Raw genomic sequence first — 230,686 nt, forward strand, 5'->3', positions numbered from 1 at the left:
CACGCACACATAAAACCGCCCAGTAAACGATTGCAAAGGGGATGGACCACCACATTAAATTCCAAAGCTTTATCATGATCCCAGCCACCAGAGGCAGGAAATTGGCTCGCATAAGAGCGTCGTACAAATCACCCCGGTTCGTTATTGCCACAAGATTTGTAAGTCCTGTTCCGAATAATACGGCGGCGCAGCCGACTCCTGCGACGATCTCAAAAGGCGTTCGTAAAATCCTGCTGTACTCCGGAAAATCCGGGTCAAAACAGGAAAAGAAAAAGGCTGCAATCGCTACGGCGCAGATCAGGCCCAGAAAGATCCTGGAAACGCTGCCCGAATAATTATAGGCGCTCCAGACGGTTTCTCTATCCTCTTCATATGCAGCAATCTGCTGGGCCCTCATTCCATAAGCAAAGGTAACATTTCTCGGGTTTTTCAGCTTTAAATCCGTCTCGTACCGATACTGGTCCCAATAGTGATCACTCATGGGGTCCTTATTCCCTAAGGTTCCCAGGGTATTTAAGAGACTGACCGTATTATCTCCGCTTACAGCCCCGGTTTCCATCCGCCCAAGGTCATCATAACGAAGCACAGCCTTGAACTTATATTCACCGCTTCCTCCAATGGATCGGCCTCCCGCATGGTCTGCCAAAACGCTGCCGCTTGCATCAAGGATCTGATAGTCCATGTAATTTCTTATACCGTTAAAACTCCGGCTCCAGGATTCGTATTCCTGGATACAGCTTTGGCGAAGATCCTTTATATACTCATTGCGATCCTCCTGGGCAGGCGATTCAAGGGATTCTTCCCCGGCAACAGTAATGGTATCCTCTCCTGTTATGATCTCCGTTTCTCCTTCCGAAGCTGCCGCCTGACTGTTCATGCTGTTCCTTAATTCTTCCTCTGCCAGAGGGAAATAAAACTGAAAGGGAGAAATAACACTGCCCTGTTCATATTGGGCCTGCTCCAGATAAAGCACATAATTGCCCAGAACCAGATGGTTAAGGAACGAATCCTGTTCATAAACAGGCTCCTCATATCTGGCTGATTCATTTTTAAAAAACGGATAAAGCCCCACCATGACAGATGCAGCCGATAAAACTACGATCACCGCAATAATTATGCTGATCCTATGCCTGTTTTTCAATTTTATATCCAACGCCCCACACCACCTTCAAATATTTCGGCTCCTTCGGGTTGATCTCGATCTTTTCCCTGATTTTCCTTACATGAACCATGATTGTATCCGTGTTGATGGCCCGTTCATTCCAGACCCGTTCATAAATCTCTTCTGCGGAGAAAACTCTTCCCGGATTTTTCATAAGAAGAGCCAGTATCTTAAATTCAATGGGAGTCAGTTTCGCCGGTTTTTCGTCAACAGTCACTTCCACCGTATCCTCATTAAGCTCCAGCCCACCGATGGAATAAACATTGCTTTTCTCCCTCTGCTCCTTTGCTTCCAGCATATCCATATATTTTTTATAACGCCGGAGCTGGGAATTCACCCTTGCTAACAGTTCCATGGGGGTAAACGGCTTTGAAACATAATCATCGGCGCCGATATTAAGCCCCATGATTTTATCCACTTCCTCAGACTTTGCCGATAAGATGATCACAGGGAAATCATGGGTCTCTCTTAATTTTACGGTCATAGTAATGCCATCCATTCTGGGCATCATCACATCCACAATCGCCAGATGAATCTCTTCCCGCTCCAACACCTTAAGACCTTCCACACCGTCTGCCGCCTGGAACACCTCGTATCCCTGGCTCCTTAAATATATCTCAATTCCCTCTCTGATCTCTTTATCATCCTCTACCAATAAGATGTGGTTTGCTTCCATGTTCTCTCTCCTTTCCCCTTTTATGTCCATTCTTTCCGGACATAGAGGTATGCCTGTGAGGCGTTTCCCATTTCTGCCTGATTTATTTGGCAAAAAGGTATCCCCATAGGGTGCTGCCTGATATGTGATTTGGACCTGCAGTCAGCAGTATCCACATTTATGATACCACATTTTCACTCTTTTTACTTTAATTAAAGGATACGAAAGCAATCTTAAATGGAGGGGCACAGAAAACGAAAGAAATTCTAAAATTTCCTTCCTCTTCTTTCATAATCATTTTCACAAAAAGAAAAAGGCCCATCAGGATTTCCAAAATCACTGATGCGCCTTTCCCATATTATTCGGATGTCTTCCGTAAATTGCTTTCCATCAACCGGTTATATCCCAGCCATCCGTTATTATCTCCTGCACCCTTTAACACCTCGATCATTGTCTCCATCTTGGCATCCGTATTATCTGCAAAATTTAACGCCAGCGCCTCGATTAAAGCCGGTTTCTTTGGAGAACCATATTCCAGCTCCCCGTGATGGGCCAGAATGCAGTGCTTCAGTTCAGAAGCCGTCTTTTCCGGAAAGCTTTCCATCGACCGGATTCTCTCTCCCACCATTTCCGTTCCAATGATGATGTGGCCCAAAAGCTGCCCGTCATCGGTATAGTCGTTTTCCGGGAATGTGGAAAGTTCCCTGGTTTTTCCGATGTCATGAAACATGGCTGCGGTTAAAAGCAAATCCCGGTTAATGTACGGATAGTAGCCGGCGTAATAATCACACAGCTTCACAACACTTAAGGTATGCTCCAAAAGCCCTCCCACAAAGCCGTGGTGAACACTTTTTGCCGCAGAGTGGAACTGAAATGCCTTGGCAAAAGCTGCATCCTCTACAAAAAAGCTTTCCGAGAGCTTTCTTAAATGAGGATTCTTAATTGTCCGGATAAAGCCCAGAAACTCCTCGTACATAAGTCCGATATTCTTAGAGGAAACCGGAAGATAATCACCCGGAACAAATTCTCCCTCATCCGCTTTCCGGATACGCTTGATATTCAACTGGTTGGAATTCTGGAAAACGGTCACATCTGCATCTATGTATACATAATCCAGAGTTTCAAAGTTCCCGATTCCCGGAGAGCCCAGGTCCCAGATCTTGGCATCTACTGTTCCGGTCTTATCCTGAAGAATCAGGTTTCCATATTCTTTTCCTGACTTCGTAAGGGCAATCTGCTTATTTTTGCATAAATACACATCTGATACATGAATTCCCTCACGGAATGTTTCTACATACCTCATTGTTTTCCTCCACATTCTTAACCCCAGGCAACACGGAAGCCAGGACAATTACCTGGCTCCAATGGTTACCTGATACTGTATCTCTTTATATTCTTCCCTTCCATAGCGGGAAACACTCACAGGAATCACATCTCCTGGATTGGAGTTTTCGAGCACTGACTGAAAGTCCTTCATGGTAACAATGGTTTCCTTTCCCATGGACCTTATGATATCGCCGCACTGGATCCCGGCATTATAGGCAGGGCTGTCTGCATTCACATCAACCACATATACCCCAAGAGGCATACCGTTGCTATTCATGACAGCACTTACTTCCTGTCCTTTGATCCCAAAGTATGGGTATGCCACCCCATTGCTCATTTTACCCAGAATGCTCTTATAATCGGATATGGCCATAGCCGCTGTCATATCCTTATTGCTGTCATTCTTATGTTCATCCGTTACCCAGCCGATGATCTGCCCCGACGTGTTCATAAGGAACGTGCCAGTCCCGGCATTTCCCTTCACATCGGAATACAGGATGCGTGTCATGCCATCGGTAATTTGTACATTTTTCGTTATATACGATATAAATCCGTATCCAGTGGAATGGACCATGCCGGCAGGGCCGCCAATGGCCAAAACCAGATCACCCTGCTTCACGGAATAGGAATTTCCCAGCTCAATAGCCTTAATCTCCTCTAACAAAGCCCTTCCAAGATCGGCCGTGGAAACACTTACGATGGCCATTCCGGAAAGCTTATCGGTCTGCTTAATGGTTCCCTGGACTTCCGTCCCGTCTGAAAATGCCACACGAATCGCCTCCGCATCCTCCACCGCTCCATCCGGTGTCAGCACCAGGAGCTCCTGATTTGCAGAAGCAATAACCACTCCGGAAAAAAGGCTGGAGTTTTCCACAGGGTTATTAAACCAGTCTGTCTGTGTTTTTACAGAATGGACCGTTACGATTCCCTTGTCCGCTTTTTGAACAAGAGTCCTTAGGCTTCCATAAAGAGTATTTAAATCATCCACTGAAAATGGATATTTCTCCATAGCAGATTTTAAAATATCCTCAATCGGTTCTGTCTCAGCTACAGATCCGGTCTCAGCCTCAGAAGGCACAGTTTCAGGATCATCCTTTGGTATGGTCACAGGAACACTTTCACTGGTGGACCCCTTAGCAAAAAATCGCTCAGCTACAGGTCGGGATACGGCAAATGTAACAGCTGCAATAATTCCGAAAATAACCGCAGTTGCAAAAAGGCCCAAGGCCCTTTTTAACATATCCCTTTTTGACATGGGCTGTCTCACTATCTTTTCATTGATAAACTGACGAGGCTCCGTCTTTCTATCATCTGGCCCGTTATTTTCCGGCATACTAACCCTCCTTCGCAGAAGACCTAAATACTATTATAAGGTTGTTCTCCCTTTAATGCAAGAAAAACCTACATAAACAGAGACTCCATCCGGAAACCTTAGGAATAATTTCCAGAAATCAAGAAACATTATAATTATCTCCATAGGAGGAAAAACAACCTGAGGATTGCAGTTTTTGTCCCATATATGCTATACTGTAACAGATACCATCATCACTGGACCACAATGCAAAGAAAGCAGAATAAACAAGGAATAATATATGAATCAGAAAGCATTAAAAACTTTAGAATATCATAAAATCATCGCACAGCTTGCAGAATACGCTTCCAGCGATTCAGGCAAGGCGCTGTGCCGGAATCTGGTACCATCAACGGACTACCAGGAGATCGTGAAATCCCAGAGCGAGACGACCGATGCCGCCACTAGAGTGCGCCAGAAAGGCGGCATCTCTTTTGGAGGCGTAAAAGACATCCGGCCATCCATAAAACGTCTGGACGTTGGAAGCTCTCTGGGAATTGTGGAGATTCTTTCCATCAGCTCCCTTCTAACCGCCTCAGCCCGGGCGAAAGCCTACGGACGCCATGAGGACTCTGAGCTGCCGGATGACTCACTGGAAGAATTCTTCCGGATGCTGGAACCCTTAACCCCGGTCAACACGGAAATCAAACGCTGCATCCTCTCCGAAGAGGAGGTCAGCGATGAAGCCAGCCCGGGACTTCATCATGTAAGGCGCTCCATGCGCTCTATTAATGATAAGATCCATACTCAGTTAAACTCCATATTAAACTCTAACCGGACTTATCTACAGGACGCGGTTATCACCATGAGGGATGGACGTTACTGTCTCCCGGTGAAATCCGAGCATAAATCCCAGGTGTCAGGCATGGTTCACGACCAGTCTTCCACAGGTTCCACACTTTTTATCGAACCAATGGCTATCGTGAAGCTTAATAATGATTTAAGGGCCCTGGAAATCCAGGAACAGAAAGAAATCGAAATGATCCTGGCCGATTTAAGCAACCAGCTGGCTCCCTATCTTGAGGAGCTGGAAACAAATTTTGAGATTCTGACTAAGCTGGATTTTATTTTTGCAAAAGCAGCCTTATCCAAACATTACAATGCAAGCCAACCGGAATTTAATACAAAGAGGATCATAAACATTAAGGATGGACGCCATCCCCTGCTTGATCCAGCCAAGGTGGTTCCCATCAGCATCCATCTGGGCCGGGACTTTGATCTGTTAATTGTAACCGGACCAAATACCGGAGGAAAAACAGTTTCCTTAAAGACAGTGGGCCTATTTACCCTCATGGGACAGTCCGGCCTTCATATACCGGCATTTGATGGTTCCCAGCTGGCAGTGTTTGATGAAGTGTTTGCAGATATCGGAGATGAACAGAGCATTGAGCAGAGCTTAAGTACTTTTTCCGCCCATATGACCAACATTGTCCAGATCCTGGGCCAGGCAGACAGCAATTCTCTCTGCCTGTTTGATGAGCTTGGAGCTGGAACTGATCCAACGGAAGGAGCGGCCCTTGCCATCTCCATCCTGTCATTTCTCCATAATATGAAATGCCGCACCATGGCCACCACCCATTACAGTGAGCTAAAGGTATTCGCCCTCACAACCCCAGGCGTGGAAAATGCCTGCTGCGAGTTTAATGTAGAGACTCTAAGACCCACCTACCGCCTTTTAATCGGCGTGCCGGGTAAGAGTAACGCCTTTGCCATTTCCAAAAAGCTGGGACTTCCGGATTATATCATTGAAGATGCGAAAACCAACCTTGAGGCAAAGGATGAAACCTTCGAAGACCTTTTGACCCATCTGGAACAAAACCGCGTCACCATTGATAAGGAACGGATCCAGATCGCATCCTATAAGCAGGAGGTAGAACAGTTAAAAGCCCGTCTGACCCAGAAGGAAGAACGGCTTGATGAACGCCGGGATCAGATGATACGGGCAGCCAAAGAGGAAGCACAGAAGATTCTCCGGGATGCCAAGGATACGGCAGACCAGACCATACGGAACATTAACAAGCTTGCCGCAGACTCCGGCGTAAGTAAGGAGCTGGAAGAACAGCGGAGCAAGTTAAGAAGCAAGCTTCAGGATGTGGATTCTTCCCTTTCCCTGAAAAACGAGAAAAAGCAGCCAGGAAAGAAAATCGATCCCAAAAAGCTGAAGCTGGGAGACGGTGTAAAGGTCTTAAGCATGAACTTAAACGGGACTGTAAACTCTCTTCCCAATGCAAAAGGCGATCTGTATGTACAGATGGGAATTCTCCGTTCATTGGTCAACATTTCGGACTTAGAGCTTCTCCACGAGGAGTCTGTTTCCACTCCCGCCTCTGGCGGTTCCAGAAAATCAGGAAGCGGAAGCAGTTCTACACGTATGTCCAAATCCTTTACCATCTCTCCGGAGATTAATCTGATCGGAATGACAACGGATGAAGCCATTCCTCAGCTGGACAAATACTTAGACGATGCCTATCTGGCCCACCTTCCCCAGGTGCGTGTGGTACATGGCCGTGGAACGGGAGCCTTAAAAAATGCGGTGCACAAGCACTTAAAAAAGTTAAAGTATGTGAAGGAATTCCGGCTTGGCGCCTTTGGCGAAGGGGATTCCGGCGTAACCATTGTTTCATTTAAGTAAAATACTTCGTTGCAGCCGCCAAATGGATATGCGGGCATATTCTCCTGGCTCGCTGTCTTTGCGTGAATCATTTGAGAAAGGGGGCCATTATGGCAGAAAAACAGCGGATATTGATTGTAGACGATGACAGCAACATCGCGGAATTAATTTCCCTCTATTTGTTAAAAGAATGCTATGAAACAGAAATCGTAGGCGACGGAGAGGAGGCACTCCGGGTATTTCCTGAGTTCCGTCCCCACCTAGTGCTTTTAGACCTGATGCTTCCCGGTATGGACGGCTACCAGGTCTGCCGGGAGATGCGTTCCTCATCCCAGGTCCCCATCATCATGCTGTCCGCCAAGGGAGAGGTCTTTGACAAGGTTCTGGGCCTGGAACTGGGCGCCGACGACTATATGATCAAACCCTTTGATTCCAAGGAACTGGTGGCCCGTGTAAAGGCCGTATTAAGACGTTACCAAACGAACCCTGTTCCTGCCGCTCTTCATACGGACCATCAGGGCGATTATGTAGAATATCCGGACCTCATTGTCAACCTGACGAATTATTCCGTTATCTATATGGGGCATTCCATCGAGATGCCGCCCAAGGAACTGGAGCTTCTTTATTTCCTTGCAGCCTCACCAAACCAGGTGTTTACAAGAGAGCAGCTTTTGGACCACATCTGGGGATATGAATACATCGGTGATACCAGAACCGTAGATGTCCATATCAAACGGCTCCGTGAAAAGATCAAGGATCATTCAGGCTGGGCCTTGACTACGGTTTGGGGAATCGGCTATAAATTCGAAGTAAAGAGATAAGGTGGTTATTCGCCCACTGATCATCATAATCCAAAAAGAGATGGTATTGGCCGCCACATTCGTGAAATAGTTATAAAAGTTATAAAAGAAAAGGACAGCTATTCGCTGTCCTTTTCCTCGTAAACGTCTCTGTTTTCTTTATATCTCAGTGTGTTCGGTCCCAGAAAATGCCCTGTTCCCCAGTGGTTGTTGAAAGTATTTACTTCCTCCGCCACGTCTTCTTCATAATCCTGATATTCCTGATATTCCTGATATTCCTTGTTCTTCTTCATGTTAATCACCTCTGTAATAGTATGGACGATTAGCCGAAAAATTAATCAACTGCAATCTTATATATGAAACCGATTACAAAAATCATATATGGAGAAAATAAGAAGTGACTTAATTACTGAAAAGATGTATACTAAATTTAATTACGTCTAGGTGATATCAATCATTTCTATTTCCTGGATGCAAAAATTAATAAGATGGAGTAGTATTATGAAGCAGTCAAATAACAGCCAGATAATAAAATCGTACCTCTCTGATGTGCATAAATACGGCCTCCATATGGAGTGCTTTGATTTTGAGGTGAAACACTAGATGACACATTCTCTCTATTATAAATTCGTCCTGGGCTATCTGCTGTTCGGCCTCCTCGGATTTGTTACCATTGCTACCTTTTCTTCTGAAATCACAGACCAATATCTTCTTGGCCGCCGTTCCGAAGCCTTGTATGGCGAAGCCAATCAGATCGCTTCCTCCTACAGCGGCATGTACCAAGGTAAGGACATGAAGCTGACCTCCTCCTATCCAGAGCTGGTGAAAGAAGGCAATTATCTTCATGCACAGATTTGGATTGTAGACCGGCAGGGTAAAGTGGTATCCGATAGTGCACAGTCCGACAAGCAGGGACAGGTCATCGAAAACTTTGACCCTACCTCAATGGGCAACAAGTCCTACACCATCGGCGATTACTATCATCAATTCTCCTATGATGTCTTAAGCGTCCATGCGCCCATTACAGGGAACTATAACACGTATGGCTACGTGGTGATCCACCTGCCGCTATCCTATTTGAAAATGGAGAGGGACGGGATCTTAAACATCGTTTATGTCACATCAGCGGTAGTGTTTGGCCTCTCCCTGATAATCCTCCTTGTTTTTACCAGGAATGTTTATTTTCCTCTTAAAAAAATCACGGCAGGAGCAAACGAATACGCCCAGGGGAACTTAGCCCACCATATTGAGGTAAATACAAGGGATGAAATGGGCTATCTGGCCGCTACGCTTAACTATATGTCCGCTGAATTGGGGAAGATGGAGGAATATCAGAAAACCTTTATCGCCAACGTTTCCCATGACTTCCGCTCTCCATTAACCTCCATTAAGGGATATCTGGAAGCCATCCTTGACGGAACCATACCGCCGGAGATGCATGAGAAATATTTAAACAGGGTTATTTCAGAAACAGAACGGTTAAACAAGCTGACCCAGGGAATGCTGACCCTTAATTCTCTGGACTGCAAGGGATATTTAAACCGCGCCAGCTTTGACATCAACCGGGTCATCAAGGATACGGCAGCTTCTTTTGAAGGAACATGCAGTGATAAAAACATCACCTTTGATCTGACCTTCTCTGAAAGCATTCAGATGGTTTATGCGGACCTTGGGAAGATACAGCAGGTACTCTATAATCTGATAGACAACGCCATAAAATTCAGCCATGCAGATTCCACCATCTGCATCCAGGCTTCAGTAAAGTATGAGAAAATCTTTGTATCTATTAAGGATACGGGAATCGGCATTCCAAAGGAAAGTTTAAAAAAGATCTGGGATCGGTTCTATAAATCGGACTTATCCAGAGGAAAAGATAAGAAGGGCACCGGACTTGGTCTTGCCATTGTCAGGGAGATCATCCAGTCCCACGGAGAAAATATTGACGTGGTCAGCACGGAAGGGGTCGGATCGGAGTTCATCTTCAGCCTGCCTAAGGCCGGAGCTCCATAGCATGTGCAATATTCCTGATCAGCATTAGAAGAGCAAAAAAACACCGGTACAGTATTTTCCAGGCAAACGTGGAAAATTCTGTACCGGTGTTTTTTATTCCTTCCACTGAAGATGATGAAGCTCACCCGTCATGGTCATGCGTTCGAATCCATTCTGTCTCAACGCCTCATAAAGCACGATCGATACAGAGTTGGATAAATTTAAAGACCTGATATCACCCCACATAGGGATTCTGATACACTGTTCCTGATTCTCCAAAAGGATCTCTTCCGGAATCCCGGCGCTTTCCTTTCCAAACATGAGAAAGCAGTCCGGTTCATACTCTACATCAGAATAGACATGAAGTCCCTTTGTGGTGGCCATGTAGATCTTCGCTCCAGGATTCCGGTTCAGAAAATCCTGATAATCGCTGTAAACTGTTACATCAAGCTTGTCCCAGTAATCCAGCCCGGCCCGTTTAATCAGTTTATCATTCAGTTTAAATCCCAGAGGCTCGATCAGATGCAGCTTCGTTCCCGTAGCCACACAGGTCCGGCCGATATTTCCGGTGTTGGCCGGCATCTCTGGCTCCAATATTACAATATTCATACCTCTTACGCCTTTCCATCCAGTTTCTTGACAAATCGGTCCATACGGCCTAAGGCCTCCTTAAGATTCTTCAGAGAGTATGCATAGGAAATACGAAGATATCCTTCTCCACAATCTCCAAAAGCCGTACCTGGTACTACCGCCACCTTTTCTTCCCGAAGGAGCCTGGTAGCAAACTCATCAGAGGTCATTCCAAACCGTTTGACAGAAGGGAAGGTATAAAATGCACCGTGAGGTTCAAAACACTCCATTCCCATTTCTTTAAATGCGTGGATCAGATAACGGCGCCTCTGGTCATAGGATTCCCTCATCACCTGAACGTCTTTATCTCCGTCACGCAGGGCCGCCACTGCGGCATACTGGCTGGTAGTCGGCGCACACATAATGGCAAACTGATGGATCTTTAACATCTGCTCCAGTATCACTCTCGGAGCCGCGGCATAGCCAAGGCGCCAGCCGGTCATGGCATAGGATTTTGAAAAGCCGTTGATGAGTACGGTCCGGTCCCTCATTCCGGGAAATGAAGCAATGGTAGTATGGTCGCTTCCGTAGGTAAGTTCCGCATAAATCTCATCCGAAATTACAAACAGATCCTTCTCTATAACGATTTTAGCGATCTCCTCCAGCTCCTCCGCCTTCATAACCGCTCCCGTAGGGTTATTGGGGAATGGAAGCACCAGTACCTTGGTCTTTGGGGTGATCTTTTCCAGCAGCTTTTCACTAGTCAGCTTAAACTGATCCTTTGCTTGCAGGTCAATGATGACCGGAACGCCATTTGCCAGAATGGTGCAGGGAACATAGGAAACGTAGCTGGGCTGAGGGATTAAAACTTCATCCCCGGGATTTAACATGGCGCGGAGGGCAATATCAATAGCCTCACTGCCGCCCACCGTCACCATTACTTCGTGGTCAGGATCATATGTAACCGCGAAGCGCCGGCTTAAATAGCCGCATATCTCCAGCTTTAATTCTTTCAGACCTGCATTGGAAGTATAAAACGTACGGCCTTTTTCCAGGGAATAAATCCCCTCCTCCCGGATATGCCAGGGCGTGTCAAAATCAGGTTCCCCCACTCCAAGGGAAATTGCATCCTTCATTTCACTTACTATATCAAAAAATTTACGGATTCCCGAAGGCTGGATCTCTACGATCCGATCTGATAATGGATTTCTCACGGCGTAATCAACATCCTTTCATCGGTTGTTCCTTCAGCAAGAACGGTTCCATGGTCTTTGTATTTCTTTAAGACAAAATGGGTCGCCGTGCTTAGCACCGATTCCATGGGGGACAGCTTTTCCGATACAAATTGTGCTACCTGCCTCATAGTCTTCCCTTCTATGAAAACCGTAAAGTCAAAAGCGCCGGACATGAGATAAACGGCATTTACCTCGCTGTACTGATAAATGCGCTCCGCGATCTTGTCAAAACCCATGCCTCTCTGGGGAGTGACCTTAACCTCAATCAGAGCCATAACTTTTTCGTCGCTGGTATTATCCCAGTTAATCAGGGTGTGGTAGCCGCATATGATATGCTCTTTTTCCATTTCAGCGATTTCATTGGCAATGGCGGCCTCATTTTCCCCTAAAAGAATCGCCAGATCCTTTAAATCGATCCTGCTGTTTTTTTCAATAATTGCCAATATTTTTTCTCTCATATCCTACCTCCTGATTTCCTTATTATTTGTCCACGCTTTTTGGACATAGCGGTATGCCCGCAGGGCGTTCCATATTATTCGTCCACGCTTTTTGGACATAAAACCTTATAAAGTTCATCCTCTGTGGGCCGGTCAAGATAGCCGACGCTTTCCCCGTGGTCAATGATCCGTTTGATACCTCCGGTTACTTTCCCGATCACAGCTGCATGGATTCCCTGCTCTTTTAAAGCATGTACCAGATCCCCTCCGTTATCAGCCGAAAAAAGCAGGCAGCCTGCCGAGAAAAGGCGGTACGGGTTTAAATCGTACCGCTCACAAATTTCAATGGTTTCCTGTTTCACCGGAATCCTGAGAAGGGAAAACCGGATACCCGTCATATAAGCGCCGGATAAATCCCAAAGAGCCTTTAAAACACCGCCCTCACCTGCCGGTTCACATTCAGATGCACCGAATTCCTTCCACTTTTCCAAATCTCCTTCCAGTTCCATGTTCCCGGATTCCAAGATCCGTACTACATAGTCTCTGGAAAACCATTGATATAATTCTTCTTGTTTATTTTTTACGGTTTCCACCGTTCCGGACAGCCCGGCATATCCTGCAATAACAAGATCCTGCCCGGGCCTTACGGTTCCGGTATTCTCCCTTTCGATCCGTCTCATATGCTTACCTGCCAGCGCTTACGGTCCTGCCTCTAACGAGGCATCTTCCGGTATCTGGGGTCCTTCCTGTACTGCGTTCCCGGTATCTGCAGGAATTGTCTCCTCCGGGGTCACAACCGGCGGCGTTTCCACAGGAATTCCAGGAGTTTCAGCCGGTACAGCAACTGCAGGAGCGGCCGGCCCGACCTTTATAATGGCCTTTGATGGATTATAGGTATCCGTATGAAGGATCTCCCGGCTCTGCTCAACACCATCTACATATACAACCTTCCACAGCCTGGACTTCATCCCCTTATGTGCAGACTGGACCTGGCTTCTGCTTCCAGGAGGCATGGTTGGATCCACGATCTCCTTTGGCGCACCCGGATCCGTTACGCTCAAGGTCTCAGAAACAAAATCAAAGGTCCTGTTTGCAGGTCTGGTTTCTTTCCCATAGATGGTAAAGGTAAGGGTCTTTCCAGAAGTATAGCCCTCGACAAAAATGGGCGTGCTGTAATTGTTGGTAAATTTAATGTCCTTATACGTACCGGCTATGGCTGCATCTTCAGAGGGTTTCACATAACCAACTATCATGGAGTGGTTCTGCCTCTGGGCAACTTCCAGCTCTGCCCTGAGCACGGCATTGTAAATGGTAGTAGCAATCTGGCAGACGCCTCCGCCAATGCTATCTACTACCTGGCCATTCTCATAGGCTGATGCCGTTGCATAGCCGTTTTCTACGGTAAAGGGATGCATGCACTCATAACCAGACAGAGTTTCCCCCGGCATCAGCACGTGGCCGTTGATCTTACCTGCGCCCACCTGCAGATTCTTGGATCTGGAAGCACCACTGGAAGAGAAGCTGGTGGAAAAGGTTCCAAGCACATCCTTTATGGTTATCAAATCATCCGTGGTAATTGCAGGCTTTACCTCTACAACCACTGCGGTGGCTGTTACCGGCTCCTTAAGTCCATTGGAAAGAGCAGCATCTAAAGCCTGCTTTGTAGCCGCCACATCAACGGTTTTTCCAATGGCAGAGGGAGTCACTACAAATACTCCCTTGTCACGGGTAATGGTCGCGTTCTTTGGCTCCATTACTCCCTGTGCACACTTTTCTGCCACAAATGACGTCACACTTCCATCATCAAGGGCTGTTTCCAGAGGGATGATCACATGGTTTTGTTCAATATCCTTCTTATTCAGATACCGTTTGATCAGGTTGCCTCCCTGCCAGGAAGATGCGGCCTGGGAAACAGCCTCCGGATTGCTCCAATGGAAGCCAAGATCTTTTGCTATGGTTTCCACCGGCTGTCCGTCAACGATCAATGTTATCTTTTGGTTTTCCATTTCATTCACCAGGTCCTGTATCTTCTGGCTGGCTTCCTCTTCTGTCATACCTCCCAGATTATATTCTCCCACATATATACCATCCGGAAGAGTATCAGCCATGGCATATGCGGGAGAAAGAAATCCAATTCCCGCTGCAATTACGATCGCTGCCAGGCTCATGGACAAAGTTTTCTTTTTCATAATCATTCCTCATACTCTGCTGTGCCTGTACGCTGCCAATACACCTCCTGGGTCGCTTATAGAAACTGAAGCATCATAGGAAGCACCATAGCAGCAATCAGTAAAATAACTACTAGGATCAAAACTATTGATAAAAATTTTCTGTTGTTTTTATTATTGAAGTTAATCATATCGTATCACCTCTCTTATATTCTTCCATACTGTGCTATGATTTTATCCGTGATTCTTGATATTTCATTTCTGGACAAATATTCTGTTTGCACAGATAAAACTATTTTATGATATTTTAATAAATCCTGCAAGTGTTCTTTTTGCCTTTTTGAGGCCGGATGCTCTTTTTTTACCTTATAAATCAAAGCCTGAGGGCCAAAGGCTTCCGGCGATTCCTTCTCATACCGATCTGCCAATTCCTGATAAAGCTTTTGGGCTGCCATTGCATCTGCAAGCGCCCGGTGGCTTAAGGTTTGAACGATCCCATAATATCCGCAGGCTGCTTTTAGATTTTTCTTCTCATCAGGGGGCATAAATCTTCGTGCAAGCTTTAGGGTGTCGATTCCCTGACGCTCAAATTCATAGCCCTCATTGATTGCCGCACGCTTTAAAAAACTGTAATCAAATATTACGTGATGTCCCAGAATCGGCAAGTCTCCTGCAAAATCCAAAAATCCGCCAATCACCTCTCCAATTCCCCGGGAAGCCTCTAACTGGCGGTTGGTAATGCCGGTGAGCATACCTACCTTAGGCTCCAGCTTCCTGTAAGGATTAACAAAGGTTTCGTAGTTCTCTGTAACCTGCCCCTCTATAACCTTCACCGCTCCGATTTCAATGATCTTATCCTGCTTTGGGTCAAGACCGGTGGTTTCCAAATCTACGGCAATATAGGATGATACCACATTAATCCTCCCTCTTCTAACTTGGTTCCAGTCCGGCGCTGGGACAAAGCTTTTCCAAAAAGCACTGGCTGCACTTCGGATTTCTTGCAATACAAATGGATCTGCCAAGGGTAATGATCTGAATATTCCATAAGATCCAGTGCTCTTTTGGAAGTACCTTCATCAGCTCATACTCAATTTTCTCCGGATCCTCTTCCTTTGCAAAGCCCAGCTTTCTGGAGATCCGCTTTACGTGGGTATCCACTACAATGCTTGGCTCATGGTAGATGTTTCCCCTGATAACATTGGCTGTTTTACGACCTACCCCTGCAAGAGAGGTCAGTTCCTCCATTGTCCGGGGAACCTCTCCTCCGAATTTTTCCACCAGGTCCTGACAGCAGGATATGATGTTCTTCGCTTTCATATGATAAAATCCAAGAGAATGGATATCTTTCTCCAATTCCTTTAAATCTGCCTGCGCAAATTTCTCTGGTGAATCATACTTCCTGAATAAGTCCGGTGTCACCATATTCACCCTGGCATCGGTGCACTGTGCGCTTAAAATGACCGCTATTAAAAGCTGCCATGGATTTTCGTGGTTTAAATAGCATACATATGAAGTTCCATATTCCTGGTCAAGGGCCTCAAGCACTTTTAATACCCTGGCCTGACGTTCTGCTTTTGTCTCTCTCTTTGCCATTATTTCCTCCATACACCGATTTCATAAGCAGCTGCATTATGAGACAGGACATCCCGTTTTTTGTAATCAAAAAGAACTGCCCTTCCGTCCCGGAATACCTCCACATGAGCCATCTTAATGAGCTGTCTGGCCTCATAACCATCGTAACCTTCCTTCAAATACCGGAAAGCTGCTGCCTCTGCCTCAAAAAATGCCCTTACCTGGTCCTTATATGGTTCCTGGTCTGTCGCAAAAACAGGCCGGCTCTTTAAATTTTCCCTCAGGTAAAGATCATACACCAGAAGATCCCGGTACAGGGAACGTTTTTCCGGCACCAGGCTGTATAGGAACCCTTCCAGGATCTCATACCGGGCCATTCGGTTATGGCTGATTTTTAAGTACCCCTGCTTATCATAATATTCAGCCAGAGTCTCAAACATATCAAAAGGCGTTTCAAACTCTTTAAGAAGTTCATCTAAGGTCGTCCGGAACTGTCCGCTGTTTCCGTAGACCTCCAGCATTTCCTCCAAAGCTTTCAGCTTCAGAACCCCGCCGTAGTCGATCCATTTGGTTGACAGCACCTCGTATGGTGCCTTCTCCTTAAACTTAACCCCGTATTCCCCTGCCTTCTCCCACAGATAAGAACCTTTTAATACCTTTAAAAATCCAAGCTGAAGCTGTTCCGGCTTCATCTCATATACCTCATTAAAGGAATTACGAAAGCTTTGGTAATCTTCTCCCGGAAGTCCGGCGATCAGGTCAAGATGCTGATGGATATTTCCAAAGCTGTTGATTTTGTCAACCCTTTCCTTTAATCGCTTCAAATCCATAGTCCTGCGGATTTCCTTAATGGTTGACCGGTTGGTGCTCTGGACTCCGATCTCAAGCTGGATCAGTCCCGGCCTCATGCGGGACATAAGCTCAAGTTCCTCCTCATTTAAAAGATCCGCGGATATCTCAAAATGAAAATTGGTCACCCCGTTATCATGTTCTATGATATGGCGCCAGATCTCCATGGTATGCTTTCTGCTGCAGTTAAAGGTCCTGTCCACAAATTTCACCTGGGGAATTCGGTTTTCAAGGAACACATTAAGCTCCTTTAAAACCAGGGAACTATCGCGAAGCCTCACGGACTTATCCAGAGAAGAGAGGCAGTAGCTGCAGGAAAAAGGACAGCCACGGCTGCTTTCATAGTAAATGATACGGTTCTCAAAATTCTTTAGATCTTTATAGAAGAAGGGAATAGAGTTCATGTCCACCGCTGTCTTTCGCGGATTCATTGTCACATTTCCTTCCTCATCTCTTACGGCGGTACCGTCTATCGCCTGAAAAGAAGAATTCCTGCCATTAAAGTTTCCCCTGAACCGCTCCAGATAGCATCGCACCACTTCAGAAAAGGTTTCCTCTCCTTCACCCATCATGACCCCATAAACAGATTGCTCCCGGCAAAGGATTTCAGGGGCGTCATAAGACACCTCGGGACCTCCCAGCCAGATCTCCACATGAGGGAGAACTTTCGGAAGGTCCCGGATCAGCTCTAATACATAGGAAAAGTTCCAGATGTAACAGGAAAACCCAATGGCATCCGGTTTCCTTAAGAAAATATCCTTTAAGATTTCATCGGGCTGATTGTTAATGGTGTATTCAAAAGTTTCAATCTGAAACCTTCCATCCTCCAGTTCCGGTTCTCTTACATGGGCTTTCGCATAGGCCTTTAAGCTGTAAATAGCGGGATTGGAATGGATATATTTAGCGTTAAGCGCCACCAGCAAAAATTTCATCTCAAACCTCGATCTCTATCTTTCTTCCGGTCGGCTGATACTGGTAATGCCGGACCCCCGCCGCATTGAGCATCCGCTTGGAAGCATTGACTGCAGGAGTACCTTCATACTTGTCCGAACCGTAAACAATGGTTTTAATTCCGGCCTGTATAATGGCCTTCGCACATTCGTTGCAGGGGAACAGAGTAACATAAAGCTTGCTGCCTTCTAAGCTGCCCCCTCTGTAGTTAAGGATAGCATTTAATTCACTGTGGGTGGAATAGAAATATTTGGCATTGTAAGGATCTGCCTGCTCATCTTCCTTGTCCCACGGAAATTCATCATCCGAGCAGCCCATGGGAAACCCATTGTAACCCATGGATAAAATCTTATTATCCTGGCTTACGATGCAGGCTCCCACCTGGGTGCTGGGATCCTTGGAACGCCTTGCGGAAAGAGCCGCTACTCCCATAAAATATTCATCCCATGTAATATAATCTTCTCTTTTTCCCACCATTTCTTATCCTCCTTCTTACCCATGCTTTATGGGCATACAGGGATACCCTAAGGGTATTTCCTCCTTTGAATTATAAAAGCGGATATCCGCAATCCGCTTTTCTCCTTAATCATGAACACAGTCTTCTTTACAGCCTGCATTTAAAATATGGTATCCTGCTGCCTTGGTCAACCGGTTCATAATAGCCTGTCCCAAATGATCTCTGGAGAAACTTTCAGAAAAAATAAAATCCGCGTCCAGATCATCAAATTCCCTCAGTACTCCGTAAAGGTTATGGGCGATGGTCTCCTCCCTGGCACGTAGTCCCATGCTTCGTACCATTCCCTCAGGATAGCTTTCTTTCGTTTCTTCGGTACAGATGATCCCCACTCGAAACCCTTTGGAAAGCTTTTCTTCTGCCAGCCGGTTTATGGTCCGTATTACATTCTCTGTTTCACCCTCTACCAGAGTTAAGTCTGCTTTTGGCGCATAATGCTTATATTTCATACCAGGGGCCTTTGGCCTCACATCCGCTTTCATCGGCCCGGACACAATGGCAGGATCAAGAGGGACCTCTTGTCCAAGAACAGAAAAAGCCATTTCCTGTGTAATGGCTCCCGGCCTTAAAATCACCGGCTCGTCTCCTGATACATCAATGATCGTGGATTCCACTCCGATTCCTACGGCCCCTCCGTCTACGATCATATCAATCTTTCCATTCATATCCTGCCATACATGATCGGCTGTAGTGGGACTTGGCCTTCCGGAGGTATTGGCGCTTGGCGCTGCCACCGGCACCCCGGCCAAACGAATGAGAGCATTGGCTACCGGATCGGCAGGCATGCGCACTGCCACCGTATCAAGTCCTCCGGTAGTCCCATAGGGAACCAGTTCGCTTTTCGGGAAAATAAGGGTCAAAGGACCCGGCCAAAACGCTTCCATCAACCGTCTTCCTGCTTCGGGTATGACAGTAACCAGGGGAGGCAGATCATCAAAAGCTGCTATATGGGCGATCAGGGGGTTATCCGAGGGCCTGCCCTTTGCCGCATAAATTTTCCCCGCTGCCTCTTCGTTTAAGGCATTGGCTCCAAGACCGTATACGGTTTCCGTTGGAAACGCCACCAGACCACCGTTTCTTAATATTTCCGCAGGCTTCTTTAACAGTTCTTCCTCCGGCTGTTCTTTATCTTCTATTATAATTCGTTCTGTCTTCATATTACTCTGCTCTTTTCTTTTAATAACTTCCATTAATCATATCACAGGCCCAGTTTCCATGCAACTTTTTTGCTGCCTGTCAAAAGCTTTCCTTCCTGTTACTTAAGATAAAACAATGGTTGCACGATTTTCATATTAATGATACCATAATAAAAACATTTTATTTGGGAGGAATACCACATGGAAATCATCATACCGGAAAACTATGACCCCAAACTCTCTGTACGGGAGACCCAGGAGGCCATTAAATACATTAGAGATACGTTTCAAAAAGAGCTTGGTAAGGAAATGAATCTGGAACGAATCTCAGCCCCCCTGTTTGTAGAGCGCAGCAGCGGATTAAACGATGATTTAAGCGGCGTGGAGCGCCCGGTACGGTTTGATATCGCCGGCATTCCGGACGAAACCGTAGAAGTTGTTCACTCCCTTGCCAAATGGAAGCGCATGGCCCTTCATGAATATGGCTTTCTGCCCGGCGAAGGCCTTTATACCAACATGAACGCCATCCGGAGAGACGAGGATTTAGACAACCTCCACTCCTGTTATGTAGACCAATGGGACTGGGAAAAGGTTATTACCAAAGAGGAGCGGAATGAGGAAACCTTAAAGGAAACCGTCCGAACCATCTTTAAGATCATCAAGCACATGCAGCATGAGGTCTGGTACAAATACCCACATGCCGTGAAGCATCTGCCAGAGGATATCACCTTTATCACATCCCAGGAGCTGGAGGACCGTTATCCGGACAAAACCCCAAAGGAACGGGAAAACTTAATCACAAAGGAATACGGCTGCATCTTTCTCATGAAGATCGGGGACAAGCTTGGGAGCGGAAAGCCCCATGACGGAAGAGCACCTGACTATGATGACTGGCAGTTAAACGGGGACATTCTGTTCTGGTTTGAGAATTTAAACTGCGCCCTGGAAATCTCCAGCATGGGCATCCGGGTGGATGAAGAATCCCTGGCAAGTCAGTTAGAAAAAGCTGGATGCGAAGACAGGAAAAACCTTCCTTACCATAAAATGCTTTTAAATGGAGAACTGCCCTATACCATCGGAGGCGGTATCGGACAATCCCGTCTCTGCATGCTTCTTCTGGACAGGGCTCATGTGGGAGAAGTTCAGGCCAGCATCTGGCCAAAGGAAATGCGGGAAGAATGCGGAAAGCATAACATCGTTCTTCTGTAGACCCACCGGATAAATAAAAGGGGGGTGTTGTTCAATCGCAATTGATTGCGGTTGAACAACACCCCTTTTCTATGTAGCTAATGTCAGAGTTAGTGGGCAGTTCTCTTTAACAGGGTGTTTTAAGCTTGAAGGTCTGCACCATTACCTTCAGCGCTTCCGCCTGCTTGTACAGCTCAGCCGTTGCAGCAGTACTTTCCTCAGACGCTGCCGAATTTACCTGCACCGCATTGGATACCTGGCTGATTTCATCGTTTATGCGGGCGATACCGGAAGCTTGCTCCGACGATGCACCGGCAATTTGTTCCGCCAATCCGGCGACCTGCTCTATCCCACCCACAATTTTGTTAAAAGCGTCTGCAGTGGTCTTTGCGATCTTCATCCCATGCTCTGCTCTCTGTATAGAACTTTCTATCATGTCTGCGGTCTCCTTTGCAGCTTTTGCCGAACGGGCCGCAAGACTACGCACCTCATCCGCCACAACTGCAAAACCTTTTCCGTACTGGCCCGCCCTTGCGGCCTCTACCGAAGCGTTTAATGACAGCAAGTTTGTCTGGAAGGCAATGTCCTCGATCGCCTTAATTACCTTTGAGATATTTGACGAAGACAGGTTGATCTCATCCATGGCTTTCAGCATATCCTCCATGTGCCTGTTGCCATCCACGGCTCCGTGTCTGACCTCATTTGCACATGTCATGGCCATGGCCGCATGATCTGTACTTAAGCCGATCCGGTTTTTTACCTCTGTTACAGCAGCAGCCAGCTCCTGAAGGGATCCCGCCTGATGGCCTGCCCCTTCTGACAGACGTATGCTTGCTTCCGATATTTGGCCGGCCCCACTTAAAACCTGTCCCGACGTATTGCATATTTGAGACAGAATGTGGTTGTTCTTCTCTACGATGCTGCTTAATGCAATGCCGAGAACATCCTTTTCCGAATTAACTTTCACATCCACAGTCAGATCTCCGCGGGCTATTGCTTCGGCTGCCTGAGCCTGTCTCCTGGTGTTTTCCACCATCGCCTTGAAGGATTCCATCAATTCTCCCACTTCATCCTTTGTGAGGACCCGCACGTTTGCGCTTGCATCTCCCACAGACAGCTGCCGTGCAATATTGTTGAGAATTTTAAGAGGACGCACAATGCTTCTGTTTAAGACTCTGCATATTATGAAGCTTGCAACAACAGATAGAATGGTAAGCAAAAATATTGCGGCCGAAGAAAGCGCAAAAAATCCTGATGACACATTGTTTATAGAATGTAATCTGTAAATGGTGAAAAGGCTTATCAAAGATATTAAAACTGTTATGACGTTCACTATACCGAATCCTATTACCAGCCTTTTGCTAAGAGCAATTGAATTCTGTCTTTCCTGTTTACCCCGTATTTCCATATGAGCTGCACCCCTTAATTTGTTTTTATACCTATAGTTTATATCGACAGTTTCCGGCATAATTTTAGTAAAATCACAATATTTATCTATATAAATTTATCTATATAAAAATAAACAATATAGCATGATGGACGGGGCGCAGACTGAACAGGTGCTTATTCCAACTGGTACATAATCATAATCCCGGAACGGGTAGTGATTTATTTTCAGAGCAAAGCAAATGAACGTATGTATTTCATATCTTTTGCGTATTTAAATCCTCATAATACACATCCTCAAACGGCAGATAAATACGCCTTTTTTCCAAAGAAGATAAATAGATTCCCTTAACCATCTCCAAAGTCTTCCTGCCTTCCGATCCGTCTACAGCTACAGGTTCATCCTGCAGAATCGATTCATAAAAATCCCTGATCTGAAGATGGTGGCTGCTTCCCCAGTAATCCGGCCCGACGTTTGTGGTCTCATAGGTATTTCTTATTTCTGTATAGCAGCCATCCGATTCATAAAAGCCCATATCCTGTATCAGGCCGCAGCGTCCCTTCTCACCCTGGAGTTCTATGGTAATGGGCGCATCGGAAGCATAGGAATTGCAGGCATAAAGGCTGTAGATACAGCCGTTTTTAAATCTAATAGCAGCTTCTGCGGCATCCTCCACATGCACCATTTCATGACAGTGGTTGTGAACGCTTCCTTCAATCCATTCAATGTCACTGCCCAGCATGTAACGGACACGGTCCATGCTGTGAATGGCCTGGTCAATCAGGACGCCGCCGCCCTCCTTATCCCAGGTTCCTTTCCAGTCGCATCCCTCATAATAAGAGGCAGGACGGTTCCATGTAAGATAAGACCGGGCAGATAAAATCTTTCCAAAATATCCTTCACTAATCAGCTGTTTTAACTTCTCCACACTTTTTGTGTATCTGGTCTGATAAATGACACCCAGTTTTTTCCCGGTAAGCTTCTGTACCTCCATCATCCGGTCAGCATCCTGCAGGGAAATAGCAATGGGCTTTTCAGTAAGCACATGTATTCCTGCCTCCATGGCTTTTACAGCCATAACCGGGTGCAGATAATGGGGAAGGCACAGATGTATTACATCAATCCGGTATTGCAGCGCGGACTCCAGATCCGTACTGTAATGGCAGTTGAATTTTTCCCCAAAAGATTTTGCCTTATCTTCGTCAATATCGATAGCACATACTAACTCTACATAATCCGAAAGTCTGCGAAAGGCATCTTCATAACAGGAAGAGATTCTTCCGCAGCCCATAATTGCAGCTCTTAACTTTTCCATTGGCGTACCTCCGTTTCATAAGAAAACAACATAGCCGGAAAACCCCATCAGCCGATAAAAAAGCTTCCAGCCATATCCTGAGTAAAATTGTAATGGATATCAAAGAAATATTTCATTGCGCCATTATAAAGGGCGCTGGAATCCAGAAGGCTGTACCTGACGCTGACGGAGTTCACCATGCGGCGAAATCCCACGGTGCCCAGACATTCCTGAATCTCCTGGAGAAATAAAGGCCCAAGATCTTTTCCCTTACCTCCGATAATAATCAGCTTTGGATGCACCATACAGATCAAATTGCACAAAGCCATGGAAAATTCATCAGCGATATCCCGCACTACTTTGCAGGAAACCATATCACCATATACACTGGCCTGGCCAAGATCCCCATAGGTAACATTCGAAGATCTCCTGAAGGCCGGACTTCCTCCGGCTTTAGAAATACGGTCTTTTAAGGACGCTTCCCCGATCATTAACTCCAGGCATCCCCGGTTCCCGCAGGAGCAAAGCTCTCCATTAGGGTCAATGGAATAATGACCGAACTGGGTGTAGGAAGCAGAAGCACGGCCCAGCATCTCATTATGGATGAATAAGGTAGCGCCGATCCCTTTCCCGAAGTTAATAAATGCGAAATCCTTTTCCGTAATCTGAGTATAAACCTTTTCCGCATAAGCAAAGCAGGCCGTATCATTTAAAAGAGCCACCGGAAAACCGGAGAATGCATGCTGGAGCTGGCCTACAAAATCTTTTTCCGGAAGATTCAGTGTTGTTGCGAATATTTCCCGCTTGTCAGGATCTATCATTGCGGGAACCACCACGCAAATCCCCAGGAACTGTTCCCTGTCTATCTGCTGCAGCACAGTCTGATGGATGTATTCCTGGCACAGAAGAATGTAGCTGTCAAGGGAAGGAACATCCACCTGCTCACAAAAGGAAGAGGTGCCGGTGATGTCCACCAGGGCCGCATTCAGTCTCTTCTCCTCCAGTAAGAAAACAGCCACATAATACTGTTCCGCACGAAGCAACAGACTGTTGGGCTTACGGCCCACATTCGTACTGTCACTGGCACCGGAATCGTATACAAATTTGCGCGCAATCAGTTCATCCACCAGGGAGGAAACTGCAGTCTTACTTAAGTGAGAATCTTTGGAGAGCTGCGCTCTTGAGATCCCTGGGTTTCGGTAAATGGAATTGTACAATTGCTTTAGATTTGTATTTTTAATTAACTGCTGGTTTACAAGTTTCATAATTTCCTGCCTGTCCTTTGCTTGTTATGATAAATTACTGATCGAACTGTCTCTGGCCCCATGAAGTTCTGGAAAACCACACATATGGCAATTCCGCTTCTCCTTAGGCAGAGCCCTTTTCTGACTTTTAGGCGTATTACACAACTGAAACACCTTTCCCCTTCTCATGATCTGCTGCATCAGAAGCTGCTCCCCCACCTCCTTAACACATATTTAGTAAAGTAACCTTATCAAATAATGTATCATAAAATATAGATAGTTGCAATAATTCCAGGAAAAATACGCAGAAAAGCCTCATTCCCCAGAAACGCTATGTAAAAAGAGGTTTTATCTATAAAAGATATGTAAATTAGTATAAATAAATTGTAACTTGATATTACCAATATTCATTTTATATGAATGTTTCATAAAATAATGAATTAATTTTCAAAATAAATATCACTAATTACATTTATTTTATATGAATCAAAAAAATATATTGACATATGTGTCGCTTAATGCTATTGTATTTTCAACAAATTAATATAATTCTTAGATACCAAAAGCCTGAATACAACAACTTTATATCAATGGCTTTTAATTTTAATTTATATTAGTAAGGTCACTGTACAAACTAATGAAAGAGGATGATGAAATGAAAGTAGGACTGATCGGATGCGGAGGAATGGGCACAACTCATAACCTATCGTTAAAGGCGTTGTCAACAAAAATGAATGTAGAAGTGACGGCCCTGGCAGACTGCAGGCCGGAATTTCTGGAAAAGGCCGCAATACAATGGCCCAATGCCAGGCAGTATAAAACTGGTATGGAGCTGCTGGAGACGGAATCCCTGGACAGCGTCCATATCTGCCTCCCCAGTTATCTCCATACGGAGCATGCGCTGGCAGCTATGGATAAGGGAATGAATGTATTTGTCGAGAAGCCTGTATGCCTGACAGAGGAAGAGGCCGAAAAGCTTATGGAAGCCCAGAAAAGAAATGGGGTTCAGGTAATGGTAGGACAGGTGGTAAGATCCTTTGATGAATACCGGTATTTAAAAGAGTGCTACGATACCGGAAGGTTTGGAGCGCTGAAATCCATCACTATGCAGAGAGTCAGCGGAGATGCCGCCTGGGGATATGAGGACTGGTTCCACGAGGAGGGAAAAAGCGGTTCCGTTGTGCTGGACCTCCATGTACATGACTTAGATTTCCTACGGTACATGCTGGGAGAACCGGATTCCTTTGATGTAAGGGCCACTGCCTTTTCCAGCGGCATGATCAACCAGATCTTTACCGCCTATGAATTCGGCAAGGTTTTTGCCATAACGGAAGGAATATGGGACATAAGCTCCTCTCTTCCTTTTGAAGCCAGCTTCCATGCATGCTTTGAGGAGGCTAGTGTCGTATTTAAGGGACGGGAGGAAACACCTCTGACTATTTATAAAAATGACGGCAGAATCGAGCATCCGAAGCTCCACCGGGAGTATGACGTAAACGATGACTCTGCCGGAATCAACATATCCAATCTGGGGCCTTATTATACGGAAATAAAATATTTCATCCAATGTCTCCAGGAAGGAAAACCTGTTGAGGTCGCCCCTCTGGAGGAAGGCATTCAGTCTGTACGCCAGGCGATCAGGGAATGGAAACAGGCAAAGGAGTATGTAACTAAAAGGTAACAATTAAAATTTTCATATTTTAGGAGGAAAAATTATGATGAAGAGAGCATTGGCTATCCTGATGACAACGGCATTGGCTGTTCCCAGCCTTACAGCATGCAGCGGAAGCGTCTCAAAGGATCAGGCAAAAACGGCGGAAGAAATCACCTTAAAGGTATTTGACGCCCATGCATACGGCCTTGAAGAGTATGCAGAGATGGCTAAAAAATTCGAAGAAGCCCACCCTGGCGTTAAAATCGAAGTACAGCACGCCGCAAACGACAGCAGTACGCTGCTTCAGTCCCGCGTGAATTCAGGAGATATCCCGGATGTATTTGATGTAGAATCCGGTACGGCAGCCCAGAAATATTATGAATATGCTTATAACTGGACAGAGGATAAAGAAGTATTAGGCAAATTCAAGGAAACTGCCCTGGAAACGGGAAAAGACGGGGACGGAAACATCATGTCACTTCCATGGACCTATGAGAATTTGGGCCTGATCTATAACATTGAGCTGTTTGAAAAAGCCGGAATCACAGAACTACCGGATACCATGGATGAGCTTGAGGCAGCCTGTGAAAAGCTGTCTGCAGCCGGGATCACACCTTTTGCTTTGGCAGCAAAGGAAACATGGGTCCTTCATCACCTTTCCACTCATTTTATGATGGATAAGTCCCTGGATGCAAAGGGAGTCGTGGATAAATTAAACAGCGGTGATCTTGCCTTTAAGGATATGAAGAATTTCCAGAATCTCTTCCGTCTTCTGGATCTGGCTGTGAAATATGGTCCTGATAAGCCACTTGAAATCGACTGGGAAACAAGCGAAAACATGCTGGCAAACGGAGAGGCAGCCATTATCCATATGGGCGACTGGTGCCAGTCTACCCTGGATTCCTTTAACCCCGATGCCCGCCTGGCATTCCTTCCCTGTCCGGTAAGTGATAATCCGGAAGATGCCACACTGCTGTCTTCCTGTAACTGGACCTATATCGTGAACAAGGATTCCAAGCATTTGGATCTGGCAAAGGAATATCTGGAGTATATCCTCACATCAGAGGAAGGCCAGAAATGGATGTGTGACGGTGTAGGAGGCGTTCCAGGAGCTAAGACAACCATGGAAGTTAAGGGGGCTCTTGCCAATGATGCGTCAGCATACGTGGAAAATGGAAAGACAAACGGCTGGATCCACACCATTGCGCCTACGGGATATTCTGATATCGTTGGTCCTGCGATGCAGGCGTATATGATAGGGGATATGACAGCGCAGCAGGTGACTGAGGAGTTCCAGAAGGGATGGCAGATCCAGAAAAACTGAACCCTCAGTTTGAGAAACCGGAGCCTGACGGAAACGGAAACCCAGGAGGCATGAAAGTGAAAAACAAAGGAAAAGCAAAAGATTTATTGATATTCGCATTGTTTGTATTTCCAGCGGTGGCGTTTGTACTGTTTTCTACAGACGTACCATTTCTGATGAACCTGTACTACTCGGTCTTTGACTGGAATGGGATCAGTAAGGACATGAAGTTCGTAGGACTTCAAAACTTTGTTAATATATTCTCAGATGATACACTGTTTTGGAAAAGCGCTGCATTTACACTAAAGTTCTCGGTGTTTTTTGTAGTGACGGTAAACATTATATCCCTGACTGTTGCCCTGGTCATGTCGGAGGAAAAGAAAAGCTCAAGCGTGGGGCGGGCATTTTATTACATACCTTATATCATAAGCCTGACGGCCATCAGCCTGATCTGGAAATTCATCCTCGGTCCCGGGTTTGAGGCTCTGTATCAGGCAACCGGCTGGGAGGTGTTTCACTGGAGCTGGCTGGGTTCATCGAAGCTTGCATTTTTCGTAGTCGTAATTATGACCGTGTGGCAGAATCTGGGATTCTATATGGTGAATTATATTGCCGGCATCATTTCCGTACCAAGGGAACTAATCGAAGCCGCCAAAATAGACGGAGCCAACAAATTCCAGGTGTTAAGAAGGGTGACTATTCCCTTGATCATGCCTGCTGTTTCCATCTGTATGCTTACCTCCCTGACATTCTCATTTAAACTGTTTGATGTCATCATGGTGTTTACCAAGGGCGGACCGGCCAATTCCACCATTTCCGTGGCATACAACATCTATAAGGAAGCATTTTTTAACAACCGTTACGGAATGGCTACCGCAAAGTCACTGGTATTTGTAGTTTTCGTGCTTATGATCACTGCAGTACAGCTTAAGGTAACTAAGGGTAAGGAGATAGAGGCGTAATGAAAAAATAAAAAAAATCAGCATGCTTTCCGTTATTGTGTTTATCTGTTCTGTGTTCTGGCTGATGCCTCTGCTTCTGATATTTATTAATTCTTTTAAACCTTATAACGACATGCTTCAAAAGTTCCTGGCCCTCCCTGAGAGCTGGAGTCTTAACATGTACATGGAAACATGGACGAAATTCCGATTTCCGATGCTCATCAGCAATACCCTGCTATATACGGCATGCACAGTATGCGTGATCGCGCTGCTGGCTCCTATGGCGGCCTATAAGCTGGCAAGGACAAAGGGCAGATTGTCCGCGGCGTGCTTTGCACTCATTATCATGCCAATGATGGTACCCTTCCAGTCCTACATGATCACTTTGACCAGGCTGGTGGCAAGTCTTGGCATGACAGGGAATAAGATCGGATATATCCTGGTAAGTACAGGGCTGTGTATGCCCCTGGCAGTCTATATGATTCATGGGTTTGTAAAAAATGTTCCCATTGAGCTGGAGGAATGCGCCTGTATTGACGGTGCTTCCAAGGTGAGGACCTATTTCACCATTGTTCTCCCGCTGCTAAAGCCCATCCTGACAACAGTCGTGGTTCTGGACACTCTTGCTACATGGAATGATATCATCACCAACCAGTTGATCGTCGGAGGAAATGCCCGGGCAATGAACATCCAGAATGCGCTTTACATGCAGTTTTCCGCCCAGTCGGCGGACTGGGAACACGCCCTTCCGGGAATCGTGATGTCCATGGCCCCAAGCCTGATCTTCTTTGTTTTCATGCAGAAGCATATTGTGGGAGGCATTACGGCCGGAGCTGTCAAGGGCTGATAAAAAGAAAGAGAGGTATTTCCTATGAGAATCGGAAGTTTGATTGAACTATTTCAGGATACGGATGTGGAAGGTAAATTTGCGGAGCTGCGCTCTATGGGCATGGAAAGCTGCCAGCTGGTGTGCTGGGACCAGGAATTGATGAATGAGAACACTGCAGATAAGGTACATGCCGCAGCAATCCGTCACAAAGTGGATATCACCGCCTTCTGGTGCGGATGGGAAGGTCCAAAAGTATGGGATTTCTATGACGGTCAGCTTACCCTGGGTCTTGTGCCCGAGGCATTCCGTTTTGAGAGAATGAAGATGCTGGAAAAAGGAATTGATTTCGCTGCCATGATCCATGTTCGGGATGTGGCAACCCACGTGGGCTACATGCCGGAAAATCCCTACGACCCCCATTACCAGGGCGTCCTGACATGCTTAAAAGCGCTGGTAAAACAGTGTAAAAAGAATCAGCAGAATTTCCTTTTTGAGACAGGCCAGGAAACCCCGGTCACATTAAAAAGAGCCATACAGGATATCGAAAAGGATACAGGAAAAGGCAATGTGGGAATCAACCTGGACCCTGCCAATTTAATCATGTACGGCAAAGCCAACCCGGTAGACGCCCTGGAAGTATTCGGGGAATACGTGATGGGAATTCACGGAAAGGATGGAAAATATCCTACGGACGGTCATATGCTTGGTGAAGAGGTTCCTCTCGGAGAGGGAAAAGTGAATTATCCCGCCTTTGTGGCAAAGCTGAAAGAAATAGGATATGCGGGAGATATTACCATAGAACGGGAAATATCCGGCGAAGAGCAGAAAAAGGATATTCTCAAGGCTAAAAATCTCCTGGAACAACTGATAAAGGAAGAATAATTTTACATGAAAAGAGCTGCCCATGATAATCAGTCATGGGCAGCTCTTTTTATGGATTCCTATATTTCTCAGAAAATTTCTAAAATCACTGAATCACAATTGCCTGGGACAAATGTCTTGGCTGATCCGCGTCAATGCCCTTTTTCTCAGCAATGTAATAACCGATAAACTGTCCGATAAGTCCGATTATCGCCGCATTCTGCATGTCATTATACCCATAAGGCAGATCCAGGCAATAATCTGCCTCTTTCATATCCACAGAAGCAGTATTTCCGATTGCCGCCGTTACCGCACCATATCCCTTCATCTGAGCCAGGAGTTTTGCATCCTCTTCCACGGTTTTCGAATGGCTTAAGAAAAGAACCAGGGTATTCTCATCCACCAGACTCATGGGACCATGGCGGTATTCCAGGCTGTAATATGCTTCTGAATTTGAGATTCCCATTTCCTTAATCTTATTCATGCACTCATTGGCAACCCCGTAGTAAATGCCCTGCCCCAGGGTAATGAACAAGTTTAAATGTTCATTCTCACCGATGATTTTCTTAGCCAGGACATCCATTTTCACAAGGACATCCCTTGCGCTGTTCCCATAGTCTGCCATAGCAGCCACTTCATCTTTCTTCCCTCCTACGTACATGGCCATGATCACCGACAAATAAACCATGCTGGTAAAGGAACGGGTCATGATCACGCTGTCCTCGGCAGTATCCGGAGACAGGATCATATAATCATTATAAGCCGCACTGTCCTTATCACAGGTGATGGCCAGGGTTTTTACTCCAGGAAAGCTTCTTACCTTTTCAATTGCCATACGGACCTCGGTGGTATAGCTTTTCCTGGTAATGGGAAGTACCAAAACCCTTCTGTTTTTCACAAATGTCTCCGGGAAGTAGTAAAGCTCGGAACAGCACATGGCCTTAGCCGGAAGGCAATTGTAAGCAGAAAAGGCATGTGCGGCAGCCTGGGCCAGATAAAAGCTGGTACCGCAGCCGGTAAAGATCAGTTCATCATATTCCTCTGCAAACGCCTGATCCAGGACTCTGTAAATATCCTCCAATGACTTATTGACCGCTTCAAAGGATTCAGGCTGTTTATATACCTCGCTGTAAGTTAACTGGCTGTTTTTCTTTTCCATGTCAAGACTCCTCTCATACTGTTCTTTCATTCTTAAGTAAATCATGCTTTCCCTTCTGACCCTGCCAGGCGGATGATATCCTTAATATCCTCTGTCAGCCTGCTATTGGCATACTGGGACAGCTTCCAGGAATGCCCCTGATGATCCATATTCTTTAAACCTTCCTCATAGTGGTTTACGTATTGATAGCGGATTTCCGTACCGAAATTAATTTTCGCCACTCCCAGCTTAATGGCCTCTCTTATGATATCTTCTTTCATTCCGGTGCAGCCATGAAGGACCAGGGGAATATCCGTAAACTTCCTCACTGCCTCCAAGACCTCCAGATGGATGTCCGGTTCACCCTTATAATATCCGTGGGCATTGCCGATGCCGATGGCCAGGGAATCCGGCCGGCACAGCTCTAAAAATGCTTTTACTTCCTCAGGATTCACAATATTCTTATTTTCCATCACTTCCCCTAAGTTATCAAGGCGCAAAAGCTCTCCGATTTCGGCTTCCACCGGCACTCCAAAGCACCTGGCCACCTTTAATACCTCGTTGGTCATAGCCGCATTTTCCTTTACAGGCTTTTCCGAGCCGTCGATCATTAAGGAAGTAAAACCCAGCTTCAGCGCCTCCATGCAGATATCAAAATCCCCGCCATGGTCCAGATGAATGGATACCGGTACAGAAACCTTGTCCGCACACCACTTGCAGACTTGTACAAACCAGTCGTGGCCGGAATAGGCTCCTGTGGATACGTAGTGGGCAAGGATGACAGGAGATTTCATTTCCTCCGCCGCCCGGCAGGCAGCCCAGATGATATCATAATTTCCTCCCTGGGTATTGAGAGCCGGGATGGCATACCCTGACTTTGCTGCCTTCTTTAAATTCTCTTTGTTTGTTACAAGCATGGTTTTTTCTCCTTTTTTATCCTTTTACTGCACCCGCTACCAGGCCCTTGACCATATATTTCTGGAAGAAGAAAAATATCTCCACCATAGGGATGGTACCCACAATGGAAATGGTGTTGATCAGGGACCAGTCATAGGAAAGCTCGCCCAAATAACGGAGTGCAACCCCTGCCGACAGAGTTCGTAAGGCATCTGTCTGGATCAGGGTTGATGCATGAGCGCCATGAGACTAACAAGTGCCAGCGCTGCTAATCTTCTCTTTTTCATAAAATACCCTCTCTTTCTTTAAGATTCCGCTTGTTTTATTAAAACCAGATTTTTCAGGACGATATCATCCCCATATTTCCCTATACACTCGTGTGTATATCATCCGGAGAAACCTGTGTTTTTCCTCCTGAATAAATCATTATGTGCTTTCTCTTACAATCAGCTTTGTTTCAAATCTTGCACTCTCCGGACGCTTTCCGCCGATCATCTGAACCATCATGTCAATGGCTGTCCTGCTTATAGCCTCCCGCTGCATCTCCAGGGTCGTAAGCCTGGGAAAGCAAAACATGCTGATGCTGGAATTGTCAAACCCTACCACGCCCATATCCTGAGGCACTCTCTTTCCCCAGCCAACAGCCGCGTACATGGCGATGCAGGCCACCATATCATTCCGCCCCACGATTCCGTCTGTTTCCTTATGATCCTTTAAATATTTAACAACTGCCCCTGCCAGCTCCTCTTCCGAATGACAACCCGCAATGACCGTATCTTCACCGGCATAAAGCCCGTTCTCTCTCATCTCGTCAAGGTATCCGCTAAGTCGCAGGTCCGTAGGTCCGCTCACATTTCCTTTTTTGCTGATGCGGTCAATGTATATGATATGCTTCCTTCCACTGCCGACTAAATGGCTGACCGCCATTCTGGCTCCCGGATACAGGCCGGAAGCAAGAGTTGCCACATTTTCAGGAAGCTCGCCATGGGTTCTGTGTTCAAACAGCAGTACCGGTATTCCCGCCTTTCCAAAGGACTCTACATATTCCATGGGAAAACTGATGGAACTGATGATGATGCCGTCATACTGCCGGCTGATCACCTGGGAGACAAACTCCGGCGTATTCCGGTTAGCGCACAGGGAAATCAGGAATCCGGCATCATAGGCATATTTATCCATCTCACTGACGATCCGGCTGAAATATTCGTTGGTGATCTGATCCGCAATAAAGAGAAGCTGGTTGCTGCGCTTTCCCTTCAAAGCCCGTGCAACGTTATTGGGCCTGTAATGAAGGGCTGCAATGGCCTCCTCCACCCTCTGCCTCTTTTCCTTTGCCACGTAGCGGTTGTTATTAACTACATAGGATACGATTGTCTCGCTGACTCCTGCAGCCTTCGCCACATCCGACCTTGTCACCCGTTCGCCATTCTGACTCATAATCCTGTCTCCTCACTATAAACTCGTATGTATATTTTCATTATACCCGTCTGGTTCAAATGGTGTCAACGGTTATTTCCAAGCTACATCTCAATGACTGGAATTTCAAGCAGTCCGCATACCTGCTTCATGGCTTCTGCCACATCCTCCCATACGATGCTGTAATGGTGAGGAATTCCCTCTGCTATGATCCCTTCTATCACTTCTCTTACAGGGCGTTTCACTCTTACGTTAGCCATGGCCCCCTTTGTATACCGGTCCATGGGCAGAGCCTCTCCTCTCATAAGGAAAAGCTTGTAGCCTCCGTCTAAGTTGCAGAATCTTGCAATGGTCACTTTCCCAGGCTTTAAAGCCCCATAAAATGCAGTGCCCTGGCCGGCCAGAGGATGATTTCTAAGCTGAACTTTATAATCCTTATTGCACAAGGATGGAGCAGGATTTCCGCAATGCCAGAAGGTAATCACGTTCTCCTTTTCATCAATGTTGATTAAGTCTGTAATAAAGCTTGGCTTCCCCGTAAGATAGTATTCCGTCATCTGGGCCAGCTCTGCATCCACATCCCCTTCACAGCCGATGTTAACTCCCTCATCAGCCAGACGTCCAAGGACTGCACAGGGCGTTGTATGAAGATTTCCCATTTCAGGCCAGCATTTGATCGTTGCAAAATCATACTTTTGCTCACTCATAACCTCTTTAAGAGCCAGATACAGTCTGGAATGGTTCTCCAAATGTCCCTCAGGAAGCTGTGTTGTGTCATATTCAGAGAACATCTTTTCCATGTCAGCCTTCCATTCTTCTCCGGAAAGCTCTGCCATCCGGTCAAATACCACCTTTAAATCAGTTTCTTCGATCTTTACCCCAAAGGTCCTGCGGATCAGGCTTTCATCAAAGCTGCAGTTGTAAAAAGCTGTGGGACGGTAACCAAAAAGCCCCAGGTTGGTATGCCGTAAGGACTTTACCACGCCATAGGCCAGAGCCAGGTTTTTCACCTTTTCCGACGCCCTTTCATCCTCCAGGCTTCCGTATACGGTATGATAGGTTGCCCCATGCTTTCTGATGGCAGCCGCATTCATTGTCATGGAACAAAGTGCATTGGAATATAGCCTGTCATCCTTTTCAAAAGGTATTTCATAGGGCGCCCATAAGATAAGGGGCACTCTTACCATCTCCGCCAGATAAGACGCCACGTCATCTCCTGTAAATGCACCATAGACCAGGACGATCACATCTACGTCCTGTTCCTTAAATTCCCTTGTCACCTGTTCTACCGCCTCCCGGCTGCTGCCCAGAATGGAAGCCCTCACGATCTGGGCCATCGGCAGATGATCAGCCAGCCAGTCCCCATATTCCCGGTTTCTCTGTTCCGGAACCTCCTTGGGCCACCTGCCGGAATAGGTAGTAACAAACCCAATATTTAGTTTTGTTTTCATCATTTCCCTCCAATACGTAAAAATACTGCACAATTTTATTCAATATCAACTCGTGTGTATAATACGTATGTACCATATTTAATTTATTTTGTCAATATCCCCTTCCTCTTTTTTTTAATTTCTACAGCAGTGCAACGATCCCGGCGATTGCCATGAGGCCATATACGCACATGCTCATAGTCTTTCGGTCGATCCGCGCCACCAGTTTGCTGCCCCAGGCACTTCCTGCCAATATCGCCGCAATCCCAATGGCCATATAAGGGACCAGATCCGCGGTCAGGAATCCATTGGAGATCCTGGCGATGATGTTAAAAACCACGGTAATGGAAAAAAATGCATTTAATGTCCCCAGATACTCCTCTTTCGAATCCAGGACAGCCAGATAATAAAGGCTCATAGGCGGACCGCTGATCCCAAAAAAGCCGCCGCATATGCCGGCCGCCAGCCCGCAGGCCGCTCCCATTGACAGTGATGGCTTTACTCTGGTTTTCCCAGAAAAGAAGAAAAAATAAACAGCCAGCCCTATGAGAAACAGGCCAAAAATCCCTTTTCGCTTACCGGCATCAAAATAAGCAGACCAGTGTATGACAATGGTACTGGCCGCCAGATAGATCCCTGCAGGAAGGAGAATCGGCTTTACCCTTACCGACTTCCGGTACCGCCAGAACATAGAAAAGGACAGGATCATGGTAATCACATCACTTAAAGCAGGAGCCGCATTCATGGACAGGATGAGGGGAAGAAAAATCATAATGATGATCGCCCCTCCAAAACCTGTTACCGCCTGGACAAGACCTCCAAGAAGAGCTGAAAAAGCCACAACCAATATTCCTATCATCAAAGTCTCCTTTCCTGATTCCGTGTAGCAAAAAGAACTGAAGCGAACCGTATCCGCAACAGCCCTGACGGTTTACATAAATTGATAAATATTATATATATTAATTCCAATAATGACTACCATCAAAAACAGGAACAGCTTATCCACTACCATTTCGTCAATTTTTTTATTGATCACCCGGCCGCTCATCCCGCCTAAGATCCCGCCTATCACCATAAGGACCAAAAGCCAGATGGAGAATTCCGGAACCGTTCCTGTTACCAGGGAATTCAAAAGTCCTGTGATCTGGGAAAACAGGATGATGTAGAGGGAATTCTGGGCGGCTGCCTTCGTATCCATGGAAAAAAAGAAAAACAGCACCACCAGATTGATAGGACCCCCTCCAATTCCCAAAAATGAAGAAAGGATCCCTAGCACCAGTCCGATCAGCACGCAAATGACCGGATTGGTCACATGATGAGTATGGATCCTGTCCTTTTTAATCGTATAGATCAGCGTTCCCAGAGTGATCACCAGGAGACAGGCTGCCTGAACAGCCCCCACCATGTCCTTGTCTGCAAACAAGGAAGAAACTGCCTGGAACATCGACTTTCCCACAATTCCCCCTATGGCAGCCCCTATGGCAAGAGGGGTCCCCGTCTTCATATCCACCAGAGACTCTCCGCTCATTTTCCCTTTGATTACAGAATAACAGGTCATTGCAAGCACAGTACAACCTGACAGAAAGCTGATCGCAGATACGCTTAATACCCCAAATGCATCCAATGTGGGCTTTATGATAACGCCTCCGCCAATTCCGCAGATGGCGCCTGCAATGGATGCGCCAAAACTGATCAATAGAAACAATCCATATAAATAACCGCTCATTTTATCAAAATCCTTCCTCGCCGGTATCAGCGGCATTCTCTTCCATGTACATATGTCTTAAGAACCTTGCATGCTTCATCAAGTACCACCAGGTTCGCTTCTTTTCCCGCTTCAATGGAACCCATCCTGTCATAAACACCGATCAGCCTTGCCGGGTTTTCCGTAAGAAACCGGAGTACTTCCCGAAGAGGCCTTCCCGTATATTCCAGGAGATTCTTTAATGCAGCTCCCATGGTCAAAGTGCTTCCTGCCCGGCTTCCTCCAGAAGCCAGTCTGGCATCTCCGTTTTCCACAATAACATCATTCACTCCCAGCTTATAATTCCCATCCGGAAGCCCTGCTGCCATAATGGAATCTGTCACAGCCACCACCTGATCCAGTCCCTTGGTCTTAATAATCAGCCGGACCGTTCCAGGATGGAGATGACGTCCGTCACAAATGATTTCACAGAATACCTTGTCTGACTCCAGCACAGCACCCCAGATCGCTGGAAAGTGCTGATGCAGAAGCTTCATGGCGTTTCCCGTGTGGGTGGCGCCTCTGGCACCCGCCTCAATGGCCGCACACGCTGTATCGTAATCAGCTCCAGAATGGCCGATGGCCACTTGGATTCCAAGCTTCTTTAATTCCGGTATCATGGAAATATTGCCCTCTATTTCAGGTGACAATGTGATATATTTGACTTCACCCTCTGCCGCCTTCTGATATTCCTTAATGAGCTCCAAATCCCCTTTTCGAAGCAGGTGCTCTGGCATGGCTCCTTTATATTCCGGTGACAGAAAGGGACCTTCTAAGTGGATTCCTAAAAGTTCCGCTCCCTGGTGCTCTCTGGTTTTCCATTTTTTATACTCTTCTATGCACCAAAGGGTCTGCTCCTTTGTATCCGTAAGCACCGACCCCAACCAGGCCGTTGTCCCCTGGGCGGCAAAAAAGCGGCAGATTGTTTCATAATCCTCCGCTGTTGCCTTGTTCACATCAACCCCTGCGGCTCCGTGGGTATGTATATCGATAAATCCCGGAACTACCAGCTTTCCTTCCATATCATAAACAACGGCTGCATCCCCGCCTTGAACTTCTGATATCTCCCGTATTACTCCATCCTCTGCCAGCAAGTCTCCCAAAACGAAGGTGCCGTTTACATAAAACCGCCCGTTTCTGAATAACGTTTTCATAAAAGTTCCCCTTTCTCATTCTTCAGACCGCCGCTTTTTTCATACGATATATTTTTATCATATCATAATTCGACTAAAAATTCCAATTTATTTAACCAAACGTTTGCTCCTCAAATAAATGGGACAAATTTAATTCCCTGATAATAGAGACAATTTCCTTTGACCTGCTGCAGCCAAATTTTCTTAAAAGGCTTTTTATCTGGGTTTTGACGGTTATGACTTCCACACAGCGGATTCCTGCAATTTCCTTTATTTTCCTGTCCTCCAAAAGAAGCTTCACAAGCTCCCGCTCCGCGGCTGTCAGCTGGGAAACATTATTAATGAAGTATAACAGGCTCCGCTCCGAACGCTGCAGCCTTTTGTATTCGTTCATAATGGTCTTCTGTATTCTTGCTTCCATCACCGGTTTTCCCATGTGGGCATTTTTAACATGTTCGATCAGATTCTCTATAGCTCCGCCTTTCACAACATAATCCACAGCCCCGGTTCCCATAGCAGTAATGATGATATCCTCGGTCTCGTGAACGGTCAGATAGATGATCTTCTGGTCATGCTTTATATCCCGGATGTGCTCGGCTGCAAGAATTCCGGCATTCCTGGATTCCATCTCAATGTCCATCAAGATCACATCTGCAGCCATTTCAAGGGCCATTTCCACGATTTCCTTTCCTGTGGTGGCGCAGCCTATTACCTTTATCTCTTCATCCCTTTCCAGCTGCTTTTTTAAATCATCACAAAGTATGGTAAAATCCTCTGCAATCAGCACCTTTATCATCTTATTCCCCTTCCTTACTCATCCTGGTTTTTACACTTCGGTATCGCGACAAAAAAGGTGGTCCCCTCTCCCTCCGTACTTTCTAACTTCAGCATTCCAAAATGGTATTTTATGATCTGTCTCACATAATATAGCCCAAGTCCCCAATTATTATTGGTGTTCTTGCTGGTATAGAACGGATCAAATATTTTTTTCTGTACCTGCCTGGATATGCCCCTTCCATTATCCTGGATCTCAAAGGTCACATAAAGCCGTTCATGGTATACCTTTATACTTAAGTGCTTTTCCTGCCTGCCGGATTCCAGGATACTTTCATAGCCATTAATCGCCAGGTTATAAAGGGCCTCGCTTAAATGAACAGAGTCAGCCAGGATCAATGTTCTGGCTTCTATCTCCCTTTCCACCTCTGCATCTGGATATTTCTCATGAAACCGGTCCAGAACCTTACGGACCACTTCTGAAGCTTCCGTGGGTACCAGAGTCATGTAATTGGATTTAACACTCCTATATAATTCTTCCATCCGGATTATCATATTCTGATTGATGGTTTCAAGCATATGGGAGTATTCCAGGAGCTTTTCCTTATCAGGATCGGTCTTTTCCAGTTCCTCTCTGATCCGTTCCTGTATGACCCGGTTGGACAATAACTGATTCTTCATACCATGGACAAACACGGAAAGGCCTTTACTTGCCATATCCATTTTCTTTTGAATGATCACATCTCCCCTGGTCTCCTCGTGCTCCATAACCGTATAGGATTTAAGGCTTAAAAATCCCAGAATTCCAAACAGCGTGGTAAGCACCGACAGTACCATCCACCTGCTGACGGCTCCCGTCGTAGAATAAAGCAGCCCGCCATATCTCATATACTCTGCGGAATACATCTGATATACCTGAATCGGATCCTGGCGGAAATAAAAGCAATACATAATTCCCATACAGATCAGAAACACCATAATATAGCGGAACTGTCTTTTGCAGTAAGGGATGGTAATGCTTTTGTATTCATGAACCAGAAGCCATAAAGCAGCCGCCAGATAACAGGCGATCCACAAAATTGTGAAATTTATAACCAGAAACTGAATCCATTTTCCCGTTTTTGCAAGCCCTAAAAACAGGGAGGGATAGTAGAGAATCAGCGTCATACAGGGCAGCACCATAATCAGGATATGTCTGGATTTGCTCCGCAGGATCCAGGGAATCATGGAATAATCAAAGGCAAGCATAAGCAAAAATCCCGGAAACAGGGTTCTTCCCATAGCGATCATATACCCCAGCTTCCTTAATGGAAATATCATATAGGATAATTTTCTTTGAATCCTTAAATCAAAAAATAAGAAGAACTTCTGACCGGTCTGCAGCCCGCCGGTCTTTGATAAGTAAATGATAATCCCGATAAACATGCAGACAAAGCTGACGCAAAGCCCCAGCATCAGCTTTGTCTGTTTATCTCTTCTAAGGAAAAAAATCGCTATAGAGGAGGATAAAATAAAGAACAATACGACAAACAGCATAGCTTTCCTCCTGAATCATTTTAAAATCCCTGTGCGCCACAAATGGAGGTGTCCCGATATTACCGGATACCTCCATTTAAAATTACAATTATATATTATTTGTGGTTTTCATCATATGCTTCCTGCATGATGTCAAAGAGAACATAATTGTTTACATCTACCGGTTTCTCCAGGCGGCCTGCGTCTAAGAACACCTTCTGCTGGTTCTCATAATATGATTTGATGGTTCCGTCTGCCAGAGCTTTTCCTATAAATTCTCCGGTCAGCCAGTTTCCTTCTTCCGTAGTTGCCAGCATGGTGGCTTCGTCAACCTCACACTGTTTTGCTACCAGCTTTGCGATCTCATCGATATGCTCCGCCCGGTAATCCCCGGCTTTTTGAAGAGCTCTGGCAAAGCGTACCAGAACATCACGGTTGGAATCGGCATATTTTTGAGTGGTGATAAAGCTGGAAGGAAATGTTACCTGGTCTAAATAATCCTGATTATTGGCTAACATGATTCCACTGTCTCCTAGAGCTTTCATGATAGTTCCGGTTCCCGGTGACCAGGTGGCACATGCATCCACATTGCCGCTGATGACGGCTGATACGGTGCCGTTGGCATCCATTTCCACCAGTTCAACATCATCTGTCGTCATTCCCTTAGACTTAAGAGCCAGGTTCAGGATGATTTCTGCAGATGTACCGCTGGTTACGGCAACCTTTTTGCCCTTTAGATCTTCAATGGAATTGATCCCTTTTGCCATGTTGCCGATGACAGCATCGGCTAAGCTAGTGCAGTCTATCTGGAAGATCACCGCTTCCCCTGATGCACAAAGAGCGTGGGCTCCGTGTCCGATCTGGGAAATATCAATATCACCGGAAGCCATGGCTGCAATTTCAGCTGGCCCTCCCTGAAATTCCACCATCTCCACTTCCAGACCCATTTCCTTAAAATAGCCTTTTTCCCTTGCCGTAACGGCCAGAGAAGCGCTTCCCATATTGGGCATATAGGCAATCCTAAGCTTTGTGATATCCTGAGCTTTCGTTTCCTCTGCCTTGGTTTCTTCTGCTTTTGTTTCCTCTGCTTTCGTGTCTTCTGCCTTCGTGTCTTCTGCTTTAGTCTGTGCTGCCGTAGTTGCAGGCGTCTTTGCTCCGCCCGTGCATGCGGTCAAAGCCGCTGCCGTCATTACCATCCCCATAAGTAACGAAATTCTTTTTTTCATTCCTTTCTCCTCCTATTTCCTGATCTCTAAATATTCCTGATACACCTGGGACCATATGTAATTTTTTAATTCTAAAAATTCCGGTGTCATCTTTGTTTCCTGGGTTCTGGGATATGGAATCCCGATCTCCACAATCTCTTTAATCCGCCCTGGTCTGGCGCTCATAATGATAACCTTTTGAGCCAGAATAATGGCCTCATCCACGTCATGAGTGATGAAAAAGCAGGTTTTACGCTCTTTCTGCCAGGTAGCTAAAAGCTCTGACTGAAGCTGGGTCCTGGTCTGGGCATCCAGGGCTCCAAAAGGCTCGTCCATGAGAAGCACCTGGGGATTTACCGCATAGGCTCTGGCTATGGCAACCCTCTGCTTCATTCCGCCTGACAGTTCCTTTGGATAGGCGCCCGCAAACGGTTCTAAATCCACCATTCTTAAATATTTCATGGCTTCTTCCCTGGCCTGCTCCCCTTTTATCCCCTTAAGCTTTAAGCCGAATTCCACATTTTTAAGTACCGTGAGCCATGGAAACAAGGCGTACTGCTGGAACACAACCCCCCGCTCCGGTCCCGGGCCCTCCACCTCCTTGCCATCCACGTAAACGCTTCCTGAGGTAGGCTCCAAAAGTCCGGCGATGATATTGAGCAGCGTTGACTTTCCACAGCCCGATGGGCCTACCACACAGATAAACTCATTCTCTTTTATATCAAGGCTGACTCCGTTTAAGGCTGTCATCTCTCCCTTGCGGGTAATATATGTTTTTACTACATGATCAATTTTTACTTTTACTGCTGCATTGTCTCCTGCCATCCGGTCAACTTCCTTTCCAAGTATCGTACAATCTGTTCAAAGGTAAGGCCAATTACGCCGATAATCAGGATTCCCATAAGTACGGTCGCCATATCGTAATAGCCCTGTGCCTTTTGGATCATCATTCCGAGCCCCTTAGACGCTCCTGTAAGCTCTGCCGCCACCAGGGTGGTTAAAGAAGCGGAAAGTCCAAGCCTGGCCCCCACCAGGATAAATGGCGTAGAAGCCGGTATGACTACCTGAAAGAATATATCCCGGTCAGTAGCTCCAAGTACCTTTGCCGCCTTAATCAATGTTACATCCACATTGCAGACGCCCTGGTAAATGGTGACCACCAGTACGAGGAATGAAGCGATAAATATTACGATGATCTTTGCCTTTTCCCCCACTCCTGCCCCCGCAATGACGAGGGGAATATAGGCCAGCGGCGGAATATTTCTCACAAACTGGATCCAGGGTGCCACCAGATTCCGAAACGGTGCGTACCAGCCCATAAGAAATGCAATGGGAATCGATGCGATGAAGCCGCAGAGAAAACCTGCGATTACCCGGAACAGACTAATATAAATATGGGGCCACAGGGTTCCGTCCTGCAGCTTTCCCATCAGTTTGGATATTACCTCCCACGGCTTTGCAAAGATGACTCCGCCAGCATCCGTAGACGCTATGAAGATCCATAGCAGAAATGCTGCCAGGATGGACAGCAGCATCCATAGCTTTGCAGGAATGCGGTTTAACATACTGTTCTTTTTTTTACTGCTCATGTTTACCATTTCCCTCTCTGTCTTTCTCGAATGTTTTACTATCTGTAGTTTACACCCAAAAAAGAGGTCTGGGGAGGGGGATATTTTATCATACCTTTTTTCCCAGGGCGGCAAACATGCTTCTCTTGTATTCCTCCACCCCTTCCTGGTCAAAGGGGTTTATATTCATCATGGTACCCGAGATCCCGCATGCCATCATAAAATAATAAAACAATTCTCCAAAGGTTTCCTCTGAAACATTTTTTGTCAGAAAACGGAGGCAGGGCACCCCTCCCCTCCAATGGGCGTTCAGGGTCGCTTCCTCAGCAGCCTTGTTCATCTGGTGAAAATCCATGCCATCCAGATAGTCAAATCCGTCCCTAAATTCCGGATCAGGCTCAATCACCGCCCCTGCGCCGGGATTCTCTGCTGAGACAAAGGTCTCTATAAGGCATCGTCTTCCCTCCTGCATATACTGGCCGATGGAATGTAAGTCCTCGGAATAAATTGCTGAGGAAGGAAAGATTCCCCTTTTCTCCTTTCCCTCACTTTCTCCGAAAAGCTGTACCCACCATTTTGTCAGATAAGAATACCGGGGCTCAAAGGATACCAGCATCTCAATATCATATCCCCTCCCATATAACAGGTTTCTGGCTGCCCCGTAAAGTACCGCGGGATTGGAAGCTGGATTGGCCCGGCAGTCCTCTGCTGCCCTCTTCATCCCGGCAAGATACTTGTCCGGATCAAGCCCTGCTGCAGCTATGGGCAACAGGCAGACCAGAGAAAATGCGGAGTACCGTCCTCCTGCTGATGAGGGGAAAGAAAGAAACAAGTAACCGTTTTCTTTTGCAATCTCCTCCAGCCTGGAACCTTTCGTACCAGTCACAATGATCCGCTTTGCCATCTCCTCACTGTCATATTCTTCTTCATCCACTGGCGCAGGATTCGGAAATGGCTTCCCGGCTCCAGCGTCTCAAAATTCTTGGCAATGACATTGATATAGACGTTCCGTCCCTCCATCCGCTTTAACATTCTGCTGACGGAATAAGGGGACAGCGTATTTCCCATATAGAGGATCTCCGGCCCCTTCCCGTCTGCCAGGGCCTCTATCATAGCCCTGGCTGCCTGGTTGGATCCCCCTACTCCCACAAGGACAAAAAGGTCCCCCTCTTTTTTGATCTCCTCTGCCTTTGCCTTTATTGCCTTCAGCTCATCATCCGGTATGACCGGGGAAACCCAGCCCAGAACTTTGTCATGGTCCTCCATGGTAAGCAGCATGTTCATGGCCTCTCCTGCCCTTTTCCTGCTGACCTTAAAAGCTTCTTCCCCGAAATAAGTTTCTGCTTTTTTCAAATCAATTGTGACGTTCATGCCTTCCCTCCATTTCAAAAAGGCCGATCCAGATCTTTCTCTGAACCGGCTTTTCTTTACAGCCATTTATCAATTTTTCGGTAACGTTCTGCCATTTCATCAAGGGTCACACATTCAACCAGCGGGGCCCTCCCGTAGGAGCCGAACTTCACGATCAAGGCTCCAACAACTTCCTTTACTCCACGTTCCACGCAGTCCACAATGGCAGCTACATCCTCATTGGGGATGGTTCCGTACATCACTGTATCCATGATGGGAGGCAGGAATAACCTGGGATCAAAAGCTTCCTTCATAGTCTCCAGCCGCTCATAAATGGCGCCGATTGACCCGCTGTTCCTCTTTTCCGGATACCTTTCAAAGAATTCCTTCATGTTCCTGGTAACAGCAAGGCGGATATCCGTATCCACGTTAATCTTATTGATTCCTGCTCCAATGGCAGCCGTAAGCTGTTCCATGGATATTCCTTCGGTATTAGACAGCTTTCCTCCAAGACCATTGATCTCATCTACGATGTATTTCGGCACGGTAGAGGAGCCATGGGAAACCAGAGCCCCGAAAATCCCCAGATGATTCATGCATTCCTTTATGGCAATGACAATCTCCTTACGCAGCTTTACATCCTTTCCCTTAGAGGCCCCGTGCATGGTGCCATAGGATATCGCAAGGGCATCAACGCCGGTTTTCTGGAAGAATTCCACTGCATCCAATGGATTGGTATAAGTGGAAGAATCAGAAAATACGTGATCCTCCACGCCGGCAAGTACTCCAAGTTCCCCTTCTACGCTGACTCCTCTGCCATGGGCATACTTTACCACTTCCCTGGTAAGCTCAATGTTTTCTTTAAAAGGCAGGGAAGAACCGTCGATCATGACGGAAGTATAACCGCCTTCAATGGCCGCCACGCAGGAATCAAAGTCTCTGCCGTGATCTAAATGGAGAACAATCGGAATATCAGAATCCAATCCGTATTTTTTTACCGCATTTCCTATATTTCTCGCCCCGGCTTTTTTATCTTCCAGGGTTGCATTTAGAAAATCAATCCGTCCTCCCATGAATCCATTTGCCAAATCCGCCCCCTGCAAAATGGCAGGGGAACGGAACATTTCATGTACTTCGATTACTGCTTTGGCCTGGGCGACCGCATTCACGTTAAAACCGCCCTGACCAAAGCCATATTTTATGGAGGCCTCCATAAGAGGTCTAAGTGGTATTAAGCTCATCTGTTTCTCCTATATTCAATCGGTTAAGGCTGCTACAAATTCTGTAAACGTAAGGGTGATGTCCTGATGGTTTTGCAAAAGACTTACAGGGAATTCCGGGGTTGGCTCACCGTATCCGGCCCTCCGTACCACGGCTCTGTGCCAGTTTCGAAAGCAGCCCAAACGGATTTTTCTTGCATGCGCAATCTCATGGATTCCGACTGTGACGCAGTAAGAAGGCATATCCTCTAATGCTCCGTTAAAATCGCCGATGGCATTGGCCGCCCTTGTTTCCGGGCTTATTTTTAAAACCCTTGTCTTCTGAGCCAGAAATTCCTCTGCACTCATCGTACCGTCCGCCTCGTTAAACGCCACATGACCGTTAATGCCGATGCCTCCTATGACCATGTCCACACCTCCAAGCCTTTCAATCAGCTCAGGAATATAAGAGAGGTTGTCCGGATCCGGGAAAATTCTCTGCTCCCCCGGCATTATTAGCTCCGGCCTGATTTTAGAATAAACGTTTCTGTCCATAAATCCCCGAAAACTTAAGGGGTGATCTTCTGAGATCCACCTCTTTTCATCATCCAGGTATTCGTCCATATTTATGAACCAAACATTCTTCAAGCTTATATTTTCCTCATTCACCATTTCCACAAAGTAAGGGTACTGTCCAACCGGTCCTACCGGGCAGATGAATACGGTCTTTTCTCCCCTGGCATTATGGCTTTTTATCTCTTCTGCCATCTGCTCAGCCATCTGACGGAACACTTCACTGTTATCCTTCATACAAAACAGTCTCATCTTCGGATTCTTCAAAAGGGCTTCCTTATGGTATCCGTAATATTCATGCTTCATGTGAATCCCTCCTTATTTATGATGATGAGCCATACATCCGCAATCCTCATGCCCTTTTCCGCCAGGAGTCTCTCCCTTCATCATCAGATGGACGGCACTCAGCTTAAAGGTCTGGGGAAGCACCAGGATGTTAGGATCTGCTCCCACAAATTTCTTCTTTGCATCTTCCAGGGCCTCTTCCACCGTAGCTCTTGTCTTTAATCCCATACCCCGGGCATAACCAGGATCCTGGGCTCCGCATAGGTAGATGGCGGAGGTATTCATCTCAGCAACATGGGCACAGCTGATCATGGAAAAGCCATGGAAGGGATGAAAGGCATTGCAGTAACGGTATTTCCTGATATACTCTTCATCGGTGGCAAAATACTCTCCATAACGGTTCATATCCGGTAGAGTATTCATCTGGTCATGCTGGAACATCTCATACATTTCTCTTAAATACGGCCAAAGCTCGTCATGGAAATATCCGTTGCAGGTGGAGGTAAAAATGATGACACAGTTATCGCTCATGATCCTCTTATGGCGGATCACCTGGGCGGAAATGGCCTGCATCAGCATAATGGGGTTGGTCCCCATCCCGTCTCCGTAATGGAAGAACTGGGGCATACCGAAAATCATCACATCGTATTTCTTTTCCGCCCAAGGCACGTAAGTGCGCTTATCAGCCGTAATCCAGGAGTGGGGCTGCATCACAGCCGCATACCCGCTGTTGATCTCGATCTGGCGGGACTTTGTATCCAGAACCGCATCACAGCAGAAAAATTTCTTTCCCATGCATTTTTCCATATGCTGCCCGATCTCGTCAAACTTTGTCCTCATAAGGGACTTTCCGCTTACAGGAGTGAAATCTGCCCGGTGCATGACCTCCGGCACGTGGTGGGAGGCAATGGAACGCCAATGGGTGATTCCTGTGGAACAATGCTTATAGCCGCCGGAATAGCCGCCGTATGGGTTTCCCTGGGTGTGCCCGATGAGAATCGCCACATCACTGTCGTACACGTATTTGTTCATCAGAACCGGATCGCCCCGCTCCGTTGTTCCAAGATCCACCAGATGATCGTAATCCTCACTGTCGTGGTTGATGATCTGATGGGTGTACCAGAACTCATGGAACAGTTCATTCCCAAGCACGGCCCTGATTTCCTTTTCCGTATTCTTTCTATGAAGACCGTTGGAGCAGATCAATAAGATGTCCTTTTTTTCCACGCCAGAATCATATAATTCTTTTAAAATCAGTTTTATGGAAATTTTCCTGTGGGAGGTGGGCTGTTCTCCCCCCTTTACCCGGTCGGGAAATACAATGGCTACTTTCGATCCCTTATGAGCCAGTTTTGAAAGCGGCTCCATGCCCATGGGATTTCGCAAGGATTCAAGGGTCTTTTCCACCAGCTGATCCACCGGAATATAAGGCGGATCCGGCACTGTCTCCCCCGGAATAAATATATCTGCAGTATCGGGCAATGTGACGTTTACGGTTCCCTGTCCATACTCTAATGCTACATTCATCTTATACGTCTCCTTTTCTCCAATTTTATTTAAGAATGAATCAGGCCCTATTTTCCTAAATAGGCTCTTATAATCTCTAAATATTCTTCAGGATAAAAACCGATTTCCCCCTGAAATCTGGTCAGAGCGATCAGTCCGCCGTCAATGACCGGAATGGAAGCCAGCATCTGTGCATTGTCAGCCTTTAATCCTCCGCCGTAGACGACTGGTAGTCCTCCTGTCACTTCTTTGATATAAGAGCCGGTCCTTGCTATGTACTCTTTATCCGGCGGAGTTTTCCCCGGTCCAATGGCCCATACCGGCTCATAGGCGATGACTACTCCCCCAGTGTCCACACCAGATAATCCGGTCTCAAGCTGCTCCTTTAATACCTCCTGCCAGCGGGGCTGCTCCTCTGCAGTCTCCCCAATGCAGTAAAGCACAGACAGCCCTGCCTTAAGAGCCTGTAAAACCTCCTGATTCAGCAGGCGGTTAACCGCATGGGAATCGGTTACCCCTGCTTCTGAAAGGATCCCTGCCTTGTCCCTTCGTTCCTCACAATGGCCGATGATCGTAGTGGTACAGCCAATGGCTATTGCTGCGTTTGCCGTGCGGTTCGTTGTAAAGGCCCCAAAATTTCCGCCGGCTGCGGTATCCTCACGGAACACTCCCTGACAGCCGATGTTCACCGGGCTGTTCTCCCCCAAAGCACCAGCCGCCTGGATCAAATGGGCTTCAGGAAAATACATGGCAAACTCCACATCATCATTCTCATACTTTCTTAAAGCTTCCTGGGTATTTGATACAATATAGCTTCCCCACTCCCGGATAGGCGCTATGGAATTCACGCCGCCCTTTTCCCGGGGAATATCAAACCGCTTTAAATTTAAAAAAATATGCTTCATTTTCATTATCCTCCCTTTTTTATTTGTATTTCACCAATTTTATATATTTTCATGAAAATCTATGAAATCCCTCAGTTCCGGGCCGATCAGAGGGCGGCACCATTTTATGAACTCATTGGTCACGTCGTTTCCCCGCTCATTAATAAAGTTTTCCGGAATAGCTCTTTCATGAAGCATGACTTTTTCAATGGGAATTCGTTCCATATGGATGCAGTATTCTCCATCCGACCTGTCCTCCCGGATAAAGCCGATCATCACTCCGCCCTGGCCTTCCATGGCCGCCTTTAAGGCTTCCCGCCCTGAAAGCACCGCCTCCTCCCGGTCAACCGGAGACTGCCATGCAATGGAAGAGCGTCCGCAGATTCCAGGCTTTTCATTTCTGGCCTTAATATCCAGCTTTTGAATTACCAGATTGGCAAGATAGACGCTTACATCTCCGTAATAGGTTGCCCGCCCGGTCTTGTAGATCGGGGGAACTACCGGCTTTCCATCTTCCCCTTTTAAGCCTTCGCTGGCAACCACGACCACACCGCCCTTTTCTTCATATAGCTTCTTCACATCCGCTAAAAATTCCTCTTCCTTAAACGGACGCTCCGGCAGATAAATCAGATGGGGCGCATCTCCCGGCTTTTTGCGGGCAAGGGCTGAAGCTGCCGTGACCCAGCCTGCATTTCTTCCCATGGCCTCAATTACGCATACATGGATGGGCAGAGATTTTACATCCATTCCTACCTCCGCAGTAGTAGCCGCAATGTACCTGGCTGCGCTGCCAAATCCAGGGGTGTGATCGGTAATTGCAATATCATTGTCAATGGTCTTGGGGATCCCAACCACCGTAACTCCTGAATTTTTGCAGGCTTCATGAATCTTTCCGCAGGTATCCATGGTTCCATTGCCTCCATTAAGAAGCACATACCTGATATGGTATTTCTCAAATATGGCCGGCATGGCCTCATAATCTTCCTTTTCCAGGGCGTACCTGGAGGAGCCGATGGCCGTGGCAGGGGTTTCCAAAAGAAGTCTGAGCCTTTCCTCCGGGAACTCCATGAGATCCAGAAAATTCTCTTTTAAAATCCCTTCGCTGCCGCCCAGGGCAGCATATACTTTTTCAACCTTTTTGCTTTCCCTGGCCTCTTTGATCACGCCGTAAAGAGATGAATTGATCACCGCAGTAGGACCGCCTCCATGCACCACCAGAACATTGCCATTCATATGTTTGATCCACTCTCCTTTTTGTAAAATCATTTCACTGTATCTCAACGGAACCCACCGGTCTTCCGTCCTTATGTTATCAGCGTACCATATTCTCTTCCGGATTTGTGCAAATTTTACCCAAACGTTTGGGTTTTATGGTATACTGTTTTCATTGATCATGGTTTATAATAACATAAAAGAAAATTCTTTTCCGGAGGTAGCCTATGACATTAAAGGAAATAGCGGAAGAAGCCGGCGTGTCCATTTCCACCGTATCCAGAGTCGTGAACAAAAATATTCCCGGTGCCGCCAGCAAAGAAGTCCAGGACCGGATATGGGAAATCGTCCGCCGGACCGGATATACCCCAAATCCCACAGCCCGCAGCTTAAAGCTTGGAGAAAAAATAGCTTCTTTGACCTCCTCCCGTTCCATCGCCTGCCTGTTTGCAAGAACCACGGATACGGTAACTGACTTATTTTTCTCCTCCCTTGCCCGGAGCATCGAGCAGGAAGCCTTTAAACGAAATTATGTATTAAAATATTCCTTTTCCTCCTTTGATATCAGCCACCCCGGCACTTTCCGGCTGATCACCGATAACCATGTAGACGGCGTGGTCATTTTAGGACGCTGTGATAAACAGCTTCTCGGCCTTTTGAAAAAGTATTTCAACAGCCTGGCCTATACGGGTTTAAACAATATGGAGGCAAAATATGATCAGATCATCTGTGACGGACAACAAGCCGCCCTTGCTGCCACCAGCTATTTAGCCGGCCTGGGGCATAAGAAAATCGCATACATCGGAGAAACCAAAGCGGAAAACCGCTATACCGGATACTGCGACGGATTAAAGGCCGGAAGGCTTCCCCTGCGAAAAGAATATATTGCCAACGTGGCCCTCTCCTCAGAGGGAGGATATCAGGGAGCAAAGCGCCTTTTAGAAGCAGGCTGCGACGCTACCGCTTATTTCTGCAGCAACGATATCACGGCCATCGGAGCCATGAAGGCCTTCCACGAATCCGGGCTTCGCATCCCTACGGATATCTCAGTCATCAGCATCGATGATATTGACACGGCCCAGTACTTAACTCCCATGCTCACCACGGTCCACATCCCGGTAGAGGAGATGGGTCAGATGACAGCAAAGATCCTGATCGACCGCATCGAGGGCGGACACCGTCTTCCCGTTAAAATTGACCTGCCGTTTTACATTGCTGTCCGTGACAGCTGTGCAGCCCCCAAACGGTAAAATTTTATTAAAAAATTTACCAGACATAAATAAAAAGAAGAAAAAGGTGGACGCAGATGTCCACCTTTTATTCTTTCGGCTGTGGCACCCGGCCTGAGTCTTAACAGGAGGGATGCATAATGGGATCCAAGAAAACTACAAGACATTTTATTGCATGAATATTTATTCTGCCAAGCCTGGATACTGCAGCGCCCCATACTGATCCGGTTTGAGCGTCACTGGATCAACGATCATCTTGGTGACATAATCCATATAAATACTTAATTTTCCAGATTAAGTAATGACTAAGGTATGAAAAGGTTAACAAATGGAAGTAAGGGAGATATTGTAAAGACATAGCTTTAATCAAATTAATAAAAAAAATATATATTATTTGCAACATTTCTCTTTTTATAATTGTTTATAGAATAGAACAACATAAATGTGTTCAATCAATTAACAAAATGAAAGGAAGATTATTATGAAAAAACTAACTACGATGATTATGACACTGGCAATTGCAGGTACAATTGTGGCTCCCGCCTATGCCGCTGCTGCTAAAACCTCCACACTGCTTGCGGTACCTTCTGCAAATGCTATTGATCAGGCTCCTGTGGACAGTATCGGACGCTACTCCATCGAGATTAATGGAAAAGACATCGATGCGAATTCCTGCATAATGGTACCTTTGGATAAGGTGGCCGAGGAACTCGGATTTAAAGTTACATGGAATGATGATTCTATCTTGGTGGATAACGGGTCTATTCATACGAACGTAAGAATTGGAGTGGACTCTTACTTTATCACTACAAGTAACAAGGACTTAGTTGGTATGAGTGCCCCTTTCTCCCTTGGAATTGCCCCTTTTAAGACTGACAAAGATATCTATGTCCCCCTGTCACTTTTTGATGCACTTCTGAGGCATGGCGACGATACAATCATCGTTAACGAGAACAAGATTATAATCCAGACCAAGGATACGTGTCAGTAATTTGCTATTTTAGACGTATTAAAAATCCAATAATTAAATTTTTATAAAGTAAAGGCGGGCCCGGAAACCGGATATCCGCCTTTCCATAAATGTAAGTTATTTGATACTTTTTGTCTTCATCCGATTGGGAAATTCCGACATTGAAACAACAATGAAATACTATGTTTTTGATATAGAGCATGGGGATCAAAAAGAGTAAACATCTATGAAGAATTTGCTTAATTTGTCTACCGTAAAAAAAAGTTGACAAAGGGCAGACAAAGGGCGCCTTTTTCATGAAAAGAGCGCCCTTAATATCCGTATTTCCCTTACCTCGTATTCAAATATTCCATAACCCCCATGTGGATCGTCCAGGCAACCCGGTCCTGGTAATCCAAGTTATTCAAAAGAGCTGATTCCTTCCAGTTGGTTAAAAAGCCGCATTCCACGATAACGATTGGGGTCCGCACATGTAAAAGAAGATAGTAGTTATCGTTGGGTTTTGCGAGTCTGGTATTTTTCTCGCCCAGCACATAATCAAACCGGCTCTGTAAAATTTCAGCCAGCTCTTTTCCCTTATCCGACTTTTTATAGTAAAATACCTGTCCTCCGTATACGTATTCCTCATGATAGCTGTTCTGGTGGATACTGACGGTAAGTGACGGGCTTTCATCATTGATGATCTCACAGCGCTTGCTCATGTCCGCCATCTTTTTTCTGCTGTCCTTTTCCGTATACAATCCGTTGTCATCTTCTCTGGTCAGAACCACTTTCACGTCAGAAGCTTCCAGATACTTTTTTAACCGGTATGCTATCTGCAAATTTATATCCTTTTCCAGGGTTCCATCAATTCCGATCTTTCCCGGATCATTTCCTCCATGTCCCGCATCTATGACGACGACTGGCCTTTCTTTTTCGGCCTTTGCCTTGACCCCTGCCGTCATCTTTCCAGCCTGACTTGATATTACATATACCAGCACCAGCAAAACCAATGCCATAAGGGGTTCCCACTTCTTAAATTTCACATTTTCTACCTGATTCATCTTCTTAATGAATTATATCTTTTAGTGAAATAAAAAAGAACTGCTCCCTGCGACTTTCCTGTTATTCTGAGCTCAATACATTATAGTCCCTTGTCCCATCGTTCGTAATCCATTCCAGATATTGAGCCAGGATGCTGGGATACCCTTCCTCTTCCCACAGCTTGTAGCCTGCCTTAGCTTTGGCCTTATCCCGGATGTCTGTAACGGTTCCTGCATAACAGGCTTCGTTAAGCTCCGCATAGACCTTTGCCATCTGTTCCTTCTGAGTTTTGGTCAATCCATTTAATGTATCAAGCCTCTTAAACTCATCCTGAGCCTGATTGTAAAATACCTTGCTTAAAAACTTTTTCCCAAACTCATCGAAGTTCAAAAGATTTTTATCAGTGCTTCCCGTCTTTTTTGCCCATTCCTTCATATCCAACGGTTTTGTATGATAGCGGAAGCTCCCGTCGTCTCCATAATATAAGATCCCATACTGGCAAGGCGGCGTGGATAAGGAACTGGTCACGATCTCATAGATCCCGGAGTCGCTTCTGGACCTCATATAGTGCTGCACATGAAGGTGACCGCTTAAAAACAAGGGGACCTCCCAGCTTTCCAGCTGGTCAATAAGCTGTTCACTGTGTTCAATGGTGCAGTCCTGTAAGTATACTTCACTTTCATCAAGAAGATTATGATGGCCTACCGGAATCACATTCATCCCCAGATTCCAGGCTTCCTCCATCTGCTCCTCAATCCAGTCATATGTATCATCCTGAATCATTCCTCCAACCAGATTTCTCGGTTCATACTGGCATGTATCAAGCATTAAGGCTCTGGTATAATCATTTACCTGATAAACATAGCTTAAGGAAGCAGGGTCCCGGCTGACCGCCTCATTGTATCCGAAATCCTGGTAAATCTCCTCGAATTCATCTGAAGTTACATTTTCCGCCCCCAGAAAGGTATCTCCCACAAATTGAGCTGCCTTAGAATTATTGATATCATGGTTTCCAGGAATAACGATTACGGGGATACCGGCTTCTTCAATTTTACCAAGCTTTTCGGCAAATTCTTCATGGCTTTCCTTTTCGCCTTCATAGGTCAGATCTCCGCTTAAGATCACCAGATCGGGCCGTTCCTTTTTAACCTCTTCCACAAAAGCATCCGTAATCTCCCAGATGTATTGCATCACCTTGCCGTCACCATGGTCTATACTGTATTGAAAACCCTTCTGAAAATCCGTCAAGTCCCTGGCTAAATAATGAATATCCGTAGCTACAATGATCTTGCAGCCATTGTCAAAGGCTTCTTCAGGAGGCTGTGAAGCCGGATCCTCCGAAGTTTGAGGAAATTCTTCAATGGTCGTCGGTTCCGTCCTCGTTGTTTCTGTCTCCTGCGGAGTAGTACTCTCTGCGCTGGTGCTTTCCGGCTCTGTTCCCTTGAGCGAACACCCTGCCAGCATACACGCCACGCCCAGCAATGCTGCCAATACGATCCTGTTTCTCATAACCTGACCTTTCTGTCTCTTACGCGTCTTTCGTTTACTTTTTATCAAGCCGTATTTCATCCCACAAGTCTGACGGTTCAAATCCCAGCTTCCAGCAAGCCACACCTGCGAGGCCATACTGTTTTATTAAATCCATCTTAAGTCCTATGGACCGCTCTTCTTCCAGCCACAGCTTTTTAAGCCCTTCCTTTGACTGCAATTCTCCGTAATACTGGCCCAGTTCCTCCTGCCAGTATAATTCCACTTGATTTTCACTGACCCATTCTTTTGCACGGGCAATGCCCAAAGAGGAAGAGGTAACCTTTCCATCAGGTCCCTCTGTCCACACCCTTGTATAGAGGGGGATTCCATTGATCACCTTTTCCTTTGGCACCTGGGCCAGGGTATCCTTGATCCCGTTTTCCACATATTGAATGGAAGCCACAGAACCGGCATCCCCGCCTGCATAATGTTCATCATATCCCATAATAATCACGTAATCAGCCACGATCCCCTGCTCTTTCCGGTTATAGAACTGATTGCCGGGAGCCGGAACATAATTATCCACGGATAAGACGATCCCCTTCTCACGACAAGGTATGGAAAGCTCCCGTATGAACTGTACATAATGGACCCCTGCTGCTTCCTTGATTCCCTCAAAGTCCAGGTTAATCCCGTCAAGACCGTAGCGATCCACTTCTGACATAAGGGCATCAATCAGCTTCCGTCTGGTGGAGGTCTTTGACATCAGGATCTCCGTATTTACATCAGGGCTGAAATTATTGATGAGGGCCCAGACCTTTAAGCCCTTATCATGAGCTTTCTTTACATAATCCTCCTGAGCCAGGGACCGGAAGTTTCCTTCATTGTCTGTAAGCTCAAACCAGGTTGGAGAAATGACATTGACCCCTTTTGTATTGGCGATCACGCTGTCAAAAGAACCATTTCCTTCAAGGGTTGTCATCTGGTGCCAGGCAAGGCAAACCGGTTCATCCATGGAAACATTCGTGTAAACCGGCGCTGCAAAAGTACTTTTAAGAACCTCACTGGTCACTTCCCCCAGCCGTTTGCGTTCCACATAGCCTACAAATCCGTCTTCCGTCCGCACCTTATCCCACCTAGCCATAGATTCCAAAACAGTGACCTGACTTCCGGGAGAAATCCATGTCACGATGGGGCTTTTCACTCCGCCTTTTACCCTGACATTTCCCTTTTCAGAAACCACTGCCTTTTGCTGGGCCTCCCAGTTGTTATTAATAAAAATCCGCTTATGCTCAACGCTGTCATAGGCAGTCACGCGGATATCCGTATAATTTGCCACCAGTCCGACGGACAAATAAACCCCGTTCTCATTCACCCAGATCAGGGGTTTCCCAGACGTTCCGACCGTGGAATGATCCGCATAGACAATGGAGTCCGGCAGGGCATACACAAGAAGATTTTCATTGCTGTCCCAGTAAAACCGCTCATTTAACATATCATTCACCCACTCAATCGGGAGATAGGTTTGTTCCTGCAGGTAAAGACCTTTTGCCTCCTGCAGATCCTCATTGAGATAAAGGGCCACTTCATCTCCCTTTACTCCCAGCAGTCCGGCTATATCTGCCTGTTCCTTTGAGGGAATATACCGTTCCAGAAACCACACCCCTGAAAATATGGCGGTCACTATCAAAATCAATCCTAGCGTCGCAAGAACCGGCGCTGTTTTCTTCTTCATCTGTTTTCCTCCTGCTAATGGATCGTATCGTCTTTTGCCTATACTATCTTTTGGATTATATCGTGAGCAAACTTATCTTCGCTCTCTTTTGCCCATTATATCACAATTCTTATTTTTTGGAATTTACATTTTCATTACATTACATATCCCCTATTCCCGCCCTGACGCACTGAAGCAACCAGCTTAAGGCTGAAGATGGCATCCCGCATGCGTCCCTTTTGGCACGATCCAGTATTTACCGGTAATAAACCCGGTCAAATCTTATTTCCCGCAGTTTTCCGGTCTCTCCGTCAGGAACAAAATCGGCCATATAAAAACTATCGTCCTCCCTTATTTCAAATATTTTATTCCAGTCTTTCTCCGGCAGTTCTTCTCCATCGATAATGATGGAGATTCCCTGATCCCTGTATTTTTTTAGCCCTGCCAGATACTGACCTTTCTCTGTCTGCCCGTTCCTTTCCCTGGCATCTTCTCTTCTCATCTGCATATCCCCCGTCTGTTTCTCATTTGTCACATAGGCCGGGGGAGAACCACAAGGGTTTTGCCGTGACACAATTCCTCCCCCGTATTTAAAAAAACTGCTGATAAAAGCCTATGATTTCACCGGTGACAGCAAACACGTCTACTGAAACCGGAATTCGGGAAATGGGTATGTTAAGCCTCTTTTCCGCATTCTTTCTGGCTTCCTCGCTTCCAAACGACACGAGCGTCTTCCAGCTCTTTTCCGCTTTTTTCCCCTTTCTCTCAAACTCCAGAAACGTTTCCATCTGCCACTCGCTTAAGCTCCCGAGAACAAATTGCCTGTCGCATCTTAAAAATTCTTCCAGATTGCCATCCCTTACGGTTCCGTAATCCACAATCACTGCCTGGTAACCGGACTTTTTGCACAATAACAGCGTATCAATCCCCGCTCTTTCATAATAATCCGCTTCCAGTATATGAAAACATCCGGCCTGGGACTGTTCCTTTTCGCACAGCTTTCTCATATTCCGGAAATCCCCATGGCTGTTCCATTCCAAAACCGCACACCGCTTTCTTAAGACTCCTCCCAGATATCCTGCTGTCATAACCGTAAAATGGGTCACCCCCACTCCTCTTCCGGTTCCGATGATCCCAATGATCTCCTGATTGACCGGCATTTTACAGGAGCGCGAAAGCTTCCACACCTTTTTTACCGTTCTATTCATTAGGCGTTTATCCTTTTCCTATGGTGCAGTTTTTGCCCGAAATCATTTGAGAAAACCAATCGTTAATTTGTCTTTTATATCTTCCTTTTCCTCTTTTTCTTATGCTTTTTATTTCTAAAATCTCGTCCAGCAGAGTCTTGTAAAAGTCTTCTGTTTCCGCATTTTTCTCAAAAGGATCCGGAAAGTAAGGGGCCCTAATGCATCGGGAAGGGGCTGCCCCTTCAGGCAGCCTTATCCTGGTTGTCCTGGCTGCATGATTATAAACAATCCCATAGGAACTATGGCCTTTCACTACATATTCTGCAGAGAAATAGGCACTGTTTCTGCTCCAGCTGCTGCCGTCGCATACCAGTATCAAAGCATCTGGGCTGCCACTCAGTGCCTGTTCAACATTTTTTCCGTAATCCAGGATACGAATTTGATAAGGCGGCTCTTTTAATTTCACTACCGGCCCGTAATAGGGTCTCCAAATAAAACCCCGGTACCTCATCAGGCCATACTGGTCCCGCTTTGCGGCTGCATGATCACCAAGCCCGGTGCCCATGCCGGAATCATTTTTTTCTTCAAATAAATTGGGATATCCGTGATTTCTAAGATAGACAGACAGGCCGATTCCAATATGAGTCGTTCCGGCCCCTGATTTGCTCCCTGCAAGAGCAATTGTAAGAGATGACGATTGTAGACGGTCTTTTGCAGCCGTTCCCATGTTTTTAAGCTGTCCAAGCCTCTCACCCAGCTCCTGTGCTGATGAAAACCGTTCTTCTTTTTCCTTTTTCATACACCGGTTTATGATGGCAGCCAGATCGGCATCCATTGATGAAGCCGGTTTATAGGGCAGTTTAGGAAATTCTCCTGTAAATAGAAAATGGATGATAGCACCAATGGCATATATATCTGTTCTTTCATCCAATACTCCATCCTTTGAATACTGCTCCGGCGCCGCACATCCCACGGTTCCATACCGCTCTCCGTGCATATTTGCATCTTCCACGGACGCGGCAAGTTCAAAGTCAATCAGTTTAACGATGTCATGACACAATAACAGGTTTTTCGGCTGTAAATCCAAATGTAATATGGGGTTTGGTCCTGCGAGATGCAGGTAACTGATGATGCTGGTCAACTGGATTCCATATGAGATGGCCAGTTCCCGCGATAGATAGCCCTGTTTTTTCACAAGGTCAAATAAAGAATCTCCTTCCAGATACTCTTCGATTAAATAACTATAAAATTCGTCTTCCTCTACATCATAAATAATGGGAATTCCAGGATGGCGAAGTTCCTTAAGAACAAGCGCTTCATGCCTTAGACGTTCGAATTTCAGAAAGCTTTTGGGTACCCGCTTGATTGCCCGGTATTCCTCAAGCCCCAGATGAACCGCCAGAAAAACTGTCCCTGCCCGGCCGGTTCCCAAGATGCCGTATAGCTGATATTTTCCAAACAGAACGGCGCTTACTAAAACCACCTCCTTTTATCTGTCCAATATCATCTCTTGGGGTATATTCTAATATATTCTATTTATTTTTTCAACTATTTTTTACGAAAACCCAAAACTTCCTAGACGTCTTTTCTTTCCATGTGAGCAATGTATAACTCTCCCCATTTTTCCAAACTATCCAACACCGGTTTAAATTGATGGCCCAATTCACTCAAAGAGTATTCCACTTTGGGCGGGATGGTATTGTAAACGGTACGGGTAATCAGACCATGTTCTTCCAGATTACGTAACTGTTTTGTCAGTGTGGCCTGAGTAATGGGAGCCAGTGCACGCTCTAACTCCTTAAACCGAAGTGTTTTCTCTTCCAGATAGTGAAGTATCAGCAGCGCCCATTTCCCGCTCAAAACCTTTTGAGAGGTAAAATAAGGACAAATACCGAACAGGTCTTTTTTTTCACTTTCATTATTCATAATAAATCCTCCATTACTATCCTATTAGATACTAACTATACTAAAAAATCGTACTTGTACTTTGATCTGTGCGCACTATAATTATAGCATAAAGCAAGACAAAATACAATTTGCCAATAAGAATGGAGGATCAGTCATGATTGATTATGCAGCTGTTTTGAAGGAGAACCCCAACGGCGTCCTGGCAACACAGGATGGCAGCAAGGTAAAAACCCGGGTATTCCAATACCTGTTTACAGACGGCAACAAAGTATATTTCTGCACCAGCAACAAAAAACCGGTCTACGAACAGATTAAGGCCAACCCCAATGTTTCTTTCTGCACCTACCCAGCTAACTTTACGCCGGTGGTATCAGTAAACGGTAAGGCCGTCTTTGTCAACGATCTTTCCTTAAAAACTCGTGCACTGGACGAGAATCCCGGCATAAAGGGCCTGTACAATACACCTGACAATCCCATCTTTGAGCTTTTCTACATTGATGTAGAGGAAGTGGAAACTTTCAGCTTTACGGATGGCCCAAAAACCGATACCATTTAACCGCAAACGCCAATGAACTATCTACTTTCACCTATGGTATCTTTCTGTTATAATCTAATCAAGATCAGTGGTAATACACTAATTTGCGAGGTGGATCATTATGATTGAGGATTATATTGTAACCCAAATGAATATAGATTCTATAAAGAAATATGGTGCGCTGGACTTGGTTTGGCAGGTCTTTCTGGAATTTGAAGCTCCGGATTATTCAGAAGAAGGCAATCAGGAGTTCAAGAAATTTATAGATTTGAATTCTATTGAACAAAAAATCAATAAAAACGAGATGCTCTTCTGGGGTTGTTTCAGCGGTGAGAACATCGTGGGAGTGGCTGCAACCAGACAACCATGTCATATTTCACTTTTGTTTGTGGATAAAGAACATCACCGGCAAGGAATTGGGCGGGAATTATTAAGTACTATAACATCTTTTTTCAAGGAAGAAGGTGTTAATCGGGAAATGACGGTTAATTCATCACCCTATGCAGTCGAGATATATCATAAACTGGGATTTATCGATACAGACACCGAACAACTTGTAAATGGAATACGTTTTACTCCAATGAAGTATATATTCAGCTAATAAGAACAAACTTAAAATTCCTATTTAATGAAAACTTGAAAATTTGTTTTATTACATTATTTTTACATTACAGCTAATGGTAATTGACGTTATCTTCTAAATCACCTTTCGAAGATAACGAAGAAATCGAGTAAAACAATATTATATTATCATCATGTCAAAAAAATAAAACCGGGAAATTCCAATAAGCAAATAGGATTCCCGGTTATTAACATCCAAACCTTAAAATTATATAAATTTTTTCACATAGTAATTGCTTTTTCGCTATATTATATAGTATAGTTATGTTGAGGAAGTATGTAAACATTCATTCACCATTTTAAAAAGAACAGGAAGTGATCCTATGAAGATAGAACGTATTAACGAAAATCAAATTCGCTGTACGCTTACCAGCTTTGATTTAAGCGTCAGAAACTTAAATTTAGGCGAGCTTGCCTATGGCAGTGAAAAAGCCCGCAACCTGTTCCGCGAGATGATTCAGAAAGCCTCTAACGAAGTGGGATTCGAAGCAGAAGACATTCCTCTCATGGTAGAAGCAATTCCATTGTCCAACGAAAGTGTGATGTTAGTAATCACAAAAATCGATGATCCGGAAGAATTAGATACAAGGTTTGCCAAATTTTCACCATCAGCCGACGAAGACTTGGATTCCATGCCAGGAGACCTGGCAAGCGAACTTTTGGAAGGCGCCGACGGACTGTTAAACCTGTTAGGGCTTGACAAGAAAGAAGAACCGGAGGCCGAAGAGCCAAAAGAGCAATCAAGCGCTTCCTCGATACGAATCTATTGTTTTCAAAGTCTGGACCAGATATCTGATGCTGCAAGGACCATCGGGCAGGTTTACGATGGCGAGAATACATTATATAAAAAACCTGATACCAGACAGTATTATCTGGTGATCAGGAACACTCCTGACAAGTCTCTGGATTTCAGCCGTGTCTGCAACCTGCTTGCGGAATATGGTTCCAAGATTCACCAGGACTACGCCTCCGAAGCGTACTACAGGGAACATTACGAGGTGCTGATTGAAGGTCACGCCCTTCAGTCTCTTGCCAAACTTTAATCCGTTCCTTTGTTCATAGTACTTCATCACAAATCAAAAATGAGGTTCGGCCCCTTAAAAGGGCCGAGCCTCATTTTTAAAATCCTAAAGCTTCTTCCAGAAAGAATGCAAAAATCAATTCCAAAGTGGCATCTGTCTCCTTGCTCGGAATCAATATCCAGTTATGTACCATCTTAGCCCCTTTTTTATAAATGATTTTCGTTCCTTTAAATTTTCCCGCCTTTTCAACCAGAAGCTCGCAGTCCGGTGTAAGAATTTCATCTGTGCCGGAAAATATCAGGATCTGTCCCAGCTGATCCCAGTTTCCATGAAGAGGTGAGACAAAGGGGTGATCCGGTTCCAAAGGACCGCAGTAGCGGGCTCCGGCTTCTTTTAACGCTTCTACAGGAAGGATAGGATCCGTTTTTTTCATGATCTTTATCTTCGGATTGTTAAGAGCGATATCCAGCCACGGAGAAACCACGGCAGTTCTCACCGGCATAGGCAGATTCCCCATGTCCCGCAGTTCCTGTAAAAACGAGAGAGCCAGACCACCGCCGGAAAAATCTCCAAAAAGAAAAAACTCATCTTCCGGATACTCTGCCGTCAACCAACTGTAAACCCGGACCAGATACCGGTGAACATCTAACGCCGTATACTCCGGAGCCAGAGGGCAGGAAGGTATGGTCACCTTAACCTGTTTTTCTATGGCAAAACACTCTGCCATTTCCCTGTAACGCTCTGACGGCTCCAGGGTATATGCCCCTCCCGGCAGCATGAGGATATGGGCAGTCTTTGAATAGCTTCCGTTTATGGTGACTCCGGGAAAACCGTCGATGTTCCAGGCTTTTACCCGTACCTTTTTTGTAAATTGTTCCTGGGTCAGCGCCCCCGTTCCTCTGGGCGGCTGTTCCAGTTCAAGGGCCATCTTTTTGTCCGCTTTTTTTAGCCCTGCAGTAAATCTTGCCATCTCCGTCTTCATGCTCATGATTTCCACATCTCCTTTCCCTTTATTTTGCATATTACGATTCTTTACATAATCTGTTTAACTTTTTCATTTCATGCAGAACAAACTGGCTGACAATGATCATTGAGGTAATATCCGCCACAGGCCCTGCATAGAGGATTCCTTCCAGACCAAAAGAAAGGGGAAGGATAAGAATCAGCGGGATCAATAACACAAGCTGACGCAGCATGGATAAAATGGAAGCCTTTAAGGGTTGTCCCGTTGACTGGAAATAACTGGTTGTCACAACCTGGAATCCGGCCGAAAAGATTCCAAGCATGTACACCTTCAGGCAGCGGATGGCAAACTGGGTGAACTGCACATCCTCTGTCCCAAACAGACTTAAAATCTGCCCTGGGAACAACTGACAGGCAAGCCATCCCGTAAGGGCAACTGTGGTTGCCGCCGTAGCTGCCGAAAGATAAGTCTTCCTCACACGCTTTGGCTGATTCGCTCCCTTATTAAATCCCAGAATGGGCTGGGAGCCGATGCCGATCCCTATACAGATGGAAATAAGAATCATTCCGATCTTATTTACAACACCCATGGCACTTAAAGCCACATCACCGCCAATGCCCGTCTTGTTTCCATAATACACCAGAGAATTATTCATGACAACCTGCAAAATGGTAGACGCCACCTGGGTGATTCCGCTTGAGACTCCAAGCGGCAGCGCCAGCCTGCAGATATCCCCATCAATGCGTAAACTATTTCTATTAAGGCGCATATGCTTTCCTTTGTACACAAAATACAGCACCAGCACGACTGCGGAAATGATCTGAGAAGTAATGGTAGCAATGGCCGCTCCGGTCACACCCCAATGAAATACGAAAATATAAATCGGATCCAGAATAGTATTTAAAACAGCGCCAACTAAAATGGCATACATAGATAAAGCAGGACTCCCGTCTGTCCTGGCCATATTGCTTAGCACCACAGAGAGCATGTTAAAAGGTGTGCCCAGTAATATGATAGAAGTATACTGCCTTGCATATTCCATGGTATTGGCGGTAGCCCCGAAAATCTTTAACATAGGCGTCATAAGAGGAAATCCAACAGCCATAACTACAACGCTGGCTGCCAGGGTCAACAGAAAAACAGTTCCAAGAGTCTTGTCCGCCTCTTCCTCATTTTTTTCACCAAGCTTAATGGCTGCATAGGCGCTTCCTCCAGCTCCCAAGAGAGTTGATATGGCTAAAATGATGGTGACAATCGGAAATGCAATGGTGGTCGCCGCATTTCCCAGATACCCAATGCCCTGACCGATAAAGATTTGATCAACAATATTGTAAATCGAATTTACCAGCATGGCGACAATCGCTGGAAGTGCAAACTGCATCAGCAAATGCCCCACTGGTTTATATCCCAGGGGGTTCTCCCCCTGTTTTATCCTGTCTTGTTCCATAAAATGTTCTATTCCTTTCCCTTCTGTTCCATGATGTGATCGAGGGCATTGCAAGCCATGCGAATGAGCATTTGCTCTGCTGCATCACGTTCCTCTTTGGTAAACCCTTTTAATATAATATCCGCCCATTCATTTACGCTCTCCAAGGTCTTTCCCACGACAGCTGCCGCTTTGTCTGTGACGTAAATCCTCCGGATGCGTTTATCCTCCTGTGCCATTTCCGTCACAACATATCCTTCTTCTTCCAGCTTCTTAACCGCGCGGGTGGCAGTGGCCTTATCGTAATGTCCAAAAGAAGCCAGCTCATGCAGACTCATACCAGGTTTTTTAAAAATCTGCAATAAAAAAAACTGTTGTCCACAGCCTATCTGATAAGTAGATAATTGATTTGCAAAATACGTATTATTAAGTCTCTGGATAATCGAGATATATTTCCCGATTTCCTTGTGCTCGCACATGATTTCCACCTCCAAGCCTTTCGGACGGCATTTCATCTTATTTTAGGATGATAAACAGCATAACATAAAGTGGTTGCATTCGCAACTTTTTTTTATTAATGCAATAAAAAGCGGTACCGGTTTCACAAAACCGGTACCGCCTGTCATTGTTACTTGTTACTTTGTTTTAAAAATCTCGCAGGTTTTCCTGCAGGCAGCCTCCGTAGCCGCGCAGCCGCCAAGGGAAGTTTCCCTTAATTCAAATGGGATGGAACGACCGACCATCATCATGGTGTCTACCGTCTGATCAAATGGTATGAACTGCTCTACTCCTGATAATGCCATTTCTGCACATACCAGTGCATTGGAAGCTCCCAGAACATTACGGCTCTGGCAGGGATACTCCACCAGACCGGCTACCGGATCACAGACCAGCCCTAAGAGATTCACGATTGCTGAGGAAGCTGCATCCATGCACTGCTTTGGCGTTCCGCCCATGATTTCCGTTGCTGCCGCTGCTGCCATTGCAGAAGCAGCACCAACCTCAGCCTGACAGCCGGCCTGTGCTCCAGCCACGGTAGCATTCCGCATAATCAGATAGCCCACCGCACTTGCTGTAAAAAGGCCATCAATGATCTGTTCGTGATCTAAGGAAAATTCTTCTTCCAAAGCAAGAAGCAGTCCAGGCAGAACTCCGGAACTTCCTGCCGTGGGCGCCGCTACAATAAGGCCCATAGAAGCATTTACTTCCAGAACAGCCAGAGAATAGGTGATCGCCTTGGACAGCATGCTTCCGCATATGGATTTTCCTGATCGCCTTCTGTTCCGAACCTTTGCAGCTTCTCCTCCGATCAATCCGCCGATGGAAGCCACCGGCTCATCTAACGGCTTATGACAGGCTTCCTTCATGATCTGGTAAGCTTCTTTCATCCGGCTTATGGTCTCCTCCGGATCGGCACCGAACTCACTGGCTTCCCGTTTCCGCATCACCTCTGAAATCCGGCAGTGATTTTCCTCACACAATTTCAACAATTCACTTCCTGATATAAAGTCCATAAAAGCCTCCTAAACCTGTATAAGCATAACATCTTCTACTTTGGGGTGTTCCCGCAGCTTATCCAGCAATTCCTGTGGGATTTCCTCATCAGATTCCACCACAGAATAAGCAGTCGCCCCTTTTTGTTCCCGAAACAGGCGCATGAAAGCAATATTTACATTACGTTCACTTAAACTGGTGGCAATATAGGCCACCATGCCAGGATAGTCCAGGTGGCGTATAACCAGTGTGGAATATTCCCCGGTAAAGTCTACATCAATGCCGTTGATCCTGATAATTTTAACTTTACCGCCTCCTAGGGAGACACCGCGGACCGATATCGTTCCGCCCTTTTCTCCAGACACATGAATCTCTACTGTATTTGGATGAACTTCTGTTTCTTTTTCATCCACCTGGAAGGAATACTTTATCCCGCATTCATCAGCTAACTGGAAGGAATTTTTAATTCTTAAATCATAAGTCTCAAACCCCAGGATGCCGCCGAGAAGCGCACGGTCGGTTCCATGGCCTTTGTAGGTCTTTGCAAAAGAACCGTACAAAACAAACTCCACTTCGCGAATGGGTTCGTTGAACATTTTTTTAACCAGAAGAGCAATTGCCACAGCACCCGCAGTATGGGAACTGGATGGCCCTACCATATTAGGGCCGATTACCTCGAAAATACTGATAGACGGCATAATCAGCCTTCTCCTTTCGCAATTACCTTAACCGTTGTTATCTTTTTTAATATATTTGTGGTAATACAAATCAACCAGCGCACTGATCGCATTATCTCCGGATACGTTACATGCAGTTCCAAAGCTGTCCTGTGCAATATACATTGCCTGAAGAAGGCTGGCAATATCTCCTACTGCAGGGATTCCGACAATCGGGAAGAATGGAGTCGCCGTAAAAATAGAACCACCCGGAGCTCCCGGAGATGCAACTAAGGCAACTCCCAGCACACAGATAAAAGGGAACAGGGTAAGGAATCCATGAGGCATGCCGTAAATGAGCAGAGTTGCGGTCACACAACAGGTCATTGTGATCATGGAACCTGCCATATGAATGTTAGCGCAAAGCGGAACTACGAAGTTACGGATTTCTTCTGAAATACCATTGCTTTCCGCACACTTAATATTAACCGGAATGGTAGCCGCAGAAGACTGGGTACCAATCGCAGTCAGGTAGCCTGGTAACTGGTTCTTTAACATGGTAAACGGATTTCTTTTTGTCAATATACCTGCAAAGGTAAAGGCTGCAAGCAGATAGATTAAATGAAGCAGAATCACGATCACAAATACCTTCCAAAGCACTGACATAATCGCGAAGGTAGTTCCCTGATACGTCATCTTGGCAAAGGTTCCGCAGATATACAAAGGAAGAATTGGAATGATCACCCGGTTCAGTACCTTTGTAATGATCTCGGAAAATTCTTTGATTACATTATACAGGGCATCTCCGATTTCTTTGCCCCGCATGGTGCTGATGCATACCCCCAGAACAAAGGCCAATACAACAGCAGCCGTTGTTTCTAGTAACGGTGTGATGCCCAGGGTAAAATATCCGCTGATGGCCTTGTCACTTGCAGAAGCAACCTTCGCAACAACTTCTTCATTCACAAATGAAGGGAAAAACGTACTGGCTACCGCATAAGCTGCACTTCCTGCCAGCAATGTGGAAGCATAGGAAATCGCTGCGGTAAATGCCAGCAGCTTTCCGGCCCCCTGAGATAAGTCCGCAATTCCCATAGTAACAAAAGCCACTACCATAAGCGGGATGATAAACATTAAAAACTGTTTAAATAAATCTGATACTGTAATCAATATCGAAGTTACAAAACTGGGACAGTACATACCAATTAAAATACCAATGATAATTGCAATAATCAGCCTTGGTACCAGTCCCAGCTTCTTTCTCTTTTTACTTTCCTCCATATCAATACCTTCCTTTCATACAATAAAATAAATTTTATTGTATTCATTTATATGATGTAATTTATTTTATCATAGATACTTCTCAATTGCAATATTATTATGTTTTTTTGACAATTAGGCAAAAAAATCTGCAGGTTTTTTGTCACTTTTCACAAAAACCTGCAGAACTTTTCATTATCAACCCATTTCGCTGTATTAATGTTTATTCGTTCTTTTTTTCTGTAGTTACTCCCACATTACGAATGTGCATATATACGGTATTTTTAGATATTCCCAGATAGTCGGCTACCTTTACAACTGCATCTTTCATGGTAAAAACCCCCTGTTGATGCAGGGAATTAATGATTTCCTTATTTTTAAGAGACGGAAGTATCCCTTCATCTGCCAATACCGTTTTCCGGACCTCCTGGACTTTGCTGTAAATTAATTCATCCACATTTTTAGCAAAGGTTTCAGTTTTAACCAGTGAATGAGTAGATATTGCGGGGATATAGCTGGTCAGGATCTCAGAAAAGCCTGTATTCAAATAAAAATTGATACATAAAAGGCCGATAATTCGTTTTTCCTCCCCCCGCACCACAATGGTAGAGGATTTTAATGGTTCTCCTTTTTTGTTCTTGGTAAAATAGGAGATATAACTTTTCTCGCCATCCTTTTCAATTTCTTCCAGCATCTGAAGGGCCAGGTCCGTAATCGGCATTCCTTCCGTACGTCCTGTGTGGTGTCCATTGATGATCTTAATGACGGAATGTTCCGTATCCTCCAGACTATGAAGCACCATCTCATAGCCTCCCCCCAGATAATCAGCAAGCCCTTCCATCATGATCTTATAAGATTCCAGTATAATTCGGTCAATCAGTGTCAAGTGTACATTATAATCCTTCATTGTATTCATCCCCTACATTCATTTTTTTTAAGGAATCATGCATTATTTTTAGGAATTATAGCATGCTGTAAAATATTTTTCAATAAAAAGGCTGATTACTTAACAGTAATGTAATTTATTACATTAAAAAAGTCCAGACAATGCATGCCTGGACTTTTTTCTTTATTCTGGTTTTTTATTAATAAAGATGAGGAAAGAGGCGAAATCCCCTGATTCTCTAAAAAGGCGGCTTCTGTCAATGGGAATACCGGCGTACATAAGCTCGCTTCCATAGTATTCCCCGGTCTCTCCCGGCATGGAAACTTTATAAAGCATATCCTCGCATAGCCCCTGGAGCTTTAACCGTAGCCAGCCTGCATTGGCCGGATTCAAAACCTGATAATAAGCGGCGATTGCCTGTTCCAAATCTTCTGATACTGCCATCCATGCCGTATCATTTCCTTCAAACGGACTTTTTAACCGGTAAAACGTTCCCTGGTGTAAAAGTTTCCGGTACTTCTTATAGCATGCAATCTGCTGCTTTACCGTCTCTATTTCCTCGGGAGACAGATGATTCAAATCCAGTTCATATCCAAAAGCCCCGAAAATCGCTGCATTTCCCCTGGAGTCCAAGGGCGTTATTCTGTGAATCTGATGGTTGGGAACTGCAGAGACATGGGCTCCGATGCTGGATATGGGATAAACCATGGTAGTTCCGTACTGGATCTTTAACCGGTCCATGGCATCCGTATTGTCACTGCACCATGCCTGTGGAGCAAAGTACAGCATTCCAGGGTCAAACCTGGCCCCTCCGCTGGCGCATGATTCAAACAGGATCTCCGGGAAGTCCCTGGTGAGCCGGGTATATAAGTCATAGACTCCCAGGATAAATTTATGCATCACCATTCCCTGCCCGTCAGGCGAGGTTCCTCTGGAGTAGCATTCCGTCAGATACCGGTTCATGTCCCACTTGATATAGGTGATTCTTGCATTGGCAATAATATCCTTTAACATGCCGTAAACCGCATCAACAATTTCCTTTCTAGAAAAATCAAGGACATGTTGACTTCTGCTTGGCGTTTCATAGCGGCCGGGAGCGGACAGGATCCAGTCTGGATGGGCCTCGTAAAACCGGCTGTCTTTATTGACCATCTCCGGCTCGATCCACAAACCGAATTTTAAGCCCAGGGCTTCCACCTTCTCAGACAGTCCGGAAATCCCTTCCGGCAGTTTATTCCGGTTCACTTGCCAGTCTCCCAAGCCCCTGTGGTCATCACTTCGTTCGCCAAACCAGCCGTCATCAAGAACAAACAGCTCCACGCCCGTTTCCTTCGCCTTTTTGGCAATGGCGAGAATCTTTTCTTCGTTAAAATCCATATAGGTTGCTTCCCAGTTGTTTAAAAGTACCGGTCTTTCCCTGTCTCTCCAATAACCTCTCGCAAGCCGGGTCCTGTATAAACGGTGGAAGATCTGGCTCATAAAAGAAAGCCCCTGTTCCGAATAAACCATCACAAGCTCCGGAGTCTGGAAGGATTCCCCCGCTTTTAAAGGCCATTCAAAGGTGTCCGGATGGATTCCCATGAGCACCCGGGTGGTATCATGGGTGCAGACTTCCACCTGTCCTAAGAAGCTGCCGCTGTACACAAGGCTGAAGCCATATACCTGGCCGCTGTTCTCCGTAGTCTCTTTTCTTACAAGCGCCAGGAATGGGTTGTGCTCTGCGCTGCTGATCCCTCTCATGCTGTAGATGGACTGTATTCCCTGTTCCAGGGAACGCCTCTTCAAATACCGCTCCCTGGACCATGCCCCGGAAAGCTGAATCATCTCATAATCACTATCCGGCAGCTCAACAGCTCCGCTCATAGCCGTTAAGAGGACGATCTCCTCCTTGCCATGGTGGTCAAAACGGGCATGCCTTGTAAGGACCGGCATCTCTTCATAGATCGTATAGGAAAGAATCAGATCCGTATCCATCACATCATCATGAAGGGTGATCTCCAGAGTGGCAGCCTCCCTATCCTCTTCCACATAGGTGGCAGGAAGAGGCTCTATGGAGTGCTTCCCCTCAAAGATACGGTGGGAAGCATAAGTAAAGTTTGTGATCCTGCTGCCGTTCTCCTGCCTGACGATGCAGGCACCATACCGGTAATCCCCTGTTCCATAAGCAGAATATTCCTGCTTCGTATATTGGAGACATAAGCTGACCGGCTCCGGACAGCTTATAGCGGCATGGGCGCGCTCTCCTGTCTCAAGGAGATATGCATAGGACTCCCTGTCCGTAATACGTTTCCCATAGTACAGATTTCCCAGTTGGCCATTGGCCATGATCTGAATGATATAACTCATGGACTGGTTATACAGGTGGAACTGTTTCGCTTGTTCATGGTAAATGATAGACATAATTCATACTCCTTTTATAATTTTCCTCCGGATGTAGCAATTCCTTCTATAAACTGTTTCTGGAATATCAGATAAATGACAATCATGGGGATACAGGCCAGTAGGGATGCTGCCATAAGCTCCGGATAATTTGTTTCAAACTGTCCCTGCAGCTTTGCAAGGGCGGCAGACAGGGGCATGGTATTTTGCTCAGTGTTAACGACCAAAGGCCACATCAGCTCCTTAAATCCAAACAGCGCGGTAAAGATACCAAGAGCAACCATGGAGGATTTTGTAAGGGGGGCCATAACATATAGAAAGGTCTGGCCGATATTGCAGCCGTCAAGCCTGGCCGCCTCCTCTAAGGAAGAGGGAAGCCCCATATAAGCCTGCCTTAATAAAAAGGTTCCAAAGGCTGTCACGAGACCCGGAAAAAGCAGGCCAAAGGAGGTATTTAACATTCCCAGCTTACTCACCATTAAGTATTGAGGAATAATAAAGATCTGGGATGGCACCATCATCTGAAACAAAACCAGGGAAAAGGCCAGATTCTTTCCCTTAAAGTGAAGGCGTCCAAAAGCATATCCTGCCATGGTTGCAGTAAGCACCGCACAAATGACCCGTTCTACAATAAGCAGCAGCGTATTCCAGTACAGCCTTAAAAAGTTCATTTTGCTTATGATGGATAAAAATGCTTCCTTTCTCCATACCGTAGGAAAAATGATAAACGGATTCATCTGAGTTGCCTCCGATGTGCTTTTAAAGGCCGTTAAAAGCATCCACAAAAAGGGAACCAGCATAATGACAGACCCGATTGTAAGAATGAAGTAAACGATGGCTGATTTAATTTTTCTACTCTTATCCATAATTCTCCTCCCTAGCTGTAGTTCACCCATTTTTTCTGACAAATCATCTGAATCATTGTGATCAGAAGGATTACCATAAGAAGCAGCATGACAATGGAAGAGCCGTATCCCTTGTTTCCTTCTATAAACGAGTATTTATAGAAAAGGTACACCAGGGACTGGGTCTTTACCAGCGCCGGGTTGCTTTTTCCCATCATCATATAGATGCTGTCAAACACCTGCATGGCCCCTATGACTCTGGTCACTGTCACAAAAAACATGGTGGGTGATATTAAGGGCAATGTAATCGTAAAAAACTGGCTGATTCCGTTCGCTCCGTCAATCTGCGCCGCCTCATAATAGTCTCTGGGTATTTCCTGAAGGCCTGCAAAAAACAGTACCATATTATAACCGATCACAGACCAGATTCCTACAATGGCCACAGAGATAAATGCGATATTGGGATTAGAGATCCAGTTAACTCCGGAAAGTCCTATGCCGCGAAGCAGATGGTTAAGCAGTCCGAATTCCGAATTATAAAGCCATCTCCAAACCATAGCCACCGCTGCAGGAGCGGCTACCATTGGCAGGAAATAAATGGTTCTCCATATTGAGCGTCCCCGGATTTTCCCATTTAAAAAAACGGCTAACACAAGGGCAAGCGCAATGGAAAACGGTACCTCTACCACCGCATATTTACATGTGTTCCACAAAGCCTGCCATACAGTCCCATCACTAAAAAGCTTCCGGTAATTGTCAAAGCCAATAAATACATTGCCTTTGCCAAAAGCTCCTGTTTTGAAAAAGCTCTGATAAATGGTCTGAAAAATAGGGATGATGTTTAATATAATAAGCCCTGCCATGGTAGGCAGCAAAAACATCCACCCCCATAAAAATTCACTTCTCTCCCGCCTTGATACCTTTGACTTTCTGTTCATGCAGACCCTCCGTATTTCTTTGTCAAGCGGATATTCGCAATCCGCTTCACCACTTGATTCGGTTAAAAAGGGGGAGGCGCTTTAAAAGCCTGCCTCCCCAGCCCCTCCTATTCTTGTGCCAGCATGGCATTCATTTCCTGAGCAATGTCCTTGCAGACTTCCTCCACGCTCTTGGCTCCGGTCCATGCATCAATTAATTTTTCATGGCTCATATTGTTCCAGGCAACCGTTGATTTAGAGTATGGCCTGATGACCAGGTCACCCATCATATCTAAATATGCCTGGAGGTTAAAGCCCTGATATGCCTTTATCCAGTTATCCGTTGTCCCTGCATAGGCGGAAATAACGATTCCAAGGTCAGACTGCTTCTGCTGAGCTTCCTTTGATCCCATGTATTCGATCAGCTTCCATGCTTCTTCAGGCATGCCGGTATTGGCAGAAGCCGCCCAGCCCAGTCCATTGTAAATGGAGATCCTCTTTCCAGAGGCCGCATCTTTTGGAAGAACTGCGATGTCACAGTTTGCCTTTACGTAATCATTATTGCAAAGCTCCGGAAGCATCCAAGATCCAGCCGTAATCATAGCTACCTTGCCGGCTTCAAACAAAGCTTCCTCTGTATTCTCTGCCATCACTTCATATGGAGGCGCATATCCCTCTTTCATCAGGTCCGTGATAAAAGTTAAAGCCTTGATGGTTCCCGGCTGGTCAAAGCCGGAAGATTTTTTATCATCGCTGATTACATAACCGCCCATATCATAAACGATATTATTCCAGCCAGCCTGGTCATTGGTAGGCCTTAAGGCAAATCCATACTGGCTTCCATCTGCTTTGGTCAGCTTTTTTGCTGCTTCTGCATAATCATCCCAGGTCCAATCCTTGTCGGGATAAGGGATTCCTGCTTCATCAAACATAGTTTTGTTGTACCAGAGCGCGATGGTATCAATATCCTTTGGCACTGCATACTGCTTTGTACCTTCCCAATTATAGATCTGCACAATGTCCTTTGGGAATTTATCCATTTCCAGCTTCTTGCTTTCCTTGATCCGGTCCGTTAAGTCCAGGAGCATCTCATATTCGGAATACCTTGCGATCTCATTGGAATGCATCCAGAAAACATCGGGAAGAGATCCGCCGGTTGCTCCTGCCTCCAACATGGTCCAGTACTGCTCCCATGGGGTTACCTGAATCTGTGTTTTAATTCCTGTTTCATTTGTGAAGTCTTTCATGATCTCCGTAAGTCCCGGTTCCTGGTTCTTGTCCCAGATTGCAACCGTCAGAGTTCCCTGAGCAGACTCATTTCCTGACTCACTGGAGCTTTCCGCCGCCTGCTTTGTTTCTCCCGCACTCGCAGGAGCCGTTTCCTTCCCGGTCTTGCTTCCGCAACCAACCAGTGCTGCTGCCATAACCGCTGCCATTGCCGCTGTCAACCACCATTTACGTTTCATTTTGTTACCTCCCTTTGATTAGTCAGTTTATATAGTTAAGACTAAATTTAAAACCATTTTTTGTGTATTTTTATTTACCTAACCCTGATTATAAACTATTTTTTATCCATATTACATAGACTAATGTGATAGGTACATGGTGTTTTGTTATATTTACCAAACCTCTTCTCTCATCTTCTTCCGATACTGGAGCGGGGACTCCCCCTCTGCCTGCAGGAAACTTTTACAGAATACCGAAGCATCATGAAAGCCGCAGGATAAACCGGTTTCCGTTATGCTGAGACCCGTATCCTCCAACAGGCGCTTTGCTTCCATGATCCGGTAGGCCGTTAAATACTGCTTCGGAGAAATGCCCTTATATTTCATAAAAAGCCGGTACAGATAAGTCCTGTCGATCCCCACATATCTTGTCACATCTCCGATCTGAATGGGGTAGCTGTAATTATGGCGTATATATGTTTCCGCCCTGGACAGATAGCTCTGCTCATACTCTCCCACTTCCTTGCTGCGTTTTGGGAACCGGGAAAACAGCAGATAAAGATACCCTGCTGTCTCATCCATATTGTGTTCCCCGCTTTCAAAGACGGTCACCAGCCGGTCCATATAGTTTCGCCATTCCTCTCCGTGATCGAAATGGTACACATATTCATTTTCCTCCTGCCGGTAATCGCTTAACAGCCTCTCCGCTTCAGTCCCTGCAAAAGCTGCCCAGGCATATTCCCAGGGCTCATCCTTATCCGCCTGATAATAAGTGACCTCCTGGGGCTTTATTAAAAATGCATCTCCCTCCTTTAAGGCATATTCCTCGCCTCCTGTCCGGTAGATCCCCTTTCCCCTAAGTATCACATGCATCAGGTAATGCTTCCGGATCGCTGGTCCGAAAAAATGCCCTGACGTACACTGTTCACGACCGCAGTAATAAATGGTCAGCCCCCGTACCAATTGATTCATGTTTCACCCTCCATACAACAAAATGACAATTTTATGAAACAAACTTCCTATCTTTTTTTCTGCTGCAATTATACAATATCCTCATCAGACAGACAAGGAAAACAAGGAGGAAGGAACATGGTAAAAATAACTTTTATGGGGGCAGGGAGCACGATATTTGCAAGAAATGTCTTAGGCGACTGCATGTGCACTCCAATACTTCAGGACGCTGTGATCGCTCTTTACGATATTGATCAGGTGCGGCTTTCGGATTCAGAGCTTATTCTGAATGCAATCAACAAAAATGTGAATGAAGGACGGGCTGATATCAAAACTTATCTGGGAGTGGAAAACCGGAAGGAGGCCTTATCCGGTGCCACCTTTGTAGTGAACGCCATTCAGGTGGGCGGTTATGATCCCTGTACAATTACAGACTTTGAAATCCCTAAAAAATACGGCTTAAAACAAACCATTGCGGATACCCTGGGAATCGGCGGAATTATGCGGGGCTTAAGGACCATTCCTGTCATGGAGGATTTTGCCAGAGACATGGAAGAGGTTTGTCCTGAGGCCTACTTCTTAAATTATACCAATCCCATGGCTATCTTAACTGGTTACATGCAGCGTTACACTTCCATTAAAACCATTGGTTTATGCCATAGCGTCCAGGTATGCTCAGAAACCTTATTAAAGGGACTTGATATGGAGGATAAGCTGGAAGGGCGAACAGAATTAATTGCTGGAATTAACCATATGGCCTGGCTCTTAAAGCTCCATGACAGAGATGGAAACGACCTTTACCCCATGATCCGTCAGAAGGCCTCCTGGAAAAACCAGACAGAAAAACATAAGGATATGGTACGTTTTGAATACATCAACCAGTTAGACTATTACTGTACGGAATCCAGTGAACACAATGCAGAATACAATCCGTTGTTCATAAAATCCAAATACCCGGAAATGATCGAAGAATTCCAGATCCCCTTAGATGAATACCCACGGCGCTGCATCAAGCAGATCAATGAGTGGGAAGAAGAAAAGAACTCTATTCTTAACAACGGACAGATCACCCATGAACGTTCCCATGAATACGCCTCCTATATTATGGAAGCTATTCTGACCAATAAGCCTTACAAGATCGGGGCAAGTGTCTTAAACCGGGGGCTTATTGATAACCTCCCTGCCGACGCCTGCGTAGAAGTTCCCTGTCTGGTAGACGGAAGCGGAATCACTCCCTGCCATGTAGGCCCCCTTCCCACCCAGCTTGCGGCCATGAACATGACAAACATAAATCCTCAGCTTCTTACCATAGAAGCCGCCCGTAACAGGGATAAAAAAACCATTTACCAGGCAGCCATGCTGGATCCTCATACTGCTGCCGAGCTTAACATAAAAGATATCCGTGCCATGGTGGATGAACTCATTGCAGCCCATGGGGATTACATGAAAATGTACCAGTAAAAGAAACTCCCAGGAATCATTATTTACAAGTTGCCTATAATGCCTGTATACTTGACCCTATCAAACATCCTAATAAAAGCGGATCGTCTGACAGGGTCTTTCACCATTTTGAGGGGGTATATCTTTGAGCGAAAAACAAACGACTTATAAAAATGTTGCCGGGTTCCGCTGCTTAAGGAACATTAAACGGCAGACCAATGATCTGTTCCTGGTCCACTGCGGAATCCAACAGTGTCCTCCGGGATACACCTACGATCACAAGATTCCAAATGAATATCACCTTCACTTTGTGCTGGGCGGCGCAGGCTCTCTGGAAATTAATGAGAAACGGTATGATATAAAAACCGATGACATCTTTCTCATTCCCAAGGGACATCCCGTTCTTTACAATGCGGATCTTAAAAATCCCTGGGAGTACATGTGGATTACCTTTGACGGAGAGATGGCAGAGGCTTATTTAAGCTATGCGGGCATATCCCCGCAGCTCCCTGCCATCCATTCACAGATTCCCAATCAGCTTTATCTTCCCATGATACACAAAATACTGGATACCAGCGAACTGACCTTTGCCAATGAAATCAAGCGGGTGGGATACCTATACGAAATATTGTCCACCCTGATCGAAATGCAGAATACCATAAGAACCATTAAGAAGAACCAGTACGACTATTCCATCGATACTTATGTAGATTATGCCCTTCAGTATATTAAGCTGAACTACGACAGCATCAAGGTCCAGGACATCGCAGACTACATCGGGATCAACCGTTCCTATTTGACTACAATATTCAAAAAGCAGCTTCACGTTTCCCCTCAGGAATACTTAATGAGGTACCGGCTTAACATTGCCGCCAATCAGCTTGCCACCACATCCTTATCCATTCAGGAAATTGCCACAGACATCGGATATCATAACCCTTTAACCTTTTCCAAGATCTTTAAGCAGGAATTCGGCGTCAGCCCGAAGCATTACAGGGAAGAAAAACGGCAGTCATAAGAAACCCGCCGGCTCGCTGCCCTCACAAAAAACAGGAGGCTGGTCCTTAAGGACTGCCTCCTGTCATATAGTAATATATTCTATACTTCTGCTAATACTTCGTTAATCTGGGAAACCAGTACATCACAGTCTATTCCATGAACCTGGCAGGCTTCTTCCAGGGACTCACCCTGAGATGCCGGACAGCCGAGGCAATGCATACCTGCACGCATTAACATAGGTGCAATGTTCTCGTCCATTTCAAGCAAAGCGCCTATTAACATATCCTTCTGGATCTGCATCTTGTATTCCTCCTTAAAAAATTGTACTTACTGTCTTTATAATATAATACTTTTCTTCCTTATTAGCAAGGACTAAATTCCTTTTTTTCCTTCCGACTTCTTTTTGACAAATTTTTCTCAACAAGTAGTCTTGACATTGTATACAGTATTCATATATAATGTATTCATACAAAGGTTGTATGAATTATAATCTTTGACGGCACTCATTTATAATTGACACTTATACAGCAGATTTTACGGAGGAACAATACTATGAGAACAGAATGGAGAGCTTTCACGGGCGGTGTTTGGGAACGGGAGATCAACGTCAGGGACTTTATACAGAAAAATTACACTCCTTATGACGGCGATGATTCCTTTCTTGCCGGACCTACCACAGCAACAAACGCTCTTTGGGCGCAGGTTATGGATTTATCCAAACAGGAGCGGGAGGCCGGCGGCGTGCTGGATATGGATACTAAGAACATTTCCACCATCACTTCCCACGGACCGGGATATTTAGATAAAGACAAAGAAACAATTGTAGGCTTTCAGACTGATAAGCCTTTTAAGCGTTCCTTACAGCCTTACGGCGGTATCCGTATGGCAGAGAAGGCATGCGCGGATAATGGTTATACCATTGATCCTGAAGTTAAGAAATTTTTTACGATTCACAGAAAGACACACAATGCAGGTGTTTTTGATGCTTATACCCAGGAAATGCGTGATTGCCGTTCCAACCACATCATCACAGGCCTTCCGGATGCCTATGGCCGCGGCCGTATCATCGGGGATTACCGCCGAGTGGCCCTTTACGGCATTGACCGCCTGATCGCAGACAAGGAAGAGCAGAAGGATACAACACGTACCACCATGTACTCTGACGTGATCCGGGAAAGAGAAGAGCTTTCTGAGCAGATCCGCTCCCTTAAGGAATTAAAGGAGCTGGGAAGCATCTATGGCTTTGATATTTCAAAACCGGCCGCCAACGTAGAAGAGGCGATCCAGTGGCTGTACTTTGCCTACCTTGCCGCTGTCAAGGAACAAAACGGAGCAGCCATGTCCTTAGGCCGCACCTCCACCTTTATTGATGTTTATGCACAGAGAGATTTAGAAGATGGAACCTTTACCGAGGAGCAGATTCAGGAGTTTGTGGATCATTTCATCATGAAGCTTCGTCTGGTAAAATTCGCCCGTACTCCGGAATACAATGAGCTGTTCTCCGGCGATCCTACCTGGGTAACAGAATCCATCGGTGGAGTCGGCATCGACGGACGCCATCTGGTGACCAAGACTTCCTTCCGCTACCTCCACACCCTTACGAATCTGGGAACAGCTCCTGAGCCAAACTTAACCGTGCTCTGGTCTACAAAGCTTCCGGAAAACTTTAAGCGCTTCTGCGCCAGGACCTCCATTGAATCCTCTTCCATTCAGTATGAGAACGATGACCTGATGAGAGTGACACATGGAGATGATTATGCCATTGCCTGCTGCGTATCTTCCATGAGAGTTGGTAAGGAAATGCAGAACTTTGGCGCAAGGGCCAATCTTGCAAAATGCCTGTTATATGCTATTAACGGGGGCATTGATGAAGTCACCAAAAAACAGGTCGGACCCAAATACCGCCCCATCACTTCCGAGTACCTGGATTATGAAGAGGTTATGGCTGCCTATAAGGATATGATGAACTGGCTTGCAAGGGTTTATGTAAACACATTAAACGTCATTCACTATATGCATGACAAATACAGCTATGAGCGTATTCAGATGGCTCTTCACGATAAAAAGGTAACCCGTTGGTTCGCAACCGGTATTGCTGGACTTTCCGTAGTGGCTGACTCCTTATCCGCCATCAAATATGCCAAGGTTAAAACCGTACGGGATGAAAACGGAATCGTAACCGATTATATCGTAGAAGGAGACTTCCCCAAATACGGCAATAACGATGACCGGGTAGACATGATTGCAAACGAACTGGTTCACACCTTTATGAACTATGTAAAAGGAAACCACACTTACCGCGGCGGTATTCCAACCACCTCAATCTTGACAATCACTTCCAACGTAGTATATGGTAAGAATACAGGAGCAACTCCTGACGGTCGTAAGAAGGGTGAAGCCTTTGCGCCTGGTGCAAACCCAATGCACCTTAGAGATACTCACGGTGCTGTCGCTTCTCTGGCATCGGTTGCAAAGCTTCCGTTTAGAGATGCCCAGGATGGGATCTCCAATACATTCTCTATCGTACCGGGAGCCCTTGGCAAAGAAGATCAGATCTTCACAGGAGATTTAGAGGTGGATTTAGAGCTGTCTCTTAGCGAAGACCAGAAATAAGGAGTGGTTATTATGGCAGATCCAAAGGAGAAACAGATTGACGATATCGTCTCCATGCTTGACCAGTTCATGGCTGGAAACGGCGGACATATGAACATCCGCGTATCAGAAGACGGTACTGTAAGTACCGATGAAACAATGGCTAAATCAGTTACTACCACAAACTCCACGGATTGTGCAGACGGAAATTCCGCCTGCAGAGTGCCCACTTTATTCCAGGCCTTGGATACAGAAGATGAAGACCCGGAAAGCAACCGGCTGTTTATGGAAGACACTTATTAAATACAATAGGAGGATTATAAAATGGCAAATATCAGCGAATCTCAAATCAATAACCTTGTTAATTTATTAGATGGCTATGTAGAAGAAGGCGGACATCACTTAAATGTTAATGTCTTCACCCGTGATACCTTATTAGACGCACAGAAGCATCCGGAAAGTTATCCCCAGCTTACCGTACGCGTATCCGGTTATGCGGTGAATTTTATCAAGCTGACAAAGGAACAGCAGGATGAGGTAATCTCCCGTACGTTCCACAACAATATGTAATAAGCAAAGAAGGCGATCTGTATGACAGGATATATCCATTCCATTGAAAGCTTCGGTACCGTTGACGGGCCGGGTGTGCGTATGGTGATTTTTTTACAAGGCTGTCCCATGCGCTGCCAATATTGCCATAATCCGGACACCTGGAAGATGGCAGGCGGCACGCCAATGACGGTAGAAGAACTATTAAAGCAGTATGAATCGTCCCGGAATTTTTACCGGGGCGGAGGCATCACGGCCACCGGCGGAGAGCCTCTTATGCAGCTGGATTTTGTGACTGAGCTTTTTGAAGCTGCAGGAAAGAAGAACATCCATACCTGCCTGGATACTTCAGGTGTCACGTTTCATAGGAATGACCCGGATTACAGGAAGAAAATAGACCGGCTTCTGGACTCTACCGATCTTGTCATGCTGGATATCAAGCACATTGTTGATACAAAGCACAAAACACTTACAGGTCATTCCAATGAAAACATTCTGGATTTTGCCCAGTATTTAAGTGACCGGGATATCCCGGTGTGGATCCGTCATGTGGCAGTGCCGCAGATCACGGATGAGACCCCTGATCTATACAGGCTGGGGCGTTTTATCGGCGGGCTTAAGAATGTGAAGGCCCTTGATGTCCTGCCTTATCATGACATGGGAAAGGTAAAATACGAGAGCATGGGTATGGAATATCCCTTAAAGGATATTCCCCCCATGTCAAAGGATGGTGCCATTGCCGCCAAGAAGATAATCTTAAGCGGAATCAGGGATGTCCGCACAGGAGTCCCTGATCGGTATTGCTCCCAAAATTAAACAATAATTGTACCATTTACTACTTGAATATTTCTGATTTATAGTATAAAATATAGAAAAATCTATATAATATAAGGAGGTAATTTATCATGGCACGAGTTATTAGTGACGCTTGCGTTAGCTGCGGAAGCTGTGAAGGTGAATGCCCAGTAAGCGCTATTAGCCAGGGTGATTCTCAGTTTGTTATTGATGCTGATGCATGTATCGATTGTGGCGCTTGTGAGGGCGTATGTCCAACAGGAGCTATTTCTGAAGCATAATTATGATACATAAATGCCTCTTCCGAAAGGAAGAGGCATTTTGTTATATCAACACGTTCTTTATATCTGCATACGAATGAATTAACCGGATAAAGGAAAGGACATTTCTAATATGAGAAAACCACTGATCGGCCTGACCCCCGCCTACGATATTGAAAGCGGTGATGTTAAGGCACGTCCTACTTATATGCGGGCATTAAAAGCTGCGGGAGCGATCCCAGTCGTAATGCCCTTAGATGCCTCAGAAGAAGATTTAAAGCAGCTATCAAAGGATATGGACGGATTTCTGTTCACAGGCGGTCCTGATGTGCACCCCTTTCTATTTGGGGAAGAAACACAGGCCCACTGCGGCAATGTGTCCACAGCCAGGGACCAGATGGAGATTTCCCTGCTTCCTATGATTATGGAGCTTCGGAAACCGATCCTTGGAATCTGCCGGGGAATCCAGGTTCTAAACATCGCTCTTGGAGGAAACATCTGGCAGGATATCCCCTCCCAGGTAACACGTGATTTTCCTCTGGCCCATTCCCAGCCATTTAGTTATGATATGCCGTGCCATACGGTTGCTTTAACCGAGGGCAGCCTCCTTGCCCGGATATCAGAAAGCTCTTCGATAAAGGTCAACAGCATGCACCATCAGGCCGTCAGGGATCTTGCTCCCGGACTTATTGCTTCAGCCTACTCCCCAGACCATTTGATCGAGGCACTGGAAATGACAGACTATCCCTTTTTTATCGGGGTTCAATGGCATCCGGAATATTTATGGGAAAAGAATGGAGAGGCGTTCCGACTGTTTCAGACTTTTGTAAATGCTTGTAAAGAATAATAACCTGTATGCATAAAAAATCCGCAGTTTCCACTTTCACCGGCAGCTGCGGATTTCCTTGACAGAGCCTGTTTGATTGCTCTATTTATCTGAAAGTAGTGTGGTTTTATAACTTTTTTCCATTTCGCCCGAACTTTTTTTTTCGATTGAAAAATGGAATCTTGGAAGCAGCAGCTTCTGCACGCCCTTTGTTGTCCTTTTGATACGAACGCATAAGCTCGTCCAGCTGTTTGAACCGCTCCTCTTCCTTTTCTTCTTTTAAATTCAATAAATATTCCATTTCCTTAATGACTTTGTCATTGACCAAGCAGCTGACATCCTGGCTTAACTGCTCATTATTTACCTCTAAAGCCCGTCCAATGATATGGTTCATGATCTCCTGAAACTGCTCCATTTTATCCTGGGCAATGGAAATCTGCGCCGTGTTATGTACATCCAGGCCTGTCCCATCCTCAGTGCCAGATATTGCACTCTCTTTTAATTCCTGAGCTACCTGTCCTTCCAGTAACTCATCTGGTATGACGGGGTCTCTGCCCTCCTCGATAACCTTGTCAAGCGCTGTCTTAATGGCCTTTAACTGATACCCCTTGTCCTTTAAGTCCTTGATCTGCTTGAATAAACGGATGTGTGCTTCAGTGTAATACCGGTGCCCCATCTCATTTCTGGGAATCTTTAACTCCAGCTCGTCCTCCCAGTATCTAAGGACATGAGACTCCACATCGACCTTCTTCGATGCATCCGATATTAAGTAATGTATCTCAGCCATAGCTATATCCTCTCCTTTGGTTCGTTAAGTTTTCATAACCTTACTATTTATATCATATGCGGACTTCGGATGGATTATGAATGGGAATTGGAAGTTTTTTGAGGGATTTGAGAAAATTTTTAGAAGATGGGGGAGTAAATAGGTGGGGGAAAAAGAGAAATGGCGGGAGCGCAGGAGCCATCTGGGAGAAGGGGGGAATTTAGCGGGGCCGCAGGAGCCATCTGGGAGAAGGGATTCGAACCTCGAATCCCTTCTCCCAGATGGGGGGCGTTCGCCCCATAGAAAAAGAGAGTCCCCTGGTCCCGGAAAAACAAGAAAACTTGCTTTTCCAGGACCAGGGGACTCTCTTTTTCTATCCTGCTCATTGCTTGGCCATGTTTGCAAACTTCGTATATTCAGGTCTCCAGACCAGATTAATCGTTCCAATCGGACCGTTTCTCTGTTTTGCAATTATTACTTCCGCAATATTAGGCATATCCGTATCTTTATTATAATAATCATCACGGTATAAGAACATAACCACGTCGGCATCCTGCTCGATGGCTCCGGACTCTCGGAGGTCGGATAGCATGGGGCGGTGGTCAGGTCTTGTTTCGCACGCACGGCTTAGCTGGGATAAGGCGATTACAGGGGCGTTCATCTCTCTTGCCAGGGCTTTTAGGGATCTGGAAATTTCTGAGATCTCCTGCTGGCGGTTGTCGCCGCCTTTTCCGCTTCCGCTCATCAACTGAAGGTAGTCGATGATGACTACGCTAAGACCGTATTCCAGCTTCATCTTACGGCATTTGGAACGCAGTTCTCCAATTGAGATTCCTGGGGTATCGTCTATGATCAGCTTGGAATTGCCGATAACTCCGATTCCCTCTACCACGGCATCCCAGTCGGAATCGGATAAGGTTCCGGTTCTGAGCTTCTGGGAATCTACATTGGATTCCATGGCCAGCATACGGTTTACCAGCTGTTCCTTGGACATCTCCAGGCTGAATACCATACAGGGCAGGCCTTTTTTTACAGCGATATGGTCTACCAGGTTCAGCACAAATGCCGTCTTTCCCATGGAAGGACGGGCAGCGATTAGGACGAAATCGGAAGGCTGCAGACCAGAGGTCTTATAATCCAAGTCAATAAAGCCTGTGGGGATTCCGGTTACAGTTCCCTGGTTTTTGGAAGCCTCTTCGATTTTTTCCAGAACATTCATGGCAACCTGGCGGATGGGTACGAAATCTCCGGAGCTGCGGTTCTGAAGCAGATCAAATATGGTCTTTTCCGTGACAGCCATAATGGTTTCTAAGGGTTCCTTTCCTGCGTAGCAGGTGTTGGCAATTTCTTCATTTGCCTTAATAAGCCGCCTTAGAACCGCTTTATCACGGACAATATTTGCATAGGACTTTATATTGGCGGATGTAGGGACTGTGGTGATGATATCCCTGACAAAATCAAGACTCGAAACTTCGGGAGGAACATCCTTTACCTTTAAACGGTTTTGAAGAGTCACCAAATCCACCGGTAAGTTCTCATTAAAAAGCTCCAGCATGGCCTCAAACATGATGCCATACTGGTGCTGGTAAAAATCTCCTGCTGTAACGATCTCGGAAGCCGTGATGATTGCATCCCGGTCCATCAGCATGGAACCGATGACAGATTGCTCTGCCTCTATGCTGTGAGGGAGTACCCGTTTGATCAGGGCATCATCCATGTTCATGCCTCCTAGCTTTCCACTACCTTAACATTCAGTTTCGCAGTTACATCTTTATGAAGCTTGATTGGAACCTCATGGGAACCAAAGGTCTTAAGTGGTTCAGGAAGAATCAGCTTCTTTTTATCAATATCATATCCCAGCTGGCTCTTAATGGCAGCGGAAATTTCCTTTCCTGATACGGAGCCAAAGGCTCTTCCGCCCTCTCCTGCACGAATGGATAAGGTGATAGCTGCTTCTGAAAGCTTGGCTCCAAGCTCCTTTGCTGCCTCCAGCTGTTCCGCTGCGATTCTGGCCTCATTAGCCTTCTGAAGCTTTAAGTCATTTAAATTCTTTGTCGTTGCCTCAATTCCCAGCTTTTTAGGGAGAATGAAATTTCTTGCATATCCGTCGTTAACCTTAACGATCTGTCCCTTCTTGCCCAATGCCTTTACGTCTTCTAATAATACAACTTCCATTATGATATGTCTCCCTTCTCTAACATCTCTTTAATAACCGCTTTTACGCGGATTTTGGCTTCTTCAATGCTGGCTCCTGCAAGCTGTGCGCCTGCGATGGTACGGTGTCCGCCGCCGCCCAGTTTTTCCATCATGACCTGTACATTGACTTCATCAATGGAACGGGCGCTTATATACACCGCATGATTATAATCCGTCATTACAATGGAGGCCTTGATCCCGGCTATGTCAAGCAGCTCATTGGCTGCCTGAGCTCCCACAACCGTAGGGCTTCCGATTCCTTCCGAGGAACATACGCTGATGGCAAAGCAGCCTTCGAAAATCTCTGCCTCCCGGACAGCCTCTGCCTTTGCCTTGTAATCTTCCAGGTCATCGCGGAACATCTTCCGCACACGGACCACATCCGCGCCGTTTCTTCTTAAGAAAGCTGCTGCTTCAAAGGTCCTTACCCCCGTCTGATTGGTAAAATTATTGGTATCAATGACGATTCCTGCATACAGGGCATCTGCTTCCGCCGATTTGATCTTAATTCCGTCTGCAATGTATTGCAGCACCTCCGCTACCATCTCACAGGAGGAGGAAGCATACGGCTCTACATAGGACAGGACTGCATTGTCAATGATCTCACTGCTCTGCCTGTGATGGTCCAGGACCACGATAGTCTTTACAAGACGCAAAAGCTCCGGGGCATCGGTGATACTGGGACGGTTTACATCCACCACCACCAAAAGAGTATTGCCATCTACAAGCTCTGCTGCCTTGGATCCGGTCAGGAACAAATCCTCCGGGTAATCGGGATTCCCCACAAAACGATCAAGAATCGGGCGTACCGAGGTCGTCACTTCATTAATAATGATATGGGCCTTCTTATCCATGGCCGTGGCAATGCGGTATATTCCGACTGCAGCGCCAAAGGCATCAATATCCGTTAAACGGTGCCCCATAATAAGCAGCCGGTCCTTTGTTTCCATCAGCTCTCTGAGAGCGTGAGCCTTTACACGGGCCTTTACGCGGGTAGTCTTCTCTACCTGCTGGGCCTTGCCTCCAAAATACTGGATCCGTTCGCCATCTTTTATCACCGCCTGGTCACCGCCCCGTCCAAGGGCCATATCAATAGCGATTCTTGCGAACTCGTAATTTCTGGAATAGCTATCCCCGTTCATACCAAGGCCAATGCTCAAGGTCACGGCCATCTCATTGCCGATATTGACGGTTTTCACTTCCTCCAGAATGGAAAAACGGTTTTCTTTCAGCTCAGTAATATAGGACTGTTTTATGGAAATAAAATATTTATCTTTCTCCAGCTTCTTAACGATTCCGTTCATATTGGAAATGTACTTAGTGATCTTCCGGTCAATGAGGGCAGTAAGCAGAGAACGGCGTACTTCTTCCACACTCTCTAACGCCTCATCATAATTATCCAGATAAATAAGACCGGCCACCATTTTCTGATCATCTACCATCTGTTTATAGGAGAGAATCTCCGTTTCATCAAAAAGATAGACTGCCACGAGCATCTGTCCGGCAGCCTCCACTCCAACGGTTGAAATAATCGCTTCCGGTGAATCTTTCATAAAGACAGGTTTTAAGCGGATCTGGTATTTCCTTTCATTGCGTGCGGCATGCAAAACGGCCATTCCATCGTTAAGCTTTAACACTTCCTTCGTAATCTCCGGAAAAATAGTCATGAGGTTCTTTTTTGTGACTTTTAGAGGCTTTTCTTCCCCCAGCACCTCTGAAAACGCTGTATTCCCCCAGAGAATCCTTCCGTCTACATCCGCCATTGCATACGGAAGTTCCAGATCAGTAAGAAGCTGCTTCTGCATCCAAGAATATTCCGCAGAAAATTCCACAAGGCCGCTCATCAGAAGTCTCCTTCTGTAAGTATAAAGCCAGACTGCTATACCAACATACAAAAGCGTAAAAACTGCCATTATAATGCCCGCCTTTGTACTGGCAGCGCCGATCACCGTATTGGCGGCGATCAACAGTGCGCTTAAATAAAGAGGCCACTGCATATACGTCCTTAGCTGTCCCTTTATTTTGAACTTTTCTTTCATATCTTTCTCCTTATGGAAAAAAGGGTTCTCTTTTTCACTGTCTTAACATTATATCATAGTCATCTGGGTTCGTCCATTAAATTACAAAAAGTAAGGAAATACAAGGCTTTCCGTAGATTTGAAATGATTTTTTAAGGGTTTTTGCGTTACAGAAAACGCAAAAACCCCTTTTGACTGTTTAACCATTATATCCAGACTTATCCTGCCATGTGAAGGCAAAAATCACAGCCTGCTATGTTCTACGTACTTTATACGACTACTCTTTTATTCATTTTATATTGATCAATCATTTTAATAATCTGCGTTTTTGTATAAGGCTTTATAATAAAGCCAAAAGCACGTATCTTCCAGGCTTCCAGCGAAAAGCCGGGAATGCCGGAAAGAAGCACTACCTCCGGTGGGTCCGGAAGTTCATACAGCTTAGCTGCGAGAGTAATTCCGCTGATGTCCGGCATGACCACATCCGAAAACACCATATCTATCGGATTTTCTCTCACATATTGCATGGCTGTAATGGCTTCATTGAAGCTTCCGCACAGCTCAATTCCGTCTATTTCTTTTAAAATACGAGTCAGTTTGATTAATAATTCCTCTGAGTTATCCACTACTACAACTCTGATGTTCATAATTCCTCCATGGTTTTATCTCTTTTTCATTGAATGTAATTATACTATTATACTTAAAAATGAATATTCTTTCAACGGGGACAATATAAATTATGACCTTTGCGTTGGTTTTTGATACCTTGACAAGGCTTTTCGACATGAGTAAATGTATATTTTGGCAAAATAACTGCCCTGCCTCTCATTTATCAGAAGCAAGGCAGATAGAAGGATCTTCCTTATTTGACCGCGTCAACTCCTCTCTCTCCGGTGCGGATTCTGATGGCATCTTGTACATCGGAAATAAATATTTTCCCATCGCCAAATTCTCCGGTATAAGCCCTGTCTGCGATACAGGCGACAACAGCCTCCGCCTGTTCATCCGGCACTACCGTCTCGATTTTGATTTTTGTGAGAAAGTTGTAATCCACTTCAACGCCCCGGACAAACTCCATCCAGCCCTTCTGGTTTCCGAAGCCCATGACCTGCATGACACTTAAGCCATTTAAGTTCAGCTTATCTATGACTTCCTTAATTTCCTCCAGTTTCTCCGGACGGATATATGCTTCTATTTTTTTCATATGGCGGCCCTCCTTTCTCTTAATCCATTCCGTTAAATGCGGGATAAGCGTTTTCTCCATGCTCCGAGATATCAAGTCCGAGAGCTTCCTCTTTCTTTGAAACCTTAATCCCTTTCGCAACAAGTGAAGTGATCCTCGCAGCGATCAGAGTTCCTATGACGGCAATCACAATGGTGATCCCAATGGCCGCCAACTGGCGGAGGAAAAGAGCGGCTTCACCAAATGCAAGGCCGTTCCAGGCCGCCGCCGGATTAATGCTGGTTTTCCCAAATATTCCGGTGGCAATCCCGCCCCAGATACCACCGATCCCGTGACATCCGAATACATCTAAGGCATCATCATAGCCAAATCTGCACTTCACATAATCGATAAAAAAATAACAAATAGGGCTGACAAGTCCTCCGATCAAGATTGCCGCCCAGACCGGTACAAAGCCGGCGCCGGGAGTTATGGCCACCAGGCCGATGACCAGACCGGTGGAAGCACCCACAAGGGTTGGCTTTCCGTTCTTTATAACCTCCACCAGTACCCAGGAAAGGAGGGCAGAGGCCGCTGCAGTGTTGGTCGTCATAAATGCGTGGGCAGCCAGCTCATTTGCCTCCAGGGCACTGCCTCCGTTAAAACCAAACCAGCCAAACCAGAGCAGGGAAGCACCCAGAAAAACGAAGGGGATATTGTGAGGATGGTATGGCGCTTTTCCTAAGTTCTTTCGTTTTCCAAGGAGAATGGAAAGTACCAGCGCACTGACGCCGGAGCTGATATGTACTACATTTCCTCCTGCAAAATCAACAGAACCGATCTGGAATAAATAGCCTCCTCCCCATACCATATGAGCCAGGGGATAATAAACGATCAATGACCAAAGCACCATAAAAAGAACGAGGGAAGCAAACTTCATCCGCTCCGCAATGGCTCCCGTGATCAACGCCGGGGCGATGATGGCAAACATCATCTGAAATATGGCAAAGGCCAAGGTGTTGGGATAAGGCAGAGTTGTGTCCGTAAAGGTGTTGAAATTGAGGCCGGCCCATCTTAAATCACCGATGACTCCTCCTAGGTCACCGCTGAAAGACAGGGAAAAACCGACCAAAACCCACATAACAGATCCGACTCCCATGATGATGGCTGATGACATCATCATATTAATAACATTTTTGCGTTTTACCAGACCTCCGTAAAAAAATGCCAGCCCCGGCGTCATAATAAAAACCAGGGCCGAGCTGATCAAAAGCCAGGCCAAATCTCCATGATCCATAATTGCAGCTCCTCCTTTTAGATTCAAAAAAATGAAGCCATAACTCGTTGTGCCAATGCACAATGTTATGGCTTCGTTGCCTTGAAGTTTTCTGCCGTCTCCGGTATAGGGCTAGACTAAAGCAAGAGCAGTTCTTTGTCAAGAAATTTCCGAAGAACGGCCGGATAAACTTATTTTTTAAATTTACTGGTTTAAAAAATGAATTTAATTCTTTCATTTTCATTGATTTTAAGGACCTGGGATTGCTATTATAGCAGAACCAGTCCGCCGTTATTAACAATCTCCACCACAGAATGCTTACGCAAATACTCAAGAGCCATCTGCGGAACCTCTGTTCCAATGCGTTTTATAACCCGGCATTCCCTGTATACCTCATAACCTCCCGTACCGCTGGCCCGGTAATCGCTCATGCAAAGGCTTAAGGTGCGGCCTGCAAGAGGTCCTCCTTTATACAGGATCTTCTTCACCCGGTTTCCCACTGACTCTTTTAAGTCTAATTCAAAGGTGATCCCAGAAAAATAATCATAATTATAATGCTCCACTTTAGGCTTTAAGAACACGTCTGATATCTCAATATTCCCATCTTTTAAAGTAAAATATTCAGCGCAGCGCTCCAACGCCTTTTTAAGAAACTCTTCCTTTACCTCAAGGACCACAAGGGTATTGGAAAACGGATAAACCCGCACCAGATCCCGCATCGTCACATGATCCGGCAGGCTGATGGGCGAATTTCCCAGGCCAACGCAGGAGATATCCGCTCCCGTATAGCTAAGCTGGACATGATTAAAAAAATCTGCGATGGGCGACCCATAGAGGGCCATATCAAGCTTGCTCTTTTCCGGAACCGGCTCCTTTAAGCGTCCGATGTCCACATCCAGCCATTCCTGTACCGCTTCCTCCAGAGGAAGCAGAGACTCGTAAGGCTCTTTCCCATGAACCTCCCCGGCAGGGCATATGGAAGATTTCACCGAAACCTTCCCGTTATCAAGCCTGATATCCAGGCAGGCATACTGTGCGGCATTAGGAGCCAGCTGCAGGGTATGGGTTCCGAATAGATCTCTTCCAGGAACTGACATGTGCTGGTGGGCAGTCAAAAGGATGTCGTAATCCAGCTCCTTTAATATGCGGCAGCCCACATTTTCTCCTGATGTACTTAAAACCATTCCATTGTCAAGATCACATTCATAGCCGCCGTGATAGATGCAAACGGTGACATCTGCCTGGCTTTTTAAATTTTGCAGCTCTTTTGCCGCCGCTTCAAACGCGTCCGTAATGTGGATCTTCTCTAAATGCTCCGGCTGCTCCCACACGTTAACATAATCCGTCACAACACCGGTCACTCCCAGGCGAAGCCCGTTTTCCAGCGTAAAGATATGGCTCCTCGTTATCTGTGCCTTTCCTTCTAAGTCTCTGGCATTGGCACAGAGACAGATTCCTTTAAGTGCCCGAACGTATTCAGAAAGACACTCATAGCCAAAATTAAAATCATGGTTTCCCGGAACAACGGCATCGTAACCTGCCTCATTGTATACCCTTGCTATTGGGTTTATTCCAGGGACAGCTTCCTTCCGGGAAGTGATATAAGTGGCAAAGGGCGCCCCCTGCAGTGTATCCCCTCCGTCAAATACAAGAGTATTTCCATCTTTTTGAAAGTTGGAGATACAGTTTAAAAGTCCCATGGGCCGTTCTTCTCTGTCCCCGTAAGAGGTTGGGAACAGGTATCCGTGCACATCCGAGGTGTAATAAATTCTTGCCTGTTTCTCCAACTGATCACCCCCTGGCCAGCTTCACGCGTATTTTGGTGGATATGTATTCCACGATAAGAACTAAAACCACAAGGCCGACCAGAATAGCTCCCGCCTCATTCCACCGGTAGGCATTCATGGCAAAGATCAGGGGTGCACCTATTCCTCCGGCTCCCACCAGTCCCAGAACCGTTGCATCCCTTAAGTTAATATCAAACCGGTAGATTACCGTAGACGCAAAGTTTGGAATCAGCTGGGGCAGGATTCCATACCGGATTTTTTGGAACGTATTGCAGCCGCAGGCATCTAAGGATTCCAGAATCCTGGTGTCCAGATCCTCAATGGCTTCAATATACATTTTGGATACCATACCGATGGAGCAGACGGACATGGTTAAAAGTCCGGTAAATGCACCGGGTCCGCTGACGCGGATGAACATAAGGCCATATACAAAGGCCGGAATGGTCCTTACCGCCATAATCACCAATCGGCTCAAATAGGCTATGGGGGCCGGCATCAAATTGGAAGCGGATAAAAAGGATAATGGAATGGCAAGAAATGCCCCCACAATGGTTCCTAAAAATGCAATGCAGACCGTTTCCAAAAGAAGATATGGAACTCCCTGTACGGTCAGATTAAACAGCAGTTTCCTATCCGGGTGAATAATCCCGTTTAAGATATTTCCAGCTATCTTAAGTCCTCCAAGTCCGCTTCCTGAAAAATCCACGGCAGAACCGGACCATAGAATGAGGGCCAGGACAATCACGGACACGGTTATCCGGTATACTGTGTTTCTTGGGCGTTCTTCATATGCTTTTTCAATCTGTTTATTCATCAGTCGGCCCTCCTACACCAGTTTCCGGCGGCAGTAACGGCTCACCGACTCAATTAAAAATACGGCAACAAACAGCATGATAAGAATTATGCCCACACTGGGGTATTCTCTCCAGCCTAACTTCTCATTTAAAATCAGCCCAAGGCCGCCTGCGCCCACGTAGCCTAAAATCGCTGCATAGCGGACATTTCCTTCAAAACAAAACAATCCATTGGATATATAGGAAGGAAGTACCTGGGGAATGATGGCGCTCACAAAGGCCCGGACCTTGGTGGCTCCTATGGCTTCCATAGCCTCAAAGGCTCCCATATCGGCAGTTTCGATCTCTTCATATAAAATCTTACCCATATAGGCAAAGGTGAAAACGGTAATGGCCGTAGTTCCTGCCAGTGTGCCAAGACCGAACACATAAGTGGCGATCAGAGCGGTTACCAGAGTGGGAAGTGTCCTTACAATGCTTAAGAACAACCTCATGGCACTGACGACTGCAGCGCTTTTTATGATGTTGGTGGAAGCAGCCATTGCAAAGGGAACGACCAGCACTGCGCCAACCACGGTTCCCAGAAGTGACATCTTAATGGTGTCAAACAAGGGCTTCCATACCTGAGAGCTATAGGAAAATGCCGGAGGAACCATCATTCCCAATATAACAAAGAACTGGTTTCCTCTTTCCAGCAAGACCCTCATGTCAAAGCCGGTGATTTTCACGGAAAGCACGGTTAAAAATACCAGGATCAAAGCGATCAGAGGAAGCCTGGAAGCCGGCCGAAAGACGGTCTTTCCGCTGGACAATACGATTTTCCTAGGCGGAAATATCTTGTCATATAAACTCATCCTGCCGCCTCCTCTTCTTTTCCTTCATATATTTCATCTAAAATATCCTGGGTAACTTCGGAGGACGGGCCATCGTATACGATCTGACCAGCCCGTATGCCAACAACGCGGCTTGCATACTGAAGTGCCAGATCCACATGATGAATGTTTAACAGGATGGTAATGTTCATTTCCTTATTGATCCTTAAAAAATCTCCCATAACCTGTTTTGCCGTAACCGGGTCAAGGGAAGCCACCGGCTCATCTGCCAGGATGATCTGGGGATTCTGAGCCAGGGTCCTTGCAAGCGCAACCCTCTGCTGCTGGCCTCCTGACAACTGATCCGCACGAACAAACGCCTTATCAAGGATTCCCACCTTGTCAAGTGCCTCTAAGGCTCCAAGCTTATCCTCCTTTGGATAAATGCCGAACAAGGCCTTTAAAAACGGCAGTTCCGGTACCTTTGACATAAGAACATTATTAATGACCAGGGTTCTGGTCACCAGGTTAAAGGACTGGAAGATCATGCCGATTTTGCGGCGGAAGCGCCTTAACTCCTTTCCTTTTAACTGCATCACATCGGTTCCATCTACGGTCAGGCTGCCTTCCGTAATATCATGCATGCGGTTAATGGTACGGAGAAGGGTGGATTTTCCGGCACCGGAAAGGCCGATGATCGCTACAAATTCCCCCTGCTCAATCTTTAAGTTCACATCTTTTAAGGCATGAAAGCCATTGGGATACTTTTTGCCCACCTGATTAAATTCAATCATATTTTCCTCATTTCCCAGGATAGAGTGCGGAGGCGCCGCAAATGTTTTCCGTTTACGACGCCTCCGCAGCCTGTGTGTATTATTTATTTCGCATTTAATTCCTTAATCATCTTCTGTGCCGCACGTTCATTGTCATAATCAGAACTCTGTGCAGGCTTATAACCATTGTGGCTGTAGATGGCGATGACTTTCTTGCCCTCTTCCGTGTTGCCAATGTTGATAAATGCGTTCTGAACTGCCTTTACAAACGCATCATCCATGATTTTGGAGGTCTTGCTCACGCTGACCGTATCATTGAAAATAGGAGGAGTCACACCGATTACACCTGTTTCTTCCCAGATGGAGCCGGCTCTTCCGTATTCAGATTTCCATTTCTCCTCATAATCCCTGCGGGCGTCCGCATAGGTACAGAGAACATCTACCTGTCCGGAAGCAAGTCTTGCAAATGCGCTTCCATAGGAATCAGACTGAACTGCGTGGGAAAGATTTAAAATATTCTTCTGGAAATTATCCTGAAGCCATAAGGAGGGATAAATGTATCCTGCCGGTGAAGAGGATGACATAACGCTCCAGTTTGCTCCGTCTAAATCCTCAAAGGTCAATGCTTCGCCCTTGTTTACCTTATCTGCCAACGCTTTTCCCTTTTCTGAAGGTCCTGCAATAATAAGCGCGCGGTAGGAAGTTGCCTGATCAGTGGTTCCCTCGGTTGCCTTGCCGTCATTCCAGTCCTTTGCGGAATCGAAATTCTTGCTTAATGCATCCCTGGTGGCCGTAAGAATCACTTCTGCACCATCATCATAAAGGACATAAGTTCCTCCAGGAATCAGACCGATATCTGCAGTACCTGCGGAAAGAGCTTCTCCAACCGCTTCATAGCTGGTTCCAACCGTAATTACTACTTCACCGATATCATAGCCTTCTTTTCCCAGCTCTGACTTCAGCATGTCTTTTAAAGGCTCTGTGGCGGTTACGATCTCCTGTGGCTCCCTGGAAGGAACAAAGTATACATTCAGTTTGTCAACCTTCTTGTTCTCAGCTTTTGCCTCCGCCTTTGTGGTTTCTCCTGCTGCGGTTGTGGCTCCTGTTTGGCTGCCGCCAGAACATCCGCCGATCATTGCTGCACAAAGTGCTGCTGCCATTAATACAGAAACTGTTTTTTTCATACTGCTCTCCTTTTTGTGTGATTCATCGGTTCTTGGGATCATGAGTCATCACGCACTGTCCCCTACCTCTAGCTTTGTCGGGAGAAAAATTGTCATATTGTCCTTACGGCCTTCCTGGATCTGTTCCAGCAGAAGCTTGATCGCTGTCTGCCACACGATATCAGGAAACATCCGGACCTTGGTGTACGAGGGCCATTTGGATTCCAGGGTCTCAATGTCCTTATAGATGACCACAGCCACATCCTTTGGTACACGAAGACCTGCATCCTGAAAGGCTTCCAATGCCCCTTCCGCCACCTCTTCGCTTCCTAAGAGCACCGCTTCCGGCAGACGGCCTGACTGGATTGCCTGCTTTGCCAGATGATAACCGCTTTCCCTGCTGATATCGCCTATGTAAAAATTCCCTTCCTCATAAAAGCCTCTCTGCATAAAAGCTCCCCGGATTCCTTCCAGTCTCCGGTAACCGATTCTTACCTGGCCTTCTTCATAAATTCCTCCGATATAGCCGACGCTGCAGTATTTTTTCTGATCCATAAGATAGTCCAGCATTTCATGGATTCCCTTATTAAAGTCCATGACAATGCTGTCATACTCATAATCCTTTGGATCCGAATTGATGAATACGATGGCAAAACTCTGCATACGCAGAAACTCCATCTCTTCCTCGGAAAAAACACCGAAGGCCATGATACCGTCGTACTGTCCAGGTTGATTTTTATCCAGCCGTACAAACCGCACATCATTTTTACCTGACATGGACTTTACGATTAAGTCCAGGGAAGAAAGCCTGATGTTGGTCCGGTCTTTCCGGATAATATGCCAGTCAGCTACTCCTATGACAATTCCTCTTTCTTTCTGTGCATGACGCCTCCTGGGTGGGACATATTTTAACTCGTGGGCAATTCTGAATATCCTTTTTTTCACTTCCGGACTTACCACAATGGTATCATCCTGGTTTAATACCCTTGATACCGTTGCAATGGATACATCCGCAAGCTGCGAAATTTCTTTTATTGTAGCCATAATCTATATCCTCACCTTCCAATTTTCATTATAATTGCAGTTTCTGTCAGCGTCAATAAGTAAAGTAAAATTTTACTAAATTTTTACTTGGTTTTGATCCGGGATTCACAAAAAGGATGTCTGGCTTGAGACATCCTTTTCCTATATCACATGATCCGTTGTCACGGCCTCCCTTTATCCAGGCCGTGACCAGGACTTTCAACGAAGAGGTTAATCCTCTTTACCTCCCAGATTCAGCTTTGCAAAAGCGTCTGCAAAGGCTGAATTAATGGGCATATCCCCTTCCTTTTTCTGCTGGTTTATATACTTTGCCACATCTTTTTTGGATACCCCGGCGCCTTCCTTTGCACGCCGTTCCTTAAAGGAAGAAAGCTTTTCCTTGTAGCCGCATTTGCAAACAAAGATTTGTCCGTCCCCTTTCCCCCTAAGCTCCAGCTTCTTATGGCAGACCGGGCATCTTGCATTACTGGTTCTGGAAACTGTCTCCCGGTGCCCGCACTCCCTGTCCTGGCAGACCAGCATCTCGCTGTTTTTTCCTTTGACTGCCAGCATCCGCTTGCCGCAGTCCGGGCATTTGTGATTGGTCAGGTTATCATGGTTAAAGCTGCCTTCTCCGGCCCTGATCTGATGGATCAACTCCCCGGAATACTGCCTGATATCCTTCATAAACGCGGCCCGTTTTAATTTTCCCCCGGCAATTTCAGAAAGCCTCATCTCCCATTCCGCTGTCAGCTCCGGTTTCTTTAGATCCTCCGGTACAAGGGTAAGCAGCTGTTTGGCCTTGGAGGTCAAATAAATGTCCTTTCCGCGCCGTTCCAGAAGAAAGCCGGAAAACAGCTTTTCAATGATATCTGCCCTTGTGGCCACGGTCCCAAGTCCCCCTGTTTCTCCCAGGGTCCTTGCCATGTCACGGTCTTTTGTTTCCATATAAGATACCGGATTTTCCATGGCGGTAAGAAGGGTTGCTTCCTGAAAGGGTGACGGTGGCTTTGTCTTTCCTTCGGTCATAGCAACCGTCAGCTTAGCAAGCCGGTCCCCCTTTTTCATAACAGGAAGATTCTGTTCCTTTAATTCCTGTTCCTCGTCTTCCTCATCCTGGGTTTCATAAACTTCCTTCCAGCCCAGTGCCTTTACGGTCTTTCCTCTGGCTGCCAGAGTTTCTCCCCCTAAATCCAGGGTAATCTCTGTCTGTTCATATTCAAAAGGAGGATACAGTACCGCCAGGAATCTGCGGACCACCAGATCATAGATTTTCCGCTCATCAATGGTCATGTGGTCCAGCTGAACAAACTGTTCCGTAGGAATGATGGCATGGTGATCCGTCACCTTCTTGTCGTTCACAAAGGAAGGAGCTGCCTGGATCCTCTGGATCACCAGCCTTCCGGCCAGCTTCCGGTATGGCCCAACGCCGCAGGCCTCCAGCCTTTCCTTAATGGATGGAACGATATCCGAGCTTAGATACCTGGAATCTGTTCTGGGGTAAGTAAGGACCTTGTGGTTTTCATAAAGCCTCTGCATGATATTTAACGTCTCTTTTGCAGAATAGTTAAACCTTCGGTTGGCTTCCCTCTGCAGTTCCGTCAGATCATAAAGCTGGGGAGATTCCTTCTTCTTCGGAACACTTTTCACCTCTGTGACCACTCCCTCGCCCTGGGCTTTCATTTTACCTAAAAGGGCTTCCACCCGGTCCTTGTCAAAGGAACGGAAACTCTTTGACTTCTCATCCCGCCAGGTAAAGGAAAGTGCCGGGTTCGTACATTTGGCCGTAATGCCGTAGAAAGGTTTGGGAACAAAATTTTTGATCTCCTCTTCTCTCCTTGCGATGATGGCAAGGGTAGGAGTCTGCACACGGCCGCAGCTTAAGCTGGCGTTGTATTTGCAGGTCAGCGCCCTGGTGGCATTGATACCTACCAGCCAGTCCGCTTCGGCACGGCACATGGCGGCATCGTACAGGTTATCGTAATCATGGCCATTTTTTAACTTTGCAAAGCCTTCCTTAATGGCCTTGTCCGTAACAGAAGAGATCCAGAGCCTTTTTATCGGCTTCTTATTCCCCGCCTTTTCCAGGATCAGCCTGGCTACAAGCTCCCCTTCCCGTCCGGCATCAGTGGCAATGATGATTTCTCCCACATCTGCCCGGTGGATCTGGGATTTTACCACACGGTACTGCTTTCCTGTCTGTTTGATGACTTCAAGCCGGAACTGGTCCGGCATCATGGGAAGATCCTCTATCTTCCATTCCTTATATTTGGGATCATAATCTTCAGGATCAGCCAATGTGACCAGATGACCAAGTCCCCAGGTGACCAAATAATTCCCCCCTTCGATTACTCCATTGTTGTTCTTATTGCAGTGAAGGACCCGGGCAATGTCCCTGGCCACTGACGGTTTTTCCGCTATGATTAAAGCTTTCATGTAATTCCTCCAAACTCAAGTCTCTCCCAATTATATCGTATTGTCCAGGTTATTACAACTTCTACATGATATCAGAGCGTGCCAAAAAAGCCGGCCCTGTCATGCGGTAACAGAAACGGCTTTATTGGAGGAGTCATGATCCCTCACGGGTCAATTGAAGGTATCATCAGAGGGTTCGTCTGATGTATAGAATATTCACATGTAGTTAGTCGTAGCTAACTACATGTATATTAGCATAAACTAATCTAAAATACAAGAGGTTTCTTGAAAAGATTTTTTATCTTCACGCTTCCTGCTGTTCCATGGCTTCAACAATTCCTTTTATATAATTTATATCCGTCTTAAGCTTTTCTTCTGAACTGTCTGCAGAAGAAAAATCTTCAAATGTCACAAATCCATGATATCCAACCTCTTTTAGCGCCTGAAAACACCTTTCAAAATCTGCATGTCCTTCCATAAGAGGAGCCCATACGGGAACATACTTTTCTATTCCGTCCACATCTTTCTTTTCCCATTTGGCATTTTTTATGTGGACCTGATCCAGATATGGCCCCAGGATTTCAAAAGCCATTTTGTATTCTTCAAAACCTTCATAAATTACATTTCCAGTATCATAAATCACGCCGATATAACGGGGATCAAACTGCGAAGCCAGACGATACGCTGCGCTTGCCGTCGGGGTAATGGTTCTCATATGCATCTCAAAAGCTACTTTAATATCATACTTTTTCGCCAGCACCTCAACCTGTTTAAAGCCCTCTGCCGCCTCCTCAAACAATTCGCCGTAAGTCCGCTTCCCGTCATAGGAAGGAGCATTGATCCTGATCCGTTTGCAGTCCATAGCTTTTGCTGCCGCCATACACCGTTCAATCTTGTCTGCGCTGTCAGTACTCTTTAAATAAGTAGCCAGTGCATGAATGCAAATGCCGTATTGATCGGCAAGGGCTTTTATTTCTTCCGCTTTTTTATCAACGGTTTCTATGTCAATGGTACAATAATTATTTCTCCAATAAGAAGGCTTCTCCTTTAAAATTTCCGGATCTTCTGGTATATCTGTCACTCTCCAATCGACTCCGTCATATCCGAATTCCCTCATCTTTGATAATGCCTGCACCGGAGTCATATCCGGTACACTTACTGTAAATAATGAATATTTCATTGTTTCCCCTTTTTTGTTGTCCTTTGATACCGCAACTGGCGGTATCAGTGTTCCCGCGGCTGTCCTGATCTGACCGCCCGCAATGTATCATTACTTGTATCATTACTCTCATGATATCACATAGAAGCTTTCATAATATTGGCTTTTATGCTGTCTTTATGCTATATTTATGTCATATTGTACTGAATCCCATGGATATATCAGGAGAGAACCTTTCATGAACGAAATTACCATTCGATCCATTGAGCAGCTGCTCGTATCACATATCCGGACCTGCCGCAATGCAGAACGAACCCTTCATTTGCACAATAATGCGTACGAGCTCATGTTGTTTAAAAGCGGAAATGTAGATTATTTCATTAACAATGCCACTTACCATCTGACGCCTGGCAGCCTGACCTTCATATGCCCCAATGATATTCACGGATTATTCATCAAGGACAATAATCCTTACGAAAGAATTCCGATCCACATCGAGGAAAACTATGCGGACAGCCTGTCAACACCGGTGACTGATCTTTTCCGTTGCTTCTATAACCGAAAACCGTAACGGATTTATCATCTGAGCAAAGAGCAGATGGAGGAGTATGAATATCACGCCGATGCCATTATAACGGCTCTGAATGATAAAAGCTTTGGCTATGATGTCCGGGTGAAAGCCAGCCTTTTGTCCATCCTTTTGCTGGCCAATGCAGCTGCCCGGTCCAATGACCGGTACTTCGGGGATATTTCTCCCAAAATCATCCGTGATACAATCAGCTTCGTAGATGCCAACCTGACAAAGGATATTCGGTTCAGACAATCGCTGATTTTGCTAACATCAGCCGTTCCAGACTAAGCCATTTATTTAAAGAATATACAGGAACTTCCCTTTGGAATTATATCATCACCAGACGAATACAGTATGCCCGCACACTTTTATTAAAGGGTACTTCCATCACCGCCACCTGTTATGAATGCGGTTTTAGGGATTATGCTCATTTCGTTAAAGTTTTCACCAGAATCAATGGCATTTCTCCCGGCAGATACTCCAGGATTATTTCGGCAGAAAAAAAAGAAGCTTCTTCTTCAAAGCTCCTTTTTTAAGAACAGGAGCAAGGCATGAAGCCTCTGCTCCTTCTTATTACTATGTATGTTTTAATCTTCCTGCCCCAATACGATGTTATGGATCCACACGCCCTTCTTCACCAACACAAAGCCAACGATGCATTTAATGATCTCCACCACCTGGCACATGAAATATAACGGTACGATGGGAATGCCAGTATACCGGCTTAAGGTATAGGCTACCGGAATGCTGACCACCCACATGAATACGCTGTCAAATAAAAATGTGATCATCGTCTTACCGCCGGAACGCAGGGTAAAATAAGCCACATTCATAAACGCATTCATAGGCATGCACAAAGCCAGTATACGGATAAACTGGACAGCCAGGCTCCTGACCTCGTCCGTGGTGTTGTAGATCATGGGGAACAGAGGGGCCGTGACCGCTAAAAGGGCACCCATAATCACACAAGAACCAACGGAAAATGCGATCAGCTTCGTGTCCGTTTCCCTGGCTTCCTCCATTTTTCCGGCTCCCAAAAGCTGTCCTACGATAATGGAGACCGCGCTTCCTAAGGCTAAGTAAACCACATTAAATACATTTCCTATGGTGGCGGATATATTAAGGCCTGCCACCGCAGTCAGTCCTCTCACAGAATAGCACTGCATCAGGGTAGCCACCCCCGCTGCCCAAAGGGCTTCATTTACGATGAGAGGTGTTCCTTTCACAAAGATATTCCTCACAAGGCCTGCCGGTATATAAAAGCTTTTATAAGCTCCTGTAATAAACGGATTCTTTTTCTCATTTCTATGGGTCCAGGCAATTATAATCGTTGCTTCTACAAATCTGGCCATAACGGTTGCAATTGCCGCCCCAACTACACCAAGTACCGGGGCTCCCAGCTTTCCAAAGATCAGGATATAGTTAAATACAAGATTTACCAGGACTGCCACAATTCCGGCTTTCATGGGAACTATCGTTTCTCCGCATTCCCTCAAAGTACTGACATAAGCCTGCTCAATTGCAAAGGGTACCAAACCAATCAGCATGACCAGCATATACCGTCTTCCATGCATCAGCGCTGTCGCAAGCTCCGCATCATTCCCTTCTCCGTGGAGATACATGGCGATCATATCCTCTCCAAAGAAGAAAAACACGGCCACCGCAACCACAGAAAGAAGCGCGCAGCAGATGATTTTAAACCGGAACGTATGACGCACTCCGTCATGCCTTCCGCAGCCAAAGAACTGGGCGCCGAAAATACCTGCTCCCGATATGATTCCAAAAATACTGATGTTAAAGACAAAGATCAGCTGGTTCACAATTGCCACGCCGGACATCTGCTCTGTTCCAACCATGCCCACCATAATATTATCCAGCAGGCTGACAAAGTTGGTGATCCCGTTTTGAACCATAATGGGAATGGCGATTGTCAGCACCATTCTGTAAAATGCCTTATTTCCGATGAATTTTTTCATAAGTTCTTCCAGTAAAAGCGCGCTTTTCTGTTATACCTCCGTAACGTGGATTTTCTGCCTTACGCAGAGTATCATAACTTTAATATGGAACAAGGCCTATGTCAACTAAATCTGCTTCTTTTACCCGGTTTTTTCGCTGAAAGGGAAAGAGGAAAATCAGCAGGCAAAAGCCGCTGTCCGGCGGCTTCTATCCCGTCAGGCAGCGGCTGGCGCCTATCCATGTCTTTCTCTTTAGAAACTCACTTCTCCTTTGCCTTGGCAAACAGGCTTTGAAGAAGAATAAAAAATGCCAGCAATGCCGCAATGGTGATCTTCGTCCACCAGGATGAAAGTGTCCCCTGGAAGGTGATGAATGTCTCTATGGTTCCCTTTATTAAAACCCCAAACAGGCTTCCAAATACATTTCCCACACCTCCGGACAGCAATGTCCCACCGATAACCGCCGATGCGATGGCTTCCATCTCAAAACCCTTGGCCTGCTCCACAAAGCCCGCACAGGTATTTAAACAGAATAAAAACCCGCCTAATGCACATAAGAAGCCGTTAATGACATACACAAAAAGCTTCGTACGCTTTACATTTAACCCCATCATCAGTGCGGACTGCTCATTTCCGCCCACCGCGTAAATCGTCCGCCCGAACTTCGTATATTTTAATACTACAAAGACCAGCACCAGTACCGCCAGAGCGATGATAACGCTTGGATAAAGAAAGGGATAGTTTACCACACCCTTTTTATTTACGGTTCCGCCAAGAAAGGTCAAATTGATTTTACTCTTCGCCCATTTTAAAAACAGCTCATTTTTTACACTGATCATTTCCTGACTGATGATGGCCGTCATGCCTCTGGCAAAGAACATTCCCGCCAGGGTCACGATAAATGGCTGTATTTTTAAGTAGGCAATAAAAAATCCCTGGACCAGGCCAAAGAAGATGCCCATGGCCAGAACAGTCAAAAGGGCCGGAACAGCCCCGATTCCCTTAACTTCCATCATCCAGGCAAGCATCATGCAGGTAAGGGCCACCACAGATCCAACGGAAATATCAATCCCCCCAGTGATCATGACCATGGTCATGCCAGCCGCTATCACGATCAGGCCGGCATTGGAAATAAAAAGATTTAAAAATACCTGTGGCTTTGCAAAGCCTTTGCCATTAAAGATTATGATTCCGGCTATGTACATTGTCACGAAAAGGGCAATGGTGATCATAAGCAGGAATACTTTTCCATCTCTCTTTCCTTTGTTCTTCATTTATGCCACCTTCTTTCCCGCTACATGGCCTGTTTGGAATCTTTTCGCCATTTTTTTAAGCTCCGTTGACTGAAGAGCAACGATGATCACCACGACAATTGCCTTATAAACCGGAATCTGGTCCGGAGAGACCCCCATAGCATATAAGGTGGTGCTTAAGGCCTGAATGGTGTAAGCACCGATGACACTGCCAAGGAGGGAAAATTTACCGCCTCCCAGGCTGTTTCCCCCTAATGCTACCGCAAGGATCGCATCTAACTCCAGATTAAGCCCGATGTTGTTAGCGTCCGCCGAGTAGATTCTCGAAGATGCCACCAGGCCGGATACACCTGCGCAAAGTCCGCAGAATACATAGGACAGAAAGATGATCCCGGAAGACTTGATCCCCATGAGCCTGGAAGCCCTGGAGTTAATTCCTACCGTCTGGATATAAAGTCCCAACGTGGTTTTTTTAAGCAGAACATAGGTAAGGATCACCACTAGCAGCGCCACGAGTACGGGAGTCGGAACAGGAATCCCGGGAATGCTGGCTCCCAGCATTTTATAGGACTCCACCCGGATGTAGGTAATCTGCCCTCTGGTGATCAGCTGTGCCATACCCCGCCCTGCCGTAAACAGGATCAAGGTCGCTACCATGGGCTGGATCTTCATCTTCGCCACCAGGAACCCATTAAAGCAGCCGCACAACATTCCAGCAAAAACGGCTGCCAATACACCTAATATATAGGGATTCTGAAACTCATTCACGGTCTGCAGTCCGCCTGCCAGGATATAGCAGCAGACGGCTCCGGCCACAGACATGACCGCTCCCACGGAAATATCCGTCCCACCGGAGGCCGCCACAACCATGGTCATTCCCACAGACAGGATCACCAGATCACTGGCCCGGTTGATCACATCGATAATATATCCATATAAAACACCGTTTTTTAATGTCACCTGAAAAAAAGTAGGCGTTTTAATAAGGTTTGACAACAGCACCAGAACAAGGCAGAACAGAGGCAGGAACAAGCGGGTTCCTGTTAGTTTTTTCACAAATATGATCAGCTTATTCATCTCCCGCACCTCCTGCAATCGCCTTCATAATGTTATTCTGGTCAAGCTCACCTTCTTCCAGTTCCCCCACCTTCTGCCCATCCCGGAGTACGGCCATACGGCTGCAGGTACGCAGCATTTCTTCCACTTCTGAGGAAATAAACATTACGGACTTGCCCTCCTCTGAAAGCTTTACCACCAATTTCTGAATCTCTGTCTTGGTACCGACATCGATCCCTCTGGTGGGTTCATCCAGTATGAGAAAATCAGGATCCGTAAGGAGCCATCTTCCTAAGATTACTTTCTGCTGGTTTCCTCCGCTCAAGCTTTTAATAGGAGTCTCCCTGTTAGCCGTTTTTATCTGTAAAAGCTCTATATATTTATCAGCAAGCTCCTCCTGCTCTTTTCTTCCGAAGGGCTGGAACATTCCCTTCTTTGCCTGAAGCGCAAGAATCAAATTGTCCCGTACCGACAGATCCGCCACGATCCCTTCCTCCTTCCGGTTTTCCGGAAGGTAGGCCATACCAGCCTTCATGGCGTCAAGGGGCGCTGCCACCGAAACCGGCCGGCCTTTTACCTTCAGTACCCCGCTGTCCGGCTTATCCGCTCCGTATAGGCTCCTTGCTAGCTCCGAGCGGCCGGATCCTAAAAGCCCGGTAAGACCGATTACCTCCCCTTTACGGATCTTAAGGTCGTAAGGCTTTATGGTTCCCTGCTTTCCGATTCCCTGTGCATCGATCACCAATTCTCCGGACCTTTCCTCCGCCTCTCCTCCTTTTTTAATGGCAGCCAAATCGTCAAAATCTTTTCCCATCATCTTTGCTACCAGCTGCACTCTGGGCAGCTTTTCCGTATCATACTCTCCTACCAGAGCCCCGTTTCTAAGAACGGTGATCTTATCGCAAACCTCATATACCTGTTCCAGGAAATGAGTGACAAAGATGATTCCCACACCTTCCGATTTGAGGCGGTTCATCAGATGAAACAGCTTCTCCACCTCATTGTCATCCAGGGAAGAAGTGGGTTCGTCAAGAATCAAAACCTTTGCAGACATATCCACGGCTCTGGCGATGGCAAACATCTGCTGCAAAGCGATGGAGTAATTCTCCAGGGCCCTTGTCACGTCAATATGAATATCCAGACTCTCCATCAGATCTTTCGCCTTCTTATTCATGGTTTTCCAGTCGATGATGCCTGCCCGCTTCGGCTCCCTGCCGATGAATAAATTTTCCGCCACAGATAAATTGGGGCAGAGATTAACCTCCTGGTAGACCGTGCTGATCCCATGAGCCTGGGCCTCCTGGGGAGAATGGTTGATCATATTCCCCTTAAACCCGTCAATGGTAATTTCTCCTGATTCAAACTCTTCCACACCTGTCAGAACTTTAATAAGGGTGGACTTTCCGGCTCCGTTCTCCCCCATCAGCGCATGGATCTCTCCTCTTCTTAATGTAAAGTCTACATGATCAAGGGCCTGCACGCCTGGAAATGCTTTTGATATACTTCGCATGGCTAATACGATTACATTGGGCATTAAATCCCTTCCTTTCTTTCCCCGTCCTGCTTAAACCGGCAAATTCAGGGATCAAAAAAGGTGCGGAGCGGAGGACTTTAAACCTCCGTCCTCCATTCCCCTGCACCTGTTTATCCAGATTCACTACTGTTTGCGGCTCTAAAACCCCGTGGATCAATAGGCCCTCTTTGGTTTTTCCTGAGCCGCCGTATCAGCCGGATATACTCCTTCCTGTACATAGGCGATCTTATCCACGCTTTCACCCTTTTCCAGCTTCTGAATGATTTCAGCCACGCGAGGCCCATGAAGCGGGTTACATTCTACGGATACATTCATATCACCGGCAATCATGGAATCAAAGGCAGCCGCAACCGCGTCAAAGGAAATGATGATGATATCGCCCTTTGGCCCGCAGGTCTTTCCTGCTGCCTTGATGGCGTCAATGGCTCCAAAGGCCATGTTGTCATTTTCTGCGATCACAACATCAATATCACTATAGGTCTTAAGGAAGGATTCCATTACCTCCTGTCCCTTTGCCTGAGTAAATTCTCCTGTCTGACGCTCTAACATCTTCCACTTGGGATGATCTTTCATCTTTTCTTCCACACCGTCGGTACGTCCGATCTGGGCAGAAGAACCGATGGTTCCCTGCAGGGTCACGATGTTGATGTCATCGTCCGTACGGTTATTATTCTTTAAGTACTCATCAAGCCATGCCACTGCATCATAGCCTTCCTGAAGGAAATTGGAGCCAACCCATGCAGTATAGAGGGAATCGTCGGAAACATCGATCATACGGTCAACAATAATGACCGGGATCCCCGCATCCTTTGCTTCCTGCAAAACCGTATCCCAGCCTGTTTCCGTAACCGGCGCGATCACAATATAGTCCACATCCTGCTGGATAAAGTTGCGGACCGCCTTTAACTGGTTTTCCTGCTTCTGCTGCGCATCATCAAATATCAGCTTGTACCCGTTTGCTTCCGTAAACGTGGATTTCATGGATTCGGTATTGGCTGTTCTCCAGTCAGATTCCGCTCCTACCTGGGAAAAACCTACCACAAGCAGATCCTTTTTTTCCTCTGCCTTAGCTGCCTCTGTTTTAGCTGCCTCTGTCTTGGCTGCCTCTGTTTTTGTTTCCCCGCCGGCCGGAGCCCCGGTGGTTGCCGCAGTCTGGGAACCGCTGCATCCGGATAAAACCATAGCTGCAGTCATGGCAGCCGCCGTCATCATGCCCAGTAATCTTCTCTTCATATCCGTTCCCTCCAAAATGATAGATCGTGTTACCTTTTCTTAGTGACTACCAGTATCATAACGGTTACAGTCTCTCTTCTCAATGCAATATCTTTTGTAAACGGTTGAGTTTCTTACGCCTTTTCCGGTCATTTAAAAACTAAGTTGGATTTTTTCGGAAAAAGGTTGATTTTTTATCTGTTCCCCTTTATAGAAGCCGGGATCCTGACTGTAACAGAGGTTCCAATCCCATACTCGCTTTCGATGGAAAGCCCATAGATTTCGCCGAAATTGAGCCGGATCCTCTCTGCCACATTAGCGATTCCAAATCCTTCCCGCAACCCTAAGTCCTCTCCGCCGTTTCGTACCAGTCTCTGCATTTTTTCAAGCTCTTCCGGCTTCATTCCAATGCCGTTATCCTCCACTTTTAACAGAATGTCCTCTCCCTCCTGCCAGCCGCTGATCTTTAGAAAGCCCTTTTTCCTGCAATTCTTAATTCCATGGTAAAGGGCATTCTCCACAATAGGCTGCAGAGTCAGTTTCAACGTGGAGAATTCCATGATCTGCTCCTTAAAATCGATTTCATAATCCAATATATCCTCATAGCGGAAATGCTGGATCTGAAGATAGCTCTTTACATGTTCAGCCTCTCCCCTGATGGTGATAAAATCCCTTCCATTGTTTAGGCCCATCCGCAGAAAGGAAGAAAGGGCCGTGATCATATCCACCACCTCCTGATGACGTTTCCCCTCTGCCAGCCAGACAATTGTATCCAGGGTATTATAAAGAAAATGAGGATTGATCTGAGCCTGTAAAAGCTTTAATTCGGTTTTTCTCTTTAGCTCCTGTTCTTCCTTAATGTGGTCAATCAGCTCCCCGATACGGATCACCATGTGATCATACTGGTCGCTTAGCATCTGAATCTCCCGTATATTACTTTTGGGCGCCTGGACCTTTAGGCTGCCGTTTGCAAGCACCATGGTATATTGACACAGTTCCTCAATGGGTTTTGTAATCTTCTTTCCAAAGGAAGAAAAAGAAACGATTAAAAACACGATGATATAAGCGGAAACCACGATGCATGAGGCAATGACCCTCTTTGTCTGGGAATCCAGCTTTAAACGCGTAGATTCTAAGGTCTTTGTTTCATTGTAAATATAATCGGACATAGTTTCCTGAATGAGTTCAGTGATTATGTAAATATCTTTATCCAGGCGCTCCATATTCCGGTCATAATCACCGATGATATTGCTGGTACGGATGTCTTCAATCCTTTTTTCCAGAATGCCGATGAGTATGATGATCCCATCCAGTCCCTTTTTGCTGTTCTCCTGAGGCGTGGAGTCCTTTAACTGTTCAAACAGCCTCCGGGAATTTTCCAGTTCCTCATAGGGATTTAAAGAATCAAAGGTGTCCGCCCCTATGACAATGCGGTACATCTTATAATCGATGTTGGATTTAAAGTCAAAATTAAACTCCGTAGCCATCGTTAAGTTCCGGATGCTTTGTCTATACTGTTCGTTCTGCCATTCCATCATATACAGCAATATCCCAATCATAATTATGACCGGGATAAATACGATTGCCTGCATGGATTGTAATTTTGCTTTGATAGAATCACGTTTTTGCATCATTTCTGCCTCCTGACCGGAATGCTTTCGGCGTAATTCCATGAGTCTTTTTAAATATGTAGCTGAAATAATGGGGATCTTTATACCCCACCTGATATCCGATTTCCGAGGCCCGAAGGTCTGTCTTAAGAAGCAGCTCCTTTGCCGCTTCCATACGGACCTTTGTTAAATATTCCACAAAGGTGATCCCCATCTCCTGGCTGAATATGGTGCTGAAGTAATTGGGGCTTATATTCACGCTGGAGGCCACCACATTTAAAGAAATGTCCTCATCCTTATAGTGACGTTCAATGTAATCCCTGGATTTATCAAGAACCAGGCGGTACTTTTTCTGGGAACAGGTGGTGCGAAGGGTGATGGCCTTTGTAAGGATCTCCCTGGCGTACTTTACCGCCACTTCTTCAGATCCCACACAAGGCTTTAAGGCCTTACCATCCCCAAATTCCTTTAAGACCTGTTCCGGCTCAAAACCAAGCTGAGTGACAAAACCGATGACAGCAAGATAAACATCCATAAGCAAATACTGCCGGAAGATTAAGGACTTAAAATTATTCCCGCAAGCCTCTAAATATTCTTCCAGAAAATACTTCACCTCTGTAATTGAACCATTTTTAAGGAAATTAGGAACAATATCCCGGCTAAGTTTGGTAATGTCCATCCCTTCCAGGCTGATGGTTCCAGAATCGTCATGAAGCCGGACAGCCGCTTCTGCCGTAAGAAGCTGGTTGTATTCCAGCATGTACCGGCTGGCATAGGCCCGGCTGGCCGCCTTAAAACAGGTTCTAAGCTCACCGAGCCTGCATACCGGAACACCGATTCCTCCGAAATACTCCATGCCCGGACAGGACTCCACAAGGCGGACCAAAAGCTTAGAGCAGGCAGCCGCCTTTCTATCAAGATCTTCCCAGTCGTTTCCCATGACCAGAAATGCATACCCTTCTGTTAAGCGGTTAAATACGATGACCTCTGACCTGTTCTCAAACCGGTCTTTTATCATCTCATCAAACATAACAACCTGGTCCGTAAACTGCTCCTGGCTGCCGGAAACCCTTGCCTGAAACAAAATCAGATTATATACCGGAGCGCTTAAGGACAGTCTGTGTTCCCGCCCCTTAATAAGGATCTCCTGAAGGCTTAAGTTTCCTGATACAATGGTATCAAACAGCCGGTCCCGCTCCATCCGCTTTCTTTCTTCCTGCTGCTTTAGAAACTCCAGTTTATAACCCCTTTCGCTTTTCTCCTGGATAATGGCTTCGCTCATGCGCTCCAGAGCCTCTAGCAGCTGGCTGCTGCTGACAGGCTTAAGAAGGTAATCCGCTGCGCCGATCTTTATGGCCCGCTTTGCGTATTCAAAGTCATCATATCCGCTGAAAAACATGATGCGAAGGTCCGGAAGTTCTCTCTTTACCATCTCAGCCAGCTCAAGCCCATCCATAAAGGGCATTCGGATGTCAGTAAGCAGGATATCTGGCCTGGCCTTTAGGATCAAAGGATATGCCAGCTCCCCATCCGGTGCTTCCCCTGCAAACTCAAATCCGTATCTTTCCCACGGAATACCATTTTTAATTCCCTCACGAACTATTTTTTCATCCTCAGCAAGAAAAATTTTAACCATGTCAGATCCCCCCTGTATGTCCCACATTCATAAGTAGATTATATAAAATCTAAAAAAGAAATATAAGAGAATAATTTCAGTCCCTGCATTTTCAATCGTAAAAAAATATACTAAAATCATAGTACCACAAAAAGAGGACATCTTAAAGTTCCTGATTCATACAGAAACTTAAAATGTCCTCTTCCTTATTTAACCTCTTCTTACAGCAAGGAAAACATCCCTGTTCTTTTAATCCAGTTCTTCCCCGTTGGTTGCAATTACCTTTTTATACCATTCAAAGGATTTCTTTTTCCTCCTGGATAAATCTCCGGTTCCATCATCATATTTTTCTACGTAGATGAAACCGTAGCGCTTTGCCATTTCTCCGGTGGAAGCGCTGACCAGATCAATGCAGCCCCAAGGGGTATACCCCATCAGTTCCACACCATCCTCCACGGCTTCCTTCATCTGCTCAATGTGTTTCCTTAAGTAATCGATGCGGTAATCGTCCCTGATGCATCCGTCCTCTTCCTTCTTATCATAAGCACCCAGGCCGTTTTCCACCACCATCAGAGGAATGCGGTAACGTCCATAAAGCTCATTCAGCGTATAACGAAGTCCCTTAGGATCAATCTGCCAGCCCCAGTCGCTGGATTCCAGATAAGGATTTTTCGCTCCTCCCATTAAGTTGCCGGAAGTGCTTGCCTGTTCCGGCGTAGCGGTAGCACAGTTGGACATATAATAGCTGAAGGTATAATAATCCACACACCCCTCTTTTATGGTTTCCAAGTCTCCCGGCTCCATCTGTATGGAAATCCCGTTTTCCCTGAAATAACGGTTCATAAAGCTGGGATATTCTCCCCTAACCTGCACATCGCCGCAGAACTGGTTTAAAATCTGATTCCGTCTCTGGGCTTCTAAAATATCATTAGGATTGCAGGTCAAAGGATAGGTCGTAATATAACAGAGCATACAGCCGATCTTACAGTCCGGATCAATCTCATGTCCGGCCTTAACCGCCTGGGCGCTGGCCACAAACTGATGATGAAGGCCCTGGAAGCGGAGCTTGGGAATATCCGTCTGGTTTGTAAAATCCGTTGTTCCCTCATTTAAAATGCCTAAAGAAAGGAAACCGCCCATGGGCATTGTCCCTGCATTGATCTCATTAAAGGTCAGCCAGTATTTCACCTTTCCCTTATAGCGTTTGAACAACGTTTCCGCATATTTAACATACAGTCCGATGCACTCTCTGGAAGCCCATCCATTGTACTTTTCCGTAAGGGCAAAGGGCATCTCGTAATGGGAGATGGTGATCAGCGGTTCCATTCCATGGTTTAAGCACTCTTCGATTACCCTGTCATAGAATTCCAGACCAGCCTCATTCGGCTCCTCTTCCATGCCCGTAGGGAAAATTCTGGTCCAGGCAATGGAAAAACGGAATACCTTAAAACCCATCTCCGCAAACAGGGCAATATCTTCTTTATAATGATGGTAAAAATCAATGGCTTCATGGCTTGGGTAAAATGTATCCGGCTCTATGGTCCTGGTGATCCGTTTGGATCTTGCATGGGAACCTCCCGTACATACATCAGGATCTGCGATTCCCTTGCCCGCCTCATTCCATGCGCCCTCACACTGGTTAGCAGCCACCGCGCCTCCCCATAAAAAATCTTCAGCAAATACAGACATTTGGCACCTCTTTCAAAATGATTAAACAATTGTTAACAGCTTCTCTCCAACCTCGATCTGCTTTTTACTTCCTGCCCTTAAGCTTACAAAGTTGTTCATATTAGATACAAGCACAGGAGTGGTAAGCGATAAGCCTGCTTCCTTAATTTTCTCCATATCAAATTCCAGCAGCAGGCTTCCCTTTATGACCCGGTCCCCTTGCCTGCAGTGAAGGGTAAAACCTTCTCCTCCAAGACGCACCGTATCAAGCCCTACATGGATCAAAACCTCAGCTCCTGTATCCGTAGTGATGCCGACCGCATGCTTAGTGTCAGTCACAGCACTGATGGTTCCGTCTGCAGGAGCATATACCTTTCCCTCATCCGGGATTATGGCTACCCCTTCTCCTAACACTCCGCCTGCAAATACCGGATCCTCTACCTCTGTTAAAGAAATTACCCTTCCTGTAAGAGGGCTTGCAAGTTCAATGGTCTCTACCAGCCGCTTTTTCTCTTCAGAAGGAGCACCCCCGGAAGTTTCCGGCCCCCCTGTCTTCTCCTCCGGCTTATATAGAATGAGAGTCATGACAAAGGATACGGTCAGAGAGATAACAAGGGCAATCACACCATTTATCAAATTGCCGAATCCCTCACCGCCGATCATGGTAATTAAGGTCAAGGTAGAGGGAGAACCGCCCATGGAATAGGCTACCAAATGGGTAATTCCGGCATAAAGACCTGATGCTGCTGCACCGATTACCGCTGCTATCATGGGTGTTTTGTATTTTAATGTCACACCATACATAGCAGGTTCTGTAACGCCTGCGACAATTGCTGAGATTCCACAGGCAGATGCGGTAGACTTTACATTTTCATCCTTGGAGCGGACTGCAACAGCCAGGGATGCACCTCCCTGAGCCAGGTTGGAGCAGAACATGGTAATAAGTACAATTGCATCAAATCCAAAGGTCGCCATACTAATGGCGAACATAGGAATCAATGCATAATGCATACCAGTCATAACGATAAACGGCATGGCAGCAGAGATCAGCATGATGGTGAGCCAGCCTGCTTTGCTATATAAGAAATTGATACCGTCTGCCAGATAATTTCCGAGAATGCTTCCAAGGGGCCCAACAACAACTAATGCAATGGGCACGGTAATAAATAAGACGATCAACGGTTTCAAAAATACCTTTAAAAGGTTGGGGCAAACCTTATCAGCAAACCGTTCAATATATCCCATAATCGGAACAATAAGGAAGATAGGAAGAACGGAGGAGCTATATACGGCAGCCGTAACAGGCAATCCAAAATATGTGGTATTTCCCTGGCCAAGCAGACCCGTAATATCAGGATGGATCAAAAGAGCCGCTACTACCATAGCCAGATATATGTTGGAGCCAAGACGCTTTGCTGTGGTCATGGCCAGCAAAATGGGCAGGAAGTAGAAGAAAGCATCTCCTACTGCAGATAAAATCACATACGTACTTCCGGACGTATCCACTAACCCAAAGGTGGTCAGAAGTGTCAGCACTACTTTGATCATACCGCAGCCAAGCATGGCGGGAAGCAGAGGGGTCATGCAGCCGGCTACAAAACTGCACATACGTGAGAACAAATTCTCCTTAGGACCTTCATCCTTATTCCCGGTGCTCTCTTCAAATTGTCCAAGCTTTATAAATTCCTTATATACATTTGATACCTCGTTGCCGATAACTACCTGGAACTGTCCGGCCTGGCGGACCACCCGGATCACACCCGGTACCTTTTCAATTTCAGAATCTTTAGGAACTGTACTGTCTTTCAGTACGAACCGCAGGCGTGTCATACAATGGGACAGCCCGCTCACATTATTTTCTCCGCCAACCTTTTCGAGTAATGTCTGTGCGGTCTTTGCATAATCATATGCCATATTAACTCCCCCTTATTAAGGTTTACTCATTGTTATCTATCTGAAAAGGCGTCTGCCGGCTATCATATAACGCCTTATCATTCAATTTTATAAATAAAAAGGACCCTGCCGAAAAGCAGCCTGCAAATAATATAACCATTGCAGCCTACTCTCCATGCAGGGTCCTGCCCGGACCACATTTCCTGTCCGGTAACAATCCCAGCCCTCTGTTTTAAATCAGTTCTCTGGTAACTTTTTCTATGTGAATCATCAGATACATCATTTCTTCCCGGTCTATTTCGTAGTAATACCGGTCGTGTATATAATCTGCTATTTTAATGATACAGTTATAGGCTCTGCGGTACTTATCCTTTAGCAGCTGATACCACTCTTCATTGGTTGCCTCATACTGCTTATTCTGCAGCATGCGCTGGGCAAAAAAACGGATGTGGGTCACAAAACGCCTGTAATCCCAGGACTCTGTATCCAGCCTAATCTGAAAGGACGCCTCCACAATATCCACAATGTCCTTAATAACTTCCGTAATTATCCCCAAATCATCGGTTTCCTGACGGTTTAACTGTCCATAAACAAAATGAAACGCCAGGAACATGGCTTCATCCTCTTCCATGGAAATATTAAGCCTTCTCCGAATTAAGTCGACCGCATACTGACCCACTTGAAATTCATTGGGATAAAACCGTTTTCCCTCCCAAAGCATGGCATTTCGTAGAATGGTTCCGTTTTTATAACGGTCTACCGCACCGGCGATATGGTCACACACCGGAAGGATGATCCGGGAATCCAGCTGCATTCCAAACTCGCTTTTGGCGTAATCAACAGTCTGTTCACTGATATCCCAGTATTCCTGGGGAAGCTTTGCGAAATACTCTTCAAAGTGACGGGCATCCCGCTTATCATTCTGTACAAATACCCGCTCCACCAGCTTCCGGTCCACCTCATCGCCCTTTTTCTTTCCAAAGCCAATGGATTTACCCTTCAGTATGATTTCTTTCCCCTCGGTATTATAAGCTGATACCATGTTATTGTTCAAAACTTTTTCAATTTTCATAAGCCCTTCCAGTAATAAAAAAAGACAAGCTACGAGGACCATCACATCACTAGTATATGTGATAACAACCCTGTAGACCTTGCCTGCCTTACCAGTCACAAACTACACATCTATTTTCTAAACGCAGTATATCACGGATCTTTGTAGATGTCTATTTGCAAATTTGTTTAATAAATAAATATTTTTTGTGCAATGTGCACAATTTTCATCTCCCCAGCACTTCAAAGATGCAGCTCCATATAAGAGAAAATGCTGTTTCCAGCCCTGACAAGACTGAAAACAGCATTTTCTCTTATTTCACAGCTAAGCTATCTTTTTAAGTTTCAGAATCCCTTAATTAACTCTCCATTCTTAGGCTCGAAGCGTCCGGTAAAGAAGCGCAGTACTTCTGGCTCATAGACCCATTTCAGACCGCTGATGTCATGTCTTATCTGATACAGCTGGATTATTGCGTCAGCTACATAATCCAGGTGAGCATATGTATAAACTCTTCTCGGTATGGTCAGACGGATGGTCTCCAGCTTCGGCACATGGTTCTCTCCTGTCTTGTTATCTCTGCCTGCGGAGATAATGCCGCGCTCCATGGTCCTAACACCGGAGAACTCGTAAACAGCTGCTGCCAGAGCCTGTGCCGGGAAGTCCGTTTTCTGATCCAGATGATCCAGGAATGAACGGGCATCTACAAAGATTGCATGGCCGCCGCTCGGCTTAACCATAGGAACTCCTGCAGCGTCCAGCTTCTCACCAAGGTAACGGATCTGGTTGACACGGTGACTGATGTAGTTGAATTCCATTGACTCTTTAAGACCAATTGCCATAGCCTCCATATCTCTTCCTGCCATTCCACCGTAGGTAGGCATACCCTCATACTGTACCACCATTCCAGTTGCACGGATGTATAAATCTTTGTCATTCATGCACAGGAATCCGCCGATATTGGTCAGGCAGTCTTTCTTTCCGGACATGGTGCAGCCATCGCCGTAGGAGAACAATTCGTGAACAATCTCCTTGATGGTCTTGTCTTCATAACCTTTTTCTCTTGTCTTGATGAAATATGCGTTCTCCACGCATCTGGTAGCATCAAACATTACCTTAATGCCATACTTATGGGCCATTTCGGATACAGCCTTTATGTTAGCCATGGAAACGGGCTGGCCGCCTGCCAGGTTTACAGTAACTGCAAGGCAGATATAGGGGATCCTGTCTGCGCCGACTTCGTCAATAAGAGCCTGGAACTTATTTAAGTCTACATTGCCCTTGAAGTCCAGGATTGCGTTTGGATCATGGGCTTCATCAATAACCACGTCACGGAAGGTGGCCCCATTGTGTTCCTGATGGAAACGGGTTGTGGTGAAATACATGTTGCCTGGCACATAGTCTCCTGGCTTAATGGTAAGAGAAGACAGAATGTTCTCTGCGCCCCGCCCCTGATGAGTTGGAACTACATATTGGAATCCAAAGAGTTCGCGTACAGTCTCTTCCAGATGATAAAAGTTCCTGGAGCCGCCATAGGCTTCGTCACCTAACATCAGCCCTGCCCACTGTCTGTCGCTCATTGCATTGGTTCCAGAATCTGTCAAAAGGTCAATAAAACATTCCTCTGATTTTAACAGGAACGTATTATATCCTGCGGTCTTGATGGCTTCTTTTCTTTCTTCTTTGTTTAAGTTTCCCATAGGTTCTACCATCTTAATTTTGAAAGGCTCCGGTGCAAATTTCATCATATCCATTATAATTCCTCCTGCAAAATAATTTTATTTTTTTTCTTAATTGAAAAATTCTCTTCATAATCCTTAAGCGATGCAATGGCCTGGCCTGACAACGGAATGATTGCCAGCATATTGAAAATGGTCATAAGCCCTACTCCAAGGTCTCCTAAATCCCACACAAAACTATATGCAGCGATTCCGCCGATAAACAGCATCACCAGTGCAAAAATCGTGTATCCAGTCTGAGCCGCCCATGTATCCTTGAAAATATAGGCGACATTACTGCGTGCATAGTACAGAATGCCAATAAATGTGGAAAAGCTGAACAAGAACAAGATAACAGCGATAAAAATAACTCCGAATCTACCCAAGTGATAGTTCATGGCTCCCTGCAAAAGATCCATTCCCTCTAATCCACTGATCGCCTCATCCGGTGCCAGAAGCATCAGGAATGCGGAACAGCTGCAAATTACCAGGGTATCGATAAAAACGCCAAGAGACTGAATCAGCCCCTGCGTTACCGGGTGATCCACCTCGGCAGCCGCTGCTGCACAGGGGGCGGATCCGCTTCCGGCTTCATTTGAAAAAAGACCGCGCTTCACTCCATTCATGACAACAGCTCCCAAGCCTCCGCCTACCATAGGCTTAAGTCCAAATGCCTGGGAAAAGATGCTGCCAAACACAGCCGGAAGATGAACAATGTTCTTGGCAATGATGAAAAGCGTAATTGCAATATAGGCGCATGCCATAATCGGCACAACTTTATCAAGTACCTTCACGATTGCATTCTTACGGAGCACGATGCATGCGGAAACTGCAACCAGAACCACAGTCGTAGTCATCTGGGGAATACCAAATGCATTTTTAAAGGCAGTGGAAACTGAGTTTCCGATTACCTGGCTGATACCAGCCCAGCAAAGCAGACCCGAGAGTGCAAATGCAATTCCGAGAAATGTACACTTGCAGCCCTTTATGTAATAGGTGTTGCCGTCCATTGCCACATACTCTGCTTCCTTCTGCACATCCTTTACAAAGATATCTTCACGCTTCACCTTTGTAATAAACCGGATCCTGTTCATGAAGTAGGCAGGCCCACCTCTGTATCCTCCATAAAGAGGATCCTTTTCTTTGTAAATCTGCGCCAGTGTTGATTCTATGAATGAGGTAGACGAGCCTATGATAGCAGTTACCCACATCCAGAATACCGCACCTGCGCCACCAAAGGATATTGCCGCTACCACGCCTGCCAGATTCCCCATACCCACGCGGGTGGCCGTAGCAATAATCAGTGCCTGAAAACCAGAAATGGAATTCTGATCCTCTCCTGTCTTTTTCCTCAAAGTCGCCCGAATCATTTCAGGAAAAAGCCTAAACGGCAGGAATCTCGTTTTAACGGTAAAATAAAGTCCTGCGGGAATCAGCAGGATTACCAGCAATGATATGCCGAACTTAGTTTCACCATTTGAAAATTCCAGAATAAACATGTCGCCCCACAACAGTTTATTGAGTGCCATTACAATCTTTACGATGGTAAGCACCAGCCATTCAAATAGTTGCATTTCCTATCCCCCTTCACAATATTTAGTTTTTTACATTCTACCTTCAAGTTCGTTTATGATGCATGATGTATGATGCATCATGTGTGTTAGTTATATTATACAACCAAAAGGCGTTTTGTCAATATTTTTTTATAAGTTTTTTTGATATTTTTAATTCCTACGGTTTAGGGAAATATATAGTCATATCAGATCAACAATTGTCCTTTTATTGCTTTTAAGAGAGACTTATAGTAAAATGTTATTTACAATTAGATAATCAGGAAGGAGAAGATGATGAAGAGTACACTTGTGAAAACGACCTTAAGCGAACAAATATACGACATCCTAAAAAATGAAATCATGAGCGGAACCATTCCTCTGGGAAGCAAAATAACAAACAGAGAACTGCAGGAACGCTTTCAGGTTTCCTCCACACCGGTGAGAGATACCATCAACAAGCTTTATCAGGACGGCCTCGTAAAAGAGGTTACAAAAACAGGTGCCCAGGTAATCAGCTTTGACTATGGATATGCGGCAGAAATCAATGAATTCATTGCGGCTATCTCCTGTGTAGCTCTCAATATGACCGTTGCCAAGGATGCCGACAGGGAAGTGACAAAACATTTGAAAAAATATTTAAATAAGCAGGCAATCGCTGCGGATGACGATGCCTACTTTGATGCTGACTTCCATTTTCATAAGTCGTTCTTTGACTTCTGCGGCAATCAGTTTCTGAAAGAGACCTACAAGAGATACAATCTAATCCGATTCCTTCTAATAAAGTTTGCTATCCGCACAGCTGAGGACCGGTCCTGTTCCACCGAGCAGCACAGGGATATTGTCAATGCCTATAGCTCCGGCCAATTTGACCTTGCCTCACAGCTTCTTGAGCAGCACTATATTCACGGCCTTTCACTGATAAAAGGATACAATCCATAAGAAACCGCTTCCATCGATACCGGACCACATCCGTTGGATGAACCAAAAAAGAAGCTGCGCACTAATTACTTAGTGTGGCAGCCCCCTCTTTTTCTGCTGGATATTCTATTTATTAACATGCTTTTTTATCTCCTGAATTATAGAACAGGGAAGATGCATAGAACTTAACGTTTCGCTAACTCCAAAGCCGTATCCAGTGCTGATAATTCAGGAATTTTAATGATCATCTTTGGAAATTCACGATCAATGATCTGAGATAATTCATCCCTTAAAATCTTATTTTTTAACAGCACACTTCCCCAATTCCATAATTCTACGGGCTTTTCTCCCTTATACTTATGAAGCCCCGCTTTATTATAAACATCTCTGACAAGAGTAAACAGTTCATCCCTGCACTCCCTGATGATCTTTAATCCCGCTTCCTCTCCCATAGTACAGGCCTTTTCTGCAAGAATTGAATAAGAGGCAATTTCCGCCTTCTCCATCAGCTTGTCATTAACAAAAACATTAATCTCATCTAATGTTGTTAAGCCGCTTTTTTCCGCGAATAACTTATACAGAATCGGACAGTCCTGTCTTCCGTCAATATGGCTGGCAGCTTCCTTTATTACTTTCATTCCCATATGAAAGCCGCTTCCCTCGTCACTTAGCACATGGCCCCAGCCGCCGCAGCGCGTAATCTCTCCGGACTCCCCTCTGGCAAATGCTATGGAACCGGTGCCGCTTATCAGTACAATTGCCGGTCCTGAGGACATATGAAGAAAAATCTCACAATCATTATGGACTGCTATGCTTTCCCGGTTAAAACCCATTTCTGTAAAAGATCTCAGGCATTCCTCTTCCTGCCTTTTGGAATCAATTCCGCTGGCAGCAATACAAATCCGTATACAATCTTCTGCTTTTAAGTGATTTTCTTTCAGCACCGGCAGAATAAACTTACGGTACTTTTCATTGCATAGCTCAAACCCATCTGTATTCATGGTACCTCCCGTACCATAAAACTCTCCTATGACATTGCCCTCAGCAGATTCAATCTTCATTCGTGCGACAGATCCGCCTATGTCTAAACCAGCATAGTATTTCATCATACCCTCCTAAATTATGCCTTTGTGTTCATTACCCGGTAAAAATCATGAAATTTGGGGGTATCACATTCAATGCATTTACGTTCTGATCCATAAACACTCATGATCTGAAAAGCGAGCAAAGCCTGGAACATGGAAAAGTACGGTTCTTGACTTCCTGACAGATTCAAAACATGACTTCCGCTCTCCCAATCCAGAGAGGTTATGACAAAATTAATGCAGCCCTTTTCCCTGGAATATCTCTCTAAAACTGCCATACGTTCTGAATTATGAGTTCCTGCAGGTAAAAACAGATTGCAAAGTCCAGGCTCAATGGTGTTATTAATTCCATGTAAATACTCCTCAAATTCATAAGCCGAAGCAGGTACGTACAAGGTTTCCAGGATTTTCAAAGCCCCTTCCAGAACCGTATAGTATCCGGCCTCCTCTGATATCAGGGTAAAATGCTGCATGGACGCAAGCAGATCTTCATTTCTTCTACAGAAGTCCATGGAGGCCTCTATATTGGAAGGCGCTGCCTTTATGGATTTATTTAATTCATAAAGGAAATGAGTAAACTGCTCTTCCTCCACCCGATTCCAGCGCTGCCCCAGTACCAATCCCATAAAGGTTAACGTTAAAACCGTTCCAGTCATTCCTTTTGTTTTAGGCCCCACAGTTTCTTCCCCGCATGCTATAAGCTGATGCAGGTTTCCTTGTAAAGCGACAGGTGACTTAAGGTCTGATGTTACAGTTATAACTGTAAATCCTTTTTCTCTCCATTCTTTTACTGCCGATATGGTAGAAGTACTTTTTCCTGACTGGGATACCGCTAGGACCAGGGTATCTTCAGGCTTCAAAACCTTTATAAAACCACTTAAGCGGGTAGGTACTGCTGCAGTTGTTTCTATCCCAAGAATCTTCTCCATAAAGTCTGCTGCTGCCATTGCTGCAATGTAAGAGCTGCCTGAACCAATGATCAGAATCCGTTTTACAGGGTTTAATTCACATTCCTTCAGTTCCCGGAAAATATCCTCTCTTTCCTCTGCCATTCTTGCCCATATTGCGGGTTGTTCCTTAATGTATTCCATCATTTTCTGTGCCATGTGTTCCTCCTTATAGAAAGCTGAAAATTGTTTGACTGACTGTAGTTCTAATGCTATGATTCTAGTATAATGATACCGCAGAAGGGAGCTTTGCCTTGAACCAATACATGCCAAGATATCTTAAAACCAAAAACCGAATGATGATTTTTGACTTATTCCGAAACCAGCATCTTATGAGCCGGGCGGAATTGGTCCGTATCACAGGCATCAGCTTCCCCACTGTTTCAAAAATTGTAGATAAACTGCTGGAGCTTGGCATTGTCATTGAGTTAGAAGAGACAGAGCAAAGCTCCGGAGCTGGGCGGAAAGGCCATCTCCTTAAGTTTAACCCAAGAGCCTGTTATGCCATTGGCATTGAATTTGAAGGCCAGGTCGTTCATCTGGGTCTGGTTGATATGCTGGGCACCTGCCAGTACTGCAGATCCATTTATCTTCCCGCTCAGAATCATACTCTGAAATTATCTAAGCTGACAAAAGAAATCAATACCTTAATGACCCTGGCTGACAATGACCACATTCCGGTTCTGGGTATTGGAATCGGTTTTCCCGCTATGATTAACCCGGAAACAAACAGCATCATTCATATGTCAGGTATGAATATTGAACATGAAGTTCCATTTGTAGATGCATTTTCGGAATTTGCCTCAACTTTGACAGTTCCGTTTTTCCTTGACAATGATGTAAAGTTTGCCTGTCAGGGAGAGGCCTTCTTACGCCGTAAGAACCCGGAATACCAGGATCTCATATATTTCACCCTGGGTACAGGCTGTGGTGTCAGCTATATGATGAATGGGGAACTGTGGTACGGTGCCACTCATAAATCAGGAGAGATCGGAAACATGATGATCAGCTCCTGTCAGATACCGGGAACAGAGGTGCCTGAACCAACCCCATTTGAGCAGCTTATTAATTTAAATGCCATATATAAGCATTTTCAGATCAGCCTGCAGCAAAATCCCGGCCTGCCGGAGTCCATACGGGAAGATATCATTAATTATCTCTGTCCCTATTTAAGCTTTACTCTGTCCAACATATCCTATCTTTTGGATATCCAGCATTGTGTACTGACAGGAATTGTACCTCTTGCTTTAGGAGAAGGCTTGCTTCAGAAAATACAGGATACGCTCCGTACCACCCTGACACAAAACACCCTCTTAATTGAGCCTTCCATCAGCCGTGACGCAGGCATCATCGGCGCCGCCGTCACAGTGTTTAACAAACGCCTGGAAGCACTGTTTAAGGATTAATTCCTATCTCCGTTTAAAGGCTTGTGCAAGAATAAACCATGATACATGAGGAATCCATTGTTCCGCCCAGCGCCAGTTATCACTCACTGTGCCGCCTGGTTCCCGGATAAATGCGATTCCTTCTTCATTGCTCTCATCGCTTGTGATTCCATTGCAGATACCCCCCGGGCAATTCAAAAAATCATACCGGTCTTTGAAGAAATACTGGATATTATTTTTGCCGTAGCCATCCATCATACAGGAATCAAAGGGATTTAAGCCCATGATCCAGTTAATCTGATTATCTGCAAAATACTCCAGCTGATCCTTTAATTCCTCATCACCTGTAACCCTTATAAGGACTCTGGCCGCTGCCGATAAGGAAGCGATCCTGGCATTTTCTCCCTGCCACCATGGCTCTACTGTTGTATGGTGCGGGAAAAAGAACTGGGTTTTTTTCACCCCATCACTATCCTCAAAAAGAAATCTCGGATAGCCGAAGGGATTTGAAACAGAATATGTAATAGTAAGAATGTGCTTCATTATCATTTCTGATGTTCTCACCGCTTTTACAGACTTTTCCCTGTTTTTTTCTATAGAAGCATATTCAAGCAGTGCAATGACAGGAAGCCCTTCATCGGCTGCATGATAATAAGGGAGGCTGCCATAAGAGGTAGGATAAGCTGCCGTTTCCCCCTCCATAACAAGACGTGCATAAATACGCTCCGCCATATCTCCTGCCTGTGCCAGATACTCATACTCTTTGCTGGCCTTATAAAGCTCTGTTAATGCCAGTAGAGCACAGTATTCATCAATCAGATTCCATACCCCATCATTGGTGTACTTTTCATTATTTGCTGACAAATGATGCCATGCATCCTTTGCTGCCAGAAGATACTCATCCCTTGTGTAATCAGCTCCCGGATAAAACTGTCTGGAGGCTGCTGCCAATGCTGCAATTGCAGTTCCTCCTCCTGACCTTAGACTGGTTTCATAATTTGCATCCTCAACGGTCTCAGCATCGGCAGTTGATGCCTTTTCACTGAACTGGGAGCTGGAACCATGGTATTCAAATCCAACTTTTCTATTTCCCCTTACATGATCCAGGGCATTTCCCCTGTTAATCGAACGGTAAAAGCTTCCCGAGGGTGCACGCATCCGCATAAGAAAATCAGCTCCATAAGTTCCTTCATCCAGCATCCTTCGTTTTATCATGGTATATTCCTCATTACAGGAGGCCTCCAGCTCTTCCGCTGCTTTAAAAAATGCATAAGCACTGAAAGAAGACTGCTGAGGATTATGCACGGTTCCATGTGATAAATGAGATAAATGGATTCCATAATCTCCAGTGGCATCAAACCAGCCTCCATGAGCATCAACCTGCCCCTGCCGCTCTCCTGCAAAGCCCAGTTTCCGGTCCTCAAAGAGCCATTCTCCACTGGATCTTTGGGCTTTAAAATAGTAGCCTGCTGCATTTAACAGCCTCATGGTAATTAAGGATTCCCTGATTTCAAATACATCACTTTTCACAGTTCCGTCTTTTGTTTCAAGATGTAACTGAAACTTCCCGGAACCCTTCCATTCTGAAAAGTCAAGGGTCCAGTAATAGCCGGTTTCCCACTGTGCCACAGTTCCCCATTCTTTTACCTCACCTTCAAGGACAACCGGTCCATCCGCTTTAAAAAGCCTGAATCCTCCAGGGCAATCCTCTTTCTTCCCCTGATAAACCGCCATTTTCTTACCAGATGCATCATAACCCAAATGATTGACAAGTAATTCCATAAAACACCCTCCTTACATCTCTAACCTTTTACAGCCCCTGCTGTAAGACCTTTGATAACCTGTTCCTGGGATATAACATATAAAACAAGCAGCGGCACAATTGTAACAATAATCGCTGCCATCATGCTGCCGTAATCTGTTCCAAACATATTGCTTACCATTGATAAGATCACACAGACTGGCTGTTTCGACCTTTGGGAAAGATATACCATGGAAGTCAGCAGATCATTATAAGACCAGATAAATACCATGATTCCCACAGTTGCAAACATGGGTCTGGATAATGGCATGGTAATATGGGTTAATACATAAAACGGTGAGGCGCCATCTATGATCGCTGCCTCATCCAGTTCATCCGGCAGAGAGCGCATAAATCCGGTCAGTAAGGTAATAGAAAAACACAGATTCCCTGCAATCTGGGGAATAACTGCTGCTGCATGGGTTCCCCGGACAGGCAGCTTACTGATCGTAACAAAGTTTGGAATCATGGTTGCAAAGGACGGAACCAGAAGACAGGCAATTAATACTGCATCTGCATACTTCGTCCATTTAAACCGGAATCTTCCCAGTGAAAATGCTGCGAGTCCTGCGATTAACACAACACCGATTACAACAGAGCCTGATATAATGAAGCTGTTAATAAAGGCCCTGGACATGCTTAGATCCGGGTAGCTCATAATGGTTTTATAATTGTCAAACTGTATGGCCGCAGGAAGTGCTACTCCGTTTTTTACAATCTCCTCTGAAGTTTTTAAGGAATTAATAAACACCCATAAAAGCGGAATGATAGTTGTTAAAGCCCAGAATATTAAAATTATGTATTTTAGTATCCTGGCCGCCAGCTCTTTTCCTTTCCCTGCCTCATGCATCCTCCTCACCTCCCTGCAGCATCTTTCTAAGCACACTGGTTACTGCAACTCCAAGAACGATCATTACTATGGCTATGGAACTGGCATATCCCCCATTGCCCCTTGCAAATGCCTTCTGATACATATAAGTGCTTAAAAGCTGACTGGAATCCAAAGGACCGCCATTGGTAACCATAAAAATAATATCAAATACTTTAAAGCATCCGGAGACTACAAGAACAATCGAAGACGTAAGAACACTGCGCAGCATTGGCACAGTGATATAAACAGCTTTCTGCACCGGCCTGATCCCATCCAGCATGGCTGATTCGTAAATATCAGAGGATATGTTTGATATGCCTGTTAGAAAAATCACAAAATAAAATCCAACATACTGCCACACAACAGGGATCAGGGCAAGGTAAATGGAAGTCTTTTCATTGATCCATACCTGCTTTTCCCCACCAAACAGGGGAATGAAATAGTTGAGAAGTCCATATTCATACTTATATATCAGGGTAAACATAAGACCAATTGCAGTCGCTGATATTACAATCGGGAAAAAATAGATTGTTCGGAAAAACTTAAAACAATGCCTGACTCCATCTACCAGAATCGCCAGAATCAGGGCAAAGCCGATCTGAAATAAGAGAACCCCTGCCATCAGAATCGCTGTATTGCGAAGAGCTGTTCTGACAACCGGATCTTTAATTAAATCTTTATAATTTTCCAGGCCAATAAACGTCTGTACCGCAGAGAAATTATACCAGGCTGTAAAACTGTAATAAATCGTCTTTCCCAACGGGTAAATCATGAAGCACAACAGAAGAACTACCGCCGGAAGCAAAAACAGTATGGCGGTCTGTTGTCTTTTCGCCTTCATCGAACCTCCCCCTTTCTATCCTTTTAAAAGGAGTGGCAGAATCTATAAAACTTCTGCCACTTTTTCCTCCCTCTCTTTTATTTGCTGGTAGCCTCCAAAATCTTGCGTGCCTCAGCCAATAGTTCCAGGCTGGTCCTCTTTCCTTCTACCAGATACGGTGCTCCGTCATCTGCTATGGCCATCCATGCCTCCCGGCTTACCTGGGAATCAATAGCCGTATCCGTATAAGACGCCTTATTCAACATCTCAACCGCGCTCTTCTTTAAAAGAGAAGCACCTTCCGGCACAGGACATTCAATTGCTGAACTTCCGCCTACCGCAATAAATCTCTGGACAATCTCCGGTGATGTAAGATATTTTAAGAGTTTCAGTGTTTCATCACTGCGCTCTGCTGCCTTTTTACTAAAGAACCAGCCAGAACCAAAGCCTGCAATTACGCAGTCTTCTCCTCCTTTGCCTCCGGGAAATGCAGGCATTGCAATAAGACGCATATTTTCATTGTCCTCCAAAGCGCTGACACACCAGGAACCATTGATCATCATGGCTGCTTTTCCTTCTTTAAACATCAGACGGATATCATCCTCTGAAATCGTCATGGTATCCTTAGGAAAGGCCCCCATCTGGTACCATTCTGCAATGCTGTCAAGTGCCGGTGCCCAGCTGTCATCAAAGTAATTCTTATGTCCTTCTCCGCCCGACTGAGCCAAAATCGAAAGCTCCAGCAGATAAGAGGGCTTTGCCATGGAAGAGGCAAATGCAGGAATATCATTTTCAGCAAAAACTTTAATGGCTTTCATGATATTATCATAAGACACAGGCTCCTCCAGGCCGTACTTCTCAAATAATTCTTTATTGTAAAACAAGCCTTCATAATATCCCAGATAAGGAAGACTATACTGCACTCCATCATATTTCTGACTGTCAAGAGCTGACTGTTTAAAGTTTCCGGACCACTTCTCGTCGTCTTTCATATAAGTTCCATAATCAACAAACAGTCCGGAGTCCACCAATGGCTTTCCATCTGCACCCGTATAAAATATGGATAAATCAGCCGGTGTTCCAGCCGCTATATCTGCCTGCATCTTCGTACGGAATACGTCATTTACTCCTGCTGTTGGAGCTGATTCGTCTACGATCTCAACATTGGGGTTTTCCGCCATATACTCAGCAATGACTTCAGACCAGACAGGCGCCCATTGGTCAGAGCCTGTAAAAAAGGTAAATACCCTGATTTTTTCTTTTCCTCCTGATGCGGCCTTACCCGCATCAGCAGCCTCTGTTCCTGTTTTCGTCCCCCCGGTCTGTGGTGCTGACTGACTGCAGCCTGCAAGAGATAATGACAACATGGCTGATCCTGCAAGTACCGCTAACACTTTTTTCATTTTTTTCATGTTCCCTCTCCTTTTCATTCCTTTATTACTCTTAAAAGCAGCAACAACTGCTAAAAAGACAACTCCCTGCCTTTTCCTCTGCTCCATACCCCAAAGAACAGTGTGGCAATTCCTATGGTTATGGCTGAGCAGGCCATCATGGAACCACCTCCCCATAATTCAAAAGCAACCCCTCCAATATACCCGAATACCAGCTTACTGAATACAGTGCTCATCGTTGCGTTTAACACCTGGCTGCTGGCCCTTAGATCCGCCGGTACCCTTTTGTTTATGTAATTCAACAAGCAATAACTGATTCCTGTAAAACTAAATCCATGAAGCAGGTTTGTGAGAATAATCAGCATAGGCGCGGTTAAAAAATAGAGAAGGGTCCAACGGATGCAGGTAAGAACTCCGGACAAAATAAGCACCCCGGACATCCCTATTTTTTTCACAAGCCTGTGCATAACCATGAGACAGGGGACCTCGACAACGGAGCAAGCGAACATCATCCAACCAACCAGCTTGCTGTTTCCCCCAATCTGCACAAAATGAATGGGGTAAAAATTGTAGAAAAAACTGGTTCCCAGCCCATACATTAAATTAAAACCAATTAGTACAACCAGAGTCTTATCGGATAATACCTTCCATATAGAAGACTTATCTTTCCGTTCCTTAAAGCCCTTTACAGGCGGAATGGATAAGGAGAAGATCAGGCATAAGGCCATGGCTGCTGCCACAATCCAAAATATAGAGGAATACTCATCCTTTAGAAAATACCCGGCTAAAACAACGGTTACAGCATAACCGATGGTCCCTCCTAGCCGGATTCTTCCATAATCCCATTTGCTGCCGGCCAGGGACTCCAGGGTGAAATTATCATTTAAAGGAATAATGGGAACAAAAAAGGCACTAAAAGCAGCCACAAGGAATAACACAGGCCAATAACTTTTCGTAAGGTAAAACCCCAGCGCTGAAATAATGGAAGCAATGTAGAGAAAAGCAACCACTCCATTCTTTCTCTCTGCCCTGTCACTGATACTTCCCCAAAAGGTCTGTGCTATCAGCAGCACGATTGTGGATATGGATATCATGCTGCCAATCTGAGTTGTAGAAAAACCAATCTGAGCCAGATATAAGTTTAAATATGTATTATAGATTGCCTGCCCTGAAAAAAATATAAGATACACACAGAACAGTCCCTTGGGAAAGCTCATGCTTTTCTTTTCCTCTTCCATTACGCAACTCCATTCCAATTATTAAACTTTGTTTATTAATTATGTGTTGACAACAGTATATCATAGGCAAAATGGAAATTCAAGTTGAGGATTATAGTGATTTTTTATGATCTTTCTTATATTTTCATGTATATAGTGCACAATAACATATGTATCTCATAGCCTTTTTTCATTCTGTTCACCAAGGAATTTTCATCTAATCTCATGCCTTTTATTATTTTCATCCCTATTTTTAAAGTTTATTAAGTATTTAAAACATTATCGAATTCTTAAAAGAACATACAAAATGGGGTATATCAAATAGTCTGTACTGTGTAATACAGTCTATTTGACATACCCCTTTTGCTTATGCAAGCGTATCCAGATCGCTTCAGGATATTTTTTTTATGGCTTGAACAGCCATGTAAATTATTTTACTCAGTCTTCTGTCTTCTCACTGCATTTACAATCCATAATAAAATAACGGAACCAACGATAGAGACAATCAAGCTCCAGACATTAAATCCGGTAATGCCGGTTCCTCCCAGGAGGCCCATCAAAAAACCGCCGATTAAACCGCCGATGATCCCTACCACGATATTGGCGCCAGCGCCCATACTTTTATTATTACCAGTGAACATACTGGCAATCCAACCGGCAAGAGCACCAATAATAATCCAACTTATAATTCCCATCGTTTATTACCTCTCTTTAAAAGAATTATTTATAATGAAATTCATCATTATTTGTGTAAAAACCTGATAGTCAATAAAATCAAAATAAAACAAATCATCTTGAATTATTATAAAACTAAAAAAGCATCCTCGTAAGACATACGGGATACCAAGTATAAGTTTTTGTCCTCACCAGGTATTTATAGTTAGTTTGTACCATAATTGTATTTTTTATACATAGCGTAAGAAAAGGTACTGTTTCCAGTACCTTTTGGATTATTAGAGACAACATGATCTCATTATTTACTCTTCGCTAAGATTTATTCCCATGATTCCTGCCTGCACTTCATTAATCCTGTCATTGGCAATTATTGCTTTCCCCTTTACTCCCTCCAGACTATTTATAATCTCTCCATCCGGTACATTAGAGTAAGCACCGTTCTTATACTTTAGTACAGAATACTGAGACTTGTTTTCGTTATAATACGGAACTATTAACTCATGATATCCATTGTCTAACTTATCACTGACAATGATTGGTTCATTGATTAATGTAAATTCCTGAACAACATGCAGCTTTCCACCATTTTCAGATAACAGCAATGCACTGCTTCCACCGGAGCCGCTGGTATAAGGACCTGTTACCATAACAAATATTTCATCCTTACCATCATCATTTAAATCAATATAGTTATAAAAATAATTTGTCGTTTCAAAATATTCCTCCGGTACCTCCATGTCTTCAATTATCAGATCTCTTAGCTCTTTCAAAGGTTTTGACTCCGCTTTCATGCCTGTTATTCCTTCCGGTAACTTTAACATTGGCACTTCATCGGTCCTGCTGTTATTGGCAGCCGATGTTTCTTTTGAGCCAGCAGTTTCAGAATATGTAGTTTCTGACTGGGCCGTCTCTTTCTGGGTTACTTCCTCTGTTATTTTTGCAGATCCAGTATCCGTTTGCGTGTTTAATGCTCTGTTTCCGCAAGCACTTATGGACAGTGTTACTGTAATTGCAAGGCTTCCTAATAGCAGCATCCCGTATTTTTTGTTTTTCATCTGAATATCCTCCATTTGTTTTTAGGTTATACTGTATTCTCTCAAATAAATGTAACAAACTTGTATTATGCCTGCGGGTTTTTTAAATATTTTTCCCACTGCATGTCCAAAATATCATCTTTTCCCCCCACTGGCTGAATTAATAATATCTTTCCGCTTTCCTCTTCCAAAGTGACTTGATATTTGATATCCTTTATTGTCAGATAGCCTTTCCATATAAGCAATGATCTCGACGGTGTCTCTGAGTCAATTAACAGGTAAGGAGTTATATCAATCTCTCTTAATATGGGACCATATATCGTAATCTCCAAAACAGGAATCTTGCCCAGTTCCCGAAAGCATTGCCTGCGCGCCTCATATAGACTAAACCTGTCTCCTGTTTTAAGTTCAATAAGCTTTAGATTTGCATTACCGTCAGTTAGCAGCTTCATTTTTTCCTCTAGTGTTAACGTATTATTCTCTATTTTATCCATCTGAAAAACATTCATATCCATTTCTTTTGTCTCACTTAACAGCTTCCGGTCCTGATACTGAAAATAAAGATATGGAAAGATCAAGATTGCCAAACATAAGACAGTTATCTTGGTCAGATATAATACATAATTAAATGTCCTTTTCATCGATACTTCCTTTCCATACCAACGTCACTGTAGTGCCTTTGCCCACTTCACTCTCAAACAGTATTTCCCCTTTATGAATATTCATAATATTAGAACAAATTGCTAATCCCAGGCCTGCTCCCCCATCTGCTCTGGAACGGGATTTATCCACCCGGTAAAAGGCTTCCTGAATTTTAGAAATCTCCTCTTTTGGCATACCCATCCCGTTATCTGTTATTGAGATCCATACATTACCGCTCTTACAGCCTGTTTCAATCGTAATCTCGCCATTTACGCCAGCCGCTTTTCCACCATTATCTAATATATTTAATAAAACATTTTTCATAAGCTCCATATCTACTCTGATCGGAAAATTGATAGAAGATTTTTTCACGGCAATTTTCTTTTTATCAAAAACGGGTTTCATTGCTTCCAGGGCATCTTCCAATAAATTCTGAACGGTACTCACGGTATAATTAGGTGTTGCATTCTTTTCTATTAGTAACTGCATCATCTTGTTAGAAAGTGCTTCCAGTCTTTTTCCTTCCGAAATAATATAGTCCACGGCATATAGGAAATCCTGCTCCTCCAGTTTGCTTCTCTTTATTAAATCTGCATATCCTATCATGGCAGTAAGAGGCGTTCTGATTTCATGCGCCAAACTGCCTGCCAGTTCTTCCTGCTTTTTAGCAGTTTCCTTCAGCAACTTTATTTTTTCTTCTAATTGTTCCGCCATACCATTAAAATCGGCTGCCAAAATACCAACTTCATCTTTCTCCTTATATTCCACTCTTTCCGTATAGTCTCCTGACCTGATCTTTTTCACCGCATAAATCAATTTATGAATTGGTTTCGTTAACTTTATAACATTGACAGCGTTTAACAATGCGCTTATGGCCCCCACAGCAATTATGGTTATTATAAATATTCTTTGCTGCTCCTCTTTCTCTAAAAATATCTGTGTAAGATCTTTATGAACCTCAATTATAATAGGTCGTCTAAGCAACTCTGTCAGAACTGACATTTGTAAAAAATAACCCTTAGCATTTTTTTCTACTCGATATACAATCCTGTAAAGAGATAAATCACTACTCTTTTTATCTAAAAACCCTGTATCATCGTTCTGAAACAATACCTTTCCATTTTCATCGCTTATTCTATAAGATTCACCCTTCCAATTGTTTTTCAAAATATCAATTGCTTCCTCAATACTTTTTGTTGGTTCCTTATACAATGTACTGCTATCATTCGCTAGCAGCGTTACCAGATCCCGATGTATGCTTTCGATATTTTCTTTTTCCCTCTCAACCTCCAGCAGATATGCTTTATGGAATGTCATTGACAGCAGTACAACGCCCTCTAATGTCAATGCAAATAGAACGACCAGAAATGTATTTGAAAAAATCTTCCAGGAAAGTTTCATTTAATCCTCCAAACGGTATCCAATTTTAAATACAGATACCAATTGATCATATAGATCTAATTTTTTACGCAGTCTTTGTATATGCATATCAACCGTTCTGCTATCTCCAGTATACTCCCCTTCCCATACTCTCTCATAAATCTGCTCTCTAAATAATGCCAAATTCTTATTTTTAATGAATAGCACCAGTAATTTAAACTCTTTCTCTGCTAATGTAATCTCCTGTTCGTCTTTTGTCACCTTATGAGATGATACATTCACAGAAATATTTCTGTAAGACAAAATTTCATCTGTTTTATAATACCGCCTGAGCACGTTTTCAATCCTGGCCTGCAATTCCTCTATCTGAAAGGGCTTTGTCAAGTAATCATCAGCACCCAACTTGAAGCCCTTTACTTTGTCCTGCACACTTCCTTTTGCAGTCAAAAATATTACCGGAATCTCCATAGGACGGATAAATTCCATTAATTCAAATCCATTAGCCTTTGGCAGCATGATATCCAGAAGAATCAGGGAATACCTTTTTTCCAAAACCTTATTTGCTGCCGCTTCCCCGTCATAGACCTGTTCACATTCATATCCCATCGTTCTCAAGCTTAGCTTAATAAAATCAGATATAGGTTTTTCATCTTCGACAATTAAAATATTATGCATTTTATTTCCTTTCTATCCAGCTTCCCTTTTATCATTAAAAAGCCAGGTCCAGAATCTGATTCATGATATCTGTTAGTTTTTATCTTCTTATTATTTCATATTGTTCGCCTTACTATATAAATAAACATATAGATGTATCAATCTTGTAAAAACCGGCAAACAACATAGTCCAATATAATACGTTACTTTATTAATTACAACATAAAAAAAGACTCCACACTCTCATGTGAAGTCCTTTTTATCACGGAGCTCTCGTTCCGGCTGCAAATGCAGCCGAAAAAAACATCCCGGTTTTTCAAATTTTCTATGAGTTTCTTGCGCTGTCTGCAATTCCTCTATCAGTCTATATCATTTCCATTGGTTTCAATTACTTTTTTATACCAATCAAACGATTTCTTTTTTCTCCGCTTCAGCGTTCCGCTTCCGTCGTCTGCCCGATCCACATAAATAAAACCATATCGTTTGCTCATCTCTCCGGTAGAAGCAGAAACAATGTCAATACAACTCCAGACCGTGTACCCCATTAATTCCACACCATCCTCCATGGCTTCTTTCATTGCCTGGATATGGCTTCTTAAGTAATCAATGCGGTAATCGTCCTGTATCCTTCCAGCCTGATCAATCTCGTCCTTTGCACCCAAACCATTTTCAACGATAAACAGAGGTTTCTGATAACGGTCATACAACTGGTTCATGGTGATTCTAAGTCCCAGGGGGTCAATGCTCCAGCCCCACCCACTTGTTTGTAAATAAGGATTTTTCACAGAACGGATAATATTGCCCTCATTTGCTGTTTTATCATTCATATCTGCAGCTACGCAGCGGCTGGCATAATAGCTGAAGGAAACGAAATCCACTGTATTTTTCAAAATCTCCAAGTCACCGTCTTCCATAATAAGACTGACTCCCTTATCACGAAAGAGCTTACGGGCATAAGAGGGATAAGCCCCCCGCACCTGTACATCAATGAAGAATAAATTTTCCTGTTCTTTTTTCACAGACTCCCAAACATCCTCAGGATTACAGGAGTAAGGGTAAAAACTGCCTCCTGCAAGCATACAGCCCACCTGATTGCCCGGATCATATTCATGAGCCAGCTTAGTAGCCAAAGCGCTGGCTACCAAAATATGATGTGCTGCCTGATAGGTAGTCTGAGCTTTATTTTCCCCTTCCTGGAACGCAATTCCTGCACCGGAAAAAGGACTGTGTAAAATAATATTAATCTCGTTAAACGTCAGCCAATATTTTACTAACCCTGAAAATTCTTTAAAACAGGTATCCGCATAACGAAGGAAATAATCTATGACCTTTCTGTTTCTCCATGAACCGCATTTTTCCACCAGTCCCATGGGAGCATCAAAATGACACAGCGTCACCAAGGGCTCAATACCATACTTTTTACACTCCCAAAACATACTACGGTAAAATTCAATTCCCACCTGATTGGGCTTTTCTTCGTCTCCGTCAGGAAAAAGCCGTGACCATGAAATAGAAGTACGGAATACTTTAAAGCCCATTTCCGCTATTAAAGCAATATCTTCTTTATAACAATGATAAAAATCAATTCCCTCATGGCTGGGGTAATATTCTTCTTTCTGCAATTGGGGTTGGGGAACATTCCCTGTTTTTACTTCTAATCTTCGTACACCATGAGGAAGTACGTCAATATTACTTAATCCCCGGCCTCCTTCACGGAAGGCGCCTTCCGCCTGATTGGCGGAAATGGCTCCTCCCCAAAGGAAATCTTCAGGAAATTGAAAATCGCTCAATTTATTCCTCCTCTTCCGGTATATCCTCAAAACCAATCACCAAAGTCAGTACAAACGATAATACAATCGATAAAATCGTAATACCTGCGATCCATGCGATGCTGGTTCCCGGACGTTCCGGGTCAATAAACTGTACTCCGGTTAAAACACTGGGTGATACCATGGAACGGCTGGCAAGCCCTCCAATTCCAGCCAAACAGCCGCAAACAAATCCTGTAATCAAAGACGCAATCAAAGGACGTTTTAAACGAACGGCAACACCATAAAGGGCCGGTTCCGTAGTTCCTGCAATCAGAGCGGAAGACGCTGCTGCAAGGGCGGTTTGACGAAGTTCTCTGTTTTTTGTTTTTAAAGCTACTGCTAGTGAAACTCCGCCCAGGGAAAGGTTCGCGCCTATTTCAGACGGCATAACGGTTCCTTCCATTCCTGTATCAGAGATCGTCTGCAGAATCGTAGGAGTAAACACCCTATGCATACCTGTAATAACCAGTAAAGGCCATATTGCTCCCATAATACCAACTGCCAGAAAACCGAGTTTTGCCTGTACAAAGAATACAAATTTAGAAATCGACGTACCAACTAAAATCCCTGCAGGTCCAATGATTAAGATCGCAATAGGAGCTGCAATTAATAATATCAACATTGGCTTTAAGAAGTTTTTCGTTACAGCAGGTGTAATTCTGTCAACTCCCCGCTCAATATAAGATAAAATCCAGGTCATACAGATTGCCGGAATTACTGTATAAGTATATTTTACAGACGCAATTGGAACTCCCAGGAAATGGGCCGCTGTCTCTCCAACCGTTACCGCCTCCATTAAACTACGAAAATCCGGATGAATTAAAGTTCCTGCAATAGCAATGGCCAGGAACATATTCGTTTTAAATTTCTTAGAAGCAGAAGCTGCTACCATGGCAGGCAGGAAATAAAAGGCGCCGTCACCAATGGAATTAATGATCTTGTAAGTGTCACTGTCAGCAGGCAATATATTTGCCATAGCCAATAACATAACTAACAACTTTACCATGGAGCCGCCGATAATTGCCGGAATTAACGGAGACATGGTTCCAACGATGGCGTCTAAAATGTTATTTCCAATTTTTTTAAGGGTCAAAGGCTCTTTCTTCTCTCCCCTTGCAACTTTACTTTCTTCTCCAAAGTCACCTAACTTTAATACCTCCTGATAAGCAGTTCCAACATGATTTCCAATAATAACCTGAAATTGCCCTCCCTGCTTTACAACTCCCATAACGCCGTCAATGGCTTTGACCGCCGCTTCATTTGCCTTACTTTCATCCTTTAAGACAAATCTCAAACGGGTCATACAGTGGGTAAGGCTGGAAATATTATCGATTCCCCCAATATTTTCCACAATAGCTTTTGATACAACTGCATAATCTCTTGCCATTTTTCTTTCCTCTCTTATAAATTAATGAATTCGTATAGTTTTAGCTGATTGTGATTATACTGTTTATCAAGTTTCTTGTCATTAGTTCTAAGACGCAAAAAAACAAGTGACATCAATTCTCACTTGTTTTTTTTACGTAACAGTATGTTTTTTTAATTCACAACTTTCCTAATTTGAATTATGATCCATTTCTTCGGAAGTATACCGGTACAGCTTCTTCCCCAGTCGTTCCACAATGCTGATTGCAGGCATTTGAGTGGTAATATCATACACCTTTAGGCGCGTATAAGTCACATAATAAGCAATGTTATAGTCCGATAACTTCGCTACAGTACAATTCTCCGTATTGGTCACACTGAAAATCTGGCAATTTTGTTCCTTAAAACGGATCACATGACCAATGGTATCATTCGACTCTCCAGAAACTGAGAATACAATGACCAGGGCATTTTCAAAAAATCTGCTCTCCGTGGGATAATGAGGTTCGTCAATATAAAGACAAAACTTTCCCATACTGGAAAAATACCTTGCCCCATATTTTGCCACAATCCCGGACATGCCGCTGCCTACAAAAATAATACGGTTTGCACGAACAATCACTTCCGTCAGCATATCCAGCTTTTTCTCAAATTCGTCCGAAGTTGTTTTCTTTAAAAAGTCAATGACTTCAGTCACATCGTCCGTAGCAGACATTTCTTTGCCCTTATCAAAATGCTGCTTTAACTTTACCTTAAATTCGGCATAGCCGTTACAATCCATTTTCTTACAAAAGCGCAGTACCGTAGAAGTGGAAACATGGGCTTCCTGAGCCAATTCCCGAATTCTCATGTACTTCACTTTATCATAATTTTTCGTCACATATTGATATACTTCCATTTCCAGATCATTCAGTGACTTAACCTGCTCCACACGAAACATCCCTGTTCTCCCTTCTACGAAATACTCTTTCCTGGCCTATTTCATTTCTCTGTCTATGCTCTAAAACTTCTTTTCCCATTTCCAGACTTCGTTTTCAGCTTCTGTCAAAAATCCCAGATCCCAATAGAATTGTTGATCACCGCCAACCATACCTTTGCATAATGGGTATTTTTTCATAACTCTATTAGCCAATTCATAAATCAAAGCCCTGGCAATACCTTTACGCCTGCACCACCATGCCACACCCAAAGGCTCAAGTTCACAAAATTGCATCGCCTCATGATACCATATGATAGCAAGTCCCACGGGTTTTCCTTCCGGATCAAGAACAACCAAATCCAATTCAGGATCATACCCTTTCATCCTTTTTAAATCTTCAAACCCAGATTTTATATTATTTGCAGTAGGTAACGTATAATTGAACGAAAACATATGAGCATTGGCCGAATAAAACGGCGGAACCGCGTTTCCGTCTGCAAATGAATAACCATCACTGAGTTCCATATGAAATAAAGTTCCGTCAAAAGGCAGGATGTTTATCTTACTAACAGAATCTGCTTTTACAAAACCTCTTTCTTTTGCCGTTTCTCTTACAAGATTTAAATAGGGTGGAATGGTAAGTTCAAGGTACCTTGTTTTGTCCTCGTAGGGTGCATTTCCCTTAAAACAAGACATATGGGTTTCTGCATGATGAAACATTTTTGTTAAAAGTTCCTTGTCTTCCGTGCGGCCTTGGCTGTCATAAATAAAGAAAGCATCTCCCTGCCACGCCCCAATACTTATCGCCGCAGCGGCAAGTTTCTGCTCTTCAAACCACAACCCTGTTGTTTGCTCCCAATTGGCTGTGTTATTAGCCAATGCTGAATGAATGCCCCTATCAAATTGCAAATAATTAAACTGATAAGCTGGAAATCCAATTGAATAGCTATTAAGTATTAGTTCTTCTATCTGAGCAAAATATTCATCCGTATAATATATAAATTTATATGCCAACTGAATCACCTTTCTTTATATATGAATAAATCTTCATCTCATTGTTATAATTATTGCCGGTAAATAAGCCGGTTGGGTAGTTGCATGAATCTCTCGGTTTGCTCTTATCTTTACGAAATAAGCCACTCTTTCGCCTTTTCCAAATCATCGATACAGGTCATCATAAATGAAATATCTGCTTTTTTCTTTTTAATATAATTTTTCATTTTTAAATCCAAACCGACAAATACTACTTTACGCAGCGGCTTCTTTAGCATAACAAACCTATCAACGATCCATTCTAAAATATCTTTGTCAACTTCCGAATCATCAAGAACAACTACAAGAAAGGAGCTCGTTGACGGTCTGCTGATTTCTATCAGATCCCGTTTAAATTTCTGCTTTAACAGTTCTTTTTCACCATAAAGGGAATCCAAATGTTCGCACCATACTTCTCCGCCATTATAAAATAAGGAAAAAGACTTTTTATTCAAACCAAGCTCATACTTCTCCATAGAATAAATCCCCCAAATTCCCCATTAGATTTTTCGTTCCATACAAATTGAATCAGGCATATCCGCGTACTGCCCATAGTTCGGCATAATTTTGTATCCTGCCTTTTTGTACATAGAACAAGCTGCTTCTAACGGTTTACCAGTCTCTAAAATGCACCATCGATATCCTTTGATCTTTGCCTTTGCCTCTAATCTTCGAACCACTTCTGCACCCAATCCCATATTTCGATACGATGGTTCCACATAAATTCGTTTTAACTCTGCATGATCTTCATCATACATTTTAAAGGAACCGCACCCAATCGGTTTCCCTTCCCGATATGCCACAATCACGTCATGGATACAATCTCTTTGATTGTATTGTTCATACTGACTTCTTTGAAATTTACCCCCAACGATTTCATCAAGGGCACTGTCCAATCGATTGCAAAGCATTGCAAAATCCTGATCTTCCCCATCCGTATCCTTAAACTCCAATTCAGAAAGAGTTAACAACTCCGTTTTTGCCTTTTTGCTGAACTTATTTATTACAGCATCATATGCTTCATCAATCATCTGAAACAACATGTCCAGATCGAAGAAATCATCCAGGTTAATGGTATTCCAATAGGGCTGCTGAACCGGCGGGCAGTGATATCCGCGTACTACAATCCCCGGATAAAGCTGCCGGTAAAGACTTGCTTTATCCGGCACACATTTTAACGTTATCTTGTAAAACTTTTCCTCAGGATTAAATTGTGCAAAGATCTTTCCCATAACCTTATAGCAGATTGGGTATTCACCAAATGGCCTTGCCTCATATGCACCTGGGTGCCTTAAACAGTATTCTTCTATCGCCTGAATTACTTTTGTATTGTTCTCCATATTTTGTCTCCTGAAATGAAGCAGAACCCATATCCAGTGTCAGAACCTCTAAATTCTTCTCTATAGCTTCTGAATTATCATATATTGAGCTTTTTATTATTACTATAACATAAAGAAAACCAATGGAATACCCAAAGAATCCACAAAATCATTATCATATCATAATTTTGTGGATTCTTCTTAAATATTTCTTATTTCATTAAATAATCGAAAGTGCCAGTTCCATCATCCTGGTAAAAGAATTCTGCCTGCCTTCAGCAGAGATTTCTTCCTCTTCAAATGGCGAATCTGAAATCGTTAAAATACATAATGCATTTGCTTTTCCATAGGCCGCATTCGCATAAAGAGCAGTAGACTCCATCTCACACGCCAGAACTCCCATATCTGCCCACGATACACCTGTTTTCGGTAAATCCGGTTTATAAAATGCATCTGTGCACAGAATATTGCCGACATGATATGGCAGATCCATCTCTTCCGCGCACTGTACTGCCTGACGCAGCAATTTGTAACTCGCTGTACAGGAATAATCTCCCGGCAACTGGTATGTTGCCAGATAGTTCGTCTCCGTACAACTGCCGATGGCAATGATTACATCCCGCAGTTTTACTTGTGGCTGCATCGATCCAGCAGTTCCGATGCGGATTAAATTCTTCACGCCGTAATAATGAATCAACTCATAAGAATAGATCCCTATTGACGGGCAGCCCATTCCAGTTCCCATTACCGATATCCGTTTTCCCTTAAAGTAACCGGTATATCCCAGCATTCCTCTTGTCTTATTAAACTGTGTTACATTTTCCAGAAAGTTGTCAGCAATAAACTTCGCCCGCAGCGGATCGCCCGGAAGCAGAATTGATTCTGCGATATCACCCGGTTTTGCATCAATATGAGGGGTTGGCGTGTGTTTCATAGCAATATTTTCATTCATCCTTTTATCTCCCTTCCCTTTTGTTTTTTACCATTTCTTCCACTTCTTTTCGTTCCGGAATTGATGATGCCGCTCCTGGCCTTGTTACTGCAATGGCCGAGGCAACCGACGCCCGATGCAAAACATCCTCAATCTTTTCATCTCTCATGATTCCCGAGATAAAATATCCTGTATATGTATCTCCTGCCGCCGTTGTATCAACCGCTTCCGCTCTTACCGCCTCCTGGCGGTAAATCTGCTGCCCATCCCAGTAAAGAGACCCTTTTTCCCCAAGTGTCATGACTATTTTGGCATCAGGAAATTTCGCCGCCAGCTTTACCAGCACTTCTTCATCACTTTCGCCCGATGTTTCAGCCAAAGACGCTGCTTCCACCTCGTTTACCAGAAAGTAATTTACCAGGTTTAACGGTAATTCTAAAACCTTATGATCCATTGGAGAAGGATTCAGTACTATCGTCATACCTATTTCATGTGCCCTGCTGATGATATATCCCAGTTCACTGATCTCATTTTGCAGAACAACAAAATCCCCAACGCAAAAACCAGACAGAACCTGTTCAACATGTTCTTTACTAATCCTTTGGTTCGCTCCGCCAAAAAGAATGATGCAGTTATCCCCATCACTGTCATTCTGAATGATCGCATGGCCGGTCTGCACTTCACCCAGGACTGTAATACAGCCTGTATTCACTCCCGCCCGTTTAAGGACCTCCAGCAAAAATTCGCCCTCATTCCCGATAGCTCCGGCATGATATACTTCTTCCCCCGCTCTGGCCAGGGCAATAGACTGATTTAACCCCTTCCCGCCGCTGAACACATTTAAATATTCTGAAGATATGGTCTCTCCTTTGCGCACAAAGTGTTCTACTTTATATACATAATCAATGTTCATAGAGCCAAAATTTAATAGCTTCATATTATACCTCGTAGCTTTTTATGGTTTGGATTAGCAATTCTTTAAAACGAGTCTTATTAAACTCCATTGCAGCAAGCACATTCTTTTCACTGCTATCTACCGGATAGCAGACTTCTCTTCCGATATCCTCCTTTGGCGCCATACCTATATAATCACGGTAATCGCAGACAGTCATTCCTCTTGTAAACTCTCCCTTTGTCTCCACATCTACATGCATTGGCAGTGCACAGGTAATAATTGCCGGATCAATCAACCAGGCTATCGCACAAGCATCACACAGCTGCGATTGCCTCCCCTGATTGACCGAATATTCCAGTAAATCTGCTGCCGCTGCCGCTACCAGTCCCGGCAGCGCCTTAAGCTGTTCCACCTCAGCTATTGTCATGGAATTCTGGCGGCACAGGTTAAGCCCAACCATCCGGATTGGAATTCCGGATTCATAAACAATTTTTGCTGCTTCCGGGTCCACAGCTATATTAAATTCTGCACAGGCATTATAATTTCCAGTTGTAACCGAGCCCCCCATGGAGATGATTTCCGGAATCTTATGTTTTAACTCCGGCTCCTTTAATAGTGCCTGTGCTACATTAGTCAATGGTCCTAACGTCACCAGCGTCATGTCTGTCTGACAGCGAAAAGCATCAATCAGCGCATCCACCGCATGTTCCCTTTGCTGCTCTCCCTTCAGGCTCGGAACCATGATATTCCCTAATCCACTGCTGCCATGAACATATTCTGCCCGTTCAGGTTTTGCAAACATCGGCATATCATAGCCGGCATAAACTGGAATGTCTCCATACCCCGCCAGCTCCGTCACATATCTGGCATTGCGAAACGTATGATCAAGTCCGGTATTTCCCCCAACCGCCGAAATCCCGACAACAGAAAGATGCTTCATTGCCAGAAGCAGCGCAAAACTGTCATCTATTCCTGGATCACAGTCAATCCATACTTTCTTACTCGTTTCCATCGTTTATGCACCTTCTCTCTTCAATCCTTTTTCGATCCGCTTCCTCTGATTGATTCGTATCATATTAATCAATACAAGGGCAAATATAGTTGCCGCATAGGGAATCATTTCAATAAACTCCGTTGGAAAATTAGTTCCCTGACTTTTCAGCGTAGTAGCCAGGGCATCCGAAAAGCCAAAGAAAACTGCTGCTACCGCGGTTCCAATCGGATTACTACCGGCAATATTCATGGCTGACAAACCGATATATCCTCTGCCGTTTGTCATATTCTTCATAAAGAAGCTAACCCATCCCATCGACATGAATGCTCCCGCAAAACCGCAAAGCACTCCTGAAGCCAGAAATGATATATAACCAATCTTTTTTACATTAATTCCCACCGATGCCGCTGCCTGCGGGTTTTCCCCAACTGCCCGCATCCTGAGTCCCAGCCGGGTCCGATACAGGAAAAACCATACCAAGTAGATGCTCAAGAATGCCAGATAAGTAAGCAGGTTATGCCCCGACAGTACCTGCCCTAAAAACGGAATCTTATCAATTAGCGGTATTGCCACCGAGGGAATCGTATAGGCCTTAATCGCTGCCGATGTAGCCGCCTTTTCTCCGGTCAGCAAATACATGACAAATACTGTGCCGCCGCTGGCAACCAGGTTAAACGCTATACAGGTCAGATAAAGATCTGTTTTACCGGACAGATTGGACACTGCCAGTACCCCGCCGGAAAGTACACCAAAGATAACCGCTCCAAGTAAGCCGATCCAAACATTCCCGGAAAGACCGGCAAAAATTACACCTGCCAGTGCTGCCGAAAGCATCATTCCTTCCAATGCCATGTTAAGCATTCCGGCTTTCCGGTTAATGACCGCTGCCAATGCTACAAAAATCAGCGGCGTTGACAAACGCAGTACTGAAAACCCAAAATTTGCAAACCATTCTATTGTAAACATATGCGTTTCTGCATGGATCTTACTCCACGCTCTCCTTTCCGGCTTCTGCTGCATTTTCTGCCAAAATTTCCTTTGCTTCTCTTTCCCGGTCCATCTTCATGTCCTTCTGGGCCGCTTTATAGATTAGTTTTTTCTTATATCTTCCCATGAATTCTTCAGCCGCTACCAGAAGAATAACGATTCCCTGGATAACAGTAATGAACTCAATCGGAATATCACCTTTGGAGTTTACAACATCAGCACCGATCCGGATATATGCCAGCAGAATCGCTGCTACCGGAACCAGAATCGGATTCTTTCTGGCCAGAACGGCAACCATCAGACCATCAAAACCATGCTGGGTACTAACGACCCATTTGTAACGATCATAATTGCCCAGAATCTCACACGTACCGCCCATACCGGCAAAAATGCCGCCAACTAATTGAGCCAGAATAATCGTACCGTTCATGTTGATACCGCTAGCCTTGGCAAAATTCGGATTACTTCCCACAACCCGCATCTTATATCCAAAAATGGTCTTATAGAACAAAACTCCAACGAAAGCCACAGCGATCAAAGCAACAAAGAATCCTGACTGAACGCGAAACTTTCCAAAGATCATGGGTAGCTTTGCCGACTCCGGAATCATATAGGATCCCAGCGAACCAATAGACGGATCCCGCATGAAATACTTCAGCACCCAGATCGATAAAAATGCTAAAATGCTGTTAAGCATCAGGGAGACAACCACAATATTGGCCTTAAACTTAACATCCAACCATGCCGGAATCAGGGAAACTAAGAACCCCACGATTGCGCCAACTGCCAGCAGGATCAAAAGCATAACCGGCGTCGGCAGGCCCGCTCCGCCTAATGAAATAGCAGTCAGAGAAACAATACACCCTGAAAACATAAAAATGCCTTCACCGGAGAGATTAAACTTATTTACTGCATATACAAAACAAAAACATAATCCGGTAAATGTAAACGGAATGGCCAGATTAATTATGCTTCCGACTCTCCGCACAGAAGAGAACGGGCCTAATACAAATTGCCTGATAACGTAGACCGGATCATCACTGATGGCAAACAGTGTAACGAGTGCAATTCCATAAGCAATGCCGATAGCAACAAGGATGCGCACCAATTCGACTGTTGTTTCTATTCGCCTTGTTTTGCTCATAGCACATCCTCCATTTCTTTTGCTGTCATTGTTTTAATACCCAGCATATATTCCCCCAATTCGTCTTCCGAAACGAGATTTGCCTGCTTAAATGCTGCCACAATCTTCCCTTTCCGCATAACCAGCAGCCTGTCAGAACACTCCAGTACTTCATTCAAATCGGCTGAGATCAGCAGGGAAGCCGTCTTTTCTTCCCTTGATTTACGGACAATTGTCTTACGAATCATTTCCGCTGCACCAACGTCAATTCCCCTGGTCGGCTGATTGGCCAGAATAAAATTGCTGCCGGAAGTAAACTCTCTGGCCACCACCACCTTTTGGATATTACCACCGGAAAGCATCCGTACCGGCTGGTTTCTATCATCACAGGCTATTTCAAAATCTTTAATACACTGGTCAACAATCTGATCAATATATTTTCGGTTAATAAAAGGGCCCTTCCGGTACTGCGGCTGAAAATAGCGGTCCGATATGATATTATCCCGAATTGACATATCTCCGGCACAGCCAAAATCCATTCTGTCTTCCGGAATAAATGCCAACCCCAACTGCCGGATCTGGTGAACAGTTTTTCCTGATATGCTGGTTCCGTTAATGGATACTTCACCGGAAGAGAAGATACCAAGTCCTGATAATACGTCAGAAAGTTCACTCTGGCCATTTCCTTCTACACCGGCAATGCCTACTACTTCACCCGCACGAATATCAAGAGAGACACCATCTAGTACGGTCTTTCCCATTTCGTTGATCTTAATCAGATTTTTGATATGTACAACAGCTTCCCCGGGCTTTGGCTGTTCTTTATCAATCCTTAGTATGACATCCCGGCCAACCATCAGTCTTGAGATATCGGCTTCACTCATATCCTCCAGTTCATAACTACCCAGACAAAAACCATGGCGCAGAACCGTAACACGGCTGCAGATACGTTTTACTTCTTCCAGCTTGTGTGAGATAAAGATAATCGAATGCCCGCTCTTCCTTAACAGAATCAGCTGTTCAAACAATTCATCTGTCTCCTGAGGTGTCAGGACCGCCGTCGGTTCATCCAAAATGATAATTTTCGCTCCTCGAATCAACACTTTCATGATCTCAACCTTCTGCATCTGACCAACCGAAAGGTCCATCACTTTCATCTTGGGATCAATATTAAAATTATACTTTTCTGCTACTTCTCTGGTCATCTCCACTGCTTTGTTGTAATCAAAGGTTCCCTTTTTCATTGGTTCGATTCCCAAAGCCACATTCTCCGCTACAGTCAGTGATGGCACCAGCATAAAATGCTGATGTACCATTCCTATGCCTTTATCAATGGCATCCAGTGTATTTTGAATCTGAACCTCCTGCTCTTGTACCACAACACGTCCGGACTGGGCATTTTCCAACCCGAAGAGAACTTTCATCAACGTCGTTTTTCCTGCTCCGTTTTCTCCTACCAGAGCCAGAATCTCTCCTTCATTCAGCCAAAAGGTAATGCCCTTATTGGCGACAAATCCATTACTGTAAATCTTAGTAATGTTCTCCATTCTCAAAACTTCACCAGACATATCTTCCTCCTACGGCAAACTGCCGAAATTTCTGTAAAAAATCCCGGCAGTTTACGCTTTGTTCTGTTAAGGTGCTACACTGTCAAGCATTGCCTGATACTCGGCCTCATCCGCAAAATCATAGTAAGATTTCACTGACTTTTCACCGCTGACGATCTTAGACTGTGCCTCTTTCATATTCTGACGCACTTCTTCCGGAACGGATTCTTTGAAGAAATCATTATCAACATATCCAACGGAACTTTCCGCCAGACCCAGACGGTTTACTTTCTTCCATACATCTTTTCCAGCTTCAACATCATGGAAAAATGATACAAAAGAATCACCGACATTTTTCAGCATGGAGGTTAAAATTACATCGGCAAGTTCCGGATTCTCGGAATTTTTATAATACTGATACTGATCAGAATCCACACCAATTGCCCAGGTGTTCAGTTCTTTGCAAGCTTCAAACAAACCGCCGCCGGCTCCGCCGGCCACCTGATAGAATACATCAGCTTTTTTATCTCTTGCCTGAGAAAGACAAAGTTCTTTCATCTTGGCCGGATCCGTCCAGGAACCAACGGTTGCCTTAACAACTTTGCACTCCGGATCGTAATCCTGAACACCATTTACAAAACCGGTGACAAAGTCAGCAATAACCGGATTATCCATTCCTACATTAACTGCCACAACTTTTGATTTAGACATACCGGCTGCCAGCTGTCCTACCATGTAAGAGCCCTCATTCTGGGCGTAGAAAATAAGAGCCAGGTTTTCCGGTATCTCAGATTGATTCATAGAATCATCAAAACATACAAACTTAACCTCCGGATATTCCTTCGCCAAGCGGATCAAAATATCACGATACGTAGAGGATGCCACGATATATTCATAGCCTTCGTCTATGGTATCCAGCATGGCATCTTCCCATTTATCCGCTTTTGTCTCATCGCCGGCTTCAACCGTCTTACAATCCCAACCTTCCGCACGGAGTATTTTCATTCCCTCTTCACCGGAATCGTTAAAAGACTTGTCCCCCAGATTTCCTACAATATAGGCAATCCGCCCCTTTTCGCCGTCTTTGGCAGCCGGAGCTCCACTTTCGGTTTTCGTTTCCTGGCTTCCGGTATCAACTGCACTTGATGTTTTTGTTATTCCTCCCGAACCACAAGCTGTAAGACCTGCTGCCATTGCCGTGGCTATCACAACCGCAATTACTTTCTTTACACCTTTTTTCATATAATGCCTCCTCTTTTTTGTTTGACTTCTTGTTTTATTTTCAGCACGACGTCAGGTTGCGAATCCATTTCATGGATCGAATCCGCCAAACTCCCACCAGTGCTTCTAATACAATATTAAATTTAATGATTCCAATCACCACAGCAGCCGGCCAGTCGAAAACAAAAGCACCTAATGATGCAAGCGGTATGGTAATCAACCACATCGTGAAGATATCCGTGACCAGCCCTGTCTTCCCGTCTCCCCCGGCCCGCAAAGTGGCAATGATTCCAGTCATCTCCACACCGGAAAACGGCCAGATCAGTGCCAGAATCGCCATAAATTGTATGGCATAAGCCCGGGTCTCATCGGTCAGCCGGTAAAGTTTTGTAAAGGGTATCCCAAACAGAATCATTATCATCCCCAGCATCGTTCCTCCGGCAAATCCAAGAACCAGAACACTGTAAGCCTGCTTTTTAATCTCCGTCTTCTTTAGACCCGAACCGATCGCTTTACCGATCACAACACTGCAGGCTTGTAAAATTCCATTCATAACGCAGGCAACCAATTGGTAGAATGTATTTGCAATATTATATCCGCCGACTACACTGATGCTCATCTGCCCGGTGATAGCACTTCCCGCTGTCGTTCCCGTTGACCAGATCAGCTCATGGATAACAATTGGAATACCAATAAGGTAAAAATTCCTACTTAACCGTTTGTCCGATTTCAGCAAATCTCTTACTTTCATCTGAATTCTTTTTTCCTTTTTAAAGACAAATACTACCAGGATAGTAAATTCCACCAATCTGGCAATCACGGCTCCCAGGGCCGCCCCCTGAATCCCCATACAAGGAAATCCGAACTTACCAAAAATCATACAATAATCCAGCAAAATATTTATTGGATATGAAATCACATTGGCAATAAACGATATCTTAACCTGTTCAATCCCCCGGCAGCAAGCAAACATCATAGTACTCATACCACACGGAAGATACATGAAAGCCGCGATCCGCAGATAAGAAGTACCCAGTTCGATAATCGAAGGGTCACTGCTGTAAATCCGCATAAATGTCTGTGGAAATGTCAGTACCAGAAGTGAGATCGCTGTTCCGAAAACGGCAACTGCCCGGATACCTGTCGCAAATAGTATTCTTATCTCTTCCTTGCCCTGGCGCCCCCAATATTGAGCAATCAGTACGCAGCATCCGGCTGAAAAGCCGTTGCATAACGTATAAAAGATAAAAAATATCTGCTGCGCCTGGGAGACTGCTGACATTTGCAACTGGTCAATTCGTCCCAGCATAATGCTGTCTGCCGTATCAACACTAACCCGCAGAAATTGTTGCAGTATGATGGGTACCGCTAACATTAGGATCCTGGAATAAAACTGAGCCTCCCTAATAATTGGAAAGTCTTTTCTTTTTACTAAACTCATAGTTCACGGCTGTTACCAATGCAGCCAATCAACCACTCCTTAAATAAATCGACATGGATATCCATTGCTACTTTCACATTGGGCTTCCGACCTAGTTTATTTCTCAAATCTACTGCGGTATGTCCCACCGCATAAGAATCCATACACTCAACATCGACAAAGTAATCATTACAGACCAGACACTGGGGACACAACGCCGCCGCCAGGGCCAGGGCATCGTGCATCACCGCATCCTCGCCACCTTTTTCATGCCGTCTGAACATATAATCCAGAATATCGGCTGTCAGCAGCGCGGCTCTCGTCCCTATACTTCTTAAAATTTCTGCATCTTGATGATTCATAATTGCCAGTTCCGTCACATCCAGACCGACCATAGTGCAAGGAATCCCGGATGCTAAAACCAGCCTGGCCGCTACCGGGTCCACCCAGATATTAAATTCAGACGTGTTGGAAACATTCCCGCCTTTTACCGCCCCGCCCATGAACCAGATGTGCTTGATCTTTTCTGCAATGTCCGGATAAAGCGAAAGAGCAATAGCAATATTGGTCATCGGTCCAATGACAAGCAGTTCCAACTCACCATTCAGTTCTTCTGCTTTCCGACGGATCACCTCAATTGCATTTTCTTTTGCAAAATCACTAGCCACAGCAGTAGGAAGTACAATATCGCCAAGCCCTGTCTGGCCGTGAGTATCACCATAGTACGGTGCTCTTAGAAACAGGGGCTCCTCAGCTCCCCGGGCAACCATAATATCAGCGCTAAGATACTCCATCAGGTTCAGATTATTCTGTGAGGTGTACTGGTGCGATACATTTCCATTTACCGAAGTAATAGCAGCCAGTTCAATCTCCGGGCTGTATAAAGCAGCTATAATCGCAATTGCATCATCAGTACCCGTATCACAGTCAATAATAAATGTTCTCTTTGCCATTGCCGTCAACCTCTCTTTCCTCTTATGCCTTTGATCTATTTCAATAGGATAACACTTTCCGAAAGTATTTATTTTATTAAATAATATCACTTTTTTTCCGTTTGTCAATTACTATTATATAATTTTAATAAAAATATACTTTAGGAAAACTATTTATTATGTACTTTTTTACATTTTCCCTTATCTTCGTCGTTGACAAATATATCTTTCTGTATCATAATTCATTTATAACAATGAAATGGAGAGTTGTCATGACAATCAAAGAAATTGCCCAATTAGCGGGTGTATCGATATCAACCGTATCAAAAATCGTAAACGGCAAGGATGACAGCATTAATCAAAAAACCCGAGAGCGAGTTCTCGAAATTGTAAAAGAGTATAACTATACGCCTTATGCCAGTGTCAAACTTGTTTCCGAGGCCAAGACTTTTGTATTAGGGGTATTACTTAATTCTTTCACCAGATCGAGCCTGTTTTTGAATGGCGCTATTGCTGTCGCTCAAAAAAATGGCTATGGACTTCTGGTCTACGACAGTCTGGGGTCGCTGGAAACCGAACTAAAAAACATCACTACACTATGTAAAAGTCAGGTAGACGGCGTAATCTGGGAACCGGTGAATTACGAAAGCAAAGAACACGAGCAATATTTCAAAAAATATAAAATAGAAGTCTGCCGCATTAATGCCCCATTTGACTCGAGTCATTATTTTATCGATTTTACCCAAATCGGCTATGAGGCGACTAAACTCCTCCTTTCCTATGGTCATACAAAAGTAGGATGCCTGATCAGGCGTGGCAGTATCCGTTCAAAATTAGCCCTTGAAGGTTTCAAAAAATGTCTTCTTGAACATGGGATTCCTTTTCGAGATAACATGATTCTTCCCGAGGAAAACGATGAATGGCAAAATCAGATCTTTGCACATTTACTGACCGGTATTATCAGTACCCATTTTACTTCCGCTCAATTGCTGGTTGAGGATTTAGAAAAGAAAAGGCTGCAGATGCCATATAACCTTTCACTAATCAGCTTAAGAGATGATCTGCGAGGGATTAGCCAGCCTTCCAAAATATCCAGTATTCGTATTCCTAATTATGAATTTGGTTCTTTTGTTTGTGAACGTCTCATTGAAAAATGCGAAAAGAGGCAGCTCAATACAGAAAATTTTCAAACCGCTTATCCGTTAGAGAACACACATAGCCTGGATGTTCCATATTTTTCCCAGACCAAGCAGATTGTTGTAGTTGGAAGTATTAACATAGATGTAATCCTGAATGTAACCGAACTGCCACAGCCAGGCCAGGTCGCCAGTACGAATACCAGCTTTACCAGCCCCGGCGGAAAAGGTGCCAATCAGGCCGTCGCGGTCGCCAAATTGGGACATCAAGTGTCCCTGATTGGAAAAGTAGGTAACGATTACGACTCGGCTCTCGTTTATTCGATTATAGAAGAAAACCACGTAAACACTCTGGGAATTCTACGCGACCCCCAAGCCGAGACCGGCAAAGCATATATCCACCTTCAGGACAACGGGGAAAGCACGATTACACTTTTGAACGGCGCCAATGAAACCCTAAGCCCGGAAGAAATCCTGATGCATAAGGATCTCTTCCAAAATACCAGCTATTGCTTATTACAAACGGAAATCCCTGAAAATGCCGTTGAAGCAGCCGCCCATCTAGCTCACGAATGCGGTGTAAAAACAATCCTGAAACCAGCTGTAATGAAGCGGTTGCACCCGTCAATAATGAAGTACACAGATATCTTTGTTCCAAATAAGACAGAAGCAGAGCTGCTATGCCCGGAAGAAACCACAATTGAGGGAAAAGCTGAAGCATTTATCAGGCATGGTGCAAAATCCGTTATTATTACCCTCGGACATTTAGGATGCTATATCAAAGATCCGACTTTTACCGGCTACCTGCCAGCGGTTCATTTTTCGACGATTGATACCACCGGAGCCGCTGATGCTTTCATAGGTGCATTGGCAGCTTACTTAACTGATGGGTATCCGATTGAGCATGCAGCCCGAATTGCTACCTATGCTGCCGCCTTCAGCGTTGCCAGACAAGGCGTCATACCTGCACTGATCGATCGCAATTCGTTGGAAGCTTACATCAAAAAAGTGGAACCCGACATTATTCAGTTCTGAAATAGGGAGGAATTTACATGATAAAAAAACAGATGCTGACCGATTCCTTAGAAAAACAAAAGCAAGAACTAAAAGAGCTGGGCCGGACACTTTTTGCCTGTCCCGAAGTCGGATTCCGGGAAGAAAAGACTTCCGCCCATCTCCTGTCATTTTTTCAAAAAAATGGCATCTCCTGTCAGGGCAATCAATCCCTGACCGGCGTCCGCGCAGATATTGGAGAGCGAAATGGCTCCGGTTATCATATCGCCCTGGTCGCCGATATGGATGCCGTTTATGCCGGTAACGGTGATAAAAAACAAGCGATTCACGCCTGTGGCCACAGCATCCAGGTTGCCGATATGGCTTTTACCATGAAGCTGATAAAAGAAAGCGGACTGCTGGATGAAACCGGGGGCAGCGTTACCTTTATCGCCACTCCGGCCGAAGAATTTATTGATCTTGATTATCGGGAAGCCCTTGTCCAGGCAGGAAAAGTTCGTTTTTTTTCGGGAAAGCAGAATCTAATTGCAGATGGTTTCTTTGATGACATTGACTGCATTATATCAGCTCATGTTAATAGTGAAGAGAATACCCTTTTTGATATCGGTAGCAGTCTTACTGGTTTTACTAAAAAGAGAATTATTTTCACCGGGCAGGCAGCACATTCCGGAGCATTGGCACACCAGGGTCGCAATGCCATGCATGGAGCCGCGTTATTTATTAATGCATTATCTTTTTTAAAGGAACAGTTTCCACCAGAAAAAGGAATTCATATTGCTCCGATTATCACAGCATGCAGCGGCAGTGTCAACACCGTCCCAGACCAGGCTGTTTTAGAGACCTATATCCGGGCCAATACGCTTAGTAGCCTTCTTGAAGCCTGTCAGTCGCTAGATGACTGCGTCAATCATTGTGCCCTCGCACTAAAGCTGAAAAGTTCAATCGAAAATCAGACCGGATATATGCCGCTTCAACAGTCTGAGCCGCTGCTTAAAGTTGTTTTCGAGAATATGCTCGACGTTTGCCCGTCCGAACAGATTCTTAAAAATCAAGTTTCCGGGGCCTCTGGTGACATTGGTGATTTGAGTTACCTCATCCCCTCCGTGCAATTCGGATTTTCCGGTATTGAGGGGCAGATCCACAGTGCCAATTTCACGATTCGCGATGAAGAAAATGTCTACACAAATGTGGTTCAAGTGGTTTTAGGAACTATTTATGATCTACTGACTAAGAAAGAACTGCAGACAAAATATGATGATTATGACGTTCGTAAAAATGCATACCTAACGGACTGGCTGGGGATTTAAAAAGATTTTTTCAATAACTTGAAAAGGATGACTAAGCCATCCTTTTTTTGTATTCTATAATAGTCTTCTTTACCCTTTTCAACTCTCAGCCAAACTTTTATGTACATATCTCCTTATAGTATTCCTGTCTTCGTCTTTGGAATGACTATTTGCATATAATATCAGTATAGCAAATAATTTGGCAAGACACATTAGGGGCACAATAAGGAATCCCCATAATTTAAATCAGCTATGATACTGTTCTCCATACAAGAATCTCCTTCTATTAGACATACCGCAATTACCACAATTAGGAATATATAAAAACCAAATGCGTATTAACTAGTCAGTGTATATAAAATTGATCTTAATTGCCATATTCTCCTTCCCAGTTAACCTACTACCAATAACAAGCGAAACAGCTAATCAATGTAACCATAAATAAAGTCAACAAAAAAGGACCACACTCTCTCATGTGAGGTCCTTTTCTATCACCCAACTCTCTTAAAATCAAGCCCAATTACTTTTCTTTAACGGGCATAAGGTAGTCTATGATAACCTTTTCACCCCGTTGGATCGGCTCTGAATAACGTTGACGTGTATAAACTTCGCACCAATAGAAATTTTCATAGTCAATTACTCCACCGGATTTTTCAATAGCTTCCGTAATCAACAAATATGCTGAATCTAGTATATCTGCAATATTATCGCCTTCGATTTGAACATGCGCGATTAAACCTTTAGGAATATGTTTAGCAAACAGCCCTTCTGGTATTTTTGAATTGGTTTGTACAAAGTCACCTATGATGATATTGAAGCTCTGTTTATCACTAAAATCATACATGAAGCCTATCCCGTCATTTTCGTCAATATCATCACAGCATTTGACATCTGATAGCCTGTTAAGTTTCTCAATTGTATCTCCTTGAAAAAAGTCCTGCCATACTTGACCAGCATTTGAAAAAGAGGTTTCCCGGAACATACCAACCATTAGGCGTTCGTCCGCTTCCTTATAAATGATTTTTTTCATTTCTGCCATAATTCGTTTTCCTCCAATAAATCTCATATCAGAAAAGTTAATCGGAAGGTTATCATTGAGTTTTGTAGGCCCGAGTAGCGTAATCCCATGATGTTCTTTGAATCCCCGATTTATTATATCTGTTTAAAATCCTTATCTATCAAAAAAACCTTATAAAATAAGCTTTACTACATAGTGTAGGCATGAAACGACTTATACAACATTAAACTTCTATTTATCAGTTTGGGTAACGATCCATTTAAACAACTCCTCCTGGCTCACCTTTCCAGAAGCCAATCCCAGTCCTAATCGAATCAATTCATCATCAGTACAATCTACTGACATCCCATTCAGTTGCAGAAACGTCATCATGACCAATATTCCGATACGCTTGTTTCCATCAATAAAACTATGATTATTAACCAGACCATAGCAAAGACATGCTGCCTTTTTCTGAATTGTGGGATATAGTTCATCTCCTCCAAATGTTTGAAAAGGTGCTTGCAATGCCGATTCCAGCAAATTGTTATCTCTAACCCCATCAAGTCCACCTGACTTTTTTATCAAAATGCTGTGAATTGAAATAACCTGTTCCTTTTTTTAAATAATCATTTAGCTAGCTCCTCAAAGGCTTTCATATGCTTTGCAAGAATCTGCTCTGCAACATCCTCAACCATCTGGTCATCTGCATTTTCATTTTCCTGAAGCTTGCTGTATTCAATAACAATATATCTAGGAGCATTGTTTTTTAAAATAACTGCCACGCCATTTTCATCTACTAGTTTAGCAACCTTTGAAAAATTCTGATTTGCTTCTGTCATGGATACTAAGTTTTTTAAATTTACCTGCATACAATCACATCCTTTCCAGATATATTATACGCTTATTCTAGGATAAATACAACCTATTTTTATATATTTATTTAAATCTTACACATAATATAACGCAAAAGCTCAGAGTGTGGCAAATCTACAGGCTTATTTTTCTAGTTTAAGCTTTCTTATATTTCAATAATCAGCGCTTTTCCAACATCAGTGGAATATGTAAATTTTTTATAACATTACATTTAGAGTGACGAACAAACTCTTTAACTGCTTCCATCTGGCTAATCTTCCTTTATTTTACTGGGTTTATAATTCTCTACTTACCGTATGATTCTATCAATAATAAAGCAATCTTAACTATATTGATTACTATAAATCGCTATAATTTCCTTGCTTTGATTACAAATGTTACAGGAAGCATTCTGGCTTTTTTAGCAAAATCACTATCCTTATATAATTGGATAATCTCATCATCAGATTCTTCAATCATTTCCTCAATAGCAAATCCCGCTTTTGTTAATGCATTGATATAAGTTGATAGCTTGCGATCCGATAAAGAGATTGCACATCCCTCAAGAGATACCATATACCACGATTCATCAAAATAACTTTTTTTAAAAGAAAGTGAATCATTTTCAATAGCAACACATTTATGTATCGGGTGAGACCAACTGAAAATAAAGAAACCATCTTTTTTAATGTAAGAAGAAATCCTGCAAAAAGTACGTTCAAGATCAGTAGCCCAACCCACGCCGTAAATCGAATAAACATAATCAAAGTAATCTTCGGGTATTCCGCAGTCTTCTTCCATTGGTGAACAGATTAATCTTGCCGGAATATCATACGATGATAAATGTTCCCTGGCCTTTTCTATTTGCTTTTCAGAAATATCTATCCCCCATAGTTCAGAAGCTTTGCGATCCCCAAGATATTTTAGAGAATGCCCGGTTCCGCAGCCTATTTCCAACAACTTTTTCCGGGACACATCACCAAAAAGATGACATTTTTCCTCAGAAACAAATGCTCCATACTTGGGAAGTGACGTTGTACCTATAACTTCATTACCTTTCGTGTCCCAAAAAGAACTGTTAGTTTTATGAATGTTGTTTTTATCCATTTCTACCGAAATAGCATAACCAACTTCACCAGCACCTATAATGTTAGTTCTGTGATTGGGATTCCTCTTCAAACCGTTTCCCTCCATTAATATAAGTTTAAAGGTCAGGCGGGGAAATGTTTTTATCGCTATTCTATCGTACCGGGCTAAAGATGGCGCTATTCCATGAAATCGACTGAATGCTCTTGAAAAAGCAGCCTGAGAATCATATCCATATCGCATAGCAACATCAATTATTTTTTAGCCCATTTTTACATCTATAGCAGCCATAGTTAATCGTCTGCGGCGAATGTATTCGGATAGTGGAATTTGAGCTAAAAAAGAAAAAATTCGGCGAAATTCCCACTCCGAGCAGTTCATGATTTTTGCTGCCGCACAGTAATCTATATCATTAGATAAATTATCTTCAATATAATCAAGCGCTTGGTTCATGCACTTCTGCCAATCCATTACCTCACCTCCTCGTTACAAATATATCAAGAATTCAGGGAATAATCATTGCATTAGGTGTATTTTAATGCAATGCAGATACTATAAATAACAGATACTATAAATTACTGTTAACTTTAATTGAATTCTGTCACAAAAATGTACTATTTTCAAGTTTTCTGCACCTTCATTAAGTTCCATGTTTTTTCGTTTCACTTCAGCAATTCTAATATATCTTCATCAATTGCTATATTGCATTGAGATCAATTATATATTCAAATTTTTACTTAATGTAATTATATACTATTAACCATAATGTGGAAATCGCTTTTTATAAAATAAAAAAGACCCCACATTTCATGTGAAGTCTTTTCATATCACGAAACTCTCTTCCCGTCTGAAATCCAGCCGCAAAAATCATCCCGATCCAAATAAATTTTGAGTAAAAAACCTTTACCCTACTCACAAACCCTTATAAAATAAGGATTTACTCCATAGTGTAAGGCATAAGAGCGATATGTCTTGCTCTCTTTATTGCAACAGTAAGCGCTCTCTGATGCTTTGCACAGTTGCCTGTGATACGTCTAGGAAGGATTTTTCCTCTCTCAGACACATATCTTTTTAATTTATTTACATCCTTGTAATCAATAACGCCGTTCTTCTCTCCGCAGAATACGCATACTTTTTTTCTTCTGCGCATGCCGCCTCTTTTGAACTTAGCGCCATCAGGTTTATCATTCCTATTATATGCCATTGGTACTACCTCCTGTTAGATTTAGTTGAATGGAAGCCCTTCGTCTTCGACTCCATCCGGAATATTCATAAATCCATCGCCGATTGCACTGGAGGGTGCCGGTCTGGAGACTGGCTGATAACCGCCGCCGCCTTCTCCGGGAGCTCCGCCTTTGCTATCTGCGAATTCCTGATCTTCTACAACGATATCTGTTGTATAAACCTTAATGCCGTCTTTATTCGTATAACTTCCAGTCTGGATCCTTCCGGAAATCAGTACTCTCATGCCCTGACGGAAATATTTCTCCGCAAACTCACCTGCTCTGTCAAATGCAACGCAATTGATAAAATCGGCTGTCTGCTCATTGCCGTCCTGATTCCTGCGGCTTCTGCGGTCAACTGCAAGGGTATACCTTGCGATTGCCATAGCACGCTCTCCCTGGGAATATCTTACTTCTGGATCACGGGTCAATCTGCCCATAAGGATTACTTTGTTCATACGATCACGCTTTCTTTATCTATTATGCCTCTTGTCTTACGCATAAGTATCTGATGACAGGCTCCATAATACGAATGTGTGCTTCCAACTCGTTGGGAGTTGTGGAATCGCCATCAAATTTGATGAAGTAGTAGAATCCTTCTTTCATTTTCTGAATCTCGTAAGCTAATCTCTTCTTACCCCATTCATCAACGTTTGTTACAGCGCCGCCGAAACGAGTGATATAACCTGTCACTTTTTCGATGGCTGCAGCTCTCTCTTCATCCTCGAGCTTTGCGTTAAGAACAACGGTTAACTCATACTTGTTCATGCTTCTTTACCTCCTTGTGGTCTCTGGCCCCTGCTTTCAGTTTCAGGAGCAAGGAATCTATATGTCACGGATTAATATTATACCGGAAACATCTGACAAAAGCAAGTCCTTTTCTCATTTTCCCGAACTTTTTCCTTTGATTTCCAGCATTTTAGGTCTTTGGCAAACCATCCTGCCCTTTTAGGCCCCTGGTGTTCTTCTCCACCAGCTTTCTCGGCACCATGACCTGATGGCTGCAGCCCATGCATTTTAATCGGAAATCCGCACCGACTCTCAAAACTTCCCACTCCTGGCTTCCGCAGGGATGGGGCTTTTTAAGTTTCACAATATCTCCAACCTCGTAATTCATATCCTTCGCCCGCCCCTTCCGTCCATGACAAATTTTCCCTGCTATGGTTATTTTAAAATAGAATCAATTTTATCCAATTCTTCTTGTGTAAATTTATGATTATCAAGACAAGCCGCACTGTCCTCCAGTTGTTTCACACTGCTGGCTCCGATCAGAACAGAAGTCACCGCTTCTTCCCGAAGTACCCAGGAAAGAGCCATACGGGCAAGTGTCTGTCCCCGCTCCAGGGCCAGCTCATTTAACTGCCTAATCTGATCCAGCTTCTCCTCTGACAGATAACGCCCGCCTACGGTCGTTCCCTGCCTTGCCGCTCTGGATTCCTGAGGAATGCCCTTTAAGTACTTGTCAGTCAGGGCTCCCTGGGCCAGAGGACTGTAGCAGATGCAGCCTACGCCATTTTCAAGCAGAGTGGAAAACAGTCCATCTTCCGCCCCTCTTTCAAACATGTTATATCTTGGCTGATCGATCAGGCATGGAACTCCCATTTCTTTTAGCATAAGAACCGCATCTCTTGCTTCCTGATCTCCGTAATTGGAGATTCCCACATAAAGAGCCTTTCCCTGTCTCACAATATCAGCCAGCGCTCCCATGGTTTCCTCTAATGGGGTCCCCGGATCCGGCCTGTGGTGGTAGAAAATGTCCACATATTCCAACCCCATCCGTTTTAAGCTTTGATCCAGGCTGGCCATTAAGTACTTTCTGGAGCCCCAGTTTCCATACGGTCCCGGCCACATATCAAATCCGGCCTTGGTGGAAATGAGCAGCTCATCCCGGTATTTTCCCAGATCGCTTTTTAAAATCTCTCCGAAATTCTCCTCCGCTTTTCCTAATGCCGGAGAACCGTAGTTATTGGCCAGATCAAAATGGGTGATTCCCATGTCAAATGCCCTTAAAAGAATTTCCCGCTGCTCCTGTAAAGGCTTTTCCATACCAAAATTCTGCCATAGACCCAGGGACACCATGGGAAGTAACACTCCGCTTCTTCCGCAACGTTTGTATTCCATTTTCTCATATCTGTCTTCTGCTGCCTGATACATACCTGTTTCACCTCTTATTTATTTTTTATGCTTCGCCCAGCATCGATTTCCGATGCCGGTTTTTTCTAAAATATAAGGCGGATTCAAGCGAACCCGCCAAAACCGACCTGCTTATTTCTCCTTTAAACGAAAACTTTTAAGTAATTTCGTCAAAAAAGACTCCCTTTAAAGGCCTGATCCGTTCAACCAGAGACCTTCTGTCCTCAGGCACCGTTGGCATACTATATCCAAACAGCCAGGAGGTCATTTCGCTGATCCCCATGGACAAATGAGGCTTGATCCCGGATCCATCTTTAACCGGAATAAGGGAGGAACTGTCCTGCCCCAGCTTCCACCGGAACACTCCGTCATTCTGGCGGATAAAGTCATCCTTTACCTCAATCAACAATTCCATCTCGCTGATCGGGCACTCCTCTTTTAAACGTATCACGGAAACAAACTGTTCCAGATGAATGATCCTGCCCATGACAGCCGGCTTTAAGGGACCTGTTTTCTTTATAAAATCAGGCAGGCAAATAAGCTCCCGCTGATTTTCTGCTGTCTCTCCGTAATAAGCCCACACACCGGCCAGTCTTTCTCTCTCATCTCGTGTAAAGAGAAGAATTAAATCTCCTCTGTCGCTTCTGACTTCCCTGCTTAAGTTTAAATAATATTCCTCATCTCTGAGTGCATAGACCTCATACTTCTTTTCCAACTGCCTTCCCACAAATCTTGCAGCTTCCCTGCATTCATCCGACCGCTCCACAAGAGCACGGCGGCTAAGGTGCATCCGTCCTTTTTCGCTCAGCGCTACTTCCGGAAGATCACAGATATAGGTAAAATCAAAAGGGAAGTAAATCGACGGATTAGCGGGCACCAGAAAGCAAAATCCCATCCGCTCCATATACATATCGGAAAAACAACGGCTCAAAAGCCGCCTCATATATCCCTGATGGCGGCAATCCGGATCCGTAGCAACACCGGCAATGTAATCAATCTTCCATAAACGGTCCTTGACCACCACCTCATAAGGATTGCGGTGCAGCATGGCTACCACCCGGTCCTCGTTCCAGGCAGTGAGAATCTTATTCTTCCGTACCCTGTCCGAATAATAATAATCCATAAAGCTCTGGGAATCTTCAGAAAAAACCTTTTCCCACAACGCCCGGCTCTCGCCTTTTTCTTCCTGCTTCAAATACCGTATCATAATTAAAAGCCCTTCTGAACGACTCCGTATTTCCTTGCAAAGTCAATGGGGTAATAAGACATTTTTGCCTTTCGCAGGCCTTCCATTCCCACATCATCCTCCCGGTTGATAAGCACCGGGTTTTCCGGAAATGCGTGAATCAAAAACTGCTGGTTAATAAACTGGTAAAGCCCTTTCACATTTGGGTCAGCCTTTTCAATGTGTATGACTGCCATGTTTTCAAAGGGATTATAGGTGCCAATGGTAAAGGCCTTTAAAGATCCATCGATATAAACGCCTGCCATCCTTACATTAAGCATAGAACAGTTCTTCAAAATATCATGGATGCCCATTACTTCATAATCCAGCTGCCGGACGAATTCTGCGGCTTCCACCTTATTCTCCCACCATTCATCCAGAAATTCCAGCACATTATCCCGATCCGAACAGCAAAGGGTCCGGTACTCATACCTGCCCTCATATTCCCTCAAAAATGAGTTTAAGTGATTTTTCTTCTTATGGAGCTTTTTCCCTGCCAGAGTTCTCATGGCATCTCCATCATAAAGATAATCCTTTAAGTCTTCTTGTTCTGTGACCTCAAACTTTTCTGGATCCAGCTTTAAGAAATTAATTGCCTCTTCATCCGCAAGATAGATGCGAAGAGGCTTTTTTAAAACCTGATTAAAATAATCTACCATTTCCTGAAAATAATGAGGAAGATCCTCTTCCCTGCACATAGGCATTGCAGAAAATGGCTCTCCGTCCTTTTCCATCAAAAACAACAATGCCTTCTCATCACTTATGGCATACTTAACATGGTAATAATTTCTCCAGATAAAACTGTCTAAATATACACTGTCGCAGGTTCTGTTGGGCCGTAAGGCATAAAAAGGCGTTATTTTCTTTATGTCCTCTGCCTCTATCGGCTTAAATTGTAAATTCATAGTCGTTCCCTTCTATAATTACTGCTAACTTTTTTTTATAAAATCGATGCCGCATTTTGGACAATGAATGCTGATCTTCCCTTTTCCCCTGGGAATCCTGATTTTCTGCCTGCAATTTGGGCATTTGTAAATATGATATTTCCTGCCTTGCTGAAGCTTAAAACGCCATCTTCGGAATACTTCCGAGATTCGAAACCAAATGCGTTCAAATTTCTGGTTTTCTTCGAAACGCTTTCCGATGTTTTTTGAAAACACACGAAAATAGCATAAAAATAAAAAAACCAAAGCCGCAATGTTCACCCAACTACTCCGGCTGAACAATCCGGCCGCAAGAAAAACACAAGCTACGGCGTTTAAAAACTGTCCCAGCCTGTCCATACCGTATCTTCCGATCATAAAACGTGCAAAACGTTCTCTAAATCCACTCATCCTGTATCTGCCGCCTCTTTTCACTTTGCCTTAACTATAATAACGTATTAGCTGAAAGTCAATGTCCCTGGTAAATATTTCATAATCTTTTCAGAATTGATTCTTGGTCATATCCCTGTACTGCTTTGGCGTCAGACCATACCGTTCTTTAAACAATCGGTGAAAATAACTGTTGTTTTCATAACCCACTTCTGCAATGATCTCTTCCACTGGCTTCGAGGTGGAGGTAAGATAATTTGCCGCCCTCATCATCCGGATAAGCTGCAGGCATTCCGTAAATGTCACTTGATAATGCCGTTTAAACAATCGGCTGATATAATATGACGGCTGCATGGACAGTGCGGAAAATTCTTCTAAGGTTGCGGTTGGATAGTTGTTCTCTAAATATTGATATGCAGTCATTGCGATCTTTTCCTCATATTGGGCCATATCATGCAATTCTGCCTTATCTACATTATGAAACAGCTCCATGATCAGTATTCCCATAGTAGCCTGATTAATTTCCTCTCTGCCCTTTTTATCTCCCATGAGCGACCAGATCATATTCTCCAGCAGATTCTTCGCAGGCAGCATATCCTGTAAATGAAAATGAAGGTAATCCGCCACAGAATGCTTTCCTGATGGAGCCCCGGTAAAAAAGCGGCGCAGAACACCTCCGTCCTCTACTGTCAGCTCCAGATGGAAGAAAAATTCCGGCAGAAGAAAGAAATGTACAGCAATATCCTCCCTGCCTGCAGGTTCAACGGCATGTCTTGTCCCCTGCTTTATGAGCATAAGATCATTGGTATCTAACCGAACAATACTACTGCCATTGATCACATGTACCGTAGATCCGCTGCACATATAAACCAGCTCTATATAATTATGGCAATGATCCGGAATCGGAACCTCGTGAGGTTGGCAGAACATGTCCATCAGCTTTCTCTGGCCCATAGCAGCATCCTCATCAGTCAGGCCTCTCCTTATATCATTATTGCCTTCTGATGCGCTCCTTAAATATTCCAGAAGTTCTTTTTTCATGCTTCCCTCCAAATGGCAAATACTATACTTTTCCCCAGACTATTATACCACCATCTCCTCATTATTTGCAAGAAAGGACGGTTTTTATACAAATTTAGACATGGCTTATTTATTATATATTACATATAATCAGCTTGGAATTTTATTCTTATACAAACATCTTTTTTACGAGGTGAGCCATATGAAAAGGTACCCAATCCGCTTAGGGAATGTTGACGAAGTGACCGCATTCGTCAAAGCGGTCAACCAGTATGACTGTGACATGGATTTATGCAAAGGAAGCGTTATCATTGATGCCAAGTCCTTTCTCGGCCTTATGACCATTTGTCCGGATGCCGATCTGGAACTTATCATCCATAACAATGACCACAAGGAAATTCTGGATACTCTGTCCGTTTTTCTGCTTGACCAAAAAACAGCATAACCATACATAAGAAAAAAAGATGCCCGGTAATCCAACGATTTACCGGGCGTCTTTTTTATGGTTTCTCAATGAAACTTAAATTCATTTACCAGATCCTTTAATAGCTCTGCCTGATCGGAAAGCTCCTCGCTGGCAGCCGCCCCTTCCTCCGCAGTCGCTGAATTGGTCTGAACCACGCCTGATATCTGATCGATTCCCACAGACACCTGACGGATCGCCTCCGACTGCTGTACCGAAGCCTCTGATACCCTTCCTATCATTTCGGAAACAGAACGTGTACTGTCCACAGCATTTGCCAGGGATTCAGCCGCTTCATCTACAAGTCTGGAGCCATTTGCCACAGCTAGAACGGACCCCTCAATCAAATGAGTCGTGCTTTTTGCTGCTTCTGAGCTTTTGGAAGCCAGATTCCTCACCTCACCTGCAACTACTGCAAATCCTTTTCCAGCCTCTCCCGCACGGGCCGCTTCCACCGCCGCATTTAAGGCCAGAATGTTCGTCTGGAAGGCAATGTCCTCAATAGCCTTAATGATCTTCCCGATCTCGCCGGAGCTTTCATTAATATCCGCCATGGCCGAGACCAGCTCCCTCATGTGATGGTTGCTGGTTTCCAGCTCCCTGGAGGCAAGGAGTGCCAGTTCATTGGCCCCGGTGGAATCTTTTGCATTCTGCTCGATCTTATGAGAAATATCACCGATCGTTGCCGCCAGTTCTTCCACGGAGCTGGCCTGTTCTGTTGCTCCCTGGGCCAGAGCCTGAGAGCTGGCCGAAATGCTTTGGGAACCGTATGCCACCTGATCAGAAGTTACGGTGATCCGATTCATAGTAGTGGTGAGCGTACCTCTGATCTTGAGCAGGGATCTTTTAATCTTTTCAAAATTACCCTTATAATCGTACTGAAGCTGAAAAACCAGATCTTTATCCGCAATCTGGTCTAATACCGCGGCGATTTCATCGATATAATTCACATAATTCTTCAGCTGGCTTACCGTATTCCCCAGGGACGCCGCTACCATACCGATCTCATCATCGCCGGATACATCCATTTGAAGATCAAGCTCTCCCTCAGCGATCCGCTCCGCAATGGCAGATAATTTTCTAAGGGGATTGGATATCCCCCTGGCCATTAGAAAGATGATCAGAAAGAGGACAAAAGAGCCCAGAGTAAAGATCGTGGTTATAATGCCTATCACCTCTTTTTTAGAGGAAAGCACCTCCGACTGGTGAATGCTTGATAAAACAAGCCAACCCGAGTCCCCTACCCGGTTAATGGAACCGAAATACGGAACCTTTTCCATAGTATAATCGTAATTTCCAACCTCCTGGCCTGCAAATGCATCTTTGATGTTCTGGGAAACGTCAATCTCGGAAATCGTCTTCTGGATCAGATCATTGTTGGGGTGATACACGATCTGGCCGCCTTCAGTCGCCAGGATAACGGAGCCGGTCTTCCCTATCTTATAATTGCCTAGAATCGTAACTAACTGGGATAATTTTATATCAACTCCCATCACACCTAAGGGCTCCCCTGTTTTGCTGTTAAAAACCCCGCTGACAGCGCTTACAATGGTCTGACCTGTGCTGACATCCACATAAGGCTCCGTCAGAACCGGATGATCCAGTTCCATGGCCCGGTACCAGGGCCTTTTAGAAATATCCCATCCGTCTTCCGATGTAAAATTATCAGACTGGGTCACCTGGCTCACATCCAGATCCGCAATCCATGCCGCAAGGATATTTTCCTTATCCGTTGCCTGAATATTATCAAGGGTTTTCTTTATCTCCGGATACCCCTCACAGTCCGGCAGCCTTACCTTTCCGGTGGCATTTGTGAGAAAGGCTTCCGCCTGGCTGCTGGCAGCCGCACTCTTAACCTCAGCCAAATAAAAAGTCAGGAATGAATTCACCTGGTTTGCTGCCGCAAGGGAAGCTGAGTCCAGCGTCTGTATCGACTGGGCCTGCATGCTTTTACCTGCCTGACCTGAAATGAAAACTCCTGACAAAATAAAAATAAATACAACTGGAATGGAGATACCGAATAGCAACTTCGTAAAAATATTTTTTTTTCTTTTGTGCTTCATAGACATCCGTCCTCCTTTGTTTAGTTTAAATAAATATAACACGGCGAAAACAGCTATGCAACTGAAACGAGAACAAATTTAAGACCGCTACAGACTGCTATCCTGCAAATGCGGAAAATAGGTTTTCATAACCTGTTTTAACGTCTCTTTATCCCTATCCTTCATACAGGTAAGAGGAAGCCTGTAGCTTTCCTCACACAGCTCCAGAAGGGACAGAGCCGCCTTAACCGGCACAGGATTTACGTCCATAAACAGGGCATTCATCATAGCAAGCAGCTCCAGCTGCATATTCCTGCTCTTTTCCATTTCACCTTCAAAAAAGTACTGACATATCATATGAGTTTCAAATGGCATGATATTGGCTAGAACAGAGATCACGCCCTTGCCCCCCAGAGAAAGGATGGGTACAATCTGGTCATCATTCCCTGAATAAAGGTCGAGCCTGTCACCACAGAGAGCAGCCGTTTTTGCAATACCGGAAATATTTCCTCCAGCCTCCTTAACAGCCCGGATATTAGGGTGTTCCGAAAGCTTTAAATAGGTCTCCGGACTAATATTAACCCCGGTACGGGTCGGGACATTATAAAGTATAATGGGGATCTCCACGCTGTCTGCCACTGCCGTAAAATGCTCCACCAGCCCATGCTGGGAGGTTTTGTTATAGTACGGTGTCACCTGCAAAAGTGCCGATGCCCCTAAGGACTGGGCCTTTCGGGACAAGCGCACGGCGTGGGACGTACAATTGCTTCCGGTTCCCATGATCACGGGGACCCGATGATTTACATAATGCACCACAAATTCGATCAGTTCCAGCTTTTCCTTTTCTTCCAACGTAGCGGATTCCCCCGTGGTCCCATTGACCACAATGGCATCCGTGCCATTTTCCAGCTGAAATTTCAGCAATTTTTCCATTGCCTTAAAATCCAGGTTTCCATGGCTATCCATAGGCGTAACGATGGCTACCGCTGAGCCTTTAAAAATCGCATCTTTCATAGGCACTCATTCCCAAAATTAGAGGTTCATACTAACAAAAGTATGACAAACATCCCCTATTGGTACCATACACAAATCATTTTTTTCATCATATAAACCATTATAAGGAGTGATGACCATATGTATAATTTTCTTCTTTTAGGCGGCGATTCCAGGCAGCTTTATCTAAACCAGATATTAACCAAAAACGGCTTTCAAACAACCCTTCACAATAGCAGCGAGGATTCCTCATTTTCCATGGAAGAAGCTATAAAAAACAGCAATGTCATACTTTGCCCCATCCCATTTACCAGGGACAAAATCAATCTGGTTTCCGACAACAACATGACTGATCTTGGTATCGGGAATCTATTAAACCTTTTAACCTCGGATCATACTCTTTTCGGCGGAAGCATTCCTGCCTATGTAAAGGAATATGCCAGGGAAAACGGCATCGCATGTTTTGACTATATGGACATGGAGGATATCACCGTAAAAAATACCATTGCGACCGCAGAAGGCGCCATTGCCGAAGCCATTCGGTTAAGTCCCGGCTGCCTTCACAAAAGCAAATGTCTTGTGACCGGCTTTGGCCGGTGTGCAAAAACCCTGGCACTGAAATTAAAGGGCATGGATGCTGAAGTAACCATTGCCGGCCGAAAGGAAATACAGCTTGTCCAGGCGGCCTCCATGGGATTTCATGCCAGAGCACTTTGTGACCTGTCCCCGGTTATAGGGGATTATGAGTTTATCTTTAACACCATCCCAGCCCTTGTCATTGAAAAAGATCTGATTCGTTCCATGAATCCGGACGTAACGATCATTGATATCGCCTCCGCCCCCGGCGGCGTTGATTTTGATTTCTGCAAGCAGCAGAATATCCGCGCCAAGCTTAGCCTGGGACTGCCTGGAATTTACGCTCCCCAGTCATCTGCGGAAATTTTATATGAAGCAATTGTCAAATCTCTGTCATAAAGGAGTGTCATATGAAACTGGAAGGAATGAAAGTAGGCCTGGCGATAACCGGGTCCTTTTGTACTTTTGATAAAATAGAAAAAGAAATAAAGGTTCTGGTGGACAAAGGAGCCGATATATACCCGATCTTTTCCACCAATGTGCAGACAACAGATTCCCGTTTCGGAGATACCGGGGAATACATGAAGCGTATCTCGGCCATGACAGGCAATAAGCCCATCCTGAACCTGGAGGAAGCGGAGCCTATCGGCCCCAGAGGCTATCTGGATATCCTGATCATCGCCCCCTGTACCGGAAATACCCTGGCTAAGCTGGCCAACGGCATCACGGATACCCCAGTGCTCATGGCAGCCAAGGCCCACTTAAGAAATTCTAAGCCCCTGGTGATCTCTCTCTCCACCAATGACGCCCTTGGAATTAATTTTAAGAATGTGGGTGAATTGTTTAATGTGAAAAATATCTATTTTGTTCCCTTTGGTCAGGATGACCCGGTGAAAAAGCCTAATTCCATGATTGCGCACACTGAACTCATTGCAGATACGCTGGAATATGCTCTAGACGGGAAACAGATTCAGCCAGTCATTTTTTAATCTCTGTAACAGGCCTGCTGCAGGATGAATTTGCGATAGTACGTTGAACAAATAGGAACTTAAAATCGCGCAGATTTATCTTGTAGCAGCCTTAGGGATATTATCATTCATATTCTCCTTTCCCACTATATGAAAATAGGCTATAATAAGAAAAATTACACACTGAAAGGAGCCTGTTTATGAACCAAACGTCAGTAGGAATCACGCTTAACAGCATTAAAAACATACTGCCCCACACCCACAGCGGTCTGGAGTGCGTACTGCTGCTTAAGGGGAAATTACAAGTGGAAATCAACGGCGATATTTATCACATGTCCCCGGATGATATTGTGCTGATCAATTGCAGAGATATTCATTCCTACTCTGCCCAATATAACAACCTGGCCATAATGCTGCTCATAGAAGAAGATTTCCTTAAAAACGAATGTGAAGAGGTATTAAACTACACCTTTCAGTGTAATTCCATCCTGCAATCTGATTCGGACAATCTATATGAAATGAAACGTCACCTCACCCGCATGCTCCTGGTACATATGAAGAAGGAAGAAGGGTCTGATCTGGAATTCCGTGCCCTGCTGTTCCGCTTTTTGGTCACCCTTATGCAGCGATTTAAAGTCACGAACATTTCCCAACATGGAAAGCAGAAGCAAAATACGGCATCTCTAAGCCATGTTGTGGATTATATCCACCGCAACTACGCTTCCACCGTCACATTAGCGGATACAGCCAAGCAAATGTACCTATCCCCCCAGTACTTTTCCAAATATTTTAAAAACAAAATGGGGACAAGCTTTTTACAGTATTTAAACCAGATTCGCCTGGAACATGCCGTCGTAAGTTTGCTTGGAACCAATCAGCCCGTCATCAAGGTTGCCCTGGACCATGGATTTGCCAATGCAAAGTCCTTTTCAGCCGCCTTTCAAAAACAATATGGAAAATCTCCGGGAGAATACCGGAAGTTATATGCAAGACCTATGGAAAATAAGACAAGCTGTCTGGAAGAAATCACGTCAGATTTACAGGATAACCTGCTGGAATTGGTCAAGTATATGAAACGGCATGATATGCATCACGATACGGCCCTGTATTCCCCTGATGCTATTAAGCTGGACATGTGTAAAGTATCGCACATTCAGCTGAAAAAACCAAAAAAAATGATACATATCGGCCGCATGACGGATATTCTTCAATCAGAGATCATGGAACAACTTATGGAGATCCAGCAGCTTGCCTTTGACTTTATCTATTTTGAATCCTTTGATTTAGAAGAGATCAGAATAAAGGATGATACTTTTTATTCCAATTATATTTACAATCAGTGCATGCATCAAATCGAAAAGCTTAATCTCAGTCCTTATGTACAGATTGATGTATCCCGTCAATTGGAACGCTGTCAGGGCAATTTAAACGGATATATGGAACGCTTGTCCTGCTTTTTAAGCATACTGCGTTCTAATACCAGCTGCCAGACCATGGAGCCCTGGAGATTTGAAATAGCATGCAAGGACCAGAAGCACTTGAATAGTTTTGCCGATTTTTATAATTCCCTTTGGAATCTGTTTAAACAGGAAGGGCTTAATGTTCAATTGGGCATCTTGATACCGGACTGGGCCTTAACGCCAGGCCAAGAGCAAGAAGCCTTTTATGAGACTTTATATAATCTAACTTCACAGGTCTGCTTTGCCGGATTTCATGGATATCCCCATCCCTTCCCGGAACAGGACAATTCAAGAACAAAACAGCAAATGGAAGATTTCTACGTATGCCGTGTGGAAGCCATAGAGACGTCTTTTAACACTCATGGGCTCCCCATACCGCCTTTGTATATGACTCGCTGGAATACCCTCGCAGGCACCGGCGTAGCAGAATCAGGCACTTTCTTCCGCTCCGCCCTGATATTCGATACGATGATGAAATTATGCGGAAAAGTAGAGGCGATTGGATTCCTCATCAGTACTTATCACATCCAGGAGTTTGACGGAATCCATGATTTTGGAATACTTGGTATGTTTCTTCTAAAAAAAGTCAAACGCCCGGTTTTCTTTGTGCTGGAAACATTTAATTATGTTAATGGTGGGCTGATATTTTATGACAATAATATTGTTGTTACCAAAGAAGGGGAAGAGGAGTTTCATATCGTCATATACAGTCCTTATTACATGAATCCCCTCTACTCTGTGGATCTATATTTGATTGAACATGAGATCCATCAGATAACATTAATCTTACAGGGATTGGTACCGGGTAATTACCGGATCAAGAGGTTCATATTTGATCAGGGAAGTGCTGGCATCTTCAATCGCTGGTCAGGAGCTGGTCTGCCGGATTTTAACGATACCGATGTTGTAGAATATCTGGAGCGGGTAATACAGCCGGACTTATATTTTTTAGAACAAAAAGTAGACGGTGAATGCTCCCTGCATGCAAGTCTTACATTTAATGGCTTAGTGCTTTACGTCGTAAAAAAGCAGTAAAATTGTTAAAAAATGACCTCCTTTTTTTATCCTAATCTTATTACATGTCAAAAAAAGGCTTGAAACTCCCTACATTATATACAATAAATCATTTATTTTTTATATTTATTTGTATAAAATTTACTTATCAAGGGTGGGGGCACTCAAAAAGGAAAGAGGAGGTCTTTTATGAACAATTATTTAGACATCGCAAATGGCGGTATTGTATTTCTGCTCTGCGCTATTGTTATTGCATATGTGCTGGCACAAGCCGTCATATTCATGCGTAAGGCATGGGCCAGGGGCCTGGAACTGGGTATGGAAAAAAAATCTATGAAAAAGGTCATGATCAATAGCTGTGTGGTATCGATACTGCCAAGTTTACCGATCCTGATCATCCTGTTACTGTTAATGCCCTCTCTTGGGCGTTACTTTCCATGGCTGCGTCTTAGCGTGGTCGGTTCCGGCGTATACGAAAATATGGCTGCAGACATTACTGCAAAGGCTTTTGGCCTTGAAGGCATTGCCGACAACCGTTTTTCCCTTGAAGTCTTTGTCAGCGCCATGTGGGTTATGACCATCGGCATTATCTGGGGGCCATTATACACTGCCTTTGGTTCCAAGCTGATCCAAAAGGGAATTAAAGTTTTAAAGGGAAAACAAGAAAAACGTTTTCAGGCAATTTTCGCCTCCATGTTCATTGCCCTGCTTTGTGTTTTTTCCGGACCTTATTTATCCTCTCCTTTCCGGATAGGAACCACCGGCGCCATCGGCCTTGTTCCGCTGCTGGTAGTGATTGCATCCATGGCGATCAGCTGGCTTTTAGACGTTGCTGCTAAAAAAAGTAATATCAAGGCCTTGTCGGAATTTTGTTTTCCTATCAGTCTTGTGCTGGGTATGATCTCAGCAATTATATTCAGTCAGATATTAGGATAAAGGAGGAAAAATAAATGAAACAGAACGATTACTACAGCTCCATTCACCGGTTAGGCCGCTGGTCCACTCTGATAGGCATTGCACTTATGTTCATGGTGCCGATTGCTACAACCATTATTTATGATGTAAAACTGAACACTGCAGCCGTAATAGCTGCTGCCATTCAGCTTTGCATTGTATTCATTCCCACCCAGCTTACAGAAGTCATTTCATTCTCACCGATTCTTGGAGCCGGTGGAACTTACCTATCATTTATTACCGGTAATGTTATGAACATGAAGCTTCCAGCTGCTACTGCAGGCCACCGCCTTATGAATGTAGAGCCTCACAGTGATGATGGAGAGGTGGTTTCCGTACTTGCTATCGGTATGTCATCCATTACCACCACATTAATCATATTCGCAGGTATGTTCTTATTCACCCCTTTTATACACTATTTAGACAATCCCATGTTAAAGCCCGGCTTCAACAGCGTTATGCCTGCGTTGCTGGGAACCATGCTGCTGCCTTATCTGCGCAAAAACTTTCCTCTGGCAATCACGCCACTTATTATCAGCACCTTGTCAGGTGTCCTTTTCGCCGCCAAATACGGCCAGGTTCAAGGGTATCTGCTTCTTGTCACAATGATTCTTTCAGTGTGCGCATCTATTTTAATTACCAATGCGAAAAATAAATAAGTTGGAAACAAGGAAGGGAGATTCGCTATGAGCGGTAAAAAAAGGATTATAGAATTAATTGAGAAAAAAAAAGAGCTATTTACAGATATCTCCGATCAGGTATGGGGATTTGCGGAGACCCGTTTTACCTTAGATAAGTCTGCTGACTTATTATGTGCTTCAATGGAAAAAGAAGGCTTTAAAATAACCAGGGGTCTTGCGGGAATGAAGGATGCCTTCATTGCCGAGTATGGCCAGGGAAGTCCTGTAATCGGAATTCTTGCCGAATACGATGCTTTGACCAACATGAGCCAGGAATCCGATGTTGCAGCTCCTTGTCCCATCAAACTAGGGGAGAGCGGCCATGGCTGCGGGCATCACCTGTTAGGCGCCGGAGCAATAGCAGGCGCTGTGGGCATTAAGGATTACATGGAAGAAGCTAAGCTTTCAGGCACCATACGCCTGTTTGGCTGCCCCGCAGAGGAAAGCGGCTATGGGAAGGCATTTATGGCAAGGGACGGTATTTTTAATGGGACTGACGTTGCCCTTACATGGCATCCCATGGATTCTACAGGCATTTGGGATTTCAGCTCCCTGGCAGTCTTTCAGACTTACTTCCGGTTTAAGGGACGGGCAGCTCATGCTGCTGCCGCGCCAGAGCATGGACGTAGCGCATTGGATGCTGCAGAATTGATGAACATCGGCGTAAACTTCCTAAGAGAGCATATAATCGATGAAGGACGGGTTCATTATGCCTTTACAGATGCAGGCGGAACCTCAGCCAACGTGGTACAGCCTACGGCAGAGCTTTATTATTTTATACGCGCCCCCAGGACAGACCAGGCAAAAGAAATTTACGACCGTGTGGTCAAGATTGCCCAGGGCGCAGCAATGATGACTGAAACAGAACTTGAAATCGATTTTGATTCCGCCTGCACCAGCTATTTGGTCAATCATGAACTGGGAAAGATCATGTATGATAACTTAAAGCAGGTAAGTCCCATTGAATATACTACTGAGGAAATGGCATATGCAGAGCAGTTCTATGACCAGCTTCCGGAGGCCACCAAGAACCAGATTGCGAGAAAGATTGAAGCCTTTCTACCAGGGGAAGAGAAATCAGTCATTGAAGAAGAAGCTAAAAGCCCTATTAACCGTCTGGTCGCTCCCCTTGCCTTCCCAAGCAAGCCCATGAGCGGGTCCACGGATGTAGGGGATGTAAGCTGGACTATCCCAACAGCTACCGCTGTGGTCACGACTGCCCCAAACGGAACTCCTGCCCATTCCTGGCAGTGGGTTGCCACCGGTAAATCAAGCATTGCACATAAGGGAATGATCACTGCCGGAAAGATCATTGCAATGACCGCTCTAGATCTATTGGAGAATCCTGAGATTATAAATAAAGCAAAAGATGAACATATAAGAAACTTAAACGGCAAGCCTTTTGTGAGCGCGATTCCGCCGAAGGTAATCCCTCGTTAGAAACCATCAACCAAACAGAGGAGCTTCTAGCGTCCGTTGACGGATCTCATTAGGGGGGGAATTGTGACATGAAATACAGTGAATAAGGAATTTGCAGATAACAGCCAGCCTTTAATAATTGCTTTGAGCATAAGAGGCTGGCTGTTATTTATTTACACTTTACTATATCCTTTTCTTTTTATCCATTTATAAAAAGGCGGTTCATATAGCTTCTGGTATCATATGAATTATTTATATCATTTGTATCATCTTGGTTAAAACTCATTATATATTGTGCTCTTGATTGGTCATATATTTTAAATCCGAATTGTTTATATACTTCTTGAACTGGATCGGATTTATAAACATATAAAAATATCGGCTTGTTTACCTGTTTGGAAAGGGTCGTAATATGCTTTAGATAAAATGCTTCTATCCCTTTCATCTGAGCAGGTCCGGTGAGGTAAAGGGATATCTCACAGATCTTATCCGGTAGTTCATTAAATGCGAAAAAGCCAATTATTGTATTGAATCGCAGTATTTTTTTGAAGCAACTATACTTTAACATTCTATGAAAGCCAGCTGTGTTTAATATAACTTGTATATCATCGATCCAGCCATCATTGTATTCATCTATGTATTTCTTATGGCAGGTTCTTTTTATATCTATGTATTTTTCCATGTCATTTTCAACCGTATCTTGTAAGGAAAATCCTTTAGCAATTAAGTCCTCCGATAATACCATATGTCCTCCAGACTGCCTGCAGTCATTTGCCTGTTAACAAACTCATGATTCATGGCTCATGAGACAGGTAATGGCTGGTGAGCTATTTTTAATTATTATATTGGTATTATCATAATAGCTTGGGCAAAAAAATATTACCATGTTTTTATTTTGTACTAAATCAAATTCATTTTGCAGGATATGGCGTCCCATCGAATGGAGTCCTATCCGTCATATAAATTGAAATTAGGCCAAGAATGACAGGTACTTTTCCGTTTTCTAAGCATAACATAAGACAAATTGTTTTATTGAAAGGCAGTAATATTATGGCTACTTGTCCTCAAGGACTGTTTCCTTATACCATTAGACGCGGTGATACACTATGGATGATTGCACAACGTTATTATACTTCCGTTGCTGCTATTAGAGCGGCAAACCCAGGGTTAAATCCACAGAACTTAACAGTGGGGCAGACCATTTGCGTCCCGGCAAGAAGAGCTCCCCGTCCTCCGGTTCCAACTCCACCGAGCCGCTGTCCAGAAGGTCTTCGAACCCATGTCGTTCAGCGAAATGATACTTTATGGCTTCTTGCTCATCGATACTGCACCACCGTAGATACCATTATGGCTCTGAATCGCGGCTTGACTCCCGGCAATCTGAGAGAAGGTCAGGTAATCTTAATCCCGGCCGGATTCAACCTGTCCAATCTACCTTTCTGGTTCCGTTCCATGGATGTCCAGGATTTCTCTCCAGAGAAAATGACTGACAACAGGGATATGACCTACTATCCGGAAGAAACATATTCCTATACTACTGATTCCGGCGATACGCAATAACTACTTTTTCAGTAATTTCAGAATGTGCGATGAAAATCATAGCCGTAAAATTCGCATATATCCTGTCATTCTGTATATCAGGTGGGTGATCAGCATTATCAGGTAATGGAAACGTTTTAAAATTTAACTCCAACTTTCAATCAAGGTTTGAAAGTTGGAGTATTTTTCTTAAGTTGCATTTTTTGCATGGTTTTATCTGGCCTCCAGGCTATAGGATGCACTATCCACGTCTGGACAACTTTCGCTGTTTGTTTTCCACAATCATGCGGCAGTTCTCAACAACCAGCCACATCGAGCTTATTAATAATAAGCTTTTGGGCTTAGCCATCGTCAAGGCAAGCATAACAGCCTTTACTACAGTTTCGCTATCTTATATTATAAAACAGGCATTATGTCAACCATTACCTTCGATTCACCGTCACATAGCAATTGCTCCCAATTCTGAATATCTCATCCAACACTCTGCCGTCACAAGGGCCGAAATCAATGCCGAGAATTGCTGCAATCGTAGGAGCTATATCTACCATCTGGATTTCTCCCAACTGGTATTCTTTCTTAATACAATTTCCTGATACTACAAAGCCACATTGATACTCTGGTTTCTCTGGAGAATACCCATGAGTTGCATACTTTCTATTCTCTTTCTCCAAGTCAGTCACAAGGGTCCCGGTAAGGCTGTCATCAAAACAGTAACCAGTCTTTGCTTCCAGCATATACCCCGAAACCGGGAACGCATGAAAACGTTCCAGTTCTTCTCTGGTATAGATCCTCTCAATACCTAGGTTCTTCTCTTCTGCCGCTTTTAGAAGAATCTGTAGTACACGCTGCTTCGCATCCTCGTCATTTTCCTTTAAGTGCAAATAGGCAGATCCTCCTGCAGACTGTATATAGGCTCTCCAAAACATTTTCCCATTTTCTTCATAAATAAGGCCTTCTTCTTTTAACAATTGATTCAGCTTCACCTTGTACCTTACATTTTTCTGCCCATGATCTCCCAACACCAGAAAAACCGTTTCCTCAAAAATGCCTGCCTCCCGAACTGCCTCGATAATCTTACCGATTCTTTCATCCATCCGGATCAGAACCTTGTCAATCTCAGGACTGTCTGTCCCATAATGATGCTTCGCATCGTCCAGTTCAATGAAGTGCATCATCAGAAGTTCCGGTTTTTTACTTAGAATGGTGTCTTGTCCGCACATGGCTGTAAAATCATCCAGGTAAGGCTGTTCAATCCCTTTTCTTAATTTTCCATATTTTTTCTCAAGCCCCATGCAAAAAAATGGACTTCCATTTTTTAAGATCTTAAGCGCTTGATTCTCACGTCCGATTGCCTTTATCTCCGGAAGATTATAGCGAATGTAGGCCTTTCCGGTAACAGGCCAAAGGATTCCGGCTGATTTCATTTCACAATTTCTCAAAGCATCATACACAGCAGGTGCCTTGATATCCTTTTTAAACCAGAACCACGCCTGTTCTTCTTCATCAATAAAAGGCTGGAGAGGGGTATTATGATAGATTCCATGCTTATCCGGATAAACGCCGGTCATCATAGTGGTATGCACTACATAGGTAAGAGTCGGATAGACGCTTTTTAATTTTGTACTGAACGCTCCGCTTTTTATTAATCGGGAAAGGTTGGGAAGCCGACTTGCCTTTTCCCAGTTATCTTCAGAAAATGCATCATAGGAGATCACCACCAAATGTTTTGCTTTTCCTTTACTCATTTTTTCAGCTCCATCATCTTTCATCTTATTTTTGTTCTTTAGGAAGTGTCATATTCAGGCTTTCTGCTTTTTTATTATTATATTGACTTTAAATATTGTTCAATAACAAGAAGAGTGTCTTCAACGTCCTGATGAGTATGTGCATAAGAAAAGAACATTGCCTCAAATTGAGCAGGTGCTATATATACTCCATGTTCTAACATAAATCTAAAATATCTTGCATATTCCTTCGTATCTGCCATCTTTGCCGTCTCATAATCCGTAACCTTAGAATTAGCAAAGAAAAAGCATGCTAGTGAACCTATCCCAGTCACTTGATACTTTATATTATACCTGCCAAATAACAAATCTACCTTATTCCTAAAATACTCTCCAAGTTCATTAATCTTAGTATAAACCTCCGGATGTTCCTTCAAATACTTAAGCTGAGCCATACCTGCTGCCATAGCAACCGGGTTCCCACTTAAGGTTCCTGCTTGATATACCGGACCAACTGGTGCCACCATTTCCATAATTTCGCGTCGTCCACCATAGCACCCCACCGGCATACCACCACCTATAATTTTTCCAAATGTAGCTAAGTCTGGCATGACATTATAATAACCTTGTGCTCCGCTTAAAGAAAGGCGAAAACCTGTAATTACTTCGTCAAAAATCAGAAGTGCTCTATGTTTCGTACATAACTCTCTTAGACCTTGTAAAAATCCCTCTTGCGGTAATACAACTCCCATATTAGCTGCCACTGGTTCTACAATAATCGCAGCGATTTCATCCTTATTCTGCTCAAATAATTCGATAACACTATCCAGATCGTTATACTTTGCTTGTAATGTGTCTTTTACAATATTACTAGGAACTCCCAAACTGTCAGGAATTCCAGCAGCCATTACTCCAGACCCTGCTTTTACTAATAAACCATCGCTATGACCATGATAGCAGCCTTCAAATTTAATAATTTTACTTCTTCTTGTATATCCTCTTGCAGCTCGAATAGCACTCATTACTGCTTCTGTTCCTGAGTTTACCATTCGGACCATTTCAAAGCATGGAACTATTTCACATAATAGTTCTGCCATTTCAACTTCAACTTCTGTAGCAGCACCATAACTTAAACCTTTTTGTGCTGCTTCTATCACTGCCTTGCGGATAATTTCATGATTATGACCTAGAATCATCGGCCCCCATGAATTTATATAATCAATATATTTATTTCCATCTACATCATAGATATAAGCCCCATCTGCCGACTCAATAAAACGCGGACTTCCTCCTACTGATAAAAATGCCCTTACCGGACTATTTACTCCACCTGGAAGATGTTTTACTGCCCGTTCAAATAGTTGTTCTGATTTAGTCATTAACCAATTCTCCCATCCTTTATAAATTTAGCAAGTTCTTTTGCATAGTTTATTGTCATTGTGTGAATCAGTGACACGATCCCCTCATATTTATTTCTATAACCCTTTCAATTAAACTATCAATGGTAGCTTCTTTTGCAGCTGTAATTTTCATTCCATGCAATGCTGCTTCTTTCGCCGTCAGCTCACCAATACAAACTGCTTGAACCTTATGAAAATCCATATCCTTCATTGTTTTGACAAAGCTGCGAACTGTTGAAGCACTTGTAAATGTTACAATATCTGTTTCCTCGATACATACTTGTTCATTTTCTTCATAAATAATATCGTACAATGGAACAGCCTTCATATGAACATTTGTAATAGACAAATAATTAGCAAGTTCGCTGTCTGTTTCATTGGGTATTAATACAAGCACTTTGTCTTCCGGCTGGGCCATTGCTGCAATTCCTTTTCCAAGTTCCATTCCATAATATTTCTCTGGCATATAGGTTACACGAATACCTCTTTTCTCTATTGCCTTGCGGGTAGCAGGTCCTACTGCTCCAAAATGACAATTCCATAAGCTTCGAATATCTATCTGCTGTTGAAATAAACGATCGAAAAATATATCTACAGCCACTTCACTTCCAAACAGAATCCATTTATAATCCTTGATTGTATTAAGTACCTCTATCAATTGGGGGTTATCCAGAATTGGCTTTACAGAAGTTCCTGATAACATGACCACCTCTGCTCCAAGATCATATAGCTTTGTTGCAAGTGAGGATACTTTATCTTTTGGTCTTGTTACAACCACTCTTGCTCCGCTAAGCAGTCTCTTCTCTGCCCAAGCAAAGGTTTGAGAAAGTGAACACACTTTGCCTACTACAATAATTCCAGGTGTTCCTATATTCTGCTTTGTGGCTTCCTCTGGCAAAGTAGCAATAGTTGCAATCACATTTCTCTGCTTTGCTGTTGTACCACGTTCTAATATTGCTGCAGGAGTCGTTTGATCCATTCCTGCTTCTATTAATCCTCTGCAAATATCAGGTAATGCAGCAACCCCCATCAAAAACACGAGTGTTGTTTCTCCAAGCGCTGCTAAACTTTTATAATCTATGGATTCCTGGCATCCTTTCTTTCTATGTCCGGTAATAATATGCAAAGAGGAGGTGAAATCACGATGAGTCACCGGTATCCCTGCATAGGCAGGTACAGAGATTGCAGATGTAATACCTGGTACAATCTCATAAGGAACACCATGTTCACAAAGCAACTCAAGCTCCTCTCCCCCTCGACCAAATAAGAAGGGATCACCGCCTTTTAGCCTTACTACTCTTTTTCCCTCTAAAGCCTCTTCTAAAAGAATTTCATTAATCCGCTCTTGTACTACCGTATGATTTCCTGAATATTTCCCTACATTTATCTTCTTAGCAGACTTTGGTATCATCTGAAGAATTCCTTGTCCTACCAACTGATCATATACCACTACTTCCGCTTGCTCTAAAACATCTTTTCCTTTTATCGTAAGCAATCCGGGATCCGATGGTCCTGCGCCGACTAACCACACTTTTCCTGCCATCATCCAATCTCACCTCTTAAGCGTAATGCTAATTGTTCTCCGACTATTTCTGCTCTTTCCTTGCGGTCTACAACTTCGGCAACTCTATGTTCTGTAGTTATCTCATTATAATACAAGCCGATTAACTTTATATATCCTCCTTCTACCGTTGCATGCGCTGCGATTGGAGAAGAACAGCCTCCATCTAAAGTGCGGACAAAGCTTCTTTCAGCTAAGGCTGCATATGTGGTATTATCATCATTTATGTATTTTAAGAATTCGACATCTATATCTCTTCTGGCTTGAATGGAAAGAATGCCTTGACCTGCTGCCGGAATCATCTCTTCCGCCGAAAAATAGTGACTAATACGTTGAGGCAATCCAACTCTTTGTAACCCTGCTGCTGCTAAAATCAAAGAGGAATATTCTCCCCTATCTAATTTAGCCAGTCTCGTAATTACATTTCCGCGAACAATATTTGTACACGCATCTGGAATTATTTTTTTTATTTGTAACTTTCTTCTTGCACTAGAAGAGCCGATATTTTGATAGTATAAAGCCTTATCTTCATTTTCTACGAATTCACATCCTTGTGGGAGCACTAATACATCTCTTGCATCCCCTCGCTTTGGTAACGCCACAATTGGAAGTTCTTCATTCTCTTCCATAGGCATATCCTTTAAGCTATGAATTGCAATATCAATTCTACCATCTAGCAATGCTTGGTCTAATTCCTTTACAAAAAGACCTTTTCCACCAATTTTATCTAAGCTCTGATCTAATATTAAATCACCGGTAGTCTTTAACGTAATTAACTCTAGCTCTATTTCCGGGTTGTAGCGCATAATCTCTTTCATTACTAATTCAGTCTGCATTACAGCTAATTTACTATCTCGACTACCCACTACAATTTTATTCTTTTTCATATTTATAATTAAGCCTTTCCATAATCTGAAAACTTTGTCTCCCAGGCATTTGTCTCTAATTCCTGTTGTATTTTCCTTGTCACATTTTTTGCTAAATGATGATTCGTACCGCTGGCTGTTATTCCAACTACAATCTCTCCCTTACTTGCAATACCAGGAAAATAGAAATTACTCTCTTCTTTACAGTCACAAATATTACGGTAACAGTCCATTTCTTTTGTTTCCTTATAAACGGAATAATTAACTTTTCTATCATTGGTGCATGCTAAAACCATATATCCTTGCTTACACTCACCCTTTGCATATTCTTTTTGTAACCAACCAATCTGATGGTTATGAAATAAATCAAGTAAACCTTCATGCAAGTTAGGTGAAATAACCGTTATCTCCCCGCCAAACGGAAGCAACGTTTGTATTCTTCTTAAGGCTATATTTCCCCCACCAATCACTATAATCTTTCTATCCTGTAAATCTATAAATACTGGGAACTTCAAATCTCTCCTCCTACCTAATTAGCATACTTATGTAATTACAAGACTTGTTTACTTAACGCAATACATTGCTGATTGTTCCAACGCTTTTAGTACTTCTTCACATTCGTCAATTTGTAAGACATCACGTAGTCCGAATATAATCTTAGATACTGCTTTTTTAGTAGCCATTTGAACATTAGATTGCAATTGTTCTTGTTGTTCCTTAGATATATCAATTGATTTATAGACTTTTGTCAACTTAGCATCTGTAATTTCACTAACAATATCACTGATGCCATCAACCGTTGATGCAAGATTACGAAATTGATACCACTGTTTAAATTCATCTACATACTCAGATAACACTTCCCTTGTTTCTTCTAATACATTTTCTCTACCATTTGCTTCCTGAGTAAAGTAATCTATATTGAATACACTTACACCATCAAGTTCTTCTACACTTGGATCCATATCTCTTGGGATTGCCATATCAATCAGATAATAATGCTTTCCTTTCCGTCTTTTATTCTCAAACAAATTCTTATTTATGGTAAAATGATGGCTTTTAGTCGCACTAAAAATATAGTCCATAGACGCAATATGTTCATATCTCTCATCATATAATACCACTCCACTGCCTTCCGGAATGATTGCTTTACTTTTTTTATATTGGCGAAGGGTCATCCAAACCTCACACTTCTTCTCTAATAAATTTTGAGCCATTAAACGACCCATTTCTCCATTACCAATTACTAAACAAGATTTCCCTGTTAAATCACCCTGTTCTTTTTCCAGTTGTTCTACAATTGCGTGAGGCAGGGAAGTGTTGCTCTTTGCTATTTGAATATTTGTTTTGACTTTTTTTGCAGCTGTAATAGCAATTCGAAATAAACACTCTAAAACAGAGTCTATATATTGATACTCTCTTGCTTGTTGCAGAGCTTGTTTTAATTGAGTTAAAATCTGATCTTCACCAAATATCTGGGAGTGAATACCACAACCTAATTCCATTAAGTAATTTACTGCCTCATCCCCCTGCCTGTAAACACAAAAGCTACGCATAGTCTCTTTGGCATTTTCACCTATCACTAGCTGACTAAAGCATTCTACTTCAGACGTACCTAATTCACTAAACCAGATTTCGGTTCGATTGCAGGTAGATAATATGATACAACCGCTCGAGTGATATCTCTCTTTTATTACTTTTGCAATTTCTAATTGTTTTTCAAATGTTAGAGATAAATGCTCTCTATCTTCGATATTAGCGGTATTATAGTCAATCCCCACCATGCTGATGTTCATATTTATAACCTCACTTTTTCATTCTACTTAAGGATCGAAACTCCAAGTATCGTTACTTTTAACATAACACAGCACCTATATTGATACAAATAAGAATCTTCTAAGATAATCATAAGATTTACCTATATCACTACAACAAACGATCGAAGATTTCTGCATACTTATATTTTTTAACTAGATCAATGAATTCTTCCATTTGCTTTGATATAAATTTGTTTTTATGATATACAATACTAAAGGAGCGATTCCATGTGGTATCCCTATTCTTAATTACAACGATACTACCATTTTCAATCTGCTCTTTTGCAAGCCGAATGGATAGTACAGCCAAACAATGATTATCTATCACAGATCGGATCATTGCTGTTGGACAATTTGCAACCATGCTAATATTTATGGATACTTCTTGTTCTTTTAAATAGTTTTCAAATAGCTCTCGTGTTCCACTTCCTTCTTCCCGCATTACAAATTTTTCTCCGGCTAGATCCTTTGATGTAAAACTCTTTTTCTTTGCAAAAGGGTGATTTGCACTACATACTAAAACCAAGTAATCGTCTACCGCAGGTATCGTCACTAAATCCGGACTCTTTACTCTGCCCTCTACAAGACCAATATCTAACTCAGAATTCAATATCTTCTCTTCAATATTATGTGTGTTGTTTATGTAGGAATAGATTTCAACTTCGTTATTTAACTCTTGATATGAATTCAATATATCACATATAAGACAGCTTCCTATTGTAATCGTTGAACCAATTTTAAGCTTTTGATACCCTGTTGTTTCAAACATTTTACTTTCTAAATAATCAAATTGTTCTACCACTTGCTTAGAATATGAAAGCAACTGTCTTCCCTTTTCTGTTATATATAGTTTTTTCGATAACCGTTCAAACAATAGCGCCCCATAATGATCTTCTAACTCCTTAATTGCTTGACTTACGGTTGGCTGGGATACATAAAACTTAGCTGCAGCAATGCTCATCTTCCCACTTTGTGCTACTTCGTTAAATATTCTTAAATGGCGTATCGTCATGGAATCACCTCTATTTTATTTTCTATCATAGGTTTTACCTATGACTTCGATAAGATATTATCACTTTTATTATATTAAAACAAGTGCTATATTAAACATATGTTAAAAAATAAACAAAGGGGTGTAGCTGTGAAGATTTTAATTATTGGCGGCGTTGCCGCAGGTACTAAGGTTGCAGCAAAGTTAAAACGTGAAAACCGCGACTATGACGTAACGATTCTAACCAAAAGCAAGGATATTTCCTACGCTGGTTGTGGATTGCCTTACTATGTGGGTAACGTAATCGAGCAACGCGAGCAATTAATAGTCAACACACCAGCTAGTTTTTCAGCGTTAACTGGTGTCACAGTATTGACTGAGACTGAAGTTATCAAAATGAACCGAGATCAAAAAACTGTAGAAGCAAAGAACCTAGCAACGAACGAACTTTCTACATATTCCTATGACAAGTTAGTGATTGCTTCCGGAGCAAGCCCAATTAAACCATCGATCGAGGGTGTTAATTTAGATGGCGTATATTACATGAGAACTCCTGAAGATGCCATTGGTCTTCGCGAAGCAGTAGAAGCAGGAAAGATCAAACGTGCAGTCGTTGTAGGTGGTGGTTTTATTGGCCTTGAAGTTGCTGAGAACTTAAGCCTCCAAGGTGTACGAGTAACTGTACTGGATATGGCTGATCACATCTTACCTGGTTTTGACCCTGAATTTGCAGAGTATGTTGAAAATCACTTGGCTGACCATAGTATTATGGCAATGACTAATACCAGATTAGAAGCAATTCTTGGTGAAGAGAAAGTTGAGAAAGTTCAAACCGGAAAACGTGCTATCAAATGTGATGCAGTAATTCTTGCAATGGGTATTCGTGCTAACACATCCTTTGCTGTAAACACTGGTCTGGAATTAATGAAAAATCAGACAATCAAGGTAAATGAATTTCTTATGACAAACGATCCCGATATCTATGCAGTTGGTGACTGTGCTTGTGTATCCAATGCATTAACGAAAGAAAGCGCTTGGTCCCCTATGGGTTCATCCGCTAATATTGAGGGACGTATTGCTGCCAGAAATATAGCCGGAGGCCGCATATCCTATCACGGTGTATTTGGCACCGGTGTTTGCAAATTACCTGAACTTAATGTAGGAAGAACTGGTTTAACAGAAGCAGGGGCAATCGCAGCTGGCTATGATGCTGTTAGTGTTGTTACTGTAGTGGATGATAAAGCACACTACTATCCAGAGGCATCTTATTTTATAGTAAAAATGATTGCTGATAAAACTACAAAGAAATTATTAGGTCTTCAAGTATTAGGTAAAGGCAGCGTTGATAAAATGATTGATATCGCAGTTACAGCCCTTACGATGAAGGCAACTTTAGAAGATATCGAGAACATGGATTTAGCGTATGCACCTCCATTCTCTACAGCAATTCATCCATTATCCCATACGGTGAATGTTCTTTTAAATAAAATAAGTGGTGCTTTTAATAGTATCACTCCAACAGATTACAAGGCTGGTAAGGCTGAAGGTTACAAATTAATTGATGCCTCTATTGCCCCATCCATTACAGGCGCTCCTTATATGGATTTAACAAAGGTTACCGGCAAAGTCGCGGACTATTCATTGGATGATAAACTATTACTGGCCTGTTCCAAAGGTAAAAGAGCCTATTTATTACAAAATCGCCTGAAACACTTCGGATATACAAATACTTTGGTTCTTGAAGGTGGATCTATATTTAATTCAATTGAGTTATAGATAGAAGTCAACTAATTTTATGGAGGGAAAAACATGACACAATTAAAAGTAACTGCAGAAGATGAAAAAAGAGTAAAGGCCCTTGGGTTTCTTAGAAACAAGGGAACTGATAACTTTTCAGCAAGAATTATTACTGTAAATGGTAAAATTACTGCAGCTCAAAACAAATGCTTATCTGAGGCATCTGAAATTTATGGTAACGGTATCGTTACTATGACAACAAGATTAACACTTGAATGCCAAGGCGTTCATTACGATAACATTGAGAAGTTCCGTGAATATATTGCAAAGGAAGGACTTGTTACCGGTGGTACCGGTTCAAAAGTACGTCCGGTTGTATCTTGCAAAGGAACCACTTGCCAATATGGTCTTATTGACACATTTGAACTTTCAGAAGAAATTCACGAACGTTTTTATAATGGCTATGCAAGCGTAAAATTACCTCATAAATTTAAAATTGCTGTAGGTGGCTGCCCTAATAACTGTGTAAAGCCAGACTTAAACGACTTAGGTATTATCGGTCAATTAATTCCTAACTATGATGAAGATAATTGTAATGCGTGTAAAAAATGTTCTGTTGTAGAATCCTGTCCTATGGATGCTGCAACTTTAGTAGATGGTGTTCCTACGATTGATAAAGATGTCTGTAATAACTGTGGCCGTTGCGTCGGTAAATGTCATTTTGATTGCATCGAAGATGGCATAAGCGGATACAAGATTTACATAGGTGGTAGATGGGGCAAAAAAGTAGCACACGGAATTTCTCTTGATCGTGTATTCACCAGCAAAGAGGAAGCTTTAGCAATCATTGAAAAAACAATTCTCCTCTTTAGAGAACAAGGACAAACCGGAGAACGTTTATCCGATACGATTTCCCGTATTGGTTTTGAAAATGTTCAAGCTCAGTTATACGCAAATGATTTACTAGACCGCAAACAGGAAATCTTAGATGCTAAGCTTCACTTAGTAGGCGGCGCAACTTGTTAATATAGGCTTTATAATAACCGATAGAGCATTTACTCTATTCGGTTATTATTTCGGACTTTTATTGTTAAAAATTTAACCAGTTTGAGGGGACATTACAAATGATGAACAAAAAATCTTACTTAGCTATTGGGACCTGCGTTGTTATTGCAATCATAGCAACTTATCTTGGAAAACTTCAAAATATTATTGGTGCACCAATGATTGGTCTATTTATCGGAATGCTTCTTGTAAACATCTTACCTAGCGTAGACAAAGACTTTAAAAAAGGTACAACTTTTGCAGGTAAAAAGTGCTTGAACTTAGGTATCATCCTTGCAGGCGGAACACTTGATTTTGCTCAAATCTTAGGATTTGGTGCGAAAGCGCTTCCTTTAATCATTATAAATATCTGCTTATCCTTTACAGTAGCATATTTCGTTGGTAAACAATTAAAACAATCCTGGAATACTTGTACTTTAGTTGGTGGAGGAACTTGTATCTGTGGTGGTACGGCCATTGCTACTCTCGCTTCTATTATTAAAGCAAAGGAAACTGAGATTGCTTACGCTATGACAGCGATCTTTCTTTTTGATATATTAGCAGCTCTGGTATACCCATACTTAGCAGGTGCACTTAATTTAACTTCCAATCAATTTGGATTCCTTGCAGGTACTGCAATCAATGATACATCAAGTGTTGCAGCTTCTGAAGCTACATATAATGCAATAAATGGTTTAGACTTAAATCTAGCAATTACAGTGAAGCTCACACGTACTACTATGCTCATTGCATTAGCAGTGATCTTTACTATAATCACAGTACGTAAACAATCTAAGAACAATGCTACAAATGCGGAGCAAACAAGTATTTCAAAAACCGTATTAAAAGTATTCCCATGGTTTATCCTTGGCTTTTTAATAATGGCAGTTTTAAATACAGTGGGTTTGTTTGATTTAGTTAACGGACTAGATAAGTACCTAAAATCCGGTTATAAATTATTTATTACCATTGCATTAGCAGGCGTAGGATTCAAGATCAAATTCAAAGATTTATTAACGAAAGGTATTAAGCCTATTATTCTTGGTGGCTGCACTTGGTTAGCTGTTGCTGCTTCCTCTATGATATTTATTCATTTGTTTGCAGGTTTTATTGGTTAATATAAAAAGACATTTTAAGATGAAAGGAGCCCTATCACTATGGATCTGCATCAATCAAAAAAAGCAATTCTAATTGTAAGTTATGGTAAAAATTCTTTAAGTACCGGTAATGATTTTATCTTAGCACTAGAAAAACAATTAAAATCAGCCTTACAAGACTATGCTGTATATCCAGCAATCATTAGCCATGGACAGGATAAGGATTCCACGGGCCTGCCTTTTCTCTTTAAGGTGCTGGAACAGCTATATTATAATAAAATAACTACACTTTTTATCCTACCAACATTCCTACTGCCTGGTCATAGTTTTCTTAAAATGCAACAAACTCTGGCTGATCATCAACATTTATTTAATGAGATCAACATTTGCACACCATTACTGGCTGCGAAAGAATGCTATGGTCCAATTTCCACTTCCCTTGCAACCCTATATCCAGTTCACAATGATGATGAGGCAATTGTATTCTTAGGGCATGGCAGCTCCCACTCATCCAGTATTTATTACAATGAACTTGAAACATATTTTCATAATAATCATCACATAAATTATTATGTGTTAACTCTTGATTTTCTTTCGGATATAGGTGACTTTATTGCAATGTTACATAAAAGAGGTATAAAATATATACGGTTAATTCCATTACTAATGCTTGCCGGTTATCACGTCTTTCACGACATGGCCGGCAAGCATCAGGAATCTTTATATTCTGTTTTAACTGCAGCAGGTTTTAAAGTAGACTGCGTTCTGTCAGGACTTGGAAATGAGCCTTTAATTCAGCAAATATTGATAGATCAGCTGCTAATACAAATTAATAAAGATAATTTACTTCTTTAATCCCCAATTCTGGCTCTTTAATATGCGATAGCTTATCCCGAAAGTAGCTTCGCAGCAGCTGAGAACTTCATTTCCGCGGTTTCTGAAGTGTGTCCACCGGCCAGATGAAAGGCGTTGATCTATTAAAAATAAATCAACGCCTTTTTTGATACTTAATTTATAAAAAAGATATTAAACTGCTAATGCCCACAATAAGGGTTACCACTCCTACCAGGATACCCAATACATTCTGAATAGGAGTACTCTTATATTTACCCATCAATTTCTCACGACTGGTTAAATAAATTAACAGAAAAACTACAATTGGAAGAAAAATTCCATTTACCGCCTGCGCTGTCATAATGATACTTACGGGTTTAAACCCGGACAAGGCAACTACAATTCCCGTTACAAGAACAATAACATTGGTATAAAAAAAACGTTTATCTTTTCTGTGCATTTCCCAGCCAAACAGACCAGATAAAACAAAAGAAACACCCAGCGGAGTACCAGTGGAGGCCGAGACTCCGGCCGCTATCATTCCAATAGCTAAAAAAGGCTTTGAAAAACGTCCCAGCAGCGGTTCCAGTGAACCTGCCATATCTGCTGCCGAAGTTACTTCAACACCGCGGATAACAGTACCTGCACTAATCATGATTGCGGCAGTAATAATACCGCCTATAATCATAGTTATAGTTGTATCAAATCTGGAAAGGGGAAGCTGTTTAGGGTCTGACCAGGTTCTCCTAGAGCTTGTTGCATGAATGAACATGTTATACGGTACTACTGTTGTACCTATCATCGCAACGCAGGTTAGTGCCGAGCCATGGGGTATCGTTGGAATCATACCCTTAAATATTTCGCCCATATCTGGTTTTGTAATAATCATTGTTGCCGTAAACACCACGGCCATGACTGTTACCGTAACCGACAGAAGCTTCATTAGCGTTTTAAGAATATCATCACTGATATTAATTATTATAAGTATACAGCACCCCCATACAGCTGCCACGATATTTGAAGGTATTCCAGTTATTGAGGACACACCCATAGCAGTTCCTGTCAAGTCACCGCCCATATAGGCCATTCCACCCAGAGTAATAGAAAATGCAATGACAGCAGCCATTATTTTACGTATAACCGGCTTGTCTCCCAAATATGACATAATCCCCTCTGCCAGACCTGTTTGTGTAACAATTCCGAAGCGGGATGCCATTTCCTGTAAAACAATTACGGCGATAATAGAAAACACAACAGTCCATAATAATGCGAAACCAAAGCTGGCTCCAGCCCTGGTAGCACTGGTTATAGAACCTGGCCCCATAAAAGTACCGACAACCAAAATTCCAGGCCCCATACCCTTGAGTTTTTCTTTCAGAGAGTATTTATTGTACAGTGAATTATTAGTATTTGCTTTTGATACTTCTTTTTCTCCCATAGTAATCTCCCATTTTTATTCAATTTTTTGATCTTATCAACATACGACCTCTGTATCTAACCTAATTATGCGCATCTTTGTCTTTCATACGGAAACAGAATGAACAGACTCCATTTTCATAAATACGTCTGTCATGGATACATTCCAAATCTTCGCTGTAACCTTTTGCAATAGCTGGATCGATAACGTCACAATACAGCTTTCCGTATTCTTCCATTCCATCTTTAATCCATTGTTCAGCAAATCCGCACTGAGTAAAGAGTTGCTCCACCTGATTGTCCCCATATGTATTTTCGGCGGTAAAATCATCACTTCTGCCCATATCATAGTTAGGTAGATAATTGAAAGCATCAATCTTACAGCCATTTGCTTTTGCCCGCTCAGCAATGTTGCGTCCCCTCTCTTCACCAAAAGCCCAAACTCCATCTCTAATTGCCTGTTCTCCTTCTTCGCCGAATTTTTCAACTACCTCTTTAGCGAGGTGTGCGAACAACCGGCAGAATAAAGTAGCCCAGGAAACCGGTTCCTTACTCTCATTGTCCTTCATGCTTACTGCTCCCTCTGTTCCTTCAATGTTTTCCATAGTTAATTTCCTCCTCAATCATTTTTGGTTTATTAAGTTTCATCTATCAAGAAATGCATAGCATTTTCTTACGCCTTACTGTCCAAAGCAAGTATGGTTTGATACAATACATCCGTTCCTTTTGCAAGTGCCTCGGGAAAAACGTACTCCTCAGGATTATGGGTAATGCCTTTGATGCATGGGACAAACAGCATGGCAGCCGGCCAACGTGCAGAAAGTATCATTGCATCGTGCCCTGCTCCACTGTTCATAGTGCGGTAGGAATACCCTAACTGCTCACAGCTTTCCTGAATCATGCTGCACAGATGCCCGTCCATTTCAATTGGATCCTGACGGGAATCAATGCGAACCTCAATATCCACATTGCATTCTTTTGCCACTTCTCTGGCCCTTTGCTGAATGAAGGCAGTCAATTCATCAATATTTGACATCTTACCTGAACGTAAATCTACAGTAAAAATGCATTTAGATGGAATGCAGTTTGAAGAACCCGGCAACAAATCCAACTTACCAATTGTGGCAGTAGCACTATGCGCATAATGCTGGGTAGTGTGACACGCGATGTGATTCACTAAACGACATGCACCTGAGGCTGCATCCTGCCGCAAAGGCATGGGAACCGTTCCTGCATGACCTGCAAAGCCGGTGACCGTTACCGTAAGCCAGGAAATTGCAACGATGTTCTCAACAATGCCAATGTCAATGTTCTCAGTTTCAAGAACCGGACCCTGCTCATCATGCAATTCTATAAACGCTAAGATTTCGTCGCTTTCCCTATATGACGGACAGACATAGGCAGGCAGATAAGTACGATTGACTTCCCTTAAAGTGATCCCTTCTGAATCTCGGATTGCATCCAATTCTTTCTCACCGAACACACCGGTTATAAACTTGCTGCCTAAAAGTACCTGCCCGAAACGTGTACCTTCCTCTTCCATAGTTCCGACAACCTCAAAAGTATGCCGCAGAGTTATCCCCTTTTCCTTGATCATCCTGACCGCCTCCAGGGCACATACCGCTCCGGCGATTCCGTCAAAAGCCCCGGCGCACCTCACCGTATCCAAGTGTGAGCCGGACAGAATAGCAGGTAACCCCTTCTCTGTTCCTTCCAATCTGCCGTATACGTTGCCGATCCCGTCCTCTCTTACAGCCAAACCTGCTTCCTTCATGCGGCTCTTAAAAAAATCTGCTCCTTGTCGGTAGACTTGTGTAAAACCAATCCTAGTTGTTCCAGCATCACATGGTTCTGAAATACCTTTCAGATTCTCAATGTCCGACTGGATTCGCATCATATCAGCCATTTACATCAACCTCCTAGATTAACTGTACTATAGTAAATTGACAATTCTAATTTATGAGCTTATAATATCAGAAGCAAACGATAATGCAATGTGAATAACGGCATTATCGTGCAACCATAAAATATTAGTATTAATTTCTAAATACAGCTAATCTATTTTGGTAATTATGACTGAGGGAGAGTGCACTATGAAAGAAGAAGTAAAAACTATTCAATCAGTACAGCGAGCAATTGACATCATAAACTGCGTTGGAGATGCGGGACGAAAGATAAGTCTCAAAGAGATTAGCTCGAAACTGGATCTGAATATAAACACTACACGGGGACTGGCACAAACACTTCTTGCCAATGGATTCTTATCCAGAGATGTAGAACAGGGAACTTATACCTTAGGGTATGAATTTCTGACAAAATCAAAATTGGTGTACCAGCTTCAGATACAGCGTATACGAGATATTGCTCATCCCCGTATGGAGCAGATATCTGAAAAATATAATGTTTCTTCCTGGCTGCAAATCAGCTTTTACAGAGATATTTATACTGTGGAAACATTGGAAGCACCCAAAACAAGTTATTCCTATACTCCCAAATCTGGTGCAAGCCTTCCATTGCATGCGTCTGCGTCAGGTAAACTGCGAATTGCCTATATGCCGGAGAATGAACGGGAAAAGGTTCTGAACACTATATATCTGGAACAATTGACTACGCAAACAATTACAGATCGAAAAGAATTTGAAAATGTGATTAAGCAGGTGTATTCCCAAGGCTATGCCACTGAGTTTGAGGAAATAGATATGGGAATCAGCAGCATAGCCGTCCCTATTTTCGACACCCGGGGAGCATTAAGCGGAACCTTAAGTATTGCAGCGCCGTCAGTTAAACTGAACCGTGTCTTTAGCAATATATTAGTCGATCTCAAAAGGGCAGGTATGTACATCACAGATGGCATTTCAAGCCACCGAAGGATTTAGGCATATGGTTGAATCGGTAAGTTGGGGTATTTATGTGACCATTTTTACACCGTCTTCGTTAGATACCTTACTTTGTGTTCGAGTTCACTGCATTCCTCATAGCTATAGACTTCTATTGTTCGCGTATAGTCATCTTGCCTGCATTTTCTGTCCATATTAGAAAAAACCGTCTTCCGTCATGGCAGCGGTAGCCTATCTTCCTCTCTTTCTAATCTTTAGAATATAAAAGAGGCAAAGTTCATAGGTCATTTAGACTTAAAACTTTGCCTCACAAATTTGAAATAATTGCGTAGATAGGGGAATTGCCTATTACCGGACGGAAAGTGATAAAGTCGAAAGTATCACCAACCTTGTGACCTCTGTGGCCTCCCATTTTACCCTTGCGTTCAACTACTGTGATTTAATTTTAGGATTTTTCATGAGTCCTCCTGCACTGTCTTATGAGGTGGTATTTTGCTTGGCATTGTCTTGATTCTGAAAGTAAAATACCACCATTTGAATACCATAATACAAGCAATTCCTGTTCGGAGAGTCCATGACGAAATGAGCACCATGGTAATGATTAGGATACAACTCACCGGAATGCACAGGCCGAGCTTTGCCTTCAGCGTCATGGCTCGTGTTCTTACAAACTCCGCCAAGTATTTCTGATATAGCTTCGTGCCTGTAAACCACTTATGAAACTGTGGCGAACCTTTTGCGAAACAGAAACAAGCCAGCAGATAAAACGGGGTGGTTGGCAAAATCGGAAGGATAATGCCAACCGTTCCGAGTCCAACCGCCAGAAACCCAATGAACAAAAAGACGAGATTAAGGATTTTCTTCATATGCGGCATATCCTTAATCGTAGTATTTTCCTGTCATTTCAAGAATCTCTACCTGAATGACTGCTGTTCCTCTTACCATATTTTCAGGCAGCGTAGTCCCTGATAGGTGAGGGGTATATTTTTTTACGACCTCCATCAGAGCTTCCCTTTTCAGGTCAATATCATCCACCAAGGTAGCCATGCCAGAAAGTATCACACTTTCGTATTTTGTGTTGGTATCGCAAGCCTTGCCGTCCGGGTCAAGGAGTAAGTCTTGCATTTCATAAGCGGTGATACTTACATGAGGGTCTGCTTTAATGTTGTTAATTTTTTTACCCTTGGGTAAACCGTGCATATAAATAAAGCCATTGTGATAAACATGGTGCATTGGTATGACATACGGTGTACTATCCTCATTCAGCATAGCAAGACTACACGTTGCAGTCCGATTCAGCAAATCCTCCATCCTGTCCTTAGTCATCATATGTGTTTTCATTCTGTGTTGCATGATTTATTCCTCCATAATAAGATACTTTATTTCTTATCAAGTATATCGTATAATTGTATCTATCGAAAGCGACAATTATCAAATTTTTAATAGGTACAATCAAGGAGAGAACATATGTTAATCATAGACAGGCATTCAGATGAACCGTTATATATGCAAATTTATCATCAACTAAGGGACAAGATTATATCCGGAGAGTTATGCGAGGGAAGCATTCTCCCACCTATCAGAACATTGGCCAGTACACTCATAGTTGCAAAAAATACGGTTGACAGTGCATATCAGCAGCTTTGTTCCGAAGGTTATGTTCAAAGCAAGATTGGCAGCGGCTATAAGGTACAGAAGATAGCGATAAACAACCTTGCTCCGTCCCATATAAAACAAACTGACTTTGAAAAGCCCATTATACAGGAATTAGAAGAAACATTTACCATACAGTATGATTTCAAATACTGCAGACTTGATATTGAGAATTTCCCCCTTCGTATCTGGCGTAAACTGCTGAACCAGGTATTGCTATCCGATGAAATTGGGCATATCGCTGATTATCATGAGAAAAAGGGAGATTCAGCACTTCGGGTACAGATTATGAAATATCTCACCAACTCCAGAGGGGTTATTTGCCGCCCGGAACAAATTATTCTTTGCTCCGGAGCTATGTCAGCCCTGAGTTTAGTCTGCCAGTTGCTCATGCAGGAAACCAACATTGTCGCTGTGGAGGACCCCTGCTATGACAGTGCCAGAGAAACCTTCATCAATCATGGTTATGATGTGATGCCTATTGGATTGCAGGATGATGGCATTGATTTGATGAAACTCTCGGCTTCCGGTACGAAGCTAGTCTATACCACGCCCTCCCATCAGTTCCCAACAGGTATTGTCATGTCAATCAACAAACGGCTCAAGCTGTTAGAATGGGCGGAGCAGAATCACGCTTATATTATCGAGGACGATTATGACAGTGAGCTTCGTTATAACAGCAGACCAATCCCCTCTATCCATTCCCTCGACAAGAAAGAACATGTGATTTATGTCAACACCTTTTCCAAAGTGCTTGCTCCCGGCCTAAGAATGGGTTTTCTCGTTTTGCCGGAGGAATTACTGAAGCATTACCATGCTAACTTCTCAAATTATCATTGTTCTATTCCTTGGCTGGAGCAGAAAGTCATGTATCACTTTATCCAGCAGGGACATTGGAATCGGATGCTGAACAAATCCTCTGTATCCAATAAAAGAAAGCATGATATGTTAATCAGCACAATCCAAAGTCAGATGGCAGGGAGGGTAAACATCCATGGTAAAAATGCCGGTCTGCACATTCTGCTGGAGGTTCATAATGGGATGTCCGAAAAAGAACTCATTGCGTCAGCACAAAGGGCGGGGGTTGGAGTTTATCCGGTATCCGACTATTGGATGAACCTGCAAAGCTACTCGGATAATTTGGTTCTCATGGGATATAGCAGTTTATCAGAAGAGGAAATTGTGGACGGTATCACCCGGCTATCCTCCGCTTGGTTTTAGAATATACTGAAAATAAAAAACACTGCCAATAGAATAAATTAGCATTTGCGATGCTTGGAGTAGAAAAATCCCCCGGAGTACAAGAAACAAAATAAAGGGAATGCTATTGAACCAATCCTGGCAGAAGATCACGCTTAATAACCTATCTGAAAAACTGCTGATAGTCCTGGATCCCTAATATCCTTTGATAAAAAATTAACTATAATTACTTATCTGGATTGACATTTATGTATAATAAAAATATAATATATTATATCGATAAATAAATATCGATATAATATTATCAAACTAACAATCTAAGGAGGAATTAACATGGCTAATATAATTGGCAGCCCTGAACGCTACGTTCAAGGCAGAGGGATATTAGGTGAGCTATGTAAACATTTGCAAAATATAGGAAAGGCGCCCTTTATTTTAGTTAGCGAATCTGGTAAGGGACGTGTTAAAGATCCTATCGAAAAGAGTGCAAAAGAATATAATACAAAATTATCTTTCGAAATCTTTCAAGGTGAGTGCTCTCGTAATGAAATTGACCGCTTAGTGAACGTATATAAGGAATCTGGTTGTGATGTAGTTGTTGGAATTGGAGGAGGAAAGATCCACGATACAGCAAAAGCTCTTGCATTTTACGCAGAAGCTCCTGTAGTAATCGTTCCTACCATTGCCGGTACAGATGCTCCATGCAGTGCTTTATCAGTTATCTATACAGACGACGGCGCTTTTGAAGATTATCTTTTTCTTCCTAAAAATCCAAACATGGTTTTGGTCGATACTGAAGTAATTAGTTCTGCTCCGGCACGTTTACTTGTATCTGGCATGGGAGATGCATTGGCAACCTATTTTGAAGCCCGTGCATGTATGCAGTCAAACAGTCCTAACTTTATTGGCGGCTACTATACCATCACCTCTATGGCAATTGCCAGATTATGTTATGATACATTACTTGCTAACGGTATTCAGGCTCTTGTTTCTGCACAAGCGAAAGTATGTACAAAAGCACTGGAAAACATTGTTGAAGCAAATACATATCTTTCAGGTATTGGTTTTGAAAGCTGTGGTATCGCAGCAGCCCATGCGATTCATAATGGATTTACAGCTATCCATGAAACACATCAGTGTTACCATGGTGAGAAAGTGGCTTTTGGTACCTTAACTCAATTAGTACTTGAAAATGCTTCTCCGGAAGAATTTGAAGAAGTGATAAATTTTTGTTTAGATGTCGGATTGCCAACTACTCTGGAGGATCTTGGAATTCATGAGATTAAAATAGATGAAATAATGAAAGTTGCAGAATTAGCATGTAGCCCTAATGATACAATGGGAAACATGCCATTAACATTAACACCTGAAATAGTTTGTGATGCTATTATTGCTACAGATAAACTGGGGCACTATTTTAAAGCAAAGCGGCTTTAATTAAAGGCCCTTTACTGAAATAAATCTAAATCTTCCATTGTCTAAACGCATATGGAACTGAAAACAGGAGAGGAACGGTCATGATTTTTCTTAAATCGCTCCCCTCCCGGGTTTCATATAATGATTCAATTACTTTCAGGAAAAACTGGTTTTATGGTTCACAAACATCCAGAACGAATCCGTCCCGCACAAAGAGCGGCATCTGATCCAACGGCGTCTCTACCTCGATACTCTGACCGCCTTCCCACGTTTTCTTCGTCCAGACATTCATCCATACTGCGCCTTTTGGAAGGTAAACACCAATCTTATCAGCGCCTGCCTCCATAACCGGCACTACCATGACATTCGGGCCATACATATATTGATTTTCTGTCTCCCAGCACGCACAGTCCTCTGGGAAATCGTAGAACAGCGGCCTCATCACAGGGGTTCCTTTTTCATGAGCTTCCTTCATCAACTTCCGCGTATAGGGGCGCATATTTTCACGAATCCATAAGTACTTTTTACAAATTTCGTACACCTTATCACCATAGCTCCAGATCTCATTGGGCGCGCCAGACACGCATGCTGCCCCTCCGGTAGTCCCCTGCTGAGGCTGATACGGCATCCGATAACCGTGAAGCCGCATAACAGGGCAGAAGGTTCCATATTCAAACCAGCGTACCAACACCTCATGGAATTTCTCGTCGGTAATGTTGGCTCCAAAAAATCCTCCTATATCCGTGGTCCACCATGGAATACCCGCCAAACCCATGTTGAGTCCGGCTGCAACCTGATTTTTCATGCTGTCGAAGCTGGAATGTATATCGCCGGACCAAACCAGCGCCCCGTATTTCTGGCTGCCCGCCCAGGCACAGCGCAGAAGGTTTACCACATTCTCCTGTCCTTCCCCACGCATCCCTTCGAAGAAGGTCTTTGCGTACATCGCCGGGTAAATATTCCCGATCTGCACATTCGGCCCCAAATGATAGCGGTAGTTTTCAAAATCATAGACGGAGTATTCCGGTTCTGCTTCATCCAGCCAAAATATCTTTACACCTTTATTATAATAATTCTGTTTGCATTTCTTCCAGACGTAATCCCGCGCCTCAGGGTTTGTGGGGTCATACTGGATCGTGTTGCCCATATAGACATTGTCAATACGCACGCCCTTCTCCACCCGAGTCAGCAGACCCTTCGCCTTCATCTCCTCGAAATTCTCACTTAAATAATCGACCATTGGCCATACGGATACCATCAGTTCGATCCCCATATCATTCAGTTCCGTAATCATGCTGTCCGGGTCCGGCCAGTACGTAGGATCAAACCTCCAGTCCCCCTGTTTGGGCCAGTGGAAGAAGTCCACGACAATCACGTCGATGGGAAGCTCCCGTCTCTTATACTCTCTGGCGACCTCCAGAAGTTCCTCCTGCGTCTGATAGCGCAGCTTACACTGCCAGAATCCAAGACCATATTCCGGCATCATCGGCACCTTCCCCGCGGCGTTCGCATACGCCTCCTCAATCTCTGCAGGAGAGTCTCCCGCAGTAATCCAATAGTCCAGCTTTTTCGTGGACTTCGCTTCCCATGTGGTAATATTTCTGGCGAAATTAACACGCCCGACTGCCGGGTTATTCCACAGAAAACCATACCCCAGCGAGGAAAGGGCAAACGGTACACTGGCTTGGGAGTTTCGGTGCGCCAGTTCTAAATCTGCACCTTTCAAATCCAGAAAATCCTGCTGATACTGCCCCATCCCATAGATTTTCTCCTTAGGGTCAGATACAAAGCGCATTGTCAAGGTGTAATCCCCGCCGATAATTGGCTTAAATTCTCGAGCTTCAATCTCCAGGGAACTGCACGTATCGGCAAACATATCCTCCCGGTTGCGTACGTATTCTTCCAGAAGCAGTTCCCCTTTCTGGTTATAGAAAGAAAGCTTTCCAATATTATTGATAACCGCTTTAATTTTACCATTCGTGATTTCCGCCGTATAATCATGAATTGTCACCTTCGCTCCTGACAACTCCGGCTTTCCTTCCAGCGCCCAAAGTTCCTCGGGCATCTGCGCCATCTTTGACGCACGCACCCGCAGAGAATTGGTCCCCCACGGCTCCACAATTAAACGTTCCGCGTCATAGCGATAATAGAGCGCCCCGTCCTTCTCTTCAAAATACCCCAGTAAAAACCGGTTATCGGAGCGGAAATCTCCGGCTTTCTCCATTTTCTGCATCTCCTCTTTTTGGTCCATCTGCGTGATCCTCCTTTTACTCAACTGAATATTAATGATTTTTTTTACTCTGCGGTGTGTGTTCCGCCAGTATCGGTTCTATCAGACAATGGTATATCCTGTGGACAGGGGCCGGCAGAATCAGAACAAGCGGAAGACACCACCAGACAAGCATGACACTGACCGCTGTAACCAGTACCAGGAGTATGGTACGCGGTAAATGACGGAAACACATATAAATCGATACTTTCAGAATCCACCCCGCGGGCATGGAAAAACGGGAAAGAGCAGGAAATGCGTAAAGCTGCGTCCCTATTGCAAAAAGCAGGCATACACTATACAGAAGCAGCAGAAAAACAGCCCCGGCTCCCTCCATCTTTGCCGACACAATTCCAAGATTGAGCTGAAAAATGATAGCCGCAGCCGCAAGAATCCCCCACAGTCCGCAGGAAGGTTTGAAGTTCCACACAAAAGATTGAAAAAACACCTTCACTACATACCCCTCATCCTGCACTCCCTGTTTATGGACCGTATCATACATCGCCGTGGTAGAAGCACCGACGGTAATCACAGGCAAGCAGAACAGCAGCCAAAGCAGGTTAAGCGCCACCGTATCAAAGATCTTCTCCATGTAGTAAAAGTAGTCTCCTCCGTAGGAGAAGAACCCTTTGCTTCCAAACCTTTTTCTGCTTTTATCCATATCCTATCTCCTCTTTCATCTCTGCTTTCCACGGAGTCCCATGTGATACTCTTGCAATAATTCCCCGCAGCTTCGCATCACTTTGCGGTTTCGAACAGATAGTCCAACGTCCCTTCCTTTACGAACACCGGGATAGCGTTAATGGGGGCCGCGGCTATAATTTCCTTTCCCCCCTCATATACCAAAGCATCATTTAAGTTTTTCCAGCGGCCGGCCGGCAGATAGACCTTCCGCTCCGTCACAGCCTCGCAGAGAACCGGTGCAACCAGAACGTCCGGGCCGAATAAGTATTCATCCTCAATTTCCCAGCATCGGCCGTCTTTCGGATAGTCATAAAAAAGAGGACGCATCACTGGTGTTCCCTTTTCGTGGGCCTCCCGCATCAGTTCCGTAATATACGGCCGCATCTTCTCCCGCAGATTAATATATTTCCTGCAGACAGCGTAAATCTCTTCTCCATAGGACCAGATCTCATTCTCCGCTCCGCTGTTGTGTTTTCCCCCTCCGGCAGTACCGATCGGCTCCTTGATCGGTTCTCTGTATCCGTGCAGCCTCATGACAGGGCAGAAGGCGCCAAATTCAAACCAGCGCACAAACACTTCTCTAAATCCTTCGTCGTGTATATTACCTCCGTGAAATCCGCCAATGTCTGTCGTCCACCACGGAATTCCGGACAGTCCCATGTTGAGCCCGGCTGCCAGCTGGCTGCGCAGTGAGCGGAAAGATGAATCGATATCTCCCGACCACACCAGCGCCCCGTATTTCTGGCTTCCGGCCCATGCACAACGCAGCAGGCTCAATATGTTTTCCTGTCCCGCCTGCCGGAGGCCTTCATACGCCATTCTGGCATATTCCTTCGGATAAATATTACCTGTCTCTAAATCGGTTCCCTGATAATACCGGTAATGAGAGAACTGATATCCGGTAAATTCCGGCTCCGCCTCATCGAGCCAGAACAACTCAATTCCTTTGTCATAATAATTCCGGCGCAGTTTCTCCCACACGAAGCTGCGCGCGTCCGGATGCGTGGCGTCAAAAAATGCCGCATTTCCCAACTGACCGATCGCTTTTCCGTGCTCGCTGCGGACTAAATATCCTTCCCGGACCATCTTATGATAGTTCTCACTGCTTTCCTCAACGGTTGGCCAGACAGACACCATCAGCCTGACCCCCATCTCCTTCAGTTCACGCACCATGCCCTCAGGGTCGGGCCAGTAATCCTCATCAAATTTCCAGTCCCCCTGATTGGGCCAGTGAAAATAATCACAGACGATGACATCCAGTGGAATGCCCCTCTTCTTATACTCCCTCGCTACTTCCAAAAGCTCTTCCTGCGTCTGATAGCGCAGCTTGCACTGCCAGAAGCCCATGCCGTAATCCGGCATCATCGGTACCTTACCTACCGCATTGGCGTAAGCCTCCTCGATTTCAGCCGGAGTATCCCCGGCCACAATCCAGTAGTCCATTACCTTTGTGGACTCCGCCGTCCATTCCGTGATGTTCTTTCCGAATGTAACGCTGCCGATGGCTGGATTGTTCCACAAAAATCCGTAGCCGCGGCTGGAAAGTGCGAAGGGGATACTTGCCTGGGAATTGCGGTGCGCCAACTCAAGACGGCAGTTCTTCACATCCAGATACGGCTGCTGATACTGGCCCATGCCGTAGATTTTCTCTCCGTCACTCGGTTCAAACCGGACTTTTAGACGGTAATTATCCGTACCCGTGATTGGTTCAAAGGTCCTGGGATCAATTTCCAGAGCGCTGTTAAATTCCCCCTCAATCTCCTTCCGGAAACGGTTTCTGTCGTATTCCTCCAAAAGCAGCTCGCCTCTCCGGTTATAAAATTTTAACTTCCCGGTAGCCATCAGTTCACATCGAATGTTTCCATTTTCAATCCTGGCACCCATGCCGTCCAGCACGATGCTGATTTTTAATTCCTCATTTTCCGGTTCCAACAGAGCCGACCATTCTTCCTCCCTAATTGCAGAAAGTTGGGTAGCGCGGACCCTTAGGGCATTGGGCCCCCACGGCTCAATCTGCAGGATTTCTTTTTCCTGCCTCCTTATAACCGTATTTCCAATTTGTTTCAGCATTTCTTTCCTCCTATTCTTTGACCGCTCCGGCTGTTAAGCCGCTGACGATATATTTTTGCAGAAATACAAATAGCAGAACAACCGGTATGACAAGGATCGCGCCGTACGCCATGATACAGTTCCATTTTGTTCCGTATTTGCTCTGGAACTTATAGATATTGGCAGTCAGCGGACGCATCTCCGGCTTGACGTTAAAGGTCATGGAATAGACCAGGTCGTTCCAGCCATTCAAGAACGAGATAATTACCACCGTGATCACTCCGGTCTTGATCGCCGGTATCATGATAGAAAAAAATGAGCGGACCACGCCACAGCCGTCAATTCTTGCAGCGTCATCTAGGGACGTGGGAACCCCCTTGAAATACGGTCTCAGTGTCACCACAATAAATGGGATCGATCCCGAAGAGATTGCCAGCGCAGGGCCTAAATACGTACCCAAAAGACCGATTTTGTTGAAGATTAAATACATGGGAGTCAGCATCAGGGAGGCAGGCATCATCTGCGTCACCAGAAAGGCCAGCAGAAAGCCTTTGCTTCCCGGCACCTTATACCGCCCCATCCCATACGCCGTCGGCACACCGAAGCAGATAGAAATCGTCATAGACAGCAAGGCAATCAGGCAACTGTTCCTTAAAGAGCACAGGAAATCCTTGTCGGAGAAGTTCTTAATCCATGGCTCAAGCGTAAATGTGTGGGGATAATACGTCACTATTTTCCCGAAAGACTCCCCGTCTGTCTTGAAGGACATGGACAGTAGCCAGTAGATCGGGAAGAGGAAGATCACTGCAATTAATATTGCCAGCAGGCAGTTTAAAATATCTTTTCTGCCGCTGCTTGTACACACGGCATATCTGATTTTTTCTCCCATACTAATCATCCTCCTTTGTTATCAGCCGCAGATAGAACAATCCGATGACGAAGAGACAGGCAAACAGCACCATAGCCGCTGCAGAACCCAACGAAAATTCATATTTAGTAAATGACAGGCTATAAGCGTATGTCCCCAGGACGTCCGTGGCATTCAGCGGTCCGCCGCTTGTCATAATAAACATTAAATCAAACGCCTTAAAGGTATAGATAAATCCTAACATCAGTACTGCTAAAATAGAAGACTTCATAAGCGGGAGTGTTATGTATAAGAAACGCTGAATTTTGTTCGCCCCATCCATGGAAGCACTCTCATAAACATCCTGTGAAATTCCAGTCAGGCCCGAGGTCAGTAGCAGCATATTAAATGGAATGCCGACCCAGCAGTTGACCGCGATAACCGCGGTAAGAGCCGTGCTTCCTCCCACCAGCCATTCCACCGGCTGCTGAATCAATTCGATCTTTAAGAGCAGATCATTGATGACGCCCTCCGATACCCCGAATAAATTCTTTCCCAGCATGGCGGTGACAGACATCGGCATCATATATCCAACCAGAATTAATCCACGAATCGGCCCCGACAACGTAAATTGCTGGGAAAAGAACAGGGCGAACATGAATCCAATGGTGAACTGAATGACTAGACAGAACACCGTAAAAACAAACGTATTTTTTAAGACCAGTAAAAATGTAGGATCGTGGAACAGTGTGATATAATTCAAAAATCCCACAAATTCAGAGGTCCCCTTCGCAAAATTCTTAACGTTCGTGTTTTTCAAACTCAGAATTACGTTATAGACAAGCGGATAGCCAAGAATCAACATGACGTAAAAAAATCCAGGCAGAATAAAACCATAGCCCTCAAGCGTCTTCTTTTCGGCTATTGTCATCTTTTTTCTATTCAAGACCGCACACTCCTTTCTCTCAAACTTTTATGCCATTTTCATACAGGGGGCGCAGAAACGCCCCCTGTAACGATCATTTGCTACTGATTCCTATTTTGCAATAGGGACTTCAGCAAGAATTGGATCCACGATTCCTGCGGCCTGGGCCATGGCCTCCGTGCCCGTCTTCTCTCCCAGAAGCGAGGACTGCTCGGCCGTATAGATCGCTTCTGATATGGTCGGCCAGGACTCGTGAGGGCCTCGCGCTACCGCATAATCCATGGATTCATTGAATACCGCATATCGGGCGTCCTCCGTCCAGAAATCCTTCAGCTTTGTGGCGTCGCCCCTTACTGGCAGCTTTCCGGCAATCTCGCACCAGTCCGCGTTATTTTCCGCAGTCATCATATATTTTAAGAACTCCACGCACTCCTCTTTGGCTTCTGTACCGGTACAAACGCCGAAATTCTCTCCGCCGATAACCGAGGCGTTCTGCTTGCCCTTAGGAAGCATCGCGTACTGGTAATTACAGTCCAGCTTTACATCCCCGCTATCAAACTGAGCGATCTGCCAGGTACCGGACTCCAGCATCGCAGCTTTTCCCGCCGCAAAGGCGTTCAGCGCGTCCCCCTGTCCCCAGTTTACGACTTCCTTACTCATCAATCCTTCATTCACAAGCTTTGCGAGAAAATCGAGGGATTCGGCCGCCTCCGGGGAAGTGAGGGTCGTCACGTCTGCGCCCGCCGCATAGAGCCAGGGGATATACTGGAAGGTTCCCTCCTCATTGCCAACCGCACACATTGCAAATCCATATACGGAATCCGCCGGATTTGTGGTCGCTTTACACACCTCATAGAACTCGTCCCAGGTGGTCGGAGTCTCCTTGATCCCCGCAGCATTTAAGATATCCATATTGCAAAGCAGCGCCAGACAGTTGGAATTATTGGGAATACCGTGCAGCCTTCCTTCGGAATCCCGACAGCTGTTGAGAGGTCCCTCATAAAACTGGTCTAAATCCCCCCATGCCTTCAATTCGTCGTCGATATCTTCAAAAACTCCCAGAGATATATAGGAAGCCATGTCCGGAGAATCTACCATACCGATATCCGGGAGTTCCCCTGATACCGCGCCGATCGTGTACTGGTTCATCAGCTCATCCCGGGATACATACGTACATGTAATGTGGACATCATCCTGCAACTCGTTATATTTATCCGCGACCTTTTCCAAAGCTGCCGCCTCATGTTCGAAATAATGCCAGATGGATATCTCTTTTCGGTCTCCACTGCCTTTCGTTACTGCCTTTGCCTGCTCCGTACTTTTTCCTCCTGAAGCCGCGCTTGTCACGCCGTCGCTGCTGTTACTGCTTTTGCTGCCACATCCAACCAGCACTGCTGCTGCCAGCACCCCAGTTGTCAAAACCGCTGCCAACTTTCCCCAACCTGTTGTCATGTCTTATTTCCTCCTTTTCTGCCGCCGGATGTCTCCGGAATACTTTTTGTGACCGTCTCTTTATCGATATGACCATTATAAACAATCGCAGAAAAAAAATTAACCGATATCTTTAAGATTCGGCCCCATTTTTAAGATAAAATTTTAATATTTTAGCATGATTTTAATGTAACTTTCTCCAAATTTCCCCCATAAATCAGAAAATGGATCCCCTGTATCAGGAATCCATCTCTTCTCCTTGCACTGCTATCTTCTGTTTTCACGAATATATTCCCCTACGCTCATCCCTGTAGCATTCTTAAAAACCCGGTTATAATACTTCTCATCTACAAATCCTACTTTGAAAGGTACTTCCTCTCTCGGAATGTCACTGTGGAGATAGAGGGATTTTGCTATCTCAATACGGTAATTTCTCAGAAAATGTACGAAAGATTCTCCCATATTTTTGCTGAACAGCCCTGAAAAATATTCCGGGCTGATCCCCAAGTCATTTGCCATATCCTTCTGGTTCACGGGTGTCAAATATTCATTTTCAATCTTTCGCAATGCCTTTAAGATAATCGGATGGACTTCCGGATAGCACTCAGACAGACTTACCTTGCAGTTATCCTGTTCCCCCCTGTCGCGGACGGCTTCGAGAGCCTTTCGGATGTCTTCCATAATCAGCGGTTTTACAAGATACTCCGATACGCCGCACGTAATCGCCTGTCTTGCATATTCAAATTCCTCATAGGCGCTGATAATCACAAATTTTGTATCCATTCCCAGTTTCCGCACTTCTTTAATCAGTGTGAGTCCGTCCATAAATGGCATCTTAATGTCCGTAAATACTGCATCCGGTTTCACAGTCTTAATCAGCTCCAGAGCGCTTCTTCCGTTAGCTGCCTCTGCCACGATCTCATCTTCCTGGGAAATAGATAAGATAATATTCTTCAGTCCCCGTCTCGCCCGCTGTTCATCCTCAACAATCATCAGCTTCATGGCAATATACCTCCCCGCTTTTGCCTGTTATCTTTTTACTTCAGGGATAAAGAACCGGAACTCAGTCCCCTCCCCTTCTGCCGAAGTGACTTCCATCAAAATCCCGGCCCCATAAAACAGACGCATTCTGGCGGCCACATTCCGTATTCCGATTCCGATATCCTTCATCTCCACCCCTTCTTCCCCCGTCAGGACTTTCCGAATCCGCTCCAACTTATCCGGAGAGATACCGCAGCCATTATCCCTGATGGAAACAGTCAGCCGCTCCCCCTCTTTTCGGGCCTGAATGGACAGCGTCCCGCCGCTCTCTCTGCCTTCAAATCCGTGGAGGATGGCATTCTCCACAAATGGCTGAAGCATCAGCTTGCAGCAGCTCCAGTTGACACATTCTTCCGGGAACTCCACCTCATAATCAAAGACATCCTCAAGACGCGCCTTCTGCAGGAACAAATACTGCTCAATCCAAGCAAATTCCTGGTACATGTATACATTCTGGCACTTCTGGTCAAATGTATAACGCAGAATATTTGACAGCTTCTTTATCAGTTCTGAGACCTTAAAATTGCCGCACTCCATGGCCTCATAGTTGATTGTCCCTAGGGTATTGCACAGAAAATGAGCGTTGATCTGAGTCTCCAGGGCTTCCCGCTCCGCCTGATGCTGCCGTTCCATTGCTGTTATGCACAACTGATAATTCTTCTCCACCTCTTTTTCTTGCTTTACCAGTTTGTCAATCATATCGTTGTATCCTATGGCCAATTGCCAGATTTCGTGTTCGCCTTTCACAACAACCTTGTTGCGTAACTTTTCACTGCCAGAGGCGGTCAACTCCATAGCGGTCTCAATACTGCGCAGCGGCTTATTCACTTTTCTGATAATCAGATAAAATATCCCAGCCACCACAAGGAGAAGAAAGACATAAACTCCCATCCCCTGAGCAATAATTCCCATCACGCTTCTGTCTAACTGATCCTTATCAAGGGAAACATGCAGCTGCCAGTTCACCTTTTCCAGAGGTTTGTCCAGGATAAACAGCATTCCATCCTCTCGATACACCGACTCGGGTTTTCCCGTATATTCTGGATTGGAGTGGCAGATGATCCTTCCTCCCTCTTCCGTCACGTACGCCTGCGAGTATGTCCCCTCCTCCCCTGATAAAATATCCATAAAGGGCTGAAGCATATCGAGCCGAAAAGTCACGCAGAGCATCCCGTGCATCTTGGAAAAACTGTTCTCCTTACCAACAATCGGATAAAAAATATGGAATACCGGTTCTTTGTTCGTCGGATGACTGCCATGTTCCGTACTCACCAGATACTTAGGCACTACGCTGTCATTGGCCCGCTTATAGAGCTTCTTATACATCTCTTTTAAAAAACCGGAATCCTTCGGCCTCCACATGATGGCATCAATCTGATACAGACGATCATACTGATAGACTTCTCCCTCTTCCGAAGCAACGGAAATATTAATCACATTCTTGGAATAATTGGCCATGGTTGCAAAGGTTGCTTTCAGTATCATGAAATCCCTTTCCGGGTCTTCCCGTGTCCCCGTCAGCCGGCCGGCCAGATCATAAACAGCCGGGGCAACGGCAATCTGAACCCCCATATTGATATATTCCATCATAGTATAGTCAATATTCATCTGCATAGCGTCCAGCACAGCAGATTCCATCAGATGGTTCTTTTTCACCAGGAAATTCTCATAAGCCTTTCTCATATAGACCTGATAACAGAAAATAATCATCACCAGGGACATCATAAAAATAAAGCTTATCTGTATCCAGATATGGGTTCTTAAATAGTGCAAAAATAGTTTTATTCTGCTCATCCGTAGATTACCCGTTTCCTTTTTTCCTTTTTGAATACCGTATCCATTATCATATCTCAAGTGATATCTGCCTAAATTATAGGTCCGCCGGCCCACGGTTGTCAATACAGGCATATTCCGTCATGGAACAAATTTATGAAGAACGTATATCACATACAGGTAAAAATCCTACGTGACGGCCAGCCCCTGGCAACAGTAACCTTTAACCGCCGTTAAAAAATGCCGAAAAAAATTAGGCATTGAATACCGCTCCTCCCACAAGCTTCGCTTCTCCACCGCTTCCATTATGTACAAAAACGGAGTGGAAGACACTGAGCTTCAAAAACTCCTGGACCACACTAGCCTCAACATGACTCACCACTACCTCCGTAACATCACCACCCAGGAAGAAACAGCATCAAAAATGAGCGCAATCCTAGATTAATCATCCTCTAAAACACAAAAAATGCACACACAAACAAGCACAAACACCAAAAACACAGTAAGCGTCAAATAAGTCGGTGTGTATTTTTTTACTTTTAGTTGTGAGATAATAGCTCTAATTCTAAAAGTCTTAAGGAACTTAAGTACCTTAAGGGATTGGAGATTTATCTATGGATAGCTTAACAGTAGCGACTCATTCCCAAAAACTTAGCCTTTGGATAGAGCGGATTCAAAAATGCAGGGCAAGCAATCAGAAAGTGTCTGATTGGTGTACCGCTCATGATGTCAGTATAAAATCCTATTATTACTGGCTTCGCAAAATCAAGCATGAAGCGTTTGATACGATTCCTGCTGAAAGAAAACCTAAAGTTTCAACAGTTGTCTCCCATCCCTCCATGTTTGCTGAAGTTCCGTATGCAGTTGCCAAATCCAGCTCATCAACCGCTGTCATCATCAGAATTGGAAATATGACTCTGGAAATTCAAAATGGGGCAAACCAGGAAACAATCGAAAATACTCTTCGTACCATTAGGCATCTATGTTAGGCGACATTTCAAAGGCAGAACATATCTATCTTGCCTGCGGTTATACGGATATGCGCAAATCCATTGATAGCCTGTCCGCCATTGTACAACAGAACTTCAAACTTGATCCTTTTTCCAACAGCCTGTTTTTGTTCTGTGGCCGTAAATGCAACCGCATCAAAGCTCTCTTCTGGGAGGGCGATGGTTTTGTCTTACTTTATAAGAGACTTGAGAATGGAACTTTCCAGTGGCCCAGGACACAGGCTGAAGTGAGGCTAATATCGGGGCAGGAGTTCCGGTGGCTCATGGAAGGGCTGTCCATCAACCAACCAAAAGCAGTGAAAAAATCCTATCCAGAAATGATTATATAAAGTGCCGAAAAGTGCCGTATTTACTGGATTTTACGGCGCTTTTATGGTATAATTATGACAGTTAAAAAGCAAAGGGACTGTCATCAATGGCGCATAACAATCAGGTTGAAAATCTCGAAAACCGCATCGCTGAGTTAGAAAAAGAAAACCTTCTTCTTCACGAAAAGGTTGTTTTTCTGACCAGAAAACTTTATGGCAGGACTACGGAGCAGACATCATCTCTTGGACTCGAGGGACAGATGTCTCTTTTTGATGAAGCTGAAACCTCCTCGGACCCGAAGGCGGCAGAGCCAGATTTGAAAGATGTTGCGTCTTATCGCCGCCGCAAACACAAAGGGCAAAAAGAAGAACTGTTGAAGGATCTCCCCCATGAAAAGAAACTTTGTACTCTTGCGGAAGAAGACCGCTTCTGCGAAACCTGCGGCACTCCACTTGAATCTGTTGGGGAGGAATTCGTCCGTACTGAAATTGAATTTATTCCTGCTAAAGTGCGTGTCATCGATTATTACCATGAGACCTTTGAATGCAGAAAGTGCCGTAAGGAGGGAAAAGAATACATGGAGAAATCTCCAATGCCTTATCCGGTAATCCAACACTCTTATGCTTCCCCCGGAGCGGTTGCATGGGTCATTCATCAAAAGTATGAACTTGCTGTTCCTTTATACCGTCAGGAAAAGGAATGGGAAAGCCTCGGAGTAGCCTTAAGCCGTGCAACGATGTCAAACTGGATTCTTACCAGTTATCGGGACTGGCTTTCCCCGGTTGTTGGACTCCTTCATAAAAAACTATTAGAGCAGCAATACCTTCACATAGATGAAACACCCGTACAGGTCATGAATGAACCAAATCGAAAGAATACAACGGATTCTTATATGTGGGTATACTGCTCTATCAAAGGCTTTGAGCAGCCAATTCGCCAGTTCGTATATCAACCAGGGCGAAGCGGAAAATATCCTCAGGAATATCTGGAGGGATACCATGGATTCATTCATACCGATGCTTACAAAGGATATGAAAAAGTATCTGGTATTATCCGGTGCATCTGCTGGACCCATCTACGGAGATACTTTGTTGAAACTCTCCCCAAAGATGTAGACAGCCCAGAAGCAACCATTCCAGCTCAGGCAGTCAAATATATCAACCAACTTTTTGAGATTGAGAAAAAACTGGAAATCCTATCCCCCGTAGGGCGGAAAGAACAGCGTCTACTACAGGAAAAACCTGTACTGGATGCCTTTTGGTCATGGGTAAAAGAAATCTCACCTAAAGTACTTCCGAGTTCCAAACTGGGCAAAGCCTTTCAGTACGCGAATAACCAAAAAGATGGACTGTTGAATTATCTTCTTGATGGTAACTGCAGCATATCAAACAATCTGGCGGAGAACAGCATCCGGCCATTTACAATCGGCCGCAAGAACTGGCTGTTCTCAGGAAGTCCCAAAGGGGCAGAAGCAAGTGCAGGTATTTATACTTTAATTGAAACCGCCAAAGCCAATGGATTAAATCCATGGAAGTATATCCAATTCATTCTCAGCGATATTCCCGGAACTGCATTTCTTGAATATCCAGAATATCTGGAAGAATATATGCCATGGGATCCAATGGTTCAAAAACTTTGTCGCTAACAGACAACCTTCAATTATAAACAGAGGTTGTCTGTTTTTCTATACACCAACTTATTTGACGCTTACAAAACACAAAGTAAAAACCCCAGAAACCCTTATTTTATCAGGTTTCTGAGGCTTTCATAAGAGAGGCGACTACCAGATTTGAACTGGAGATCGCTCAAAAAACGTAGGAAAAAGGAGGGTTTGGCGTGCCGGGATGGGTTTGCGCAAGCGGGGGGCAAACAAACAGGCAATCTTTCTTGGATTAAGTACAAGCAAAATATTTAGCCAGAATAACAATAAAGAATTTACGTTGCTTGTAAAATAGCTCTGCAAAAATTTTATAATTATGAATTTCCGTTAGTTCTAAATTAAATATTATTATTGAGTAGTCTCCTTTTTTTAAGAGGTTTTGAGTTGGAATATAGTAAATTTAAAATTTCTTTTTGCGAGAATTATAAGTTCAGACGGCAAGAATATTCAAAGTTGATTTCTATAGGGCTATTCCATTCAAAAGTGATATAAATGCCAAAAGTCACTATTCTTCAAAAGCGAAGAAAAGGGCAATGCAATATATAATATTAAAAATTTTATAGGTACTTTTCTTTTAATAACTTGGCAACTCTAATATGTGCGATGTTGGAACTTTTATAAAGATCACTCACCACTTCTGGCAATGTGCGATTGGAATAAATTCCTTTGTTTTCCTTTTCTGTATCTATACCATAATAATTCAGAAATGTTTTACTTAGCCAACCATGATATTCCTCAGTTTTAAATAATTTCTGCTCAATAGCGGTTAAACTCAGTCCTTGAAATAAATAATAATAAACAATTTCAGGTACAAGATCATTAATGTTTCTATGATTAAACAATTCATACGTTTTAAACAATTTCATCACCTCCGATCCAATTTTTGATATCTACAGTTGATACTTCTGGCACAATGTCTAAGATGCAATCATACTCAGCGTTATAAACTCCTTCGGGAGATTTCTCACTAAAATGAGGAATATCTTTAGCATCAAAAAACTTAATATTCTTCTCTAGGTACTTTCTATCGTATTTTATTGTATATAAAGAATCGGAATCAATATGAGCCACTATTGATTCAATATGTAATAATAGTTCATAGTTCTCTGCATAAAGAGTTCTTATTTCATCAACCAGTGTGCCTAACGAAAGGCCAAAATCGTTTTTTTGTAGCATAATAGATACTATTTTTATATCATAGATATCACTTAATAACTGTTCATGTTTAAAACGGTGAGTTCTTGAAGGTTTTATCGTAGACTTGATTTCAAGACGCTTGGATTCATCTAGCGAAAAATCAAATTTCATTTTACCATGCGATTGCCAATATTTTGAAACATCACATCTTAACGCATGAAAATATTTAATAGTGTATAGTTCGGCAAAAAGTCCTTGTAATTCTACTTCTGATATATGTTGTATTTTATCAAAAAGAGAAGATAAAGACGAAAACAACTTTGCTAAATAATATTGATCATTGCCAATATCATTGAAAGAAAACGCTTTCGTCAGTCGGATAAATGCTTCTATTTTATCACGTTCTTTTTCTTTACAAACCAAAAGGTGCATAACCTTGCTTTCTGATATACCATTAATAATAAAAATGCATTTCTTGTTGAAAGCAAATAATAAAGATCTAGTTTCTTGATATATAGCTGGTAATTTTATTGCAGTAGAAGTTAACATATACACAACATTAGATTCTTTATCTTTTCCCCAAAAGCATCTACTATTATTGCAGGGAAAAACAACATAGTTGCATTCAGGGGGGGATATGTTTAATAATTTATTATAAATTTCTTTGCTATCCATTTGTTTTCACCACCAGTCTTGATAATTCATCCGAACAATAGTCTGGCACATACAACGCTAAAGCGGGAGAGTAGTAGTCTATTTCCGAAATGTTAGTAGGTTTAATATAATGAATTTGTAATTGAATATGATCCGGATTTTTATCTGCCAAACTACGATCACCTTCATAATATGTAGGGCTCTTTACATTAGGATTACGACCTTGGAATAACTGTTGTATTGTTCCATCTGAATTAATCTTACGAGTTGAATGCAGAACATCCCTTACCCAAACCAAATCCACAGCAGGATTCAGCTCAAGTTTTTTTAGTGCCTCATTTAATATACTGAAATATTCTTTATTAAGTACTTCCTCAGCAGAGTAATACATTTTTGATAGCACTTCGTTATATAATGTATAGAAACTTTGACAACAAAGAGTTGCATGTACTTGTACAGAATTATGTGATTCAAATTCTATACTCAATGCATGTTTTTCTCTAAATGAGTTTAAAATAAAATGATTAGCATTTGCCAGCCTTTCGTCCATAAGCAAGTATCTTTGTGGTTTCCATTCGGAAAGAGCATATTGTTCTGTTTGGGCAACATTTTTTCTTGTTAAGCTTAAAAATGCACTTCTTGCTAACTTAAAGATTCGTGGCATATCCTTAAAAGCAATACCACGATCACGAGCTCGTTCTATTGAGGCCCACATATCCTCATCGTGCTCTAAAATACTAGTGAAGTCCTCCTTAATGTCTCTAGTTGCAAATACTCTACATACATCAAGATAATTTGCTTTGTATCCAAACCATCGAGCACGCTGTTCAGTGTTGTCAACATTGCTTTTTCCCTTTGCTCGTCTAGTGATATATGTTACCGCAAGCCCTTTTATTGTGATACCTCGCTCTACGAGATTACCTCCAACAAAGATATTTGTTTTATATAGCTTAGAATTATCACTTGCATTCTCATCACTATTACATATATGAACAGGAGAACAACGTTTTATAATGTCCAATATGGTAACTTCCAAATCAGAAAAAGAAACAGTTTTCACTCCATCATTACAAAATATAGTATATGCGCTCAGAAGATACTTTTTAAGAGAAGAGTACGACAAGTCATTTTTTCCTGAAAGCTTAATCCTTGCTTTGGCTTTCCAATCATCAAGCACATTTTGTATTTTAGTAACAACAATTTGATGATCGAATTTTTTTTGGCTCGGATGAATTAACATAGCGTGATTTCCAAAATCACCTCGGCTTCTACGAATTGCATTTCCAACAAAAAACATTGAGACAGCCTGATAAATGGATAATGGAATACCAATATCATCTAGTATATTTCCCTCAAATGTAGGAATTTCGCAGACGTATTTTTCACAATTTTCTCCGTGGAACTCCTGAAGTCCGCAATATCCATCCCCTGGATATACCAATTCACCAAAATCAGGAGATAATTTGTCAAATACTTGAATCAAAATATTTGCCTGCGGTGTGGCTGTGATAGAAAGAAAACAGTGACTTTTTAGTTTTCTTTTTAAATCCAATACAGATTCATAAGTTGAACTCATTGAGTTAAGATATGCTTGTGTATTAAGAGTTGCTTGGTCTCCTTCATCATCCACAATTAAGACTGATTTATCTGCCAAATATGGATTATCAAAAATTTCTGAAATTTGTTTAATATGTTTATAGTGCTTTAATCCTACAATAATAATTTTTCTACCGTTCTCAATAAATTCCTTTATGCGAGCGGGGTTTATTAGGGACTTATTATCGTTTGTCTTTAAAACAGTAAGCTTTTCAGTATCTACATTAAAAGCATTATTTATTCGGGTAGCATTTTGCTTTAACAATTCAAGAGTATTCCCGCCAAGAACGACAGCAATATCATATCCATTATCAAGTGCTAAAGCCAATACAGAAATAAAATTTGAGGTTTTTCCACTTTGTACTTTACCAATGACAATACCCGTTTTTGATATCTCATTTTCTAGATTTGGATTTGGACAATTACTTAATATACGTACTGCGTTAGAAAAAATAATATCTATTGCATCTTGAGACATATCATCACGCAGCATTTGTTTTTCAACATTGGACCTAAAATAGCCGTCAACAGATATAATCCAAGGTTCCATATTATCATTTTCATTTACTGAAATCAAAGAATCATTCATTGCTGACATCTCCTTTTCTAACATCTTCAAGAATTTCATTCATTTTTAAACGAATATCACATGCGTTTATTCTCCCATCTGGTGATAGCATAAGGGAATCGATTTCGGCTAATACAAGCGCTATACACATTTTCATCATGATAGGCATAAACTCTTTTTTCTTGACCAGTGGCTTAAAGAAAGCATGTTTCATATTTATTTGCAATGTATATTCAAGCTTTGACTTTTCCTCAACAAGTAACCAATGGGCAGTAGGATTTGACATCTCAAATATAATATGGAAAAGGTATTCAATTCCTCTATATTTAAATTTATAATTAACCTGTGAACCTCCCTCTAAAATCACACCGTCATCATTAAAATCGACTATTTCTTCCGGTAATTGCTCTTCTTGTAAATCAATTTTCGTGTCACTTGGAATATTATTTTCAATCAAGGTAAACTTATCATCTTCAATAGATCTGTCCGCTTCATGAGATAGTTCAATAATCTCTACGTGAACATCATCCACCAGTCCAGAGTTAGACAAATCTTTAACTGCATTTTTAACCAATTCATTAGTATTAATTTTTTCTCTAACACGTATGGATTCGGCTTTTCGACGGTAATCTTGTGAGAATTTTTCTAATTCCTTTATAAATGCTTCTTCTAGACCACTATTATGCCAATCAAAATTATCTTTTGCTTGCGTTACTGGCCAGTTATCCATATGTAATTCCCCAAATAATCGTTGGTATGCATAGGAGTTCGAATCCCCAAATAATTCTGTTGGCCTATAATTTTTTTCAGAACCACCAACAATAACTCGACCACGTCGCAATAATGTAAATCCAGCATCTTTAAGACTACCTGGAATTCGAATCGCAATAAAACCGGTTACTTTCAGTTCCTTGTTGTCATGTAAAATCGAAAATCGTATATCTTTTTTCCATTCTTTGGAATGATTCTCCTGATTAATCTCCTTAAAAATAGGGGCCTCGTTAAATTGTAAAAGAGTACCATTATAATATATTTTTATTAATCCACTTCTAATATCTTCTCGATAAATACTACTCAATAATTGTTTAACAGCCCATACCGTACGCGAACCGCTAATTTTTTTATTCAGTTTTTTAATTACAATTTTTGTATAGTGCTCCTTTAAATTTACTGTTTCTTCCGTAACGTCTACTTCTTCAGTTTTATATTTCTCCAGTTGATCTATATCAATCTCAGTATAGTATTTGTTCTTAGAATTAAGTTGAGTTGACTCAACTGACCATAAGGAGCCAAACCAGCATGCAGCTGTTTTTAAGCCCATCCCAAATTCATTTCTTCCTGAAGTATTCTTGGGTGGTTTATCCAAAATAACAGCACGTTGAAAATCTGACCATTCCATACCAAAAGCATCATCCCTTATGACCAGACTATCTCCATTCAGTTTATCTTCGACATAATCAATATTTATTACAAGTCCCTTATAGTATTTGGTAGATAATAACTCATCTTTATGATCATAAAAACTTTGCGTTGAGTTATCTATAAATTCAGCAATTGCAGTCCATGGCTGATAACTAAGTCGTTTATATGTGGCATAAACTCCACTTGTAGGTCTAATATTGATACGTCTATTCATTTTCTTCATCCCCCCAACCTTCATTAGCCAAAGCGAATAATTGTTCCCCAAGAATTTTTAAAACTCTGACATTAACAGAATTCCCTAACTGTTTATAGGCAGCCTTATCATTTCTTGGAAACTTAAACTTACCATGAAAGTTTTGTAGATTGGCAGCTTCTCTTTGAGTTATATGTCTAAAATGTTGTTTTTGTCTATCCCATATAATAGGGGTATTAACCATAGCAACTAAAGATGGATAATAAGTAGGACGCTTTATACGTATTCCGGATTGTCGAATTTGAATAATAGTGTTATGTATATCATCAACATCAATACCACAATTCCATTCAAATTTTTGAAGAAGCTTGATGCGATTAAACATATCATATCTAACAATCCAGTCATCAATAAAATCCCTGTTTTCTAAATATAGCTTTCGATTGTTATCTACAAAACGCTTTTTCCAATTAGGCATATCCTCATACCCCTGTTCTTGGCGAAATAAATCCTCATCTTCAAAATTTACTCCAAAACTGTTTAACCATATAGGGAATCCAATCACTCCAATATTTGTTGCTTGCCTAAATTCATCCCAAGCAAATATCATTTCTTCCTGTTCAGCAGTTATTAGATAATCGTCGGATACATCCTGTTCGAGAATTTTCCAGGCATCGCCCATTTGACAAACCTTGTAATATTTTTTTAAATTTAAATCATTAACATGAATACATCCATTATTTAATATTTCATTATTCTTTATTGATTTTTTGATACCTAAAATATAAACTCTTTCTCGAATTTGTGGTAAACCAAAATCAGAAGGCGAAAGTATTATGGGTTTTTCTGTAATATAAAAGTTTCTTTTGCTTAATTCGCTTTTTATCACATCCCAATTCTCAGATTTATCAGCCAAATTGCGCACATTTTCAAGAATAACAAATTTTACTTCTGGATGCCCATCAAGAATATCTATGATTTTAAAGAATAAATTGCCACGGCTTTCATCTTTAAATCCCTTTTGATATCCAGCTTTACTAAATGGTTGACATGGAAAGCCAGCGCATAATACATCAAATGAATCAATTGTAAGTGGATCAATATCATTAACATTACCTCGAACCTTACCCTCAAGCGTTTTATAATTAAGGTTATACGTTTCAACACAAGCTTGATTAATTTCAGCTGCCATTAAGCATTCACCACCAAGATACCTCATTGCTTGATGGAACCCTCCGATGCCTGCAAATAAATCAATAAATTTAAATTTGTTTGCCTTCAATTCTGTTTACCTACTTTTCATAATATTCTCTCTTATATGGAACATTAAAATTCAATTTATTACATCTAAAATATCTCCAATATTACAATCCAATGCTTTGCAAATTCTTGTAAGAATTTCAAGAGACACATATTCATTTTTATTTAATTTGGTCAACGTAGCAGGAGACAAGTTTGCCACTTGTCGAAATTGAGGTTTTGTTATACTCTTTTCAATTAATAAAATCCATAGTTTTTTATAATCAACTGACATCTTAATACACCTCATTAATTTGCAAATTCTTAATCTTAATATAATATTTTCTATGTATTTTATCATAAAAATCGACAATATACAACAGAGAATCGTGTATGTAAACGATTCTCTGTCGTAATTTATTTATGTCAAGAAAAAGTTATGATAAATTTTTTCTACTTATCCAAAAGTTTATTTGCATATTATTTTGATTAAAATTTACAGATAAGTTCATATTATATTCGCTTTTTATCACTGCATTTACATTGGTGCTTTTGTGACTTAGTTCCACGATTCTCATTAACATTCTTTAGGGATAAGATATTTTTGCTAGTAATCAGTTGCCTGTAACTTACCAGTTTTAATCCAACTGTTGATGGTGGCTCGATTGTACCCTAATAAAATACTTATTTGTTCTATTGCCAATATAGCCGATCCTAACATATATTTTATTTATACATAAAAAGTTCCTCAATAAAAACAAGCGTGACTTTGTGGCCTATTTTGATGTTACCCCTTGGTAAAAGATTCGCAGCATCCCCCTCCGTAGAGGAATGGAATGATAAACTTAACTGTGGGGGGCATCCAAGATGCAAACTTTTGGTAAACTTAACCTACTGAGTATGCCAAATTTACCAATTGTCTCTCCAGACAATTCGTCGAAGGCTTCGAGTAGAAGAAAATCACGGTTGGTGACGGTAAACTGCATATACACTTTTAGGGTAACAACGACTACATTTTCATTAGACCGGAAGATGATCTGTAGGGCGATCAGTCCTTCAATTTCTGCATAGCAATAGGAGTTAGGTGCTACTACCCAACCATGTTACCACAATTCTGATAATTAGCTACAACAAGTCTCAAAAATGACGAACATGGCCTCAGCAGCATTAAATTCAACAAAGTCTTTTCCATGCCAGAACATATTTTCATAAACAATCTCGGCATGGCCGGAGCGTAAGCAGTTTGGTAAAACAAGTGAAAGCAAAATATCTAACGTTTATATTACTTTGCATTGCTATAAAACCAATCCTTAAATCCCGCATTTCGAGCTGCATTATATATCGGCAGTAGAATATTCTCAAGGTTTTCTTGAAACTCACTTTTTGATATATTCTCTTTATACAGTTTCGTCATTACATTATCACTATTCACATGCTCTCTGCTGCATTTTAAAAATTCCTTATGTACAACATCGTACTTCCACATCATCTGATAAGAAAAATACTCCTTTTCAATTAATGCAGGAAAATACGTTTTCCAATCCGGAAGGTTATTACTCTTGCTACAATTTATGCTTTTTGTGGTAGGATGCAGATTCCAAAATTCGTCATGGGCTACATAAGACCACGGAATAAAATGATCGATCGAAAGTGTTTCTCCCGTCAAAACTTTATTTCCATAAATATCAGTAACAGGAGTAATCTCCATAATTGTCTTCCAATACTTAATAACTTTATTTAGCTTCCTATCCTTAGGCGGCTCTAATTTACTGGAAATTCCCGGTACATTCGGATTCCTCCGTTGCAAGTACATAATTAAATTATATTGAATCCATCCCTTTAAAATCTCCTGATTCTTTCTTATATAAGTGCACCATTCCGGTCGTACACAGATAGAAGTACCCATTCCGCAGATATCAGAATAATAATACATCAATCTTTTTTCCTGATTCATTCTCGATGCAAGATTTGGTTTAGAAAGGTTCCATTCACTACCCGCAAAGGCTTCAACAAAAGGAGCCTGTAAACGATAAGGAACAAAATAAGTCAAAGTCCGCTTCATCTCAAATATCTTCTTATCATTACACTGTTCCAGATAGTTAAGAATATTTACCTTCTTTTCACTGGTTTTCATACCGCTGATTTCATGGATATAATGTACCAAAGCTTCCAGTGTATCAGATGGCCCTAAATTTAATTTATACTCTGACACCATATACCAGGAATCTGCAATCATTTCATTTATCAATTCTTGATATGTCAGTCTCTCTTTCCCAGAGATAACCTTATTCACAATTGCCTGGAACCAAAATATCTTATAAGATTCACTCATCTTATCAAATAATCTTCCTAAACGCTCAATACTCAAATTTTCAGAATATGGTAACTGCATCATAGTATTCTCCGCCGCAATTATTTCCTTTAAATATTTTTCAACTCTGGCATCTCAAGCCCCAACGCCCTGATAAAGTCCTTTTCTGTCTCCAACTCCGCCTCTGCAATAAACCGGATAAATTTCTCCGGCTCTGCGTGCGCTCCTTCCAGAGCCTGAATATAGTCATTTCTTATATAAGGAGAAATAACACAAGGCAAATACCCCTTTTGTATTAAAGCCGTATTCATCAGCAGCCTGGCCGTCCTCCCGTTCCCATCTTCAAATGGATGGATAAATATAAACCTCCGATGTAATTCTGCAGCAAAGGTAACCGGATCATAGTTGTCTCGCTCTTTTTCTATCCAATCACACAAATATTTTATTTCCTGCTCTATCTTGTCCGGTGCACAAACCGAATAAGATGAACCTGTAATAACGACACGTACCGTTCTATATACCCCTGCCTTGCTTTCAGATATGCCAGAGTAAAAAAGTCGGTGAAGTTCCTTAATATCTGATTCTTGAATTGTTTGCTTATCAATCAGCGAAAACATGTAATCATAAGCGTGGCTGTGTCCATACGCTTCCAATGCTTCTCTAAGGGATTTACCTCCAACTGTAATTCCATCTTCAAGAAGCACCTTTGTTTCACTAATTGTCAATGTATTTCCTTCTAAAGCGTTTGAAGACCAAGTTGTAGAAATGCGAAAGAAATCACGTACCTGTTTCAACATATCCCCTTCAAACGGTCTGGCTTTCCTTATAACCTGATGGCATAATTCCACTTTTTTTATAAAATTAGTATCCAACCTTTCCCCAACCTTTCTAAAATTTTAGACTCTGATAGCAATATCTCAAACTCTACTACAATCTCCTGATTCAGTAATTTAACCATCCCTTATTTAATTACTGCCAAATACTCCGTGCTTTATTCAAAAGTTTCTATAAGCTCTATCTATTTTTTTCTTATCGCTAATTTCGTATAATGACCTGTAAACATTATAACATACTTTACCCTCTTTAATAAGAATATCCCAACTATTTTCTTCTAAAAAAAATATATTTCTTCCGCATATTGCCCCTATGGTCTTCAACCATAGGAGCAATTAATAGCATACAAAGAATCTGACTTTATTCTATAAGACTAATACTACAATCATGCCGAGAATACCTATAAATCCTATTCGACAACACATCCTCCTTCGGAACTTCACTTTCATTTATCTGGCCAACCGTTTTCTGCAACTCACCATAATCCAAGTTCCCATCATCAGGAACCAATATAGTTTCATGCAGACTGGACGGCAATATAACAACATCTGAATTCTGAGAATCAGCGAAATCCTTCAAACACCCATCGTATAAAATGCATCCGGCACCGTTAATCTGCTTTTTATTCGAAAGCACATATAAGGGTGGCTTCTGTGAATCAAAATCCAGCAAATCATCCACCATCTCACCCATTTTCATTTCCTCTAAATGGCCCTTAATTTCACTGTCATTGATCGACCTAAGACAATTCACCAAAAGCTAAATTTTTTTACTTTTTTATCAGTAAAAATTTATTATTACTCTATTTTTCTTGACATAAAAGTTTCAAAACTGTAATATACTATTATAGAGAGGTGTATGCCATGCGTAGAAAAATTGAAGAAAAGCTCCTTACATGGAAAAACAAAACAGAAAACCGGATGCCTCTGCTCCTCTATGGAGCCAGACAGGTTGGCAAAACCTATATACTGACCAAATTCGGTGAAACACAGTTTGATAACACAGTTTACATTAACCTCGAAACGAACCTTTCCGTTGCTTCTTATTTTTCCGATGATATCTCCCCGGAACGGCTCATTCGCTTCTTGGAAGCAACTGTAAACGAAGTCATCACACCGGGCAAAACTCTCATTATTTTTGACGAGATCCAGTCTTGTGAACGGTCACTGACCTCATTAAAATACTTCTGCGAAATGGTACCCGAATACCACATTGCAGCGGCAGGAAGCCTGCTTGGAGTTGCAATCCATCGGGAGCATTACTCTTTCCCTGTAGGCAAGGTAGAGAGCATGACACTTTATCCGCTGGATTTTGAAGAATTTCTTTGGGCAAACGGTGAAGAGCGGCTATCACTGGAAATTCGCTCTGCCTTTGATCTGATGACTCCCCTGCCAGAGGCACTCCATCAAAAAGCCATCGAATTTTATAGGTACTACCTTATTGTCGGTGGAATGCCTGCCTGTGTTAAGACTTTTACAGATTCCGGAAAGCTGGTTCTCGTACCAACTGTACAAAACGAAATTGCAAGCAACTATTTGGCGGACATGGCAAAATACGCTACCACAGCTGATACGGTTAAAATTCGCAGCTGTTTCAATTCCATTCCGGCTCAGCTTGCAAAAGAAAATAAAAAGTTTCAATACAAGGTTGTTCAGCGCGGCGGCAGTGCAACACTGTTCGGTGAATCAATTGAATGGCTGGCACAAGCAGGCATCGTATTAAAGTGTCAGAAGATTGATCATGGCACAAGTCCTATCGCCGTCTATACAGATTTGTCCTCCTTTAAACTATATATGAGTGATGTAGGGCTTCTTATCATGAAATCCGGTGTACCACAACAAACAATCCTGACTGGCGAATCAAACGTGTTTATGGGTTCTGTTACTGAAAACTACGTAGCACAAGCGTTGGCCTCTAATGGACACTCCCTGTTCTATTGGGCAAGTGAACACAGTGCTGAACTTGATTTTATACTACAAAAAGATTCCGAGGTTATTGGCATAGAAGTGAAAAAAAGGACAAAAATCCACTCTAAAAGTCTCAGCGTATTTATTCAAAAATATAAACCGAGCTATTCCATCCGCTTCTCTGAAAAGAATTTCGGCAAAACTGAAAACATGCTTTCCGTTCCACTTTATGCGGCATTCTGTATATAAATTTTGTATATAAAACCTCCACGGCTGGACTCAAATTCCATTCCATAGAGGTTTTATACACTTATCATAATGAAATCAGACAGACTAATAGCAAACCTGTATCCATACAATTCAGGCTTAAAATTTTGAATGGAAGTTTAGGCAGCTCTATAATTGACATTAATATTACAATTTCCCCAACTGCATTGCCATTCTAAAAAGTAGAAATGATATAAGCAAATCATACATACTTTCGGGCCTCCTATAATTTATTATTTTATCATAGAAGATCCTATTTACAGAAAAAATTTCAAATGCTGGGGTTCTTTAAAAGATGCCGGATCTGTTCTTTGGAAACACCCACATTTTCAATTGCATCAAGCTTTAAAGCGCCCATTCTATATGCAGGGACAGCCCATACACCAGAATTCTCAAAGGCAAGCTTGTTAGACTCGTCAAGCTTACTGCGATAAGTTCCCAGCAGGAGTGACAGCCGAAAGTCATCAGCATCAACCAGATCACTGACGCACTCAGAAAGAGCAGCAATATCTTCAATATTAACATACTCTTTCTGAGCTGCCTGATACATTCGTTCATGATATTCTAAAATATCAATCCCCTTATCAACAGCATAGAAATACCCTTGTATGCACAGATCACTGTGGGGGCCATACCGATCCGGTCTAGGATGCGATTCGCACGGATGCCAGACTATGGTAACATCCAGACAGTCCGGGATAAGCTCCTTTAAATATTTATGTGCTTCCAGACAATAAGGACAGATATAATCAAAAAAGACATGTAACTCACGTTTCATTCTCAATCACCTCCCATTCACATAATTTATTTATAATGCTCTTTTCATCGCTTCAAGACAGACAGCTCTTGAGGATTATAGCTATTTCTCGTCAAAAAAGGGAACGAAGTCACTGTTTCACTTTTAAACTGAAAGCATACCATCACTTTCTTGCCTGAAAACCACGCAGATACTGCTCCGGCCACGGATATTCAACTCCCAAATCACGAGTCATATGCAGCGCCCAGTAAGGATCACGCAGAAGTTCCCGGCCCAAAGCTACCCGGTCCGCCCGTTCTCCACCTAGGATTTCCTCCACCTGATGCGGGTCCGTAATCAGACCAACGGCAACCGTAGACAGACCAGATTTCTGTTTTAACCACTCGGCAATTTTCACCTGATAGACTGGGTGTTGGCACCGCTCCGCCTGTACTTACGTCCAGTACGTCAATATAAGGTTTCACCAATTCAATGACTCTGTACATTTCCTCCATATGCATGCCATCTGGTTCATAATCCTCAGCACTCTTATGTCAATCCCACAGAAAAAAATTATTTTTTAGCAAAAGGACTTTCATATGGTACATCCCTCTGAAAGTCCTTTTACTTATTTTTGTATTCAACCTACTGTGAAACTCAAATTTTATTTTATTTCGAAAGAATATTTACCGTCGTCACTTATATTGATAACTTTTAGGTTTGGAAGTACCTCTCCGACGCTTATTTCCATAAAAATGCAGGCTATATATTCATTTGAAATTTTGCTTATATGTACTAATCCAGATATGTTTTTGTTTATTTTAACAAAAACACCGTATGGCTCCACTCTTATTACAACACCTTTAAATATATCCCCTTCATTAATTTTTGCGGTGTGGATAATATCGAATTTTTGAATGCTCTCTAAAATGCTTTCAAAAATTTGCTTATGTCGAGATATACCGGGCCGGTAGTGAGCGGATACAGCCTCTAATGCGTACTCTGTTATCGAATATCCGACTTTGCTGTATTTCAATCTACACTTACTCAATAGCAGAGATATCTTAATACTTTGTACTATTGCCATTTCAAAATTATGCCTGATCTTAGGTTGGAAATTACGCAAATTTTCTCTTTTCAAAAAATCAATAAGATTCATATTATTATTTTCAAAAAAATCAATTATTTCATTGCTGAGTTTATAGTATTCTTGTGATGCTTCCTTGTTGGAAAAACTTTTTATGGAAATCTGATCAATTAACGTATTTATTTTTTCCAAGTAATAATCTGACTGATATGCTACATATAATCCATATATCTCCTGGTTTTCTTTATTTCTCCAATTTTTTTGATTAACATGATGCCGTAGTAAATTTGTTGCTTCTAACTTTTTTCCCTCAGCCCATAGTGATTGTACATATAATTTTAATAAGTCTGTATCGTCTTTAAACTGGTTATAGAAGTCCTCAAACGCTTTTATGGCACTCTGATGTGATAAATGTTCAATTGAAACATAACTTACTAAATTGATAAGCGATCGTTTTCGTATTTCATAAGGAGCATCTTTAATACGCAGAATACTTCTATATGCTTCTTCAACTTCCAAACGATTCCCTTTATGTCGAAGTTTATTAGCCTCATCAAATCTCGCTTGATATATGGAAGTCGTGACTGAAGAAGGATCACCAATAGTTCTGATGTTATTTTTAATGGTATCTTTATATGCTATTTCACGGTTCTCATAGGCTTCGGACATCATTTTCACTATTTCATTAGAGTATACTCTATAAGTCCCACCATCGTAGATTTCGACTACTTTCAAAAGACTTAGTTCTTCAAAGTATTGCTCCGCGTCTTTTTCCTCAACGTACTGCCGAACAATAAAGTATAGAATATCTTTCCTAAATATAAGCTCTTCTGGAGAGATAATACGTGGGATAGCACAAAACAAATCTTGTGCTTTCTTACTTAGGTATGTGTATATTCGCCCAAATAAGAATTCTTTTGCAGAATCAGTCTTCTTTATTTCCTGCCAACTGTCGTTTGCTAGTCCACTTTGAGCAAAAATATGTGCAAATTGAAATAAAAAAATAGGTCTCCCATCTGTTGCTTCATGTAATGACTTAACGAATGCAGAATCTTTACAAACAACATCAAATTGGCGAATATTATTGGGGTAATGAGCTTTAATTATTGATTTGACAAACGTCATACTTGTAGTTTCATCAAGCTCATGTAATGATATTTCCTGCCCTATACAGATTTTGCTTCTGGTTGTGAACAATACCTTATGGTAATGAGAATCAAGTTTATTTATAAAGTTTTCAAAAAGGTGAATCTCTGAACGCTCTATTGTTTCCAAATCATCAATAACAAATAACATTTTCGACTCACTCTTGATAATGTGTTGGCAAATATTATCAACAGTATATTCTTCAGTAGATAAGTGGCGACATATTGGTCTCCCAATAGCTTTAATTACGTCTTCAAACGTTTTAACTCTTTGTTCTTCAACAATATTGATTATTTGAATTTTGCCAGTAATAACATTATATAAACGATCTTTTGCGCTGACAAAGATAATGTATGTAAATTGTTGTGCCTTATCATGGAATAATTCTAGGCACATTTTTTGAGCACATGCGGTTTTACCTATGCCCCCATGCCCCCAAAGTGTTGCACTAACATTGGACTTATTGTTAATCAAAAACTCTTTAAGCTGAGAATCTGCATTTTTTATTCCACTGTCAATATATTCGATATAATTCTTTTCAAAAGAATTCATTATTGTTCCGTTAGTACTTAATAACAATCCATCATCCTCAACGGAGTAAATTGAGGCAAGTTCTTCCCATGTCTTTTCTTTGCTTCCCGTTTTAAAAAGATAATTATATTTAACAGTACCAGTCAATTTTTCCTTTAAGCTACAAAATAATGCTTTATCTTCACCGGAATTCTCAATATCAATAAATGGAGATAATTTCACATAATTCATGTTGTTGTCAACTGCATAAAGTCTGTTTACTTCAAATGGAAACACTTCATCAGCACATGACCAATTCTCCGGTATACTATCAATGCTCATATACCTATCTCCTGAATAAATATTTGAATGATGCTTTTTCACATATACTAGTATCCAATCTTTACTAAGAATTTCAATATTTTCAGCCATACTTTCAAACAACTCTATAAAGTCATTCACTATTTCAATGGCCTTGTCATCATGAGGGAAACCATGGCCAACTCTTTGATTACGTAAACGAGGATAAGTATCTATAGCTTTATACGCTTTTTTACTAAGAATCTTACTCTCTTTATCAAATTCACGTATAATATTGACAATTTGTCCAATCTGTAGATTATATAATTGTTCAATGATCATCGATTTATTATCTATCAGTAAGTTTTCGAAACTTTGGTTCCATAAATAGGCCAAAACAAAGATCAGCGAGTATTCTATTCGTTCACGAACTAATGTAAATTCTTGAAGAGAACCTCTCTCAGCATTTTCAATAAGTTTATTCATCCTTCTAAGTATAAAATCCATTTTGTAATCCATCCCTTAAATATAATTTTATGAACTGTATTCCCAAATATAAAATTCATACTATTGCTATTATAAGCAGTTCATACCTCTCTTATTATATCAAATATATCTTAAAAAGCTATTATATTTTGATGAATTATGACTGTTTTTTTGACTAATCTCATTCTAATTTAAAATTATTGTATTTTATTCTATCAAATTTTGTCATCACAATCCCCGCTAGATACACGCAATAAAACCATCCTTTCATCTGGCGAGAAACCGCTTTCAGTATTTCAATCAGTATACGGCATCAAATTTCCGTTGATCACATAGCCATGGGTACCATGAATTTCAATCCCATCAAAACCAATTTCAGCTACCCAGGCAACAGAGCTACGGAATGCATTAACTGAATCGTGTATATTCTCTTCCGTCATCTCATGGATCATGGGAAAATCCTGACTAAAGAGAATGACGCTGGGTGCATAAATTGCTTTTTCCTGAACTACTGATCATTAGATGCCTCTCAATAAACAATTTGTGCAAGAGAGGCTCCTTTCTTATACTTGCTGTAAAATTAATCCTTGAAGATATGGACAAAAGAAAATATGATGTTTCAAATATAATTTTATTATCTCTCAATCAAAAAGGGGGCTGCTTTTCCAAAAATCATTGTGATATTTAGAAATTTTTATATATAAAGGAAAAAGCCAACTTAACCTATCCTTGAACAATTTAACATAGCCCTTTTGAAACACTACAAAGAAGACACCATTTAATCCACAGAAATAAGATTGCGCATTTTATAGCATAGTGCTATGATGATTCCACCGGCACGCATAATCATCATGAATACAAAATCAAAGGAAAAGCAGTTAAAAAGAGTTTATGATTTAACAAAGATCAAAACCAGACCGGATGATGGACGAAAGTATTTTATCATCCAAAGAAAACCCATAAGCAGCAATACTTACGAAGGTTTAATCGACAAACTGTATGATCAGTTCTTCGGGGCTACTGCCGCTAGCATGGAAACATACTTTGAAACATGGATGGAATGGAGAGAAAAGGAGACAAGCGTAAGCAGAAAGACAATTAAAGAAAACCGTTTTATGTGGAATTCTTTACTGAAGTATCAGGATATCACTTTGATTCCTTTAAAGGAGCTGACAGCAAAAGATCTGATTATCTATTTCAGGAACATTACAAAAGGCCGCCAGATCACAAGAAAACGCTTTAATGACCTAAAAAGCATTATAAATGGGATTCTGTACCTTGCAGTGGAAAATGATATTATAGAACAAAATTGCCTTAGAGACATCAATTATAAACAGTTCAGTTATAAGACAGAAAACACCAGGATTACCCCATACACCGAGGAAGAACGTCTGCAAATTATAAATCACTTGGGAGACGATTTTTACTCACTGGCAATAAAGCTGGATTTCTATTTAATCCTGCGCATAGGTGAATTAAAGGGATTGAGATGGGATGACATTTCCGGCGATTTTCTACATATCCAACGCTTTGTAGATGATAAAAATGAAATCGTTGAAGATATCAAAGGCCATGCAAGCGAAGGAAAACGTTACATGCCATTAACACCAAAAGCCAAAGAAATCCTGACACATATCCAGATTCTAAATCCAGACAGCGAATACATCTTCATCCGCAACGGCCAGCCTCTGGCAACGGTAACCTTTAACCGCCGCTTAAAGAAATGCTGTAAGGAATTAGATATAGAATACCGCTCCTCCCACAAACTCCGCTTCTCCACGGCTTCCATCATGTACAAAAACGGAATGGAAGACACGGAGCTTCAGAAACTCCTGGGGCATACCAGCCTTACCATGACCCAGCACTATCTCCGTAACTTCACTTCCCAGGAAGAAACTGCATCAAAAATGAGGGCAATCCTGGATTAATCACCCTCAAAAACAAGAAAAATGCCCACGCAAACAAGCGCAAACACCAAAAACACAAAGTAAAAACCCCAGAAACCCTTATTATATCAGGTTTCTGAGGCTTTTATAAGAGAGGCGACAACCAGATTTGAACTGGAAAAATAAAATATCGCAAATAGCTGATAATACCGGGATTCCTTGTAAACACATGGCATTCCCGGTATTTTATAATAATAATATTTATAGACTTTGGTAAAAAATGCTGCCCTATTGTACACCTATGCAACACGAAAATGCAACACGAATAATAACTATGTATTCACGGCACGTTACATAATGCATTTCGTTTTTTATCTGCTTTACGTATCATATCATCCGTCAAGCCAGGTATTGGTTCTCCCGCCCTCATACATTCGCAAATTGTAGAATAATCTTTTTCTGGTAATTCAATAATATACCTGTAAAAATCACATATGACTTCATCGTTAGTCTTGCTCACGTCCCATTATGCCTCCTTTGTATGTCACTAATAAACCCCCTTATCCATATTATATTATTTTATCCACGGTAGTTAATTCCTCCTTTAATTATACGAACGCACGTTCGGTTTGTCAAGGTTACTTATTGTTTTTATTACAGTTATTAATCACGTGATTTATAACTAAATTATAACTGGTAAAAAATATAAATCAACTCTAAAAATTCGCAGTTATTCCATACTTTTCCAGTAAATAGTCTGTTTTTGTTAAATATCACGGTGCTGCATTGCGTTGACATAAACATTCGTGCATTTCGCGTAAACATATATTTTTATTTTCGTAAATTCTGCTATTTTGTTTTTTGTAAAAAGTTCTATCTTTTCGCGTTCGTTTGTATTGCCTTTTCCAGCTTTTTGATATTTATCAAAGACACCGGAATCCTAACGCCATTTATCATAATGACTTCACGCTGCTTAGTATTAATTTCTTTTATGTAATTAATATTTATTATAAAGGATTTGTGACATTGGAAAAAAGTATTGCTTGCTTGGTTTATCAAATCTTTCAATGTAGTAGATGCACTCATAGTGCCGCTTCTTTTGTGTATATTTAGTTTCTTTTGTGTGCCTGCTACGACTTCTATGTAATATATCTCATTTACATCCACCGTGAATTTTGAGTAATTGCTGTAAATCGTCATGAAAATACGATCCTCGTCCCCGGGTTCAGCAACAGGCCATTGTGCATCAATTAAACATGTTTTTACCCTCTCAGTCATGTCTTTGATGTCGCCTTTTAATATATAATCTTTGACGCCAATTTTTCTTTTATATGTTTCTAATGCAAAATTATACCCGGTAATCATTACAATTTGTGCATTTTGGTTGTGCTCCCTTATTTGCGCAGCCACCTCTATACCGTTAATTACCCCAGGCCCGAAATCGATATCCAAGAAGTATAGGGCTGGACTTATATTTCTACCCAATTTATCAAGTATTTCCATTGGGTCAGGAGTTGCACACACAACACCCATGCCTTTAAGACCTTCCGCTTTTATTATTTCTAATACCATTTTCTTGAATAACTTAAGTTCTGTTTTATTGTCGTCACAAATGTAAATTGGTAACATATTATGCCTCCCCTCTGATGTGCTTTTACTATCATCTCGAAAATTGGTTTTTGCCAGTAACTTTTCGTGGCGTAACAAAAAGGAGCCTGTTCAAGCTCCCCTTTCTCTTTTTTTATTTACTTAAGCATAATAATAAACCGTGTTATCACGGAATCTTCATATTCGATATTGCTAATGGTACGATATCCTTTCATGGTTTTAGCCAGTTTTTTGTTATATTTCTCTA

215 protein-coding genes (2 of these 215 running past the window's edge) are annotated in these 230,686 nt (G+C 43.4%); 51 read left to right on the top strand and 164 right to left on the bottom strand.

Annotation, left to right across the window (positions count from 1 at the left end; all coding sequences use genetic code 11):
* The 4 genes from BMW45_RS04105 to BMW45_RS04120 all read right to left on the bottom strand — a co-directional run.
* Window positions 1–1,153: the 5' portion of a sensor histidine kinase gene (locus BMW45_RS04105; RefSeq protein WP_092240755.1), read on the bottom strand. 1,112 nt of this gene lie to the left of the window's left edge; 1,153 of the gene's 2,265 nt are visible here — the first part of the coding sequence; it begins with the start codon at window positions 1,151–1,153; its stop codon lies off the left edge, out of view.
* Window positions 1,125–1,838, bottom strand: coding sequence for a response regulator transcription factor (locus BMW45_RS04110; RefSeq protein ID WP_025231087.1), 714 nt, complete (start codon window positions 1,836–1,838; stop codon window positions 1,125–1,127). Before BMW45_RS04110 ends, BMW45_RS04105 begins: the two co-directional genes overlap by 29 nt.
* 337 nt (window positions 1,839–2,175) lie before the next feature.
* Window positions 2,176–3,120 (bottom strand): 3'-5' exoribonuclease YhaM family protein, encoded by a 945-nt coding sequence (locus BMW45_RS04115; RefSeq protein ID WP_092240757.1) that lies wholly within the window; start codon window positions 3,118–3,120, stop codon window positions 2,176–2,178.
* Between the two features lie 48 nt (window positions 3,121–3,168).
* Complete coding sequence (locus BMW45_RS04120; RefSeq protein WP_092240759.1) at window positions 3,169–4,476, bottom strand: S1C family serine protease; 1,308 nt, start codon at window positions 4,474–4,476, stop codon at window positions 3,169–3,171.
* A 259-nt stretch (window positions 4,477–4,735) separates the two neighbouring features.
* On the opposite strand from BMW45_RS04120, the gene BMW45_RS04125 reads away from it, so the two are divergent.
* Complete coding sequence (locus BMW45_RS04125) at window positions 4,736–7,126, top strand: endonuclease MutS2 (protein ID WP_092240761.1); 2,391 nt, start codon at window positions 4,736–4,738, stop codon at window positions 7,124–7,126.
* Between the two features lie 89 nt (window positions 7,127–7,215).
* Window positions 7,216–7,926 carry a response regulator transcription factor gene (locus BMW45_RS04130; RefSeq protein WP_025231083.1) on the top strand — a complete coding sequence of 237 codons (711 nt, stop codon included), beginning with the start codon at window positions 7,216–7,218 and terminating at the stop codon, window positions 7,924–7,926.
* 98 nt (window positions 7,927–8,024) lie between these two features.
* On the opposite strand, the gene BMW45_RS27710 is transcribed toward BMW45_RS04130, so the two are convergent.
* Window positions 8,025–8,198: a hypothetical protein gene (locus BMW45_RS27710; protein WP_166433272.1), complete on the bottom strand. Its 174-nt coding sequence runs from the start codon at window positions 8,196–8,198 to the stop codon at window positions 8,025–8,027.
* A gap of 310 nt (window positions 8,199–8,508) precedes the next feature.
* On the opposite strand from BMW45_RS27710, the gene BMW45_RS04135 reads away from it, so the two are divergent.
* Entirely contained in the window at window positions 8,509–9,915 is a 1,407-nt protein-coding gene (locus BMW45_RS04135) for a sensor histidine kinase (protein WP_025231082.1), read from the top strand.
* Window positions 9,916–10,008: 93 nt separating this feature from the next.
* Here the strand turns inward: BMW45_RS04135 and trmL are convergent, their stop codons facing one another.
* The 10 genes from trmL to BMW45_RS04190 all read right to left on the bottom strand — a co-directional run bounded on the left by trmL (window position 10,009) and on the right by BMW45_RS04190 (window position 19,347).
* Window positions 10,009–10,503, bottom strand: coding sequence for a tRNA (uridine(34)/cytosine(34)/5-carboxymethylaminomethyluridine(34)-2'-O)-methyltransferase TrmL (gene trmL, locus BMW45_RS04140; RefSeq protein WP_092240763.1), 495 nt, complete (start codon window positions 10,501–10,503; stop codon window positions 10,009–10,011).
* A gap of 5 nt (window positions 10,504–10,508) precedes the next feature.
* Window positions 10,509–11,678: an aminotransferase class I/II-fold pyridoxal phosphate-dependent enzyme gene (locus BMW45_RS04145; protein ID WP_092240765.1), complete on the bottom strand. Its 1,170-nt coding sequence runs from the start codon at window positions 11,676–11,678 to the stop codon at window positions 10,509–10,511.
* Window positions 11,675–12,157, bottom strand: a complete 483-nt coding sequence (locus tag BMW45_RS04150; RefSeq protein WP_025231079.1) for an Lrp/AsnC family transcriptional regulator — start codon at window positions 12,155–12,157, stop codon at window positions 11,675–11,677. Before BMW45_RS04150 ends, BMW45_RS04145 begins: the two co-directional genes overlap by 4 nt.
* 74 nt (window positions 12,158–12,231) lie before the next feature.
* The gene (locus tag BMW45_RS04155) at window positions 12,232–12,816 is read right to left on the bottom strand and encodes an AIR synthase-related protein (protein ID WP_092240767.1); all 585 of its coding nucleotides are present in this window, start codon (window positions 12,814–12,816) and stop codon (window positions 12,232–12,234) included.
* Between the two features lie 18 nt (window positions 12,817–12,834).
* Window positions 12,835–14,325: a VanW family protein gene (locus tag BMW45_RS04160; protein WP_092240769.1), complete on the bottom strand. Its 1,491-nt coding sequence runs from the start codon at window positions 14,323–14,325 to the stop codon at window positions 12,835–12,837.
* Between the two features lie 185 nt (window positions 14,326–14,510).
* Window positions 14,511–15,218: a 3'-5' exonuclease gene (locus BMW45_RS04170; RefSeq protein ID WP_092240773.1), complete on the bottom strand. Its 708-nt coding sequence runs from the start codon at window positions 15,216–15,218 to the stop codon at window positions 14,511–14,513.
* Window positions 15,219–15,234: 16 nt separating this feature from the next.
* Window positions 15,235–15,897 carry an endonuclease III gene (nth, locus tag BMW45_RS04175; RefSeq protein WP_092240775.1) on the bottom strand — a complete coding sequence of 221 codons (663 nt, stop codon included), beginning with the start codon at window positions 15,895–15,897 and terminating at the stop codon, window positions 15,235–15,237.
* Window positions 15,897–17,657 (bottom strand): B12-binding domain-containing radical SAM protein, encoded by a 1,761-nt coding sequence (locus tag BMW45_RS04180; RefSeq protein WP_092240777.1) that lies wholly within the window; start codon window positions 17,655–17,657, stop codon window positions 15,897–15,899. Before BMW45_RS04180 ends, nth begins: the two co-directional genes overlap by 1 nt.
* Window position 17,658: 1 nt before the next feature.
* A complete protein-coding gene (locus BMW45_RS04185) occupies window positions 17,659–18,153 on the bottom strand; it encodes a deoxycytidylate deaminase (RefSeq protein WP_092240779.1) in 495 nt (164 codons plus the stop codon).
* A 105-nt stretch (window positions 18,154–18,258) separates the two neighbouring features.
* The gene (locus BMW45_RS04190; RefSeq protein ID WP_092240781.1) at window positions 18,259–19,347 is read right to left on the bottom strand and encodes an L-threonylcarbamoyladenylate synthase; all 1,089 of its coding nucleotides are present in this window, start codon (window positions 19,345–19,347) and stop codon (window positions 18,259–18,261) included.
* Window positions 19,348–19,527: 180 nt separating this feature from the next.
* On the opposite strand from BMW45_RS04190, the gene asnA reads away from it, so the two are divergent.
* Window positions 19,528–20,535 carry an aspartate--ammonia ligase gene (asnA, locus tag BMW45_RS04195; RefSeq protein WP_092240783.1) on the top strand — a complete coding sequence of 336 codons (1,008 nt, stop codon included), beginning with the start codon at window positions 19,528–19,530 and terminating at the stop codon, window positions 20,533–20,535.
* 106 nt (window positions 20,536–20,641) lie between these two features.
* Here the strand turns inward: asnA and BMW45_RS04200 are convergent, their stop codons facing one another.
* Window positions 20,642–21,625 carry a methyl-accepting chemotaxis protein gene (locus BMW45_RS04200; protein WP_330390676.1) on the bottom strand — a complete coding sequence of 328 codons (984 nt, stop codon included), beginning with the start codon at window positions 21,623–21,625 and terminating at the stop codon, window positions 20,642–20,644.
* Window positions 21,626–21,671: 46 nt separating this feature from the next.
* Here BMW45_RS04200 and BMW45_RS28700 point away from each other — a divergent pair, with 46 nt between their 5' ends.
* Entirely contained in the window at window positions 21,672–21,800 is a 129-nt protein-coding gene (locus tag BMW45_RS28700) for a hypothetical protein (RefSeq protein WP_278320767.1), read from the top strand.
* 357 nt (window positions 21,801–22,157) lie between these two features.
* On the opposite strand, the gene BMW45_RS04205 is transcribed toward BMW45_RS28700, so the two are convergent.
* Together BMW45_RS04205 and BMW45_RS04210 are read right to left on the bottom strand one after the other, a co-directional pair.
* Entirely contained in the window at window positions 22,158–23,216 is a 1,059-nt protein-coding gene (locus BMW45_RS04205; RefSeq protein ID WP_092240787.1) for a Gfo/Idh/MocA family protein, read from the bottom strand.
* Between the two features lie 47 nt (window positions 23,217–23,263).
* The gene (locus tag BMW45_RS04210; protein WP_092240789.1) at window positions 23,264–24,460 is read right to left on the bottom strand and encodes an ROK family transcriptional regulator; all 1,197 of its coding nucleotides are present in this window, start codon (window positions 24,458–24,460) and stop codon (window positions 23,264–23,266) included.
* 634 nt (window positions 24,461–25,094) lie between these two features.
* On the opposite strand from BMW45_RS04210, the gene BMW45_RS04215 reads away from it, so the two are divergent.
* From BMW45_RS04215 to BMW45_RS04235, 5 genes are all read left to right on the top strand, one after another.
* Window positions 25,095–26,120 carry a Gfo/Idh/MocA family protein gene (locus tag BMW45_RS04215; RefSeq protein ID WP_092240791.1) on the top strand — a complete coding sequence of 342 codons (1,026 nt, stop codon included), beginning with the start codon at window positions 25,095–25,097 and terminating at the stop codon, window positions 26,118–26,120.
* 34 nt (window positions 26,121–26,154) lie between these two features.
* Window positions 26,155–27,417 carry an ABC transporter substrate-binding protein gene (locus BMW45_RS04220; RefSeq protein WP_092240793.1) on the top strand — a complete coding sequence of 421 codons (1,263 nt, stop codon included), beginning with the start codon at window positions 26,155–26,157 and terminating at the stop codon, window positions 27,415–27,417.
* Window positions 27,396–28,358 carry a carbohydrate ABC transporter permease gene (locus tag BMW45_RS04225; RefSeq protein WP_242882893.1) on the top strand — a complete coding sequence of 321 codons (963 nt, stop codon included), beginning with the start codon at window positions 27,396–27,398 and terminating at the stop codon, window positions 28,356–28,358. Before BMW45_RS04220 ends, BMW45_RS04225 begins: the two co-directional genes overlap by 22 nt.
* 157 nt (window positions 28,359–28,515) lie before the next feature.
* Window positions 28,516–29,184: a carbohydrate ABC transporter permease gene (locus tag BMW45_RS04230; protein WP_242882894.1), complete on the top strand. Its 669-nt coding sequence runs from the start codon at window positions 28,516–28,518 to the stop codon at window positions 29,182–29,184.
* Window positions 29,185–29,208: 24 nt separating this feature from the next.
* Window positions 29,209–30,048 carry a sugar phosphate isomerase/epimerase family protein gene (locus BMW45_RS04235; protein ID WP_092240797.1) on the top strand — a complete coding sequence of 280 codons (840 nt, stop codon included), beginning with the start codon at window positions 29,209–29,211 and terminating at the stop codon, window positions 30,046–30,048.
* An 85-nt stretch (window positions 30,049–30,133) separates the two neighbouring features.
* Here BMW45_RS04235 and BMW45_RS04240 read toward each other — a convergent pair whose 3' ends face one another.
* The 20 genes from BMW45_RS04240 to BMW45_RS04335 all read right to left on the bottom strand — a co-directional run bounded on the left by BMW45_RS04240 (window position 30,134) and on the right by BMW45_RS04335 (window position 49,877).
* Window positions 30,134–31,231 carry an SIS domain-containing protein gene (locus BMW45_RS04240; RefSeq protein ID WP_242882895.1) on the bottom strand — a complete coding sequence of 366 codons (1,098 nt, stop codon included), beginning with the start codon at window positions 31,229–31,231 and terminating at the stop codon, window positions 30,134–30,136.
* The gene (locus BMW45_RS04245; protein WP_092240799.1) at window positions 31,228–32,082 is read right to left on the bottom strand and encodes a class II fructose-bisphosphate aldolase; all 855 of its coding nucleotides are present in this window, start codon (window positions 32,080–32,082) and stop codon (window positions 31,228–31,230) included. Before BMW45_RS04245 ends, BMW45_RS04240 begins: the two co-directional genes overlap by 4 nt.
* Before the next feature lie 16 nt (window positions 32,083–32,098).
* Window positions 32,099–32,233, bottom strand: a complete 135-nt coding sequence (locus tag BMW45_RS28705) for a hypothetical protein (RefSeq protein ID WP_278320768.1) — start codon at window positions 32,231–32,233, stop codon at window positions 32,099–32,101.
* 255 nt (window positions 32,234–32,488) lie between these two features.
* Complete coding sequence (locus tag BMW45_RS04255; protein ID WP_092240800.1) at window positions 32,489–33,499, bottom strand: LacI family DNA-binding transcriptional regulator; 1,011 nt, start codon at window positions 33,497–33,499, stop codon at window positions 32,489–32,491.
* An 83-nt stretch (window positions 33,500–33,582) separates the two neighbouring features.
* On the bottom strand, window positions 33,583–34,932 hold the full coding sequence (locus tag BMW45_RS04260) for an L-fucose/L-arabinose isomerase family protein (protein ID WP_242882896.1): 1,350 nt from the start codon (window positions 34,930–34,932) through the stop codon (window positions 33,583–33,585).
* Window positions 34,933–35,050: 118 nt separating this feature from the next.
* A complete protein-coding gene (locus BMW45_RS04265) occupies window positions 35,051–35,767 on the bottom strand; it encodes a sulfite exporter TauE/SafE family protein (RefSeq protein ID WP_092240804.1) in 717 nt (238 codons plus the stop codon).
* A 72-nt stretch (window positions 35,768–35,839) separates the two neighbouring features.
* Window positions 35,840–36,634 carry a sulfite exporter TauE/SafE family protein gene (locus BMW45_RS04270; protein ID WP_092246159.1) on the bottom strand — a complete coding sequence of 265 codons (795 nt, stop codon included), beginning with the start codon at window positions 36,632–36,634 and terminating at the stop codon, window positions 35,840–35,842.
* Between the two features lie 26 nt (window positions 36,635–36,660).
* On the bottom strand, window positions 36,661–37,806 hold the full coding sequence (nagA, locus tag BMW45_RS04275) for an N-acetylglucosamine-6-phosphate deacetylase (protein WP_092240806.1): 1,146 nt from the start codon (window positions 37,804–37,806) through the stop codon (window positions 36,661–36,663).
* A 91-nt stretch (window positions 37,807–37,897) separates the two neighbouring features.
* Window positions 37,898–38,581 carry a response regulator transcription factor gene (locus BMW45_RS04280; protein WP_092240808.1) on the bottom strand — a complete coding sequence of 228 codons (684 nt, stop codon included), beginning with the start codon at window positions 38,579–38,581 and terminating at the stop codon, window positions 37,898–37,900.
* A 14-nt stretch (window positions 38,582–38,595) separates the two neighbouring features.
* Window positions 38,596–40,095: a sensor histidine kinase gene (locus BMW45_RS04285; protein WP_092240810.1), complete on the bottom strand. Its 1,500-nt coding sequence runs from the start codon at window positions 40,093–40,095 to the stop codon at window positions 38,596–38,598.
* Window positions 40,096–40,190: 95 nt separating this feature from the next.
* On the bottom strand, window positions 40,191–41,300 hold the full coding sequence (locus BMW45_RS04290; protein ID WP_092240812.1) for an ABC transporter substrate-binding protein: 1,110 nt from the start codon (window positions 41,298–41,300) through the stop codon (window positions 40,191–40,193).
* A 12-nt stretch (window positions 41,301–41,312) separates the two neighbouring features.
* Window positions 41,313–42,104, bottom strand: coding sequence for an ABC transporter ATP-binding protein (locus BMW45_RS04295; protein WP_092240814.1), 792 nt, complete (start codon window positions 42,102–42,104; stop codon window positions 41,313–41,315).
* The gene (locus tag BMW45_RS04300) at window positions 42,080–42,868 is read right to left on the bottom strand and encodes an ABC transporter permease (RefSeq protein WP_092240816.1); all 789 of its coding nucleotides are present in this window, start codon (window positions 42,866–42,868) and stop codon (window positions 42,080–42,082) included. Before BMW45_RS04300 ends, BMW45_RS04295 begins: the two co-directional genes overlap by 25 nt.
* 88 nt (window positions 42,869–42,956) lie before the next feature.
* A complete protein-coding gene (locus tag BMW45_RS04305) occupies window positions 42,957–43,781 on the bottom strand; it encodes a glucose-6-phosphate isomerase (protein WP_143057007.1) in 825 nt (274 codons plus the stop codon).
* Window positions 43,730–44,218, bottom strand: coding sequence for a glucose-6-phosphate isomerase (locus tag BMW45_RS04310; protein WP_092240820.1), 489 nt, complete (start codon window positions 44,216–44,218; stop codon window positions 43,730–43,732). The genes BMW45_RS04305 and BMW45_RS04310 overlap by 52 nt, the downstream gene beginning before the upstream one ends.
* Window positions 44,219–44,274: 56 nt before the next feature.
* Window positions 44,275–45,438 carry a class II fructose-bisphosphate aldolase gene (locus BMW45_RS04315; RefSeq protein ID WP_092240822.1) on the bottom strand — a complete coding sequence of 388 codons (1,164 nt, stop codon included), beginning with the start codon at window positions 45,436–45,438 and terminating at the stop codon, window positions 44,275–44,277.
* 15 nt (window positions 45,439–45,453) lie between these two features.
* The gene (locus BMW45_RS04320; RefSeq protein WP_092240824.1) at window positions 45,454–46,275 is read right to left on the bottom strand and encodes a sugar phosphate isomerase family; all 822 of its coding nucleotides are present in this window, start codon (window positions 46,273–46,275) and stop codon (window positions 45,454–45,456) included.
* A 12-nt stretch (window positions 46,276–46,287) separates the two neighbouring features.
* Window positions 46,288–47,781, bottom strand: a complete 1,494-nt coding sequence (locus BMW45_RS04325; RefSeq protein WP_092240826.1) for a lactate racemase domain-containing protein — start codon at window positions 47,779–47,781, stop codon at window positions 46,288–46,290.
* 47 nt (window positions 47,782–47,828) lie between these two features.
* Window positions 47,829–48,665, bottom strand: coding sequence for a triose-phosphate isomerase family protein (locus BMW45_RS04330; RefSeq protein ID WP_092240828.1), 837 nt, complete (start codon window positions 48,663–48,665; stop codon window positions 47,829–47,831).
* A gap of 39 nt (window positions 48,666–48,704) precedes the next feature.
* On the bottom strand, window positions 48,705–49,877 hold the full coding sequence (locus BMW45_RS04335; protein ID WP_092240830.1) for a diphosphate--fructose-6-phosphate 1-phosphotransferase: 1,173 nt from the start codon (window positions 49,875–49,877) through the stop codon (window positions 48,705–48,707).
* A 206-nt stretch (window positions 49,878–50,083) separates the two neighbouring features.
* Here BMW45_RS04335 and BMW45_RS04340 point away from each other — a divergent pair, with 206 nt between their 5' ends.
* Window positions 50,084–51,106, top strand: coding sequence for a LacI family DNA-binding transcriptional regulator (locus BMW45_RS04340; protein WP_092240832.1), 1,023 nt, complete (start codon window positions 50,084–50,086; stop codon window positions 51,104–51,106).
* 460 nt (window positions 51,107–51,566) lie between these two features.
* Window positions 51,567–52,076: a stalk domain-containing protein gene (locus tag BMW45_RS04345; protein ID WP_092240834.1), complete on the top strand. Its 510-nt coding sequence runs from the start codon at window positions 51,567–51,569 to the stop codon at window positions 52,074–52,076.
* Window positions 52,077–52,384: 308 nt separating this feature from the next.
* Here BMW45_RS04345 and BMW45_RS04350 read toward each other — a convergent pair whose 3' ends face one another.
* The 7 genes from BMW45_RS04350 to BMW45_RS04380 form a co-directional block, all read right to left on the bottom strand.
* Entirely contained in the window at window positions 52,385–53,053 is a 669-nt protein-coding gene (locus BMW45_RS04350) for an N-acetylmuramoyl-L-alanine amidase (protein WP_416388658.1), read from the bottom strand.
* A 106-nt stretch (window positions 53,054–53,159) separates the two neighbouring features.
* Entirely contained in the window at window positions 53,160–54,587 is a 1,428-nt protein-coding gene (locus tag BMW45_RS04355) for a metallophosphoesterase (protein WP_092246161.1), read from the bottom strand.
* Window positions 54,588–54,621: 34 nt separating this feature from the next.
* Window positions 54,622–56,283 (bottom strand): glycosyl hydrolase family 18 protein, encoded by a 1,662-nt coding sequence (locus BMW45_RS04360; RefSeq protein WP_092240836.1) that lies wholly within the window; start codon window positions 56,281–56,283, stop codon window positions 54,622–54,624.
* Window positions 56,284–56,518: 235 nt separating this feature from the next.
* Window positions 56,519–56,836 (bottom strand): hypothetical protein, encoded by a 318-nt coding sequence (locus tag BMW45_RS04365; protein WP_242882898.1) that lies wholly within the window; start codon window positions 56,834–56,836, stop codon window positions 56,519–56,521.
* A gap of 16 nt (window positions 56,837–56,852) precedes the next feature.
* Window positions 56,853–57,470, bottom strand: coding sequence for a hypothetical protein (locus BMW45_RS04370; RefSeq protein WP_092240838.1), 618 nt, complete (start codon window positions 57,468–57,470; stop codon window positions 56,853–56,855).
* A 7-nt stretch (window positions 57,471–57,477) separates the two neighbouring features.
* Window positions 57,478–58,932, bottom strand: coding sequence for a serine/threonine protein kinase (locus tag BMW45_RS04375; protein WP_092240840.1), 1,455 nt, complete (start codon window positions 58,930–58,932; stop codon window positions 57,478–57,480).
* 92 nt (window positions 58,933–59,024) lie between these two features.
* Window positions 59,025–59,375, bottom strand: a complete 351-nt coding sequence (locus tag BMW45_RS04380; RefSeq protein ID WP_025231053.1) for a winged helix-turn-helix transcriptional regulator — start codon at window positions 59,373–59,375, stop codon at window positions 59,025–59,027.
* A gap of 136 nt (window positions 59,376–59,511) precedes the next feature.
* Between BMW45_RS04380 and BMW45_RS04385 the strand changes: the two genes are divergently transcribed.
* From BMW45_RS04385 to BMW45_RS04395, 3 genes are all read left to right on the top strand, one after another.
* Window positions 59,512–59,913: a pyridoxamine 5'-phosphate oxidase family protein gene (locus BMW45_RS04385; protein WP_092240842.1), complete on the top strand. Its 402-nt coding sequence runs from the start codon at window positions 59,512–59,514 to the stop codon at window positions 59,911–59,913.
* Between the two features lie 100 nt (window positions 59,914–60,013).
* The gene (locus tag BMW45_RS04390) at window positions 60,014–60,493 is read left to right on the top strand and encodes a GNAT family N-acetyltransferase (protein WP_092240843.1); all 480 of its coding nucleotides are present in this window, start codon (window positions 60,014–60,016) and stop codon (window positions 60,491–60,493) included.
* Window positions 60,494–60,836: 343 nt separating this feature from the next.
* The gene (locus BMW45_RS04395) at window positions 60,837–61,556 is read left to right on the top strand and encodes an adaptor protein MecA (protein ID WP_092240844.1); all 720 of its coding nucleotides are present in this window, start codon (window positions 60,837–60,839) and stop codon (window positions 61,554–61,556) included.
* 76 nt (window positions 61,557–61,632) lie between these two features.
* Here the strand turns inward: BMW45_RS04395 and BMW45_RS04400 are convergent, their stop codons facing one another.
* The 12 genes from BMW45_RS04400 to BMW45_RS04455 all read right to left on the bottom strand — a co-directional run bounded on the left by BMW45_RS04400 (window position 61,633) and on the right by BMW45_RS04455 (window position 74,779).
* Window positions 61,633–62,523 carry an alpha/beta hydrolase fold domain-containing protein gene (locus BMW45_RS04400; RefSeq protein WP_092246164.1) on the bottom strand — a complete coding sequence of 297 codons (891 nt, stop codon included), beginning with the start codon at window positions 62,521–62,523 and terminating at the stop codon, window positions 61,633–61,635.
* A 34-nt stretch (window positions 62,524–62,557) separates the two neighbouring features.
* A complete protein-coding gene (locus BMW45_RS04405; RefSeq protein ID WP_092240846.1) occupies window positions 62,558–63,946 on the bottom strand; it encodes an MATE family efflux transporter in 1,389 nt (462 codons plus the stop codon).
* Window positions 63,947–63,954: 8 nt separating this feature from the next.
* Entirely contained in the window at window positions 63,955–64,404 is a 450-nt protein-coding gene (locus BMW45_RS04410; RefSeq protein ID WP_092240848.1) for a MarR family winged helix-turn-helix transcriptional regulator, read from the bottom strand.
* A gap of 156 nt (window positions 64,405–64,560) precedes the next feature.
* Window positions 64,561–65,439 (bottom strand): L-serine ammonia-lyase, iron-sulfur-dependent, subunit alpha, encoded by an 879-nt coding sequence (gene sdaAA / locus BMW45_RS04415; protein ID WP_092240850.1) that lies wholly within the window; start codon window positions 65,437–65,439, stop codon window positions 64,561–64,563.
* Window positions 65,440–65,448: 9 nt separating this feature from the next.
* Window positions 65,449–66,117, bottom strand: coding sequence for an L-serine ammonia-lyase, iron-sulfur-dependent subunit beta (gene sdaAB, locus BMW45_RS04420; protein ID WP_025231046.1), 669 nt, complete (start codon window positions 66,115–66,117; stop codon window positions 65,449–65,451).
* A gap of 27 nt (window positions 66,118–66,144) precedes the next feature.
* A complete protein-coding gene (locus BMW45_RS04425; protein ID WP_092240852.1) occupies window positions 66,145–67,356 on the bottom strand; it encodes a dicarboxylate/amino acid:cation symporter in 1,212 nt (403 codons plus the stop codon).
* Between the two features lie 202 nt (window positions 67,357–67,558).
* Window positions 67,559–68,242 (bottom strand): helix-turn-helix transcriptional regulator, encoded by a 684-nt coding sequence (locus tag BMW45_RS04430; RefSeq protein ID WP_092240853.1) that lies wholly within the window; start codon window positions 68,240–68,242, stop codon window positions 67,559–67,561.
* A 162-nt stretch (window positions 68,243–68,404) separates the two neighbouring features.
* A complete protein-coding gene (locus BMW45_RS04435) occupies window positions 68,405–70,621 on the bottom strand; it encodes an alpha-galactosidase (protein WP_092240855.1) in 2,217 nt (738 codons plus the stop codon).
* Window positions 70,622–70,635: 14 nt separating this feature from the next.
* On the bottom strand, window positions 70,636–71,466 hold the full coding sequence (locus tag BMW45_RS04440) for a carbohydrate ABC transporter permease (protein WP_092240858.1): 831 nt from the start codon (window positions 71,464–71,466) through the stop codon (window positions 70,636–70,638).
* 11 nt (window positions 71,467–71,477) lie between these two features.
* On the bottom strand, window positions 71,478–72,383 hold the full coding sequence (locus BMW45_RS04445; RefSeq protein ID WP_092240860.1) for a carbohydrate ABC transporter permease: 906 nt from the start codon (window positions 72,381–72,383) through the stop codon (window positions 71,478–71,480).
* 107 nt (window positions 72,384–72,490) lie between these two features.
* The gene (locus BMW45_RS04450; RefSeq protein ID WP_092240862.1) at window positions 72,491–73,828 is read right to left on the bottom strand and encodes an ABC transporter substrate-binding protein; all 1,338 of its coding nucleotides are present in this window, start codon (window positions 73,826–73,828) and stop codon (window positions 72,491–72,493) included.
* Between the two features lie 153 nt (window positions 73,829–73,981).
* Window positions 73,982–74,779 carry an AraC family transcriptional regulator gene (locus BMW45_RS04455; protein ID WP_242882901.1) on the bottom strand — a complete coding sequence of 266 codons (798 nt, stop codon included), beginning with the start codon at window positions 74,777–74,779 and terminating at the stop codon, window positions 73,982–73,984.
* Window positions 74,780–74,896: 117 nt separating this feature from the next.
* Between BMW45_RS04455 and melA the strand changes: the two genes are divergently transcribed.
* Window positions 74,897–76,219: an alpha-glucosidase/alpha-galactosidase gene (gene melA, locus BMW45_RS04460; RefSeq protein WP_092240864.1), complete on the top strand. Its 1,323-nt coding sequence runs from the start codon at window positions 74,897–74,899 to the stop codon at window positions 76,217–76,219.
* A 124-nt stretch (window positions 76,220–76,343) separates the two neighbouring features.
* Window positions 76,344–77,216, top strand: a complete 873-nt coding sequence (locus tag BMW45_RS04465) for an AraC family transcriptional regulator (RefSeq protein ID WP_092240866.1) — start codon at window positions 76,344–76,346, stop codon at window positions 77,214–77,216.
* An 80-nt stretch (window positions 77,217–77,296) separates the two neighbouring features.
* On the opposite strand, the gene BMW45_RS04470 is transcribed toward BMW45_RS04465, so the two are convergent.
* Window positions 77,297–77,497, bottom strand: coding sequence for a DUF1858 domain-containing protein (locus tag BMW45_RS04470; RefSeq protein ID WP_025231036.1), 201 nt, complete (start codon window positions 77,495–77,497; stop codon window positions 77,297–77,299).
* A 252-nt stretch (window positions 77,498–77,749) separates the two neighbouring features.
* Between BMW45_RS04470 and pflB the strand changes: the two genes are divergently transcribed.
* The 6 genes from pflB (at window position 77,750) to BMW45_RS04500 (ending at window position 82,240) form a co-directional block, all read left to right on the top strand.
* Window positions 77,750–79,810 (top strand): formate C-acetyltransferase, encoded by a 2,061-nt coding sequence (gene pflB, locus BMW45_RS04475; protein WP_092240868.1) that lies wholly within the window; start codon window positions 77,750–77,752, stop codon window positions 79,808–79,810.
* Between the two features lie 12 nt (window positions 79,811–79,822).
* Window positions 79,823–80,092 (top strand): hypothetical protein, encoded by a 270-nt coding sequence (locus BMW45_RS04480; protein ID WP_025231034.1) that lies wholly within the window; start codon window positions 79,823–79,825, stop codon window positions 80,090–80,092.
* Window positions 80,093–80,113: 21 nt separating this feature from the next.
* Entirely contained in the window at window positions 80,114–80,359 is a 246-nt protein-coding gene (gene grcA3 / locus BMW45_RS04485) for an autonomous glycyl radical cofactor GrcA3 (RefSeq protein ID WP_025231033.1), read from the top strand.
* Window positions 80,360–80,380: 21 nt separating this feature from the next.
* Window positions 80,381–81,154: a pyruvate formate-lyase-activating protein gene (pflA, locus tag BMW45_RS04490; protein ID WP_025231032.1), complete on the top strand. Its 774-nt coding sequence runs from the start codon at window positions 80,381–80,383 to the stop codon at window positions 81,152–81,154.
* Between the two features lie 89 nt (window positions 81,155–81,243).
* Window positions 81,244–81,414 (top strand): DUF362 domain-containing protein, encoded by a 171-nt coding sequence (locus tag BMW45_RS04495; RefSeq protein ID WP_025231031.1) that lies wholly within the window; start codon window positions 81,244–81,246, stop codon window positions 81,412–81,414.
* Window positions 81,415–81,526: 112 nt separating this feature from the next.
* The gene (locus BMW45_RS04500; RefSeq protein WP_092240870.1) at window positions 81,527–82,240 is read left to right on the top strand and encodes a gamma-glutamyl-gamma-aminobutyrate hydrolase family protein; all 714 of its coding nucleotides are present in this window, start codon (window positions 81,527–81,529) and stop codon (window positions 82,238–82,240) included.
* Window positions 82,241–82,346: 106 nt separating this feature from the next.
* Here the strand turns inward: BMW45_RS04500 and BMW45_RS04505 are convergent, their stop codons facing one another.
* The 15 genes from BMW45_RS04505 to BMW45_RS04575 form a co-directional block, all read right to left on the bottom strand.
* Complete coding sequence (locus tag BMW45_RS04505) at window positions 82,347–83,006, bottom strand: helix-turn-helix domain-containing protein (RefSeq protein ID WP_092240872.1); 660 nt, start codon at window positions 83,004–83,006, stop codon at window positions 82,347–82,349.
* Between the two features lie 361 nt (window positions 83,007–83,367).
* Window positions 83,368–84,702 carry a replicative DNA helicase gene (gene dnaB, locus BMW45_RS04510; RefSeq protein WP_025231027.1) on the bottom strand — a complete coding sequence of 445 codons (1,335 nt, stop codon included), beginning with the start codon at window positions 84,700–84,702 and terminating at the stop codon, window positions 83,368–83,370.
* Window positions 84,703–84,713: 11 nt separating this feature from the next.
* Entirely contained in the window at window positions 84,714–85,160 is a 447-nt protein-coding gene (gene rplI, locus BMW45_RS04515; RefSeq protein ID WP_092240874.1) for a 50S ribosomal protein L9, read from the bottom strand.
* Window positions 85,160–87,220, bottom strand: a complete 2,061-nt coding sequence (locus BMW45_RS04520; RefSeq protein ID WP_092240876.1) for a DHH family phosphoesterase — start codon at window positions 87,218–87,220, stop codon at window positions 85,160–85,162. Before BMW45_RS04520 ends, rplI begins: the two co-directional genes overlap by 1 nt.
* Window positions 87,221–87,468: 248 nt before the next feature.
* Window positions 87,469–87,846: a LytR/AlgR family response regulator transcription factor gene (locus tag BMW45_RS04525; protein ID WP_092240878.1), complete on the bottom strand. Its 378-nt coding sequence runs from the start codon at window positions 87,844–87,846 to the stop codon at window positions 87,469–87,471.
* Between the two features lie 215 nt (window positions 87,847–88,061).
* Window positions 88,062–88,403, bottom strand: a complete 342-nt coding sequence (locus tag BMW45_RS04530; protein ID WP_092240880.1) for a P-II family nitrogen regulator — start codon at window positions 88,401–88,403, stop codon at window positions 88,062–88,064.
* A gap of 19 nt (window positions 88,404–88,422) precedes the next feature.
* Window positions 88,423–89,658 (bottom strand): ammonium transporter, encoded by a 1,236-nt coding sequence (locus BMW45_RS04535; protein ID WP_092240882.1) that lies wholly within the window; start codon window positions 89,656–89,658, stop codon window positions 88,423–88,425.
* A gap of 248 nt (window positions 89,659–89,906) precedes the next feature.
* Window positions 89,907–91,424, bottom strand: a complete 1,518-nt coding sequence (locus tag BMW45_RS04540) for a bifunctional metallophosphatase/5'-nucleotidase (RefSeq protein WP_092240884.1) — start codon at window positions 91,422–91,424, stop codon at window positions 89,907–89,909.
* 4 nt (window positions 91,425–91,428) lie between these two features.
* A complete protein-coding gene (gene phnE / locus BMW45_RS04545) occupies window positions 91,429–92,238 on the bottom strand; it encodes a phosphonate ABC transporter, permease protein PhnE (protein WP_092240886.1) in 810 nt (269 codons plus the stop codon).
* Between the two features lie 12 nt (window positions 92,239–92,250).
* Window positions 92,251–93,072, bottom strand: a complete 822-nt coding sequence (gene phnE, locus BMW45_RS04550; protein ID WP_092240888.1) for a phosphonate ABC transporter, permease protein PhnE — start codon at window positions 93,070–93,072, stop codon at window positions 92,251–92,253.
* A complete protein-coding gene (gene phnC / locus BMW45_RS04555) occupies window positions 93,069–93,824 on the bottom strand; it encodes a phosphonate ABC transporter ATP-binding protein (RefSeq protein ID WP_092240890.1) in 756 nt (251 codons plus the stop codon). The genes phnE (BMW45_RS04550) and phnC overlap by 4 nt, the downstream gene beginning before the upstream one ends.
* 83 nt (window positions 93,825–93,907) lie before the next feature.
* Entirely contained in the window at window positions 93,908–94,987 is a 1,080-nt protein-coding gene (locus BMW45_RS04560; protein WP_092240892.1) for a phosphate/phosphite/phosphonate ABC transporter substrate-binding protein, read from the bottom strand.
* A gap of 48 nt (window positions 94,988–95,035) precedes the next feature.
* Window positions 95,036–96,010 carry a LacI family DNA-binding transcriptional regulator gene (locus tag BMW45_RS04565; RefSeq protein ID WP_092240895.1) on the bottom strand — a complete coding sequence of 325 codons (975 nt, stop codon included), beginning with the start codon at window positions 96,008–96,010 and terminating at the stop codon, window positions 95,036–95,038.
* A gap of 210 nt (window positions 96,011–96,220) precedes the next feature.
* The gene (locus BMW45_RS04570; protein WP_092240900.1) at window positions 96,221–98,425 is read right to left on the bottom strand and encodes a DNA topoisomerase III; all 2,205 of its coding nucleotides are present in this window, start codon (window positions 98,423–98,425) and stop codon (window positions 96,221–96,223) included.
* Window positions 98,426–98,708: 283 nt separating this feature from the next.
* A complete protein-coding gene (locus BMW45_RS04575) occupies window positions 98,709–99,584 on the bottom strand; it encodes a sugar phosphate isomerase/epimerase family protein (RefSeq protein ID WP_092240902.1) in 876 nt (291 codons plus the stop codon).
* A 217-nt stretch (window positions 99,585–99,801) separates the two neighbouring features.
* Here BMW45_RS04575 and BMW45_RS04580 point away from each other — a divergent pair, with 217 nt between their 5' ends.
* The 3 genes from BMW45_RS04580 to BMW45_RS29060 are packed head-to-tail and all read left to right on the top strand — an operon-like array spanning window position 99,802 to window position 100,670.
* Window positions 99,802–100,134, top strand: a complete 333-nt coding sequence (locus BMW45_RS04580) for an AraC family ligand binding domain-containing protein (RefSeq protein ID WP_166433274.1) — start codon at window positions 99,802–99,804, stop codon at window positions 100,132–100,134.
* Between the two features lie 27 nt (window positions 100,135–100,161).
* Window positions 100,162–100,422 (top strand): hypothetical protein, encoded by a 261-nt coding sequence (locus tag BMW45_RS04585; RefSeq protein ID WP_092240905.1) that lies wholly within the window; start codon window positions 100,162–100,164, stop codon window positions 100,420–100,422.
* Complete coding sequence (locus BMW45_RS29060; RefSeq protein ID WP_416388659.1) at window positions 100,404–100,670, top strand: helix-turn-helix domain-containing protein; 267 nt, start codon at window positions 100,404–100,406, stop codon at window positions 100,668–100,670. Before BMW45_RS04585 ends, BMW45_RS29060 begins: the two co-directional genes overlap by 19 nt.
* A gap of 51 nt (window positions 100,671–100,721) precedes the next feature.
* Here BMW45_RS29060 and BMW45_RS04595 read toward each other — a convergent pair whose 3' ends face one another.
* From BMW45_RS04595 to BMW45_RS04650, 12 genes are all read right to left on the bottom strand, one after another.
* Complete coding sequence (locus BMW45_RS04595) at window positions 100,722–102,110, bottom strand: MATE family efflux transporter (RefSeq protein WP_092240907.1); 1,389 nt, start codon at window positions 102,108–102,110, stop codon at window positions 100,722–100,724.
* Window positions 102,111–102,349: 239 nt separating this feature from the next.
* Window positions 102,350–103,363, bottom strand: coding sequence for an ABC transporter permease subunit (locus tag BMW45_RS04600; RefSeq protein ID WP_092240909.1), 1,014 nt, complete (start codon window positions 103,361–103,363; stop codon window positions 102,350–102,352).
* Window positions 103,364–104,419 carry an ABC transporter permease gene (locus BMW45_RS04605; protein ID WP_092240911.1) on the bottom strand — a complete coding sequence of 352 codons (1,056 nt, stop codon included), beginning with the start codon at window positions 104,417–104,419 and terminating at the stop codon, window positions 103,364–103,366.
* Entirely contained in the window at window positions 104,412–105,932 is a 1,521-nt protein-coding gene (locus BMW45_RS04610; protein ID WP_092240913.1) for a sugar ABC transporter ATP-binding protein, read from the bottom strand. Before BMW45_RS04610 ends, BMW45_RS04605 begins: the two co-directional genes overlap by 8 nt.
* A gap of 153 nt (window positions 105,933–106,085) precedes the next feature.
* Window positions 106,086–107,165, bottom strand: a complete 1,080-nt coding sequence (locus BMW45_RS04615; RefSeq protein ID WP_092240915.1) for an ABC transporter substrate-binding protein — start codon at window positions 107,163–107,165, stop codon at window positions 106,086–106,088.
* Between the two features lie 173 nt (window positions 107,166–107,338).
* Window positions 107,339–108,778 (bottom strand): sensor histidine kinase, encoded by a 1,440-nt coding sequence (locus tag BMW45_RS04620; RefSeq protein ID WP_242882903.1) that lies wholly within the window; start codon window positions 108,776–108,778, stop codon window positions 107,339–107,341.
* Window positions 108,762–110,390, bottom strand: coding sequence for a response regulator transcription factor (locus BMW45_RS04625; protein WP_166433275.1), 1,629 nt, complete (start codon window positions 110,388–110,390; stop codon window positions 108,762–108,764). Before BMW45_RS04625 ends, BMW45_RS04620 begins: the two co-directional genes overlap by 17 nt.
* Before the next feature lie 228 nt (window positions 110,391–110,618).
* Window positions 110,619–112,058: a glycoside hydrolase family 1 protein gene (locus tag BMW45_RS04630; protein ID WP_092240919.1), complete on the bottom strand. Its 1,440-nt coding sequence runs from the start codon at window positions 112,056–112,058 to the stop codon at window positions 110,619–110,621.
* A gap of 21 nt (window positions 112,059–112,079) precedes the next feature.
* Complete coding sequence (locus BMW45_RS04635; protein ID WP_092240921.1) at window positions 112,080–113,951, bottom strand: beta-glucoside-specific PTS transporter subunit IIABC; 1,872 nt, start codon at window positions 113,949–113,951, stop codon at window positions 112,080–112,082.
* A gap of 211 nt (window positions 113,952–114,162) precedes the next feature.
* The gene (gene licT / locus BMW45_RS04640; RefSeq protein ID WP_092240923.1) at window positions 114,163–115,002 is read right to left on the bottom strand and encodes a BglG family transcription antiterminator LicT; all 840 of its coding nucleotides are present in this window, start codon (window positions 115,000–115,002) and stop codon (window positions 114,163–114,165) included.
* Window positions 115,003–115,325: 323 nt separating this feature from the next.
* The gene (locus BMW45_RS04645) at window positions 115,326–116,732 is read right to left on the bottom strand and encodes a tyrosine phenol-lyase (protein ID WP_092240925.1); all 1,407 of its coding nucleotides are present in this window, start codon (window positions 116,730–116,732) and stop codon (window positions 115,326–115,328) included.
* The gene (locus tag BMW45_RS04650; RefSeq protein ID WP_092240927.1) at window positions 116,732–118,270 is read right to left on the bottom strand and encodes an alanine/glycine:cation symporter family protein; all 1,539 of its coding nucleotides are present in this window, start codon (window positions 118,268–118,270) and stop codon (window positions 116,732–116,734) included. The genes BMW45_RS04645 and BMW45_RS04650 overlap by 1 nt, the downstream gene beginning before the upstream one ends.
* 270 nt (window positions 118,271–118,540) lie before the next feature.
* On the opposite strand from BMW45_RS04650, the gene BMW45_RS04655 reads away from it, so the two are divergent.
* Window positions 118,541–119,188, top strand: coding sequence for a GntR family transcriptional regulator (locus BMW45_RS04655; RefSeq protein WP_242882904.1), 648 nt, complete (start codon window positions 118,541–118,543; stop codon window positions 119,186–119,188).
* 164 nt (window positions 119,189–119,352) lie between these two features.
* Here BMW45_RS04655 and BMW45_RS04660 read toward each other — a convergent pair whose 3' ends face one another.
* Both BMW45_RS04660 and BMW45_RS04665 read right to left on the bottom strand, forming a co-directional pair.
* Window positions 119,353–120,276: a BadF/BadG/BcrA/BcrD ATPase family protein gene (locus BMW45_RS04660; RefSeq protein WP_092240931.1), complete on the bottom strand. Its 924-nt coding sequence runs from the start codon at window positions 120,274–120,276 to the stop codon at window positions 119,353–119,355.
* Between the two features lie 11 nt (window positions 120,277–120,287).
* Window positions 120,288–121,358: an SIS domain-containing protein gene (locus BMW45_RS04665; protein ID WP_025230997.1), complete on the bottom strand. Its 1,071-nt coding sequence runs from the start codon at window positions 121,356–121,358 to the stop codon at window positions 120,288–120,290.
* 95 nt (window positions 121,359–121,453) lie between these two features.
* On the opposite strand from BMW45_RS04665, the gene BMW45_RS04670 reads away from it, so the two are divergent.
* Window positions 121,454–122,605: an ROK family transcriptional regulator gene (locus tag BMW45_RS04670; protein ID WP_025230996.1), complete on the top strand. Its 1,152-nt coding sequence runs from the start codon at window positions 121,454–121,456 to the stop codon at window positions 122,603–122,605.
* A gap of 3 nt (window positions 122,606–122,608) precedes the next feature.
* On the opposite strand, the gene BMW45_RS04675 is transcribed toward BMW45_RS04670, so the two are convergent.
* The 25 genes from BMW45_RS04675 to BMW45_RS04800 form a co-directional block, all read right to left on the bottom strand.
* A complete protein-coding gene (locus BMW45_RS04675; RefSeq protein ID WP_092240933.1) occupies window positions 122,609–124,366 on the bottom strand; it encodes a glycoside hydrolase family 9 protein in 1,758 nt (585 codons plus the stop codon).
* A 20-nt stretch (window positions 124,367–124,386) separates the two neighbouring features.
* The gene (locus BMW45_RS04680) at window positions 124,387–125,235 is read right to left on the bottom strand and encodes a carbohydrate ABC transporter permease (RefSeq protein ID WP_092240935.1); all 849 of its coding nucleotides are present in this window, start codon (window positions 125,233–125,235) and stop codon (window positions 124,387–124,389) included.
* Window positions 125,228–126,097: a carbohydrate ABC transporter permease gene (locus BMW45_RS04685; protein WP_092240937.1), complete on the bottom strand. Its 870-nt coding sequence runs from the start codon at window positions 126,095–126,097 to the stop codon at window positions 125,228–125,230. Before BMW45_RS04685 ends, BMW45_RS04680 begins: the two co-directional genes overlap by 8 nt.
* Before the next feature lie 77 nt (window positions 126,098–126,174).
* Window positions 126,175–127,488 (bottom strand): ABC transporter substrate-binding protein, encoded by a 1,314-nt coding sequence (locus BMW45_RS04690; RefSeq protein WP_092240939.1) that lies wholly within the window; start codon window positions 127,486–127,488, stop codon window positions 126,175–126,177.
* Window positions 127,489–127,538: 50 nt separating this feature from the next.
* Window positions 127,539–128,705: an MFS transporter gene (locus BMW45_RS04695; RefSeq protein WP_092240944.1), complete on the bottom strand. Its 1,167-nt coding sequence runs from the start codon at window positions 128,703–128,705 to the stop codon at window positions 127,539–127,541.
* Window positions 128,706–129,118: 413 nt separating this feature from the next.
* Window positions 129,119–129,379, bottom strand: a complete 261-nt coding sequence (locus BMW45_RS04700; RefSeq protein ID WP_025230990.1) for a GlsB/YeaQ/YmgE family stress response membrane protein — start codon at window positions 129,377–129,379, stop codon at window positions 129,119–129,121.
* A gap of 282 nt (window positions 129,380–129,661) precedes the next feature.
* On the bottom strand, window positions 129,662–130,414 hold the full coding sequence (locus BMW45_RS04705; RefSeq protein WP_092240946.1) for a hypothetical protein: 753 nt from the start codon (window positions 130,412–130,414) through the stop codon (window positions 129,662–129,664).
* 65 nt (window positions 130,415–130,479) lie between these two features.
* Window positions 130,480–131,034 (bottom strand): hypothetical protein, encoded by a 555-nt coding sequence (locus tag BMW45_RS04710; RefSeq protein WP_092240948.1) that lies wholly within the window; start codon window positions 131,032–131,034, stop codon window positions 130,480–130,482.
* Complete coding sequence (locus BMW45_RS04715) at window positions 131,018–132,352, bottom strand: sensor histidine kinase (RefSeq protein ID WP_166433276.1); 1,335 nt, start codon at window positions 132,350–132,352, stop codon at window positions 131,018–131,020. Before BMW45_RS04715 ends, BMW45_RS04710 begins: the two co-directional genes overlap by 17 nt.
* 84 nt (window positions 132,353–132,436) lie before the next feature.
* Window positions 132,437–133,090, bottom strand: a complete 654-nt coding sequence (locus BMW45_RS04720) for a response regulator transcription factor (RefSeq protein ID WP_092240952.1) — start codon at window positions 133,088–133,090, stop codon at window positions 132,437–132,439.
* A gap of 338 nt (window positions 133,091–133,428) precedes the next feature.
* Window positions 133,429–134,859 carry a 6-phospho-beta-glucosidase gene (gene ascB / locus BMW45_RS04725; RefSeq protein WP_092240954.1) on the bottom strand — a complete coding sequence of 477 codons (1,431 nt, stop codon included), beginning with the start codon at window positions 134,857–134,859 and terminating at the stop codon, window positions 133,429–133,431.
* A gap of 1 nt (window position 134,860) precedes the next feature.
* Window positions 134,861–136,267 (bottom strand): PTS cellobiose/arbutin/salicin transporter subunit IIBC, encoded by a 1,407-nt coding sequence (gene ascF / locus BMW45_RS04730; protein ID WP_092240956.1) that lies wholly within the window; start codon window positions 136,265–136,267, stop codon window positions 134,861–134,863.
* 168 nt (window positions 136,268–136,435) lie between these two features.
* On the bottom strand, window positions 136,436–137,185 hold the full coding sequence (locus BMW45_RS04735; RefSeq protein ID WP_092240958.1) for a MurR/RpiR family transcriptional regulator: 750 nt from the start codon (window positions 137,183–137,185) through the stop codon (window positions 136,436–136,438).
* Between the two features lie 60 nt (window positions 137,186–137,245).
* A complete protein-coding gene (locus BMW45_RS04740) occupies window positions 137,246–138,178 on the bottom strand; it encodes a GNAT family N-acetyltransferase (RefSeq protein ID WP_092240960.1) in 933 nt (310 codons plus the stop codon).
* 110 nt (window positions 138,179–138,288) lie between these two features.
* Window positions 138,289–138,672 carry a hypothetical protein gene (locus BMW45_RS04745; RefSeq protein ID WP_092240962.1) on the bottom strand — a complete coding sequence of 128 codons (384 nt, stop codon included), beginning with the start codon at window positions 138,670–138,672 and terminating at the stop codon, window positions 138,289–138,291.
* A 24-nt stretch (window positions 138,673–138,696) separates the two neighbouring features.
* Window positions 138,697–139,536, bottom strand: a complete 840-nt coding sequence (locus BMW45_RS28350) for a GNAT family N-acetyltransferase (protein ID WP_242882905.1) — start codon at window positions 139,534–139,536, stop codon at window positions 138,697–138,699.
* Between the two features lie 199 nt (window positions 139,537–139,735).
* Entirely contained in the window at window positions 139,736–140,455 is a 720-nt protein-coding gene (deoD, locus tag BMW45_RS04760; RefSeq protein WP_092246177.1) for a purine-nucleoside phosphorylase, read from the bottom strand.
* A gap of 16 nt (window positions 140,456–140,471) precedes the next feature.
* The gene (locus tag BMW45_RS04765; RefSeq protein ID WP_092240964.1) at window positions 140,472–141,383 is read right to left on the bottom strand and encodes a ribokinase; all 912 of its coding nucleotides are present in this window, start codon (window positions 141,381–141,383) and stop codon (window positions 140,472–140,474) included.
* 1 nt (window position 141,384) lies between these two features.
* Window positions 141,385–142,353 (bottom strand): nucleoside hydrolase, encoded by a 969-nt coding sequence (locus BMW45_RS04770; RefSeq protein ID WP_092240965.1) that lies wholly within the window; start codon window positions 142,351–142,353, stop codon window positions 141,385–141,387.
* A gap of 3 nt (window positions 142,354–142,356) precedes the next feature.
* Window positions 142,357–143,301, bottom strand: a complete 945-nt coding sequence (locus BMW45_RS04775; RefSeq protein ID WP_092240967.1) for an ABC transporter permease — start codon at window positions 143,299–143,301, stop codon at window positions 142,357–142,359.
* A 19-nt stretch (window positions 143,302–143,320) separates the two neighbouring features.
* Entirely contained in the window at window positions 143,321–144,466 is a 1,146-nt protein-coding gene (locus tag BMW45_RS04780; protein WP_092240969.1) for an ABC transporter permease, read from the bottom strand.
* Window positions 144,463–146,013: an ABC transporter ATP-binding protein gene (locus BMW45_RS04785; RefSeq protein WP_092240971.1), complete on the bottom strand. Its 1,551-nt coding sequence runs from the start codon at window positions 146,011–146,013 to the stop codon at window positions 144,463–144,465. Before BMW45_RS04785 ends, BMW45_RS04780 begins: the two co-directional genes overlap by 4 nt.
* A 66-nt stretch (window positions 146,014–146,079) precedes the next feature.
* On the bottom strand, window positions 146,080–147,234 hold the full coding sequence (locus BMW45_RS04790; RefSeq protein WP_092240973.1) for a BMP family ABC transporter substrate-binding protein: 1,155 nt from the start codon (window positions 147,232–147,234) through the stop codon (window positions 146,080–146,082).
* Between the two features lie 40 nt (window positions 147,235–147,274).
* On the bottom strand, window positions 147,275–148,654 hold the full coding sequence (locus BMW45_RS04795) for an MATE family efflux transporter (RefSeq protein WP_092240975.1): 1,380 nt from the start codon (window positions 148,652–148,654) through the stop codon (window positions 147,275–147,277).
* A complete protein-coding gene (locus tag BMW45_RS04800; protein ID WP_143057008.1) occupies window positions 148,651–149,586 on the bottom strand; it encodes a nucleoside hydrolase in 936 nt (311 codons plus the stop codon). The genes BMW45_RS04795 and BMW45_RS04800 overlap by 4 nt, the downstream gene beginning before the upstream one ends.
* Before the next feature lie 251 nt (window positions 149,587–149,837).
* On the opposite strand from BMW45_RS04800, the gene BMW45_RS04805 reads away from it, so the two are divergent.
* Together BMW45_RS04805 and BMW45_RS04810 are read left to right on the top strand one after the other, a co-directional pair.
* The gene (locus tag BMW45_RS04805; RefSeq protein ID WP_092240979.1) at window positions 149,838–151,736 is read left to right on the top strand and encodes a PfkB family carbohydrate kinase; all 1,899 of its coding nucleotides are present in this window, start codon (window positions 149,838–149,840) and stop codon (window positions 151,734–151,736) included.
* 17 nt (window positions 151,737–151,753) lie between these two features.
* Window positions 151,754–153,022: a M20/M25/M40 family metallo-hydrolase gene (locus tag BMW45_RS04810; RefSeq protein WP_092240980.1), complete on the top strand. Its 1,269-nt coding sequence runs from the start codon at window positions 151,754–151,756 to the stop codon at window positions 153,020–153,022.
* Between the two features lie 499 nt (window positions 153,023–153,521).
* On the opposite strand, the gene BMW45_RS04815 is transcribed toward BMW45_RS04810, so the two are convergent.
* The 14 genes from BMW45_RS04815 to BMW45_RS04880 form a co-directional block, all read right to left on the bottom strand.
* Window positions 153,522–154,040, bottom strand: a complete 519-nt coding sequence (locus tag BMW45_RS04815) for a GyrI-like domain-containing protein (protein WP_242882906.1) — start codon at window positions 154,038–154,040, stop codon at window positions 153,522–153,524.
* Window positions 154,041–154,250: 210 nt separating this feature from the next.
* Window positions 154,251–154,604 (bottom strand): type II toxin-antitoxin system death-on-curing family toxin, encoded by a 354-nt coding sequence (locus BMW45_RS04820; protein ID WP_092240983.1) that lies wholly within the window; start codon window positions 154,602–154,604, stop codon window positions 154,251–154,253.
* A 23-nt stretch (window positions 154,605–154,627) separates the two neighbouring features.
* Entirely contained in the window at window positions 154,628–154,870 is a 243-nt protein-coding gene (locus tag BMW45_RS04825) for a type II toxin-antitoxin system Phd/YefM family antitoxin (protein WP_092240984.1), read from the bottom strand.
* Between the two features lie 352 nt (window positions 154,871–155,222).
* Window positions 155,223–156,032, bottom strand: a complete 810-nt coding sequence (locus tag BMW45_RS04830; protein WP_092240986.1) for a class I SAM-dependent methyltransferase — start codon at window positions 156,030–156,032, stop codon at window positions 155,223–155,225.
* Window positions 156,033–156,200: 168 nt separating this feature from the next.
* Window positions 156,201–156,410 (bottom strand): helix-turn-helix domain-containing protein, encoded by a 210-nt coding sequence (locus tag BMW45_RS28355; RefSeq protein WP_092240988.1) that lies wholly within the window; start codon window positions 156,408–156,410, stop codon window positions 156,201–156,203.
* 466 nt (window positions 156,411–156,876) lie between these two features.
* A complete protein-coding gene (gene rpsR, locus BMW45_RS04840; RefSeq protein ID WP_025230968.1) occupies window positions 156,877–157,143 on the bottom strand; it encodes a 30S ribosomal protein S18 in 267 nt (88 codons plus the stop codon).
* A 21-nt stretch (window positions 157,144–157,164) separates the two neighbouring features.
* Window positions 157,165–157,620 carry a single-stranded DNA-binding protein gene (locus BMW45_RS04845; protein ID WP_054791053.1) on the bottom strand — a complete coding sequence of 152 codons (456 nt, stop codon included), beginning with the start codon at window positions 157,618–157,620 and terminating at the stop codon, window positions 157,165–157,167.
* 22 nt (window positions 157,621–157,642) lie between these two features.
* Entirely contained in the window at window positions 157,643–157,930 is a 288-nt protein-coding gene (gene rpsF / locus BMW45_RS04850; protein ID WP_054791054.1) for a 30S ribosomal protein S6, read from the bottom strand.
* A gap of 151 nt (window positions 157,931–158,081) precedes the next feature.
* Window positions 158,082–158,279, bottom strand: coding sequence for a DUF951 domain-containing protein (locus BMW45_RS04855; protein WP_092240990.1), 198 nt, complete (start codon window positions 158,277–158,279; stop codon window positions 158,082–158,084).
* Between the two features lie 47 nt (window positions 158,280–158,326).
* Window positions 158,327–159,316: an aldo/keto reductase gene (locus tag BMW45_RS04860; RefSeq protein ID WP_025230964.1), complete on the bottom strand. Its 990-nt coding sequence runs from the start codon at window positions 159,314–159,316 to the stop codon at window positions 158,327–158,329.
* Between the two features lie 136 nt (window positions 159,317–159,452).
* Window positions 159,453–160,502, bottom strand: coding sequence for a GNAT family N-acetyltransferase (locus BMW45_RS04865; protein WP_092240992.1), 1,050 nt, complete (start codon window positions 160,500–160,502; stop codon window positions 159,453–159,455).
* A 2-nt stretch (window positions 160,503–160,504) separates the two neighbouring features.
* Window positions 160,505–161,425: a DUF2156 domain-containing protein gene (locus BMW45_RS04870; RefSeq protein ID WP_092240994.1), complete on the bottom strand. Its 921-nt coding sequence runs from the start codon at window positions 161,423–161,425 to the stop codon at window positions 160,505–160,507.
* A gap of 24 nt (window positions 161,426–161,449) precedes the next feature.
* A complete protein-coding gene (locus tag BMW45_RS04875; protein WP_025230961.1) occupies window positions 161,450–161,854 on the bottom strand; it encodes a hypothetical protein in 405 nt (134 codons plus the stop codon).
* Window positions 161,855–161,944: 90 nt separating this feature from the next.
* Window positions 161,945–162,874, bottom strand: coding sequence for an AraC family transcriptional regulator (locus tag BMW45_RS04880; protein WP_092240996.1), 930 nt, complete (start codon window positions 162,872–162,874; stop codon window positions 161,945–161,947).
* Window positions 162,875–163,055: 181 nt separating this feature from the next.
* On the opposite strand from BMW45_RS04880, the gene BMW45_RS27715 reads away from it, so the two are divergent.
* A complete protein-coding gene (locus BMW45_RS27715) occupies window positions 163,056–163,298 on the top strand; it encodes an HPr family phosphocarrier protein (protein WP_029701399.1) in 243 nt (80 codons plus the stop codon).
* 65 nt (window positions 163,299–163,363) lie between these two features.
* On the opposite strand, the gene BMW45_RS04890 is transcribed toward BMW45_RS27715, so the two are convergent.
* Both BMW45_RS04890 and dapA read right to left on the bottom strand, forming a co-directional pair.
* Entirely contained in the window at window positions 163,364–165,379 is a 2,016-nt protein-coding gene (locus BMW45_RS04890; RefSeq protein ID WP_166433277.1) for a methyl-accepting chemotaxis protein, read from the bottom strand.
* 87 nt (window positions 165,380–165,466) lie between these two features.
* Window positions 165,467–166,372 (bottom strand): 4-hydroxy-tetrahydrodipicolinate synthase, encoded by a 906-nt coding sequence (gene dapA / locus BMW45_RS04895; protein ID WP_092241000.1) that lies wholly within the window; start codon window positions 166,370–166,372, stop codon window positions 165,467–165,469.
* Window positions 166,373–166,492: 120 nt separating this feature from the next.
* Here dapA and dpsA point away from each other — a divergent pair, with 120 nt between their 5' ends.
* The 6 genes from dpsA (at window position 166,493) to BMW45_RS04925 (ending at window position 173,443) form a co-directional block, all read left to right on the top strand.
* On the top strand, window positions 166,493–167,326 hold the full coding sequence (gene dpsA / locus BMW45_RS04900; protein WP_092241002.1) for a dipicolinate synthase subunit DpsA: 834 nt from the start codon (window positions 166,493–166,495) through the stop codon (window positions 167,324–167,326).
* Between the two features lie 11 nt (window positions 167,327–167,337).
* The gene (locus BMW45_RS04905; RefSeq protein ID WP_025230955.1) at window positions 167,338–167,916 is read left to right on the top strand and encodes a dipicolinate synthase subunit B; all 579 of its coding nucleotides are present in this window, start codon (window positions 167,338–167,340) and stop codon (window positions 167,914–167,916) included.
* A gap of 179 nt (window positions 167,917–168,095) precedes the next feature.
* Window positions 168,096–170,390, top strand: a complete 2,295-nt coding sequence (locus tag BMW45_RS04910; RefSeq protein WP_092241004.1) for a helix-turn-helix domain-containing protein — start codon at window positions 168,096–168,098, stop codon at window positions 170,388–170,390.
* A 168-nt stretch (window positions 170,391–170,558) separates the two neighbouring features.
* A complete protein-coding gene (locus BMW45_RS04915) occupies window positions 170,559–171,305 on the top strand; it encodes a DUF5058 family protein (RefSeq protein WP_092241006.1) in 747 nt (248 codons plus the stop codon).
* Between the two features lie 14 nt (window positions 171,306–171,319).
* Window positions 171,320–171,982, top strand: a complete 663-nt coding sequence (locus tag BMW45_RS04920) for a hypothetical protein (RefSeq protein WP_092241008.1) — start codon at window positions 171,320–171,322, stop codon at window positions 171,980–171,982.
* A gap of 27 nt (window positions 171,983–172,009) precedes the next feature.
* Window positions 172,010–173,443: a M20 family metallopeptidase gene (locus BMW45_RS04925; protein WP_092241010.1), complete on the top strand. Its 1,434-nt coding sequence runs from the start codon at window positions 172,010–172,012 to the stop codon at window positions 173,441–173,443.
* 178 nt (window positions 173,444–173,621) lie between these two features.
* Here BMW45_RS04925 and BMW45_RS04930 read toward each other — a convergent pair whose 3' ends face one another.
* Window positions 173,622–174,167 (bottom strand): hypothetical protein, encoded by a 546-nt coding sequence (locus BMW45_RS04930; RefSeq protein WP_092241012.1) that lies wholly within the window; start codon window positions 174,165–174,167, stop codon window positions 173,622–173,624.
* Window positions 174,168–174,472: 305 nt separating this feature from the next.
* Here BMW45_RS04930 and BMW45_RS04935 point away from each other — a divergent pair, with 305 nt between their 5' ends.
* Complete coding sequence (locus BMW45_RS04935) at window positions 174,473–174,982, top strand: LysM peptidoglycan-binding domain-containing protein (protein ID WP_085961647.1); 510 nt, start codon at window positions 174,473–174,475, stop codon at window positions 174,980–174,982.
* A gap of 401 nt (window positions 174,983–175,383) precedes the next feature.
* Here BMW45_RS04935 and BMW45_RS04940 read toward each other — a convergent pair whose 3' ends face one another.
* The 7 genes from BMW45_RS04940 to BMW45_RS04970 form a co-directional block, all read right to left on the bottom strand.
* Window positions 175,384–176,706, bottom strand: a complete 1,323-nt coding sequence (locus BMW45_RS04940) for an alkaline phosphatase family protein (protein ID WP_092246180.1) — start codon at window positions 176,704–176,706, stop codon at window positions 175,384–175,386.
* A 77-nt stretch (window positions 176,707–176,783) separates the two neighbouring features.
* Window positions 176,784–178,064 (bottom strand): glutamate-1-semialdehyde 2,1-aminomutase, encoded by a 1,281-nt coding sequence (hemL, locus tag BMW45_RS04945; RefSeq protein WP_092241014.1) that lies wholly within the window; start codon window positions 178,062–178,064, stop codon window positions 176,784–176,786.
* A gap of 67 nt (window positions 178,065–178,131) precedes the next feature.
* A complete protein-coding gene (gene cobA / locus BMW45_RS04950; RefSeq protein ID WP_092241016.1) occupies window positions 178,132–179,631 on the bottom strand; it encodes a uroporphyrinogen-III C-methyltransferase in 1,500 nt (499 codons plus the stop codon).
* Window positions 179,628–180,533: a hydroxymethylbilane synthase gene (gene hemC, locus BMW45_RS04955; RefSeq protein ID WP_092241018.1), complete on the bottom strand. Its 906-nt coding sequence runs from the start codon at window positions 180,531–180,533 to the stop codon at window positions 179,628–179,630. Before hemC ends, cobA begins: the two co-directional genes overlap by 4 nt.
* 8 nt (window positions 180,534–180,541) lie before the next feature.
* Window positions 180,542–181,027, bottom strand: coding sequence for a precorrin-2 dehydrogenase/sirohydrochlorin ferrochelatase family protein (locus BMW45_RS04960; protein ID WP_092241020.1), 486 nt, complete (start codon window positions 181,025–181,027; stop codon window positions 180,542–180,544).
* A gap of 48 nt (window positions 181,028–181,075) precedes the next feature.
* Window positions 181,076–182,308 carry a glutamyl-tRNA reductase gene (hemA, locus tag BMW45_RS04965; protein WP_092241022.1) on the bottom strand — a complete coding sequence of 411 codons (1,233 nt, stop codon included), beginning with the start codon at window positions 182,306–182,308 and terminating at the stop codon, window positions 181,076–181,078.
* Between the two features lie 130 nt (window positions 182,309–182,438).
* A complete protein-coding gene (locus BMW45_RS04970; RefSeq protein ID WP_092241024.1) occupies window positions 182,439–183,341 on the bottom strand; it encodes a LysR family transcriptional regulator in 903 nt (300 codons plus the stop codon).
* Between the two features lie 129 nt (window positions 183,342–183,470).
* Here BMW45_RS04970 and BMW45_RS04975 point away from each other — a divergent pair, with 129 nt between their 5' ends.
* The 4 genes from BMW45_RS04975 to BMW45_RS04990 all read left to right on the top strand — a co-directional run bounded on the left by BMW45_RS04975 (window position 183,471) and on the right by BMW45_RS04990 (window position 188,053).
* The gene (locus BMW45_RS04975; RefSeq protein WP_092241026.1) at window positions 183,471–185,096 is read left to right on the top strand and encodes an FAD-dependent oxidoreductase; all 1,626 of its coding nucleotides are present in this window, start codon (window positions 183,471–183,473) and stop codon (window positions 185,094–185,096) included.
* 33 nt (window positions 185,097–185,129) lie between these two features.
* Window positions 185,130–186,083, top strand: a complete 954-nt coding sequence (locus tag BMW45_RS04980; protein WP_092241028.1) for a (4Fe-4S)-binding protein — start codon at window positions 185,130–185,132, stop codon at window positions 186,081–186,083.
* A gap of 98 nt (window positions 186,084–186,181) precedes the next feature.
* Window positions 186,182–187,219 (top strand): YeiH family protein, encoded by a 1,038-nt coding sequence (locus BMW45_RS04985; RefSeq protein WP_242882907.1) that lies wholly within the window; start codon window positions 186,182–186,184, stop codon window positions 187,217–187,219.
* A 39-nt stretch (window positions 187,220–187,258) separates the two neighbouring features.
* On the top strand, window positions 187,259–188,053 hold the full coding sequence (locus BMW45_RS04990) for a sirohydrochlorin cobaltochelatase (RefSeq protein WP_092241030.1): 795 nt from the start codon (window positions 187,259–187,261) through the stop codon (window positions 188,051–188,053).
* Between the two features lie 157 nt (window positions 188,054–188,210).
* Here the strand turns inward: BMW45_RS04990 and BMW45_RS04995 are convergent, their stop codons facing one another.
* The 3 genes from BMW45_RS04995 to BMW45_RS05005 form a co-directional block, all read right to left on the bottom strand.
* A complete protein-coding gene (locus BMW45_RS04995) occupies window positions 188,211–189,470 on the bottom strand; it encodes an Nramp family divalent metal transporter (RefSeq protein ID WP_092241032.1) in 1,260 nt (419 codons plus the stop codon).
* Window positions 189,471–189,531: 61 nt separating this feature from the next.
* Entirely contained in the window at window positions 189,532–190,053 is a 522-nt protein-coding gene (locus BMW45_RS05000; protein WP_242882908.1) for an L-2-amino-thiazoline-4-carboxylic acid hydrolase, read from the bottom strand.
* 68 nt (window positions 190,054–190,121) lie between these two features.
* Window positions 190,122–191,354, bottom strand: coding sequence for a M20 family metallo-hydrolase (locus tag BMW45_RS05005; protein ID WP_092241035.1), 1,233 nt, complete (start codon window positions 191,352–191,354; stop codon window positions 190,122–190,124).
* A gap of 187 nt (window positions 191,355–191,541) precedes the next feature.
* Here BMW45_RS05005 and BMW45_RS05010 point away from each other — a divergent pair, with 187 nt between their 5' ends.
* Complete coding sequence (locus BMW45_RS05010) at window positions 191,542–192,324, top strand: IclR family transcriptional regulator (protein WP_166433278.1); 783 nt, start codon at window positions 191,542–191,544, stop codon at window positions 192,322–192,324.
* Window positions 192,325–192,740: 416 nt separating this feature from the next.
* Here the strand turns inward: BMW45_RS05010 and BMW45_RS05015 are convergent, their stop codons facing one another.
* Window positions 192,741–193,151 carry a YbaN family protein gene (locus BMW45_RS05015; RefSeq protein WP_092241039.1) on the bottom strand — a complete coding sequence of 137 codons (411 nt, stop codon included), beginning with the start codon at window positions 193,149–193,151 and terminating at the stop codon, window positions 192,741–192,743.
* 13 nt (window positions 193,152–193,164) lie between these two features.
* Window positions 193,165–193,638: a pyridoxamine 5'-phosphate oxidase family protein gene (locus BMW45_RS05020; protein ID WP_092241041.1), complete on the bottom strand. Its 474-nt coding sequence runs from the start codon at window positions 193,636–193,638 to the stop codon at window positions 193,165–193,167.
* 114 nt (window positions 193,639–193,752) lie between these two features.
* Here BMW45_RS05020 and pdxR point away from each other — a divergent pair, with 114 nt between their 5' ends.
* Both pdxR and BMW45_RS05030 read left to right on the top strand, forming a co-directional pair.
* Entirely contained in the window at window positions 193,753–195,159 is a 1,407-nt protein-coding gene (gene pdxR, locus BMW45_RS05025) for a MocR-like pyridoxine biosynthesis transcription factor PdxR (RefSeq protein WP_092241043.1), read from the top strand.
* Window positions 195,160–195,471: 312 nt separating this feature from the next.
* Complete coding sequence (locus tag BMW45_RS05030) at window positions 195,472–196,575, top strand: glycerol dehydrogenase (RefSeq protein WP_092241045.1); 1,104 nt, start codon at window positions 195,472–195,474, stop codon at window positions 196,573–196,575.
* 151 nt (window positions 196,576–196,726) lie between these two features.
* Here BMW45_RS05030 and BMW45_RS05035 read toward each other — a convergent pair whose 3' ends face one another.
* The 8 genes from BMW45_RS05035 to BMW45_RS05070 form a co-directional block, all read right to left on the bottom strand.
* Complete coding sequence (locus BMW45_RS05035; protein WP_330390683.1) at window positions 196,727–198,805, bottom strand: glycoside hydrolase family 31 protein; 2,079 nt, start codon at window positions 198,803–198,805, stop codon at window positions 196,727–196,729.
* A 31-nt stretch (window positions 198,806–198,836) separates the two neighbouring features.
* Window positions 198,837–199,484 (bottom strand): YesL family protein, encoded by a 648-nt coding sequence (locus BMW45_RS05040; protein ID WP_092241047.1) that lies wholly within the window; start codon window positions 199,482–199,484, stop codon window positions 198,837–198,839.
* A gap of 77 nt (window positions 199,485–199,561) precedes the next feature.
* The gene (locus BMW45_RS05045; protein ID WP_092241049.1) at window positions 199,562–201,577 is read right to left on the bottom strand and encodes a glycoside hydrolase family 31 protein; all 2,016 of its coding nucleotides are present in this window, start codon (window positions 201,575–201,577) and stop codon (window positions 199,562–199,564) included.
* Window positions 201,578–201,587: 10 nt separating this feature from the next.
* Window positions 201,588–202,445 carry a carbohydrate ABC transporter permease gene (locus tag BMW45_RS05050; protein WP_025230920.1) on the bottom strand — a complete coding sequence of 286 codons (858 nt, stop codon included), beginning with the start codon at window positions 202,443–202,445 and terminating at the stop codon, window positions 201,588–201,590.
* Window position 202,446: 1 nt separating this feature from the next.
* A complete protein-coding gene (locus BMW45_RS05055) occupies window positions 202,447–203,349 on the bottom strand; it encodes a carbohydrate ABC transporter permease (RefSeq protein ID WP_242882909.1) in 903 nt (300 codons plus the stop codon).
* 90 nt (window positions 203,350–203,439) lie between these two features.
* The gene (locus tag BMW45_RS05060; protein ID WP_092241051.1) at window positions 203,440–204,780 is read right to left on the bottom strand and encodes an ABC transporter substrate-binding protein; all 1,341 of its coding nucleotides are present in this window, start codon (window positions 204,778–204,780) and stop codon (window positions 203,440–203,442) included.
* A 246-nt stretch (window positions 204,781–205,026) separates the two neighbouring features.
* On the bottom strand, window positions 205,027–205,761 hold the full coding sequence (locus BMW45_RS05065) for a response regulator transcription factor (protein ID WP_092241053.1): 735 nt from the start codon (window positions 205,759–205,761) through the stop codon (window positions 205,027–205,029).
* A gap of 27 nt (window positions 205,762–205,788) precedes the next feature.
* Complete coding sequence (locus BMW45_RS05070) at window positions 205,789–207,594, bottom strand: cache domain-containing sensor histidine kinase (RefSeq protein WP_166433279.1); 1,806 nt, start codon at window positions 207,592–207,594, stop codon at window positions 205,789–205,791.
* Window positions 207,595–207,832: 238 nt separating this feature from the next.
* On the opposite strand from BMW45_RS05070, the gene BMW45_RS29065 reads away from it, so the two are divergent.
* The 4 genes from BMW45_RS29065 to tnpC all read left to right on the top strand — a co-directional run bounded on the left by BMW45_RS29065 (window position 207,833) and on the right by tnpC (window position 210,537).
* Window positions 207,833–208,018 (top strand): tyrosine-type recombinase/integrase, encoded by a 186-nt coding sequence (locus BMW45_RS29065; protein ID WP_092241057.1) that lies wholly within the window; start codon window positions 207,833–207,835, stop codon window positions 208,016–208,018.
* A gap of 169 nt (window positions 208,019–208,187) precedes the next feature.
* Window positions 208,188–208,562, top strand: coding sequence for an IS66 family insertion sequence element accessory protein TnpA (tnpA, locus tag BMW45_RS05080; protein WP_092241060.1), 375 nt, complete (start codon window positions 208,188–208,190; stop codon window positions 208,560–208,562).
* A complete protein-coding gene (gene tnpB / locus BMW45_RS05085; RefSeq protein WP_092241062.1) occupies window positions 208,556–208,912 on the top strand; it encodes an IS66 family insertion sequence element accessory protein TnpB in 357 nt (118 codons plus the stop codon). Before tnpA ends, tnpB begins: the two co-directional genes overlap by 7 nt.
* An 86-nt stretch (window positions 208,913–208,998) precedes the next feature.
* Window positions 208,999–210,537 carry an IS66 family transposase gene (gene tnpC, locus BMW45_RS05090; RefSeq protein WP_092241064.1) on the top strand — a complete coding sequence of 513 codons (1,539 nt, stop codon included), beginning with the start codon at window positions 208,999–209,001 and terminating at the stop codon, window positions 210,535–210,537.
* A gap of 572 nt (window positions 210,538–211,109) precedes the next feature.
* Here tnpC and BMW45_RS05095 read toward each other — a convergent pair.
* From BMW45_RS05095 to BMW45_RS05135, 9 genes are all read right to left on the bottom strand, one after another.
* Window positions 211,110–211,412, bottom strand: a complete 303-nt coding sequence (locus BMW45_RS05095; RefSeq protein ID WP_092241066.1) for a hypothetical protein — start codon at window positions 211,410–211,412, stop codon at window positions 211,110–211,112.
* Window positions 211,405–212,364 (bottom strand): PD-(D/E)XK motif protein, encoded by a 960-nt coding sequence (locus tag BMW45_RS05100; RefSeq protein WP_092241068.1) that lies wholly within the window; start codon window positions 212,362–212,364, stop codon window positions 211,405–211,407. The genes BMW45_RS05095 and BMW45_RS05100 overlap by 8 nt, the downstream gene beginning before the upstream one ends.
* Window positions 212,357–214,528, bottom strand: a complete 2,172-nt coding sequence (locus BMW45_RS05105) for a Z1 domain-containing protein (RefSeq protein WP_166433280.1) — start codon at window positions 214,526–214,528, stop codon at window positions 212,357–212,359. Before BMW45_RS05105 ends, BMW45_RS05100 begins: the two co-directional genes overlap by 8 nt.
* A complete protein-coding gene (locus BMW45_RS05110) occupies window positions 214,521–216,143 on the bottom strand; it encodes an ATP-binding protein (RefSeq protein ID WP_166433281.1) in 1,623 nt (540 codons plus the stop codon). Before BMW45_RS05110 ends, BMW45_RS05105 begins: the two co-directional genes overlap by 8 nt.
* On the bottom strand, window positions 216,136–217,404 hold the full coding sequence (dcm, locus tag BMW45_RS05115; RefSeq protein WP_092241074.1) for a DNA (cytosine-5-)-methyltransferase: 1,269 nt from the start codon (window positions 217,402–217,404) through the stop codon (window positions 216,136–216,138). The genes BMW45_RS05110 and dcm overlap by 8 nt, the downstream gene beginning before the upstream one ends.
* 51 nt (window positions 217,405–217,455) lie before the next feature.
* Entirely contained in the window at window positions 217,456–217,656 is a 201-nt protein-coding gene (locus BMW45_RS05120) for a helix-turn-helix domain-containing protein (protein ID WP_092241076.1), read from the bottom strand.
* A 987-nt stretch (window positions 217,657–218,643) separates the two neighbouring features.
* Window positions 218,644–219,756 carry an HNH endonuclease domain-containing protein gene (locus BMW45_RS05125; RefSeq protein WP_330390685.1) on the bottom strand — a complete coding sequence of 371 codons (1,113 nt, stop codon included), beginning with the start codon at window positions 219,754–219,756 and terminating at the stop codon, window positions 218,644–218,646.
* Window positions 219,757–219,782: 26 nt separating this feature from the next.
* Window positions 219,783–220,397, bottom strand: a complete 615-nt coding sequence (locus BMW45_RS05130; RefSeq protein ID WP_242882912.1) for a Fic family protein — start codon at window positions 220,395–220,397, stop codon at window positions 219,783–219,785.
* A 469-nt stretch (window positions 220,398–220,866) separates the two neighbouring features.
* Window positions 220,867–221,259, bottom strand: coding sequence for a DUF5688 family protein (locus BMW45_RS05135; protein WP_278320793.1), 393 nt, complete (start codon window positions 221,257–221,259; stop codon window positions 220,867–220,869).
* 110 nt (window positions 221,260–221,369) lie between these two features.
* On the opposite strand from BMW45_RS05135, the gene BMW45_RS05140 reads away from it, so the two are divergent.
* A complete protein-coding gene (locus BMW45_RS05140; protein WP_242882914.1) occupies window positions 221,370–222,662 on the top strand; it encodes an ATP-binding protein in 1,293 nt (430 codons plus the stop codon).
* A 289-nt stretch (window positions 222,663–222,951) separates the two neighbouring features.
* On the opposite strand, the gene BMW45_RS05145 is transcribed toward BMW45_RS05140, so the two are convergent.
* From BMW45_RS05145 to BMW45_RS29070, 4 genes are all read right to left on the bottom strand, one after another.
* Window positions 222,952–223,458 (bottom strand): DsbA family protein, encoded by a 507-nt coding sequence (locus BMW45_RS05145; RefSeq protein WP_092241084.1) that lies wholly within the window; start codon window positions 223,456–223,458, stop codon window positions 222,952–222,954.
* Between the two features lie 142 nt (window positions 223,459–223,600).
* Window positions 223,601–223,834, bottom strand: coding sequence for an oxidoreductase (locus tag BMW45_RS05150; protein WP_092241086.1), 234 nt, complete (start codon window positions 223,832–223,834; stop codon window positions 223,601–223,603).
* A gap of 246 nt (window positions 223,835–224,080) precedes the next feature.
* Complete coding sequence (locus BMW45_RS05155; protein ID WP_166433282.1) at window positions 224,081–226,966, bottom strand: S1 RNA-binding domain-containing protein; 2,886 nt, start codon at window positions 226,964–226,966, stop codon at window positions 224,081–224,083.
* A 275-nt stretch (window positions 226,967–227,241) separates the two neighbouring features.
* Window positions 227,242–227,397 (bottom strand): oxidoreductase, encoded by a 156-nt coding sequence (locus BMW45_RS29070; protein WP_092241090.1) that lies wholly within the window; start codon window positions 227,395–227,397, stop codon window positions 227,242–227,244.
* Window positions 227,398–227,796: 399 nt separating this feature from the next.
* Here BMW45_RS29070 and BMW45_RS05165 point away from each other — a divergent pair, with 399 nt between their 5' ends.
* Complete coding sequence (locus BMW45_RS05165) at window positions 227,797–228,873, top strand: tyrosine-type recombinase/integrase (RefSeq protein WP_166433283.1); 1,077 nt, start codon at window positions 227,797–227,799, stop codon at window positions 228,871–228,873.
* Between the two features lie 831 nt (window positions 228,874–229,704).
* Here BMW45_RS05165 and BMW45_RS05175 read toward each other — a convergent pair.
* Both BMW45_RS05175 and BMW45_RS05180 read right to left on the bottom strand, forming a co-directional pair.
* Window positions 229,705–230,460, bottom strand: coding sequence for a LytR/AlgR family response regulator transcription factor (locus BMW45_RS05175; RefSeq protein ID WP_092241096.1), 756 nt, complete (start codon window positions 230,458–230,460; stop codon window positions 229,705–229,707).
* 116 nt (window positions 230,461–230,576) lie between these two features.
* A protein-coding gene (locus tag BMW45_RS05180; RefSeq protein ID WP_092241098.1) for an ATP-binding protein crosses the window boundary here: on the bottom strand, window positions 230,577–230,686 show its final stretch. It continues 307 nt past the right edge of the window; only the last 110 of its 417 coding nucleotides appear in the window; the start codon falls outside the window, past its right edge; the stop codon is at window positions 230,577–230,579.

Origin of the sequence: Lacrimispora sphenoides (assembly GCF_900105215.1) — a bacterium.
Lineage (GTDB): Bacteria > Bacillota > Clostridia > Lachnospirales > Lachnospiraceae > Lacrimispora > Lacrimispora sphenoides_A.

Bases quoted from the DNA above. Each gene is read 5' to 3' on its own strand.
- BMW45_RS04390 (WP_092240843.1), top strand. From the start codon at position 60,014: ATGATTGAGGATTATATTGTAACCCAAATGAATATAGATTCTATAAAG.
- ascF (WP_092240956.1), bottom strand. From the start codon at position 136,267: ATGGCAAGAGATTATGCAGTTGTATCAAAAGCTATTGTGGAAAATATT.
- phnC (WP_092240890.1), bottom strand. From the start codon at position 93,824: ATGATTGAATTTAATCAGGTGGGCAAAAAGTATCCCAATGGCTTTCAT.
- pdxR (WP_092241043.1), top strand. From the start codon at position 193,753: ATGTTAATCATAGACAGGCATTCAGATGAACCGTTATATATGCAAATT.
- BMW45_RS05020 (WP_092241041.1), bottom strand. From the start codon at position 193,638: ATGCAACACAGAATGAAAACACATATGATGACTAAGGACAGGATGGAG.
- BMW45_RS04935 (WP_085961647.1), top strand. From the start codon at position 174,473: ATGGCTACTTGTCCTCAAGGACTGTTTCCTTATACCATTAGACGCGGT.
- pflA (WP_025231032.1), top strand. From the start codon at position 80,381: ATGACAGGATATATCCATTCCATTGAAAGCTTCGGTACCGTTGACGGG.
- BMW45_RS04880 (WP_092240996.1), bottom strand. From the start codon at position 162,874: ATGAAAAAAGAACTTCTGGAATATTTAAGGAGCGCATCAGAAGGCAAT.
- BMW45_RS05035 (WP_330390683.1), bottom strand. From the start codon at position 198,805: ATGGACCAAAAAGAGGAGATGCAGAAAATGGAGAAAGCCGGAGATTTC.
- BMW45_RS04825 (WP_092240984.1), bottom strand. From the start codon at position 154,870: ATGCAGGTAAATTTAAAAAACTTAGTATCCATGACAGAAGCAAATCAG.
- pflB (WP_092240868.1), top strand. From the start codon at position 77,750: ATGAGAACAGAATGGAGAGCTTTCACGGGCGGTGTTTGGGAACGGGAG.
- BMW45_RS04215 (WP_092240791.1), top strand. From the start codon at position 25,095: ATGAAAGTAGGACTGATCGGATGCGGAGGAATGGGCACAACTCATAAC.
- BMW45_RS04110 (WP_025231087.1), bottom strand. From the start codon at position 1,838: ATGGAAGCAAACCACATCTTATTGGTAGAGGATGATAAAGAGATCAGA.
- BMW45_RS04160 (WP_092240769.1), bottom strand. From the start codon at position 14,325: ATGAAAAAGAAAACTTTGTCCATGAGCCTGGCAGCGATCGTAATTGCA.
- trmL (WP_092240763.1), bottom strand. From the start codon at position 10,503: ATGAATATTGTAATATTGGAGCCAGAGATGCCGGCCAACACCGGAAAT.
- BMW45_RS04685 (WP_092240937.1), bottom strand. From the start codon at position 126,097: ATGAAGGCGAAAAGACAACAGACCGCCATACTGTTTTTGCTTCCGGCG.
- BMW45_RS04810 (WP_092240980.1), top strand. From the start codon at position 151,754: ATGATAAAAAAACAGATGCTGACCGATTCCTTAGAAAAACAAAAGCAA.
- BMW45_RS04455 (WP_242882901.1), bottom strand. From the start codon at position 74,779: ATGAATCAATTGGTACGGGGGCTGACCATTTATTACTGCGGTCGTGAA.
- BMW45_RS05155 (WP_166433282.1), bottom strand. From the start codon at position 226,966: ATGGATTTTATACTTAGAAGGATGAATAAACTTATTGAAAATGCTGAG.
- BMW45_RS05105 (WP_166433280.1), bottom strand. From the start codon at position 214,528: ATGAATGATTCTTTGATTTCAGTAAATGAAAATGATAATATGGAACCT.
- BMW45_RS27715 (WP_029701399.1), top strand. From the start codon at position 163,056: ATGAAAAGGTACCCAATCCGCTTAGGGAATGTTGACGAAGTGACCGCA.
- BMW45_RS05140 (WP_242882914.1), top strand. From the start codon at position 221,370: ATGCGTAGAAAAATTGAAGAAAAGCTCCTTACATGGAAAAACAAAACA.
- BMW45_RS05070 (WP_166433279.1), bottom strand. From the start codon at position 207,594: ATGAGCAGAATAAAACTATTTTTGCACTATTTAAGAACCCATATCTGG.
- BMW45_RS04255 (WP_092240800.1), bottom strand. From the start codon at position 33,499: ATGAGTCAGAATGGCGAACGGGTGACAAGGTCGGATGTGGCGAAGGCT.
- BMW45_RS04915 (WP_092241006.1), top strand. From the start codon at position 170,559: ATGAACAATTATTTAGACATCGCAAATGGCGGTATTGTATTTCTGCTC.
- BMW45_RS04745 (WP_092240962.1), bottom strand. From the start codon at position 138,672: ATGGAGAAGTATGAGCTTGGTTTGAATAAAAAGTCTTTTTCCTTATTT.
- BMW45_RS04410 (WP_092240848.1), bottom strand. From the start codon at position 64,404: ATGTGCGAGCACAAGGAAATCGGGAAATATATCTCGATTATCCAGAGA.
- BMW45_RS04330 (WP_092240828.1), bottom strand. From the start codon at position 48,665: ATGAAGCATATTTTTTTAAATTTAAAGCGGTTTGATATTCCCCGGGAA.
- BMW45_RS04660 (WP_092240931.1), bottom strand. From the start codon at position 120,276: ATGATGAAATACTATGCTGGTTTAGACATAGGCGGATCTGTCGCACGA.
- BMW45_RS04470 (WP_025231036.1), bottom strand. From the start codon at position 77,497: ATGCAGATCCAGAAGGATATGTTAATAGGCGCTTTGCTTGAAATGGAC.
- BMW45_RS04495 (WP_025231031.1), top strand. From the start codon at position 81,244: ATGGCACGAGTTATTAGTGACGCTTGCGTTAGCTGCGGAAGCTGTGAA.
- BMW45_RS04815 (WP_242882906.1), bottom strand. From the start codon at position 154,040: ATGGCAGAAATGAAAAAAATCATTTATAAGGAAGCGGACGAACGCCTA.
- BMW45_RS04595 (WP_092240907.1), bottom strand. From the start codon at position 102,110: ATGAAAAAATTCATCGGAAATAAGGCATTTTACAGAATGGTGCTGACA.
- BMW45_RS04360 (WP_092240836.1), bottom strand. From the start codon at position 56,283: ATGAAGAAGAAAACAGCGCCGGTTCTTGCGACGCTAGGATTGATTTTG.
- BMW45_RS05065 (WP_092241053.1), bottom strand. From the start codon at position 205,761: ATGAAGCTGATGATTGTTGAGGATGAACAGCGGGCGAGACGGGGACTG.
- BMW45_RS04400 (WP_092246164.1), bottom strand. From the start codon at position 62,523: ATGAGCATGAAGACGGAGATGGCAAGATTTACTGCAGGGCTAAAAAAA.
- nth (WP_092240775.1), bottom strand. From the start codon at position 15,897: ATGGCAAAGAGAGAGACAAAAGCAGAACGTCAGGCCAGGGTATTAAAA.
- BMW45_RS04705 (WP_092240946.1), bottom strand. From the start codon at position 130,414: ATGAAAAACAAAAAATACGGGATGCTGCTATTAGGAAGCCTTGCAATT.
- BMW45_RS28355 (WP_092240988.1), bottom strand. From the start codon at position 156,410: ATGGATTGGCAGAAGTGCATGAACCAAGCGCTTGATTATATTGAAGAT.
- BMW45_RS04505 (WP_092240872.1), bottom strand. From the start codon at position 83,006: ATGGCTGAGATACATTACTTAATATCGGATGCATCGAAGAAGGTCGAT.
- BMW45_RS04665 (WP_025230997.1), bottom strand. From the start codon at position 121,358: ATGGCACAGAAAATGATGGAATACATTAAGGAACAACCCGCAATATGG.
- BMW45_RS28700 (WP_278320767.1), top strand. From the start codon at position 21,672: ATGCTTCTGTTTAAGACTCTGCATATTATGAAGCTTGCAACAACAGAT.
- BMW45_RS04230 (WP_242882894.1), top strand. From the start codon at position 28,516: ATGTACATGGAAACATGGACGAAATTCCGATTTCCGATGCTCATCAGC.
- rpsR (WP_025230968.1), bottom strand. From the start codon at position 157,143: ATGGCATATAATAGGAATGATAAACCTGATGGCGCTAAGTTCAAAAGA.
- tnpB (WP_092241062.1), top strand. From the start codon at position 208,556: ATGTTAGGCGACATTTCAAAGGCAGAACATATCTATCTTGCCTGCGGT.
- BMW45_RS04920 (WP_092241008.1), top strand. From the start codon at position 171,320: ATGAAACAGAACGATTACTACAGCTCCATTCACCGGTTAGGCCGCTGG.
- BMW45_RS04970 (WP_092241024.1), bottom strand. From the start codon at position 183,341: ATGACGATACGCCATTTAAGAATATTTAACGAAGTAGCACAAAGTGGG.
- BMW45_RS05030 (WP_092241045.1), top strand. From the start codon at position 195,472: ATGGCTAATATAATTGGCAGCCCTGAACGCTACGTTCAAGGCAGAGGG.
- BMW45_RS04480 (WP_025231034.1), top strand. From the start codon at position 79,823: ATGGCAGATCCAAAGGAGAAACAGATTGACGATATCGTCTCCATGCTT.
- BMW45_RS04980 (WP_092241028.1), top strand. From the start codon at position 185,130: ATGACACAATTAAAAGTAACTGCAGAAGATGAAAAAAGAGTAAAGGCC.
- BMW45_RS04695 (WP_092240944.1), bottom strand. From the start codon at position 128,705: ATGGAAGAGGAAAAGAAAAGCATGAGCTTTCCCAAGGGACTGTTCTGT.
- BMW45_RS04285 (WP_092240810.1), bottom strand. From the start codon at position 40,095: ATGCTGTTTGTCGTATTGTTCTTTATTTTATCCTCCTCTATAGCGATT.
- rplI (WP_092240874.1), bottom strand. From the start codon at position 85,160: ATGGAAGTTGTATTATTAGAAGACGTAAAGGCATTGGGCAAGAAGGGA.
- BMW45_RS04735 (WP_092240958.1), bottom strand. From the start codon at position 137,185: ATGTTTCGTGTGGAGCAGGTTAAGTCACTGAATGATCTGGAAATGGAA.
- BMW45_RS27710 (WP_166433272.1), bottom strand. From the start codon at position 8,198: ATGAAGAAGAACAAGGAATATCAGGAATATCAGGAATATCAGGATTAT.
- BMW45_RS29070 (WP_092241090.1), bottom strand. From the start codon at position 227,397: ATGATCCATGAGATGACGGAAGAGAATATACACGATTCAGTTAATGCA.
- BMW45_RS05125 (WP_330390685.1), bottom strand. From the start codon at position 219,756: ATGATGCAGTTACCATATTCTGAAAATTTGAGTATTGAGCGTTTAGGA.
- BMW45_RS04855 (WP_092240990.1), bottom strand. From the start codon at position 158,279: ATGAATTACGAGGTTGGAGATATTGTGAAACTTAAAAAGCCCCATCCC.
- BMW45_RS04430 (WP_092240853.1), bottom strand. From the start codon at position 68,242: ATGAAGGATTATAATGTACACTTGACACTGATTGACCGAATTATACTG.
- BMW45_RS05165 (WP_166433283.1), top strand. From the start codon at position 227,797: ATGAATACAAAATCAAAGGAAAAGCAGTTAAAAAGAGTTTATGATTTA.
- BMW45_RS04290 (WP_092240812.1), bottom strand. From the start codon at position 41,300: ATGAAAAAAAGAATTTCGTTACTTATGGGGATGGTAATGACGGCAGCG.
- BMW45_RS05100 (WP_092241068.1), bottom strand. From the start codon at position 212,364: ATGGATAGCAAAGAAATTTATAATAAATTATTAAACATATCCCCCCCT.
- BMW45_RS05145 (WP_092241084.1), bottom strand. From the start codon at position 223,458: ATGAAACGTGAGTTACATGTCTTTTTTGATTATATCTGTCCTTATTGT.
- BMW45_RS04765 (WP_092240964.1), bottom strand. From the start codon at position 141,383: ATGAAGCTATTAAATTTTGGCTCTATGAACATTGATTATGTATATAAA.
- BMW45_RS04340 (WP_092240832.1), top strand. From the start codon at position 50,084: ATGACATTAAAGGAAATAGCGGAAGAAGCCGGCGTGTCCATTTCCACC.
- BMW45_RS04450 (WP_092240862.1), bottom strand. From the start codon at position 73,828: ATGAAACGTAAATGGTGGTTGACAGCGGCAATGGCAGCGGTTATGGCA.
- BMW45_RS04785 (WP_092240971.1), bottom strand. From the start codon at position 146,013: ATGTCTGGTGAAGTTTTGAGAATGGAGAACATTACTAAGATTTACAGT.
- BMW45_RS05175 (WP_092241096.1), bottom strand. From the start codon at position 230,460: ATGTTACCAATTTACATTTGTGACGACAATAAAACAGAACTTAAGTTA.
- BMW45_RS04500 (WP_092240870.1), top strand. From the start codon at position 81,527: ATGAGAAAACCACTGATCGGCCTGACCCCCGCCTACGATATTGAAAGC.
- BMW45_RS05000 (WP_242882908.1), bottom strand. From the start codon at position 190,053: ATGGAAAACATTGAAGGAACAGAGGGAGCAGTAAGCATGAAGGACAAT.
- BMW45_RS04380 (WP_025231053.1), bottom strand. From the start codon at position 59,375: ATGAATAATGAAAGTGAAAAAAAAGACCTGTTCGGTATTTGTCCTTAT.
- tnpC (WP_092241064.1), top strand. From the start codon at position 208,999: ATGGCGCATAACAATCAGGTTGAAAATCTCGAAAACCGCATCGCTGAG.
- BMW45_RS04710 (WP_092240948.1), bottom strand. From the start codon at position 131,034: ATGAAAAGGACATTTAATTATGTATTATATCTGACCAAGATAACTGTC.
- BMW45_RS04350 (WP_416388658.1), bottom strand. From the start codon at position 53,053: ATGGCATTGGTTTTGCTGGTGCTGGTATATGTAATATCAAGTCAGGCT.
- BMW45_RS04280 (WP_092240808.1), bottom strand. From the start codon at position 38,581: ATGATAAAGGTGCTGATTGCAGAGGATTTTACCATACTTTGTGATGAT.
- BMW45_RS04385 (WP_092240842.1), top strand. From the start codon at position 59,512: ATGATTGATTATGCAGCTGTTTTGAAGGAGAACCCCAACGGCGTCCTG.
- BMW45_RS04645 (WP_092240925.1), bottom strand. From the start codon at position 116,732: ATGGATATGATGAAATTTGCACCGGAGCCTTTCAAAATTAAGATGGTA.
- BMW45_RS04125 (WP_092240761.1), top strand. From the start codon at position 4,736: ATGAATCAGAAAGCATTAAAAACTTTAGAATATCATAAAATCATCGCA.
- sdaAA (WP_092240850.1), bottom strand. From the start codon at position 65,439: ATGGACTTTATATCAGGAAGTGAATTGTTGAAATTGTGTGAGGAAAAT.
- BMW45_RS04185 (WP_092240779.1), bottom strand. From the start codon at position 18,153: ATGGTGGGAAAAAGAGAAGATTATATTACATGGGATGAATATTTTATG.
- BMW45_RS04615 (WP_092240915.1), bottom strand. From the start codon at position 107,165: ATGAAGAGAAGATTACTGGGCATGATGACGGCGGCTGCCATGACTGCA.
- BMW45_RS04115 (WP_092240757.1), bottom strand. From the start codon at position 3,120: ATGAGGTATGTAGAAACATTCCGTGAGGGAATTCATGTATCAGATGTG.
- BMW45_RS04940 (WP_092246180.1), bottom strand. From the start codon at position 176,706: ATGAGTAAAGGAAAAGCAAAACATTTGGTGGTGATCTCCTATGATGCA.
- BMW45_RS04845 (WP_054791053.1), bottom strand. From the start codon at position 157,620: ATGAACAAAGTAATCCTTATGGGCAGATTGACCCGTGATCCAGAAGTA.
- BMW45_RS04985 (WP_242882907.1), top strand. From the start codon at position 186,182: ATGATGAACAAAAAATCTTACTTAGCTATTGGGACCTGCGTTGTTATT.
- BMW45_RS04995 (WP_092241032.1), bottom strand. From the start codon at position 189,470: ATGGGAGAAAAAGAAGTATCAAAAGCAAATACTAATAATTCACTGTAC.
- BMW45_RS04680 (WP_092240935.1), bottom strand. From the start codon at position 125,235: ATGCATGAGGCAGGGAAAGGAAAAGAGCTGGCGGCCAGGATACTAAAA.
- BMW45_RS05005 (WP_092241035.1), bottom strand. From the start codon at position 191,354: ATGGCTGATATGATGCGAATCCAGTCGGACATTGAGAATCTGAAAGGT.
- BMW45_RS04210 (WP_092240789.1), bottom strand. From the start codon at position 24,460: ATGAAACTTGTAAACCAGCAGTTAATTAAAAATACAAATCTAAAGCAA.
- rpsF (WP_054791054.1), bottom strand. From the start codon at position 157,930: ATGAACAAGTATGAGTTAACCGTTGTTCTTAACGCAAAGCTCGAGGAT.
- BMW45_RS04190 (WP_092240781.1), bottom strand. From the start codon at position 19,347: ATGAAGACAGAACGAATTATAATAGAAGATAAAGAACAGCCGGAGGAA.
- BMW45_RS04135 (WP_025231082.1), top strand. From the start codon at position 8,509: ATGACACATTCTCTCTATTATAAATTCGTCCTGGGCTATCTGCTGTTC.
- BMW45_RS04560 (WP_092240892.1), bottom strand. From the start codon at position 94,987: ATGAAAAAAACAGTTTCTGTATTAATGGCAGCAGCACTTTGTGCAGCA.
- BMW45_RS04865 (WP_092240992.1), bottom strand. From the start codon at position 160,502: ATGATACGGTATTTGAAGCAGGAAGAAAAAGGCGAGAGCCGGGCGTTG.
- BMW45_RS04890 (WP_166433277.1), bottom strand. From the start codon at position 165,379: ATGAAGCACAAAAGAAAAAAAAATATTTTTACGAAGTTGCTATTCGGT.
- BMW45_RS04570 (WP_092240900.1), bottom strand. From the start codon at position 98,425: ATGAAAGCTTTAATCATAGCGGAAAAACCGTCAGTGGCCAGGGACATT.
- BMW45_RS04720 (WP_092240952.1), bottom strand. From the start codon at position 133,090: ATGCATAATATTTTAATTGTCGAAGATGAAAAACCTATATCTGATTTT.
- BMW45_RS04270 (WP_092246159.1), bottom strand. From the start codon at position 36,634: ATGAGCGGTTATTTATATGGATTGTTTCTATTGATCAGTTTTGGCGCA.
- BMW45_RS04700 (WP_025230990.1), bottom strand. From the start codon at position 129,379: ATGGGAATTATAAGTTGGATTATTATTGGTGCTCTTGCCGGTTGGATT.
- BMW45_RS04770 (WP_092240965.1), bottom strand. From the start codon at position 142,353: ATGGAAACGAGTAAGAAAGTATGGATTGACTGTGATCCAGGAATAGAT.
- BMW45_RS04240 (WP_242882895.1), bottom strand. From the start codon at position 31,231: ATGATTTACTTAAGAATGAAAGAACAGTATGAGAGGAGTCTTGACATG.
- BMW45_RS04300 (WP_092240816.1), bottom strand. From the start codon at position 42,868: ATGAGCAGTAAAAAAAAGAACAGTATGTTAAACCGCATTCCTGCAAAG.
- BMW45_RS04870 (WP_092240994.1), bottom strand. From the start codon at position 161,425: ATGAATTTACAATTTAAGCCGATAGAGGCAGAGGACATAAAGAAAATA.
- BMW45_RS04205 (WP_092240787.1), bottom strand. From the start codon at position 23,216: ATGGAAAAGTTAAGAGCTGCAATTATGGGCTGCGGAAGAATCTCTTCC.
- BMW45_RS04120 (WP_092240759.1), bottom strand. From the start codon at position 4,476: ATGCCGGAAAATAACGGGCCAGATGATAGAAAGACGGAGCCTCGTCAG.
- BMW45_RS04245 (WP_092240799.1), bottom strand. From the start codon at position 32,082: ATGCTTGTAACAAACAAAGAGAATTTAAAGAAGGCAGCAAAGTCAGGG.
- BMW45_RS04225 (WP_242882893.1), top strand. From the start codon at position 27,396: ATGGCAGATCCAGAAAAACTGAACCCTCAGTTTGAGAAACCGGAGCCT.
- dpsA (WP_092241002.1), top strand. From the start codon at position 166,493: ATGTATAATTTTCTTCTTTTAGGCGGCGATTCCAGGCAGCTTTATCTA.
- BMW45_RS04715 (WP_166433276.1), bottom strand. From the start codon at position 132,352: ATGACATTCCATAAAGCATATCTGCTGGAGGTTGAGAGGGAAAAAGAA.
- BMW45_RS04335 (WP_092240830.1), bottom strand. From the start codon at position 49,877: ATGAATGGCAATGTTCTGGTGGTGCATGGAGGCGGTCCTACTGCGGTG.
- nagA (WP_092240806.1), bottom strand. From the start codon at position 37,806: ATGAAAACGTTATTCAGAAACGGGCGGTTTTATGTAAACGGCACCTTC.
- BMW45_RS05040 (WP_092241047.1), bottom strand. From the start codon at position 199,484: ATGGATAAAAGCAGAAAAAGGTTTGGAAGCAAAGGGTTCTTCTCCTAC.
- phnE (WP_092240886.1), bottom strand. From the start codon at position 92,238: ATGAATAAACAGATTGAAAAAGCATATGAAGAACGCCCAAGAAACACA.
- BMW45_RS05015 (WP_092241039.1), bottom strand. From the start codon at position 193,151: ATGAAGAAAATCCTTAATCTCGTCTTTTTGTTCATTGGGTTTCTGGCG.
- BMW45_RS04525 (WP_092240878.1), bottom strand. From the start codon at position 87,846: ATGAACATCAGAGTTGTAGTAGTGGATAACTCAGAGGAATTATTAATC.
- BMW45_RS04655 (WP_242882904.1), top strand. From the start codon at position 118,541: ATGATGAAGAGTACACTTGTGAAAACGACCTTAAGCGAACAAATATAC.
- BMW45_RS04535 (WP_092240882.1), bottom strand. From the start codon at position 89,658: ATGGATCATGGAGATTTGGCCTGGCTTTTGATCAGCTCGGCCCTGGTT.
- BMW45_RS04630 (WP_092240919.1), bottom strand. From the start codon at position 112,058: ATGTCTGTATTTGCTGAAGATTTTTTATGGGGAGGCGCGGTGGCTGCT.
- BMW45_RS04265 (WP_092240804.1), bottom strand. From the start codon at position 35,767: ATGATAGGAATATTGGTTGTGGCTTTTTCAGCTCTTCTTGGAGGTCTT.
- BMW45_RS05120 (WP_092241076.1), bottom strand. From the start codon at position 217,656: ATGTCAGTTGATTATAAAAAACTATGGATTTTATTAATTGAAAAGAGT.
- BMW45_RS04795 (WP_092240975.1), bottom strand. From the start codon at position 148,654: ATGAGTTTAGTAAAAAGAAAAGACTTTCCAATTATTAGGGAGGCTCAG.
- BMW45_RS04445 (WP_092240860.1), bottom strand. From the start codon at position 72,383: ATGAACAGAAAGTCAAAGGTATCAAGGCGGGAGAGAAGTGAATTTTTA.
- BMW45_RS04355 (WP_092246161.1), bottom strand. From the start codon at position 54,587: ATGAGAAACAGGATCGTATTGGCAGCATTGCTGGGCGTGGCGTGTATG.
- BMW45_RS04440 (WP_092240858.1), bottom strand. From the start codon at position 71,466: ATGGATAAGAGTAGAAAAATTAAATCAGCCATCGTTTACTTCATTCTT.
- BMW45_RS04345 (WP_092240834.1), top strand. From the start codon at position 51,567: ATGAAAAAACTAACTACGATGATTATGACACTGGCAATTGCAGGTACA.
- BMW45_RS05060 (WP_092241051.1), bottom strand. From the start codon at position 204,780: ATGACAACAGGTTGGGGAAAGTTGGCAGCGGTTTTGACAACTGGGGTG.
- BMW45_RS04325 (WP_092240826.1), bottom strand. From the start codon at position 47,781: ATGAATGTAGCATTAGAGTATGGACAGGGAACCGTAAACGTCACATTG.
- BMW45_RS04580 (WP_166433274.1), top strand. From the start codon at position 99,802: ATGAACGAAATTACCATTCGATCCATTGAGCAGCTGCTCGTATCACAT.
- BMW45_RS04990 (WP_092241030.1), top strand. From the start codon at position 187,259: ATGGATCTGCATCAATCAAAAAAAGCAATTCTAATTGTAAGTTATGGT.
- cobA (WP_092241016.1), bottom strand. From the start codon at position 179,631: ATGATGGCAGGAAAAGTGTGGTTAGTCGGCGCAGGACCATCGGATCCC.
- hemA (WP_092241022.1), bottom strand. From the start codon at position 182,308: ATGAACATCAGCATGGTGGGGATTGACTATAATACCGCTAATATCGAA.
- BMW45_RS04775 (WP_092240967.1), bottom strand. From the start codon at position 143,301: ATGTTTACAATAGAATGGTTTGCAAATTTTGGGTTTTCAGTACTGCGT.
- phnE (WP_092240888.1), bottom strand. From the start codon at position 93,072: ATGAGTTTATATGACAAGATATTTCCGCCTAGGAAAATCGTATTGTCC.
- BMW45_RS04605 (WP_092240911.1), bottom strand. From the start codon at position 104,419: ATGAATAAGCTGATCATATTTGTGAAAAAACTAACAGGAACCCGCTTG.
- BMW45_RS04155 (WP_092240767.1), bottom strand. From the start codon at position 12,816: ATGAGACGGATCGAAAGGGAGAATACCGGAACCGTAAGGCCCGGGCAG.
- BMW45_RS04220 (WP_092240793.1), top strand. From the start codon at position 26,155: ATGATGAAGAGAGCATTGGCTATCCTGATGACAACGGCATTGGCTGTT.
- BMW45_RS04585 (WP_092240905.1), top strand. From the start codon at position 100,162: ATGGAGGAGTATGAATATCACGCCGATGCCATTATAACGGCTCTGAAT.
- BMW45_RS04565 (WP_092240895.1), bottom strand. From the start codon at position 96,010: ATGGCTACAATAAAAGAAATTTCGCAGCTTGCGGATGTATCCATTGCA.
- hemL (WP_092241014.1), bottom strand. From the start codon at position 178,064: ATGACTAAATCAGAACAACTATTTGAACGGGCAGTAAAACATCTTCCA.
- BMW45_RS04575 (WP_092240902.1), bottom strand. From the start codon at position 99,584: ATGAAATATTCATTATTTACAGTAAGTGTACCGGATATGACTCCGGTG.
- dnaB (WP_025231027.1), bottom strand. From the start codon at position 84,702: ATGGATGATGCCCTGATCAAACGGGTACTCCCTCACAGCATAGAGGCA.
- BMW45_RS04875 (WP_025230961.1), bottom strand. From the start codon at position 161,854: ATGAGTGGATTTAGAGAACGTTTTGCACGTTTTATGATCGGAAGATAC.
- BMW45_RS04310 (WP_092240820.1), bottom strand. From the start codon at position 44,218: ATGAACGTCACAATTGATTTGAAAAAAGCAGAAACTTATTTCGGGGAA.
- BMW45_RS04150 (WP_025231079.1), bottom strand. From the start codon at position 12,157: ATGAGAGAAAAAATATTGGCAATTATTGAAAAAAACAGCAGGATCGAT.
- BMW45_RS04405 (WP_092240846.1), bottom strand. From the start codon at position 63,946: ATGGAACAAGACAGGATAAAACAGGGGGAGAACCCCCTGGGATATAAA.
- BMW45_RS04860 (WP_025230964.1), bottom strand. From the start codon at position 159,316: ATGTATCAGGCAGCAGAAGACAGATATGAGAAAATGGAATACAAACGT.
- grcA3 (WP_025231033.1), top strand. From the start codon at position 80,114: ATGGCAAATATCAGCGAATCTCAAATCAATAACCTTGTTAATTTATTA.
- BMW45_RS04780 (WP_092240969.1), bottom strand. From the start codon at position 144,466: ATGAGCAAAACAAGGCGAATAGAAACAACAGTCGAATTGGTGCGCATC.
- BMW45_RS05045 (WP_092241049.1), bottom strand. From the start codon at position 201,577: ATGCTGAAACAAATTGGAAATACGGTTATAAGGAGGCAGGAAAAAGAA.
- asnA (WP_092240783.1), top strand. From the start codon at position 19,528: ATGGAAATCATCATACCGGAAAACTATGACCCCAAACTCTCTGTACGG.
- BMW45_RS04910 (WP_092241004.1), top strand. From the start codon at position 168,096: ATGAACCAAACGTCAGTAGGAATCACGCTTAACAGCATTAAAAACATA.
- BMW45_RS04805 (WP_092240979.1), top strand. From the start codon at position 149,838: ATGACAATCAAAGAAATTGCCCAATTAGCGGGTGTATCGATATCAACC.
- BMW45_RS04650 (WP_092240927.1), bottom strand. From the start codon at position 118,270: ATGCAACTATTTGAATGGCTGGTGCTTACCATCGTAAAGATTGTAATG.
- BMW45_RS04435 (WP_092240855.1), bottom strand. From the start codon at position 70,621: ATGTCTATCATTTACCATGAACAAGCGAAACAGTTCCACCTGTATAAC.
- BMW45_RS04520 (WP_092240876.1), bottom strand. From the start codon at position 87,220: ATGAAAGAAAAGTTCAAAATAAAGGGACAGCTAAGGACGTATATGCAG.
- BMW45_RS04180 (WP_092240777.1), bottom strand. From the start codon at position 17,657: ATGAAATTTTTGCTGGTGGCGCTTAACGCTAAATATATCCATTCCAAT.
- BMW45_RS04130 (WP_025231083.1), top strand. From the start codon at position 7,216: ATGGCAGAAAAACAGCGGATATTGATTGTAGACGATGACAGCAACATC.
- dapA (WP_092241000.1), bottom strand. From the start codon at position 166,372: ATGAAAGATGCGATTTTTAAAGGCTCAGCGGTAGCCATCGTTACGCCT.
- BMW45_RS04610 (WP_092240913.1), bottom strand. From the start codon at position 105,932: ATGCCCAATGTAATCGTATTAGCCATGCGAAGTATATCAAAAGCATTT.
- melA (WP_092240864.1), top strand. From the start codon at position 74,897: ATGGTAAAAATAACTTTTATGGGGGCAGGGAGCACGATATTTGCAAGA.
- BMW45_RS04395 (WP_092240844.1), top strand. From the start codon at position 60,837: ATGAAGATAGAACGTATTAACGAAAATCAAATTCGCTGTACGCTTACC.
- sdaAB (WP_025231046.1), bottom strand. From the start codon at position 66,117: ATGCCGTCTATCAGTATTTTCGAGGTAATCGGCCCTAATATGGTAGGG.
- BMW45_RS04425 (WP_092240852.1), bottom strand. From the start codon at position 67,356: ATGGAGGAAAGTAAAAAGAGAAAGAAGCTGGGACTGGTACCAAGGCTG.
- BMW45_RS04800 (WP_143057008.1), bottom strand. From the start codon at position 149,586: ATGGCAAAGAGAACATTTATTATTGACTGTGATACGGGTACTGATGAT.
- BMW45_RS04260 (WP_242882896.1), bottom strand. From the start codon at position 34,932: ATGATGAAAACAAAACTAAATATTGGGTTTGTTACTACCTATTCCGGC.
- licT (WP_092240923.1), bottom strand. From the start codon at position 115,002: ATGAAAATTGAAAAAGTTTTGAACAATAACATGGTATCAGCTTATAAT.
- BMW45_RS04930 (WP_092241012.1), bottom strand. From the start codon at position 174,167: ATGGTATTATCGGAGGACTTAATTGCTAAAGGATTTTCCTTACAAGAT.
- BMW45_RS04235 (WP_092240797.1), top strand. From the start codon at position 29,209: ATGAGAATCGGAAGTTTGATTGAACTATTTCAGGATACGGATGTGGAA.
- BMW45_RS04925 (WP_092241010.1), top strand. From the start codon at position 172,010: ATGAGCGGTAAAAAAAGGATTATAGAATTAATTGAGAAAAAAAAAGAG.
- BMW45_RS04620 (WP_242882903.1), bottom strand. From the start codon at position 108,778: ATGATGCAAAAACGTGATTCTATCAAAGCAAAATTACAATCCATGCAG.
- BMW45_RS05110 (WP_166433281.1), bottom strand. From the start codon at position 216,143: ATGAATAGACGTATCAATATTAGACCTACAAGTGGAGTTTATGCCACA.
- BMW45_RS04790 (WP_092240973.1), bottom strand. From the start codon at position 147,234: ATGAAAAAAGGTGTAAAGAAAGTAATTGCGGTTGTGATAGCCACGGCA.
- BMW45_RS05010 (WP_166433278.1), top strand. From the start codon at position 191,542: ATGAAAGAAGAAGTAAAAACTATTCAATCAGTACAGCGAGCAATTGAC.
- BMW45_RS04370 (WP_092240838.1), bottom strand. From the start codon at position 57,470: ATGAATAGAACGGTAAAAAAGGTGTGGAAGCTTTCGCGCTCCTGTAAA.
- BMW45_RS04690 (WP_092240939.1), bottom strand. From the start codon at position 127,488: ATGAAAAAAATGAAAAAAGTGTTAGCGGTACTTGCAGGATCAGCCATG.
- BMW45_RS28350 (WP_242882905.1), bottom strand. From the start codon at position 139,536: ATGGAGAACAATACAAAAGTAATTCAGGCGATAGAAGAATACTGTTTA.
- BMW45_RS04315 (WP_092240822.1), bottom strand. From the start codon at position 45,438: ATGAGCTTAATACCACTTAGACCTCTTATGGAGGCCTCCATAAAATAT.
- hemC (WP_092241018.1), bottom strand. From the start codon at position 180,533: ATGAAAAAGAATAAAATTGTAGTGGGTAGTCGAGATAGTAAATTAGCT.
- BMW45_RS04600 (WP_092240909.1), bottom strand. From the start codon at position 103,363: ATGAAGAACAAAGGAAAGAGAGATGGAAAAGTATTCCTGCTTATGATC.
- BMW45_RS04295 (WP_092240814.1), bottom strand. From the start codon at position 42,104: ATGGCAGGAGACAATGCAGCAGTAAAAGTAAAAATTGATCATGTAGTA.
- BMW45_RS05050 (WP_025230920.1), bottom strand. From the start codon at position 202,445: ATGGGAGAAAAAATCAGATATGCCGTGTGTACAAGCAGCGGCAGAAAA.
- BMW45_RS04625 (WP_166433275.1), bottom strand. From the start codon at position 110,390: ATGGTTAAAATTTTTCTTGCTGAGGATGAAAAAATAGTTCGTGAGGGA.
- BMW45_RS04530 (WP_092240880.1), bottom strand. From the start codon at position 88,403: ATGAAAAAAATAGAAGCATATATCCGTCCGGAGAAACTGGAGGAAATT.
- tnpA (WP_092241060.1), top strand. From the start codon at position 208,188: ATGGATAGCTTAACAGTAGCGACTCATTCCCAAAAACTTAGCCTTTGG.
- BMW45_RS04320 (WP_092240824.1), bottom strand. From the start codon at position 46,275: ATGAAGCATGAATATTACGGATACCATAAGGAAGCCCTTTTGAAGAAT.
- BMW45_RS04635 (WP_092240921.1), bottom strand. From the start codon at position 113,951: ATGGCATATGATTATGCAAAGACCGCACAGACATTACTCGAAAAGGTT.
- BMW45_RS04905 (WP_025230955.1), top strand. From the start codon at position 167,338: ATGAAACTGGAAGGAATGAAAGTAGGCCTGGCGATAACCGGGTCCTTT.
- BMW45_RS04675 (WP_092240933.1), bottom strand. From the start codon at position 124,366: ATGGAATTACTTGTCAATCATTTGGGTTATGATGCATCTGGTAAGAAA.